Origin of the sequence: Actinomadura macra NBRC 14102 (genome assembly GCF_001552215.1) — a bacterium.
Lineage (GTDB): Bacteria > Actinomycetota > Actinomycetes > Streptosporangiales > Streptosporangiaceae > Spirillospora > Spirillospora macra.
Genome location: NZ_BCQT01000004.1, coordinates 454,927 through 685,612 on the forward strand (window position 1 = coordinate 454,927; position 230,686 = coordinate 685,612).

A 230,686-nucleotide genomic window follows, 5' to 3' on the forward strand; every position below is an offset into this window, starting at 1 on the left:
AGCTCACCGTGGACGTGGACGAGATCGGCTGTGACATGTTGTCGGCGACCGGCCGCAAGTACCTGCGAGGCCCGCGCGGGACGGGTTTCCTCTTCGTGCGGCGCGGAATCCTGCTCATGCTGGAGCCACCGTTCCTGGACCTGCATTCCGCGACCTGGAAGGCTCCGGACGGCTACGAGATCCGTGAGGACGCCCGCCGCTTCGAGACATGGGAACGGTACGTCGCCGGGCAGATCGCCTTGGGAGTCGCCGCGCGCTACGCGTCCGAGGTGGGCATCGAGGCGATCCAGGACCGGGTGACGAGCCTCGCCGGCCTGCTCCGCGAGCGGCTCGCCGCGCATCCGCGGACGTCCGTCCTGGACAAGGGGAAGAGGCCGTCGGGAATCGTCACCTTCACCGTGGACGGCCACGACCCCGCCGCCATCAAGAAGGCGGCGCGGGAGCGCGGCGTCAACGTCAACACGACGAGCCCGCGCTCCCAGGGTTACGACACGAGCGCGCTTCCCAGCGCGGTGCGGGCGTCCGTCCACTACTACAACACCGAGGAGGAGATCGACCTCCTCCTGACCGCCCTCCCCCGGTGAGCCGAGGGCGCGCCCGGCGACGGGCGCGCCGTCCGGTCACCCGTTCGAGCGGGCGGCGCTGATGTCGGCGAGGGCCGAGCCGGAGTCCCTCTCGATCGCGAGGTCACCGATGGACACGATGCCCACCGGACGGCCGTCCTCCAGGACCGGGAGGCGGCGCACCGAGCGCTCCCGCATGACCTGCGCGGCCTTGTCCGGGGAGTCGTCGGGACCGATCGTGGCGGTGACGCTGCTGGCGATCGCACCGATCTTGGCCCGGCTCGGGTCGCCGCCCGCGGCGAGGCCGCGGACCACCAGGTCGCGGTCGGTGACCAGGCCCATCAGATCATCGTCCTCCGCGATCACCAGGACGGCGCCGATGTCCTCGTCGCGCATCGCGCGCGCCACCGTGACGAGGTCGAGGTCCGGGGACACGGACGTCGGGGAGCCGGTCATGATGTCGCGGATCTTCGTGGCCATGCTCACTCCTTGAGTCGTTTCTCCGGACCCGGGACGGGTCGGGCCCTACCCGGCAGGAAACGGCTCACTCCCGGAACTGGGAGAACAGCTTCTCGGCGGCCGCGCCGTCCCAGACGACCCGGGCCGGGTCCTGGGGCGCGGGTCGCACCGGGGCGGTGGGCGCGCCAGGCGCGGCGGGCACCCCCGTAATGGGCATACCAGCCGAAGCTGCGGTCATCGCTGACACCATGGCATGCGGACCGGACTTCCCGTGGGGACTGTGTCAGCGGTGTATCTCCGCAACCCCGCACCCGGGTTCACGACGGCGCGCGAAATCAAGATCACTAATGCGTAACGAAGTGAACCTTCCGGCTAAACTTCGCATCCTTCAATGTGCACGGGGGTTGACGGTGAAGGAGCGCGCTACCTGCGGGTCGGCCTGTCCGCGTGTCGGGAGACAGAGACGAGGAGGGTCTGGCCGTGGCCGACGCCCAGCAGGAATCGGAGCACGCCGTCCGGCCGGACACCGTCGAGGACCCGGCCCCCGGGCAACAGGCTCCCCCGGACGAGATCGCTGAGGAAGAGACCGCCGAGGACGTCACGTCCGAAGACGTCACGTCCGAAGACGCGACCGACCCGCAGGCTGCCGAGGAGGTCGCGGCGGAGGAGCCCGCGGCACCCAGACCGGAGCCGGCGCGCGCCGGGACGGCGGAGTTCCGCATCCCGAAAGTCGCCGAGCCGGAGGCACACGAGGAGACGCCGGACGAGGCGTCCCAGAAGAAGGCCGCGTCGCTGACCAGGCCCGACATCTCCGTCCGCAAGAGTCCGTCGCCGACCGTCCAGGACACCCCCGTACAGATGCGGACGCGCGAGGAGCCCGCCTTCGCGCCCGCGCCCGACCCCGCGCCCGAGCCCCCGGCGGAGCCGCCCCAGCCTGCGCCGCCGGTGCAGGGGCCGTGGGAGGCGGCGATGCCCCCACAGGCCGACCCCGGACTCCCGGGAACTCGGTCGTCCGGGCAGTGGACGGTCCCGTGGGAGGGCCAGGCCCCCGCGCGACCAGCCCAGACACCGCCGACGCCCGCACCGGCGCCCGCACCGGCGCCCGAACGCGCAGCACCAGTACCACCCGCACCCGCAGCGCCCGAACCCGCAGCGCCTGAACCACTGGCGCCCGTGCCCCCGGCACCCACGCCGCCGGTCGGCGCGGCGGCGCACGAGGCCGCGGGGCGACCCCGCCGGGGGCGGCGGCCGCTGGTCATCGTGCTGGCGGCGGCGGTGCTGGTCGCGGGGGTGGTGACCGGGCAACTCGTCCGGCCGGCACCCGACCCGACGCTTGAGATGACGCTGTCCTCGGCGGCCCGGCACACGTTCCCTGGCGCGGCTCCGGCGCTGCCGTGGCCGGCGCAGGGGCAGTCTGCCGTCCACGTGGAGGGGCTCGGGGCGATGGGGGCGTCCGGCGGGTCGGCACCGACGCCGACCGCGAGCGTCGCCAAGGTGATGACCGCGTACGTGTACCTGCGCGGCCATCCGCTGCGGCAGGGCGAGCCGGGCCCGGTGCTGACGGTGTCGCCGCAGGCGGCGGCGCAGATCCCGGCGCGCCGCAAGCGGGAGGAGTCGCTGCTCGGCGTGACGGCGAACCAGCGGCTCACCCAGCGCAAGGCCCTCGAAGCACTGATGATCATCTCGGCGAACGACGTGGCGCACGAGCTGGCGCGCTGGGACTCGGGTGACGAGGCGGCGTTCGTGGCGAAGATGAACGCGACGGCGCGCGAGCTCGGCATGACCAGCACGACGTACACCGACCCGAGCGGCTACGACTCGCGGACGGTCAGCACGGCCGCCGACCAGGTGAAACTGCTGCGCGCGGCGATGAAGGTCCCGGCGTTCGCAGAGGTCGTCAACCATCCCGCCTACGTTCCGGCCGAAGGCGGCTCCCCGCGGCCGGGCGGGAACATCCTGCTCGGGCAGTACGGCGTGGTCGGCGGTAAGACCGGCTACACGGACGCGGCGGGCGGGAACTTCGTGTTCGCGGCGCGCAAGAGGGTGGCGGGGGTGACGACGCTGATCGTGGGCGCGGTGATGGGACAGCGGTCCACGAGCGCGATGGCGGCGGTGACCGCCGGTCAGCATCTCGTCGCGGCGGCCGAGGGCGCGCTGACGGCGGCGACGCTGGCGCCGGCGAACGCCAGGGTGGCGCGCATCGACGACGGGCTCGGGGGCGGGGCACCGGTGCGCGCCGCGTCCGCCGTGACCGTGGTGGGGTGGCCGGGGCTGACGGTGCCGGTCGCCGTCCAGGGCGACCCGCCCCGGCAGGGCGCCACCGGCGACCAGGTCGGGTGGATCACCGCGGGCGCGGCGAAGGTGCCGTTGAAGCTCGACCGGCGCCTGGCCAAGCCGTCGCCGCTGGAGAAACTGATCCGTATCGGCTGACCGGCGGGGACGGCTAACCCGCGTAGAGGGCCGACAGGTAGCGGACGAGGAGCTTCTCGCGGGTGGCGAGGGGCAGCGCGTCCAGGACGGTGTTGACGACGGCCAGCCCGGAGCCGACGTCGCCGACCGCGTCGAGGAGGCCGGCGAACCCGGCGTCGTCCAGGTCGTCGAGATCGAGGGCGGCGACCGCCTCGGTGAGGCCGGGCGGGACGTCGGGTGGTCCGGCGGCGCGGGCGGCCTTCGCCGCGTCGGCAAGCGCGGCGAGGAGCGCCTCCACGTCGCTGACGCCGGTCAGGGTGAAGTGCAGGTTGGCCGGGATGCCCTGGTAGGAGAGCTGCGGCTGGAAGAACCAGCCGCGGGCCCGCGCCTCGTCGGCGAGGACGAAGACGCCGAGCGCCGGGTCGTCGGAGGCCACGGCGACGAGGGGGACGGCGGGCTCGCCGAGCACGCGCAGCCCGGGGATGTCGGCGACGCCCGCGATGAGCCTCTCGGCGGCGGTCATGGCGCGGACCGCGAGGTCGCGGTAACCCTCCGCACCGACCGCGTTCAGCGTCGCCCAGGCGGCGGCGAGCGGACCGGCGCCCTTGCTGCTCTGGACGGTCGCGTTGATGACCGTGTAGCCGGGCCATCCGGCGGACGCGAAGTAGGCGTGGCGGCGCAGCGACTCGTCGGCGAACAGCACGACCGAGGCGCCCTTGGGGGCGTAGCCGTACTTGTGCAGGTCGCAGGAGAGCGAGGTCACGCCGGGCACGGACAGGTCGAACGGCGGGACGTCGCGTCCGGCGTCCCGCAGCCAGGGCAGCACCCAGCCGCCGACGCAGGCGTCCACATGGCACAGGACGCCGGCGGAGGCGGCGATGGCGGCGATGTCCTCGACCGGGTCCAGCACGCCGTGCGGATAGGACGGCGCGGACGCGACGACGAGCACGGTCCGGGGCGTGATCGCGGCGCGGACGGCGGACGGCACGGCCCGGAACCCGGCGTCGACCGGGACGGTGGCCACCTCCATACCGAGGTAGTGCGCGGCCTTGTGGAAGGCGGGGTGCGCTGTCACGGGCAGGACGATCTGGGGCCGTTCCCCGACCGGGCGGGCGTCCCGCGCCGCCTTCACCGCCAGCATGATCGACTCCGTGCCGCCGCTGGTGAAGATGCCCGTCCCGCCGCCGAGCCTGTCCGCAACCGCGGCGACGACCTGCCGTTCCAGCGTGACGACGCTGGGGAAGGCCGTCGGGTCGAGGCAGTTGACCTCCAGCATCTCCAGGTAGGCGCCCGCGGCGAGGTCGTGCACGGCGTCGCGGCCGGTGTCGTAGACGTAGGCGGTGACCTGGCCGCCGCGCACGGGCAGGTCCGCGTTGCGGAGCCGGGCGAGTTCGAACCGCAGGTCGGCGGCGGTGCGGCCGGTCTCGGGCAGGTGGTCAGACGACATGGGTGCTGGCCTCCTCGGTGGTGCGTCGGTGGGCGGCGGCCCGGCTGCGGTAGGCCAGCAGGGGCGGAATGCTCAGCAGCAGGAGCAGTGCGGGGACGAGCGTGAAACCGGCGGTGAGGCCGGTGAGCGCCGAGCCGGGCTGGTGGACCGGGCTGTCAAGGTCGGACGACCGGAACGACACCAGCGCCAGGATCAGGGCGAACACGCCGGGGCCGAGGGCGAGCGCGCCGGTCTCGGCGGCCGTCCAGAGGCCGGTGAACGCGCCGGACTGCGCGTGCCCGCTGCGTCCGGCGTCGGCGTGGACGGTCTCGGGCAGCAGCGACAGCGGCAGGAGTTGGACGCCCGCGTAGCAGACCCCGGCGACGGCGGTGAGGGCGAGGACGGTGGCCGTCGAACCGGAGGTGACCGCCGGGTACAGCGCGACGGCCGCCACGGCGAACAGCAGGAGCGCGAGCAGGTAGCAGGGGACGTGGCCGTGCGTGCGCGACAGCCGCCGCCACAGCGGGACGGCGAACGCGCTCGGCCCGACCATGCACACGAACATCGCCGAGGTGAGCCCGTAGTCGCCGAGCCGGTACGTCGCGACGTAGGGTGCGGCCGCCAGCATGACCGCGAGGGCCAGCGTCTGCGGGACATAGGAGGCGAGCAGCGCGAAGAACGGCCGGTTGCCGCGTGCGACGCGCAGCGCGGCGGCGAAGCCGAGCGACCGCGGCCCCGGGCGGGACGGGATCCAGCGGGTGGACAGGGCGCTCGCGACCATGGCGGCGCCCATCGCGGCTCCGACGACGGCGCCCATCAGCGCGTGCCCGGCGCGTCCTCCCCCGGCGGAGTCCGACAGCGCGGGGGCGAGGCCGCCCGCGAGGAGGATCCCGAGCGTCAGGCACACGACCCGCCACGCCATCGCGCGTCCCCGCTCGGACGGCGCGCCGGAGATCTCGGCGGGCAGCGACACGTACGGGACCTGGAAGCACGCGAACGCGCTGGCGGCGAGCAGGAACATCACGCCGGTCCAGGCCGCGGCGAAGCCGGGCGAGTCCACGGGCGCGGCGAACATGCCCGCGAACAGCACCGGCAGGGCCAGCGAACCGGTGAGCAGCAGCCGGGTGCGGCGGCCGGTCCGGACGGCCTCGCGGTCGCTGGCGGCGCCGACGACGGGGTTGAGTAACACGTCCCACGCCTTCGGGACGACCAGCACGACACCGGCGACCGCGGCCGTCACCCCGAGCACGTCGGTCAGGTAGTACAGCAGCAGCAACCCCGGGACGGCGGAGAAGACGCCGGTGCCGACCGACCCGATCCCGTAGCCGATCAGATGCCGCCGGGACAGGACGTCCGTCACCGCGCGTCCCCCTCCGGAAGGCGGAGCGCCGTGGTGACGAGGCGGCGCAGATGGGCGCGGAACCGGGCCAGCTCGCGGGGGTCGTCCATGCCGCGGCGGCGCCCGTCGGCGTCCAGGACGCCGCCGTTCCCGAAGCCGTGGGTGCACCAGATGACGGTCCACGCCACGTACTCGACGTCGATGTCGTCGTCGACGGACTTGCCGACGGCGCCGACGACCGTCTCCATGAGCGGCCGGACGTAGAGGTCCTCCAGGTGGGCGACGTCGGAGGCGTCCGACAGCCAGCGGTGCATCCACAGCGCGGGGATCTCCGGATGCTCGGCGCAGAAGTCGACGTAGCGGTCGAGGAGCCGCAGCACTCCCGCCGCGTCCGGGGTCAGGCCGGCGAGCGCCGATTCCAGTGCGGACCGTTCGCGCTGGTGGGCGCGCTCCATGACGGCCAGGTAGAGGTCGCGCTTGCCGCCGACGTGGTAGGCGACCGTGGCGATGTTGAGCCCCGCCGCTTCGGCGATCATCCGGGTGGAGGTGCCGTCGTAACCGAGGGCGGCGAACAGCCGCGTCGCGGCGTCCAGGATGCGCTCCCTGCCGGGGTCGCTGGTCATGCGGCACACCGTAAGTGCCTGCCGACATTTCGGTCAATCGCTTGATGGAGAGTGTTAGCTGCGGTGCAGGTCAGGTGCAGCACGTCAGGCGCGGCGCACGTCAGGCGCGGCGCGCGCTCGGGCCGGCGAACACGGCGGCGGCGCCGAGACCGAGGTAGATGGCGCCGGTCACGTACCGCTGGCGGCGCTGGAAGGACGGCCGGGCGCGCAGCCACGCGCCGATCGAGCCCGCCGCGACCGCATAGGTCAGATCGGCGATCAGCCCGATCGAGCTGAGGACGAGTCCGAGCACCACGATCTGCGCCGGCACGGCGCCCGCGTCCTGGTCGACGAACTGTGGCAGGAACGCCAGGAAGAACAGCACGACCTTCGGGTTGAGGACGTTCACCAGCATGCCGTCGAGGTAGACGCGCAGCGGCGTCTGCGGCCTGATCCGCATCTCCTCGCGGTCGTCCCCGCCGCGCAGCGTCCGGTAGGCGAGGTACACCAGGTAGGCGGCGCCCGCGTAGCGCAGGGCACCGAACGCGGTGGCGGACGCGGCGACGACGGCCGACAGTCCTGCCGCCGCTGCCGCGACGTGTACGAGGGTGCCGGTCTGGACGCCGAACGCCGACAGGATCCCGGCCCGCCGTCCTTCACCGATGCTGCGGGTGGTGATGTACAGGTGGTTGGGCCCGGGGACGGCGACCAGCGTCACCGCCGCGAGGAGGAACAGCAGGGGGTTCGTCACCGTCGCCACGCTAGGGGCGTGATGGTCCGATCAGCAGGGCCAATGGGTGCCGCGGAAACCGGACCAATCACGTTCCGGTGGCGACCATCGCCCCCGCGAGGACGAGCCGTCCGGACGTGCGGACCATCGCGGCGACCTCCTCGACGGGGCGGCGTAGCGACGCGAGGCTGAGCAGGGCGGCGAGCAGGATGTGGCCGAGGACGAGCTCGACGTCGTCGCGCTCGGGCAGCGGGTCGCCGATCGCCGCCGAGAGCCGGTCCCGCACGAACAGGAACAGCACGGTGCGGGCGTCGTCCACGCTGGAGTCGTCCGAGGTCACAGCCTGGATGATGGCGGAGGTCAGCGCCGGCTCCGCGGCCGCGACGAACACGATCCGCTCCAGCAGCGCGGTCAGCCGCTCGATCGGGGTGTCGCCGACGGCGAGCGCGTCGATGTCGTGCGTGACGCGGTGCGCCCAGGTGGCGGCGACCTCGGTGAGCAGGTGATCCTTGGTGGCGAAGTACCGGTACACGGTCGCGCGGGCGACGCCGGCGCGGTCGGCCACGTCATGCATGGTGACGGCGGGGTAGCCGCCTTCAAGCGCGAGTTCGCGCGCCGACTCGATCAGCCGCTCCCGCCTGGCCTGCTGATCCTTGGTCAGCCTTCGCGTGACGGTGAACCGCCCATCGCCGCTCAATGCGCCTCCTCGCCGTACTCCCCCCACACTCTCCCGCATATCTGTCCCGAGCACCGCAAATTGCTGGTTCACGCTTTTCGCGGCGAACCATTCACCTACGGAGGCCTGCGGGCACGGCAACCGGCCCGTTCGGTCCTCCCGGCCGGGGTGCTGGAAGGACCGGACAGGCCCGTGCGGGCGGGTCAGGCGGCGCTCTGCCGGCGCCGTTCAGCCCATTGGAGGGAGTGGCGGATGGCATCCTCGATCGTGTACTCGGGCTGCCAGCCGAGCAGGTCCCGCGCCTTGGCCGGGCGGACGAAGGCGCCCACCACGTCGCCTGGACGCGCGGGGGCGTCCTCGACCTGGAAGCCGTCGCCGACGACCTCGCGGAAGGCGGTGACCAGTTCCCGGACGGTGGTGCCGTCGCCCGTCCCGAGGTTGATGACCTGGTAGCCGGTGCGTCCGGCGGGCTGGAGCGGCGGGATGACCGAATCGAAGCGGGTGGCCGCCTCGCAGAAGGCGCGGGCGATGTCCCAGACGTGGATGTAGTCGCGGATGGCCGTGCCGTCGCGCGTGTCCCAGTCGATACCGGTGATCTTGAAGGGGACGTCGTTCTCGTAGGACTCGATCATCTTGCCGAGGGCGTGGGTGGGCTTGCTGTTCTGCAGGCCCGTCCGCAACCGCGGGTCCGCGCCGATCGGGTTGAGGTAGCGCAGCGAGATGACGCGCAGACCGTAGGCTCGGGAGAGGTCCTCCAGGAGGAGTTCCGCCATCATCTTCGAGCGCGTGTAGGGGTTCTGCGGCTCCAGCGCAGAGGTCTCGGAGACCGACAGGTCGTCTTCGGGGCGGTACATCCCAGCGGTGGACGCGAAGATCATCCGGTCGCATCCGTTGCGGATGAGATGCCCCGCGAGCTCCAGCGTCTTCGTCAGGTTGACACGGTAGTAACGCTCGGGATCGGTCATCGAGTCCGGCACCACGATGAGCGCGGCGCAGTGCACCGTGACGGCGATGTCCGGATGAGCCAGGAAGATCTGGTCGAGGAGTTCACCGTCGCCGATGTCCCCCTCATAGAAGATCTTGCCCTTGGTGAACTCCTGCCTGCCGGTGATCAGGCTGTCGAGCACCACGGGCGTGATCCCGCGCTCCGCGAAGGCGGAGGCGATCGTGCTTCCGATGAACCCGGCTCCTCCTGTGATCAGGACTTTCATGCGGCATCCCCGTTCTCGGATCGTCACGCTCAGGATCAGCAGCGAACGCACCGTGGTCAACGGTCGTTCCCGGGCTGACCGGCTCCGGTCGAGCGTGAACCCCGGACCGCTCCGAGGCGTCCGCGCACGGCTCTTTCCGGTGGCCACGAACGGCCGGTGACGAGTACAGCGTTTGCAGGATCCGCTCGGCCCGCGCAACGTTCATGGTCGGGGAATGCAACCCATCCGCGTCCTGATCGTGGACGACCACGCGCTGTTCGCCGAGGCGCTGTCCGCCCGGCTACAGCGCGAACCCGACCTGGTGATCCTTCCCGTCGCCGCGGACGTGCGGCGCGCGCTCGCGCTGGCCGCCACCGAACGCCCCCGGGTGCTCGTCCTCGACATGACCCTGGGCGCCGAGAGCGGCCTGGACGTCCTGGACCGGGTTCGCAGATCGCATCCGGAGGTCCGGGTGGTCGTGCTGACCGCGATGGACGATCTGGACACGCTGGTGCAGGCGGTCCGGCGCGGGGCGGTGGGGTGGCTGTCGAAGACCGAGAGCGCCGACCTCGTCGCACGGGTGATCAGGTCGGCGGCGCGGCAGGGCGGCTGGATCCCGCCCGACCTGCTCGGCGAGGTGCTGCGCCGGCTCCAGACCGGCGCGGCGGAGCCGAACGGCGGCGCGCGGTTGCTGGCGGCGCTGACGCCGCGCGAGCGGGAGGTGCTCCAGTGCATGGTCGACGGGCTCGGCCGCGCCGAGATCGCCGAACGGCTCGGGCTGTCGGCCAACACCGTCCGGACGCACACGCAGAACCTGCTGGCGAAGCTCGACCTGCACTCGGCGCTGGAGGCCATCACCCTCGCGATGCGGGCCGGGATGCGCCCGCGCGGCTGATCTCTGATGCAAACGGCGTAGTGCAGGGTCGTCGTTTGGGCGATTTCCGGGGGAATCGGGCTTTCTACGCTCGGCCCTGACGAAGCCGGAGGGTGGATCGTGGAGATCGACGAAGTCGCCGCGCGCGTAATTCGTACCTACTGGGCGCTCCTGCTGGTCATGACGGTCGCCCCACTGCTGCTGGTGGGGATGTTCATGAGCGGTCAGGATCCGCCGGCCGTCGCGGAGTCGCGCCTCCAGGCGAGCAGCAGAGCCACCGACGCGGCCCCCGGCGACGCGGGCGTGAGCATCGTGGTCAGCCAGGTGAAGGCGTTCGCCACGAGCCGGAACCTGCTGGAGGACGTGCTGCGCAGGCAGGGCGTGCACCGCTCGCCGGAGAAGATCGCGAAGGCGATCGGGGTCACCGGGCTCGGGACGTCCACGGTGGTGCAGCTGTCGGTGAAGGACACCGACCCCGAAGTGGCGCGCAAGCTCGCCGACGCCATCGGCGTCGAGGTCGTCAAGGAGATCAACGAGTCGAACCAGGGCTCGATAACGAACCAGATCACGAGCATCGACAAGCGGGTGCGGGAGCTGGAGAAAAGGCTCGGCCCGCTGTCGCGGCGGGCGGGGGCTCAGCCCAACCCCGACATCGGCGCCGCGAACGAACGGGAGCGGGTGCAGGCGGAGCTGACGGACCTGCGGTCGAACCGCTCGGACCTGCGCGCGCAACTCTCGGCGGCGGGGACGGCGTCGGTGGTGCAGCCGGCGGTGCTCGCACCGAAGACGAACCCGGTGGTCATGATGTCGGTCGTCGCGGGCCTGGTCGGCCTGGTCGGCGGAATCCTGATCGCGGTGGTGACGGAGATGGTCCGTCCCACCATCCCGGGGCAGCGGCGGGTGGCCGTGCGGCTGGGCGTGCCGCTGCTCGGCTGGGCCGACCGGGGACCGGCGGAGCTCGCCGACCTCGGACGGCGGATCAGGCTGGCCGCGCGGCGCAAGGGCGTCGTACGGGTGGCGCTCGTGGGCACCTCGGGCCCGCTGCCCGCGGCGCTGGTGTCCTCGGTCGCGGCGGCGGTGTACGGGGACGCGACGAAGGTCGTCACGACTCGTTCCGGACGCGCGGACCCGAACGACGGCGCGGGCGACGGCGCGGGCGGGGGAGCGGGCCACAAGGCCGGGCCCAAGCCCGAGGGCACGGACGACGGCGAGGCGCCGGCCCCACCGTCCGCCAACAGTTCCGGGCCGGGGCGGAGGGGCAGCACCTCGGTCGTCCGTGCCGGCGGTGGCACCACCGTCCTGACGAAGAAATCCGGTGCGGCGGTCTCCCCCTCGGAGGTCACCCAGCCGGTACCGCTTCGGGCGCTGTGCCATGTGCACGCGTTCGAGGACATCGATCCGGGCCTCGACGACGAGGTCGGCGTGGTCGCGGTGGTCGGGCCGGTGACGCCGGTCTCGGGGCTGGACGAGGTCCGCGACCTCGTCGCGGCATCCGGCTGGCCGCTGCTCGGGGTCGTCGCCACGTCCAGCAGGAAGACAACGCGCAAGAGGGGGTAGCCGGATGAGCCGGACAACGGTTCCGTTCACCGTCCCGTCGTTCGCCGGGGAGGTGTCGGACGCGGTCGTGAAGGTGCTCGACTCGGGGTGGGTGACCACCGGGCCGCAGACGGCGGCGTTCGAGCAGGACTTCGCCGATTTCCTGGGCGCGCCGCACGTCGTCGCGGTCGCCTCGTGCACGACGGCGCTGGAGCTGTGCCTGCGCGCCATGGACCTGCCGCCGGGGTCGCAGGTCCTGACGCCGAGCCTGACCTTCTGCGGCGCGATCAACGCGATCCTGCACGCCGGGCACCGGCCGGTACTGGTGGACATCGACGAGGACACGCTGGTGCCGAGCCCGGAGACCGTCGCCGCGGCCGCCGCCCGGACCACGCCGCGGGCGATGATCGTCCAGAACCAGGGCGGATACCCGGTGGACGTGCCGGCGCTCGCCGCAGCGGCCGGGCTGGACCGGACGCGGGTCGTCGAGGACGCCGCGCACGGCCCGGGGGCGGCGCGCGAGGGCAGGCCGGTCGGGTCGGAGTCGTTCGCGGCGTGCTTCTCCTTCTACGCCACCAAGAACATGCCGATCGGCGAGGGCGGCGCGATAGCGACGGTCGACCAGGACCTGGCCGACCGGGTGCGGGCGATGCGGCTGCACGGGATGAGCAAGGACTCCTGGAAGCGGTACCTGCCGGGCGGAAGCTGGCGGTACGACGTCAAGGACATCGGACTCAAGGCGAATATGACCGATATCCAGGCATCGATCGGGCGTGCGCAGCTCGCGGCGCTCCCCGCCTGGCAGCGGGCGCGCGGCGAGCTCGTCGCCCGCTACGACGAGGCACTGGACGGCCTGCCCGGCCTGACCCTGCCGCAGCGCAAGCTGGACGGCGTCCAGCACGCGTGGCACCTCTACCAGGTGCGCGTCCCCGAGCGGGACGCGCTCATCGCCGAGTTGGAGGCGGCGGGCGTCGCGACGTCCGTGCACTTCATCCCGGCCAGCCAGATGACCTCCTACCGGCAGATCCTCGGCGCGCAGGAGTGCGAGCGGGTACCGGTGACCGACCGGGTCGCCGAGGAGCTGCTGTCACTCCCGCTGTACCCGGGGCTGTCGCCCGACGGCCAGGACCGTGTCGTCTCCGCGCTCACCGAGGCACTGCGGGCCCGGGACTGACCGTGCGCCGATTCCTGCCCCACCTCCCCCGCAGGGCCCCCGGCCCCTGCTCGGCCCCCCGCCCGGACCCCGTCCCGGTCGCGGCCGGACCGCTCGCCCTGCTGATGGGACGGGACGAGGTCGTGCTGGCCGGCGGGCGCGGGCGGCGGCTCGTCCGGGGCCGGCGCGTGCTGGTGACCGGCGCCTGCGGGACCGTCGGGTCCGCGCTGTGCCGGCAGGTGGGATGGCTCGCCCCGGCGGAACTGTGCCTGGTCGACAAGGACGTCCGGGGCCTGGCGCGGCTCAGAGGCGAGCTGGCCGGGAACCTGGAGGGGGGCATCGCCGGGCTCCTGGACGCGGACACGGTCACGCTGGCCGAGGCCGACGTCCGGGATGAGCGGCGCATCGACGAGGTCATCGCCGCGGCCCGTCCCGACCTGCTGTTCCACACGGCGGCGCAGCACGAGCTGGCGAAGGTCGAGGTGGACCCGTGCCGCGGCGTCGCCGACAACGTCCTCGGCACCCGGCACGTGGTGGACGCCGCCGTCCGCCACGACGTGGCGCGGCTCGTGTTCGTCTCCTCCGACAAGGCCGCCGACCCGACCTCGGTGTTCGGCGCGACGATGCGGCTCGGGGAACTGCTGCTGCGGACGGCGGCGGGCGGCCCCACCTGCTTCGCGGCGGTCCGGGTCGGGACCGTCATCGGGGAGGCGGCGTCGCTGCTGGCGCTGCTGGCGCACCGGATCTCCTGCGGCGAGACCATCACCGTCGCGCATCCGGAGGCGGCCCGGCACCTGATGACCGTGGCGGAGGCCGCCGGACTGCTCATCGAGGCCGCGGCGCTGGCCGAAGAGGCCGAGACGTTCGTGCTCGACATGGGCAGCCCCGTCTCGGTGGTCGACCTGGTGCACCGCTACGCCGAACAGCTCCGGCTGCCGGAGGTGACGATCCGGTTCAGCGGCCTCGGGCCGGGCGAGAAGCTCGCGGAGAAGACGTTCGCCGACTCCGAACGCCGGATCCGCACCGTCCACCCGAAGATCTGGGCGACCCGCCCGGCGCCGCCGCCCGCCGGGCTGCCGCTGCTGCTCGACGCGCTGGAGGCGGCGGCCGAGGCCGGCGACGCGCCGCGGGTGCGGCTGCTGCTGCGCCGGCTGCTGCCCGAGTACCACCCGATCCGGCGGCCCCGGCCGGCCGGCGGCTCACCCCTCCCCGACGCGGGGCCGGGCCCCGACGTCCCCTGTCTGTGAGGTGCCCGTGACCAGTGGCAGCGCGACCGGCGACCGCAAGCTCCGGGTCGCCACGGTGATCACCCGTTTCAACGGCGGCGCGGGGCAGGTGGCGCTGAACGGCGCGCTGTCCCTGCCCGACGGCGGCTACGAGCGCGCGATCGTCACCGGCGGCGTCGGCATGGACAGCAGCGCCTCGTCCCGCACGGAGACCGTGCTGTACGGGGAGGCGGCGGTCGCGAACGCCGCCGCGGGGGATCTCACGCCGCAGGCGCACGCGGCCGGCATGGAGATCGTCCAGGTCGGGCCGCTGGTGCCGCAGATCTCACCGCGCGACGACCGGGCCGCGCTGCGCACCCTGACCCGCGTGCTGGCGGAGGGACGGTACGACGTCGTCCACACCCACAGCGCGAAGGGCGGCGTGATCGGCCGCGTCGCGGCGGCGCGGGCGGGCGTGCCGCGCATCGTCCACACCTGGCACGGCTTCCCGTTCCACGAGTTCCAGTCGTGGGCGCGGCGCCGCGCCTACATCCGGCTCGAACGGGTCGCGGCGAAGCACACCGACGCGTTCCTCGCGATCGGATCGGAGACGGTGACGACCGCGCTGCGGCTCGGCCTCGCGACGCCGGAACGGATCCGGCTGTCGTGGCCCGCCGTGGACGTGGACGCCTACGCCACCGCCCCCGGTTCCCGCGCGCACGCCCGGCGGCGCCTCGACCTGCCGCTCGGCGTGAAGGTCGTCGGCTCGATCGGCCGGCTCACCTTCCAGAAGGGGCCGGAGATCTTCGTCAAGGCCCTCGCGCGGCTCCCCGACGACGTGTTCGGGCTGTGGGTCGGCGGCGGCACCATGGCGGGCGAGCTGGAGCGGCTCACCGCGAAGCTCGGCGTCGGCGAGCGGATGCGCTGGCTCGGCCACCGTGACGACGTCGCCGCCGTGCTGCCGGCGTTCGACCTGATGGCGATGTCCAGCCGGTGGGAGGGGCTGCCGTGCGTGCTGGTCGAGGCCATCGGCGCGGGGATCCCGCTGGTCGCGACGGCCGTCCCGTCCAACCAGGACCTGGTGCTCGCGGGCGAGACGGGGCTGCTCGTCCCGCCCGGCGACCCCGAGCGGCTGGCCGGGGCGATCTCCGCACTGCTGGACGACCCGTCCGCCGCCGCGCGGATGGCCGAACGCGCCCGCGCCCGCGTCGGTGACTGGTTCTCCCCCGCCCACCTCGGAACCGTGCTGGACGAGACCTACCGGGGCGTGTCCGAGCGTCCGTTCCGGCGCTGAGAAGACAGAAGGACCGATGACCGCCACCCTCCACGCGCCCCCCGCCACGGACGCGACGCCGGACGCCGCACCCGGCGCGCCGGCGCGGCGGCGGTGGCGGTTGACCGCGGTGGCCCTCGTCGTGGGCATCGCCTCGCTGCCGATGCTGATGCCCGCCGGGCTGCCGCCCGGCCCCGGCAACACCGGGCTACCGGACCTCGTCCTCGTCGGCGTCACCGCCGTGACCTTCCTGTGGGCGGGTTCCGGACGGCTGCCGCTGCGCTGGCCGTTCCTGCTCCCCACGCTCCTGACGATCATCGCCGGCGGGATCGCCTCGCTGGCGAACGACGCGGGCGTGCTGACGCTGTTCAAGGACCTGTTCGTCCTGCTGTGGGCCGTGTGCGTCGCCAACCTCGGCCGCGACCCCGCGCTGCTGCGGCTCGCCCTGCGCGCCTTCGTCTGGATCGGCACCTGCTACGCGGTCGTCATGATCGTCGGGTTCGTGCTCGGCATCGAGGCGCTGTCGGGCAAGCAGATCGACGGCGAGCGCGCCATGTTCACCTTCGGCGACGCCAACTACGCGTCCAACTGGTTCATCTGCGTCTTCTTCATCGCGCGTGCGTCACGCTTCCCGGAAACGGCGTGGAAACGGTACGCGGTGTGCGGAATCCTCCTGGCCGCCGAACTGCTGACGGGCTCCAACGGCGGCGCGCTCGCGCTCGGCGCGGCGGTGCTGCTCGGGTTCCTGTTCCGGCTGTTCCGCGAGGACCGCGCGCACCACGCGATCGCGGCCGGGACGCTCGCGCTGTTCGTCGGCGGCGGGGGCATCGCGGCCCTCAGCCAGATCGACATCCAGCCCTACCTCGACCAGGCCAGCCAGGCGTCGCCGATCCTGCGGGACTCCATCGGACGGACGACCGGGGAGAGCACCAACTCGCGCAGCACCGTCCTCGCCACGACCGTCCACATGATCGAGGACCAGACGCACCCGTGGGGCATCGGAGCCGGGCAGACCGAGTCGCAGATGCGGGTCCAGCAGGAGACCTACGTCCGCGAGGCGCACAACGACTACATCGCCTCGGTCCTGGAACGCGGGTTCCTCGGCGGCATCGCGCTGATCCTGCTGGTCTTCATGCTGTTGCTCAAGTGTGTGCGAATCGCGCGGCGAGACGCACTGACCAGCGAGTACGCGCGGCTAGTCCCGCACCCGGAACTGTTCGGCGCCCTCGTCGCCGTGTTCCTCATCTCCGGCCTGTTCTACGAAACCCTGCACTACAGACACGGCTGGGCCTTCTTCGGCCTGATAGCCGCCCTAGACCTCTTCGGACGCTCTTCCAATGCGCCGCCCTCGGCGTCGGGCGTGGGACGCCCTCCTTCAACGGGCACCGCGGCGATCACTGCATCGCTCCGAACTCGCCCTGGAGGGCTCGCTTCGCGATCAGGTTCTCGCAAGCTCGAACCTGGCTTCGCACGCGATCGCAGCGTCCGGGAGCACCAGACGACCGAAGCGGCCACGACCGAGGTCGGAAGGGTCCGTAATAGACTGCTTAGGCTTGTCGCCGGCAACATGGCGGGACGGGTCGGTGCGCTGGCCTCGCTCGGCATCGCCACCATCCTGGTCGCGCGGATCGGCGGGCCGAAGCTCGTCGGCGCGTTCACGCTCGTGCGGATCCTGCCGGGTCTGCTGTGCCAGTTGTCCAACGCCGGGCTGCCCGCCGCCGCACCGTTCTTCCTCGCCAAGGACGACTACGACCAGAGCCGGGTGCGGCCCACCCTGGCGTGGCTGACGGTCATCGGCGCGGTCATCGGCGGGCTCGGCTGGCTCGCGCTCAGCCCGGTCGTCCACCTCGTGTTCTTCCAGTCGTTCGGGTTCTGGATCACGCTCGCCGCCGCCGTCCCGGCCTTCACCCAGGGGTTCGTGTCGGTCGGCAAGGGGCTGCTCCAGGGAACCGGCGACCAGCACGGCGCCAGCCTCGCCATCGCCGTCGAGGAGTTCGTCTTCCTGCCCATCTACCTGGTGATCCTCACCGGCTGGTACGGGCCGGGGGCGCTCATCACCGGGCTCGTCCTCGCCGACGTGGCCGCCACCGCGTGGATCGCGCGGCGGCTCGCCGGGCGCGGCTTCTTCTCCGGCTGGGGCCGGCCCGATCCCCGGCTCGGCCGCACCATCTCCGGGTACGGGTTCCGCGGCTACCTCGGCCAGCTCATCGACCTGCTCCAGCTCCGGTTCGACATGGCGCTGCTCGGCGCGCTCGCCGGGCCGAAGGTGCTCGGCGTCTACACGGTCGCGAGCAAGTTCGCCGAGCTCGTCCAGCTTCCGGGGCTCGCGGTCAACTACGTCCTGTACCCCGACTTCGCCAAGGAGGACCGGGCGACCGCGACGCGGCGGACCGCGCGGCTCATCCTGCCCGCGCTCGGCATCTCCGTCCTCGCGGCGCTGCCGCTCGCGCTCATCGCCGGGACGGCGCTGCCCTGGGTGTTCGGCGACGTGTTCGATGACGCGGTCGCACCGACCTACATCCGGCTGGCGGGTGTCGTCACCTTCGGCGTCACCGGGCTCGTCATGGCCTACCTGTACGGCGTCGGACGGCCCGGCGCCGCCTCCACCGGGCAGGGCATCGGCCTGCTGGTCGTCGTCGTGCTCGGCGTGATCCTGATTCCGGCCCACGGCGCGGTGGGCGCCGCCATCGCCACATCGGTGTCCTTCGTCGCCACCACGGCGGCGCTGCTGGTGTGGTTCCGGCACGTGAGAGACAAGGGGTGACCATGTCCGAGGACCACGCCGGGCTCGCCACGCGGCCGGTGGACCCGTCCGACGGCGTCGCGCCGTCCACCGGCCGCCGCGTGCTGGACGTCGCGGGCGCGCTGAGCGGGCTGCTGCTGCTGAGCCTGCCGTTGCTGCTCCTCTACGCGCTCGTGCGGCTGACCAGCCCGGGTCCCGGCGTGTTCCGGCAGACCCGCGTCGGGCAGGGCGGACGGCCGTTCACGATGTACAAGTTCCGGACGATGCGGCAGGGCGTGGGCGGGCTCACCGTCACCGCCAACTGCGACCCGCGCCTCACCCGGGTGGGCAAGCTGCTGCGCCGGTGGTCGCTGGACGAGCTGCCGCAGCTGGTGAACGTGCTGCGCGGCCAGATGACCCTCGTCGGGCCGCGCCCGGAGACCTACGACCTCGCCGTGCACTACGACGCCCGCTGCCGCTGGATCTTCGACCACCGGCCGGGCCTCACCGGGGTGTCGGAGGTGCGGTTCCGGGACTTCGACGTGCTCGGCCCCGGCGAGGAGGTGGACCTCGTCAACTACATCGAGCGGATCGTCCCGGCGCGGGTCGCGGTGGACGCCGTCTACCTGCGCGACCCGTCGCTCGGCGCGACCTTCCGCGCCATCATCGACACCGTGCGGCACATCCTCGGGTTCACGCTCCCGCCACTCCATGCGCCGCCGCTCCATGCTCCTCCACTACATGCTCCTCCACTACATGCGCCTTCATCCCATGCGCCTCCGCTCCAGGCACCGCGGGCGGAACCTGTGAAGGAAGGCGAGCATCGGGAAGGGTGACCATGCACGTCCGGTTGAGGATCGCCGCCGTGGTGGCCGCGTTCGTGCTGGTGGTGGGGTTCCTGCTCGGCGTGCGGAGCCGCTCGTCCGGCGGCTACGAGCCGTACCGTGGGCCGCTCGCCTCGCCCGGAACGCCCGCCGCGAAGGCCGGCACGACCCGCCGCGTCGCGCTCAACACCGATCCCGCCGACTATCCCCGGCTGAAGGCGCTCGGCTACGACCTGGTGGACGTCAAACCCGACGATTCACTCGTCGCCGGCGTCCCGGAAGGGATGCAGGCACTGCTGTGGGTCGGCAACTTCACCTGCGGCGACTTCGAGCTGGACTACGAGGCGTTCACGCGGGCGGTGCTGCGGTTCGGCCGCGACCCGCGCGTGTACGGCTGGTACCTGTCGGACGAGCCGAACAGCGGGGAGTGCCCGCACGTGGCGCGGGAGATCCGCCGCCGCGCCGACTACATCAGGGGGCACGCCCCCGGTCAGGTCTCGTTCATCTCGCTCACCGACTGGCCGATGAAGCCCGTCGCTCCTGCGAGCGTCGGCGTCGACCTCGTCGGGCTCGACCCCTACCCGTGCAAGGGCTCGGCGCAGACCCGCGAGGAGTGCAACATCGACGCCATCGACCGGATGGTCCGGATGGCGGACGACGCGGGCATCCCGCGCCGCAAGGTGGCGCCGGTGTTCCAGACGTTCGGGCAGGGCTGTTCCCAGGGCGACAAGCAGTACTGGTTGCCGACCGTGGACCAGCTCCGGGCCATCCTCGCCCGCTGGGACCGGCTCGCGCCGCGCCCGCCGCTGGAGGTCTCCTACTCCTGGGGTCGCCAGAAGGAATGGGCTTGCCCGTCGCTTTCGGACGCTTCGGGCGGAGCACATCCCGACCTCCAGAGCGTGATGAAGGCCCGCAATACCCGGCGTTGACGCCGTGATCTGGTGTGAAATGTCAGGGTTTGTCGGCCACCGCCGGTTTCTTGTCCGGGACGGCGAATTCCATCGACCCCACTTTGAGCGCCAGAACTTCCATCAGACCAACGACCAGAACGAACGCGACAGCCAACAGGCCGAGCTTCTTGCGGTTCACTCCCCGCGCACCCCTTCAAACCCCCAATAAGCAGGTGAAAAACTAACACAACCCAACGAAAAACCCGGGCCGGACACGCGGTGAGACGCGCGCCCGGCCCGGGCCCGGGGGGAGGGCTCGGGGTCCAGAAGGACCTAGATGGGGACAAAGGGGGCGAGGAGGGACAGAGTCCTAGGAGACGCGGCGGCTGGTGAGGTTCGCGGCACGGGCGTTCACGCACGCCCCCGTCGCGAGGTCGAAGGCGAAGTTGTGCGCCAGGCAATGGACCCGCCCGTCCCGGACGACCGCGCCGATGGACAGGTCCTCGCCCGCGTGCGGGCAGTAGCGCGGGATGTCGTAGCGCCCGCCGCGCCAGTCGACGATGATCCGCTCGGTCTCGTCGCGCCCGGTCTCGTACGCCTCGACGGCCAGCAACGCCGGCGCGTTGGCGTGCTTGAGCAGGCCGACCAGGTGGTCGTTGTAGACGTCGGGGTCACGGTAGAGGCTGAGCCGGAAGGAGATGAGCAGGTCCTCCCACGCCAGCCTGCCGCTGAGGACGCCCTCCAGCCAGCGGCCCGCGGTGGTGATGCGGTAGTGCGGGCGGGTGCCCGCGGTGGCCTGCGACACCGTCAGCCCGTCCGGCGAGAAGTCCACGTCCCACAGCCCGCCGTGCGGGCCCGTGATCTCGAACTGCACCACCATGGCGATCTGCCGGAGGAAGTAGTCGCTCAGGCCGCCGAGATGCTCGAAGTGCGCGGCGAACCGGTCGAACAGGCCGGGGCCGGGCTCGGGGTTCTCCGCGATCACGGCCGCGATGAACGGGGCCCGCTCCGCGGCGTACTGCCTGAGGTACTCCGCCCGGCCGGCGTCGGCGAAGGAGAAACCGGCCGAGACCGGGTCGCGGACGATCTCCCCGGTGTCGAGGTCGATGGAGTCGCCCGGCTTGAAGTGGTCCCACCGCTGCGCCGGCAGGTGCTCGCGCAGCCACGCCGTCGCCATCTCGGGGTCGCAGAACGCGCCGTCCTCCTGGTCGAGGACCCAGTTGAGGTGCGCCACCTCCTCGTCCAGGAAGCACGGCGGTCCGGCGAACGGCACCGCCAGTTCCGGCGCCGTCTGCCGGACGAGTCGCTGCACGGCGCGGAGCTTGGACACCCGCTTGTCCCTGGAGACCGCGGCCATCTCCTCGGCCGGGTACTCGTAGCAGATCGGATGCCAGGACGCGCCGGCGGTCTGCAACGCCATCAGCTCCAGCCGCCCGCCGGCCAGGTGCTTGGCCCGGCGGGCCTGCGCGGCGGTGAGCCGGGCGTCGTTGCAGTGCAGGAACCCGTGACCATCAACGACCATCAGGAAAGCCGCGTCATGACACATCGGGGAGAGCTCGGGAATCGCCGTGATCCAGGAACCTCGATTGTCCAGTGAGAATTTCTCCCAGGCGGGCAGCTCGATTACCTGGCGTCCGCCGGCGGCCGCCACCATGCGTTCGCGGAAGGCAGGCCCGGGGTAGCGGGGAATGAGGATCCGGGTGCGCGCCGGAAGCCGCTCGATGACCCAGGGGTCGAAGTGGTCCAGGTGCTCGTGCGAGACGGCGACCCAGTCCGCTTCGAGCAGCCCCGCGGTGTCGAGATGATCGTTCCTCGGATACTGGTGCCAGGCTCCGAGAAAGGCCCCGGTTGGAGCGAGCCACGGGTCCGCGAGCAGGTGGAATGCCGCCGCCTCCACCGCCACGCCCGCATGCCCGAGAAAAGTGACCGTTGGCATGGGTAGACTGTCTCTCCCGGATCGTGCGGCCGCACCCACCGGAATGCGCAAAGCGGCTACGCCTTAGGTATGAAAGAAATGCCGTCGGCAGTAGGCCAATCCTTACTTGGACGCCCTGACAAAGGGTAAAGTTTACGGCTCGTAACTTTCTGTCCACTTCCGGTCATGCACCGGTATATTGCGGCTTTTTATCTGGACACCGCCGTCCCGCCGCGCGACCGTCATAGTGGCGCCGGGCATTACAGACGGGGGTCCATTCATGAGCGACGGGCAGCTCTCCCCGCAGGTGAGGGCGGCGGCCGGCGGTGCCGCGCACACCCTGTGGCGGCGACGGCTCCGGCACGACATCCGGCACGAGCTCGGCACGATCATCATGCTGGCGTCGGCCGTCGCCGTGTCACGCGACATCGGCGAGGTCAGCAGGCAGCGCATCGAGCAGCTGCTCGGCGAGACCCGCTGGCTCGACCACCTCCTGCGCCGGCTCGACGAGGACGACGACGACCAGCCGCTGCCCTTCCCCGAGCGGATCCGGGTGGACGCCCTCACCGAGGAGGTCGTCACCGGGATGCGGCTCGCCACCCCGCACGAGGTCTGCCTCGACGCCGACGAGGCGTGGGCGCACATGGACCCGGTCGCGCTCTGGCGGGCGCTGCGCAACGTCCTGGACAACGCGTGCCGCGTCGCCGGCGGGCGGGTGGACGTGCGGGTGGAGGTCGTCCAAGGCTGGGTGGCCGTCCAGATCGACGACGACGGCCCGGGCTTCGGCGCCGGGCGGGGCGAACAGCGCCAGGGACTGGCCTCGCTGGGGCTCGGTATCGTCCACGACCTGATCTCCGGCTACGGCGGCAGCCTGGAGATCCGCACCTGCGAGATGGGCGGCGCCCGCGTCCGGATGCTGCTGCCGTCGGCGCCTCCACCGGAGCCGCTGCCGGCCGTCGAGGCGCATCCGGGCGGGCACGCCGACGATGGGCGGCCGCGTCCATGAAGGTGATCGTCTGCGACGACCACGCGGTGTTCGCCGACTCGCTGTCCCTGGTCCTGTCGGACGCCGGCCACACCGTCGTGGGCGTGGCCTACTCCCCCGAGGACGTCCTGCCGGTGCTGCGCGCCAGGGACGCCGACATCTGCCTGATCGACCTCCAGTTCCCGTCCGGTACCGCGCTGGAGTGGATGCCCCAACTGCGGGCGGTCGCGCCGGCGACCCGTTTCATCGTGCTGACCGGCTTCCTGGAGCAGCGGGTGCTGGAGGCCGGGGTCGCGGCGGGCGTGCGCGGGTTCGCGCACAAGGGCCAGCAGGCCGGCGACATCCTCACCCTGCTGCGCCGTGTCGGGTCCGGCGAGGTCGTCGCCGACCTCGCCGCGCAGCGCGGCGGCGTCCGGCCGCGCACCCGGGCCCAGCAGGTCGCGCGGTTCCTCACCCCCCGCGAGCGCGAGGTGCTGACCCGGCTGGCACGCGGCGAGTCGACGCAGACGCTGGCCAAGGCGATGGGCGTGACGCGCAGTACCGCGCGCAGCCACGTGCAGAGCGTGCTGAGCAAGCTCGGCGTGCACTCGCAGCGGGAGGCGGTCATCGAGGCGGCCCGGCACGGCCTGGTCAGCGTCGAGACAGGGGAATGGCTCGCCGGCTGAGAGGCGACTGAGACGCGCCGAGACGGGGTACCTCTGCTCCGGGGGCGGCCGAATCCGGACATACCGGGTCTGGCCGGGACGCGTTAGCGTCCGCCTTGAAGGAGGAGGTTCCCATGCCTCAACGGCGAGGCGCGCTGCCCATCTCCGACGCCGAGGTCCTCGGCTGCCCCGACACCTTTGCCCGTGGCATCCCGTACGACCGGCTGGAACGGCTTCGGGGGCGCACGCCGGTGGTGTGGCTGGACGGCCGGCTGGCCGACCGGCCGGGTGCCTGGGCCGTCCTGCGGTACGAGGACGTCCGGCACGCGCTCAGGCATCCCGAGCTGTTCTCACCGGATCACGAAGGCGTCCTGCACGGCCCGATGCCCGGCGACGACCCCCAGGGCGACGCCCGGAGCGGGCCTTCGGACGGGCTCCGGGACAGGCCCCGGGACGGGCCCGCTGACGGCACGTCCGGTGACGAGCCGGCCTGGATCGACATGGATCCCTCCGCCGGGGCCATGCTGGACCGGATGCCCGACGGCGCGGCCGTCGACTTCGTGGCCGACGTCGTCCGCGATCTGCCCGCGATGCTCCGCGACACCCTGGCGGGCGGCGTGCACGCTCTGATCCGGCACCCGGTGCAGTACGAGCGGCTGCGGGAGCGGCGGTCCGACGACGGGCTCCTCGACAGCGCGGTCGAGGAGATGCTGCGCTGGTGGACGCCCGTCATGCAGGTGTGGCGGACGATGCGGCGCGGCACCGTCATCGGCGGTGTGCCCCTCCTCGCGGGTGAGCAGGTGACGCTGTGGCTCGCGTCCGCCAATCACGACGAGGAGGTGTTCCCCGAGCCCGCTCGCTTCCTCCCCGACCGCTTCCGCACCCTCCCCGCCAGTAGCAGGCCACCCCGCTTCGGGCGGCACCGCCAGCGGGAGCAACGCGTCCGGCCGCATCTGTGCTTCGGCTACGGGGACCGCGCGTGCCTCGGTGCGCGGCTGGCCCGGGTGCACCTGCGGGCGCTCCTGGTCGCGCTGCTGGACCGGCCGGGGTGCGTCCGCCCGGCGGGCGAACCGGTGATGCTGCGCTCGAACGCCCGCCACGGCTTCCAACGGCTCCCCATCCGCTGGAGCGGCTGAATCCCCCGAGCCGGCCGGCACACGGGGCCCGGCACCGGTTCCGGCGCCCACTGAACCTCCAGCGCCACTGAACGTCCTCCGCGACTGTGCCGTATGTCGGCTCAGGTGCTCCTTCGCGCGCCCGGAAGGCGGCGCGCCATGCCCGAGGAGGACGGAGAGTGGGACTGACGAGCTGGGGGCTGCTCGGACTGCTGACATCGATCACGCTCGGTTTCCTGGCCGCGACCGTGTGGGCGTGGCCGCGCGCCGCCTCCACCGGCCTGCGCGCCGCCGGGGCCCGCGTCCTGCTGCTGCTCGGCTGCCAGCTCGTCGTCCTGGTGACGCTGGTGACCGCGCTCAACGCCTACTACCTGTTCTACGGGTCGTGGACGGACCTGGCCGGCGCGGCGGGCGGCCGTGCCCAGATCACCCGGCACGGACCGGTGGCGGGCCCCAACGCGAAGGCGGCCTCGCAGGTCGTCCGGAAGGTGCGGGAGAGCCTCGCGCCGGTGCGCGCGGGGCGGGCCGTCCCCGAACGGGACGGCCAGGTCGAGCATCTGGACATCCGCGGGATCCGCACCGGGATCGCCTCCGAGGCGTACGTCTACCTGCCGCCGCAGTACTTCCAGCGGCCCTTCGCGGACCGGCGGCTGCCCGTCGTGATCTTCATCGCGGGGTATCCGGCGGCGGACCGGCTGGTCTGGATCAGCAAGGGACACGTGCCGGACACCGTGGCGCGGGCGCAGCGGGCGGGCGAGGTCCAGCCGATGATCTACGTGCTGATGCGGCCGACCGTCGAGGACGGCTGGGACACCGAGTGCGCCGACGTCCCCGGCGGCCCCAAGGTGGAGACGTTCTTCGCGCAGGACGTCCCCGAGGCGATCTCGGACACCTACCGCACGGCCCGCGACCGCGCGGGCTGGGGCCTCGCGGGCTACTCCACCGGCGGGTACTGCGCGACGAAGCTCGCGATGCTGCACTCCGACCGGTTCTCCGCCGCGGTGAGCATGGCCGGCCACTTCCACGCCCTGCTCGACACCACGACCCGGGACCTGTACGGCGGCAGCGCACGGCTCCGGCGGGCGTGTGACCTGGTCTGGCGGCTGGAGAACCTCCCGCAGCCGCCGGTGTCGGTCCTGGTGGCCTCGGCGGACGTGGGCGAGAAGACGTTCCCGTCCGCGCGGCGGTTCATGGCCGCCGCCCGTCCACCGCTGGTGGTGGACAAGGTGCTGCTGCCCACCGGCGGCCACAACTTCAAGACGTTCCGCAAGTACATCCCGCCGTCGATCCAGTGGCTGAGCGCGCATCTGAGGGGCGAGTGACGTGGAGCCGGTCAGCGGGGCGTTCCTGCTGCCCGTGTGCGGGCTCACCATCGCGTGCGTGACGGCGACCGTGCTGCTGTGGCCGCGGCTCGCCCGGCCGGGGCCCCGCCGGCTGCTGGCCCGGTCCGGGATGCTGCTGGCGACGCAGGCGCTGATGACCGCCTGCGCCGTCCTGCTCGCCAACCGCTACTTCGTGTTCTACGCGACGTGGAACGACCTGCTCGGCGGTGACACCGCGCGGGTGCGGGTCGAGCAGGTGCAGCCGAACGGCGGCGTACGCGCGGGCACCGCCGGCCTCGTGCGCCGCATGTCCACCGACCTCGGCCCGCGGCGCCGGGGCGGCGACCGCGACCCGGCCGAGGACGGGCGGGTGGACCTGCTGTGGTTCCGCGGCGCGCGCAGCGGTCTGGACTCCGAGGTCTACGTCTACCTGCCGCCCCAGTACTTCCAGGCGGCGTACGCGACCAGGCGGCTGCCGGTCGTCATGCTCCTCGCCGACGGCGCGTCCGGGGACGCGGCCCGCGCACCGGCCGGGGGCGCGATGGCGTGGCTCCGGCAGGGGCGGCTGCCCGCCGCGGCGGACGCGGCGGAGCGGCCGGGCACCGCGCAGCCGATGATCTACGCGATGGTCGGACGGGCGCACGGCTGCATCGATCCTGCCGGACGGCCGGCCAGAACGTCCGGGCTCACCGAGACCCTCCTCGCGCAGGACGTGCCGGAGGCGCTGGCCGGCACCTACCGGTTGCCGCGCACCCGCAAGGGGTGGGGCCTGGTGGGGTTCGCCGCGGGCGGGCAGTGCGCGGCGCGGCTCGCGATGCTGCACTCCGACCGGTTCGCCGCCGCGGCGGCGATCAACGGCCGCTTCGGTCTGCCGGGAACGCCCCCGGCCGATGCGGGCGACGGCCCGGACGGCGACCCGTACGGGGGCAGCCGGGCGTACCGGCTCGACAACGACCTGCTGTGGCGGCTGGAGAACCTCCCGCCGCCGCCGGTCGCGGTCCTGGCCGCCGCCGGGACGGGCGGGGAGGACGCGCGGGAGGCCGAGCGGTTCACCGCGCTCGTCAGACCGCCGATGGCGGCGGGAAAGATCCTCGTGCCCGGCGCGCCCGGGACGCTCCGGCAGTGGCGCGACCATCTCCCGCAGGTCCTGGAATGGACGAGCGGGCGTCTCCAGAGCGAGTAGCCCCTGCTCGGCTACCTCTCGGGGAGTAGCCCCGCTCACTCCCCCCAGCCGACGTCGATCCGCCCATCGGTGACCTAACGTGCTGACATGAGCAGCTCTCCGCCGCACGCGCCGGTCCGGCCCCACTGGCCGCGCCCGGCCCAGTGGCCCGTGTGGGTCGTCCCGTTGTTCCTGGCGTTCATCCAGGTCCTCGGGTCGCTGGTCGCGCAGCACGGCGGACGCAGGGAGCGCAGCGGCGGCGGGGGACCGTGGGCCGACCACGACGGCCGGGACATCGGCAACCGGGACCTGGACCCGCTGGGCATCGCGCTGCTCCTCGCCGGCCCGCTGCTGCTGCTGTTGCGCCGCCGCAACCCGGTGGCCACGATGGCCGCGACCTTCGCGGTCACGAGCCTGTACCTGCTGCGCGGCTACACCTACGGCCCGGCGCCCTTCTCCGCCGCCGTCGCGATCGTGGCGGCGGTCACGGCGGGGCGGCGGCTCGCGGCGTGGGTGGGGACGGGCGCCGCGCTGGCGGCCTACTTCGGGCTGACCGCGGCGATCGGCGTCCCGCTGGAGCGGCGGGGCGAGTCCGGGCGGTTGTTCCCGGTGGAGGAGCCGAGCCTGTCCGGGACGATCTTCGTGATCGGCTGGGCGCTGGTGGTGCTGGTCACCGCCGAGCTGATCCGGATGCGCGGCCAGAAGGCGGCCGAGGCCGCGCGCACCCGCGCCGAGGAGGAGCGCCGCCAGGCCAGCGAGGAGCGGCTGCGGATGGCCCGCGAGCTGCACGACGTCCTCGCGCACAACATCTCGATGATCAACGTGCAGGCCGGCGTGGCGCTGCACCTGATGGACGACAACCCCGAGCAGGCGCGGACGGCGCTGGCCGCCATCAAGGAGGCCAGCAAGGAGGCGCTCACCGAGATGCGGGGGGTGATCGGGGCGCTGCGGGCGCAGGGCGAGAGCGCGCCGCGCTCCCCCACCGCCGGGCTCGACCGGCTGGACGACCTGCTGGCCCGCGCCCGCTCCGCCGGGCTGCGCGTGGACGCCGAGATCACCGGAGAGCGCCGCCCGCTGCACGCGAGCACCGACCTGGCCGCGTTCCGGATCGTCCAGGAGTCGCTCACCAACGTGACGCGGCATGCCGGGCCGGGTCCGGTGACGGCGCGGGTCCGCATCGCCTACGGTGAACGCGAGATCGAGGTGCGGGTCGAGGACGACGGCCGGGGCGCGTCCCTGCTGGACGAGCATCCGGGCGGGAGCGGGATCCGGGGCATGCGGGAGCGGGCCGCCGCGCTCGGCGGCACGTTCGACGCCGGGCCGCGCACCGGCGGCGGGTTCGCCGTCCGGGCACGGCTGCCGCTCACCGAGGACGCCGACGACGCCGGGGACGGAAGGGACGCACTGTGATCAAGGTGGTGCTGGCCGACGACCAGATACTGGTCAGGGCGGGCTTCCGGGCGCTGCTGGACGCCCAGGCCGACATCGAGGTGGCCGGCGAGGCCGGGGACGGCGCGGAGGCGGTGGCGCTGGCGCGCCGGCTCCGCCCGGACGTCATCCTGATGGACATCCGGATGCCGGGCCTGGACGGGCTCGCCGCCACCCGGCAGATCGCCTCCGACGAGCGGCTGGACGGTGTCAAGATCGTCATTCTCACCACGTTCGAGCTGGACGAGTACGTGTTCGAGGCGCTGCGCGGCGGCGCGAGCGGGTTCCTGGTCAAGGACACCGAGCCGGTGGAGCTGATCCACGCCGTCCGCGCCGTCGCGGCCGGGGACGCGCTGTTGTCGCCGAGCGTGACACGGCGGCTGATCGTCGAGTTCGCCGCGCGGGCCAAGGAGCCCGCGCCGTCCCCGCGCCTGAACGCGCTGACCGACCGTGAGCGGGAGGTGATGACGCTGGTCGGCGAGGGATTGTCCAACGAGGAGATCGCTGCCCGGTTGGTGGTGAGCCCGGCGACCGCCAAGACGCACGTCAGCCGCACGATGGTCAAGCTCGGTGCACGCGATCGGGCGCAGCTGGTGGTTTTCGCCTACGAATCCGGTCTGGTGAAACCTGGCTGGCTGCCCTAGAACCCCTCTCTCTGTGGCGATTGACTGTGCCCGGCGCGCACAGGCATGACAGGGTATGACGCACACTGAGTCACCGACACGGAGGAGTCCGGTGCCGAACGCCACGAGGATCCTCGCCGTCGACGACCGCGCGGAGAATCTGACCGCCCTTGAGGCCGTGCTCGACGCGCTGCCGGTGGAGGTCGTGTCCGTCTCCTCCGGGAAGGCCGCGCTGAAGGAACTGCTGGGCGACGACTTCGCGCTGATCCTGCTCGACGTCGTGATGCCGGAGATGGACGGCTTCGAGACCGCCGGGCATATCAAGGCCAGGCCCCGCACCCGCGACATCCCGATCATCTTCCTCACCGCCGCGGGCGAGGCGAGCGAGCAGGCGTTCCGCGGCTACGCGGCCGGCGCCGTCGACTACCTCGCCAAGCCGTTCGACCCGTGGGTGCTGCGCGCGAAGGTGTCGGTCTTCGTGGACCTGCACCAACGCAACCTGGAACTGCGCCGGCAGTCGGGGCTGCTGCGCGCCACGCTCGCGGAGAACTCCACGAACCCCGACGGCTGCGACCGGCTCCTGAAGGCCCTGGACGACAGGCTCGCCCGCGTCGAGGACGATGTGGCCCGGCTGCGCTCCGGCGAGAACGCCGATGATCTCGACGACCACGTCGCCGCCCTCCGGCTCGTCCTGGACGCCCTGTCGGCCGGCTCCTGACCCGTCCGGCGTTCAGGTCCCCGTCGCCGCCCGCGTCGCGATCGGTGCGGCGGACGCGGTGGTGCCGGCGGGCGCGGCCATCGCGTCCGACTGGAGCTTCTGGCGCAGGATGAACGCCCCCACCAGCACCGCCGCGATCACCAGGATCACCGCGATCGTGACGATCAGCACCGTCCTGCGTCGCTCGCCCTGCCCGTGCGGACCGCTCTGCGGACCGTTCTGGACGGGCGGGAGCAGTTGCTGCTGCCAGTTCGAGGACTGCTGCGGCTGCTCCCACGGCGGCGGCGTCCGCGGCTGGGGATGCGGCGTCCGCCCGGGCGGCGGCGCCCAGTCGGTCTCCAGCAGGGTCCGCGGGTCACGGTTCTGCGGGTCACGGCTCGGCGGGCGGCCGGGCGGGTGCCCCTCGGTCGCGTCGTGCCGGGTGATCCCCTCGATCTCGCTCGGGTCCAGCACGGTGTCGGCGGCGTCCGTGCCCCGGTTCGAGCGGCCGGACGGCTCGTCCAGGATGGTCGCGTCCGTCTGAGTCATGGGCGGAGGCGGGGGCGGCGGCGGCAGGGTCGCGACCTGGGTGAGCAGCGGCTGCGCCTGCGCCGCCGTCATCCGGTGCACCGGCTCGCGCGCCAGCAGCCCGTCCAGCACCCGCGCGAGCGGCCCGGCGTTGCGCGCCGGCGGGACCGGCTCGCTGAGGGCGGCCTGGAGCGAGGACATCGCGTCGGGCCGTTCATAGGGGGAACGCCCCTCAAGGGCCGCGTACAGCGTCGCGCCCAGCGCCCACAGGTCGGACGCGGGCACCGCCCGCTCGCCCTGTGCGCGCTCCGGTGGGATGTAGGCGGGCGACCCCATGACCAGGCCGGTCTGGGTGAGCGTCGCGTCGCCCTCCACCTGCGCGATGCCGAAGTCGGTGAGGACGACCCGTCCCGCGTCGGTGATCAGCACGTTGCTGGGCTTCACGTCGCGGTGCAGGATGCCCTTCTCGTGGGCGTGCCGGAGCGCCGCGAGCATCTGCAGCCCGATCTCGGCGACCTGACGGTGCTCGATCGGCCCCTGGTCCAGGAGGTCCTGGAGGGACGGCGCGAGGACCAGTTCCATCACGATCCAGGGCCGGTCCGACTCCTCCACCACGTCGTGGACGATGACGACGCCGGGGTGGCTCAGCCGCGCCGACGCACGCGCCTCGCGGAACGTCCGCTCGTACAGCACGCCGCGTTCGGCGTCGTTCAGCCCCGGCGGGAGGACGACCTCCTTGACCGCGACCTCCCGGTCGAGCATCACGTCGTAGGCGCGCCACACGGTGCCCATACCGCCGCGGCCGACCACCGAGTCGAGCCGGTAGCGGTTGCCGAGCAGGCGTGCCTGTCCCATTGCTAGATGGTCCCCCAAGTGTTCATCCCACCCCGTTGGGACGGAACGTGTCGAGCACATTCTTCACGAGTGCCTCGTTCTCGTTCCACGTGGACGCCGGAACCGCGACCACGACGGCGTACGGTGTGCCGCCCGCGATCACGCCCCGGTCGCGGGCGCGGGTACCGCCGTCGCGGGACCAGACGAACTCGATGTCGGCGGCGGGCAGGGCCCCGACCGTGGTGTGGGCGATCTCGATCCGCTGGAAGCCCTGGAGCTTGCCGTCGGCGATGGCCTCCTGTTCCCAGGTGACCCAGTGCTCGTAGGGGTCCCCCGTCCACTGCGTGCGGTCGACCTGAACGTACGCGCTGGACGCGGGGTCGGTCCAGACCGTGCTGTTGCCCTGCTCGGTGCGCTTCCAGCCCTGCGGCACGCCGATCGTGAATCCGGGCCCGGCCGCGCGGACGAGCCCCGGCGGGAGCGGCGCCTGGGTCGGTGTCGCCCCGCTGGGCGATCCGCTGGGCGACCGGGTGGGCGAGGCGCTGGTCGGGCCGCTGGAGCCCGGCTGCGTGATGGGTGACGTCGGGGTCGCGGGGCCGCCGCGCGCCTCGTCCTTCGGCCACAGGAACACCGCGAGGGGGACGATGATCGCGGCGGCGACGAGCACGCCCAGGAGCACGGGCAGCACCGGCTTGCGCTTCGCGGGCGGGCTCCCGGCGGTGCCGGGGCCGCCGGGCGTCCAGTGGCCCGCCTGCGGGTAGTGCGTGGTCATGTCGGGCATCGGGACGGGCGGAACGGACGACCGGGTGACGTCGTCGTCCACCGCCGTGCCCGTGGGCCAGTGCCCGCCGCTGACGGTGGCGAGGTTCCCCGGAGTCGGCGGGGCCATCTGCGCGATCTGCGCGGCCGCCTCGCTCAGGGCATGCCCGGACGCGACCGCGGCGAGCGCCTCCTCCGCCTGGTCCGCGCTCATCCGCCGGACGGGATCGCGCTCCAGCAGCCCCGCGAGGACGGGCGCGAGCGGCCCGGCGTTGCGCGGCGGCGGCGGTTCCTGCGTCATCACGGCCGCGAGCACCGCCATGGCGTCGCTGCGGTGGTGCGGCGCCTTGCCCTCGCAGGCCGCGTAGAGGGTCGCGCCGAGCGCCCACAGGTCGGACGCGGGGATCGCGGGCTCGCCCTTGAGCCGCTCCGGCGACATGTAGGCGGGCGACCCCAGGATCAGCCCGGTGTTGGTGAGCGTGGCGTCGCCGGCCATCTGCGCGATGCCGAAGTCGGTGAGGACGGCTCGGTCATCGGCGGCGACCAGCACGTTGGCGGGCTTGACATCGCGGTGCAGGATGCCGATGGCGTGCGCGGCGCGCAGCGCGCCCACCACCTGCCTGCCGATGGAGGCGACGCGGCCGGGCGGCAGCGGGCCGTCCTCGTCCACGACGTCCTGGAGTGAGCGGGCCCTGACCAGCTCCATGACGATCCACGGACGGTCGTCCTCGTCCACGACGTCGTGTACGGTCACGACGCCCGGATGGTTCAGCCGCGCCGAGGCGCGCGCCTCGCGGAGCGTCCTGCGGTGCCGGTTCTCGCGCTCGGCGGCGTCGAGGGAGATGTGCAGGACGACCTCCTTGACCGCGACGTCGCGGTCGAGTGTCTCGTCGCGGGCACGCCACACCGTGCCCATCCCGCCGCGTCCGACCACCGACAGCAACCGGTAGCGGCCGGCCAGTAGCCGCCCGTCCGCGTGGTCCGCCTGTTCCCCGTCCGACATGAATCGCGACCCTACCGATTCCATCTAACAGATCGGCATACGCCGATCTCTCGTCACTTCTTTGCGGGCTCGAAGAACCGATAGACGGGCTGGAGGCGCTCGAACTCCTTGTCCCAGCGGTCGTCCGGCGCCCGCAGCAGGATGGCGTAGCCGTGCCCGTTCGTCACGAAACCCCGGTTGAGGATGTGCAGCCGGGTACCGTCGCCGTCGAAGGTGAACTCCCAGTCCGCGGACTTGTCGCCGTTGCCGGTGTCCGGCACGGGCGGATGGTCGCCGGTCGGCTCGATCTTGATCTTGCGGTAGCCGTCGAATCTGGCGCCGCCGTTCTCCTGCCGCCGCCAGTCGTCGATGGCGCTCTTGCCGGGATCGTCGGTCTGGCCGATCTGGATGTAGGCACTGCGGTCGGCCGAGTAGTAGTAGTCGCCGCCCTCCTCGCGCTTGGGGCCGCTCCACCCGTCCGGGACGGGGACGGCGTAGCCGGTGCGGTCGCGGTGCAACCGGAACCCCGCCGGAAGCACCGTGCCCGGGGTCTTGCTGGGCTTCGCCGAGGTCGCGGACGAGCCCGAGGGCTTCGGCGACGGGCCGGCGCCCTGCTTGCGCTCGGGTTTGTCGCCACCCGAACTCGCCAACGCGATGCTGGCGATGACGATGATGATGAGCAGCACGACCGCGCCGATGATGAGCGCGTTCCGGTTGGCCGCGAGGGCCGGGCGGACGGACGGGCGCGACGCCCGCGCACCGTCATCGGACGCATCCGGGCCACCGGGCGCACCCGGACGTTGGAGGCGGCCGAGGAGCCCCGCCGGCTGTGTCGCGGGCCCGGCACGCCAGGAGGTGGCGCGCGCAGGGTCGCCGGCCGGGTCGTCCAGCACCGTCTCGTTCGGGGACGGCCCGTTCACACCGGGCGGGTTCACGCCGCGTGGGTTCACGCCGCGCGGGTTCTTACCGGGCGGGTTCGCACTGGGCGCGCTGACACCGGACGGACTCGTGCCGGGCAGATTCAGGGCACCGGGTTCCGGGCTGACCGCCGTGTCGCCTGAGCCACCGGCAGGGCCCGGCGGGCTGTGGCCCGCCCGCGGTTTGGGCGACACGGGGTCGAAGCGGGTCAGCTGGTCGGGGCGCGCGTCATCGGCGTCCGGGATCTCAGGGATGGGCGTGACGCGGGTCTGCGCGGCGGGGGCCTCCAGGGTGTACTCGACGGCCATCGTCCGCTGGGTGTCGATGGTCTCCTGACGGACGATGTCGTCCAGCAGCGCCCCGGCCTCGATGGCGTCCATCCGCAGGTCGGGGTTCTTGCGCAGCAGGCCCTCGATGACCGGGACGAGCCGGCCGCCCTTGTCCGGCGGATCGGGTTCCTCGGAGATGACGGCGACGAGCGCGGCCATCGGCTCGGGACGTTCGAACGGCGACTTGCCGTGCAGCATCGCATACAGCGTGACGCCCAGCGACCACAGGTCGGAGGCGGGGCCGGCGACCCTGCCGCGGGCGCGCTCTGGTGCGATGTAGGCGGGCGAGCCCATCACCAGGCCGGTCTGGGTGAGGGTGGCGTCACCGGAGGCGGTGGCGATGCCGAAGTCGGTGAGCACCGCGCGCTCGCCACCCGCCACCGTGCCGGTGACCAGCACGTTGCTGGGTTTGACGTCGCGGTGCAGCACCCCGGCGTCGTGCGCGGCGTGCAGCGCGGCGAGCATCTGCCGGCCGATCTCGGCGGCGCGGCGCGGTTCGAGCGGCCCCTCCTGCTTGATCACCTGGTCCAGGGAGCGGGCCCGGATCAGCTCCATGATGATCCAGGGCCGGTCGTCCTCCTCGACGACGTCATAGACGGTCACGACGCCGGGGTGGCCGAGCCGCGCGGCGGTGCGGGCCTCACGGAACGTGCGCTTGTGGTGGACGGCGCGTTCCTCATCGGTGAGACCATGCGGGAGGATGACCTCCTTCACCGCGACGTCACGACCGAGGACCTCATCGTGTGCCTGCCAGACCGTCCCCATGCCGCCTCGGCCGACCTGAGTTACCAGTCGGTAGCGGCGGGCGAGCAACCGCTCACCGGGTTCATTTGGCATATCCGCGACCATATCGACTTTTGCTGACAACCTTGGACCGAGCTTGCAAGCCACATCCCCCTACCCGTACGACGCCCGGCACCACTCCGTGGTTCGCCACCGGGTGAGCGAGTGCGGACGGAAGCGTGATCGACGTGACACCCGGTACAAATAAGAGAGTTGCACAACGTGCCGACGGGGGAACGATGCCGGAGAAGGGCCTGCTGGGCGAGTGGCGCCGCCTGATCCAGGCGGCTCCCACGATCTTCTTCTGGTACACCCGTCTCTCCGGGATCCTGTCGCTGTTGGCCTGGGTCTCCTATGGTCTCATCCTTGAGATAGCCGACATCTGGGCGCTGCGCTGGATCGGCTACCTCGGATGGTTCCCCAGTGTGCCCGTCGGGCTCGTGTGGATCCTGCTGTCGATGGGGGTGCGGCGGCGCAAGAAGGCCGCCTGGCGCATCCTCGTCCTGATCTTCTGCCTGCCCGCCGCACTCGGTGTCACGGCCGTCCTCACCACCCTGTTCGACCCCGAGAAGCCCACCCCCGTGGGCCTGATCGTCACCGCCTGCGTGTACCTCGCCGTGCTCGGGCTGCTCGTCTCGGCGCGCGGCCAGTTCACCACGCTGCCCGACCGCGCGAACCGGCGGCTCGCCGCCATCGTCTTCACCTGCCTGCTGGTCGTGACCTGCGGGATCGGGACGTTCCTGGTCACCGTCACCGACCGCCAGAGCAGCGGCGACTTCTGGACGCACCCCGTCTACGCGATCATGCAGACGGTGCTCGGGCCGCGCGTCACGGGCAAGCCGATCGACGTGTCCGTCCCGTTCTACGTGGACGTTATCCTGTGGGTGCTCGGCACCGGACTCCTCGTCGGGACCTTCTGGGCGCTGTTCAAGCCGGGCCGCCGAGACCCCGTCCTCAGCCCGCCAGAGGAGCTCGCGGCGCGCGCGCTGCTCGCCGAGTACGGCGAGCAGGATTCGCTCGGCTACTTCGCGCTGCGCCGTGACAAGGACATCATCCTCGCACCGAACGGTAAGGCGGCCATCGCTTACCGGGTGGAGGGTTCGGTCTCGCTGGCCAGCGGCGATCCGCTCGGCGACCCCGAATCCTGGGATCAGGCGATCGAGGCGTGGCTCGGCGAGTGCCGCGCGCACGCGTGGATCCCCGGCGCGGTCAGCGTCGGCGAACGCGGCGCGCACATCTACCGGCGGCACGGGTTCGACGCGCTGGAACTCGGCGACGAGGCGATCGTCGACCTCACCGACTTCAACCTGGACGGCCGCGAGATGCGCCAGGTCCGGCAGGCCGTCCGGCGTGTCGAGCGGGCCGGCTACACCGTCCGCATCCGGCGGCACTCGCAGATCCCGGGCTGGGAGATGGCCAAGCTGATCCGCAGCGCGGACGCCTGGCGCGGCGAGGAGACCGAGCGCGGCTTCTCGATGGCGCTCGGCCGGCTCGGCGACCCCACCGACGGCCGCTGCGTGATGGTCGAGGCGTTCGACGCGCAGGGCGAGCTACGCGGCCTGCTGAGCTTCGTCCCGTGGGGCCGGACGGGCCTGTCGCTCGACCTGATGCGCCGCGACCGGCGCGCCGAGAACGGCCTGAACGAGTACATGGTCGCCAAGCTCGCCGAGAAGGCCGCCGCGGTCGGCGCGCAACAACTCTCGCTGAACTTCGCGATGCTGCGCTCGGCGTTCGAGCGCGGCTCGCAGATCGGCGCCGGACCGGTCGCGCGGGCCTACTACCGGTTCCTGTCGTTCGCGTCGAAGTTCTGGCAGCTCGAATCGCTGTACCTGGCCAACGCCAAGTACCTGCCGCACTGGCGCCCCCGGTTCATCTGCTACACCCAGGGACGCCACCTCGTCCGGCTCGGTCTCGCCTACGCACGCGCCGAGGGATTCCTGCCGAGCTTCAATCGCCCCACGTTCGACCGCGCGGCCTCGATGGTGCCGTCCATGGACCTGGTCGAGCGGATCAAGGAGATCGAGGAGGCCGCCGACGCCGCCCGCGCGCCGCAGCGCCGGCTGTCGGAGCAGGAGCGGGTCCGGCACGCCAAGCTGGAACAGATCCGCGCCTGCGGCATGGAGCCCTACCCGCTGTCGTTCGAGCGCGCCGACTTCGCGTCCGGTATCCGCGAACGCTTCCCCTGCCTGCCGCCCGACACCCACACCGGCGAACAGGTCGCCATCGCCGGACGCGTGGTGCTGGCCCGCGAGCACGGCCGGCTGATCTTCGTCACTCTGCGGGACGAGACCGCCGACCTCCAGGTCATGCTGACCTCCGACGCGCTCGGCACCGAGTCCCTCGGGCACTGGAAGTCGCTGATCGACCTCGGCGACCAGGTCGGCGTGTCGGGCGAGGTCGTCACGTCCCGGCGCGGCGAACTGTCGGTTCTGGCCGACGCCTGGCAGCTCACCGCCAAGTGCCTGCGCCCCCTGCCCAACAAGCGGTCCGGGCTGTCAGACCCCGAGGCCCGCGTCCGGCAACGCTATGTCGACTTCATCGTCAACGACGATGCGCGCCGGATGCTGCGGATGCGCGGGGACGCGGTGGCCGCCGTCCGGGACGCGCTGCGCACCCGCGGCTACCTCGAAGTCGAGACGCCGATGCTCCAGCCGATCCACGGCGGCGCCGCCGCCCGCCCGTTCACCACCCGCATCAACGCCTACAACATGCAGCTCTACCTGCGGATCGCCCCCGAGCTGTACCTCAAGCGGCTGCTGGTCGGCGGCGTCGGCCGCGTGTTCGAGCTGAACCGCAACTTCCGCAACGAGGGCGTGTCGCCCAAGCACAACCCCGAGTTCACGATGCTGGAGGCGTACGAGCCGTACGGCGACTACGACACGATGGCCGCCCTCACCCGGTCCCTGGTCGTGGACGCGGCGGAGGCGGCCCTCGGCACCACAGTCCTCGTCCGGGACGGCATCGAGTACGACCTGGCACAGCCGTGGGACGAGATCACCGTCTACGAGTCGGTGTCCAAGGCACTCGGCGAGGAGGTCACGCCCGACACCCCCGCCACGACGGTGCGCGGGATGGCCGAGCGGTCCGGGCTGAACACCGACCCCGCGTGGGGACAGGGAAGGCTCGTCCAGGAGCTGTTCGAGGCACTGGTCGAGGAGCGGTTGATGGCGCCGACGTTCGTCCGGGACTACCCGGCCGAGACCTCCCCGCTCACCCGGCCGCACCGCGCCGACCCCCGGCTCGCCGAGAAGTGGGACCTCATCGTGTTCGGGCTGGAACTCGGCACCGCCTACTCCGAGCTGATCGACCCGATCCTGCAACGGCGGCGGCTCACCGAGCAGTCGCTCCAGGCGGCCGGCGGCGACCCCGAGGCCATGGAACTGGACCAGGACTTCCTGCGCGCGCTGGAGTACGCCATGCCCCCGGCGGGCGGCATGGGCATGGGCATCGACCGGCTGCTCATCACCCTCACCGGCCGCAGCATCCGCGAAACGATCCCGTTCCCCCTGGTCCGGCCCGGTTCTTGATCAGAGCGTGCGGGGGGCGCGGTGGTAGCCCTGCTCGGCCAGCCATCGGCGGGCCAGGCCGCGGCGGGCGTCCTCCCCGTCCGGGAGGTCGCCGCCAGAACGACCGGCCCCAGCGAGGCATCCCGCTGGGGCCGCCGTGACCAAGCATCCGCGGTGTCTCCTAAGGGAGCGGTCTACGGCTGCTTGATCTGGACGCGGAAGATGAACTCTCCCCACAAGTGGACCGGGCCGCGATGCCAGGACACCTCGACTACGCGTCCGCTCGTGTCGTAGGCGACGTGGTAGAGCTCGAAGACCGGCTGGTCGTCCTGGATGTCGAAGTACTCTTGCTCTTCCCCTGTGGAGGGTCGCGACAGCGTCAGGTACTCGTCGGCGTGGATCTCCTCGTGGCCGAGATCCCTCATCGTGGTGAGCATCCCGCCGGTTGGCTGGGTGAGGTCCTCCAGTTGCGTGCCGAAGGCGATGTCGCCCGGGATGTAGGACGGCGCCTTCTGCACAAGCGTGTCGTCGGCGTACATATCGCGATCACGGACCAGAACCTGGGCGTCCGCGTCGATGCCCAGGAACTCGGCGATCCTGGGGGGCGGTACCTCTCGGCGCACGCTGGTCTCTGAGCGCGGCGTCATCCCTTGACGGCGCACCTCAGCGGCGAACCCGCCGCGATCCTCGATGCGCTTCGCCTCGTTGTACCGGTCGCGTGCGTCCCTGGTGATCTGTGGCATGTAGGTCACCTTCGTCTTTCGTCCTTGCCCCAGGCTGAGCAGACCTTGTCTGCGTAATCCCTGGAGCGCGCGGTTGATCGTACTGTCACTCACTCCGAACTCGGCCGCGAGCGTGCGCTGACTAGGGAAATCCGATCCTCTTGGGTACGGCGAGTTCTCTCGGAGGATCCGGTCTCGCAGGACTGCCGCGATGTCGTTGGCGCTCAGACCCGCCATGCGTCTGATTCCTCCACCTCTCGTGTGATTCCTCCGCCTCTCCGGCAACCTCCCCGATCAGTTGCGTCAAACATTCACTCAGTGGCCGAACTGATTGAAGCTCATGCCGTTCTTACAAGGCTCGTTGACCAGTCTGTTCGGGGCCAGCACTCTGAGCAACACAGTAAACGTTTAAGCAGTGAAGCACATCCCGGTGATCCTCACCAGAATCTCCCCAATCGGAGTCCCTGATGTCCTTCGACCAATTCCGTAGACGTGATGATCTTCAGACTGGCCCGCCCGACCATCTCCCCCCTTCCCCCAGCACCCGCCTGAAGGTCCCGCCGGACGGTCAACTCGACCCTCCGCAACCTGAGACGGTGCGACCGTACGACGTGGAAGTCACATGGCTTGAGGCCGTGGTGGAAGCGCTCGATGCGCTCGGCCAGTTCAACACCTCGATCATGCAGCCGTACGGCAGCGGAGCCCCGTTTCTCCGCGTCGTGGGTCACGGGGGAGCGCGGTTGGCCGAGACCATCCGCGTCCGACGCGTCACCGGGGACGACTCCGTCCGCGGCGTCTGGTCGTGGGACGAGGACGTGGCGGGCGAGGGTGACCCGTTGGAAGCGGCGAAGGCGATCCACAGAGTGACCTGCCCGAGGATGTGAGCGGGCCCATGGGCATGCACGAAAGGCCGTCGCGCGCCAGTGTCGAGGAGCGCCGCCTTCCGTCACCTCCTCGCGAGGTGGAACAGGGGCGTGGCCCCGTGACCGCTATCCCCCAGGGCGAGCGGCTTACGTTCCTCGTGCGCTTGGCCGAGGCGTTCGCTCCCATGACTGGTCTGCTGACGAGGTTCTCCGTCATCGGGGGGTTGCTGGTCCTCACGGTGACTCGCCTGGACGCGCCAAGGCAGACCGTAACGATTGGATGCCACTACAGCCAGGACGGCGCGTGGTGGCTCTACAACATCCTCACGAGCGAGCTCATCCGGCCAGCGAACGACTTGAGCGCAGCCGCACATCAAATCAGAAACGACATGGAAAGGGAAAAGCGGCATGACTCCGGCGAACTCCGGCTTTCCTCGTAAGCAACGCGGCAGGGTGGCAATCGTCAACGACCTTACCGACGATGGCTGTTGGATTGGAGCAAACAAAGCGGGCGAACCGGAAATGGAGGTGCTCGTCAAGGACCTTCAGGGGCCGGACGCCTCGCAGGGTGCGGAGTTCACGCACACGTTGGCCAGCCTCCTGCGCGGGCAGAAGATCATTGCCGAGAGGGTCGAGCCGCTGCGGGTGCGGGTGGCGAAGGAGGCGAACTCGCGCGGTGTGCACATCGAGTGCCGCCGCCGACCCGACGACGCTGACCGCTGGTGGTTCACCTGGGGTGGCGGCGTCTGGATGTGTGAAGCCGACAAACCGAACGACGCGGTGGTGCAGGTGAAGGCGGCGCCGCGCACGGTTGGGACACCCCGATGACGACGGAGGGCACGGGCCGGGGGCAGGCGGAGGGTTACCCCGTGGTGAAGCTCGGGCTCGTGGCGAAGGTCAACCACATCGACTCGGGCTCCTGGATGACTGCTCACTTCGCCGTGCTGCTGTCCGGCGCGAATGCCCGTGCGCTCGGCCGATGGGCGAAGGCCGGCTTCCTGTCCTCTCGACAGGAGAAGCCGGGCGCGCCCCTGCGGTACCTCAGACCCGAACTTGTGGTTCTTTCCGCGCTGCGTCCGGGGAAGGAACCCCTCACGCTCTACATCGTGCGCCAGCACGTCCGCCAGAGGGACGGACAGGCGAAGTGAGCCACGGACCTGGCCCGATGGGCTACCAAGCGAGCACCCTCAGCATGAGTGCCGTGGCGGCAATAGCCTTCTACGACGAGTTGGAGAACCAGGGCATCAGGAAGACGCGGGCCGCGCTGATCGCCGCCTACGCGGAGGAGGCGGCTTGCCCAGCGCTGGGCGATGAGGTGATGCGTCCCGCTGACGAGGCCCTGACGATCGCGGTCGAGGTGGTGACGAGGGCGTTCGACAACGCCATGCGCGTGCACGGGGTGCCCGAACGGTCCATCGGCACCATCGCGGCCACGGTGCGCACGGACATCGAACAGGTGGTCGCCACGCACATCGACCGCCGCAGAAGACTCAGCGAGTCACCCAGCGACGTCCCGGGTCAAGAGGGTGAGGCGGGTGAGGGGACCGAGACCGGCTGACCTCTCAACGGAGCAGCCCACATGACGAGTATGTCCGGCGGGCGTGGGGTTCTGGCGCCGCGCCTGTGGGGGCGGGGCCAGAGCCCCTACTAGCTCCCGGACGGGACAAGGACTCCCGGGGCACTCCCGCCCGGCCCGGCTCGGACCGACACTGGAAGGGTGAGCGCCCCGGCCCACCCCAGTACAGGCCCATCGGGGCGACCGAGCGCGGCGAGAGGCGTCGTGACCGAGTGACTCAGGAGCAGTCACATGACCGTCACGTTAGACATCGTCAACCAGCTCGGCAAGGACCCGCGCGAGCTGATCCCGGCCCCGGCGTTCACCCTCCTCGTGGAGGACTTCCGCAAGGCCACGCACGCCAGCCATGACTACTGTCAGCGCGTCGTCGCCCAGAACCTGGTCTTCCTCAAGGCGGTGGGCGACATCCGCCGCGCCGAGCGGCATGACCCCCGCAACTACATCCGCATCGTGCCCACGCCGCCGGCGGATGAGGCGTGGCACCTGAGCCTCCAGCGGACGGAAGTGTACGTTCCCATGAGCTACCTGTTCGCGCAGTCGTTCATCCACCACAGGCCGGTCATGGACGATGACATTCGCTCCGGCGCCGCCCTGGCCCGCACCATCCCGCAACTCCACCAGACCGGCTACTTCGTCGATCCGGAGTTCTGGGACGGAGAGGCCGGGACGAGCTGCTGCCCACCCGAATGCAACGACCAGGGCGCCCGGGACTGGCGCACTCTGGTGGACTGGGGCGGGTTCCTACCCCAGGACACTCCGCTGACCATCCGTATCTGAACTGAAGAGGGGCGCGCGTGCGTACCGACTGGACCGACCTGCCCGAGGCTCTGCGAAGCGAGATCGAGGCCAAGACCGGCCCGATCGAGCGCATCGTCCCGGCTGCGCAGGGAAACCACGCCGACATCGCCGCCACCCTGTTCACCAGCGGCGGGCCGGTCTTCATCAAGGCGGCCCGCAAGCTGGAGGACAGGGACGGTCCCGAGGTCATGTCGCTGCGCCGCGAAGCCTCCGTCAACCCCGCCGTGTCCGAGTTCGCCCCCCGGCTCCAGTGGCAGGCCGAGACCGGGGGGTGGCTCGCACTCGGGTTCGACCACGCGCAAGGGCGCCCCGCCGACTTCGCCCCAGGGTCACCCGACCTTGAGGTACTAGCCAAGACCATCAACACCATCCAGAACACCCCGTGCCCGGACGCGGTGCGGCTACTGGTCGAACGGCGCTGGCAGAGGTTCGCCGACGACGTGACCCCGCTTGCGGGCAGCGCCCTGCTGCACACCGACCTGAACGAGGACAACTTCATCATCACCCCCGACGGCCGCGCCTACGTGGTGGACTGGGCGTTCGTGTCGCGCGGGACCGCCTGGCTGGAGCTGGCGTTGCTGATTCCCTGGCTGCTGAAGGCCGGGCATTCGCCGCAGGAAGCCGACGCATGGGTTCGTCAGTTCCCCTCGTGGGGCGCGGCCCCCGCCAGCGACATCGACCTGTTCACCGCAGCGTTCGCTGAGCAGTGGCGCACGGCCAGCCAGACCCGGGCCGACTCGTGGGTCAGGCTGCACGCGCAACTGACGGGACGCTGGGCTGGGTATCGGCTGGTGGGGTGACCATGACCGAGTGGACGCAGTTCCACCCCACGCGAGTCCTGGTGACGCTGGACGGGCACGAGGTGAACATCGACCTGGAGATGGTTCCGCTCGTCCAAGAGCTCTGGCGCCTTGGGTTGGAGACGAAGGTGGCGTGCCAGGACGCCGGTGAAGCCGTCCGGGAGGGCGGGACGCGGGTCGCCGAAGCCGAGCGTGCCCAAGCCTCGGCCCGCCTGATGGGCCGGGCCTGGCTCGTGGTCCGGCTGGAGGACGGACCCACACTCCTGGAGATCTGGGATTCGCTCGGGCGGCCGGACGACTGGGTTCTGCGGCCGGTCAAGAAGGACACCGAACCAGAACGCTGGGTGTCGATCACCTTTCCGCGTCCGCTGATCAAGGCGGCAGCACAGGTGCTCCGCCCCTTGACCGCCTTGGAGCGCAAGTAGCCCACCCGGACGTACCCGGCCCCGGACCTCAAGCGCGCCGGGGCCGGGTTACTCAGGCTGCCGGATAGATCTCGGCGTGCCAGTAGGAGCACCAGCACGGACCGCCCAGTCTCGTCCGCAGGGTCCGCCGTCGGCTCGTCCGCCAGGTCCGCCGCGTGCAGGACATCGCCGCGTACCAGGTCGAGGACGTGCAGCTCGCCGTGGGCCAGCGCGGCGGCGACCGCGCCAAGGTCGGCGGACACGGGAAGGAGCTCGACGATCGCGGGGCGCGGCGTGCCGAGCGCCGCCGCCAGGTCGGCGGCGAGCTCCGCTCGGTCCCGGCCTGGACTCCCCGTGCGGGGAGGGTCGCTCCGTTACGTTGGAAGCCTTTCAACGGGCTCTCCAGAAGGGTTTCTCCATGGCTTCGCATCAGTTCGAGCCGCCGTCGGGGACGCGGGACTTTCTCGCAGCCGATCTGCGTCAGCGCGAGCGGGTCTTTCACGCGGCACGGACGGTGTTCGAGCGGTACGGGTTCGAGCCGTTGCAGACCCCGGCGTTCGAGCGGCTGGAGACCCTGACGGGCAAGTACGGCGACGAGGGCGACAAGCTCATCTTCAAGATCCTCAAGCGGGGTGTGCATGAGGGGTCCGGCGAGGCGGATATGGCGCTTCGCTATGACCAGACGGTTCCGCTCGCGCGGGTGGTCGCGGCCTATGGCAGTCAGCTCCCCACCCCCTACAAGCGGTACGTGATCGGCCCGGTGTGGCGGGCCGACCGGCCCGGCAAGGGTCGCTTCCGCGAGTTCACCCAGTGCGATATCGACGTCGTGGGGTCGGCCTCGCCGCTGGTGGAGGCCGAAGTCGTGTGCGCGGGCGCTAACGCGCTGGATGCGATGGGCGTGCGGGACTTCACGATCTTGATCAACAGCCGCAAGGTGTTGACCGGGCTGATGCAGGTGTACGGCGTCCCGACCGATCGCGCGGCGGGCGTGCTGATCACGCTGGACAAGCTGGACAAGCTTCCGCCGGCACAGGTGAGCGCCGAACTGGTGGAGGCGCGGGGTCTGGACCCGGCGACCGCCGAGAACCTGGTGAACGACGTCACCGCCCAGGACGCGGTGGACCGGATGCGGGCCGAACTCAAGGACAACCCGGAGGGCGCCGAAGGACTCGCCGAGGTTGACCGGCTGCTGGAACTGGCCGGACCGCACGTGGACGAGGACCGCATCCGGTTCGCGCCGAACCTGGTCCGGGGCTTGGACTACTACACCGGAGCGATCTGGGAGGTGATCGCGCCTGGTCTGCCGGGATCGATCGCCTCAGGCGGCCGGTATGACCACCTGATCAAGGCCATGGGCGGCCCGGACGTGCCCGCGTGCGGCTTCCCCATCGGGGTCGAGCGCATCATCGGCGCGCTGGGCGCACCCGACGAAACGACGGACCGTATCGACGTTGCGGTCACGATCATGAGCGAGAACTACGTCACCGACGCCATGGGGTTCGCGCAGGCGCTACGCAGCGCGGGCCGCACGGCTGAGATCTTTCTCGGCTCCACTCGCAAGCTGGGCAAGCAGCTCAAGTGGGCGGCCGACCGCCGCGCCCGTTACGCGCTGCTCCAAGGCGAAAGCGAGCACGCCGAGGAGGCGGTCACGATCCGGGACCTGGAGACCGGCGACCAAGAACGGGTTTCGGTCGGCGACCTCGTGACGGCCCTAGATCGCAAGTTCAGGATCTAGGACGAGCACGCCACGGGCGTCATCGACCGCATCACCACTGTGGAAGCCGACCTCGCCAGCGAGGAGGCCCCGATGCACTGTGACATATGCAAGAAGACGATCACGGCGCTGCTGTACCTGGACGGCTGAGTCGACCAGCGCGGGCCGGCGTCGTCAGGAGAAGCGCGAGTGCTCAGAGTGTGCGGGGGGCGGGGCGGTAGCCCTGCTCGGCGAGCCATCGGCGGGCCAGGCCGCGGCGTGCGTCCTCCCCGTCCGGGAGGTCGCCGCCGGGCGGGACGAGCAGCCAGCGGGTCGGGTCGTAGGTCTCGTCCGCCGGGTCCGCCGTCGGCTCGTCCGCCAGGTCCCCGGCGTGCAGGACGTCGCCGCGCACGAGGTCGAGGACGTGCGGCTCGCCGTCCGCCAGCGCGGCGGCGACCGCGCCGAGGTCGGCGGCCACGGGAAGGAGTTCGACGACCGCGGGGCGCGGCGTACCGAGCGCCGCCGCCAGGTCGGCGGCCAGCTCCGCGTCGCCCGGCGCGTCCCGCGCGTCCAGTTCCGCGAGGCACCTCGCGGCCGGGCCGCGCGCCGCCTCGTGTCCCTCGGCGAGGGCGGCGGCCAGCACGTCGCCCGCGTACTGGAGCACCGGGCCGAGCGGCCGATCGGCCAGCACCGCCAGCCCACCCGCGCCGTCGGCCCGCTGTGCGGCGGCCCGCAGGCGCGCCAGTTCGTCCTCGCCCCACCCGGTCACCCGCCCTTTGTATCGAGTTGACCTGACGATGCGGGGCAAGAGTGAAAAATCACCCAGTCCGGCTGACGAGTCCCTCCAGCACGACGGCGAACAGGTGGTCGTGCCGCGTGCCGATGGACGGGGCCACGTCGGCGATCGATGCGAGCGCGCTGAACAGCGCGAACAGGTCGGTGCCGTCGACATCGGGACGGATGTGCCCGGTCTCCTGGGCGCGCTTCAGCAGCCGCCCTCCGGCGTCCCGCATTCCGGCGCACGAGGCGTGCAGGGAGGAGCTCCCGTCCTCCAGTGTGGCGATCATGGACGCGGCGAGGCCACGGTAGGTGGCGGCGCCCGCGGCGAACTCGCGGAGCCACTCCGCCAACGCCTCGTGTGCCGGGACGTGGGACGCCTCCAGCGCGGCGGCGCGCGCCGCGAGCCGGTCGAAGCGGCTACCGAGCAGCGCCTCCAGTAGCTCCTCGCGGGTCGCGAAGTGCCGGTAGAGCGTTCCCATCCCCACCCCGGCACGGCGGGAGATGTCGCGCAGCGACGCCTGGGTGCCCTGCTCCTCGATGACCGTCCTCGCCACGTCGAGGATGCGCGCACGGTTCCGCCGGGCGTCGACCCGCAGGGCGCGCGGAGCATCGGTCATGCCACGATCCTAGAGTGTGCAGGCCGAAACACCGCTTGCTGACCGTCCGCAGTCATGCGAGAGCGGTCATGCGGACAACGTGGTCGGCGCCTGGGGCGGCGAAGACCAGCAGGCGGGCGGCCTCCTCTTCGACCTCCGACCCGTCCGGCAGAGGCTCGAAGAGCTCGATCGTCAGTTCGGCGCGGCCCTCTTTCCGGTCATGCTGGAGCTTCCAGACGCCGTGGACGCGACCGTCCACGAGAAGGGTGGCCTTGACCCACGCACCGACGCAGACGACCTTGCGCTGCTCCTGCGTCATCAGGCGGGTGCGGTCGGCATAGGCGAGGAGAAGGTTATCCAGGTCGGGCAGGAAACGGACGGGCGCGGGCACGTCGCCGGAGGGCAACGGCATCCCCGGCAGGTCGAACAGCTCGACGCCGTTCTCGTCCCGGAAGACGTCGAGGGTGGGGCGAAGCCGGGCGAAATCGGCGTCCATCCGGCGCAGCCCCGACCACGCCTGGAAGTCCTTCACGGACGCGGGGCCGAACGCGGCCAGGTATCGGTGGATCAGCCGGTCGGGGCTCGGGTCCTGCTCCAGCGGCTTGCCGATCCAGTCCTCCGCCAGGGCGAACGGGGTGGGACCCCGGGTGTTCCACGTCCCGCTGGGCGGCGGGTGGACGACCGCCACCAGCGCTTGCGACGACCAGCCGAGCGCCTGGAGGTCGCGGCCGGGCCAGATCTCGGCGAGCGCCCTGGCGAGCTGGGGCCGGGTGAGCGTGCGGCCGTCGAGGAGCCGGCGGGCCGCGGCGGCGAGTTCGTCCAGGTCCCAGTCCTTGGTGACGCGGCCGAACGCGGCCTGGCGCCCGGCCAGCAGGCTCGGCCGGACGAGCGGGCGGATGTAGCGGAAGTCGTCCGCCGTGGCCACGTGCTGGGTTCCCCGGAGAATCGACGAGCGGACGACGGAGCGGTCGTGGAGCAGGTCGGTGAAATCCCGCTGCTGGAAGCCGGTGAGGCGTGCCCAGAGGCCGAGGTAGGGCAGATTCGGGTCCTGCGCCTGGAGGGCGACGAGGCGTTCGACCGCCTGGAGGGCGGACAGGCCGGAGCGGCTCAGCAGGAGCTGGCGCTCCAGGGTGGCGCGGTTGAGCGTACGGCGGTCGAGCGTGCGCGGCATCGGCCCTCCCAAGAATAGGAACGAATCGTTCCGTTCCAGGATAGCCGAACGGAACGGATCATTCCACTAGGTGCCCTCCCGGTACGCCTCCACGGCGTAGCGGAGCCGGGCCCCGACGAGGAGCGCCTCGTCCGGCGGGCACGCCAGCAGCCGCCGGGCGAGCTCCACGATCTGCTCGTCGCTCAGCTCGGGCTCGCGTGCGGCGATCCGTCCGACCAGCTCGACCAGCTCGGACCGCTTGTAGCCGACGATCGACCGGCCGCGCTGAACCTGGAGCGGCGCCGCCTCGGTCACCACCTCGGCCGCCTCCTGCGCCATCTCGACCGCGACCGGCTGGACCGGCTCGTGCTGCGGCTCCTCGGCCACCGGGGCGGGCGCCGGCTGAACCACGGCCTCGCGCACGGGTTCAGGCTCGGGCATCGGTTCGGGCGCCGGCTGAGCCACGGGCTCGGGCACCGGATCCGGCTCGGGCACGGCCTCGGGAGCGGGACGCGGCTCGGGGACCTGCGAGTCAGAGAGCTCAGGTTCCGAGGTCAGGAACGCGAAGAGCGGCGTCGTTGGGGTGAGACGCCCGCGCAGGGCGTCCGGCAACGGGGTCGCGGGGACGGGACCGTCCGGGACGGGCAGATCCTGACCGGACGGGCCGACCAGGATCAGCCGGGGCGCGAGCCACAGCAGGAAGAGCGCCTCGGCGCCGGCGCCGTGCTCGCCGTCCACGATCACGACGTCGAACAGACCGGGATGCGGCGGGAGCACGTCCGGGATGCGCCAGAGCGGCAGGATCCATGCTGGGACGATCTCGGACGGCGCGAACGGCGCGGACGCCGGCGCGCCCGGCGGCAGCGCGGCCAGCACGGCGTTCCACGCGCGGACGGAGGCCAGCTCGTCCTGGACCGCGTGCAGCCGCTCCTCGGCCTCGGTGAGCGCCGCGCCGAGCCGTTCCTCGGCCGGGGACGGCACGGTCTCGGCGAGCCGCGCCGACGCGCGGGCCCACGCCCACGCCTCGTCCCAGCGTTTCGTCCGGGCCTGCCAGGAGTGGTCGCCGTCGGTCGCGACCAGCAGGTTCGCGAGATCGGGATGAACTTCGCGGACCCGCCACAGCAGCTCCTCGCAGCGCAGTTGCAGCGCCCGCTCGTGCCGGGCCTCGGCGAGCGCGCCCAGGCACCGGCCGTAGGCGGCGGCGTCCCGGCCGTCGATGGCGGCGAGCGCGGCGTGCAGCTCCGGCGGGTCGTCGCCGTCCACCGGGCCGATGGAGTCGCGCAGCGCGTCGAGGTCGGCGGCGGCGCGGTTCACGCCGAGGCCCTCCACCGCGCTCTCCAGCGCGGACACGTACCCGTACCACTGGAGCGGATGGTTGAGCGGGACGGTCATCCCGGACCGGTCGAGAAGGTCCACGGTCTCGTTCACCGCGGGCATCGCGTCGCGGACGCGACCGAGGCGCGCGTGCGCGCGAACGAAGCGGACCAGGCGGTCGGCGGTCGGCGGGTCGGCCGGGAAGGAGATCCCGGCGGCCTCCCAGACGTACTGTAGTTCCTGGCAGGTCATCCGGATCATGAGCTCGGTGAAGACCAGGTCGAGCAGTTCGGGCGTGGTCGGCGCCGCGCCGTCCACCGTCGCGCCGGTCAGCAGCACCTCGGCCTGCCGCTGCGCCGTCGACCGCAGCGGCCCGCGCTTGAGGCTGCCGCCGTCGGCGAGGTAGGCGCGCAGGTCCTGGGCGATGCCGGCGAGCTTGCGCAGGTGCAGTTCACCTGGCGGCAGCTCGACCCTGCGGCCCGCCATGCCCGCGGCGGCGCGCTCGGCCCACCGTGCCCGCGACGCCATCTCCGCGACCCGCGTCCACACCAGCGGGCGGCGGTGGGCGAGGGCGTCGCTGAACGCGCGGACGGCGAGGTCTGCGGGGTTCCAGCCGCCCGGATGGCCGTCCAGCCCGAGGTCGTGGAGTGCCGCGCCGACGACGGAGGCGGCCCCGTCGAGCCGGGCGAGCAGCGCGGGATCGCGTTCGCGCAGCCGCCGGGACAGGTCGGTCTCCGAGCGCGCCACGCGCTCGGACGCGACGGCCTCCGCCTCGATCAGCGTGCGCACGTAGGCGGCGCTCGGCAGCGCGCCGGGGTCGACGTCGCGCTGGTCTCCGCGGGCCTTGCGCGCCGGCGTCTCCTCGGCGAGCAGCACGACCAGTTCCGCCGCCTCGGCCCGGGAGATCGGCGGCCCCGGCGGCATCTCCGGGCGGACGGGCAGCCACGACAGCTCGGGCGCCTCGGCGCGCAGCCGCCGGGCCAGCTCGCCGAGCCCACCGCGGTAGCCGGAGCCGAGGTCGGTGGCGCCGCTCTCCTCCGCGCTCCGGAGCCGCTCGCGCAGCCCGGCGATCTCCAGATCGGTCGCCTGCTCCCGCTCGGCGAGCGTGACGGCGCGCGCCCGCTCGCGGACGGGGTCGTGGTCGGCCGCGCGGGCGAGGATCGCGTCCGCCGTCACCCCCGCGGCGGCCGGGTCGGCGACCGCCAGGGCGGCCAGGCCCGGCGGGAGCGCCGCGCGCAGCGCCTCCGACGCCGCCGTGCCGGACGTGGCGACCAGCACCCGCATCCCGCGGTCGAGCACGGCGGCGAGGAAGTTGCGGGTGGTGTGCGGCTCCACCTTCTCGATGTGCCGCACATGCTGCCCGCCGCCGCGGGCGATGAACCGTGCGAGGCCCTCGGGGACGGGTGTCCCGTTGGCCAGCAGGCCGACCAGCGCGCTGTGGTAGCCGGCGACCGCAGTCCGTCCCGGCGGGCGGACGACCAGCGCGGGCGCGAGCCGCACACGGGGCACCGGCGGGAGGGGCCCGGCGGGGTCGGGCGCCCAGTCCTCGCGGTACGCCGCGCCCTCGGCGACGGGCGAGTCCGGGGCAGGCGACCCGGGGGCGGCGGGAGGCGCGAAGGCGATCGAACACCACTTGCGCAGGACGTCGCCGACCGAGGCGTTCAGCCCGAACCCCTGCCCGGCCTGCACCGCGTCCGAGACCCAGCCGACCGGCCTGAACTCCTGCCGGTCCGCCAGCAGCTCGCGGTCACGCAGGCTGGTGTGCCCGGCGAGGACGACGTCGACGCGCTCGGTCCGCTCGTCCACCACGATGCGGACGGGCGTGTGCAGCAGATGGTCGTGGACGGGCGGGCCCTGCCCGGGACGCCACGCGAGCAGGCCGGTGGCGAGGACCACCTCGTTGCCCTGCTCGGGGACCTGCTCGGCGAGATCGCGCAGGATCCGGTACCAGTGCCGCAGCCCGAGCCAGCCGTCGAACTCCTCCAGCACCCCCGGCGGGGCCAGCGGGATGACCGGGACGCTGAACAGGACGTCGCCGGGGCCCGCGTCGGCCTCCACGTAGACGTCGCCGGGCAACCCGGCGAGCCAATGAACCTGATCATGCCCGGCCAGGTCGCGGGCGGGCCGCCGCCGCGCCCGCGCCAGGTCGCGCAGGTACCCGAGCAGGCGGGCCGCCCGCTCGGCCTGCTCCGCGCCCGGGCCCTCGTCCGGCACCGCGGCTCCTTCCCTCCCGCTGGGAACGGTGTGCCCCGATCTAACACCCCTGGACGGGCCCGGCCAAGGGCTTCCGATGATCATGCGGCGCGGTGTCGCGGCGGGCGCGGGTCAGGCGGGCTCGGTTGGCGCCATCTAGCAGGTCGCGATCAGTGGGTGCTGGCCATGTGGCGGTCCTCGCTGGGAAGCATCACCCACAGGACGAGGTAGACCACGAACTGAGGGCCGGGCAGCAGGCAGGACAGCAGGGCCAGCAGGCGGACCGTCCAGGGTGCCATGCCGAACCGGCGTGCCAGCCCGGCGCAGACGCCTGCGATGATCCGGCCCTCGCGCGGACGGTAGAGGCCGTTCATGATTTCTTCTCCCCGATTCGTTGAGCGGTACGTGGTCGCGGTCGCTGCGGCCACATACTCCAAGCTACGAACCGGACACCGCTTCTCACATCGGCCGATCGGTCCGTTCGAGCGCCCTACTCCGGGATTAGGGGATGCCCCTTAGGGGGCGTTGTGCCGCTCGACCAGACCGGGGAGACAGGCCAGGTCGTCCAGGACGAACAGGCAGCCGCCCAGCGCCTCCCGGTCGTCCCGGAGGTCCTCCTGGATGTGTCCCCAGGGGCCGCGCCTGAGGAACGCGGCGGGCATCCCGTACGCCAGCGCGGGCCGCACGTCGTTGTCGATGCGGTCCCCCACGTACAGGACGTGCTCGGGCAGGACGTCGGCGAGCTGGGCGCAGCGTTCGAAGAACTCCTGCGACGGCTTCCGGATGCCCCAGACGTCGGAGATCCCGACCACGTCCGCGTCCAGGCCCAGCGCCGCCATCTGCGCGGCTGCCTCCACCGGCTGGTTGCCCGCGATGCCCACATACAGGCCCTGGCCGCGCAACCCGGACAGGCACGCCCGCGCGTCCGGGTACAGATCGTCCGGGCCGAACCCGTTCGGCACGCCCGCCTCGGCCCGCCGCTTCTCCTCGGTCTCCAGGTCAAATCCCGGACGGAAGTACTCGAAGAGATCCATGTGGTCCCGGCCGGTCGCCAGCAGGGCGCCCAGCTTGGTGAGGAACGTGTGCCGGGGTACGCCGAGCCAGTCGGCCCACCGCCCGTAGATCTCGCCCTCGTTGATCAGCGTCTCGCCGATGTCGAAGAACACCGCCTGGATCGGGCGCGGCGCGGGAGGTTCGGGGGTCACGCGACGACCAGATCCACGGACTCGCCCGGAGCCAGCCGCCGGAAGTCACCGCCGAGTTCCTCGCCCGCGGCGGACACGTGCTTCTCCATGACGGACAGGCCGATGTCGTTCAGCAGACCGTCATGCACGACGAACGCACGTTCCGGACGCACCGCCCGCGCGTAGGAGTACAGCTCGGGGATCTTCATCCAGGGTGCGTTGCCGGGCAGGCACAGCGTCGGCACATGCTCCGCCGGGACGGTGAGGGCGTCGCCCGGGTGGAACACCTCACCGTCCACCAGGAAGCCCACGTTCGGGATGGGCGGCACGTCAGGGTGCAGGATCTCGTGCTCCTCGCCATAGACGTGCACATCGAAACCGGCGATGGTCACCGCGTCCCCGTGGCCGACCTGGTGGACACGGCCGCCGAGGTCGGCGAGACTCTCAGCGACGACCCGAGACGTCCACACCTCTAGGGCCGGACGCGCGGCCAGGGCCTCGCGCAGTCCGTCGGCGTCGAAGTGGTCGAAATGCTCGTGCGTGATGAGAACGGCGTCGGACGCGGAAAGGGCGTTCGCGGCGCCACTGAACGAGCCGGGATCGATGATGAGCGTCCGGTCGTCCCGGGTGATCTGGACGCAGGCGTGTCCGAGCTTGGTGAGACGCATCGTTCGATCTTTCCACGCGGCCGTATCACATCCCCGGATGACCCCCGCTCCCGTCCTGGCCATGACGTCGGCGGCGGGGTGGGACACTGGGGCGCGTGTCCTCACGGAAGGAACTGGACCAGCAAGTGCGCGATCACTACGGAACATGGCGCGACCAGCCGCGCGGCCTGGCCTGCGCGGTGATCGCCGCCTTCATGGTCCTCACCACAGCGGCCTTCGTCTTCGCCGTGGTCGCCGTCGTGATGGCCATCAGGTCATAAGCCCCCGGGGCCGGGACGCCGGATCCGGCGTCCCGGTCCTCCGGGTCGGCCTCAGGTCGTGGCGCCGTCGGCGATCGTGAAGGACACGTCGCCCTGTGGGTCGACCTGGGCGTCGAGGGTCTTGTCCTCCAGGATCTCCGCGACCCGCGACTCCAGGTACACCTTGGCGCCCTGCTCTTCGACGACCTGGTCGCCTGCCTCGGGCTCGGGGGCGACCGACAGCCGCAGGGCGTCGGAGCCGTCGACTCCGGACTCGATGCGGATACCGGTCTCGGGCGGTAGCTCCGGATTGGCGGTCACGGTCCGGATGACCTGGACGGCACCGCTGGTCAGCGTGAGCACGATCAGCTCCTCACGTCTCTTTCGTTCTGGATCGGATCTGCCCCACCCTCCCCGTTGTGTCAGGCCATAAACACGGTCCGGTCCGGGCTTTACCCAGTCCGTGAGCGGCTCACCGCCTAGGCGATCGCGGGGCGGATGGTGGCGCCGCCGTCCACCACCAGGGTCTGGCCGGTCATCCAGGACGCGGTGTCGCCGGCCAGGAACACGGCGGCGCTCGCGATGTCCTCGGGGACGCCGATCCGTCCGAGCGGCGTGTACTTGGCGATCTGCTCCTCGTTGTCCTCCCACAGCGCGCGGGCGAGGGCAGTCTTGACCAGGCCGGGGGCGATGCAGTTGACGCGGACGCGCGGTGCGAGCTCCATCGCGAACTGGCGGCTGAGGTGTATCACCGCGGCCTTGGTGGCGTTGTAGTAGCCGATGCCGTGCTCGGTGACCAGGCCGCCGACGGAAGCGATGTTGACGATGGCGCCGCCGCGCTCGCGCAGGGAGGCGCGCCAGGCGAGCTGCGTCCACTGCACGACGGCGAACTGGTTGACCTCGACGGTCTTGGCCGCCGCCGCGGGCTCGATGTCGGCCATCGGGCCGAAGTAGGGGCTGGTGCCGGCATTGTTGACCAGGACGTCGAGGCCGCCGAACTCGGTGACCGCCGCGTCCACGCAGGCGATGGCCTGGTCGCGGTCGCCGACATGGGCGGCCTTGGCCAGCACGCCGACACCGGGGGACGCGGCGCGGATCTCCGCGGCGGCCTCGTCCAGTGCCTCCTGCCTGCGCGACGAGAGCACGACATTGGCGCCCTCGCCCGCCAGCGCGTGGGCGATCGCCTTGCCGATCCCCCGGGACGCCCCGGTGATGAGGGCCGTCTTCCCTTGCAGTCCAGTCCGCATCCGCGCTCTTCCTCTCCTGCCCACGCGCCCGCATGCCGGGATGACTCGGCTCACTGTATCTACATGACTTACTCGTCAGTCACTTAGATCCTGCTCGCCGACGCCGACCCCGCGGACCCCTCGCCGCCGCGGCCGGGTGTCGCGCGTCAGCCGACGTTGAAGCCGTCGCACCCCATGTAGTAGGCGTCGCCGTTGGCGCGGACGTGCATCCAGATGACCGTCCAGTCGCCCTTCACCAGTGGGTACGCCGCGCTGCCCGACCCGTCCCAGTCGAAGTCGGCCGGATAGTGGAGGGTCAGCCCGGCATCGCCCGCCGGATACAGGCGCGGTTTGCTCCTGACGATCCCCGTCACACCGTTGCCCTGCTGGTCGCCGGGAGGCCGGATCTCGGCGGCCACGTAGTAGCGGGACGGCCGCGCGTACTTGAAGCGCATCCCGACGTCGACCGTGGACTTGGTGTACGGGACGCGCGGCGCCGACGTCTGCACGTCGTTGGCGAGCTTCATGTCCTCGGGACGGATCGCCGGAAGGCATGCGAAGTCCGCCTTGGACCAGTGCAACTGGTTGAAGTCATCGGTGGGCTGCTTCACCAGGATCACGTCCGGCGGGCGGTTCCCCGAAGCCTGCCCTCCACGCGGCGACGCCGGCGTACTGGCGGGCTTCGACGCACCTGCGCCGGCGCCGGTCACGCCAGGCCCCGCACCGGTGCCCTTGCCTCCACCGTCGCCCTTGCCGTCGTCGTCCATGAGGGCACGCGCGCCGAGCGACCCCACCAGCACGGCGGCGACCACGCCCGCGACCGCGAGGATGACACTCCGCCGCCCCGCACCGCCGGTCGTCCTGGCGCGATCGGGCGGGACGAGCCCGGACGCGACGGCGTCCGGGACGCTGGTGGGCATCGGCGGGGACACGCCCACGATCCGCCGGTAGTCGGCGTCGCCGGTGAGGGCACCGTGGGCGGCGGTCAGCTGGAGCAGCTCTTCGGGAGTGGGCCGCTTGGCCGGATCCTTGTCCGCGCACATGGCGACGATCTCGGCCACCTGCGGGTCGACGCCGTCCAGATCGATCTCGCCGTTCAGCGTCCGGTGCAGGATCGCCTCGATGCGCCCGCCGCCGAACGGGGGCCGTCCGGTCGCGGCATGGGCGATGGTGCCCGCCAGCGAGAACATGTCGGACGCGGGACGGGGCTCCTGCTCCCGCACGACCTCGGGCGCGACGTATCCGGGCGTGCCGTTCCAGGCGCCGGTCCGGGTGATCTGCGTCTGATCCTCCCCGCGCGCGATACCGAAGTCGATCAGCCGGGGTCCGTCCGGAGACAGGATGACGTTGCCGGGCTTGAGGTCGCGGTGCTGGACACCCTGCCGGTGGATCTCCAGCAGGCCGGTGGCCAGCGCGGCGAGCAGCCGCAGGCAGGTCGCGGGCCGCAGCGGCCCGTGCTCGGCCACCGCCTGCCGGAGCGTCGGCCCGGGAACGTACTCGGTGGCCAGCCAGTACGGCGGCGCGTCGAGCCCCGCCCCCACCATCGCCGCGGCGAACCGGCTGCGCACGCGCTCGGCGGTCTCGACCTCACGGCGGAAGCGGGCCAGCGCCGTCGGACCCTCGAAGTCCTCGCGGATCACCTTGAGCGCGATATGCCGCCCGCCACCGGTCAGCCCCAGATACACCTGCCCCATGCCGCCCGCGCCGAGGCGCGCCAGCACGGGATAGCCACCGATGTCGGACGGGTCCTCAGGACGGAGTGGCTCCACGGTCACCGGCCCGTTCGTCGTCCGCACATGCCCGAAATGCTCTCATCGCAGCCGCAGCCCCCGCACACCGAAGGTCCCGCCGGGTCAATCCGCCTCTCGCGCCACGTGCAGGGCCCAGCCGATCAGGGGCACCTGAAGCGGAAGCCGCCCGTAGGCCACGACCCGCAGCGGCCAGGATCGCCGCCGCCAGTCACGAGCCATCTTGAGGTTGGCGGGGAAGACCGCCACCATCAACCCCGCGGTGGCGAGCGCGCCCGCCCTCCGCGTCCGCGGATAGGCGACGGCCGCCGCGCAGGCCAGCTCGGCGACGCCGCTGGCATAGGTCCAGCCCCGCCGGCGCCCCGGCAGCCGCTCGGGCACGAGCGTGTCGAACGGCCGCGGAACGAGCAGATGAGCCGCCCCCATCGCGGCCATGAAGGACACGAGACGGCGGGTGGCGAGCGAGTCGGTCATGCCTCGGATTCTTACAGATGAGACACCCCGTCCAATAGAGCGGGGGCCCGAAACAGTCACCGCGACGGCCGTCCCCCTCCACGCCGCTGACCTGCGACCCAACAACCAAACGCCGGATGCCGCCCTCGGGGAAGAGTCCGGCGATGGGCCAGCCATGACCGCCACAACCGGCAACGGCCCGCTTCGTCGGCCGGGGTCTGCGCGGCGGTGTGTCCGAACAGGGCCGGCAGCTCCCCCAGCTCCTCTCCTCATGCCCCCTCAAGCCACCTGCACGTCATCTCACCATGACCGCAAGTCGGCGAACGCAGCCCGTGACTCGGTTGCTCCGTCAGGCCACATCCGGGCCGCCGGGGCCGGGAGTACAGCTCTCCAGGCGGCCACCATGGCGAGAGTGTGATGGAAGTCACTCTCCAAGGTTGTGTGACCTGTGGCGTGGCGGTCAGGGGAGGGTTGTCACCCGCGCGACGAGACTCCGGGGGCGGTCTGCCGCGGCCGGGGGGACCGCCGCGACCGTCCTCGGACCCCCTTTGCGGGTCGGCGCCTTGAGGTTCCGGGACGAACGAGGGGCTGTCCCGGAGCCCAGTGGCTCCCGCATGTCAGGGGAGCCGGCGGATCTCTTCGATGACGTCGGGCATCGCGGCGTTGTTGGTGCGGACCCAGTCCAGGAGGAAGGCGATCTGGTCGTCGGTGAAGTCGTCGAGGCGGTCCTGGAACATGCGGCCGATGGGCTCGAAGTAGCGGCCGAAGCGGGCGACGTTCTCCTCGACGAGTTCGACGATCACGCGGCGGCGGTCGTCGGGGTCGCGGGTGCGCCTGACGTAGCCGGCCTTCTCCAAGCGGTCGATCACGGCGGTGATGGCGCCGCCGGTGGTGATGCCCATGAGCTGCGCCAGACCGCCCGGGGTCTGGGGGCCGTCCAGGGACAGGGCGTTCACGCACTGCGCGTCCGTGACGTTCATGCCCGCCTTGCTCGCGGTGGCGTGGTGCAGCAGCACCGTGAACATCGTGCTGCGCTGCATCTCCATTTGCAGCTCTCCCGCCATGCGCCCGCGCTCCGGGGTCATCACACCGTCACCTTCTCTCATATAGAGAAACACACATCAAGAGCGGCTCTCTACGGGAGATTCTAGCCGCCGAGGTGGTGCGGTGGACAGGAAGGCGACGGCCGGGTGTGGCGGACGAGACACCTGGTCGTGGTCGGCCCGCCATCGGACGCCACTAAACTGGATTTTGTTAGGGCCGCTAACAGGGGCCGCTCCTGGCCCCGAATCCCACGAAGGTTCGGGGCCCCCTACTTCTCGGCGATCCTCCTGGCCCAGCGGTAATCGGCCTTGCCCGCGGGTGAGCGCTGCATCTCGGCGACGAACGCGTACACGCGGGGCACCTTGTAGCCGGACAGCACGCGACGGCAGTGCACGTCCAACTCGGCGGCGGACGGCGCCTCGCCGGACGGCTGGACCACGGCGGCGACGCGCGAGCCCCAGCGCTCGTCCGGGACGCCCGTCACGACGGCGTCGTACACGGCGGGGTGGCCTTTGAGGACGGCCTCGACCTCTTCCGGGAACACCTTCTCGCCGCCGGTGTTGATGACCTGCGAGCCGCGCCCGTGGACGGCGATCGAGCCGTCCTTCTCGACGGTGGCGATGTCACCCGTGAGGAGCCAGCGCCGGCCGTCCACCTCGGGGAACGTCCGGGCGGTCTTCTCCGGGTCGTTGTAGTAGCCGCGTGCGATGTGACCGGTGCGCGCCACCTGGCCGATGACGCCGGAACCCGGTTCGACGGGCTGGAGCGCGTCGTCCAGGACGGTGACGTCGGCCACGTCCGGGGCGAAGCGCAGGCCCTTCTCCGGTGTCGAGCCCGACACGGCCGCGGCCGTCGAGCCGGATTCTGTCGAGCCGTAGCGGTCCAGGATGACGGTGTGCGGAAGGAGCCGCTGGACGCGGTCGCGGACGCTGCCGCTGAGAATCGCGCCAGTGGAGACGTAGACCAGCAGGGACGAGGCGTCGTAGCCGCCCCGCGCCAGCTCGTCGGCCATCGGGATCGCCATGGCGTCGCCGGTGACGGTCAGGGAGTTGACCCGCTCGCGTTCGATGGCCCGCCAGACGGCCGCGGCGTCGAAGCCCCGCGTGTAGACGAGTGTTGCGCCCATGAACCAGGCGATCCAGGTGGCCATCTGCGCGGCACCGTGCATGAGCGGCGCGACCGGCATCATCACCAGCGGGCCGCCGTCGCGGGCCATGGCGACGACGTCCTCGGGACGGGACGGGCGCGGGAGCATCGGGTTCCAGAACGCCAGGAGCAGGCGCTCGGTCGACCACATGACGCCCTTGGGCATCCCGGTCGTCCCGCCCGTGTAGATGATGTAGGTGTCATCGGGTGAGCGCGGCGGGAAGCCGCGTGTGCCGGGGGCGTCCAGCAGGGCCTCGTCGTAGGCGACGGCGCGGGGGATGGACGGGGTGCCGCCGACCGCGATCAGATGCCGCAGTTCCGGCGCGGCGGGGGCGGCGGCCGCGATCCGGTCCTCGAACTCGACGTCGTACAGCAGTGCGACGCTGTCGGAGTCGCGGTAGAGGTAGAGCAGCTCACTTTCCACGTACCGGTAGTTCACGTTGATCGGGACGGCGCGGATCTTCAGTGCGGCCAGCAGCGCCGCGGCGTACTCGACGCCGTTGTAGAGCTGGACGGCGACGTGCTCGCCGGGCCGCACGCCCGCCGCCTCCAGGTGGTGCGCGAGACGGTTGGCGTGCTCGTCCAGCTGGGCGAAGGTGAGCCGCCGGTCGCCGCACACCAGGGCGAGGCGAGCCCCGATCGCGTCCGCGACGCCCTCGAACAGGTCGGCGTGGTTGTACTCCATCGGATGTCCTTACGGCTTGGTGTCGCCGACGATCCACATCGCGAAGAACTGGGCGCCGCCGCCGTAGGCGTGGCCGAGGGCGCGGCGGGCGCCAGGCACCTGGTGGTCGCCGGCCTGGCCGCGGACCTGGAGCGCCGCCTCGGCGAACCGGATCATCCCGGACGCGCCGATCGGGTTGGCCGACAGGACGCCGCCGGAGGGGTTCCACGGGATGTCGCCGTCCAGCGCGGTCGCGCCGGACTCGGTGAGCCTCCAGCCCTCGCCCTCGCCGCAGAAACCGAGGTTCTCCAGCCACATCGGCTCGTACCAGGAGAACGGGACGTACACCTCGGCGCAGTCGAGATCGGCGCGCGGGTCGGTGATACCGGCCTGCCGGTAGACGTCCGCCGCGCAGTCCTTGCCGCCCTGCGGGCTGACGGTGTCGCGCCCGGCGAACATGAGCGGCTCGGAGCGCATCGCGGTGCCGTGCACCCAGGCCGGCCGGGACGGCGCACGCTTCGCGGCGTCCTCGCAGGCCAGCACCATCGCGCACGCCCCGTCCGAGGACGGGCAGGTCTCCAGGTAGCGGATCGGCTCCCAGAGCATGGGCGTCGACTCGACCATCTCGCGGGAGATTCCGGGGATCCTCAGGTGCGCGTAGGGGTTCTTCAGCGCGTTCTGCCGGTCCTTCACCGCGACCAGCGTGCCGATGTGGTCGGGGGCGCCGGAGCGGCGCAGGTAGGCGCGGATGTGCGGGGCGAAATACCCGCCCGCGCCGACGACCAGGGACGTCGTGAAGGGCGAGTCGACGGTCAGCGCCCATGTCGCGTTCGACTCCGACTGCTTCTCCCACCCGACCGTGAGGACCCGCTCGTGCACGCCGCCCTGGATGAGGCCCGCCGCGACAATCGCCGTGGACCCGCCGACCGAGCCCGCCGTGTGCACCCGCATGATCGGCTTGCCGGTGGCGCCGAGCGCGTCCGCCAGCATCGCCTCGGGCATCAGCACGCCCTCGATCAGGTCGGGCGCCTTGCCGATGACGACGGCGTCGATGTCCTTCCAGGTGAGCTGGGCGTCGTCGAGCGCCCGCCGGGCCGCCTCGCGGAGCAGGCCGGGGATCGACACGTCCAGCCGTCTGGTGCGGTACGCCGTCTGCCCGATGCCGATGATCGCGCACGGGTCACCCATGGTCTTCTCCCGACAGGACGCAGACGAGGTTCTGTTGCAGACACGGCCCGGACGCGGCGTGGCCGAGCGCCCTGCCCGCCGTCCCGTCGTGGACGCGGGACGCGGCCTCGCCGATGCGGATCAGTCCCGCCGCCATCACGGGGTTCGCCGACAGCGGGCCGCCGGACGGGTTGACGGCCACGGCGTCGCCCAGCCCGAGCGCCTCCCGCAGGATCAGTTCTTCGTGGCTGAACTGGGCGTGTAGTTCGGCGACCTCGATGCCGGACGCGCCCGCCCGCTCTCCCGCGAGGCGCGCGGCGGCCGAGCGGGTCAGGTCGCGGACGCCCGGCGCGTGGGCCTCGCTCCGATGGTCGATGCCGGTGATCCACGCCGGCCGCTCGCACAGGTCGCGGGCCCGGTCCCCCGCCGCCAGGACGATCGCCGCCGCGCCGTCGGTGATCGGCGCGACGTCGTGGGGGCGCAGCGGGGCGACGTCGTAGCCGGTGTCCTGCGGCTCGGGCAGGTGCAGCGCGAACGGATTGTCGCGTCCGGACGCGCGGGACCGCGCCGCCACCGCGCGCAGGTCGTCCTCCTTGGCGCCCGACCGTTCCAGATAGGCGCGGGCCTGGAGCGCCGCCAGGGAAACCTGGTCGATTCCCAAGGGCGCCAGGTGGTACGGGTCGAGCTGCTGGGTGAACATGGCGCGCAGGTTTCCCTGCGATGACTTCCCGAATCCGTACACGAGCGCGGTGTCGGTGTCGCCGTGCTGGAGCCTCACCCATGCCTCGTACAGCGCCCACGCGGCGTCCATCTCGACGTGGCTCTCGGAGATCGGCGGCCACGCGCCGACCGCGTCCAGGGCGGAGACGAACGAGAACGGCGCGCCCGCGAGGTAGTCGCACGACCCCGAGCAGGTGAAGCCGAAGCGGCGCAGCCCGGTCGTGTCCTTGATCTCGGTGATGACGGGGGCGAGCAGCTCGGTCTCCAGCAGCCCGCCGTCCTCGCCCGTGTGGTGGGTCTGCGCGAACGCGACCACCGCGACCCGGCGCCTCACAGGTGGTCCTTGATCTGGTCGAAGGGGACGTCCGGCTCGCCGGACGGCTCGAACCATGTGATGTTGGCCATGGTGCGGCCCCACTCCTCGCGCGGACGCCATGCCGCCCTGACCCGCATGCCCATCCGGACCTGGTTCGCCGGGACACCCGCGATGAGGGTGAGCAGCGCGACCCCGGCACCGTCCAGCAGGACGTAGCCGGACACGAACGGCACCTCGGGCGCGCGCGGGTCGGGGATGTGGTTGACGGCGAACGTGGTGACGGTGCCGGTGTCCGGCAGCTCCACCTCCTGCGAGGTCGGCACGCCGTCGCGCGGGCACAGGCCCTTCATCGGGACGATGACCTGGCCGCACACCGCGCACCGGTGCCCGCGGATCCTGCCCTCGCCGATGCCCTCCAGGAACCGTTCGAGGGCCCGCCCGCCCCGCAGGTCGTACTCCAGCCGCGCCGGCGCGTTGATCATCGTGACCTCGGGCCGGAAGCACGCGATGTCGCCGATGGCGCCGGTGCGCTCCGTCCGCCATCGGGGCCGGACGCGCATCCCGGTCGCGAGGGACCGCGGCGGTTCCGCGCCCTCCGCCAGCTCGCCGAGGTCCAGCGCGTGCAGGAGCGCGGTGTCGGCGCCGTCCAACCGGATCAGCGCCCAGGCGAACGGGTGCCGCAGGGGATGCTCCTTCGCCGGGCGGGGCACCCACGACCATGTCGTGACCGTCCCCGCCGGGCCGACCTCGACGAACTCGCCGGTCACGTCGTCGCCGGTGTCGGGGTCGTACTCCGACGGCGGGACGAGGACCCTGCCCCGCGCGGTGCGGACGCCGACCAGCCGCCCGTCGCGCAGTTCGCTCAGGAACCGCCCGATCACCGGGCCGACCGAGCGGGTGTACCCGCCGGGGAACTCCAGGACGTGGTTCGGCTCAGATCGCATCGGCGTGGTCCCGCCAGTACGGGTCTCTGAGCTTGCGTCTGAGGAGCGGCCCAACGACCCCATCGGATCTCCCTCACGCGAGCACGGTGGTCAGGGTGAGCACCGACGCGCGCCGGCACCCGGCGGCTAAAGTAGATCACGTTCTCGTTTTGCAGTTCAACCCCTATAAATAAGGGATGATTGTTCCTAGAATCTGTTCTCATTCTCCTTTCGTCCTGGAGGAACTGGTGGAGCGGCTGCCGATCAGTACCGAGCACTGTGTCGTCGAGCGCGACGGTCACATCGTGATCGTCACGATGAAACGCCCCGAGGCGCGCAACGCGCTCAGCACCACGATGCTCGTCGGACTCGCCGACGCCTGGGCGTACATGTCGGAGACCCCGCAGGTGCGCGCGGGCATCCTCACCGGTGCCGGCGGGACGTTCTGCGCGGGCGCCGACCTCAAGGCCATGGGGCGGCCGCCGTCGGACCCCCGGATCAGGGAGCGCATGGCACGCATCCCCGACTTCCACTGGAAGGGCCTGCTGCGCGAGGGCCGGCCGACCAAGCCGCTCATCTGCGCCGTCGAAGGCCACGCCGTCGCGGGTGGCACCGAACTGCTCGTCGGCACTGATCTGCGCGTCGTCGCCGAGGGCGCGACCCTCGGCCTGTACGAGGCGAAGCGCGGCCTGTTCCCGATGGGTGGCAGCGCGATCCGGCTCCCCCGCCAGATCGGTTACGCCAACGCCATGGACATCCTGCTCACGGCCCGTCCGGTGAGCCCCCGGGAAGCCCTCGCCATGGGGCTCATCAACACGATCGTCCCGGACGGGCAGGCCCTCGCCGCCGCCCGCGAGCTGGCGGAACAGATCGCCGGGTGCGGACCGCTGGCCGTCCAGGCGATCCTCCGCACGTACCGCGAGACCCAGCACCTCCCCGAGGAGGAGGCGCTCAGGGTCTCCGACGAGATCGGCTGGCCCGTCATCGGCTCCGAGGACGCCAAGGAGGGCGCCCGCGCCTTCAGGGAGAAGCGCCGGCCCATCTTCCAGGGCGCGTGACCTGTCGGTACTCCGGGATTTGACCTCAAGCCTGGTTGAGTTCCTAGCGTCGCTCTCGATCGAAGAACCGGCAACGGCGACGAGAGACGAGGACGCGACCATGACGGACGCTGCTGAGAACACCCACACCGTGACCGTGATCGGTTTGGGGGAGATGGGGCACGCGCTGGCGGGCGCGTTCCTGGACGGCGGGCATCCGACGACCGTCTGGAACCGCACGGCGGGCAAGGCGGGCGACCTGGCGGCCAGGGGGGCGCGGTCGGCGCCGGACGTCCGGGAGGCCGTCGCCGCCGGGCGGCTCGTGGTGGTGAGCGTGAAGGGCAACGACACCGTGCAGCGGCTCCTGGAGCCGGCGGCGGGCACGCTCGGCGGACGGACCGTCCTCAACCTGACCGACGGGACGTCCGCGGAGGTCCGGGCGGTGGCGGACTGGGTCACCGCGCAGGGCGCCGAGTACCTGCACGGACAGATCATGACGATCGCGCCCGGCATCGGGCACGCGGACTCGGTGGTGTTCTACGGCGGTTCCGAACCCGCGTACGACCGCCACCGCACCACGCTCCGGCTCCTCGGCGGGCGTGGCCGCCTCGTCGCGGCCGACCCCGGCGTGCCCGTCCTGTACGGGATGGCGGTGCACGGCACGATGTGGGGGACGCTCAACGGTTTTCTGCACGCGGCCGCCCTGCTGGCCAGCGAGGGGATCGAAGCCGAGCGTTTCCTGGACGGCGCGGGCGCGTCCGTCTCCGCGCTGCTGTCGTTCCTGCCGTCGATCGCCGCTGAGGTCGACCGGGGCGAGCACGCCGCTCCGTACGGTGCGCTCCGGCACCACCTGCCGTCCGTCGAGGACCTGGTCAGGGAGAGCCGGGCGCGGGGCGTCGACGCGGAACTCCCCGGCTTCACCCGGGATCTCGTGGCCGCGGCGATCGAGGGAGGCTACGCGGACGACAGCTATTCGCGATTGGTGGATCACTTTGGGAAGCCATAACGGCTGTCCGAAATTCGCCGTGCGGTTTCGAGTGAACGCGCTGTGGCAGGAGCCCGACCGGAAGGCATAGGAGGAATGACGGTCATGGCCCTTCACATAGGACGGCACATCAGACGCAAGCCCCAGGAGACCGGCGACGAGACGACGCCCGGGCGGCGGCTCTGGACCCGGCGGGCAGGGTCGGGACAAACAGAGCCGACACGAACAGAACCCACGGGAACGGAGCCCGGGCCGACCGGCGAGCATGCGGGGACGACCGCCGTCGCCACCCGGAAGCCGCGCCGGTGGCGGCGCAGCCGGCACAACCCGATCAGCATGATGATCCTGGCGGTCGGCTGGGCCGCCGTGGTGATCCTCGCGCTCGGGATGCTGCTGACCTGGGGGGACGCCAACCCGGGCAACACGATCGTGGACGCCACGCTCGACGCCGGACGGTGGCTCGCAACCCCGTTCCACGACGTGTTCACACGCTCCAACCCGGACGAGCAGTTGTACATCAACTGGGCTATCGCGGGGGTCGTGTACTACGCGCTCGCACGCACCCTGTCATGGATGACCCGCTTCTGAGGCGGCGCGCTCTGAGGCGGCGCGCTCTGAGACAACGCGCGCTGAGACGGCGCGCTCTGAGACAACGCGCTCTGGGGCGACGCGCGCAGGATCGCGTGGTCCCGGTCAGCCCCCGGTGATCGAGTTGAGGCGCTCGACCGCCTCGACGTACTCGTCGATGAGGTCGAAGACGACCTGGGCGGCGGGCGTGACCCGGTTCATCGAGCCGACGATCTGCCCGACCGGAAAGGTGACCAGTTCGCCGTCGCCGGAGCGGGCGATGCGCGGCAGCGCGTCCGCGATCAGCATGAACTGCATCGGCATCGGCAGGCAGCCCGGGGACTGCTCGCTCTCCCAGGCGTCCGTCCACGCGGTCCTGAGGAAGCGGGCGGGCTTGCCCGTCCAGGCGCGGGACCGGACGGTGTCGCGGGAGGTGGCCCCGAGCAGCTTGGGGAGGGCGCGCTCGGGGGTGTCCGCCTCGTCCACCGTCAGCCAGATCGAGCCGGTCCAGACCCCCTCGGCGCCGAGCGCGAGGCCCGCGGCCATCTGCCGGCCCCGGCCGATGCCGCCCGCCGCGAGGACGATGGTCCCGGCGCCGACCGCGTCCACGACCTCGGGGACGAGGACCATCGTGGCGACGTCGCCGGTGTGCCCGCCGGCCTCGGTGCCCTGCGCGACGATGATGTCGACGCCCACCTCCACCTGCTTGCGGGCGTGCCGGGCGGTGGAGACGAGGCCCGCGACCTTGACGCCGTGCGCGTGTGCCCGGGCGACGACGTCGGCCGGGGGCGGGCCGAGCGCGTTGGCCAGCAGCGCGATGGGGTGGCCGAGCGCGACCTCGACCTGGGGACGTGCGGTCTGGTCCGTCCAGCCGAGCAGTGCCCGGCCGGCGCTCCCGGTGGACGGCTCGACACCGTGTTCGGCGAGCAGGTCCGCCAGGAACCGGCGATGTCCGGCGGGGATCATGCCCTGGAGCCTGCCGAGCAGTTCATCGGCGTCACCAAGGTCGGCGCCCTCGTAGGCGGCGGGCATCACGACGTCCACGCCGTAGGGTCGGCCGCCGACGTGCGTGTCGATCCACGTGAGCTCCCGTTCGAGTTCTTCGGGGGTGAAGTAGAGGGCGCCGAGGACGCCCATGCCGCCGGCGCGGCTCACGGCCGCGACCACATCGCGGCAGTGGCTGAACGCGAAGATCGGGTACTCGATGCCGAACAGTTCGGTGACTCGTGTCCGCACAGCCCCGACCCTAGGCGCGTCCGAACAGAACTGCAACAGGTTCTAGTTAGGGGTTAGCTCGCCTCAGGATGGAGGTAATCCAAGTGTGGCTAGAACAGGTATCAGGGACGGTACGTCAGCCGCGACGGGTGGAACGCGGCTCCGGACGCCGGGGCTGCGCTGGCGCCGGGGACGGCCCGGACCCCGGCTTCGGCGACAGGGCCATGTCACCGAACCTGCCGTCCGGACGGCGCGGCGTCTCGGGCGGCGGCGGGGCTCCACGGCCGAAGCCGAGGACGCTCCCGACCAGCAGCATCATCAGGGCGCCGAGGACGGCCGCGCCCGGGATGTAGACGCGCACCAGGCCGATCTGGAGCGCGGCGCCGTTCGCCATGTCGACCAAGCCCCGCTGGTCTTTCGGGACGGTGACGAGGTCGGCCTGCGCGACGACCATCCTGCCCTTGCCGTCCGGCGTCCGGACGGTGCTGCGGATGTTCTCGCGGTGCTTGACCGGGATGCCCGTGCGCGGGTCGACCCAGACGGTGTTGTACGCCTCGGTGTAGCGGTCGACCTTCCGGTCCTTGCTCTTGTCGCCCAACCCGAGCAGCCTCCCGGGAATCCGGGTGTCGAGCGCGGCGGTCCTGGTCAGCGGGATGTGCTGGGTGAAGCGGTAGGCCGTGAGGCCCTGCACCTCCTCGACCCCGTTGAAGCGCATCGGAGCCGGCTGCTTGGTCGTCATGTCGAAGAACGGGTAGTCGCGCTTCTGCACGTCGGCGAGCGGGAACAGCAGGCCGTAACCCGACATCTTCACGGTGTTGTCGCCGTCGACGTTGGCGCCGCAGCAGGTGACCAGCTCGGCGGTCCGCCGGTCGAAGGCGATGCGGTAGCCCTGGATCTGGATGGGCTTGTCCGGGTCGGACTTGTCGTAGATGTTGGTCGTGGAGTCCCAGACTGCCACGTTGTCGTTGCCCTCGTTGGCGCGGACGTCACCACGGACGGTGTTGATCGCCGTGAGGCTGACACCGTTCTTGAGCTTCAGCGTCGCGGCGTCGAAGTAGGCGGCGTTCGTCGCCTCAAGGCGGGTGAGCTGGTAGCGGTTCAGCGGCGCCACGACCACCCGGTCGGCCACGTAGAACCGGACCAGAGGCGCGAGCGAGAGGAAGAAGGCGCCCAAGGCGATCAGGATCAGGCCGACCGGTCGCCGCATGAACACCTCCGGGCTGCCGATGTCGCGCGGCCGGGGGCCACGTCCAGCCGGGTTACCCTACAGTACCTTTCGCACCGCCCGTCCAATAGCGATTCGCCCCAGGCGACGCAGGGGATGTACCGGCCGGTAAGCTCCGGCGTGCGTTTCCTCCCGTCTCTGCTCTTCTCTGCCCGTCTCTGCTCTTCTCTGCTCGCGACCCCGGTGAGGTGGCCATGGCCTCGGCGCCCCTTGTTCCGCACGGGCGCGTGCCCGAGGAGCGCGGGTCGCGGCACCGGGCGACGCTGGCGCGGTCGGTACGCCTGCTCAGCGCGTTCCGCCGCGAACAACAGGACCCTGCGTACTTCTACGATTTGATGGCCAGCGACACCGTCGCGCAACTCGGCGACTACACCACTCTCGACGGTGCGACCGTGGTGGATGTGGGCACCGGAGCCGGCTTCTTTGCGCGCGCACTGACGGCGGCAGGTGCGCGTTGTGTCGGCATCGACCACGATCTCTCCGAACTGACCGCACACGGGACGCCGTCGACAGGAACCCTGGTGGCCAGTGCCCTGGCCCTTCCCTTCCGGACGGGCTCGGCCGATGTCTGCTTCTCGTCCAACGTGCTGGAACACGTCCCCGACCCGTGGCGGATGGCCGCGGAGATGGTGCGGGTGACCCGGCGGGGCGGAACGGTGTTCCTGTCATTCACGAACTGGCTGTCCCCGTGGGGCGGCCACGAGACCTCCCCCTGGCATTACCTGGGCGGCGACAGGGCGGCACGCAGGTACGAGCGGCGCACGGGTAGTCCGCCCAAGAACAGGTATGGCCAGAGCCTGCACCCCGTTTCCGTGTCGGCCGCGCTCTCCTGGGCGCGCGGACGCGACGACGTGCAGGTCCTGGACGCGGTGCCGCGCTACCACCCGCGCTGGGCCGGGGTAATCGTGCGGATTCCGGGCGTCAGAGAGTTCGCCACCTGGAACCTGGTGCTCGTCCTGCGCAAGACGGACGGGCCATGAACCCGGAGGCGCCGCCCATCTCCGGGCATCAGAACACCTTCGACGGGCTCCGCGCCGTGGCCGCGCTGGCGGTCCTGACATTCCATGTGGCCGGTTCGGCGGGCGCGACCCTCGACCCGTCCGGTGCGTGGTGGCTGTACAACGGCGGACAGATCGGGGTGCCGATCTTCTTCACGCTGTCGGGCCTGCTGCTCTACCGCCCCTGGGCTGCCGCCGCGCTGGACGGGCGGGCGGCCCCGAAGCCGCGCGAGTACGTCCGCAAGCGCGCGCTGCGCATCCTGCCCGCCTACTGGGTCATGATCGTCTGCTACCTGGCCACGGCCGGACGCGAGCACGTCGGTGACCCCGGCACGTGGGCCTCGCTGCTGACGCTCACGCAGACCTACCTGCCGAACCCGTGGTGGGACGGCGACCTCGGGCCCGCGCACCTCGGGCAGGTCTGGAGCCTCGTCGCCGAGGTCGGCTGGTACGCCACGCTGCCGCTCACCGCGGTGGTCCTCGGCTGGTACGCGCGGCGCGCCGGCGGCGATGATGTCGGGGTGCGGGCGCGGCGGCTGCTGTGCGGGATCGGCGCGTACGCGGCGCTGTCGCTGCCCTACACGGCGGCGATGTTCGTCCACGGCACGCATCCGCGGATGGGGCTGTGGCCGCCGCGGTTCTTCGCATGGTTCGCGATCGGGATGGCGCTCGCCGTGCTGACGGTGTGGGCTCGGCTGGACGAGCGGCGGCCGGTGGCGGCGCTGTGCCGGGCCGTCGCGGACTCGTGGGCGGCGTGCTGGGCGGGTGCGGCGGCGCTGTACGTGGTCGTGTCCACGCCGGTGACGGGGCCGGTCAGCCTCCAGACGCCGGACGCGTTCTGGACGTCGCTGTTCGACCTCGTCCTGAGCGGGCTGTGCGCGGCGGCGCTGGTCGCGCCGGTGGCGCTGGCCCCGGCGGGGCATCCGGCGCTGGAGGCGATCCTCGGCAACCCGGTGATGCGGTTCCTCGGCCGGATCTCCTATGGCCTGTTCCTGTGGCAGACGCTGATCATCGTCAGCTGGTACTCGGCGGCGGACCGGGTGTTCCGGGGGGACGTGGCGACGGATCTGCCGCTGATGGCGGCGGCGTCCATCGCAGCGGCGACGCTGAGCTACTACCTGGTGGAGCGGCCGGTGCAGGGCCTGGCCCGCCGCCGTTCTCCCCGCGGCTCGGCGACGTCGCCGGCCGAGGCCCCGGCGGCCCCGACGGCTCCGCCGACTTCGACGGCTTCGACGGCTTCGTCCAATTGAGTTCGATCCTGCCGGTGGCGCCGCCTGAGGATGGGCGGGGTCGCCATAGCTCGGCGGCGATCCGCCCGGCGACGGCAAGGCCGAGTAGTTGGGGCGCGATGTCGCCGAGCACGCCGGACGGCGCGGCGGGGTTGCCGAGCACGCCCAGCCGCGCGCCCGCCGCGAGGCAGCCCGCTCCGGCGGTCAGGGCGAGCGCGGCCGTCCAGGGCGAGGCCAGGGCCCGCGCGGCGCGGGACCGGCGGGTGCGCGCCCAGCCGCAGCCCGCCGCGACCGCGATCGTGACGGCGAGCCCGGCCGGTCCGGCGATCCAGCCGCCGAGGACGGCGGCGAGCGCGATGGCCGCCCACGCGGGCCAGCCCGTCCCGGCGACGAGGGCGCGCGGGCGGGGGCCGCGCCGCGCGCCCGGCCGGACGGCGGCGACCAGCAGGACCACCAGCAGGGCGAGTCCGGCGGCGACCGCGGCGCGCTGCGAGCGGTCGGGCCCGTAGGTGAGCCGGACGACGCCCTTGGTCCCGGCGGGTACCACCCAGCCCTGCTTCCACCCGTCGAGCCGGACGGCCCGCAGTTCGGTGCCGCCGACGCTGGCGCGCCATCCGGCGTTGTAGTTCTCGTTCACCATGAGGAAGGACGGCTCGGCGGCGTCCACGTCGAGCGTGCGTGTTCCGGGGCCCCATTCCCGCACGGTCACCGGCCGCGGGCCGCCGGTCTCCTGACGACCCGCGCTCTCCTGACGACCCGCGCTCTCCTGGCGGCCCGTGGTCTCCGGGCGGCCGGTATCGCCGGCGGTGACGGTCTCGACGCGGTAGGAGTCGAGCGGGACGGCCGTCAGCTGGTTCGCCCCGGCGGCGAGGCGCACCTCGCGGCAGGCCGCGAACCGTAGCGGGCTCCCGGTGAGCAGGTCGCCGAGCGTGCCGCTGACCTTGGTCTCGACGGCCCTCCCCCCGATCCGCAGCTTGGGCCCGAACCCGCAGGGAAGCTGGAGCGGGGAGGTCCGGACATCACGGAACGGACGGACGCCGGGGACGGTGACGTCCGCCAGCTGTACCGGCTGGAGCCGCGCGTCCTTGCGAAGGGTGAGGGTGAGACGGTCGGTGGTCAGCGGCGCGAAGGCCAGCCTTCCCCGCGCGTCCGACAGGACCTCGCGGGTCGCGCCGCCCCGCCCTTCGACGCGGACCCGGACCGGGCCCGACGCCCCCGGCGGGCGGCTCAGCGTCAGCGCGGAGACGCGCCTGCGGCCTTTCCATAGGACGGTGAACGCGGGCGCGGTGTCCTGCTCCGCGGCGATCCAGGCCGTGGCGGGGTCCCCGTCGAACGCCGATCTCGGCTGGTCGGCCGGGTGGGGGGAGAGGGTGGACGTCGCGGTGACGGTCGGCTGCCCCTTGACCGCCGTGTACCGCTCGATCAGCCGCCGATCGGTGAGCACGGCCGTTCCGGTGAGGGGCACGCGGCCGGGCGCCGCGGCCGTGAACGTCCGGTCGAAGCCGTACCCCTCCTCGTCCCGGGTACCGAGGGACGGCGAGCACACCCAGCGCAGGCTGCCCTTCATGCAGTCGGACGCGGTGCCGGGCATGCGGCTCATCGCGTACGTCGCGGGCCCGTCCAGCCCGGCGGGCGCGGGCAGCGTGTAGGTGCGGGACGGGCGCACGCCGCCGATGGACAGCTCGGCGATCCCGGCGCGGGTGAGCGCGGGCACGGCGGGCACGGAGGCGACACCGAGGACGCGTATCCGCAGCCAGCGCGTCGGGCCGTCCGGTGCGCGAAGCGGCTGCGCGGTCGGGATCGGCTGGACGGCCTGCTCCAGCCTGCCCCGCTCGGTCTCCACGGCCACGCGCGACACGGCCGGTCCGGCGGTGGGGTCCTGGACGAACGAGGCGGACAGGGCCGGCACGGCGCGAGGCCCGTCGAGGTCGACGCGCAGCCACTGCCCGACCGGCCCCTCCCAGCCGCCGGTCTGCCAGGACGTGGACGGGTCGCCGTCCAGCGCCGCGAACGGGATGGCGCCGGGATCGCGCCCCTGCGGGATCGCGTCGTCGCCGCCGCGCGAGGTGGACGCGGTCACGTCGCGGACGCCACCGCCATAGGTGGCGTGGGTGGTGTAGCGGTCCCAGCCGTCGTCGAGCACGTCGGCGGCGCGGGGCGCACCGCCCGGGGCGAGGGTGGCACCGCCGGAGGCGAGGGTCGGGGAGGTCTGGTGCAGTTCCCCGAAGTTGCGGCGCAGCAACCGGGGCGAGTCGGTCACGACCGGCGCCCCCCGCAGGTCGGGCGCATCGTCGTTGAGCAGGACGGGTCCGGCCGGGAGCGCGCCGTCGTCGGCCATCGCCAGCAGCGACTCCGGCCCCCCGTAGACGCGCACCGGACGGGACGCGGCGGCGAGGCCCGCGACGGCCACCGCGCCGTCCACCTCGTAGACCTCCAGGGCCGGGTACCGCTGGTCCACCGCCGACACGGCGTCGTCGACGAGGTCGCCGCCGACCGGAGGGCCGAACGCGGCGGCACGGCGCAGGCCGGGCGACCCGTCCAGCGCCTGGTGCAGCCGCGCCGGCAGGCCACCGCGCAGCGTCTCCCGCCGCAGGTCATTGCGGACCAGGACGTAGCGGACGCCCATCCGGCCGAGGAACCGGGCGAGGCCCGGCGAGGCCTGTCCCGAGCGGACCTGCTGCTCGACCGCGTCCAGCGCCCGCGTGTAGCCGGGCGACCCGGCCGGGACGAGCTGCCGGACGCCCCACCGGGCCGTGAGCAGCGGCTGGACGATGTCGTCCATCGGACGGCCCCACAGGTACTCCCCGAACGGCGCCCCGGGGACGGCCAGCACGCCCTGGTGCCCGGCCCGCGCGTTCAGCCACGACGCCGCGTCCCGCCAGTAGCGGGGCACCTGCTTGAAGTCGCCCGGCCCGGACAGCCCGTGCGAGACCGCCGTCGCGCCGATCCCGCCGAGCGCGATGACCGCGACCGCCGGGACGCTCACCAGGGCGCCCCATGCCCGTCCGACGACGCGCCTGTCCGACACGGCCGGCAGGTGCGCCAGGCCGAGCGTCAGCGGGAGCCGGACGACCACGTCGAACTTGTGCAGGTTGCGCAGCGGCGCGAGCGGGCCGTCCAGCAGGTCGCGCAGCTGCGAGGCGAACGGGCCGGGGAGGTCGCTGAGGTGGCCCGTCGACACGATCGCCAGCCCGGCCAGCAGCGTCACCAGCAGGAACGTCCGCTCGGGGAGCAGCCGTCCGAGCAGCCCGGCGAGGCCGAGGGCCGCGACCGCGCCCGTGCACAGGACGGGCAGCGGGCTCAGCGACAGCCCGTGCCCGACCGGCCACCAGACCTGCCCGTCCACGACCAGGTAGTTGACCCAGCGTTCCGCGCCGCGCAGCACGTTGACCAGGCCGGTGGGCCCGGTCGTCGTCGACGCCTTCTCGGTGTAGGTCAGCCAGGAGAACCCGTACGTCCCGGTGAGCAGCAGCGGGACGAGCCACCACGCGGTCGCCGCGCCCACCGCCGCCGACCACCACGCCAGCAGCCGGAGCCGCAACGCCCCGCGCGGCCGCGTCGCCAGGTACAGCAGCGGCACGACCAGGACGGCGATGGTCGCCGTGGCGTTGATGCCGCCGCAGCAGGCGACGGCCAGCCCCGACCGGGCCGCCGCCCGCACCCGCCCGGTCTCGCCCGACGCCGCCGCCACCAGCGGGAGAACGATCCATGGCAGCATCGCGACGGGCAGGTACTCCGAGGAGATCTGGCCGAGCGTCGCCAGCCCGTTCGGCGCCAGCGTGTACGCCATCGCGGCCACCGCGCGGGCGGTGGGGCCGCCCAGACCGAGCCGCCCGGCGAGCCGCCACGTGCCGGTGAACGCCAGGCACATCAGCAGCGACAGCCACAGCCGCTGGGTGATCCACGGCGGCAGCCCGGCCAGGTCGCCGAGCGCGTAGAAGGGCCCCATCGGGAACAGGTAGCCGACCGCCTGGTTCTGGAGCTGCCCGAACTGCTCGGGATCCCACAGGTGCAGCGCCCGCCCGAGAAAGCCGAGCGGGTTCACCGCCATGTCGATCTTGGTGTCGGCGAGGATGGCGCCCGGACGGCTGCCGAACGCCAGCGCCACCAGCGCCAGGCAGCAGGCGGTCACGCGGAGCCGCTCGCGCAGCCGCCCGGCCGCCTCCGCGCCGTCCGGGAATGTGCTCACGGGCCTGGTCGGAGGTCCGGTCGGAGGTCTGGTCGGCCAGCTGGTCGGGGCGGGCTCGCGGGGCGCGCCGACGCGTGGCCGGTCGGCCTCTCCCACGGCCATCTCGCCCCAGCCCCCTTCCCTCGCGCCGGCTTCCCTCGCGCCGTGTTCCTTCGCGCTGTCTTTCCTCGCGCCCTGTCCGTCGGCCCTGTTCCGTCAATCCCTGTTCCGTCAATCCCTGTTCCGTCAGGCCCTGTTCCGTCAGGCCCGTCCCCGATGCCCGACGGCGCCCGCGAGGAGCCCCGCCATCCGCCCGGTGGTCCGCTCCCAGTCGAACTCCGCCGCCCACGCGCGGCACGCCGCCGCGACCCTCGCGCGCCGCACCGGGTCGGAAAGCTCCTTCAGAGCACGCTCGGTGATCTCCGTCGTGTCCTCGTCCGCGCTGGTCAGCCAGCCGGTGACGCCGTCGCGGACGGCGTCGCGCAGCCCGTCCACATTACGCGCGACGGTCGGCACGCCGAGCGCGGCGGCCTCGATCACGCTGAGCCCCCAGCCCTCCCCCTGGGACGTACTGAGATGCAGGTCGGCGCGGGCGACGAGGGCGGTCTTGACCCCCTCGGGGACATAGCCGTGAGCGATCACCGTACCGTCGAGCCCGCGCCCGGCGATCCCGTCCGCGAGCGCGGCCGCCTCCGGCCCGTCCCCGATGACGTGCAGCGTGAGACCGGGATGGCGCTCGGCCAGCCGCTCGGCGAGGTCGAGGAGGAGATCGAGACGCTTGTGCGGGACGAGCCGCGTCACGCAGACCAGTTCCGGATCACCCACCGGCCCCAGCGCGGACCCGTCGGCGCTTGCCGGAGGCAGGGAGCCGTTGGGGATGACATAGGCGGGACCTGTCCACGCCAGCCTTTCGCGGACGGCCCGCAACGTGGACGGGGAGACGACCACGTACGCGTGCCGCCGGTACGTCCAGCGGCTGACCGGTCCTTCCAGCTTTTGCCCGAGCCAGGCCAGCCAGGACGGAAAGTAAAGACCGAACTGCGTGTCGTGCACGTGGTGGATCACGCAGAACACCGGCACCCGGCGGGGCAGGACCCACGGGCTGAAGAACGGGATGCCGTTCTGGCAGTCGATGACCGCGTCGAACGACCGGCGGCGCACGAGCATCCACACCAGCACCAGCGGGTAGACGGTGAAACGTCCGCCCAGGCGGATGAACGTCACGCCCTCGATCCGGTCCCGGCGTTTCTGCCCCGGCGCCTTGCACGTCACGTAGCGGACGTGCGCACCGCGCTCCGCCAGCCTGCGCGCCAGTTCCCAGGCATAGCGTTCGGCACCGCCGGCCGCCGGATGCCACGGATCGCGCCAGTTGACGACCGCCAGCCGGAGGCCCGTCACAGCGGCGTCACCGGCCTGGGCGCACGCGCTCATCCCGGTCCGGCGCTCGACGTGGAAGGAAGGTTGTCCTCGGGCAGAGCGACCGGATCCGGAACCGGATCGGCGGCAGCGGCCACATCGGAGACCGTCACGGGGACCGGACCGGCGCGTCCGGCGCGTGCGCGAATGAAGGCCAGGTCGATGAAGCACTGCAACGAGTGCCGCCGTACCGAGAACGTCGATCCCGGACGGTCACGCCAGACCACGGGGATGTCCGTCACCGTCGCGCCGCGCCGGACGCAGTGCGCGAGGAGTTCGACGTCGAAGGAGAACCCGGTGGTGCGCAGGTCGGCCGCCGCCGCGCGGCCCAGCGGGCCGGCGAAGAACTTGAACCCGCACTGGGTGTCGGTGAGGCCGCCCGCGATGTCGCGGACGATCCGGTTGAAGGTGAGGGCACCGAGCCGCCGGACGGGCAGCGCGTAGCCCTCGACGACCGACCGACCGTGGCGCCTTGACCCCACCACGACCGGGCGGCCCTCACGCAGCAGGACGAGCGCGTCGTCCAGCGCGGCGAGGTCGGTGGCCATGTCCGCGTCCATGAAACCGATGTACGGAGCGGACGTCGCGAGGAGGCCGGTGCGGACGGCCGCGCCCTTACCTCGACGCTCGCAGCGCAGGAGCCGTACGGGGACAGGGCCGCGCCAGGAACGGACCATCTCCGCCGTCCCGTCGGTGCTGGCATTGTCCACGACGAGGATCTGCGCGCGCGCCGGAAGTCCGGCGAGTTTGTCGCTGAGCAGGCCCAGCCCCCGCGGAAGCCGACCGGCCTCGTTGTACGCGGGGACGACGATCTCCAGGGGAGCGGGGCCGTTACGCCGTGGCCCCATCAGGACGCGCGGTCAGCGGGAGCCGTAGTTGTACAACGGCTTGATGACGGGGTCCTTCTGGGAGGCACTGGCGAGCTGTACTGCACCGAGGGAGGCACCGGTGGCCAGCAGGACACCGATCAGAGCAGCGATGGCGATACGCATCAGTTGACCCTTCGACGGGAGTTGTGGGGGTGGATACCGCCGAGTAATGAGAGGCTCAGAGTAGTCCTTGAGGCCAGGGTTGACCAGAAAACGAGAATGCATACGGCAGCCCACACAACCACCACCGGCACCACTGGCACCCGCTGTTCCGGGTCAGGGCGCGCCCCGTCGATCCGGTAGACGGCCAGGTCAGCGCCCCGCAGTACCTCCACCCCGCCGGACGGGGCATTGGCAGTCAGCGCGGCGTCCACCACGACGTACCGGACGCCGGCATCGCGCAGTGTCGCGGCGGGCGGTGCCCCCGTCGCCGCGATCCGTCCCAGCCGGACGGCCCGAGGGTCCTCCGTCGCGACGGTCGTGCCCGCCCTCCCGGCCACGGTGACGGCATCGTTCACGATCACGCGCCGGTGCAGGTAGCGCGGCAGCGGGTCGAGGACGCGGCGGCCGTGGTTCCAGGGGTAGCTGCGGTAGGCCGCCCACGGCAACACCAGCACGTCACCGGGTGCGCGGTCACCGTCGATGATCTGCCGCGCGTGCGCCCAGTCCGCCGGGTACCGGACGGCCCGCAACTCCCCGGCTGCGCCCCACGCCAGCGTCGGCAGCAGGAGCAGCGGCGCGAGGACGGCCGCCGGGGCGACCATCGGCAGCCGCGCCTCCGCAGCCCGGTCGGCGGCCATCCCGAGGCCCACCGCGACCACGACGGCCAGTGGTGCCACGTACTGCTGCCCGTCGCGCAGTACGGCGAACCCCGCCCACAGGTCGATCAGCCCTTCGAGCACACCGCCCGCCATCACTGCCAAACCCGCCACGCCGAACCCCACCAGACCCGCCGCCCCCAACCCCATGCCTCTGCCCGTTCTCAGGTAGGCGGCGAGGGCCACACCGATCAGGAGGAGCCAGATGGTCGCGGTCACGGGAGCGCCATAACCGGCCGGGACGGTCTCGCCGTTCCAGACACCGCCCAGCGACAGGAGGCTGCCCAGGGCTCCGAACGGGGTGTCGGCGCGGGCCGCGAACGCCGCCACGGCCCCGCCGTCCTCGGGCATCCCGGCCGGACGCAGCAGCCCCGGCACCAGCCACGACAGGCTTAGGCCCACCACGGCCGCGACCACCCGAACCCCTGCCTTCGCCCTGCCCGCCCACCTGCTCGTGCTCGTGCCCGTGCCCGTGCTCGTGCCCGCCTCCGCGCCCGCGCCGGTGACCATGGCCACGGTCAGGGCGGCGAGAGCGGAGACGGTCAGCGCCGCGAAACCGCCGATCGCCGCCGGGATCAGGGCGCGGACGAGACGGCGCCCGCCGCGGGGCTCATCGGTCCGGGCCGCCGCCGCCATCACCCAGGGCAGCGCGGCGTAGCCGAGCAGGAGTGCCCACTGGCCGAGCAGCAACCGTTCCGCGACGAACGGGTTCCACGCGTAGCAGACCCCGGCGGCCAGGCGGGGCAGGAGGCGGCGGGACGGGACGAGCGACGCCGCCGCCGTGCACGCCATCACGAAGATCGCCAGCAGGACGAGCTTCTGGACCGCGTCCGCCGGGACGACCGTCGCGAGCGCCGTGACGAACGCGTCGCTCGGCACGTGCCGCGGGACGGTCCCGGTCAGCCCGAACGTCATCGGGGTGAACGCCGGATCGGGCACGAACACCATGTCGTACGACAGGACGAAGCCGGGCGCGAGCCCGGGCCCCAGGGCCGCGAGCCCGAGACCCAGCCCGGTCAGCGCGGGCACCAGATGCCGCGTCCGGTCGTTCGAGGGGGTTCGCCCGTCCATCGCGCTTGGACGCTACCTGACGGGTTCGGGTCATCGCGCGGGAGACGAGATGGCCGTCAGGCGGCGACCTTCAGCCGCTTGAGGAACAGGTCGAGGTCCGGCCACACCTTCTTGTGGGTGTTGGGCAGCGACGCGAACACCACGGCCGGCGCCGGACGGCCCGTGTCGATCACGGCGGTGGCGACGATCTCGCCCGTGGCGCGGACCCCGCTGCGCTTGTAGGTGAGGTACGAGGCGATCAGCCAGCCCCTGTGCCCGTCCACGGTCAGTGACTCCGAGGCCAGCGGCACCGACCGGTGCGGGAACCCGTAGTACTGCGCGACGAACCCCTTCGCGGCCAGCCCGGTGACGTTCTTCACGCTCTCCGGCCCCTGGTAGGAGCTCTGGAGCGACGGGAGCAGCGAGCCGGTGAGGAACTGCCCGTACCAGAGCCGCCCCGGGTGCCGCTCGGTCACCAGGACCTGCTGCCCGGACCAGCCCGGCGTGCCGAGCTTGTTCTGCTTCGTCGGGATCTGCCAGGGCGCCGCGAACCGGGGCCACGACAGCCCCGAACGGGCGTCGGTCACCTGTCCGAGCACCCGGCTCGGACGGCCCGCGAACGTGCGGAGCGGCCGGTCGGGCGGCAGCTTCGCCTGCGACGCCCGCGGGGACCGCGGCTGCTGCGGCTGCGCGGACGCGGACGCGGATCGGCCCGGCTTGTCCTCGTTGGACTTCTCCTCGCCGCCGCGCCCCTTCAGCAGGTAGACACCACCGGCCGCGACCAGCGCGACCACCAGCAGGCCCACCCCGCCGAACAGCACCAGCCGGGTCCGCCCGCCGCCGTCGTCCAGCTCACCGCGGGCGGGCTTCGGCGAGCCGCCGAGCTTGGCGTCCGCGGCCTCCTCGTCGGCCATCCAGTCCGGCATCTGCCAGTTGCCGCTGCTCGGCTTGCCGGGCTTGGCCGGGCCTGCGATCCCCGTGGGGACGGCCGGCTGGTAGCGCGAGTCGCCCTCGTCCTCGTCGAACAGCGACCCCTCCCAGTGGGGGGAATCGTCCTCCGGAACCGGCGCGACCCTCACGTCGTCCGCGCGGGGCGCGGGTGCCTCGGCGGCGACGGCCTCAGCGGGCTCGACCGGCGCGACGGCCCCGGCAGGCGCGACCGGCGCGGCAGGCTCGACAGGCGCGCCGGGCTCGGGCTCGGCGGATGCGGGCTCAGCTGGCTCAGCGGGCTCAGTCCGCTCGGGTTCGGGCTCGGGCCCGGTGCGCTCGGGGTCGGCGGCTACCGGCTCCGGCGCGGGGACCGGCGTCTCGACCTTGCCCCAGATATCGTGCGGCGCGACCGGCACCGGCTCGGAGAACTCGGTACGGCCGGTGTCACCCTCGCTCATTTCGGTCCAGCGCACACCGCGCTCCCCCTGATCGGACATGCGGCACACGTTACGCGAAGATCATCAATTGCGTCCGGACAGGTAATCACGCTCCGGACACAATGCCTCTCAACTCCCTGCCCGTCCCACGGCGCCCGTCCGTCACGGTCATCCCATGACGAGGCCGCCGTGCCCGTCCCGTGCCTCGTCCGCCAGGCGTTCGCGGGCCAGCAGCGTCCCGCCCGCGACCGCGCCCGGCATCGCCAGGACCGCGCCCAGCGGGATGAGGAACACCACGAACGTCGCGGCACCGAACCCCACGGCGAGCGGACGGTGCTGCTTCAGCAGCGCGAACCGCTCCCGCCGCCGCAGCCCGCGCCGCTCCAGCGCGACGGACGTCAACTCGCCCGCGAGGAAGTAGCCGGACACGCACGCCGCGATCACCGGCACGACCGTCTGCCCCACCACCGGCAGGAACCCGCACGCGAAGAAGACCACCGCGAACGCCAGCGCGATCAGCAGGAGGAGCACCCCGTCCATGATCGCCCGCCCGATCTGGACGAGCAGCGGGACGTCCGGCTCCGGCGGCGCCCCGCCCTGCGACTCCTCCACCCGCACCGCGATCGCCTCATAGAACGGGTCGCCGACCAGCAGCGTCACGGCGGTGAAGGTGATGACCGCCAGGAACACCGACGCACCGTAGATCGCGAGCCCGGCGACGACTCGCGCCGACGTGCGCGGCGCGTCCGACCAGCCGTCGGCGAACGGCGTCACCCACCCGGCGAGGTCCTCGATGGCGAACGCCAGAGCCGTCAGCGCCGCGACGTACGCCACCAGCACGATCAGGGCGGGGATGAGGCCGAACAGCCACTGCGCGGGATGCCGGGCCGTCCACGCGATGCCGCGCATCAGGTAGCCGGCACCGTTGAACAGGTCCTTGAAGCCCGAGGGCCGGGGGGCGTCCACTTCGTTCACACGGCCCACGCTATCGGGACGGCAGCCCCACGAGGCGGGCCGAACGCTCCCAGACCGCCCGTCCGAGCTCCGGATCCTTCAGCGCCCCGACTCTCGGCAGCAGCCCGGCCCCCGGCGTCGAACTGTAGAAGCCGCCACTGCACGTCTCGTACTGCGGCTCCGTCGCGAGCCGCAACGCCATGCGCGCGCCCTGCGCCGGCGTCCGCAGGACGGGCGTCCGCGCCAGCAGCGCTCCCAGCCGCTCGGTGCCCCACACGTCTCGCGCGAGGCCCGTCGCGACGACGCCGGGGCACATCGCGTTCGCGGTGACCCCGCTGCCCTCCATCCGCCGCGCCAACTCCTGCGTGAACAGGATGTTCAGCAGCTTCGACCGCCCATACACGCGCATCGCCCCCGCCGCCCGATACGAACCCGGCTCCGCCAGCCGTTCCACGTCCAGCCGCCCGGCCTGCCGGTGCGCCTCGGACGCCACGACCACCACCCGCGACGGCGCGCCCTTCTCCAGCGCCCCCAGCAGCAGGTTCGTGAGCAGGAACGGCCCCAGGTGGTTCGTCGCGATCATGCGGTCGTGACCGTCGGCGCTGGTCTTGGCCCGCAGCAACTGCACTCCCGCGTTGTTGACCAGCACGTCCAGCCGGTCGAACCGCTCCAGCAGCGACGCGGCGACCCGGCGCACGTCCAGCTGCACCGACAGGTCGCCGATGAACGTCTCGACCCGCGCCCCCCGCACGCCGCGCGTCAGCTCGTCCACCGTCGCCTTCGCGCGCAGCTCGTTCCGGCACACGATCCCCACGTGGAATCCCCGCCGCACCAGCCCCCGGGCGATCTCCTTCCCGATCCCGGACGTCCCGCCGGTCACGATGGCGATCTGGGTCGGACGCGATCGGCAAGTACTCACTGATCGAGCATCTCACTGCCCGAGCAGAGACCGGACCCGGACCCAGGCCATCAGCAGCAGCCGCTTCCACTCCGGGTACAGCAGCCGGACGAACACCTCTTCCCTGACCTCCCTGACGCCTTGGCGGCGCGGCCCCGCATCCGCCCACCGCCGGACGATGTCCAGCACGACCATCCGGCGTTTCAGATCAGCGACCTGCGGAGCGGACGCCGCCTGTGCCACCTGCTCGGGCGCCTGCGCGATCATCGCGACGATCCGCTTGCGCATCCGAGGGTGCGCCGCTGCCGCGTCCAGCCACAGCCCGAACGCCATCTCGAACTCCGGGTACGCGCCGGGCGACGCCGCCTCCGCGCCCACCGCCACACCCCACGCGGGCGCGCACAGCATCGGGTCGATGGCGTCCTTACCAGTGAGAATGACCGGAATTCCCTCCGCGGTGACCTCACCGGTCAGCATGAGGAAGATGGCTGTTCCCACCGCCGCCGAAGACGGGTTGGGGTGTCCCGCCCACGTCAGCGCCGCCCGCAGGACGTACGGCCGGTACCCGCCGGCGGCCAGCCGCCGCGCCGCGTCCAGCAGCAGCGGATGCATGTGCCCACCGCAGGCCGCGAGCTGCTCCATCACCTCCAGCACGCTCCGCAGCCGCGTCCCGTCCGGGACGGGCTGCATGCGCATCTCCCCCACCTGCTGCCCCGCCTGTTGCCGCACGGGAAGCGGCCGGTCGTGCTCGGCGAGCATGACCCGGAGCGCCACCCGGGCCCGGTGGAACATGTCCCGCTTGGAGGACAGGTGCACGGCGGACCGGCACCAGGTGAGCACGGTCTGGAAGACCTTCCCGGGGTGGAGCTCGGCGAGCGCCCGCACCACCTCGTACACCTCGTCCTGGACCTGCTCGTCCCCGTATGTGCCGAGGTGCTTGAGCCGTGTCAGCGCGATCGAGGTGTGGGTCTCCCCGAGCACCTGGCAGACCCGCACCACCGTCAGCTTCAGCGTCTGCGACGTCCGCCGCTCGGTGGACCACGCGTAGAGCTGCCGCCGGACGCGTCCCCCGACCCGCTGGTGCAGGCACGTCCTGGCGAGCGCGACATAGGAGAGGTCCGCGGAGTGGTGCACCGACGCCCACTCCGCCGCCTTCCGCAGGATCTTCTCCACCGCCTCGTGCTCGGCCGCGAGATCGGCGAACACCGCGACGAGCTTGTGCCGGAGCCCCTGCCTTAACTCCACCACCTCATCGGTGGGAAGCTCCGAGAGCCACGACAGCAGATCCATCCGCGCGAGCGGGTAGTCGTCCCAGACGTGCTGGAGCACCGAGTCCGCGTAGCCCTGCCGCCGGAAGACGATCAGGTCGTCGACCCGGTCGGCGCCGAGCAGCTCGCTCAGCCCGGTGGACGGGCACCACGCGAGCCCCCCGCCCTCCATCTTGATCTTGAGCTGGCGTGACAGGGACATCGCCGCCCCGTACACGCTCGTCTCGTCCGCGGGCGCGATCGTCGCGGCGGCGATCATCAACGTCTGGTTCCGCAGGTCCCCGTTGGCCCCGAACCAGCCGCGCAGATGCTCGTCCCAGCCCCGGTAGGCCAGCTCCACCTCGCGCTCGTCGCCCCCCGCCGCGACGAGGTCGGCGAGGCGGCGCGCGTCGCCGGGCGTCGCGTCCTTCAGCAGCTCCGCCGCCCGCGGCCACTCCGGCCAGCCGCGCCCGACGCCGCGACGGGCGAGCCGCGTCCGGTAGACGGCGTCGGGCGCCGGCGGGTACACCGCCAGAACCGGCAGGAAGTCGGAGAACTCCCGCTGCTCCACCGGCGTCCCCACCACGAGCAGGAACCCGCCCGACGCGTGCACCGCCTCCAGGCAGGACCGCAGCCGCGACGCGTCCTCGTCACCCGCGCGGACGAGGTACCCGCACGGCTTGGCGGCGGCGATCTCCTCCACGTCGTCCTCGTCGGTGGAGAACAGCCGGATCGGCAGCTCCGGGCGCAGCCACCGCAGAGCCGCGACGGCCGTCGTCGTGACCCCCATCCCGGCCACGCCGGCGACCGCGACCGCGTGGTGCCGGTCGAGCGCGCCGACGATCTCCTCATGGTTGAGGGCGGGCACGTAGCCCGCGACCCGGTCGGCGATCTCCCCCTCGGACAGCACCATCGACGGCCGCCCCCGGACGAACTGGAGCTGCGTCTGGATGAGGTCACCCGAGACCGTGTTACCGATCGCGTTCTGCCCGTCCCCGGTGACGGTCACATCGTCGAACTCCGTCATCAGCGCCCCTGGTGGAAGTCGCCGCCGACCGTGTTCCCGATGGCGTTCTGGCCGTCGCCGCTGATGGTGATGCCGCTGATCGACGGCCCGGCCTGCGCGGGCGGCGGGACGGGCGCGCGCCCGGGCTCGGGCTCGGGACTCGCCGGAAGCGGCTCGGTGACCCGCGACGGCTCGGGCACGTACAGGTAGGCGGGCCGCTCGAACTGCTTCACCTTGATCGGCACCTCGCTGAACTGGCTCTCGCGCAGCCCGGTCCTGCCGCCCGCGACATAGACGCTGAACAGCTCCGCCGACAGCAGGAACGCCGCGAACGTGACCTCCGGGTCGCTGCCGGTCAACGCGTCCCGCAGCGGCTGCCCCTCCACGAGCCGGTTGACGTCGACGGTCGCGGTGGAGATGCCCGCCGCGCCCGGTCGCTCGTCGTCCACGAGCCCGACGTGCAGCGCCACCCGCAGCCGCAGCCGCATCCCCCGCGCGCGCAGCTTCGGCGCGGACGCGGCCAGCTCGTCCTGGAGCTTGCGCGGGAACGGCTCGACCAGCCGCGACACCGCCTCATGCGGCAGCACCGCCAGGACACCGTCGCCGGTGCTCTGCACGAACCGGGCGGCCTTCCAGGTGTCACCGAGCCCGCTCTCCTCGAAGGCCACCGCGAGCACGCGCCGGATCTCCAGGTGCAGGCGCGGCAGCTGCACATCGCTGTGCGCGCTGAACTTCTCGGCGTCGACGACGAGCAGGGCGCGAAAGGATTCCATAGGTGCTTCTCTCCAAGGGATCGACAGATCCCACCAACCCTGGAGAAAGCTGGCCGCCTTCTGTGTCTGAAATCAGACAGACCCGTGTCCCGATTCGGCCAGTGCCCGCAGGCCGGGCAGGTCCACGATGACGATCCGGCGCCGCGCGGTCATGACCAGCCCCCGCTCGCGCAGCCGCGCCAGCTCGGCGGCGACCACGCTCCGCGACAGCCCCACGGCCTGCCCGATCTCCGTCTGCCCGAGCCCCACGTCCACCGGGTCACCCGTCGCCGCCACGGCCAGCCGCACCAACGCCCGCGCCACCCTCGGCCCGGCGGGCAGCGCGGCGGTCTCGGCCCGCCACGTCTCCCCTTCGCGGATACGCCGCAGGGCCCGCCGCAGCAGCTCGTCCCGTACCCCGGCCGACTGCGTCAGCAACCGGAACCGCTCAGCGGTCACGACCCGCGCGACGCACGCATCGACGGCCACCACCGTCGCGGACCGGTCGTCCTCACCGAGCACCGCCATCTCGCCGAGCAGCTCACCCGGCCCGCGGACGGCCAGCAGCAGCACCTCGCCCTTCGGCAGCGTGAGCGAGACCTTGACCCGCCCCGACACCAGGAGGAGGACATGGGTCGGCGGATCGCCCTGCCGGAGCACGACCTCCCCGGCCCCGAACCGCCGCTCGCTCCCCGCCGAGACGAGCCGCTCCCACACGCGCCCCGAGACGTCCACACCTCTGTCTCCCACACCAGCCCTCGTTACGCCCCAAGAACCGAAAGAGACATCTGGCGGTTCCTACTGATCCGTTGACGAGGCACTCCCCTTCACAAGCCGCAAAACCTCGGTCATCGCGTCCAGCACGGGCGCGCTCGGCGCCCCGGGGCGGCCGCCGCACCACGAGCTCGATCACAGCGAACTTGGCCGCCGCCCGGACGTCGGGCCTGCCGCAACAGGTGGAGACGCAACTCGTTCTCGTCGACGTCCAGCCCGATGGATGCGAGCACCTGTGCGTCAGAGTCGCTCGAAACGGAAGGGGGCGAGGGTGTCGGTGTGGTCCTCGCCGAGGGCCTCGCCCGCGACCAGGTCGCCGGCGTGCACGCACAGGGTCGCGCCGCTGTGGGAGACGGCGAAGTGGAAGTTGGGGAGTTCGGCCACCCGCCCCAGCACCGGCAGGCCGTCGCCGGGAATGGGCCGCTCGCCCACCCGGACGCTCTCCACCGTCGCGGACCGGATCGCCGGGTAGATCGCGCGACCCGCCTCCATGACCTCCTCGACCGCCGATGGCTCGACGCTGATCTCGCCGTTGGCGGACACCCGCACGGCATCGTCGATCTCGGCCGTGTGCAGCAGCAGCCGTCCGGCACCGTCCGGGCGCAGGTGAACGCGCGGGGCGTGGACGACGCAGGACACCGACACTGCGACGGGCGAGGTGTAGATGAGCACGCCGCGGGTGTTGCGCATCGGCAACTCCAGTCCGGCCAGCTCGGCGATCCGGCCCGCCTGCGGGCCGGCACAGTTCACGACCGCGTCCGCGGGCAGCCGCCGCCCCGAGGCGAGCCGGACGGCGCGCACCTTGCCGGCGGCCACCTCCACGTCGGTGACGGCGACGTTCCGCACCAGCTCGGCCCCGCTGGACACCGCGCTCGCCAGCAGGTGGCCGACCAGGCGAGCCGGCTCGATCCAGCCTTCGCGCGGGAAGAAGGCGATCTCGTCCGGTAGCTGCGCCGGGTCGATGTCCGGTTCGAGGTCGAGCGCCTCCGCGCGGGTGAGCCAGTGCGCCTGGTATCCGTAGTCGAGGACGCCGTCGACCTTTTCACGCAGTTTCGCGCTGCCGGCGTCGTCGTCGGCCCATTCGAGGTTTCCACCCTCGTGGTACCAGTCGGCGCGTGGACGCACGGCCGCCAGCCTCCGGTGGGCCTCCATGCTCGCGACATTGAGGTCGTGGTAGGCCCGCGGCTTCTTCCCGCAGGAATTGGTCCAGGAGAATGTCGCACCGGAGGTGCCGCTCGCGGGCGCACCGGCGTCCACGACCACCACGCGGGCGCCTCGCCGCGCCAAGGAGTCGCTCACCGCCGCGCCGTAGACCCCGGCCCCCACGACCACAACGGTTTCGACCCTGTTTTCAAGCATGCCGATCACCCCGTCCCCGGACCGGCCACCCGTGGCACGAGTGGACCGTTTCCAAACCATCGTGTGGTGACGGGCACGTGTTGCAAGATGCAGGGGGTCGTGCCCGAATCCGGTCACACGTCTCTGGTCGACCAGGCCCGTCGGCTGACCGAGAAGGCCACCGATGGCGCCGGGGCGTTCAGCTGATGTCGCTCGGGGCCGGGCCGTCCGGGGGTGCGGGGTCGTTCTTTGCAGAGCCCCGGAGCCGGGATTTGACGGCCTCGGCGGTTTGCGGGTCCAGTGGAGGACCTGCTTCGCCTTGCTCGGCTGAGGGGGGTCGGCGTTGCCGTTCCAAGGCGCTCACCAGCAGTGCTTCTGTGACGACGGTCTTGCGACGGGCGGCGCCGATGGCAGCGGTTATGACGGACAACTTGATGTCGCGGCCACTGACGCCATCGATGCTCGCCAAACGGTCGATGGAGAGTTCCGGGTCGACGGGCAGGCCCGGGACCAGATGGGCTTCCCAGATCCTGCGACGGGTCGGAAGGTCGGGGAGCGTGAACTCGATATTGAGCAGACGGGACTCCATCGCCGTGTCGTAGCTGTGCGGAAGGTTGCTCGCGAAGATCGCCAGACCGTCGAAGGCGTCCAGCGCCATGAGCAGTTCGGTGCGCATGGAGTTGATGGCGCTTTCGGCGGCCTGCTCGGGCTGGGCGAACCGGCGGGACAGCAGGGACTCCGCCTCGTCGATGAAGACGATGGCGTCCTGCTCCTTCGCCGAGTCGAAGAGCGCGACGATGTTCTTGGGGCCGTCGCCGTGGTACTTGCTTTCCAGCTCCGAGAGCCGGCTGAGCAGGATCTTCTTTCCGAGGCGGCTCGCCGCGGCGTGCGCCGCCATCGTCTTGCCGGTACCGGGCGGGCCGCGGAAGTTCACCGCGACCGAGGGGTGCGGCTCGATCGCGCGGAGCCCCCAGGTGTCGAACACCAGCGGGGCGACCTCGACGAAGGCGATGCAGTCGAGCAGCCGTTCCTCGATTTCCCTGGTGAGCAGCAGCTTGTCGAAGGTGTGGAGCGGGTCCGTCGCGATGAAGCGGGGGCCCTGCCGCGCCGAGACCGCGTCCGGGCCGGGCGGCCGCACCTCACCGTAACTGGCCACAAGCTGAAATGAGCCTGGCCGTTGCCTTTGCGTGAAGGCCCCGATGAGGCTGTGCATGCGCGTTCTCAGGAGGTCCACTTCTTCCTTGGGGACACCTGGAATCACGCCTTCGAGACTCAGTCTCTTCGTGTCGTTCCTGGAACTGAACAATGATCATTCCCCTGTTATCATCGAAGGCGTTGTTCAGGGAATGGTCCGGGCTTTCGGCAGGGCACGAGACCGTCACTGGTAGATGACGAGCCCTTGTCCTTCCTCATGGTGCTGGACGATCGTCCTATCGGGCTTCCTGTTACTGGCCATGGCCCGAGCGTCGACGATCTCGTCGGCCTCTGGGTCGTAGAACCCCTGCACGATGCGGGTCTTCTCGGGCCGCTGGTCAAAGATGCCGCTCACCTCGACGTACTGCCGGTTGGCGATGCGCTCGGCGAGGGTGAACGCGATGACCTCGGAACTCTCCGCCTTGATGCGCCCCCGAGCACGGAACCACTGGGTGATCCTCTCGGCGGTGATCGCAAGGACGACCACCCCGAGTCCCCCGAAGAAGGCGATCGCCGCGGCGATCGTGAAGGGATCCATCGTCACACGTACCTTTCCGCGGTGCGAAATGCTCTTCTCGACGCGTCAGCGGCGTCTGCGGAACCACCCGGCGATCTGCTTGTCGTCGATCTCGTCATCGCGGCGTTTCGCCCACTGGACGAGCAGCCACAACACCAGGCAGGCGAACGTCAGGCCGACAAGGGTGCCGAGCAGAATCTTTATGGCCAGCAGCATGGCGTCCCTGTGCCTATCTGAAGATGACCAGATCCGAGTTTGTGAACTTGCCGGCCAGTTCGTCGTCGAGCGACCGGGCCACGATGGCCTTTCCGTGCGGACGGCCGTCCCCCTGCACGACGATCTGGTCCTTCCGGTCCAGGAACACCTGGAAGATCAGGTGCCCGCCCGGGTGCGGTCGGCGCAAAAGGGCCCCCGCGGTGATGCTGGGGTCGCCCGGGTGATCCCGGGAGAAGGAGCGCACGGCATCGGCGAAGGTGAAGAGCGATATCTCGATGGGCTTGCCCGCCTTGCTCACTTTGGGAAAGATGCGATCAAGCTCTTCGGCAATCGTGACCAGCGCCCCCGGTATGGCACTGATCACATCGCTTCCGAGAACGCCCTCGGGGCCCGCCTCGGCCCGGCTCTCATCTCCGGAATCGCCCCGCCCGGTACGTCTGATCATTTTACCTCCCCACAGCAAATGATCCGCTGAAGGCAAAGTAGCCCACTTTTACGACCACTCACCTCCCGGCACCCCGATTGACCAATGACCGAATGCGGCCTAGATCAGAAATTTGCCCCATTCACCAAGTTTCGGTCATCCCCTAATCTGGGAAAGTGCCCGCTACACTCAGACACGTGCGCGGACGCTGCGGTCGGCTCTGGCCGCCGTTGGCAGGCGAGCCACCAGGGCGGATTAACGAGCGAGCGGCGTGCGTTGCGGCTACACGGACCAAACCCCGACGAAAGAGGACCCATGCTGTTCGGTGACGAGCATGTGCGCCGCTACGAGGAGACCAACGGTGAGGTCGGACACGACTGGGAGAAGGGTGCGCCCATCCTCATCCTGACCACCAAGGGCCGCAAGACCGGCGAGGACCGCAAGTTCGCGTTGATCTACCAGGAGCACGAGGGCAACTACGTCATCGTGGCGTCCAAGGGGGGTGCTCCCGTTCACCCGGGCTGGTACCTGAACCTGCAGGCCGACCCCGAGGTGCGGGTCCAGGTGAAGGCCGACAAGTTCACCGCGCGGGCGCGCACCGCCGACGGCGCCGAGCGAGCCGAGTTGTGGACGAAGATGGCCGCCGTGTGGCCGGACTACGACGAGTACCAGAAGAAGACCGACCGCGAGATCCCGGTAGTCGTGCTGGAACGGGTCTGACGCACCGGACGGGTGATCGCGGATAATGGCCGCGATCACCCCGATCGTCCCTGCACGCCCTGGTCCATGCCCCCGCGTGATGGCGCCCTGCGCCTGGCCGGAGTGCGGCCGCTGGTGTTGGAGCGGCATCCGAGGCTCCGACAGCCCCCGAAGACCAACGGTCTCGGCGGCCAGATCCTGCAACTCCTGCGCTACCGCGGCCTGCTGGACCGGTTCGAGGCGGCCAGCACCGGACCCAGCCACCCCGCTCCCCGCTACCCGTTCGGCAGTGTGCATCCGGACTTCTCCCACCATCCACCGGTGGCGGTACCGCTCGGCCTGCCGAGCCTCGCCGACCGCCCGGACCTGCGGGCGATCGCCCGGGACTGGCGGCGCCGCGTCGACATCCACACGGCCAAGGCCGATCACCGGCCGGCCGACGCCCTACTGATCCGCCCGGACGCCCACATCGCCTGGGCCGCCACCATCGGCGAACCCGCCGAAACCGCCGCTCCCGCACTGCGCGAAGCGCGTTCTCACTGGTTCGGTCCTGCGGACGGCAGTGCGCGTCCCCGGCCGAACTCTTGATCAGCCGGCCGGACACCACCGCGCCGCACCGTCGGGTCCGCGGGGCGAACGTCCGAGCCCTGCGCGAAGGTCAGCGCTGGAAACGCCAGCGGGTCGCGCCGTAGGGCTCTGCCGTGGCGACTCCCACGGCGGTCTCGAAGGTGAAACGGTAGAGGTACCAGGGCGGCGCGCCCGCGCTCGGCGCGCTGTAGGGAGCGGTGAACGCGTCGCCCTCGACCTCGGCGGGCCAGCCGCTCTCGCGGTAGCTGCTCGCGACCCTCTCCAGCGTCGCGGCGTCGGTGACCCTGGCCACCCTGCCTTCGAGGACCAGGTCGAGCCCCTCCAGCCGCACGGAGATCGTGCAGGACGGGTCGGCCGCCAGGTTGCGCGACTTGCGGGTGCCCGGCCCGCTGGTGAAATAGAGATCGTCATCGACCCACAGGGGACCGATCCCCGCGGAGTGCGGGCGGCCGTCCGGCCTGACCGTCGCGAGGAACGTCGGCGTGCTCATCTTGGGCAGGTCGGCCTCCAGCCGCTCGCGGGCCCTGCTCCAGGGCAGCGGCTCGTCGCCATAGCGGTTGAGGTTGATGGTCTGGACGGGCTCATGGCCGGTCATCGCGGCACCTCCGGTCACATCGTGGTGGAACCTATGACCTTCGCACGGACGGGAACTCATCGGCACGGACCGCGACACGATGACGACGCTGCGATGACGACGCCGCGCAGCGACGACGCCGCGCAGCGACGATGGTGCGCAGCGGCGGTCGGCCGACACGGCTACGGCCGGCACCGGCGGGCGTTCGGTCAGGCGCGGAAGGCGTCGGCGTGCTCCACCGCCCACTGGGCGAACGTCCGCGCCGGGCGTCCGGTGATCTCCTGGACGGTCGGGACGACCGTGTACCCCACCTCGGGCGTGTTGCCGAGCGCCTCGACCAGAAACCCGATGACCGGCTCGGGCGTCCCCTCACTCCGCCACTTCTCCTTGGCCTGCTCCACCGTGAGCTCGACGAATCCGATCTCCCGGCCGACCGCCTCGCTGAGGGCCGCGACCTTCTGCGGGATCGTGACGGCCTCCGGCCCGGTGAGCACACAGGTCCGCCCGCCATGACCGCCGTCGACCAGGATCGTCGCCGCGGTCGCGGCGATGTCGGCCTCGTGGATCATCGCGCTCAGCCGGTACGCGAACGGCTCCCGGATCACGCCTTCGGCGCGCACCGGCCCAGCCCACCACTTGAGCGTGTTGGACATGAACTCGACCGGGTTGAGGAAGGTCCATTCCAGGTCACTGGCGACGATGGCCTGCTCAAGGGGGCCGTCATCACGTCCGCCGAGGACGGTCACGCGCCGTACGCCGCTCCGGACGGCCAGATCCACGATCTCCTGCCCGTTCTCCAGTGCGGAGTAGTCGTCGCCACCGAAGTTGATGAGGTGGGCGGCGGTGACGCCCTCGAAGACCCGCGCCAAGGTCCCGGTGATCGCAAGGTCGCCCGCGACGACCTCGACCTCGGCGGGAAGGTCGGCCGCCGCCGGGTTGCGCGTGAGCGCCCGTACCTTCTGCCCGTTCGCGACCAGCTGGTCGACCAGGTGGCGGCCGACGGTTCCGGTGGCTCCGGTGACCAAGATCGTCATTGGTGCTCCTCGCGTGCATCAGAACGGAATGTTCGGTTCCACTGTATCAGAACGGAACACTTCATTCCACAAATGAAGGGAGGGCTGCGGAGCGGCTGGTCAGAGCGGGACGTCAGAGCGGGACGTCAGAGCGGGTCGTCCAGCTCCGCCACGGCGGCGGAACGGAACGTGTTCATGAAGTCGGCCACCCGGTCGGTGGCCTCCATGCGCCAGAAGCGGCCGAGCTGGCCCTTGGCGTCCTCGTAGCCGAGTTCGTAGAGGCTCTCCACCCGCTTGGGGGAAAGATCGATCATTCCGGTGAGCGGGCCGGCGGGGCCGTGCGGCGAGATGGAGCGGCTCGGCATCACCTCGATGATCTGAAGCTCGGGGAACCGGGCGGGCTCGAAGAGCGGACGCGCATTCAGGTGCGCCACGACCACGGTCGGGCAGTCGGTGACCGCCAGCAACGCGCCGACCGGGATGTTGTCGCCGATTCCGCCGTCCCGATACGTCCGGCCTTCCACTCTTCTCGGTGGCAGGAGGATGGGCAGCCCGGCACTGGCGAGAATGGTGTTGTGGATCTGATCCGTGCGCAGGTGGTTGACCCGGCGCCATTCCGAGGACTCGCGAAGCAGCTTGCCCCGGACCACGTCCAGCAGCCAGCCGAAGCGCAGCGGATTCCCGCGTATCGGGCCGCTCTTGTCCCGGGCTCGCGACATCGCGAAGCTGAAGGGCAGCGGCGCCAGGGTCAGGCTGTTCGGATCGACGGACGGAAAGATCGACACCCACATCGGAATGCCCGCCCGCAGCGCGTGCTCGTCCACGTGCTTGGCCACGAGATCGTCCAGGAAGCCCGGACTGAGCATCGGGCCCCGCAGGCGCGGCAACAGATTGAGCCATTGGTGCAGGGCGGGTTCATCGAACACATCGCCCGGACCCGGCAGATCCGCGGCCTGCCGGACGATCTCGGGTTCGGCGGAGAACCGTGCGGGCCCGGTCTTCTCGGCGACCTCCCGCCAGACGCGCATGAGACGGTCGGCTCCCTCGCTGAGGGACGGCGCCGCCGCCAGGACGGCGCCGTTGAGGGCACCGATGCTGGCCCCGGAGATGGCGGTGACCGGAGTGCCGACCTCCGCGAGGAAACGCACCACTCCGGCCTGGTAGGCGCCCTTGGCGCCGCCTCCGGCCAGTACCAGCGCGACCGGCTCGTCACGGGGGTCGCGGCGGCCCGCGGCGTGAAAGACCGCCACCGGGTCCTGAAGCCCGAGGGGTTCCCCGTTGGGCAACGGGGCGCCTTGGCCGTAGAGCGGTTCCCTTGCACGCCGGCCGGCGCGGTCACCTATCTGCCTCGCCCGGCGGGCCAGTTCGGCGGCGTCATCGCTCACCGCGGCGTCTCCAGAAAGGCGTCGCGTTGCAGATCCTGGCGGGCGACGAGCTGGGCGTTGGCTTGCTCGTCCACCAATCGCTGGACAAGGCCGGTGACAGAGATGGTGCCGGGCATCCAGACCAACTCCCGGGCACAGGAGAACGCCTCCACACCCGGTTTCGGATTGCCTGCGCTCCCATCCCGGCTGGACAGGTCCAATGCCATGGACAATGCAGTTGACAGTGGGCCCTGTTCGGTGGCGAGTTCCGGGATCAACCCGACGCCGAGGATCTCGGCGACCATCAGCGCCTGATCGGCGTTCACCTCCCCCACCAGTTCGTCAAGGACCGCCGGAACCGGTCGCTGCCCGCTCCACCGGCCCTTCGAACGCGGATCGGAAAGGACCGCCCGGACCAGTTTTGGACGGAACTTCGCCCAGCTCTCCCGCGGCTGCGAGGCGCTCGCGGCACGGAGTTCGAAATGACCGCACGCACCCGTCCACACCTCCTGGGACAGGAGGACTACCTGACAGATCCAGGGAAGTTCCGCATAGGTCTTGCCATCCAGCCAGAGCCCGACCGAGTGCCCGAAGAAATCCTCGCTGCTCTGCCACAGCTCGCCCAGCGAGATCCGCTTCTCATGGTCGTCGATCCTTCTCGCATGATCGGCGAGGATCTTGGCGTGCTCGGCAAGCTCGGCCGAATGGATGTCCAGCAGCCGCTGGTGGGCGTCCAGCCGCGACCGGCAGACGTCGACGAGTTCGGCGAGCGAGGCGACGACATCGGACAACTCGGTGATGTCGGCGGCGTTCGAAGCGGCCATCCTCTCGGCGTGCCTCGACACGTAGGCCAGCCGGCGGACGTGCCCGGCGACCCGGGCCATGTCGGCGTCCAGCACGATCCCGCGCAGCCTCATCTCCTCAAGCCGCTCCACCAACGCGCGCTGGTGACCGACCATCTCCCGGTCGACCTGGAGCTGCGCCCGCCGGTCACGGCCGGTGATCCGGCCGACCAGCCGGCCGAAGAAGGACTGCCCGGCACGGTGCTCCACGCGGCGCCCGGTCAACTCCACCGACTGCGCCAACTCCTTGGTGGCCCGCCCGTAGGCGACCGGCACGCTGGCGACCAGAGATTTGATCCGCGACAACAGGCCCATCACGACAACTCGGTGAAGACGATGGGGTTGCCGAACAGCTGACCGCGCACCAGATAGGCGGGGACCACCACGAAGACCACCGGCCGGTCGAGGGACGAGGGATGCCACAACTCGACGGTGTCCTCGGTGACCGGGTGGGGCACCGAGAAGTCGAACTCCACCGGATGCCCGGACCCGGCGATGTTGGCGCGCAGCGCGGTGGTGGCCTTCAGAATCTGCGTGACCTTGGTGTAGTGGACCTTCTCCTTGTCCCGGTCGCCCAGCCGGAAGGACTTGGACTTGACCTCAAGCAGCGCGCGGAACTCCGCCTCGTTCACCTTGGGCTCACGGAAACAGGCCGAGACCAGCGAGGCGACGAGCCGTGCCTGGTGATACGGGAGTTGCCGGTCCTTGAGATCGAGCCCGGACAGTTCGGTGTAACTGTGCGCCAGGTTCCGGAACGAGTTCTCGCACAGGTGCCGCATCTGGCGGACGTAGTCCTCGTGGCGATGGGAGTCCTCGTCGGTCAGATCGGGCGCCTGGTGGACGAGTTCCGAGCGCAGGGCGCCGAGATCACGGTCCAGCCCCGTCTGGGTCGACTGGAGGCTCGCGAGCTGCCTTTCGAGCCCTTCTGCGTACCTTCTCAACTCACCTAGTTCCGCCTCCTGACGGTCGGTCTTGTCGGTGAGGTCCTTCAGTTGCTGCGTCTGGAGACGGAACGCGCTGAAAAGATCCTCCAGGCCGTCCTCCAACCCCTTCTTGGAGTTGAACAGCAGGTTGCTGACCGCGCTCAAGATACCCACTTCTTGGTCCATTCAGAGCCTCAGCGAAGGTAGTCGACGTCGAAGGTGGTTTCCTGTATTTCACCGGTACGCGGATTCTCGGCACGTGCCTGGGTCTGGTTGCCGCCGAACGACAGGTAGATGCGAACCGGCCGTTCCTTGGGATCCTTGCCTTTGGATTCGGCGAGATCGACGGTCACCTCGCCGAGCTTCTTGCAGGACTCCTCGGTCGCGTACTCCGGCTCATCCTCAAGGGAGGAGAAGAGCTTGATCGCAAGTTTGTCCTGGTCCTTGCTGATCGGGAAGTACGTGCGCGCCCGCTCCTCGTTCACCTCGACGCTCTCATCCGCCTTGACCAGCCGGTCGAACCGGATATCGCACTTGAGACCGTCATCGCCGGTCACCTGCGAGCTGATGGGGTCGACTCCGTGCCGAAAGTCCTTGCACACCGCAAGGCCGATCGTGTACCGAGAGCGCCGGGCGCGAATGGCGTCGGGGTCATAGCAGAAGTGAACCGCGCCGAAGAGCACGGCTGCGGCCGGGTCTTCGGCCACCAGAACCTCAGCCTTGTCGCGGAACCGTTCGTGAATGCACGCCTGGAGGTATTCGGACCGGCCGAAGCCGCCCACTATCACCAGCTTCTCCCGCTGGTTCGAGTAGCCGTCGTTGCGGCACATGACCGCCAGTTGCTCTTCGATCGTCTTCAGAATCGGCTCGATCGCCGAGTCGAAGATGGCCTGGGCATCGCCCTCCCGCACCACCAGGCCGCACTCGGCGCCGTACTCGCCGGTGAGCTGTCGGCGTTTGGTCTCGTCGAGCAGCCCCCACAGATGGTGGCCCATGCGCAGCCGGATCGGGTCGATGATGCGCGGCCTCCCGTCGATCTGGTCGACGATCAGGTTGACCTTCTCGCGCTCCCACCTCTCCTCCAGGTCATCGAGATCATGCCGGCACTGCTGCTTCGCCCGGCTCATGACGTCCGCCCCCAGGACCCGGGTCAGATAGTCGTCCATGAAGGCCACGTTCACGTACTCGGAACCGAACTTCCCGCCGTCGGGACGGCCGATCTCGTACAGGCGCGGCTTACCGTCCGGGGACACCTTCAGCCGAAAGGCGGTGATGTCGATGGTGCCGCCCCCGCAGTCGACGACCATGAAACGGTCACCGGGATTCGACAGGTCGAGATGCTCGCGGGCGTCGTCCGTACCGAGTACCCGCGCATGCCGAATCCAGCAGTAGACGGCGGCCGCCTCGGGCTCGCGGGTGATCAGAAGGCTGTTCTCGTCCTTGGGAAAGCCCGCCTCCTCCGCCGCGTTGCGCATCAGCGCGCGATCGTTCTCGTCCCAGATCGCCGGCACCGTCAGACACCAGCGGATGTGCTCCTCCCGATAGCCGCGCTTGGTGATGTCGGCCACCGCCTCCAAACGCACCTCACGCAGATAGGCGGAGATCAATTTCTGGACGTCCCGGGTATTGCGCAGGTAGACTTTCCCCTCGCCACGGGGCACGTCACCGTTGTACACCTCGGGCTTCAGCGCCATTTTGAACGCGTAGGCGTAGCCGTGCCGGTCGGCCTCGGCCGTCCCCTTCATCTGCCGCCATTTGCGCCAGGCGTGGAATCCGCGTGCCACCACCTCTTTGCCGTCGGCACCCAGCAGCAGTGCGGTGAGGTTCTTCGCGGTCGCCTCGGGGCTGCCACGGTGGTTGCTCTTGTAATTGATCTTCCTGTGGTCGGGTGAGTCGTTGATGGCGTCGATGGTGGCCCAGCCCCATCCCGTCCCATGCGTCCCGAAGTCCACAGCCGCTGCAACCTGATGTTTAGCCGTCATCCCCGTCCTCTGGCCATGCCTCCAGGCAGATTTCCCCTTGGCCAGGGTGGACCATCCCGCCGCCGGAAGCATGTCGTTGGCCACAAAAAGACAAGCGGCACCATCGGCGGCGTGTGCGGCGACCATCGATCTGATGGCGACAATAGACTTGAATGCTTTTGAGTACCTTCTCACCCCTGCTACGAATTGATCTCCCGACCGTCAAGATCAGCCACCGAGTCGACACTCTCCGAACCTCACAGAGGCGCGGCGAGGAGCGTTCGACGCTCACTATGTCTGTCAGGCGGTGGGGGTGAGCGTGGACGGCCTCAGGCCCCACCGCGGCGTCCAGCAAGCAGATGGAGAGCCCACCCGCCCTGCCATCTCTGTCGTCGGCTCGCGAAGCCCACAGCGGGCGCCCGGGCGCCCTTGGCAACGGACGAGCCGCTTCTACCGCATCCTGACTCATCGCCGCTGGCAGACGCTCCGCCATTCTGACGGAGCCCTATCCATGGCATCCGTGATCTGGGCGAATAACCCCGTGATCTCTGACAGCCGCGGGCTACCTGCATGACTCACATATTTTCTTGCCTATTTCGATAGAGTCTGATAGCCCTGCGCGAGGTCGCCGGACGGCGACCTTAGCTCTCACCTGGATGGCCGGGTTCCGTACCACATGGATGATCACATCATTGGCATGCCGCCACTCAGAGATTCCGTGTAGTCTGGGCAATCGAGCGTCACGAGCAGCCAGGGCAACCGCGCGAGACGGGACGGAGGCCACCGAGGGTGGTGCGGCACAGGTCAATACAACGTGCTGTTGCTCTTTGCGTCATCCTCATGTGCGCTTACCTACAGCTGGCATCCAGCACCTGTCTGCATTCCGTGAACCCCAGCCAATCCGCGGTATCGACCCCGGCACTGCTGGAGGATCCACGGAAGGTCGATGCGGCCACCTCCGACGACGGCTGCGAGAAAGAGCACTCCAGACGGAAGGCGCCCGAACATCTCACCATCCGGCTGACCAGCAGGGCCGTGGGCCCGCAACTGGTCAGGACGCCCGACGCTCTCTCATCCTCCGCTGTACGACGCGCCGCCGGGGCGAGTGCGATTCCTCGCCACGGTGCCCGGTTCATGCACGCGATCAGCGGCCAAGCCGCGCGGGACGTCCTGGTGTTCTTGCAGGTCTTCCGCTGCTGAAGCCGGCCATCCGACGTCCGATCTTCTTTTCGGCGTGCACCGTGTTCTGAGATAGCGCATCAGCGTTCTTGAGTGTTCAACACACGTGTAAGACAAATTCGTCGATACGCCTATGACGCGCCTCGACCACCGTGCACCCTGAATTGTCATAGCCAATTCCGTCCATGCTCCCGCCGCTTGTTTGGCGGTTCTTCGAGGTGTGTGTTTCGCATGCGTACTTTTATTGACCACGCGCGTTCGTTCCGCGAGGACGTCACCCGGCGCGGTGAGGATTTCCGCAGACTCGCCGCAGGTCAGTCGCCCCTGGCCTTGTTCATCAGTTGTTCCGACTCCCGGGTGATCCCGTCGCTGTTCACCGGGGCACGGCCGGGTGAGCTGTTCGAGCTGCGCACCGCCGGGAACATCGTGCCCCCGTACCGGCTGGACCGTCCTGCCGGTGAGGTGGCGACCATCGAGTTCGCCGTCGAGATCCTCGGCGTCGCCGACATCGTCGTCTGCGGTCACTCCCACTGCGGCGCCGTCGGGGCCCTGCTCGGCGGCGCCGATCTGGGCACCGCACCGGCGGTCCGCGAATGGCTGGCCGAGGTCGCCGGCGGACCGGCGAAGAACCACCCGTTCGCCCGTGCGCAAGACGGCGCGACCGCTGAAGCCCCGGGCGGTGATCTCGCGGCGGCGGTACAGAGCCACGTGCTGGCCCAGATGGACCGGCTGCGCCGCTACCCCAGTCTGCGACGGCGCGTCGCGGACGGCCGGGTCACCTTGCACGCCTGGTACTACGAGGTCCACACCGGATCAGTTCTCGTGCACCAGCCGGACACCGACGCCTTTCTTCCCCTGTAGCGAGGAGCTGATGTTCTCCACATCCTTGAGGTCCCCCCAGGTCCTGCGGGGCGAGATCTCCGCGTCCCTGGTCGTCTTCCTAGTCGCGCTGCCGCTGTGCGTGGGAGTGGCGGTCGCCTCCGGCGTCCCCGCCGGGCTCGGCCTGATCACCGGCATCGTCGGCGGACTCCTCGTCGGGCTGCTGCCCGGCAGCAGCCTGCAGGTCAGCGGCCCGGCCGCCGGCTTGACCGTGCTGGTCTACGAAGCCGTCCAAGAGTTCGGCCTCAGCGTCCTCGGTGCGATCGTCATGGCAGCGGGCCTGCTCCAGGTGATGCTCGGCCTGCTACGGATGGGACGCTGGTTCCGGGCCATCTCGGTGGCGGTGGTCGAGGGCATGCTCGCCGGCATCGGCCTCACGATCATCGCCGGGCAGCTGTACGCCATGGCCGGCGCGACCGCGCCCGGGTCGGGTATAGCCAAGCTCGCCGGCGTCCCGGAACTGCTCCTGGACAGCGCCGGATCGTCCACCGCGCTATCGGCGCTCGGCGTCGGCATCACGACGATCGGAGTACTGCTCGGCTGGCCGTACGTACCCGAACGGCTCCGCAAGGTCCCGGCGCCCCTCGTGGCCGTCGCGGTGGCGACGGGTGCGTCGCTGCTGCTGGACGCGCCGGTGGCCCGGCTCCAGGTGCAGGGCCTGCTCGGCTCGATCCAGCCGCCGCAGAGCGAGGATCTGGCCCGGCTCGCCGAGGTCGGCGTGGTGGGCACGGTGGTGGCGTTCACGCTCATCTCGTCCGCCGAAAGCCTGTTCAGCGCCGCCGCGGTGGATCGAATGCACGACGGTCCGCGCACCGACTACGACCGGGAGCTCATGGCCCAAGGGTTCGGCAACACCGTGTGCGGCGTGCTCGGCGCGCTGCCGATGACCGCGGTGATCGTGCGCAGTGCCGCCAACGTCCAGGCGGGTGCGCGGACCAAGGCGTCCCGGGTGCTGCACGGCTTCTGGCTGCTGCTCTTCGCCGCGCTGTTCCCGGCCGTGCTGGAGGTGATCCCGCTCGCCGCCCTCGCGGGGGTGCTCGTGTTCGCCGGCTGGAAGCTCGTCCCCTTCGCGCAACTGCGCGCACTGTGGCGGGAGCACCGGGGCGAGGCGGTCATCCTGGCCGTCACCGCCGTGGCGGTGGTGGCGCTCAACCTGTTCGAGGGAGTACTGCTCGGTCTCCTGCTGGCCGTGGTCAAATCGGCCTGGGACACCTCGCACCTCCACATCGACGTCCAGGGGGTGGACGACCCCGACGGCGTTCCCCAACTCCCGATCCGCGTCACGCTCACGGGCAACGCCACCTTCCTGCGCCTGCCGCAGATCATCGACACGCTGGAGGGGCTGCCCCGCCACCGGCCGCTTGAGTTGAATCTCGTCGGCCTACGGCACCTGGACCACGCCTGCCGCACGGCACTGACCAACTGGGTCGACCGTCACAATCAGGCCATTCCCGAACTCGTCCCGGTAGCGACGGCCAAGTCCTGAGCTCGCACACACCGAGGCGGCGGACACCCGGCAACGCGTCCGCCGCCTCGGCGAACCACACCGACCGATCAGGTGACATCGGCAGGCGCGCCGATCGGAGGGACGGTTCCGGGGTGACGTGAGGTTTCGTGGGCCGCGCGGACGTGAACCGTGCGGCCCTTGGCGATTGCGTTCAGGGACTCGTCGGAGTGAGGAGAACTCCGAAGTTCGTCCCCCCGAACCCGCGCCTGGCGACGCCGACGATGGCGCCGTTGTTGTTGATTCCGGTGGCGGTGACGATGTGGTAGCCGGAGTTCGGCGGGATCAGGGTGTCCAGGTCGGTCGCCACTCCGTTCTGGTAGACGAACCCGCCGTTCCTGTCCGAACCGACGATCACTCCCTTGTCGTTGAGCGCATTGGCGGACGCGGCGGCCAGGCCGGTGCCCGACACGTTGAGGTCGGTCACGGTTCCGTTGGCGAAGACGACGGCATGGGAGATGCCGCTCTCCTTGCCCGGGGTGTTGGTGGACACGCCGACGGCCACGCCGGCGGAGTTGACCGCCTTGGCCTCGGCGAAAGTGCCGCCGGGCAGCGTACCCAGATTCTTGATCTGGCCGTTGCACCATTCCACCGCGGGGAAGGTGTCGGTCAGAGTGGCCCCTCCCACGACCAGCCCATCGTTGTTGACCGCGTTCGCCCGGGCGTGTTGCCCGCCGGGCAGGTTGGGCAACCTGGTGATCGTGGTGCCCTTCACCGTCCAGGCGCTTGTCCGGTTGTTCGCGTCCAGCGTCTTGCCGGAGATCTGACCGTTGTTGCTGATCCCGGTGACTTCCACGTCGGCGAAAGGCAGATCGCCGTCCACTCCGACGTCCACACCGGTGGCCCCAGGGCTCGGCCAGGTGACCGGACGGTGGCGGTGAGTGAGCGGATCGGCGAAGAACACCTCCCCGCCCACCACACCGGACCGGTTGATCGCATGCGGCGTGGTGTACTGCCGGGTGTTGCCCGGGTCGCCCGGCGTGGACAGGAACGTGAGCGTGCTGGTCCCCGCCTTGATGACGAAGCCTTCCCCGTTCTGCGCCCCGGCCTGCTGGCCGACACCGATGATGTCCCCGCTGTCGTTGATCCCCAGGTACCGCTGGGCCGCGGCCGGGCCGATGGTCAGCGTGTAGTGCGGCGGAGCCGCGGCCGCGTGCGCCACACCGGTGTGCGCCACGCCGGACACGCCGCCGCCGACGATCGACACCGCCGCGCCCACGATGGCCGCCGACTTGCCGACGACCCGGAACCGAGACCCGAACATGCTCTCCGACAAGGAACGCTCCTTCATACTCGGCCGGCTCGTCGGCCGGTGCCGCTGAGGAGAGGCGACGTCGTCCACCCCGCAACAGGAGGTATGCGCGGGGGTTACACCGAACCTGGGGAGCCGGGACGGAGATACGCATCCGCTCTGCCAGCCGACGTCGTTCATGCCGATGAGGATCGGTACCACGCCGGGGACGCGCGTCGAGCACGTCCGCCTGCCATCGGGCTTCGAGGTCCATCACCTTGTTGGTCACGATCCCGGAGCTCAGCCAGGTCACGGCTCGGTCCCATCGCCGGGGTGACGGGATTTTCACGTCCATGGCGCCGCCGTGATGCCGCCAAGTGGTCTTCCACATGGCCAAGGTCTGCGTGATCAGTACCTATCGAACGGGTCATGTGATGCGGCGAGGTCCAGAAGGCGATTGACGCGCTTCACCGGGGGTTCCTAGCGTCATCGGGCGATGGTCGACGCCAGAAGGGAACCGGTTGTGATCAGCTCCTTCGTCCGCCTGCCGGGCGCACCGCCGCCGGCCCGTCGCGGCACGATCGTCCGCGCCGCCGGCGTTCTGGCCGCGGCCGCCGTCCTCGTCCACGGCCCCGCGACGGGCGCGGCGGCGAGCCCCCGCCCCGCCACGGCGAGCACGATGGGCTTCATCGGCTGTTCGATGGCGGAGAACGTGGCGCAGGGATACGTCGCGGCCGGGGGCACGCGCATGTGGGGCCCCTACGGGACGGGCGGCCTGGTCGTGCAGGCGTGGACGGACCCCAACTCCCCCGCCTGGAAGAAGTTCGACCAGCAGGCGGGCAAGTTCGGCAAGCCGGACGCCGTCTGGGTGCAGATCTGCGTCTTCGCTCGGGACGGAGCCACATACGACGAGGTGAAGCGGCTCATCGCCAACGCGCGAACGCACGCCGCAACCGACGCGACGATCTACGTCACGGGCCAGCCGTTCTACGAGACCGGCCACACATGCTCCCTGGCAGGGGCCAACGGCCCCAAACTGACCGACGACCTCGCCCGGCAGGCGGCCGCGGACGCGACGCAGAAGGCGACCTACTCCGGGTCGTTCCTTCTCAAGAACAACGAGGTCGCCTCCGATGGCTGCCACGCCAACACGGCCGGCCAACAGTCACTCGGGAAGAAGGCCCTGGAGCTCTGGAAGTAGGCCGTCACCCCTTGGGCTTGCGCCCCTTCCAGACGATGATGTCGAGTTTGACAAAGGTATTCGTTCCCTGCTTGCGCACACCCCTGACCGCGACTCCGGCGACGACACCGGTATCGGTGGTCACACAAAAACGCAGGGTTTTCGTCACCCGAGTACTCGCGGTGTAGCGAGTGGTGTCCCGGCACGTGGCATAGCTGATCTTCTCGCCACGTGTGATGACGACGATCCGGCCATCGGTGGCGGTGAGCTGTCCGGCACTGAAGCCGAGGTCCCCTCCGAAAGCGCCCTGGAGTGGGGCGATCGGCTCGTCCAAGAATCGCAGATGATAATCCCTGGGGATCTCGCTCCGTCCCGTGTTGAGCCGCGCGCCAAGCGGTTTGTCCTTGTACTTGCCCTCATAGGGGTCGGCGTCCCGATGGCTGAAGAACATCCACCCCACCACCCAGGCGATGACGACAAGCGCTGCCACCGCACCGCATCCGATCTTGATTCGGATCACCGGCCGGCCGCTGGTGCGTTGTGGCTGCGGCTGTGGTGGCGGCTGCGGCTGCTTCTTGGCCTTTTTCGGCTTGGCCCGTTGACCCGAACGCCGCTTCGTCGGCGGGCTCATCGGCCGGACGACATGCGGGGCCGCGTTCCCGGTCGACCGGAGCCGTCCGAGGAGTTGACGCACCTCACCGGCCTTACCCGGCTCGCCGATCAATGTGAGGAATTCGGCCATCGATTGCAGCGCGCCTCTGGCGGTCGCGAGGTCGAGATCGTTGAGCTGTTCGTGCGATGTGAGGTTACGCGCCTCCCGCACCCGATACGCAAGATTCCGGGCCTGCCTCGGCAGCACCTTGGGACCAAAGGCCCGCTCGTCTTTGGTGAGCACCCAGATCAGAAATCCCAGATCCCCGAGATGCTCTTGGGGCGACCCGGGACGAGGGTGCCGCCGCACGAATTCCGGAAGCCAGTTCTTTCCGTGCACCCCGATCATCCGCTTCTGGACGAATGGGTTCAATACCTGGGCAACCGTCCGCAGACCGGCCGTCACCTGGTCTTGATTGACTAGCTTCGTCGTCACCGAAGCAGCATAGGGACCACCACACTGCCCGCCAGATGAATCCCGACAAATGGCCACTCGTGGACTCTCCGCCCACACGAGAGACGTCTCACCCCCGATCGGGTGCCCACTCCCGTTTCGAGATCGTCCCGCACGCCCTTTGCGCCTCGCGGGAACGAGCATTGCCGCGCCGCCGCCAAGCACCACGCCTTGCGCTGTCGGGCGTCCAGCCGATGCCTCGCCCTCCCCGTGCCCCTGGTCTCAGTCGGTGTGGCAGGAGTCGGTGCCTGAAGCCGGGACGTCCAGTGTGGGGTTGGTGTCGAAAAAGCCCACGGGCTTGAGGACGAAGCCGCAAGTGTCGACCGGCATGACCGGCCAATCCTCGGGGCGGGGGAAATGGGTGGCCCCGAAGGAGTGCCAGACGACCAGGTCCTGGTTCTCCAGCGGGCGGTCGCCGGCGATGAAGGCGGGAAGCCCCTGGCCGGGCGGGCTCTGGTTGACGAACTCTCCGGCCGGGTACCGCTCGTCGGGGTCGTATTGGGTGACCCACAGGTGGTGGCCTGCGAACGCGGCGCGGCCACGGATGGATGAGCCTTCCGCCGCCAGCAGCGGCGGACGGGCGTCGGGCAGCAGGACGTAGCCGACCGGCCGTCCCAGGCGGTTCGGCGAGCCGGGGTTGGTGATGCGCCAGACCCGCCCGCTCACCGGGTCGGCGTCGCGGACGGCCTCCGACTCGGTGCGCAGCGGCGTGTCCTTGTAGGTGAAGGCGTTGCCGTAGGGGTTGCCCGGCCCCATGGGCACCCGCTCGACCTCCTGCTCGGCGATGGAGTTGGTCGTCCCATCGACCGTCATGTCCAGCCTGGCGCAGTACAGGTGCTGGTGGAAAGGTGCGGCGAGCCCGGGGGCCACATGGGCGGCGTGACGGTCGCCCTCCACGTGCGCGGAGGTGAACAGGATGCCGGTGGCCTTGACCTCCAACTGGATGGCGCCGTCAAGGTAGAGGTACCAGTAGAAGCCGTAGTCGTAGTTGCCGACGGTGAGGAAGAAGGAGATCACCAGGCGCCGCTGGCGGCGTACCTCCCGCGATCCGGTGAAGATGTCGGTGTGCTTCCAGAGGATGCCGTGATCTTCCTCGTGCAGGCAGATGGCGTTCTCGATCACGTTCGGCCGGCCGTCCCCGTCGGCCAGGACGGCGTCGAAGTAGTAGATCTCGCCGAGGCAGTCGCAGCCGCGGGCGAGAGGGTTGGCGGACTGGCCGAGCAGGTACTCGCCGGCGTCGAAATAGTTCTGCCAGAAGCGCGTCGGGCTGGGATCGCCGTACGGCACGACCATCTCCGCGATCGAGGCACGGTAGACGACCGGCCGTCCGCCGAAGGAGAGCTGGTGCAGTGTCAGGCCCTCGCGGGCGTCGAAGCCGACCCGAAAACGCCAGTTCTCCCACTCCACGACGTCGTCGGTGACGGTGAAGGAGGCCCCCTCCGGCTGAGTGATCTCGATGGGCTTCTGGGTGTCGCGCAGGCGCGCCGGGCGGTCGAAGTTGCCCTCCTCCGCCGGGATGGGCAGGTCCTGGTGGTCATGGAACTCGGTCACCCGGCGGGCGAGGACGTCCACGTAGGCCACGACGCCGTCGATCGGGTGGGCCCAGCAGTGGTCGTCGGGACGGTTCTGCAGGAACATCAGCGCGCGCAGCATCCGGCGGCCGCTCTCACCCTCGATCCCGTAGTCGCCGGCCGACAGCGGCGCCACCCTGACCAGGTCGAGGTCGGTGACACCGCGCCTGTCCATGGCCTCGGTGAACCGGGGATCGGCCTTGACGATCTCCTCGACGGCCGGGAACTCCTCAAGGAGCACCGGGGGTTGCCCGGCGGTGATCGCCTCCACCCGGTCGACGGCTCCGCGCGTCAACGACGCGATCACCGTCCGGGCGTCTCCGGTCGCCAGGTCGAGCAGGACGGCCCGCACCCGCCGGTCGATCGGGGCGCCGTCCTCGTGGGCCAGTACCTCGGCCTTCGGCGGCTCCTCCAGACCCAGGTAGGGGAACCGTGTCGTCTCGGTGACCAGTCCATGTGCCTCCAGCAGGGCGCGGGCGGCGGTGATCTCGTCGGTGGTGAGTCGGGCGAGCGGGCTTGCCATGATGCCTCCGTTGCCAAAGGTGAACACAGAGCCGGTGGAGCGACGATTCAGCCGGTGAGAGGGATCCACGAACCGTGCGCGCCCGAGCGCAGCAGCGAGGACAGGCCCGCGTCGTGGAAGGCGCGCTCGATGTCGGCATGCGAACTGCTGAAGTGCGCCCAACCGTCGTGGTGGGCGGCGATCACCACCGGCGCCCCCAGCATCACCGCAGCGGCGCAGACCCCGGAGCCGTCCAGTGTCAGAGGCCGGCCCTGGAAGAGCATCTCTACGCGCGCCGACCCGCCGAACAGCACCGCCGCGTCGATGGCGGGCGCCCGCCTGGCGATCTCGGCCACCGTGCCGAGGGACGCGTTGTCTCCGCTGACGTACACCGTGGGCAGGCCCTCGCCCGACAGGACGAAGCCGGTCACCTCGCACAGGATGTTGCCATCGGCGTCGCGGGGCGCGTCCGCGGGTCCGTGGACGGCGGGCACGGCCAGCACCTCGAGGTCACCGCCGCCGTCCGGCCGCGGCACCCGATGGCCGGTCCAGACCGGGAGACCGACCGCCGGGGCGCCCAGCCGAGCGGCCGTGAGCGGCCCGGTGAGGATCAGTGGCGACGCCAGGGCGAACGCCCGTCCCCGGTCGTCGAGGTTGTCGGGGTGCTGGTCGTGGCTGATGAGCACCAGATCGACCGTGCCAAGCTCGTCCTCGGCCACGGCCGGTCCCGCCGTCTTGGCGACGGGACCGTGGGGGCCCGGGCCGTCGAAGGTCGGGTCGGCGACGATGCGTAGACCGCCGAGGTCGAGCACCGTGGTCGGGCCGCCGATCACCATCGCCGCGCAGTGCTGCCGTTCCAGCATGTCGTCATCACCGGTTTCCTCTAGGGTCGTGGCCGCTCACGACCGTTCCTGCCCATGAGACAAGATCGGGAGGCAACGGGGACCGCATGCGGCCCTCAGGGCCAAAACCCTCAGTTCGGTGCCGACCTTCCGCTACGGAGAGTGTCCGGCGACCCGGGTTTGGACGGGTGGTTCGCGGCCGGCGCGGACGATGCCGTCGTCGTCGCTGGAGAGCCGGACACCGGAACGGAACCGCGCGCCATCGAAGACGAACGGGCGGCGTCGGCACAAAAGTACCGCTGGGAGGTCTTCTGCAAGCTTTGCCGGACCGCGGCTTCTATGCGCACTTTCAGGCGATATAGGCCCGAGTCCCGTACGCGGCACCGGAACGCGAATGGGTGCGGTGCTCGGCGTACGGGCCGAGGCGATCAACCTGGAGGCGAGCGTCCGCCGGGACAAGATCCGAGCCTGGGACAGCCGCCGCACACTCCCCCGAGGCCGCCGATCGGAGACGAGCGCGGGTCCGGCCGAGCCTTCGCTCGAACCGGACCCGCAGGTGGTGACGCGACCTGTCAGCAGGTCACCGAGATGGGCGAGGACTCCGTCCTACCTCTGGCAGAGCGCGGCGTATAGCCCACCGGGAAGATCACGTCGTGGTAGCCGACGGTCTTGTAGTAGGAGGTCCCGTGGCCCCGGCATGGCTCGGCGGCAGCCGAGGTGACGTACGTTCCTTCCTTGTACTTGTACTCGCCGGTCCCGACCAGTGCCCAGCCGTAGCCGGGATACCACCTGTACAACTCCGCTTGCGTGCCGACCCGGGGCACCGCCACCGAGCAGTTTGTCGTGGATTCGCCTGCCACTGCCTTCGGCAGATTAGCGGGCAGGTAGGGGAACGCCGCTCTGATCGGGCAGTTGATGACGGTCGGCCTTTCGGATCCCGCAACTGGTGTCGATCTGGCGGATAAGGTGATGGCGGCTCGGTCGCCGGCGATCTGAGGGAGAGACGACGCCTCCTTGCCGGCAGCGGCCGACGCCGACCCGAACAGGACGGCGCTACCGAGGGTCGAGGCGGTCACCACGACCGCGATTTTATGGGACGTTACTACCATGATGAATCCTTCTTGACCATTGTAAGGCGATTTGTGTGAGACGGCATACGAGCATGATGGTCGAGCAGCGATTCTCATCCGACTCGGGACGCCTGCGTGCTTTGCGCAGCACGAAACTATCTCAGGCTTGACCTACTGGACGATGTCAGGGAATCGGCCGCGGCTCCGGATGCGCCTGGGCGCTGATGACGGATGCCGTCGCTTATGAAGCCAGGACAGCGCTGGTCAGGACGGCGTTCTCTCGGCGATCGCCAACTCGAAGACGCCCCTCGAAAGACCTGCCGGCCGCACCCGGCGCTGATCGACTAAATCGACACTCACTCCTTCCGAGTTCTTGACGGGCGGTCGCTGTCGCCCTCATCTAAGCGGCGTCAATTTTGGTCTACAAGAGCCGTGGCCGACTGCGGACTCGGAAGTCTCACGGGTTGCGCCCACCGGCCGAGAATTGTTAGTCGTACGCACCAGATCTATTTGATGTCTCAAATATTCCGTCATCGGCGCCTGACATGAGCGCATGGATGACGAATCGAGTCATGGACAGGGGTCTGATTCAGGAAATCACCGTTATTGGATCGCTGCATGCACACCGAACGGATTTTGCCGTCACCCTACGCCGCCAAGTTTCACAAACGGACCGCTATGATGAACCCCGGAGCAATTTTTGGTGACGTCGATGACGGTGCGGGTTCTCATCTCCAGGCCACGGCTCGAATTCCCAGTAAGTGTGCGCACGGGGAACGGGGGCGCATGAGACGAGGACCGGAGCCGGACGGGCCGAGAACGCGCTTGCACCCGGCCTCGTACGGACCGATGCGTGGTTGACGACGCTTGCCGTCCTCGGTCTCGGGTGCCCTACAACACGCCGTGACGCCGCACCTCCCGTCCGAAGCGGCCAGGACACAGCGCAAGAAGTCACCCCTCTCACAACAGCCCATTCGTATACGGAAGCTGTCCAAAATTCACAATCCACGTCGCATCGATTTTCGGACAGAACCAAGCGGGCCGATTCGGCATGGAGCGTGACCTGACCAGGCACCTTTCGGGTCGCCATGAGGCCGCTTCAAGGCAGCGGCCTTTACTGCAATCAGCGTCGTCCACGCGCATGCCACGCCCGAGCGACAGCCGAATACTCCAGGTCAAACGGGATTGACCCGCGTAAACCCTGAAGCGGCAAGCGCCGGGCAGCCTTCCCAAGCTCGGCTGTTAACAAGAACGGTCCAGAGCATTGAAAATCCAGTGGCTTATGAACAAGCGCGTCACCCCCCACTGGTCACCTACTATTCATCTATCCCTTTCCATACCTCAAGCCGCAAACGTTAAATATTGGGCCCAACAGTTCTGGCGTCGTAGCGAGTGCGATACGAACCCACCTTCCGAGCGGTCGAAGGAGTGCGATCCGTGACGCATCGTGGCCGGCGCACGCGGGCCCTCGTCGCCGTCGTCGTGGGGCTGTCCGCCGTTCCAGTGGCCGCGTTCCTCACCGTCCGGGCGACACAGGACCACACGGCGACCGTCGGCCCGTCGATGCCGTCCCCCGACGCGTCCCGCCCGGTCGAGCCCCTCACCACGCCGGACCTGCCGCCCTCGGCGCCCATCCGCGTCGAAGTGCCGCGCATCGGCGTCCGGACCTCGCTGATGAAGCTGGCCAAGAACCCGGACCAGACAATCGAGACACCCCCTCTCGGCCGCGCCCAGGAGGCCGGCTGGTACCGGCTCGGCGCCGCACCCGGCAGCCGGGGCGCCGCCGTGATCACCGGACATGTGGACACGCCCCACGGCCCGGCCGTGTTCTACCGGCTCGGCCGGCTACGTCCCGGCGACCAGGCGAGCGTGCTGCGCGCCGACGGCCGCACCGCCGTATTCGAGATCGACTCCGTCGAACGCTTCGGCAAGGACCACTTCCCCACGAACCGCGTCTACGGCGACCCCGGCTACGCGGCGATCCGCCTCATCACCTGCGGCGGACGCTTCGACCGCACCACCGGCCACTACGTCGACAACGTCATCGCCTTCGGCCACCTGCTGCGCTCTGAGGAGGCGCACTGATATGCGGCCGGTGTCCGGAACCAGCACGGTCGTCCCCCCGCGGTTCCCGCGGCCGGGGCACTTGGTGCCGCGCAGCGGCCCGTCCGCCACCCTGCGACCGCTCAGCGGTCACCACCACGCGGTGCCCGGCGTCTCCTCGACCGCGGCCGTGCCCGCCCCGCCCGCCGCGAGGATCGCGCCGCCCCCGGTGGGACGGCACCGGATCGCGCCACCGCTCCCGGACGACCGCCCCCGCCCCAAGCGCAAGGACGGCAAGCGGGACCTCCCACCCACAGCCGCGGACGCGATGCGGGTCACGGTCCTGATCCCGGCGCACAACGAGGCCAAGCAGATCACCGAGACGATCGCCTCGCTCCGCGGCCAGGAACGCCCGCCGGACCAGATCGTGGTGATCGTGGACAACTGCACCGACGCCACCGCCGCGTTCGCGCAGCTCTGCGGCGTCGAGATCGTCGGCACCCGGGACAACAAGCACAAGAAGGCCGGCGCACTGAACCAGGTCCTCGACCGCCTCCTGCCGATCCTCGGCCCGGACGACGCGATCATGGTGATGGACGCCGACTCGGCGCTCGATCCGGGCTTCATCCGGCACGGTGTCAGCTACCTCGCCACCGGCCGGTACGCCGCCGTCGGCGGCACCTTCACCGGCAAGGCGGGGGGCGGCGCTGTCGGCATGTTCCAGCGCAACGAGTACGCCCGCTACGCCCGGGACGTCCGGCGTCTGCAGGGCAAGGCGCTCGTCCTCACCGGCACCGCGACGATCTTCCGCGCCACCACCCTCCAGGAGGTGGTCGCCGCCCGCCGCGACGGCCGCCTCCCCGGCCCGCCGCACGCCTACGACGTCCGCGTGCTGACCGAGGACAACGAGCTGACCCTCGCCATCCTCCACCTCGGCTTCCGCATTCTCTGCCCCCGGGAGTGCACCCTCACCACCGAGGTCATGCCGACCTGGCGCCAACTCGCCCGGCAAAGGCTCCGCTGGAAGCGCGGCGCGCTCGAGAACCTCGTCGACTACGGCTGGACGCCGATCACCCGCCCCTACTGGGGCCGCCAACTGCTCTCCCTGATCGGCATCATCGTGATCACCGCCTACCTGGCCTCGCTCGCCTACTCGGCGATCTGGCTCGGCGGGGTCAAGCTCATCCCCCTCTGGGCCGGCGTCACCGTCATCTTCATGATCGAGCGTGTGGTGAGCGTCCGGCAGCGCGGCGCCCTCCAGATGGCGCTCGCCTCCACCATCGTCGTCGAAATGACCTTCGACGTCTTCCTCCAGATGGTCCAGGCGCACGCATTCTGGCAAGCCGCCTGGCGTAAAGAAAGGAAGTGGTAGGCATGTACCACAATTTCCCTGCCGGCGGCGTGGCCGCCGGCTTCGGGGGCGCCGCCGCCGCGTCCTCGTGGCTCGGACTCCAGGCGCTCTGGCTCGGCCTGGCCCTCTTCACCCTGGTATCAGCAGGTTTGGCGGTGAAACGGATCCTCCCCACCCGCAAGGGCTGACAACGGATGAAGGCCGGACCCGCCCCGGCCTTCATCCGGCTTCCGCCGACGAACGGAACCGCGAAACCCGAGCGCGACGTCAAGGAGGCGCTCGACTGAGTGCCCCGTCGGCAGCCAAGCCCGAGCATGACGCAGGACGTCTCTATGGGGCCCAACGTGGCCCACGTCCTGAGCTAGAACGCATCACAAGGTGGGCATAGAGCAGGTCTCGGAGCGGCCCCCAACGGGTATGTGCGCCCCTGCGGCACCCGCGACCGTCCCGCATGTGCCCGGCCGAGTCCCGCCAACAGGACGAGGCGAACCAGCAGATCCAGGGCTGCCGGTGACGGCGGGTGGACAACGCCGCGAAGGCGCGCCAGGACTTGATCACGGAGGCGAGTGGAGCCGAGTTGATCGCGACATGGTCCAGGGTCACGCAGCGCGGCGGTCGAATGCTAATGACGCGTCATTAAAGGCTAAGGCAGTGATAGGTGACGGTCGCAGTGGCGCCCGGAGCGAACCACACGGTCCCACTGACGTTCCCGCCGAGGTTGCAAAGGACTGTGGGACGTATCCTGACAGGCACCGATGCTGACTGCCCGGGCTCAAGCGTCCCAGCGCCCCCGGTGTAGATCCGCCCGTTCGCCGAGCGGACCTCCGAGACCGACCAGTCCACCGGGCCGCCTTCGGCGGTGAGCCTGAGGTAACAGGTGATCGGCAACGCGATCGCGTGAAAAACCTGACAGTTCCCATCGTGCACCATGAGCCGCCCGCGCACGCCCGCCGGTTGGTGGTGCTTGCTGGGCTGGGCAGTCGGCGTCGCCTCGTCCTTCTGCTGGGTGGGCTCGGGGGACGGCGTGATCGCGGGCGGCGTGGGGCTTTCGGGCGACGTCGGGGGCCGAGTCGCTCCGGCAGTCGGGGTCAACGCCATGGGCGGCGCGCTCACGCCTTCTCCGTCCGTCACATCGAGAAGCACGAGCAGGCCGGCAGTGAACGCGGCCCCGGTGACGAGACCGGCGATCACCAGCCGGCGGTGTCCACGTCTTTGCACCTTCCGGCACTGATGGCGCACCAGCAGGTAAAGACGGTCCCGGAACATCTCCGGGGTGGAAATGAGTTCGGGCCTGTCCCGCAACATGAGCAGCGTCGACCGGACGGCCGCCACCGCGCGGTCATGGTCGCCGAGCAGGATTTCGGCGTACTGGGTCAGCTCGGGCCCGTACACGCCGTACACGTGACCGCCCGCCCCCGGTCGGCCGGCCCGCAGCGCTTCGACCATTCGGACGTCTTCGTCCGAAGGTGGTGCGTTATGCCTGGGCACAGGCGAATTCTAACCGAATAACACATTCAGTAACGGGCCGGAACCGGACAGCTCGCATCCGTTCTGCCGGTTCCCGAGCGATTTTGTCACAAATCTATCGGTGTCCAATAGTTCAGGATGCCGTTGCGTTACCGCTGGCCGGGGCGACACCGTCCCTCCGCCGGTCGTCTGGTCGGCCCCCACGACCAGGCCCGCGGCTCGGACTACGTCCTCGTATTCGCGCCCGGCGGGCAGTTCCGGGTACCGCGCGGTCAGGACCTCGTTCAAGTCCGCCGCCCGGGCCAGGGAGGGAGTTGAACAACCGCGGTGTGGCCAGCGCCTCACGTCCGAGTGCAGCAGCCTCTGGACCTGACGCCAGTGAGCCGAGTGAACTCCATGGTCTCCGCGGCGGCATCACGAAGTAACCGGTACGCCACCTCCGGTGTGACGGCAGCGACACCGAGCTTCAGAACGTCTCGGCGTTTCGTCGGCTCGACCTCCTCGACGACTGATCGTGCAGGGGTATCGGCAATGTCCAGTCTCACTTTCTGGACCGAACAGTTCCCCCTCGGACATCCTGAACGCGGCGGCGTACAGCAGCCGATAGCGGGGGCCGACGGCGTGCTTGCCGGCCTCGTGTCCGCGGCTGACCTGGTCGATGCTCACGAGTGCAGGCAGGGTGGCAGCGACACGCGGCGGGGCGACCTCACGGAAGAGCGCGGCGAGGTCGGCGACGACCAGACCACGCTTTTTGCGCTCGGCTCGTAAGCGCGCTCCGATATGAACGCTTTCGGCGGACATGGCGCGCTGCACCCGGGGCCGCGGTGCTACGTGAGACGTTCCAGAACGCGCGAGTCATGGAAGGCGCGGCCTGTTCCCCGGGTTTGGCCGGGGGGTGCACAATCCGAGCAACGCCAACCGGGACGTCAAAGTTGAGATCACCCGGGTCGACGCTAAGACGTTCGGCGGGGTGACCACCCACACCTCTCGACGGACGGGCGCCACCCGGTTGGACGAGTGCCGGGCTGAGCGCCCGCGCGATCGCCGATCATCTGTCACGCCGAGCCGAGTATGGCCCAGAACGTCTACGTGAGGCGCAACGTGGCGTCCGCCGGGGGCCGACGTCCTGAGCAAGAGCGCATCGACGCGCGGTTCGAAGCACGTAGAGAAACTTGCGCACAACCGCACCGGGGTACTGAGAGCCTCATGTAGGGCCCATCGCCTGCGACGGATCAGGCGTCGGGCCCGCTGCTCGGACCGGCAAGCACCATCGTCTCCATATGCTTGTGGCGGCCGCCGCGACGCAGCCTGCCCGATCCTCGGCAGGTATCTGGTCTGGATCTGAGGAGAGGGCGCGTACGTCTGAAGTAACGTGAGCTTCTCCCCCAGCCCCATTGCCCCGAGAGCCCAGATCACGTTGCCGTCCCAGGAGGAACTCGACACCCTGCCGGTCGACCGGCGCCTGGAGTTGTTGGACCTGCAAAGACAGGAGGCCGACCGGCAGGACCAGCGGCGCAACCGCAGGTTCAACACCTGGATCCTCGCCTTGGGTGTCCTGGCCACCGTGGGCACGCTGCTCGTGACCGCGCTGACGCTCCGCAGCGGCCAGGAACAGTTTGCCCTGGCCCGTGAAGGTCAGGTCACCGAACGTTACGCCAAGGCCGTCGAACATCTCGGCTCCGAGCAACGCGGAGTACGCGCCGCCGCCGTCTACGCACTGGAGCGCATCGCCGATGACTCACCCCGTGACGCCCTCACCATCCGGAAGGTACTGGCCGCCTTCGTCCGCGAACACGCCTCCGCTGTGGTCGTCGGAGACAAGACTCTGCGGGAGCCTGGCACCGACATCCACGCCGCGCTGACAGTCCTCGGCAGAGGACGACCCCACTCCGGCACCCTGCCCAACCTCGACCTGCGCGAGATCCGGCTTCGCATCGACCTCAACGGTGACGACCTGGACCTGCGGAAGGCAAACCTGCTCGGAGCGGACCTTCGCGAATCCGACCTGAGTGGTACCAATCTCTCCGGAGCACGCATGGGTGACGCCGATCTCCGCAAGACGATCATGGCCTTTGTCAACCTCAGCGGCGCGAGCTTTTACGACACGGATCTGCGCGGTGCTGCGCTGTACGGGGCAGACCTGCGCGGCGCGAAGTTGGCGCTCCCCGCCAGGTTCAACTTGAAAGAACCGGACTCCGCAGCCGATCTTCGAGGCACCGACCTGACCGGAGCTGACCTGCGCGGAGTGCAAGGCATGTCAGAAGCCGAGATCCGACGGGTGGCGAAGACCGACGAGAACACCAAGTTCGGTCCCATTGCCACACCATAACGCTGGAGGGGACGGGGATACGGAACGGCGAAGCGCTGGCCATTCGGGCCGAGGTCATCGATGGCACAGCCGGGTCGTGGAGGTGTGCACAACCGTCGCGCGCCTGAGCGGTACGGGCACGGTGCTGCATCGCCCCGAGACCGAAGCGGGCTGACGCGTGATTGCACTGCCGACCCATCTGGTCGAGTCGTGCCGTCGCCGCATCGCGCTAACGTGGCCGCTGACCGACACGAAGATCAAGATCATCACGGCCGGCGGCGAGGAGGCCCTGAGCCCCGCCGAAGAGGTGGGCCTGCTGTTTCCCGGCCGGTTCGGCAGGCAGGCAGCAAAGAAGCCGCCGACCAGATATCGGCTGGTCGGCGGCTTCGCGTGCCGTGGACCTAATCACCACCTACTCGAACACATACCCCCAGCTCAGGGACATCCCCGAACGTCTCGGTGCACTTGTAGCGCAGGATGACGCTTGAGAGGAGAGGCAGACATCAGCACCCGGCCCCCTGCATACGTGCGACAGGCCCCCATTCGATCATCCGTAAGAAGGGAGACCAAGGTCGAACGTCGATCAAACCTATGGTAAGCCGCCCGGTCACTTTGTCCTAGAACATCCCAATTGAGCCCATGTGCCCCTCAACAAGGTTGAGCGCACCAATCGGCCAGCTAGTCCGCATACGGCCTCATCACGCCCGCGAGTCAGCAAACAGGGTAGCCTGGTCGACGTTAAAAGCTAACGAGGGAGTACTAGATGAAAATATTCTTGAGCTGGTCTGGTGAGCGCTCAAAGAAAATGGCTGAGGCATTGAAAATCTGGCTGCCTGATGTGATACAAGCTCTCAATCCATGGGTCTCCACACATGACATAGGCAAAGGTAGCCGTGGGCTAGCTGAGATAGCGACCGAGCTAAAGGGTGCAAGCTTCGGAATTATCTGCGTCACCCCGGAGAACCAGCGAGAAGAGTGGATAAATTTTGAGGCGGGCGCCCTTTCTAAGGAAGTCGACAATGCACTAGTCGTCCCACTGCTTCTCGATCTAAATATTGCCGAACTAAAGGGGCCACTCGCTCAGTTTCAGGCAACCCTAGGTCAGTCACGAGATGATTTTGCTAGACTAATGAAGGACATCAATGACACCCTGGGCGTAAATCAAATATCTCCGGAAAGACTGCAGCGTTCTTTCGAGAAGTCTTGGCAGGAGCTCAATGGGAAATTCGAACGCATAAAGGCTACTAGTCCCGCTCTGAGTCAGGACAAAAAGCGATCTAGCGACGATGTTCTTGCTGAGATTCTCGTCCTCATCAGACAACAGGAACGAAGACTCACAGACATCGAGGGGGCGATTCAGCGCAGCATGAATGTCACTAGCATAGAGACGATGCAGGATCCGCCACGCTCCTCCAGGTTTGAGAGCAATTCTGTTTCTGCCCTCCAATGGGGCCGAGTGAGAAGAAAGCTAGAGGACTTTCTTGATAAACACATCAGCGGCGAGAACCACTCCTACCACTGGGATGACGAAGTCTTGAAAATCTATCTTGATCCAGTACCTGATGAAATCGATCAGCTCCGAACAGCCATAAAGAGCATCGCAAGGCAGTCTGGTATAGACATCAGCGTCTATGAAGGGGAGCCGGATACACACAGACCCATGTTCCAAGTTATTCGATCAAGGTGAGGTATGCACTGCGCGCGATATTTGTAACCAAGCGCGGCATCCGGTTGTACCTGACACATCTCCTTATTGCCTTCGGGTCCTGCTCCGCCTTTACTCAGATAGTTCTAGCACTATGGCCCAAGAGTGCAAATGGCAATCAGTGGATCGCCATCCTTTCGATTCTTCTAATCTCCTCCATTTATGGCCTCATGAGGTCGTGGCCATCCACTGAAGTTTCTCGCCATTTCAGAAGCATGAACGTCAAAATTGCCATTTTAGTCGGAGATCTATTCGAGCAACCAACACACCTTGTGGTCGGATTCACTGACACCTTTGATACCGACATGTCGGACCATATCGTAATCAGCCCATCGAGCGTTCAAGGGCAGTTTCAGAAGCGATACTATTTTCAGAGAACAGCTCAACTGGATGCGGACATTTGCAGAGAGCTCCGAGGTTCAAACTTTGAGAACAGGGAGACGACGGACAGCAAACCACGAGGGAAACTAGAGCGCTACCCTATCGGCACCGTAGTTACACTTGGCGATACGGCAAAGCGGTTCTTCTGTCTCGCTTACGGACGGATGTCAAATATCCTAGTCGTGGAATCGAATGTTACTTACATCTGGAAAAGCTTGGACAGTCTTTGGGAATCTGTGCGTGCGCACACGCAACTACAGCCAATCTCAGTCCCAGTCATCGGGTCTGACCTGGCCCGCATCACGTCTCTAGATTTTGAGAGCCTGCTAAAAATGATCATCCTTTCGTTTGTCGCTCAATCCAGAACGAGCCTTGTGTGCAGGGAGTTGAGGGTCATTGTGCATCCGAAGGACATTGATCGACTCAACATGCTGGAGGTGTCCGCATTCTTGCGAGCACTGTGATACAGAACTCCATCGATCTTCCTAGTTCAATCTACAATTGTATTGCGAGAGCGAGGAAACTTTCGTGGCCAATGACATAGTCGGCGAGCGCGACGACCTAGTAACGCGGAGCATCCGTGAATTCTTCTACGTTGATATTCAAAGGGTCCGCTCATACTATGCGCAGATGAATCGGGGGACGATCGAATCCGTCGTTGCAAGAGCGAGCACCAGCCAACAGGACGGACTCCCTGCGAGGCTCCTGGGCTTGGAGCCGGATACGCTTCACCAGCGAGAGGAGTCTAGGAGTTTTCAAGAGCTGACCTACGTTTTTTTTGAGGAGCTCTTTGAAAGAGAGGGGTTGATTGCCGATATCGCGTCAATGGGCGGGACATCTACGGACGAGTGGCAGGGCGGTCGCATCCATCAAAAATTGCATGAGGGGCAGATAGTCAAGCACACTGGACACCTCCGCGTGCTAGATCCGGCCTTTTTCGCGGGTCGGATTACTAACCTCCTTGATCTGGCAAGTGCAATATTTGGACTGTCTCTGGCCGATCAAGTGGCTCAGCCTGCAGTTCCTCCATCACGAAAGGGCGGGAGCATGAAGGGAGGACAAAGGGCCAGATCACCCCAAGAAGTAAGAACAGAGAAAATCGACGCCCTCGTCAAGGAGAGCATGGAAGGGTTGTCACCGGAAGCCATGAGAGACTTCGCCAAGTTGGCGGACGCCTTTACCAATAAGACGATTTCGCTCCGATGCTTTCCTTGCGGGGCAGACTCTCCCCAGTTTCATTTCGCTGGAGCACTTCTAAGTCGGAGCGACTACATTCAAGATGAGCGTGAAGAATTGTACAGTAGAAACGGCACAGAACTCGATGGTTGGACCATAGTCATGCAAGTGGCTCGTATACCATCGAAAGTGGGAGAGCTAGGGCCTCCGCGCCTAGATTTCGATCTATGGGACGGCCAACGAATAGATCGCGTCGCCACTGAAGAGCTTCTAAACAACTTCAGTCTCTTTATTGAGCAGATAGGCATTGCCGAGGGAGTCACATTCCCCTCGATATCTGTAACACCTCTGGCTATCTATCGAAAGTTCGCCTAAGCGCCAACCAAACTGGTCTGACATTGCGGAAGTCGACAGAATTTTCGTGAAGGCTCCTCGCTTGTACCATCTTGATAAATGGAAACTGTTTAGATGTCAACGATGGTTCGCTCGACGGCTTCGAAACTGGTGGTGTAGGTGGTGAACATACCATCGGAGCCTGTGTCGCGGATGTGCAGGACGGGGGCTTGGGCAGCGGGGACTCCAAGGATGTGGGGGTTGGCTAGGAGTTCGTCGTCTGCGCGATAGATCGAGTTGTAGAGGGTTGTGTCGTGGAGGCGGAGTTCTACGCCGTCGATCTCGCGTATGGGTTGGTAGAGGACCAGGGCGTTGCGGATCTTTGCAGCCATGGCGTCGCCTACGCCTTCGGCTTCGCCACGTTCGGCGATGCGGCGGCTTTCTGGGTTGCCGAGGAGGATGCGGACGGTTACACCTGCGCGGGCCCGGTCGGCGAGGGTGTTAAGGAGTCCGCTGTCTTCTGCAAGGAATAGGCCCGCGTAGGCCAGGATATCGATCTGGACTCGGGCGCCTTCGAAGAGTTGCTGCCAGACGGTTCGGGGGACGGCCCAGCGGTGGGGGTAGGCGGCCACGATCTCGGGTGTGCGGAACTCGGGATGCTCGACACGCATCGGTAGGTCGGGCCATAGGTCGGCTTCGTTCACTCCGAGGATTTGGACGAGCGACGCGCGGTGGCGTGGGTACGGAGTGCGGCCGGCGAGCCAGCGGCGGACGGTCTTGGTATCGACTCCGACCAGGTCGGCTACCTCGGCCTGAGTAAGTCGCGCGTGGGCGATGGCGCGTCGCAACAGGTCGTTCACCGCACCTCCCGAACGTCGGCTACGCGAGACGGTAGCAGAGGACGTCCCTAGACGTCCCTTGGGGCCTGTGGAGACGTCCCGCAGGTCAGACGAGGCTCATGGGGCCCGCAGACACCACGTCCTTGAGGAGACGTCCATGTCCTTCGACCGTCCGCGCCGTCATCACCCCGTGGTGGATCAGCCAACGTCGCTTAGCCCCTCCGAGTCTGCTCTTGCGCGTCTGGCCGTTCATCTCGACGCTCATCGCCTCAAGGTGGAGCTGACACGTGAGGGGTTGCGTGTCTGGAATCCCGATGTGGCGGGATGCTGTGACGACAACCCTGAACCGTCCGACCTGATCACCTGCCGTCCATTCGAGCGCGATGGCGGGCTCCTGTGGTTCTTCACCTCGGCGAACGATCCGATCATCGAAGCGGACCAAATGCACGACGCCGCGCTCCGCATCAAGGGCTTCCTGGCGGGCGAGAGGGTTGGCCTCTTCCGGGGGACTGAGCGATGAAGGCGTGGGGTAGGGGGTGCCACCGTGAGCTGCCAGGAGGGAAGTCGCAGCAGCGCCCTATCACCGAGCCAGCAGGCTTCACCACAGACCACGTCAGTCCTCCGCTCATGAGAAACGAGCGGCACGCCGTAGTGGGACGGCATCGGATGAGTCTGCCGCGTCGTCTTCTCGGCGTCTTCGTGGATCTCGGCTGATGCCGACCCTTGCTGGTCGTGAGGCTCCGGGCACTCGGGGCATCACGACCAGGCCAGGTCGTGCCCCTTGGGGTACGTACCGTCAGATCGCCCAGGTACTTCGTCAGAGGATCGTCAGCGGGACGTATCCGGACGGCTCGGTGATGCCGAGCGAGAAGGAGATGTGCATCGAGTTCGGGGTTGTACGCGGCACCGTCCGGCACGCGCTTGGACTGCTGCGGGATGAGGAACTCGTCGTGCCACGGAAGGGGGTTGGATGGTCCGTCACCTCGGGTGATGGACGTCCCGCCTTCACTCGCTACGAGAGGGTTGCATCACAACTTCGATCTTGGGTCGAGGGCGCCGAGCCAGGCGCGATGCTCCCTGGGGAGTCGGAGATCTGCAGGCAGTACGGCGTGTCCCGAGCTACGACCCGACGAGCCCTGAGGCTTTTGGAGGCTGATGGGCTTGTCGGAGTGGTGCGAGGAATAGGACGTGTTGTGCTTCAGACGTCCTCGGAAGGTCCCTGAGCGTCCGTGAACGTCGGCGAAGGGGCCCGTAGCGTCAGGGACATGAGATCTTCAGCCGCTTGGGCGTGCGAAGTCGCCCGTCAGCACCTTGAACAGCCGCTCCCCCGGCGCTGGTCGCACACTCAGGGCGTCGCCCGACAAGCGCGATCCATCGCCTCGACGCTCGGGGACGCCGCTGACTTCGTGGAAGCGGCAGCCTGGCTGCACGACGTCGGGTACGCGCCCGATCTCGTTCTTACCGACTTCCATCCTCTGGACGGGGCGCGGTACCTGCGGGACGTCCACCACGCCGACGAGCACTTGTGCCGCCTGGTCGCACATCACTCGTGCGCCTTGATCGAAGCACGGGAACGCGGGCTGGACGAGGCGCTCGTTAGAGAGTTCGGCAGCGAGCCACCTGCTTTCATCGAGGCGCTGATCTACTGCGATATGACCACTAGTCCGGACGGGGACATCATGTCTGTCGAGCGGCGCATAGACGAGATCACGGCTCGCTATGGGTCCGGCCATCTGGTCACGCGTGCGATCACCTCGGCCGCCCCCACATTGGTCGGCGCGGTTCGGCAGATCGAGAAGGAGCTGCATACCGTCAGTTGATGACCGGTGTGTTCTTCCCGCTCAGGTAGTCGGCGAGGCGCAGGCGCATTGAGCGGTCCATCTTGCGGTCGGCGACGTCTGGCCTGCGCACCCAGCGGACATCGCGCGACTCGTCGCTCGCTTGCGGGCTTCCGGCAACGTAGCGACCCGTCAGCAGGATGGAGAACTCCTGCCGGACCTCGTCATTGGACGTGTAGTGGATCAGGTGCTTGGGGTCACTGTAGATGCCGACCAGGCCCGTCACCTCGCACTCGATGCCGGTTTCTTCCCTGGTCTCGCGGACGGCCGCCTGCGCCACGGATTCACCAAGGTCGATCGCGCCACCGGGGACGGCCCAGTTGTCGTTATCGGTGCGGCGGATCATCAGTATCGAGCCGGCCTCGTTCTCCACGACCATGTTGACGGACGGGACGAGGCTGTTCGGCGCCGGTGCGTCGGGGTCGTCGTAGTAGTCGATCCTGCGGGCCACCTATGCCCCCGTCTCAATCGGTGTGGCCCCGTCCCAGACTCGTTCGAAGCTGTCCACATAGGTGTTCACGAGGTCCCCACCTGGGATCCTGCGAAGGTGCCAGACGGGCGCGTGCGGCGCCGTGACGCCGTAGACGTGCGTGTTCACGAATAGTTGGTCATCGGCGCGGTAGATCGAGTTGTAGAGCACCGTGCGATGGAAGCGGAATTCGATCCCATCTCGGCCCACCAGCGGCTTGTAGAGAACGAGCGCGTTGCGAATCTTCGCGGCCATGGCATCGTCCACGCCCTCCTCCATGCCGCGCTCGGCTACCTGCGCACTGTCGGGATCGCCGAGAAGGATACGCACTCGGACACCTGCATCCGCCTTCTCTGCGAACGTGCGCAGGACTCCGTTGTCCTCTGACAGGAACAGTCCCGCGTAGACGAGGACGCCGATCTCCTCTTGCGCTGTGGCGAAGAGATGTCCCCATGCGTCCCGCGGCACGGACCAACGGTGCGGATAGATCGTAATGAGTTCGCTTGTGGACGCCGACGCCGTTTGCTCGGACGTCAGCGCGTCCGGCCACAGGTAGAGCTCGTCCACGCCGAGACGCGAAGCCACAGCGTAACGATGCCTTCGGTACGGCGTGCGGCCTTGGGTGATCCAGCGTTCGACGGTCTTCTGATCGACGCCGATGCCTTCGGCGAGCGTCGCGACAGACAGGCCCCGTTCGAGGAGAGCCGCGCGCAATCGTTCGTTCGCCATCCACCCGACCACATCAGCAGGACGTCCTGGGACGCGGTCAACCCTACGAGGACGTCATGAACACGTCCAGTCAGGTAGTGATCTCGTCCTGCTGGTCAGGCGCACTCTCGATCTCGTCAGCGAACGCCGCCCGCATCGGGCTTCGCAAACGAGGTGATCGATCATGATCCTTGTCCTGGCCGCTATCGTCGCCGTGTTCCTGGCCGGCTCCGCATGCGGTGTCTTCGCGCTGCTCGTCCTCGGCATTCACGCCGAGGAGCGCCGCGCTCTCCGTCAGGGTGGCCGCTCGCGAACCGCGTCGGTCTCCTGCCAAGTCCTGAAGACGCGCAGCGGGGCCGGTGTCCCCGCGGGCCGCGTCGAGGCGGGGCGGTGAGTGTGCGCCTGCCTCGAACGATCACTGCCTCCGCCTGCCCCTGCGGCGCCCGGGTCGAGCCGGGCAACCGGCGCTGCCGCAAGTGCCGTGCCCGTACTCGTTGGCGGCGCCGCAGAGGTTCCCACATGTCGGACCCGACGGAGCTCGGATGATCGTCTCGGTTCCCCTGGTCGCCGTTTTCGGCGCGGTCGTCTGGCTCGCGTGGCGCTACATGGGCCTTCGTACCTGGCACATCATGGTGTGCCTGCTGTTCGGGTTCCTCCTCGCAGCGACGGACGCGGCTCCCCAGATCCGAGGCCATGACAGAGGTCCGCACCCTGATCTCCGAACTCTCCACGCGCGAAGGGACGTCCTGATGCCCCCGCAGACTCAGCGCAAGCGCGCCGTCCTCTACCTGCGCGTCTCCACACGCGGCCAAGTGGACACCGACTATGACCCGGAAGGCATCTCGCTTCCGGCTCAACGCGAGGCGGGGAAGCGTCGCGCGGCCGAACTCGGTGCCGACATCGTGGACGAGTACGTGGAACCGGGCAGAAGCGCCACGACCGTGGAGGGACGTCCCCGCTTCCAAGAGATGATGGCCAGGATCAAGGCCGAACGAGACATCGACTATGTCATCGTCTACGCCCGGTCGCGGATGCACCGCAACGGCATCGACGCGGCTATCACCAAGCGGGACCTCAAGGCAGCGGGCGCCGTCCTCGTCTCGATCATGGACTACACGGAAGACAACGCGGTGGGCAACCTCGTCGCCTCCGTCATCGATGCAGTGAACGAGTACCAGTCGCAGGCGTCCGGCGCCGACATCAGCTACAAGATGGCCCAGAAGGTCACGCACGGTGGCTCGGTGGGACGGGCGTCCGTCGGATATCTGAACGTCCGCGAGAAGATCGACGGACGCGAAGTCCGTACGGTCGTCATAGATCCCGTACGCGGGCCCCTCGTCCGCATGGCCTTCGAGCTGTACGCCACCGGCACGTACGGATTTCACGACCTCATCGACACGCTCACAGATGCCGGCCTGCGGATGAGGCCCGAGAAGCGGAACCCTGCCGGTGCCCCGATCTCCATCGCCAAGCTCGGCGTAATGCTCCGCTGCCGCTACTACCTCGGATATGTGCTCCATAAGGGGGACGAGTTCCGCGGAAGGCATGAGCCGCTCATCAGCCAAGAGCTGTTCGACCGCGTCCAAGAGGTTCTCAACAGCCAGCGAGGCGGCGGGACGCGTGCGCGCGTCCATCACCACTACCTCAACGGCACGGTCTGGTGTCATCGCTGCCAGCGCCGACTCATGATCATGCGCGGCAAGAACAAGCGCGGTGACCTGTACTTTTACTTCATATGCCGAGGACGCCAGAACCGGACGTGCGACCTCCCATACCTCCCGATCGCGAAGGTCGAAGAGGCCGTAGAGCGCTCATACGCGAAAGTCGCGCTACCGGCTGACCTGCGCGAGCGCATCGCCACTGCCATCGACCGCGCCATCGACGACGAGGCCGAGAGCAACGACGAACGGCGGGACCTCATCGCGAAGCAACTCGCCAAGCTCGATCACCAAGAGGACCAGTTCCTTGACCTCGTCGGTGACCCTGACTGGCCAAAGGACAAGCTCAGCGAACGCTTGCGGAAGGTTCGGGACGAGCGCGCCCGCCTGGAAGGCCAGCTTGAGCGGTTGGAGCGGCCCGACCTTGACCAAGGACGCGAAGCGATCCGCCTCGTCCTCGATCTCCTCACTCACCCTGATGAGCTGTACCGGCGGGCGGGCAAACGCGCCCGACGCGTCCTCAACCAAGCACTGTTCACCAGGCTCTACGTGGACGCGGACGAGGCAGACCCGCGGGTGGAAGGGCATGAGCCGACGACGCCGTTCGCGCCCTTCCTAGGGACGTACGGCCCCGGGAACAACAACAGCCCCGGCGTCCGGGTGGACGGCAGGGCCGCTGGTGGCGTTTCCCGGTTCCGGCCGGTCAGCCGGTGTTCGAGTAGCGCCGATTGGGTGGAGGTGGCGGGAATCGAACCCGCGTCCTTCGGTAATGAGTCAGGGCTTCTCCGGGTGCAGCCTGCTTGGCGTTTTCTCAGCCCCGGCACTCATGCAGGCAAGTTGCCGACGGGCTCAGCCGCTGTTTGTTTTTCCTACAGGCCCCGCGACCGGGCTTGCAGGTGGAGTCTCCTTACGATGCCAGACCCCGGGTCGGAGACGCTCCCGGGCTGACAGAGTTCGCTACTCGCCTCAGGCGGCGAGAGCGAACTCGGACTGCTTCTTGTTGGCAGTTGTGGTTTGCTGTCACAGGATTTACGAGGTCACGACAGCAACCCTCGACCCGCTTCCCCTGGCTCGATCGACCGAAGTCGAAGCCGGTCACCCCCATGTTGAGTTGTCAAAGCGATCGTCCGAGGACGTCCGCACCATGACGTTACAAGGTTAACGCGTCGGCGGGCAACGTAATTCCCTGCGGACACACGTGAACCCCGGTGGCCGCGCGGTTGGGCGCGCCCACCGGGGTCGACCGGCAGGGTCGGGCCGGTCCGGACGGCAGAGCCTCCCCCGAGACGAGGCTCTGGTCTCATCACGGCGACTGGGGCCCGCAACCCCCCAAGCGGAGTCCCAGTCACCTAGGAAGACGCAAGGGGCGGTGTAGGGAGTTGCCCGCCTGGGGGTAAAGGGTTGTCAAAAGCCGCTCAGGGCGTACCCCTGGTGCCGGACGGGACGCCGCGGAGGAACGTGGCGGCGACCCTGGCCGCGGAGACGTGGCCTTCCAGGGCCACGGCGAAGGCGAGGTCGCCGCGGGAGCCCACGAACCAGGAGATCTCTCTGGTCTGGCCGCCCTCGTTGACGGCGGGCAGCGCGGCGACGCCGACGACGTCGCCTGAGACGCGGGCGGGGGTGGCGAGGCCCGTCCTGATGGAACGTGAGAGGACCTTCTTGAGGCTGGAGATCGATTCGGGCTGGAGGTTGGTCGGCGGGACCTGGCCGGCCTTGGAGAGGTCCTTGAGGACGTACGGGGCCTTCCAGGTGCCGTTCTGGGCGGCCGCGGCGACCAGGGCCATGGCGAGGGGGCTCACCTGGACCTTGCCCTCACCGACCATGGTGGCGGCCTTCTCGCCGTCGTTGGCGGGGGCCGGGACCGAGCCGGTGAAGGCGGGGACGGACAGGCCCCAGTCCTTGCCGAGGCCGAGCCGGGACGCCTCCGCCATCAGCGTCTGCGCGCTGAGCTTACCGCCGAGCTGGGCGAGGGTGGTCTTGCACGAGTACGCGTAGTGGCTCGCGAAGCCCCCGGCGGGGCGTGCCTTGTTGGTGAAGGTCAGGCCGCCGACCGTGACGGTGCCGGGGCAGGTCGTCTCGGTGGACTGGTTCATCCCGGCCTGGGAGAACAGTGCCTCGGCCGACACGATGCCGAAGGTCATGCCGGGTGGGTAGCGGCCCTCGAACGCGAGGTTCTTGCCGCTCGTCAGGTGGTTGGACACGGCGAGGACCTCGCCGGTGCTCGGGCGGACGGCGACCATCGAGCCGGTGACGGGCAGGCCGGCGAGGGCGTTGTCGGCCCTGCGCTGCATGGTGGGTTCCAGCGTGGTGCGGACGTCCTGCGGCGGCTGGCCGGGCCACGACCGCAGTTCCTCGGTGTTCTTGCCGGTCGAGTCCTGTGCGACGACCCGCACGGTGGGGGTGCCGGCCAGGCGGCGCTGCTGGAGGAGCTGGACGCCGCTGACGCCGATCGTGTCGCCGGGCTGATAGGGGGCGCCGACCTGCTGGAGCGTGTCGGCGGTGGCCGGGCCGAGGCTGCCGATCAGCTCCGGCGCGTACATGGGGTCGATCGGGACCTTGACAGGCTCGAAGTGCAGTCCGTCGATCTGCCTGAGCCGCTGGATCAGCGAGTTGTGGTCGGGGACCTGGAGGGTCAGCAGCGGCAGGAACTGCTGCGGCGGGGCGGAGCGGACGCGGCCGAGCAGCCGCTCGGAGTCCAGCCGCCGGCCGCCGTCGATCCGGGTCTGCCGGGCGAGGCCGTCCAGGGTGCGCTGCTGGTTCGCGAGCCGCCCGGGGTACACGCCGACGTTGTAGGCCCAGACCTCGCGAAGGAGGGAACGGCCCTGGTTGTCGCGGATGGGGGCGCGTTTCGGGACCTCGGTCAGCACCGCGAGCCGCTGCCCCGGCTTCAGCTTCGGGTTGATGATGGACGGATCCCAGACGACCTTCCACTTGCCGCCCTGGCGGCGCAGGTGCAGCAGCCCCGTGTACGTCCAGGGCTGGCCGTTCTCACCGAGGTCGACCTTCACCGAGAAGCGGGCGTCGGCCTCGTCGCCCTTCTTGTCGATCGCCTTGACGGCGGTGTCCTGGCCGGGCACGCCCAGTGCGAGCCGCAGCGACGCCGCGTCGAGTTGGGCGCGGACCTGGCCGAGGGCGTCGGAGACCTTCTCACGGTCGGCGCCGACCGTCCGTTTCGCCGCCGCCGGATAGTTGCCGACCTCCCAGGCGATGAGGAAGTCGCGGACGGCGGGCATCGCGGACGGTTCCGCCCAGCAGCCCGTCGTGAGGGTGCCGACGAGCGCGCCGCAGGACGCGATCGAGACCACCCGGCGCCGCACGGTGCGCGCGCCCCGCGGGGCGCGTCCATGACCTCGACTGATCATCGACACCCTTCACCGTCTCCTGAACCGGGCGGCCGCCGCCTTCTGCATCTCCCGGTCGGCTTCCCGCTTGGCGATGGCCTGGCGCTTGTCGTAGGACTTCTTACCACGGGCGAGGCCGATCTCTACCTTGGCCTTGCCGTCCTTGAAGTACAGCGCCAGGGGTATGAGCGTCCACCCGGGCTCGGACGACTTGGCGATGATCTTCTGGATCTCGCGCCGGTGCAGCAGCAGCTTGCGGCGCCGCCGGGGCGCGTGGTTCGTCCAGGTCCCCTGCGTGTACTCGGGAATGTGGACGTGCTCCAGCCAGATCTCACCGTCCATCACGTGGGCGTAGCCGTCGGCGAGGGACGCGCGTCCGGCGCGCAGGGCCTTCACCTCGGTGCCCATGAGCACCAGGCCGGCTTCCCAGGTGTCGTCGATGTGGTAGTCGTAGCGGGCACGCTTGTTCTGGGCGATGAGCTTGCGCCCTGTGTCGCGTGGCACGTGATCAGCCTCGGTCCTTGTCCGGCTTCGGTTCCTGCACCGAGCCCCTTCCCCGTCCGTAGGCGATCTTATGAGGACAGGGCGGGTGAGGTGGAACCGCTTTGTCTGACGGCCGGGTTCCGCGGTTGGTTCGGCGCCGCGATCTAGGGGTGCACCGATCAGATCTTCAGGTATCTCCGCAGGGTGAGGAACGATGCGATGGCGCACAGGAGCACGCCGAAGCAGATCGAGACGATGATCACGAAGACGACGTTGCTCCAGCCGAGTTTGCTGACGAGCTGGACGTCCTCGGCGAGCCTGTCGACGAGGAGAAGCTTGCTGAACACCAGCAGGATCGAGGCGAACAGCCCGCCGATCATCCCCGCTATCGCGCCCTCCAGGATGAAGGGCATCTGGATATAGGTGTTGGACGCGCCGACGAGCCGCATGATGCCCGTCTCCCGGCGCCGGTTGAACGCCGACAGCCGGACGGTGTTACCGACCAGCAGCACCGCGGCCACCACCTGGATCAGCGCGATGAGCAGCGCGGCGACCTGGAGGCCGTTGAGGATCCGGAAGAACCTCTTCAAGATCTCCTGCTCGTTGATCACCGTGTCGACGCCCGGTTGGCCGAGCATCGCCTGGGCGACCGCCTTGTACTCCTCGGGATTCTTCAGCTTCACCCGGAACGAGTCGGGGATGTCGCCCTCGCGGGTACTCTCCACAAACCCGGGAGATCCGGCGAAACGGTCCTTGAAGCGCGCGTACGCCTGCTGCTTGGTCTCGTACTGGACGTTGGAGACCTGCGACATCTTCTCCAACTGGCCCTTGAGCGCATCCCGCTGCTCGGGCGTCACGTCCCGCTTCTGGCAGCTCTGATTCGAGCTGGTCTTGGCGCACAGGAAGATCGAGACTTCGATCTTGTCGTACCAATAGCTCTTGGACTCGTCCACCTGGTTACGCAGGAGCAGACCGGTGCCGAAGAGTGCCATGGCGATGGCGACGGTGATGACGAGGGAAATGGTCATCGTCATGTTCCGGCGGAGACCAATCCAGATCTCCTGGAGAACGAACTGTGCGCGCATGCCTCGCTGTCCTTGATCGCCTGTGTTCCGCCGGAACGCGGGCGCCGCCGTGCACGCCCTGTGGGGTGTCTCGTACGTCTGGAGTGTCGTACGCCCCGGCAAGAATCGTTGGTTCAGATGGTCGCGGGGACCTGCCCGGACGTCGCGGCGGGCCCCGGGTGGGTCAGTATGCCTGGCCGTAGACGCCGCGCGACTGGTCGCGGACGACCCGTCCGTCCTCCAGCTCGACGACGCGCTTGCGGAACGCGTCGACGATCGCGGCGTCGTGGGTAGCCATGACGACGGTGGTGCCGGTCCGGTTGATCCGGTCCAGCACCTTCATGATGCCGATGGACGTGGCGGGGTCGATGTTCCCCGTCGGCTCGTCCGCCAGCAGGATCATCGGCCGGTTGACGAACGCCCGCGCGATGGCGACGCGCTGCTGCTCGCCGCCGGACAGTTCGTCCGGCATCCGGTGGGCCTTGCCCTCCAGACCGACCAGGTCGATGACCTCCGGCACGACCTTGCCGATGAAACGCCGCGGCTTTCCGATCACCTCAAGGGCGAACGCGACGTTCTCGAAGACGTTCTTGTTGGGGAGCAGCCGGAAGTCCTGGAAGACGCAGCCGATCCTGCGGCGCAGGTGCGGCACCTTCCAGTTACTCAGCCTGCTCAGGTCCTTGCCCGCCACGTGCACGTGACCCTGGGAAGGACGCTCCTCCTTGAGGACTAGGCGCAGAAAGGTCGACTTACCGGAGCCGGAGGGACCCACCAGGAACAGGAACTCGCCCTTCTCGATGGCGACGTTCACATGCTGCAGGGCGGGCCGGTTCTGGCTCGGGTAGACCTTGGTGACGTTGTCGAAATGGATCACGGCTGCATCACGGCGGTTCAGTCTAGGGGTTGGGGAGCGGCCTGTTCCGTCGCCACGGAACGGGTCCGTGGTCTCCGGCCTGGGCCGCCAGGCTTCGCGGCCGGGTGGACCGTGGAGCCTGCGAGCAGTGTAGAGGGGACAGTCAACCACCTCGTCCCGCTCGGCGCGGGACGCTTGGCCGGGAGCGGCGACACGCCGGGAATGCGCGGTAGCCCGTTCGTTGCCATGCGGTTCACTGCCATGCGACCGTCTCCCGACGTCGGGCCGTTTCGTACCGTCGAGCTCCCGGAGTTGCCGGAACGACCATACAGTCCGGCTACGCTGGATGATGGCGAAAGATACCTAATAGGTCGTCGATCGACGTTCTCACCCGCACGGACCCACGTGCCGTTCACGGAGATTGGGGCCCACGACATGAGCTGCGAACATCTGATCTGCGCCCGGTGCTCGAACCCGGTGGTCGAGGGGCGCTGCGCCACCTGCCGGGAGGCCCGCTCGGAGCTGCACCGCCACGGCCCCTCGATCCCGCCCGCACTCGTCCTCGCCGGGCTCGTCGCCCTGCTGTTCGTCGCGCTCGTCCTGCAGAAGATCTACTGACCCGGCAGGGCCTCCGAAGCCTTCTAGGGCTTGCGAGGCGGCGGGGTCGCGGCCTTGGCGATCGCGCCGTCATCGGCGACCAGAGCCGCTTTGGGCTGGGGCCTGCCCTTCTTGGCGCGCGGCGGATCGAACGCTGCGAAGTGCAGCATCGCCGTCGTGTCGATCTCGTTGCCCTCGACGGTGCCCTCCAGGAGATGCTCCGCCTCCGGCGGGATCTCCGGTTTGGGCGTCGCCGGGTCTTTGGCGGTCAGAGAGGTGTTGCGGAACAGCGAGTACAGCACCAGGCCCCCGCCGCGCTCGGTGCGCAGCGCGAAGTAGGGATAGGGCGTGGCCGTGTAGACCACCTGGAGCGTGAGGTCCTTCTCCTTGGCCTTTTTCTTGGCGCGCTTCGCCTGCTGGTAGTAGCCGGTGGTGACGGGACCGGGCCGCATCACCTTCGCCGCCACGCTGCCGCCGCCCTCGGCCGCGATGGTCGCCTGGATGCCGCCCACGTCCCGGGGGCGGATCAGCACGGAGGTGTCGTCCGTCCCGAGCCCCTCCGCGTACCCCTCCGGATCGATCAGAACCTTCGGTTCCTTGGCCTTCGGCGACAGAAGGGTGGTCATGGTGACACGCCAGCGGTCGGACGGGCCGCGCAACATGAACGCCATGAACGCGGTGCGGTCGCTCTTGGGCTTGCCCTGGACAGAACGGTTCACCGAAGCCACGAACCATTGGGGATAGCCGTCCGGCTTGAGTTTCGGCACATACAGCTTGGGCTTGCCATAGGAAAAACGGCGGACCGGGTCGCCGTCAAAGGCGGCCTTGCGGAATTCGGCGGCGGTGAGCAAGGACTGCCCGTCCGACGTCCAGGTCAGGGCGAGCCGCTCGTCCCCGGCCGCACGCGCCACGTCCTCGTCGATGATGTAGGTGCCGAACGCCTTCTGCGCGACCTGCGAGGTCAGCGGCACTATCGGCGGCGGAGACGTCGTGGGCATGGCGGTGGGCGGCGCCGCCTCCGGCTTGTTCTCCGCGCAGCCCGCAGCCGCGAGCGGCGCGAGCAGCGCGGCGGCCGCGACCGCCCGCGAAATCCTCTGCACAGCCTCGTCCCCCGGCCAGGAAAACATGACGCCGATCGTGACGATCGACCTCCTCGGCCCGTGATTCTGCCATCCACAGGGTATTGGCCGGACGCTCGGGCACTGCCGGGACGGCGATAGGCTCGGGGGCGTGGCAGGCATCGAACCCGAAGAGCAGCTCAAGGAGCTCGGCTCGACACTCACCGGCATCGAGCAGGTGCTGGATCTCGACAGCATGCGGCGCGACATCGCCGAGCTGCGCGAGCAGTCGGCCGACCCGGGCCTCTGGAACGACCAGGAGCGCGCCCAGTCGGTGACGCGCCGCCTGTCGTACCTGGAGAGCGAGCTGAACAAGGTGGAGGGCCTGCGGCAGCGGCACGACGACGTCGCGACGCTGTACGAGATGGCCCAGGAGATGGACGACGCCGACACCCGCGTGGAGGCCGACGAGGAGCTGGCGTCGCTGCGCAAGGCCGTCCAGCAGCTTGAGGTCCGCACCCTCATGTCCGGCGAGTACGACGCGCGCGAGGCACTCGTCACGATCAACGCGCAGGCCGGCGGCGTGGACGCGGCCGACTGGGCCGAGCAGCTCCAGCGGATGTACCTGCGCTGGGCCGAGCGGCACGGCTACCCGACGGAGATCTACGACACCTCCTACGCCGAGGAGGCGGGCATCAAGTCCACCACCTTCACGGTGAAGGCCCCCTACGCGTACGGGACGCTGCGCGGCGAGCACGGCACGCACCGCCTCGTCCGCATCTCCCCCTTCGACAACCAGGGCCGCCGGCAGACGTCGTTCGCCGGTCTCGACGTCGTCCCGGTCGTGGAGCAGTCCGACCACGTCGACATCGACGAGAGCGAACTGCGGGTGGACGTGTACCGCTCGTCCGGACCCGGGGGCCAGGGCGTCAACACCACCGACTCCGCGGTGCGCATCACCCACATCCCGACCGGGATCGTTGTGTCCTGCCAGAACGAGCGCAGCCAGTTGCAGAACAAGGCGACGGCGATGAACGTGCTCCAGGCCAAGCTGCTGGAGCGCAAGCGGCAGGAGGAGGCGGAGAAGATGTCCGCCCTGCGCGGCGAGGGCACCAGCAGCTGGGGCACGCAGATCCGCAACTACGTCCTGCACCCTTACCAGATCGTCAAGGACCTGCGCACCGGCGTCGAGGCGGGCAACCCCTCGTCCGTCCTGGACGGCGACATCGACGAGTTCATCGAGGCCGAGATCCGCTGGATGCGCCAGCAGGAGTCGGCCTGACGGCGTTTATTTCAATCCCGGCCCGGAGGGCTCGCCTGGCGGCTCGCCCCCCGACCGGGCTTGGGGCGAGCGCGTCATCGCTTCGCGATCTTCCCGGTGGGGCTTGCCTTCGGCGTTGCCCCACCGCTCAGGTCTCGCGCTCGCGCGACGGTTGAGGCACTGTGAGATGGCCCCTGGCCCGATGAGGACCCGTGTCCGGGGCCGTGTGACCGGGGCCGTGTGACCGGGGCCGTGTGGCCGGGGCCGTGAGGTCGGGCCCGTCGGATGCCGGTGACGGTCCAGCTGCAGCGGTCAGAAGAGCGGGAACGCCCCGGCACCCGACGGAGTCTCAGGAGCCGTGTAGGGTGACGGCCTTGCGGTACATCCCGCTGACCGTCACCCGGCCCTTGGGCGGGATGGTGGCCAAGTACTGCACCAGGACGGTCGTGTCCATACGGTTCCTGGCGGCCCTGGTCGGGGCGAGCCCGATCAGATCACCGCTCACAGCCAGCGTCCCCCGATTCGGGGCGGAATACGCCTCGTTCTGCTTCAGGACATACCAGACGAGGGCACCACGGTCCCTGGTCCGCAGCGCATAGACCCCGTACGGGGCGACGGAGAACCGCGACGAGAGCGTGATGCCCCGCTTGGACAGCGCCTGCTCCCCATGCCGCAATGCCTCAAATGTCTGATGTGTCCGGGGCCCGTCGGCCAGCACGGACACGCCGGCGGCGCTCGGCCCGTCCGTCAGCAGGCTCGCGTGCACGCCGGGAAGTCTCTCCGGCGTGATGGCGAGCCCCTCGGCGCGAGGGTCCACCGGAGTGGCGTAGCCTTCGGGGTCGAGGGCGACCTTGTTCAGCGCAGGGGCGAGCGGATAGGGGTCGGCGGCCAGCAGCCACGGCTGCCCGGCCTTGGCCTGCGTGAACAGCAGCGCGTGCCGCACCGTCCGCTTGCCCGACCCGGTGGCGGCGTCGGCGGCGAACCAGCGCGGGTAGCCGCTCATGCGTGGGATGTAGTACACGACCTGGCTGAGCCTGAGCGTCGGCGGACGCTGCCGGATGACTCTGCGCAGCCGGAACGCAGCCGTGTCCATGGACAGCTGCGGATCGGCCTCGATTGCCCGCAACGCCAGACGGTCGAGCCGCCGCCCCGCGCGGTTCGCCCCGTCCGTGAACGACGCCAGGACTTGCTGGGCCTGCGCCCTGGTCAGCGCTGGCGGATCCGCTCCCGCGGACGACTTGCTCCCGCAGCCCGCCGCCGCGACGGCGGTGAGCAGGCAGGACACCAGTGACAGAGCGGTGACGGCACGTGCGGGCATCGAGCCCCCCGATGAAGAACGACGGTCCGGTCCAGCGGGAATCATCGCAGAGTGACCGTCCAGTCACAGTATGAATGGGCAAACGTGACCCGGTCGAGGGATTGGCGCGCCGCGGGTTCCACCGGGGCTTGAGGGTCCGCGCCCGTTCGCCCAGCAATCCGCACCCGAGATCGGCGAAAGTCTCCGGGACGACTTCAACGAAACACTCGACGTCATGAGTGCTGGAGACATGACATCGCCCGACCCGACCTCCGCTCGGGCACCCGCGCCCGAGTACACCACGGACACCACCCCGTCCGGCGGGCACCGCTGGTGGACGCTGCCGGTGGTGAGCGCGGCGCAACTCCTCGTGGTCCTGGACGGCACGATCGTGAACATCGCGCTGCCGTCCGCGCAGGACGCGCTCGGCATGTCCGACGCGAGCCGGCAGTGGGTGATCACCGCGTACGCGCTGGCCTTCGGCGGCCTGCTGCTGCTCGGCGGCAGGATCGCCGGCGCGCTCGGCTACCGCAGGGCGTTCGCGATCGGCCTGGCCGGGTTCGCCGCTTCGTCAGCGCTCGGCGGCGCGGCGACCGAGCCGGAGATGCTGTTCGCGGCGCGGGCCCTGCAAGGCGTGTTCGCCGCCCTGCTCGCCCCCGCCGGACTGTCGCTGCTGACCACCACGTTCACCGGGGCACGCGAGCGTGGACGGGCGTTCGGCGTGTTCGCTGCGGTGGGCGCCGCCGGTTCCGCCGTCGGCCTCGTCGCGGGCGGGCTGCTGACCGAGTACGCGGGCTGGCGATGGTGCCTGTACATCAACGTCCCGATCGCGCTGCTCGCCGTGGCGGGCACGGCACTCGTGCCCCGCGACCGCCCCGTCCGCGGCGGCGCACGGCTCGACGTCCCGGGCGCGGTGCTCAGCGTCGCGGGCTTCGCCGCGGTCGTCTACGGCTTCAACGAGGCCGAACCGCTCGGCTGGGACTCGCCGAGGGTGGTGGCGCTGCTCGCCGGGGGCGTCCTGCTCCTGGCGGCGTTCGTCGCCGTCGAGTTGCGCGTCCCCGACCCGCTGCTGCCGATGCGCGTGCTCCTGCACCGCGCCCGCGCCGGCGCCTTCGTGGCGATCACGCTGATGTTCGTGTCGATGTTCGGCTTCTACCTGTTCGTCAGCTACTACACCCAGACGGTCCTCGGATACTCACCGGTCGAGGCGGGCCTGACACTGATCGTCAACGCCCTGGCCGCCCTCGCGGGCTCGCTGCTCATCGCCGGCAAACTGCACGGACGGGTCTCCCCGTCGGCGCTGATCCTGCCCGGCCTCGGCCTCGCCGCCACCGGAATGCTGGTCCTGACCCGCCTGACGCCGCACAGCACGGACATCCTGCCGGTCTACCTGGTGCCCGCGCTGGTGCTCACCGGGCTCGGGCTCGGTCTCGTCCTCCCGCCGACGGCCGCCCTGGCCACCGCGGGAATGCACCACCACGAGATCGGCGCGGCGTCGGCGGCCTACAACGCGTCCCAGCAACTCGGAGCCGCTCTCGGCACCGCCCTGCTCAACACGGTCGCCGCCAGCGCGTCCGCCTCGTACCTGGCAGAACACGGCCACGTCACACAGGTCGCCGCATCCGTACACGGCTACACCGCAGCCCTGACGGTCGCCTTCGGCATCCTCGTGGCCGCCGTCTGCCTGGTCGCGCCCCTACGCGCCAAGCGAAACCACACCTAGGGCCCACCCACCACCGACGCTAGAAGCCGCGGTGCCCCGACCTCCGACCTCAACCGTCACGCGAGCGCGCGATGTCGCGCTCGTCCAACCCCGCCCAAGGGCAAGCGACTAGGCGAGCCCTTGGGGCGGGGTTGCAATGATCACAGCGAGCTCGCGGTGACCAGGGTGCGGATCGAGCCGAGCGCGACCGAGAGGGTCGCCAGGTCGAAGCTGTCGCTCTCCCAGATCTCGCTGAGCGTCTGCTGGGCGCGCTGCACCGCGGTCCGGTTCTTGTCGGCCCAGCCTCCGAGGCGCTCCTCCGGCTGCTCGCCGGGTTCGCTGGTGACCAGGACGTCCCGGGTGAGGGCGGCGTGCGCGGCGTACAGGTCGTCGCGCAGGGCCGAACGCGCCATCGAGCGCCAGCGGTCGTCGCGGGGCAGTGCGATGATCCGCTCGCGGAGCCGCGACAGCTGGAGCCGGTCGGCGAGGTCGAAGTAGACCTCGGCGACCTCCTCCACCGGACGGCCCGTCTCGTGGGAGATCCCCACCAGGTCGAACGTGGAGTAGGCGGCGACCAGGATGGCGCCCTGCTCGGCCAGTTCGTCCGGGACGCCGAGTTCGGCGAACCCGTCACGGCGCTGCTCGAACGCGGCGAGGTCCAGGCCGACCAGCAGCTTCGGCAGCCGTCCGCCGAGCGTGGCGGCGCCGCCGGAGAACAGGTCGATCGTCTCGCGGATGTCGAACGGGGGCCGCCGGTTGTGCAGCAGCCAGCGGGCGCCGCGCTCGGTCAGCTTCCGCGCCTCCAGCAGCATCGCGAGCTGCGTGGACTGCTCGACCTGCTCGGACAGCTCCTCCACCGACCGCCAGAACCGCGGCATCCCGAAGACCTCGCGGGCCACCAGGTAGGCGCGGGCTATGTCGGACGAGGACGCCCCGGTCTCCTCGTTCATCCGGAACACGAACGTGGAGCCGCTGTTGTTGACCAGGTCGTTCACCACGGCGGTGGTGATGATCTCCCGGCGCAGCGGGTGGCGGTCCATGGAGGACCGGAACCGCTCGCGCAGCGCCGTCGGGAAGTACTCCACCAGCCAGGATTCGAGGTAGGGGTCGTCGGCGAGGTCGGAGGCGACGATCTCGGCGTCCAGGGTGAGCTTGGCGTAGGCCAGCAGGACGGAGAACTCCGGGCTGGTCAGCCCGAGCCCGGACTGCCGCCGCTCGGCGAGGGCCTTGTCGTCGGGCAGGGACTCCAGCCGCCGTTTGAGCCGCCCGTCCCGCTCCAGCTTGCGCAGGTGCCGCGCGTGGACGTGCAGCATCGCCGACGCCTGCGCGCGCGCCGCGGCGAGCACGACATTCTGCGCGTAGTTGTCGCGCAGGACGAGCCGCCCCACCTCGTCGGTCATCTCGTACAGCAGGGTGTCGCGCTGCTTGCGGGTGAGCTCGCCGTCCCGGACGACCTGGTCGAGCAGGATCTTGATGTTGACCTCGTGGTCGGAGGTGTCGACGCCGGCGGAGTTGTCGATGAAGTCGGTGTTGACCAGCGCGGCGGAACCGCGCCGCTCGCCCTCGCGGGCGAACTCGATGCGGCCGAGCTGGGTCAGGCCGAGGTTGCCGCCCTCGCCGATCACCTTGCAGCGCAGTTCCTCGCCGTCGACCCGGACGGGGTCGTTGGCCTTGTCTCCGACGTCGGCGTTGTTCTCGATCGACGCCTTGACGTAGGTGCCGATGCCGCCGTTCCACAGCAGGTCCACCGGCGCCTTCAGCACGGCGCGGATCAACTCGTGCGGGGTCAACGCCTTGACCCCCTCGTCGATGCCGAGTACCGCCCTGACCTGCGGGCTCAGTCGGATCGACTTGGCGGTGCGGGGGAAGATCCCGCCGCCCTTGGAGATCAGCGAGGCGTCGTAGTCGGCCCACGAGCTGCGCGGCAGCTCGAACACGCGGCGGCGCTCGGCGAAAGAGGCGGCCGGGTCGGGGTCGGGGTCGAGGACGATGTGCCGGTGGTCGAAGGCGGCGACCAGCTTGATGTGCTCCGACAGCAGCATCCCGTTACCGAAGACGTCACCGGACATGTCGCCGATGCCGACGACGGTGAAGTCCTCGTGCTGGATGTCCTTGCCGAGGGAGCGGAAATGGTACTTGACCGACTCCCAGGCGCCGCGGGCGGTGATCCCCATGGCCTTGTGGTCGTAGCCGACGGAGCCGCCGGACGCGAACGCGTCACCGAGCCAGAACCCGTACTCGGCGGCGACGCCGTTGGCGATGTCGGAGAACGTGGCGGTGCCCTTGTCGGCGGCGACCACGAGGTAGGTGTCGTCGCCGTCGTGCCGGACGACGTTCGGCGGCGGGACGACCTTGCCGTCCACGAGGTTGTCGGTGACGTCGAGCAGGCCGGAGATGAAGTCCTTGTAGCAGGCGATGCCGGCCTGCATGAACGCCTCGCGGTCGGCGGCGGGGTCGGGCAGCTGCTTGCCGACGAAGCCGCCCTTCGCGCCCGCGGGGACGATGACGGTGTTCTTCACCGCCTGCGCCTTGACCAGGCCGAGGATCTCGGTGCGGAAGTCCTCGCGCCGGTCGGACCAGCGCAGCCCGCCGCGCGCCACCGACCCGAACCGCAGGTGGACGCCCTCGACCTTCGGCGAGTACACGAAGATCTCGTACTTGGGACGTGGCTGGGGCAGGTCGGGGATGCCCTCGGGGTCGAACTTGACCGCCAGGTAGGGCTTGTGCTGGTAGTGGTTCGTGCGCAGCGTCGCCTGGATCATCGCCAGGTAGGCGCGCAGGATGCGGTCCTCGTCGAGGCTGGCGACCTCGTCCAGCTTGCCGTGCAGCTCCTCGTTGATGCCGAGGCTGCGTTCCTCCTCACCGCCCGCGAGGGCCGGATCGAGGCGGCTCTCCCACAGCCGGACGAGCAGCCGCGTGATCTGCGCGTTCCGCAGCAGCACCTGCTCGATGTAGCGCTTGGAGAAGCTGGTGCCGGTCTGCCGCAGGTAGAGGGCGTAGGCGCGCAGGATCATCGCCTGCCACCAGTTCAGGCCGACGTGCAGGACGAGGGCGTTGAAGCCGTCGTTCTCGATCCTGCCCTCCCACAGCGCCGTGAACGCGTCCTGGAACAGGCCCTTGATGGCCTCCTCGGACACGTCCACGGGCGGGGCGTACCGCAGCCCGAGGTCGTAGATCCAGAACCGCTGCCCGTCACCGCTGTTGATCTCGTAGGGCCGCTCGTCGATGACCTCGACGCCCATGTTCTGCAGGAGCGGCAGCACCCGCGACAGCGAGATCGGCTCGCCCAGCCGGTAGATCTTCAGGCGCCGCTCTCCGGGCCCGGCGCTGTAGGGCTCGTACAGGTTGATCGAGGTGTCGGCGTCGCCGCTCAGCTCGTCGAGCCGGCGCAGGTCGGCGACCGCGGTGCGGGCCGGGAAGTCGGCCTTGTATCCTTCGGGGAAGGCGTCGGAGTACCGCCGGGCGAGCGTGCCGGAACGTTCCTCGCCGCACTGCTCGACGATCGCGTCGGCCAGGTCGTCGCCCCAGGACCGGGTCGCGACCGCGAGGCGCGCCTCCAGCTCGTCCACGTCCACGTCGGGCAGCGGACGGCCGCGCTCGCCGCGCACCACCACATGCAGCCGGGCGAGCATCGACTCGGTCACGTTCGCGCTGTAGTCGACGCTGACGCCCTCGAACGCGCTCCGCAGGATCTCCTGGATGCGCAGCCGGATCCGGGTGGTGTACCGGTCGCGCGGCAGGTAGACCATGCAGGACATGAAGCGCCCGTACAGGTCCTTGCGCAGGAACAGCTTGAGCTGGCGGCGCTCGCGCAGCCGCAGCACCCCGAGCGAGATCGACAGCAGGTCGTCGACGGAGATCTGGAACAGCTCGTCGCGCGGGTAGCTCTCCAGCACCTCGATGAGGTCCTGGCCGTCGTAGCTGTCGGGGGTGAACCCGGCGCGCTCCAGCACCTCGTCCAGCTTGCGCTTGAGGACGGGCACGTGCGCGATCGACTCGCTGTAGGCGACGTGGGTGAACAGGCCGAGGAACCGGCGCTCGCCGATGACCTCGCCCGCCGCGTCGAACTTCTTCACGCCGATGTAGTCGAGGTACAGCGGCCGATGGACGGTGGAGCGGGAGTTCGCCTTGGTCAGCACGAGCAGGTGCTTCTCGGTGGCCTTCTCGCGGACCTCGGGCGGCAGCGAGGCGAAGCTGTCGGACTCGCGCTTGTCGTTGCGCAGGATGCCGAGGCCGGTGCCCGGCTCCGGGCGCAGGCCGAGCTGGCCGCCGGCGGCGTGCCCCACCGCCTCGCCCGTGCTCTCCTCGCCGCTCTCGGTGAGCGTGTAGTCGCGGTAGCCGAGGAACGTGAAATGCCCGTTGGCCAGCCAGTCCAGCAGCTCGACGCCCTCGGCGAGCTCCTTGGCGGCAAGCGGCGGCGGCACGTCCCGGATCGCGGCGGCGATCTCGCCCGCCCGGGCCCGCATCTTCGGCTCGTCCTCGACCCCGACCCGCACGTCCTGCAGGACGCGCAGCAGGTCCTTCTCCAACGCGGCGAGCCGCTCGCGGTCGCTCGTGCGGTCCACCTCGATGTGGATCCACGACTCGTCGACATCGGTGGCACTGTCCAGCTTGCCACGGAACGCCCGTAGATGACCTGCGACGTCGCGGTCAACTCCGAGCAGCGGGTGGACTATCAGATGCGTGGCGAGCTGGTGCCGGCTCAGCTCCATCGTCACGGAGTCGACGAGGAACGGCATGTCGTCGGTGACGACCTGGACGACGGTGTGGCCGGGGTCCCAGCCGTTCTCCTCCAGCGACGGCGTGAACACCCGCACCTTCGCGCGCCCCTGCGGCCGCTCCTCGCCGAGCGCCCGGTGCGCCGTCGCGGGGCCGCAAATGTCCGCCGGGTCCCTGCTCAGCAGGTCCTCTGGAGCCACGTGGTGGTAGTAGAGGCGAAGGTAGGCGAGGGCCTCCTCCACGTCCCCGCCCCGGCCACCGGGGCGCTGGGCGCACGTCTCCGCGGCCCGCCGGAGCCGATCGTCCTTCGCCTGGTCGAGCTTGCCGCCCATCAACAACTCCCCTAGAGACAATTCGCCACCTCGTTGTGGCGCTGCTCACTTGCGCCAGCGTAGCCAGGAATTCCCCCAAAACCGACCTGCTGAGCCGCAAGGTGAACGTGGCTTTGCCCACCCTGCCAGGCCTTCCCGCGATGCCGCCCGGTGATCGCCGAACTCCCCGTCCGGCCCGCTTTCGGGCGCATGTGACGACGGTCGGAACCGTTGCAGGGCACCGCTTTCGTCACCGCGGCCGCCCCCCTGACGGGGGCGCCGGGGTCAGCTTCCGCCGGTGCCGGCGCCCGTGCCGGGAGGGGTGGGCGTGGAGGTCGGGGGCGTGGGCGTCGGGTCGGGGCTGTTCGTCGACTGCGTGGGCGTCGGGTCCGTCGTCGTGCGGGTCGGCGACGGGCTCCCGGACGGGCTCGGGCTGCCGGACGGTGACGGGCTGAACGACGGCGACGGGCTGTAGGACGTCACGGGCGCCGGCCCCGACGGGCTGTGGCTCCGCGGCGCCGACGACCTCGGCGCGACATCGCTGGACGCCGGCGGGCCGCTGGGGTCGCTGACCTTCTGCCCCGCCTTGCCCTTGTCGCCGGACCCGAACGCCAGCGCCGAGGACACCACCACGATCGCCACGATCAGCGCGGCGGCACCGGCCAGCACCGCCGAGCGGCCGGAACCGGTGAGGGTGCTCCGCAGGCCGCGTCCGCCGGTGGGGCGGCCCGGGACGGTGTTGTCGGCGGCCCACTCGGCGGGCGTCGGCAGGCGGTCGGGGGGACCGCCGCCGGGCAGGTCCAGTTCGTCCCACTCGCCGGTGCGGGCCATCCCGGCGTCGAACGCTCCAACCGGAGCCGGCGCGAAACCGGGCCCTGCCGTGCCCTCGACGGCCTCCGCCGCGAGGACGCTGCCGGCGGCGAGCATCGCGGTCTCATCGGTGTCACCCGGCGGACGCACGGCCGCCGCCACCGCCGGGACCGCGGCGTCCTCGTGCCCGAGCAGCCGCATCAGCACCTGCCGGGCGTGCGGGCGCAGGGCCGGGTCCTTGTCGAGGCAGTCGGTGACGAGGTCGCGCAGCGGACCGTCCATGCCGCCGAGGTCCGGCTGCTCGTGCAGGATCCGGTTGATCACCGCGGGGATGGTGTCCTGGCCGAACGGCGGCTCGCCGGTGGCGGCGAACACCAGCGTGGCCGCCCAGCAGAACACGTCCGCGGCGGTGCCGACCTCCTCGCCCTGGATCTGCTCGGGCGCCATGTACGAGGGCGTGCCGATGACGCGGCTGGTCAGCGTGGTGGAGCCGCTGATGGCGCGGGCGACCCCGAAGTCGATGACGCGCGGCCCGTCCGGACCGATCAGCACGTTGTGCGGTTTGAAGTCGCGGTGGATGATCTTCGCCTGGTGGATCGCCGCGAGCGCGGTCGCGGTGCCGACCGCGAGCCGGTCCAGGGCCGCGCCGCCGAGCGGGCCCTCCTGCGTGACCTGCTGGTTGAGCGAAGGCCCGGGGACGTACTCGCTGACGATGTAGGGCCGGTCGCCGTCCGCGTCCGCGTCGATGACCTGGGCCGTGCAGAACGGCGCGACCTTCTTCGCGACCTCCAGCTCCCGCAGGAAGCGGGCGCGCGCCTTGTCGTCCGAGGTCAGCTCGGCGTGCAGCAGCTTGACCGCGACCCGCCTGCCGTTCTCGTCCTCCCCGAGGAACACGGTGCCCTGGCCGCCCTCGCCCACCCGGCCGGTCAGGGCGTACGGACCAAGCCGCTCCGGATCACCGGACCGCAGCGCCCCAACCTCCATGCGTGGCACCGTCCCTCTCCCAATCGACGGACCGAAACGGACCACGGGCCGATCGACGCAGGCCAGCGCTCCGCTAGTGTGACGCCCCAAACCTGGGGAAAGTTCACTCGGCCCTGCGACCTTACGGCGCGTTCTGACCCCCCGCACCCGATCGGACACTTTTAGGCCGGGCCACCACCCTAATACCGCCACACCCGCCGCGATACCGCGCAACCACGGGTTCGCGTAAGTGAGACTATGCCGGTGACCACACTCGACGGCCGCCGCGTCTACACCCGCGCCGAACTGATGGATGCGCACGGCCTCGGACGCAGCACCCTGGAGAAGTGGTTCCGCGAGCGCGCGGCGAACGGCCACCCCGAAGCGGCCGGGACGGTCGGCTCACAGCTCGCCTGGGACGCCGACGCCTGGGACCACTGGTACGCCTCGCGCGGTAGCGCGACCGTCCCGTCCGGGCTGGTCACCCGCGATGAGCTGGCCGAACGCCACCACGTGAGCCGTCACCACCTGAAGCGGCTCTGGGCCGACCGCGCGTCCAACGGCCATCCGGAGGCGGCCCACCGCGCGGGCAAGGCGCTCTACTGGGACGAGGCGGAGTGGGCCGCCTGGTACGCCGCCGAGCGCGACCGCCCGTCCCAGGACGGCGACCCGGACGGCCTGGTCACCCTCGCCGAGGCCGCTCGCATCCTCGGCCTCGCGCAGACGAGCGTCACCGTCTACCCCAAACGCCCGCCCGCGGGCTGGCCCGAACCGGCCGCGGTAGAGGAACTGGGCGGCGGCCGGGTCCGCCGCCTCTACCGCCGCCGAGACATCCAGTCCTACGCCTCCAGGCGCCGCTGAAATCGAGGGTTCTCGGTACGCTAGGACAGTTTCGACCTCAAACGTGTCACCTACCGTCATCAATCGAAAGCACAGTGTCATGAGGGTCGCAGCCGTTGTCCACTACTACACGCTGCCTGACACCCCCTACGCGATGTGGGTCCGAGGGGACCTCCCCGAACCGCTCGCGTTCGAGATCGACACAGAACTCTGGGAGCCCTGGGACGAGTAATCCGCTCATGGGGTGAAGTGGGAAAGGACCTCCGGGTTGGCCAGGGAGTCGCGGTTGGCGGCCTTGTCGACCGGGGTGCCCTGGAGGATCTTGCGGACGGGGACCTCCAGCTTCTTTCCCGACAGCGTGCGCGGGATGCCGGGGACCTCGCGGATCTCGTCGGGGACGTGGCGGGGCGACAGGGCCGACCGAATCCGGCGTTTGAGCTCGGTCACCAGCTCGTCGCCGAGGGACGCGCCCGGGGCGAGCTGGACGTACAGCAGGAGGCGGCCCTCCTGGCCCAGGCGGCCGGTGTCGATGACGAGGCTGTCGGCGATCTCGTCGAACGCCTCGACGACCCGGTAGAAGTCGGAGGTGCCCATCCGGACGCCGCCGCGGTTGAGGGTGGAGTCGGAACGGCCGTAGATGACGCAGCCGCCGTCCGGGAGGATCTTGATCCAGTCGCCGTGCCGCCACACGTCCGGGTACATCCCGAAGTAGGACTCGCGGTAGCGGTCGCCGTTCTCGTCGTTCCAGAACCTGACCGGCATGGACGGCATGGGCTCGGTGATGACCAGCTCGCCGACCTCGTCCACGACGGGCTTGCCGTCGTCGCCGTACGCCTCGACCTTGGCGCCGAGACCGCGGCACTGCAGGACGCCCGCGCGGAGCGGTAGCAGGGGGGACGGGCCCACGAAGCCGGTGCACAGGTCCGTGCCGCCGGAGAACGAGCCGAGCAGCAGGTTCTCGCCGACCGCCTCGTACACCCAGGCGAACCCCTCGGGGGGCAGCGGCGAACCGGTCGAGCCGATGCCGCGCAGGCGGGACAGGTCGTGCTCACGCCCGGGACGGCGGCCCTCCTTGGCGGACGCGGTGAGGTACGGCGCGCCGACGCCCAGGTAGGTGACGCCGTTGTCGGCGGCGAGCGACCAGAGGTCGAGCGGGGCGCCGTCGTACATGACGATGGTGGAGCCCACCAGCAGGCCGCCGATGAGGTAGTTCCACATCATCCAGCCGGTGGTGGTGTACCAGAAGAAGACGTCCCCGGGGCCGAGGTCCTGGTGGAACGACAGGGCCTTCAGGTGCTCCAGGACGACGCCGCCGTGCCCGTGGACGATCGGTTTGGGCAGCCCGGTCGTCCCGGACGAGTAGACGACCCAGAGCGGGTGGTCGAACGGGACGTCCTCGAACTCGAGGGTGTCGTGGCCCTGGCGCGGCAGGTCGCGGTAGTGCATGCCGGCGCGGAGCCCGTCCGGGGTGGCGGCGGGGTCGAGGTAGGGGATCAGGACGGTGGCGGCGAGGGTCGGCAGCTCGGCGGCGATCTCGGCGGCGATGTCCCGGCGGTCGAAGCGCTTGCCGTTGTAGGCGTAGCCGTCCACGGTGATCAGGACTTTCGGCTCGATCTGCGCGAACCGGTCGATCACCGAGGAGGCGCCGAAGTCCGGGGAACAGGACGACCAGATCGCGCCCAGCGAGGCGGTGGCCAGGAAGCAGATGAGCGCCTCGGGGATGTTCGGGACGTAGGCGACAACACGGTCGCCCTTGCCGACGCCGAGCTCCGCCAGGCCCGCGCGGACCTCCGCGACGTGCAGGGCCAGCTCGCGATGGGTGAGGACGCGGTGCCCGCCGGCCTCCGACCTGAAGATCACCGCGGTCTCGTCCGGGATGTCGGCGGCCCTACGCAGGGCGTTGGCGGCGTAGTTGAGCGTCGCGCCGGGGAACCAGGTGAGCCCGTCCACGGGCATGGGTCCGCCCGACCGGACGGGGCCGTCGCCCCGCCGTCCGACGACCCCGAAGTAGGACCAGATCGCATCCCAGAAGGCATCGATCTCCGTGACCGACCACCGCCAGAGGTCGTCATAGGACTCCGTGAGCACGCCCCGGTCCCACAGCCAGTGGACGAAGCGCGTGACCCGTGCGTCGGCAACGACCTCCGCCGAGGGTTCCCACAATGGCGAGCCCTCGGAAACCTCATGGTCACGGGACATTTCTCTCCCTTCCTGGCCACACTCCACTGAACGGCATCCCCAATATCAGCCCCGCCGCACGTGGCGCGCAACTTCCCCGCCGGGGCGGGCCTACAGGCGGGTGAGGTCCGCGGCGGCGGCGACCACGGCGTGGGTGTCGGCGAGGGTCGCCAGGACGCGGTCGGCGCCGGCGGCGCGGAGTTCGGCCTCGGTGGCGCTGCCGGTGGCGACGGCGACGACCGGGGACCCCGCGATGCGGGCGGCCTGGACGTCGCGGGGGGAGTCGGCGATGTAGACCGTCGCGGATTCGAGGTAGCGGGTGCCGTGCCGCTCCCCCGCGCGGCTGCGCGCCAGTTCGAGCAGGGCGGCCTTGCTGTAGACGCCGTTCTCGTACCCCCCGGCATCCAGGTCGAGATGCTCGGCGAGACCGAGTTCGGTCACCTTCAGCACCGCGTTCGGCCGGACGGAGCCGGTCAGCACGGACTGGACCACTCCCGGCACGTGCGCGAGAGCCTGGACGGCCTCGCCGGCGCCCGCGAGCACCCGCCCGTGGGTGCGCAGGTCGCCGCGGCGGGTGGCGAACGCCTCGGTGAGCGCGGCCACGAAGGCGGGCAGGTGGTCGTCGGTGGTGATGACGTCGTTGAACGCCAGGGTCTCGAAGATGATCTCCGACTCGGTGCGGCCGGGGGTGGGGGCGAGCCGGACGAGGGGCCGTCCGATCGTCCGCTGGAAGGCTTCGGCGTACGCCTCCCGGGTGACCCGCCCGACGTCGACCAGCGTGTGATCGATGTTCCACAGCACCAGGCGGTTCAGCGTCGACATCCCGTTCCCAAGTGCGGTCGGAGGAGCGTCCACGGGCGACCGTCATGGGCGCACGCGACGTGCGGCGAGCTTATCGTCGGGCCTCATGCCCACCGAACGCAACCGGCGACGGACGGGCTGGGCAACGGAACCGTCCGAGGGCGGGCTCAGGGACCCATGTGGGGGTAGCGGTAGTCGGTCGGCGGGACGAACGTCTCCTTGATCGCCCGGACGTTCGTCCAGCGCAGGAGGTTGAACACGGAGCCGGCCTTGTCGTTGGTGCCGGACGCGCGGGCGCCGCCGAAGGGCTGCTGCCCGACGACCGCGCCGGTCGGCTTGTCGTTGATGTAGAAGTTGCCCGCGGCGAAGCGGAGGGTCTCGGTCGCGGCGGCGATCGCGGCGCGGTCCCGGGCGATGACGGCACCGGTCAGGCCGTACTCGCTGACGCCCTCCAGCTGCGTGAGGACGGAGTCGTAGTCGCCGTCGTCGTAGACGTGGACGCCGAGGATCGGCCCGAAGTACTCGGTGGTGAAGATCTCGTCGGTGGGGTCGGAGCACTCCAGGACGGTCGGCCGGACGAAGTAGCCCCGCGAGTCGTCCAGCTCGCCGCCGGCGAGGATCCGGATCGTGTCGGCGCCGCGGGCGCGCTCGATGGCGCGGCGGTGCTTGGCGAACGCGCGTTCGTCGATGACCGCGCCCATGAAGAGCGAGAGGTCCTCGGCCACGTTCCCCATGGTGAGGGCCCCGACCTCGTCGCAGAAGTCGTCGCGCATCCCCTCCCAGACGGAGCGGGGGACGTACGCGCGGGACGCGGCGGAGCACTTCTGCCCCTGGTACTCGAAGGCGCCCCGGGTCAGGGCCGTCTTCAGGACGGCGGGGTCGGCGGACGGGTGCGCGACGATGAAGTCCTTGCCGCCGGTCTCGCCGACGATGCGCGGATAGCCCCGGTAGCCGGCGATGTTCTCGCCGATCGTCCGCCAGAGGTGCTGGAAGGTGGGCGGCGAGCCGGTGAAGTGCAGGCCGGCGAGCTCGGGGTGGCGCAGGGCGACGCTGGAGACGGCCTGCCCGTCGCCGGTCACCAGGTTGATCACCCCCGGCGGGAGCCCGGCGGCCTCCAGCAGCCGCAGCGTGTGGTGCGCGGCGAGTTGCTGGGTCACCGACGGCTTCCAGACCACGACGTTGCCCATCAGCGCGGGCGCGGTCGGCAGGTTCCCGGCGATGGCGCTGAAGTTGAACGGGGTGATGGCGAGGACGAAGCCCTCCAGCGGCCGGTACTCCATCCGGTTCCAGACCCCCGGCGAGGAGTTCGGCTGCCGCTCGCGGATCTGCCGCGCGTAGTCGACGTTGAACCGCAGGAAGTCGATCAGCTCGCAGGCCGAGTCGATCTCCGCCTGCTGCACCGACTTGGACTGCCCGAGGATCGTCGCGGCGTTCAGCGTGGCCCGCCACGGCCCCGCCAGCAGCTCGGCGGCGCGCAGGAAGATCGCGGCACGGTCGTCCGGACCCATGGAGCGCCAGCCGGGCGCCGCGGCGCGCGCCGCAGCGATGGCCTCGGTCACGTCCGCGTCGGTGGCGTTGCCGATCCGGCCGAGGATGTGGCCGTGGTTGTGGGGCTCCACGACGTCGATCGGTGTGCCGGCGCCCATGCGATGCTCGCCGCCGATCGTCATCGTCAGCTCGGTCTGCGCGCCGGCGAGCTCCTTGATCCGGGCTTCCAGCGCGGCCCGCTCGGCGCTGCCCGGCGCGTAGCCCTTGACCGGCTCGTTCACCGGTACCGGCACGGTGGTGACGGCGTCCATCTGGTGGCTCCCTGCGAGATCCGGCGACGGTGTCGACGTGCGGTGACCTACCCGCCCGGCCGCCACCGAATACCCCGGCCGCTCATCCGCCGATCACTCCAGGTGCGGGATCTCCTGGGTGGCGTACCAGAGCAGTTCGTGACCTTCGGCGCCGTCCACGGCGAACAGGGCGTCGTCGTCGCCCGCGTCGGCGGCGGCCAGGGCCCGCACGGCGGCGGCGATGTCGGGCGCGGCGGACGCCTCGTCCACATGGGCGGAGGCGATCTTCGTCCACGGGACGGCGGCGGCCAGCTCCGACAGTGACCGGTCGGTGCCTCCGCCCCGCCAGGTGACCACTGGGTCGGGCATCTCGGCGGCGAGGACGACCCGGCGGCGCGGGGCGGACGGGTCGGTGGCGAGCAGCCGGAGGGAGGCGCGGGCGGCGGCGGTCATCGCCGCGTACTCCAGCTCCTCAAGGTCGCCGCCGGCGTACCACTCGCGGAGCGCGGGCGTCACCGCGTGGGCGGCGAGCGGCGCGGGGCCGATCTCCCGCGCGGCCCTTGCGGCGGCGAGGAGTGTGAGCGTGGAAGGCAGGTAGACGCGCATGTCGGTCAGTCAGTCTCGCACGAGAGGAGATCCAGACCGCGCAGTTCGGCGATCGTGGAGTCGGCGGAGGTGTGGTGGACGCCGTGCAGGCCGAGGGCCTCGGCGGCGCGGACGTTGTGGTCGATGTCGTCGATGAACACGCATTCCGCGGCCTGGCTGCCGAGGAGGTCGAGGGTGTGCCGGAAGATCCGCTCGTCGGGCTTGCGCAGCCCGACCTCGCAGGAGATCACGACCTCGTCGAAGACGCCGGCGAACAGGTCGCGTGGGTAGACGTTGCCCCAGGAGTTGGACAGCAGGGCGGTGCGGGCGCCGGCGGCGCGGACCGCGCGCAGCGCCGCGTACATCGGCTCGACGGGGGCGAACGCGCCGAACATGCGGGTGAGCAGCCCGGCGGCGGCGACCGGGCCGCCCTCCACGGTGAGCAGTTCGGCGGCGAGGAGCCGCTCGAACTCCCCGGTGGGCAGCGAGCCGTCCTCCAACCCGTGGATGGGATTGGTCCCGGCGCCGTCGTAGGCCTGCCGCACCCAGCCGCGCATGACGACGCGATACCGCTCGGCGTCGATGCGGTCGGCGGCCAGCCACGCGGCGATGGTCTCGTCCAGGGGAGGCGTGAGGACGCCTCCCCAGTCGGTGATGACGGCTTTGACGGTCACGGGCCTGATCGTAGGCGATGGGCGGCGATGGCCGAACATCGTTCTACTGGGGCCACGGTTCTACTGGGGCACGGATCTACTCGAACACGGATCTTGTGCGGCGCCGGTCCGCCCGGGGCGTCCGTGATCATGCGACCGATGCGGGGACGATCGCATGATCACGGACTCTCGGCCCGGTCAGGCCGACCGGAGCCTCTGCAGCGCCTCCCTGACGCCGCCATCGCTTTCTTCCAGGACGATCGTCGCGCGCGCGGCGGGGACTTCACCGAGCAGCGAGACGAGGGCGACGCGGGTGTTGCCCCCGGCTTCCGACAGCGCGTTCTCGCAGGTGCGGGCGTCCATGCCCGTCGCCTCCGTGAGGATGCGCACCAGCCGGGCCCGCAGCTTGGAGTTCAGCGCGTTCACGCTGACCATCAGGTTGGAGTAGGTGCGGCCGAGCCGCACCATCAGGGTGGTGGAGAAGGAGTTGAGGACGAGCTTGGTCGCGGTCCCCGCCTTCATCCGGGTCGAGCCGCTGATCACCTCCGGACCGGTGGCCAGGCCGATGTGCACCTCCACTTCGTCGCCGTACGGCGTGTGCGGGTTGCAGCTGATCAGAGCGGTGCGCGCCCCGATCGCGGCGGACGCGCGCAGCGCCCCCACCACGTACGGGGTGCGGCCGCTCGCGGCGATGCCGATGGCGATGTCGCCGGGCTGAACGTCGCAGGCGTCCCGGGTGCCGAGTTCGACGTCGTCCTCGACATCGGAGATCGCTTGGGACAGCGCGCCCGGGCCACCGGCGTGGTGGGCCACGACACGTCCCCAGATGCCGAACGTCGGGGGCAGCTCGGCGGCGTCGATCACCGCGAGCCGTCCGGACGTGCCGGCGCCGAAGTAGTGCACGCGCCCGCCGGCGCGTAGCGATTCCACCGCGAGGTCGACCAGACGGGCGACCTCCGGCAGGACGGACGCGACGACCATCGGCACAGTCGCATCCTCAGTGTTGATCAGGTGCAGCACCTCCAGGGTCGGCAGTGTGTCGACGTCGAGGGTGCGCGGGTTCCTGCCCTCGGTGGGGAGCTCGCAATCGATCACCGACGCCTCCGGTCGGGTCGCACGGTCCGGCCGCGGACCGCCTCGAATGTGGCTTCCAGGGCCTTGCGGGTGGGCCCATAGGTGCGCTGCGCCACACCGACGAAGACGCAGTCGACCACGGTCAGCTGCGCCAGTCGGCTGGCGGTGGCGCCGGAGCGGAAGGTCGTCTCCCGCGCCGCCGTCGTCAGGATCAGATCGGACACCTCCGCTATTGGGGACTTGGGGAAATTGGTCAGCGCCACGGTCTTCACTCCGTTGCTCCTGGCGACCTCCAGGGCGTCGATGGTCTCCACCGTCGCGCCCGAGTGTGAGATTCCGATGGCGACGTTTCCGCTGCCCAGCACCGCGGCGCTGGTGAGCATGATGTGGGCGTCCGACCACGCCGAGCACACCCGGCCGATCCGGTGCAGTTTCTGCTGGAAGTCGGCCGCGACGAAGGCGCTCGCCCCTACGCCGTAGACGTCGACGCGGTCGGCGGCGACAACGGCGTCGACGACCTGTTCGAGCATCTTGATGTCGAGCTGGGCGGCGGTCTCCTCCACGGCCCGGGCGTCGGCGAAGGTCACCTTCTCCACGATCTGTTCGAGGGAATCGTCGGGACTGATGTCGCTGCCGATGACCCGTCCGCCGCTGGCGCTTTGGGCCCGTCCCGCCTCGGTGGCAAGGGTCAGTCGGAGCTCTGGATAACCATGAAACCCGATCGCCCGGCAGAACCTGATGACCGTGGTCTCAGAGGTGCCGCAGGTCTGGGCGAGTTCGGTGATGGTGGAGTTCGCGACCCCCTCGGGGTCGTCGATGACGCGTTGCGCGACACGTCGCTCGGCGGGGGGCAGCGAAGGCAGCAGCGAGCGCACCCGCACCACGGTGCTCAGCGGCGTCTGATCCTTCGACGCCGCATCTTCCCTGGACGTACCGGCCTCCCCTGTGCTCCCGCTCTCGGGGCCGATGGGTTTCCTCATGTAAGGAATTTTCTTACTGGCAGGATGTCACGTCAACGGTAGAAAAGGCTACGGTCGCCATGTGTTGACCCATTTGGCCGGTCCTTACGTGGTCGGTATCGACGCGGGTGGCACGAAAACCCGCTGTGTCGTACTGACGCTCGGGGGAGCCCTGGCCGGTTCCGGCACCGGCCCAGGGGCCAACCCCAACTCCGGAGGCGACACCGTGGGGGCGCTGACAACCGCCCTGCGGCAGGCGCTGGGAGACCTCGACCGAACCCATATCCTCACCGGCGTCTTCGGTATCGCCGGTGCCGGCTCAGCCGGCCGACCCGCCGCCGTCTCGGCGGCGCGGCGGGCCTGGCAGGCCCTCGGGCTACGCGGCTCGCCCGCCGTGGTGACCGACATCGCCGTGGCGTTCGCCGCCGGCACCAACGAGCCCAAGGGCATCGTGGTGTTCTCCGGCACCGGCGCCGGGGCGGCGGTCATCAACGACGGCTCGATCGTGCAGCGCGCGGACGGCTACGGCTGGCTCGTCGGGGATGAGGGTTCGGCGGTATGGCTCGGGAAGGAGGCGGTCAGGGCGGCCCTCGCGGCCTACGACGGCCGCGGCTCCCCGACGCTGCTCACCGACTCGGTCCCCCGGGCCCTGCTCGGCCCCACGGTGGTCGCGGAAATCGACTCGTCGGGGCGGCGACCCCGCCCGCGGCGGGAGCTGGCCATGGCCGGCGCACCGCCACCGGGTGCCTCCGCGCTCGTCCAGCCGTCCCCCCTCTCCTCCTCCGTCTCTTCTCCCTCCGGGACCGGCACGGGCACGGCCGTGCTGATCCCGGAACCCTCCAGTCCGCAGCCTGACGACGGGTCCGGCCCGTCCCGGCATTCCGGTGGCCCGGACGGTCCGGGTCATCCGGAGATGCCCGGGGCCCCGCCGAACCCCCAGCTCGCCCAGGCGATCATCAAGGAGGTGTACGGCCGCCCGCCGGCGGCCCTGGGCCGGCTCGGCCCGGTGGTCGCCGCCGCCGCGGCCGCAGGTGATCCGGTGGCCAGGCGCATCACCGAGGAGGCCGCGCAGTGGCTGCTGCGCGACGTCGACGCGGTGCGCCCGGCCCTCTCCGACCCGTGCGCACCGGTCGTCATGCACGGCTCGGTGCTGCGCGAGGGCCCCGTCGCCGAGGCCGTCCGCACCGGGCTGCGCGACCGGTTCGCCGCCGCGCCCCGAAGCGCGGGCGACGGCGCCGTGGGCGCGGCCGGGCTGGCACTGCGCCGCCTCGGCCACCCCCTGCCCGGCTGAGCCGTTCTGGCCGCCGAGGCGAGGACGGCATCGCCGTCCTGTCTTCATCGCGATGGACCCCAGATGATCCGCAACCGCTTGCGGTCATGGGGTCCATCGTGATTAGGCTGTGACCACGGTGGCTGAAGATCCGCCGGCACGGTACCGAGGGTGCCGTGCCCGGTGGGACCACCGGCCACAGACGTGGCTCGTACCGATCCGGCTGCGTTCCTTCGCAGCGTCGTCCGCGAGCGCCGCGGATCCGCCCCGACCGGCGGGTCCGGCATGGCGCGCCGTTGAGCGTTCCCCGGCATGCCCTCCCGCATCGCCGCTGCTCGGCGTGCCCCGCGACCCCGGACGACGGCCGATTCCGTACTCCACGTCGAACGAGGTCGCATGCACTCCCTGCCGTTCGGGGCGCGCCGTCTCCGGCCCGCCCTCACCCGCCTGTCCCGCGTCCCGCGCCGGCTGTTCCGCCGGCGTTCGCTCTCGATGGGCATCGTCACGATCCTGTTCGCGGCCGTCGGCGCGGTCGCCGTCGCCTACGTCCGCACGCCGCTGCCGACCGAGCCGCAGCCGGGCGTCACCGACGAGGGTTCGACGGTCTACTACGCCGACGGCCGGACGCCGCTGTTCCGGCTCGGCGCCAACCGGGAGATCGTCCGGCATGACCAGATCCCCGACCTGCTGCGCTGGGCGGTGCTCGCGGCCGAGGACCGCGGGTTCTACGGCGGCCACGGCGTCTCGCCCACCGGGACGATGCGCGCCCTGTGGAACAACGCGTCCGGCGGCGACACCCAGGGCGGCTCGACCATCACCCAGCAGCTCGCCCGCAACTACTTCAAGGGGCTCAGCAAGGACCGGACGGCCGGACGCAAGATCAAGGAGATCTTCGTCGCGGTCAAGCTCGACCGCAAGCGGGCCAAGGACGAGATCCTCGACCTCTACCTCAACACCGTCTACTTCGGCCGGGAGACCTCCGGCGTGCAGGCGGCGGCGCGCGCCTACTTCGACAAGGACGTCTGGCAGCTCGATGCCGCCGAGAGCGCCCTGCTCGCCGCGATGATCCAGCGGCCCGTCTATTTCAAGACGCAGGGGGACGAGCCGGCGGCGCGTGCGCTGCGCGAGCGTTGGCGGTACGTCCTCGATGGGATGGTGTCGATGGGCAGGCTGAGCTCCGACGATGCCGCCCGGCAGCGTTTTCCCCGCACGCAGGACCAGTGGCGCGGGGTGGCGCCGTCCGGCCAGGGACTGCTGGTCAGGCAGCGCGTCCTGGACGAGTTGGAACACCTCGGCATCCCCGCCGACAGCGTCGTGAACGGGCGGCTGAAGATCTACACCGGGCTCGACCGGCGCTGGATGGACCATGCGGAGCAGGCCATGAAGCAGGTGCGTGAGCCGGAGTGGCCGAAGAGCGCACGGGGCGGGCTCATCGCGGTGGACCCGAAGGACGGCGCGGTCAAGGCGTTCTACGGCGGTGATCCGAAGCGCAGCATGTTCGACTCGGTGTTCAACCCCGTGGCGCAGGCCGGCTCCACGTTCAAGCCGTACGTGTTGGCCGCCGCCCTGCGCCGCGGCTACAACGTCCGGACGAAGGTGAGCGCAAGGTCACCGCTGAGGTTCGCGCCGGACGGCAGCGTCACCCCGATGACCGCGCCGGGGTACAAGGTCGACAACGACGAGAGGATCGGCTCGCTCGGGGCCATCGACCTGGTCAAGGCGACGGCGCTGTCGGTCAACACCGGCTACGTCAAGGCGGCGCTGAAGACGGGGATCGCGAACGTGCTGGAGACCGCGCGGGTCTTCGGCGTCCCCGAGTCGGCGCTGAAGCCGTACAAGGGGCAGGCCGGGCTCGCGCTCGGCATTCCCGACGTCGCGGCGGCCGACCAGGCCGCGGGGTACGCGGCGTTCGCCAACGGCGGCACCGCGGTCACCCCGCACCTCATCACCCGGGTCGTGGACGCACACGGGCGGCGGGTGCCGCTGCCCTGGAACCGGCGGGGCCGCCGGGTACTGAACGGCGAGCAGGCGGCGCAGGCGACGTACGCGATGCGCGCCGTCGTGACGGGCGGGACGGGCAGGCGCGCGGCCCTGCCCGACCGGGACGCGGCCGGCAAGACGGGGACGACCGACAACAACCGCGCCGCCTGGTTCGTTGGATACGTCCCGCAGCTGTCGACGGCCGTGGTGATGGCCAACACCGAGCGCGCCCCGCTCCAAGGGCTGCCCGGCCATCCGAGGAAGGTCGCCGGCGAGAACCTGCCGGCCACCGCGTGGCGGTCCTTTATGGAGAAGGTCACCCGCGACCTGCCCGCGCTCCCCTTTCCTGAGCCCGACTTCACCGGAGTGGCGGCCAACTGGGACGACTTCAGTCCCGGCTCCGGCGACGGCACCGGCAGGACCCCGGGTACCGGAGGACGGCCGGATTCCGGCGTGCCGCGCTCGCCCGGCGTCACGTCCTCGCCGACCTGGAAGCCCCGCAGGACACCCACCCCGCAGCCGGGCTCGGGAGACGATGCCCGCGGGAAGCCCTGCATCCCGTCCTGCCGCACCCCGTGACTCGACAAACCCCCTCGATTCGCCATTGGTGCCGGGTCGGGTCGACAGGCGGGCGAGGAGCCGTTAGCGTCGCGACGTCCGGAAACGAGCGAACGACCCGAACCGGCGAGCAGAGTCGGGGGGCCTGGTCAAGTGCGTGTCACACGTCCACTCGCGCTCGCGGCGGCGGCGGTGCTCGCCGTGCCGCTGGCGGGCTGCGGCGGCGGCAAGACAGGACAGGGCAGGCAGGGCGGGCAGGGCCCGTCCGCCCGCTCCCCTGCGTCCGGGGCGGCCGGCGCCGAACCGCCGGCGGGCGGGAAGCCGGACGCCTGGATTCCCGGCTACGTCGCCAAGATGAGCCTCGCCGAGAAGGTCGGGCAGCTGTTCGTCCCCCGGTTCTCCAGCCGCGCCGACGGATTGTCGATCATCAAGCGGTACCACGTCGGCGGGCTGATCTACTTCCCGGAGAACATGGGCTCGCCCGGACGGGCGGCGGCGCAGTCGAACGCGTTGCAGAAGGCGTCGAAGGTGCCGTTGCTGCTGGGCGTGGACGAGGAGCAGGGCATCGTGTCCCGGACACCGTTCCTCACCCGGTTCCCCGGCAACATGGCGCTCGGTGCGACGGCCCGTCCGGCGGACGCGCGGGCCGCCGCGCAGGTCACCGGCGCCGAACTGCGGGCGATCGGCATCAACCAGGACTTCGCGCCCGTCGCGGACGTGAACGTCAACGCCCGCAACCCGGTCATCGGGCTGCGCTCGTTCGGCTCGGACCCGGCGAAGGTGTCGGCGATGCTGACGGAGGCGATCGGGGGCTACCAGCAGGCCGGGGTCGCGGCCACGGCCAAGCACTTCCCCGGGCACGGCGACACCGCGACCGACAGCCACACCGGCCTGCCGGTGATCACACATTCGCGCGCGACCTGGGAGCGGCTCGACGCGCCCCCGTTCCGGGCGGCGATCGCGGCGGGCGTGGACGCGATCATGACGGCGCACATCGTGGTGCCGAGACTCGACCGCTCCGGCGACCCGTCCACCCTGTCCAGGACCGTCCTGACCGGGCTGCTGCGCGGGACGCTCGGCTACCGGGGCGTGATCGTGACGGACTCGCTGGAGATGGCGGGCGCACGCCGCAGGTACGGCGACACGACCGTGCCCGTGCGGGCGATCAGTGCGGGCGCCGACCAGCTGCTCATGCCACCGAACCTGCCGCGCGCCTACAACGCGGTACTCAAGGCCGTCCGCGCGGGACGGATCCCCGAGAAGCGGCTGGACGAGTCCGTGACCAGGATCATCGGGCTCAAGCAGCGGCGCGGGCTCTTCGCGGGGACGCGGGCCGACCCGGCCAGAGCCGCCACGGCGATCGGCACGCCCGCGCACCGGGCGACGGCGCAGCAGGTCGCCGAGCACTCGATCACGCTCGTCCGCAACGACCGCAAGGTGCTGCCGCTCAAGGGCAGGAAGGTCGCCGTGTCGGGCCCGGACGGCGCCGCGCTCGGCGCCGCCCTGCGCCGCCGGGGCGTCCGGACGGTCCCGCCCGGCGCGGCGGACGTGACCGTGCTGACGACCATCAACGCCGGCGGCGCCACGGCCGCCCGGGTCCGGGCGCTCGGCCCCAAGCCGGTCGTGGTCGCCGCGCTCGGCCGCCCCTACGATCTCGACGCGGCCGGGGGCGCGGCGGCGGCGCTGGCCGCCTACTCCGCGGGCCGGGTCTCGATCGACGCGCTGGCGGCGGTGCTGGCGGGCGCGGTGAAGCCGGTGGGGCGCCTCCCGGTGCCCGCCGCAGGCAAACCGGTCGGTCACGGCCTGGGGTACTGACCGAGGCCACCGACCGAGCCGGGCTGACCAAGCTGACTGACCAGGCTGACTGACCAGGCCGGCTGGCCAAGCTGACTGTCCGAGGCCACTGACCGGGTTCCTGTGGACGCGGACCGCCACGACCTGGGAAGATCGGCGCGCCTTCGCGTCCCCAGGAGGTTCCCCGTGCAGGTCCGCCCGTCTCTGGCCGTCCTGGCCTTACTGCCCGCGCTGGCCGCGCTGGCCGCCTGTAGCGGCGATCCCGAGATCACGATGCCGCCGCTGACGCCCGAGCCGTCCGACACCCGGCTGATCGACGCCGCCGGTCCCGACCCGCAGACCCTGCCCGCGCGTCTCGCGCTGTACCGGTTCCTGCGCGGGGTGGCCGCCGGGGACGTGCGCGCCTGCGCGTACCTGGCGCCCGCGTACGAACGGACCGTCTTCGGCAGGACGGGCGGCTGCCGTACCGGCCTCCGCCAGGCGCGCGCGAAGCTCGACGCGCAGGACGTGGCGGCGCTGCGCGGCGTCACCGTTCCGGCCGGGGAGACCGGACCCGGTGACGGGGACATCACCGTCCGCTTCGAGGACCTGGGGTGGCGCGGCGAGCCCGCGCGGTCCGGTGGCCTGCTCGCCCCGACCTTCACCCTGCGCCAGATCGGCGGGCGCTGGCGCATCACCGGCTGAGCGCCGGCGCTCAACGCCCGCGCTGAGCCCGCGCTGAGGGACCGGTCAGATGCCCAGGTCGGCGAGGCCCGGCAGGTGCCGGCGGGCCGACTCGCGGGCCTGCTCCGCGGTGCGGGCCTCGCGGGCGGCGACGGCGGCGCGCCGGCACTCCTCCAGCGTGTGCCGGACGAGCGCGGCCCGCACCAGCGGGAGGGACGGCGCGCTCATCGACAGCGACGTCACCCCGAGCCCGACCAGCACGCAGGCGAGCGCCGGATCCCCGGCGGCCTCGCCGCAGACGCCGCAGGGGATCCCCGCGCCGGCCGCGGGAGCGACCAGGTCGAGGACGGCCGGTTGCCACGGGTCCTGGAAGTGCGCGAGCCCGCCGACCTGCCGGTCGGCCGCGCACGCGTACTGCGTGAGGTCGTTGGTGCCGATGCTGAAGAACCGGACCTGCGCGGCCAGGTCCCGGGCACGCAGCGCGGCGGCGGGAACCTCGATCATGACCCCCGGACAGGCGATGCCCGCCGCGCGGCACGCGTCCGCGAAGAACGCCGCCTCGTCGGCGTCCGTCACCATCGGGGCCATCACCTGGAGTTCGGCGGTCAGCCCGGCGGCGGCGCGGGCCAGCGCGTCCAGCTGCGCGGACAGGACGTCCGGGTGGCGGCGCATCATCCGCAGACCGCGCTCGCCGAGTGCCGGGTTCGGCTCCTCACCGGGGGCGGGCAGGAACGCCAGCGGCTTGTCGGCGCCCGCGTCCAGCGTCCGGACGACGACGCGGCCCGCCGGAAACGCCGCCAGGACCTTGCGGTACGCCTCTTCCTGCTCGGCGTCGGACGGCGGGGTCGAGCGGTCGAGGAAGAGGAACTCGGTGCGGTAGAGGCCGACGCCCTCGGCGCCGTTGGCCAGCGCCGCCTCGATGTCCTTGGGGCCGCCGATGTTGGCCAGCAGCGGGACGGGGTGGCCGTCCTTGGTGGCGCCGGGGCCGGTGGACTCCGCCAGGGCGGACGCGCGGGCCGCGGCCTCCGCGCGGGCCGCCGCGACCTCCTCGTCGGACGGGTCGGGCCGGACCGTTCCGGCCGCGCCGTCCACCAGCACGCGGGTCCCGTCCGCGAGCGCGGTCGCGCCCGGCAGCGCCACCACGGCGGGCACGCCCATCGTGCGGGCCAGGATCGCGGTGTGGCTGGTCGGGCCGCCCTCCTCGGTCACGAACGCGGCGACCCGCGCCGGGTCCAGGACCGCGGTGTCGGCGGGAGCCAGATCCCGGGCGACCAGCACGAACGGCTCGTCGGACTCCGGGACCCCCGGCACCGGCAGACCGAGCAGCCGGGCGATCGCACGGTCGCGGATGTCGTCGAGGTCGCTCACCCGGGCGGCCATGTACTCCCCGGCCCCGGCGAGCATCTCCCGGTAGACGCCGAACGCCTCGAACACGGCGCGGGCCGCGGCGATCCCTTCGCCGACCCTGGCGCGGACGCCGTCGGCGAGACCCGGGTCGCGGGCCATCAGCGCCTGCGCGTTCAGCACGTCCCGCCCGTCGGGGTTTCCTGCCTCGGCGGCGCGCACACCGCGGTCCTCCAGGTCGGCGGCCACCGCCTCCAGCGCCGCGAGCGCGGCGTCCCCCTCGGCTCCGGCGTCGCCGCCGTGCCGGGACCCCGCCGGCGGCTCGGGAACGGCTCCGGCGATCGTCCGCACCGGACCGGCCCCGGCGCCGGGGCTGACGCCCACGCCGCGCAGCACCTCAGGCACCTTCGGGCTCCGGGGTCGACACCAGGGCCTCCAGGCTGTCGAGCAACGCGTCCGCGCCGTCGCCGGCCGCGGCGATGACGATCTCCTCGCCGTGCCGGGCGTCCAGGCCGAGCACCGCGAGGATGCTCTTGGCGTTCACCGGCGCGCCACCGTGCTTGGCCACGGTGACCTCGCCCGGCGCCTTGGCCGCGGTCTGGACGAACAGCGCGGCCGGCCGCGCGTGCAGCCCCACCCTGGACTGGATCTTGACCTTGCGCTCGCTCACTGATCACTCCTCATGGGGCCGTGGGTCACGGCCCTCGCTCTCGGTCCCCGGGACGGTCCGCTCCGGGGCACCGCTGCCGGGGACGTCATCGGCCGCGCACCCGCAGCGCGGGGCCCGCGACGACGTCCACTTCCATCAGGTCGGCCACCAGGTGGTCGGCCTCGGCCAGCGCCGCCACCGGTTGTGTGGTGGTGACACCGACGCAGGTCATGCCCGCGGCCTTCACGGCCGCCACGCCCGCCGGGGCGTCCTCGAACCCGACCGCTTCCCGCGGCGTGACGTCCAGGTCCCGCGCCGCCGCCAGGTACCCCTCGGGGTGCGGCTTGCCGGTGCCGACGTCGCCGGCGGTCACCACGAGGTCCAGCAGGTCGCGGACGCCCAGTTCGTCCAGCAGCCGCTCGGCGTACGAGCGCTGCCCGGAGGTCACCACGGCGAGCGGGACGCCCGCCGCGCCCAGCGACCTGACCAGGTCGACCGCGCCCGGGACGGGCGCGACCGCCGGCAGATCCGGCAGGCTTCCGTAGGAGAGCGCCTGCTCGAACAGTTCCTCGGCCGTCCGGCCGGGGAACAGGTGCTCCAGGTCGGCCAGCACCTCAAGCCCGCGGCGCCCCACGAAGGACGAGATCACGTCGTCGTCGTAGGGGGCGCCGTGCTCGTCGAACAGCCGCGACCACATCACGCGGTTGCGCGGCTCGGTGTCGATGAGGGTGCCGTCGAGGTCGAACACCGCCGCCCGGAGCGCGATCAGCTCCATGTGAACAGCTCGGCCCCCTTCGTCACCTCGCCCGACTCCACGACGTCGGTCAGGGCGCCGTCGCCCGCGTCCAGCGCGACGACCGCGCAGATCGGCGAGCGGCCACCGGCCTCGATCACCGCCGGGTTCCAGGCGACCAGCGGCTGGCCCGCGGTGACCTCATCGCCCTCGGCGACGAGCAGTTCGAAGCCCTCGCCCTTCAGCTTGACGGTGTCGATGCCGAGGTGCACGAGCACCCCGTGCCCCTCCTCGTCCACGACGACGTAGGCGTGCGGATGCAGCTTGACGATCCTGCCGGTGACCGGCGCGATGGCGTGCCCGGGACCGCGCTCGGGGTCCACGGCGGTGCCCGGGCCGACCATGGCCTGCGCGAACACCGGATCGGGCACGCCCGCCAGGCCGACGACCCGGCCGGCGACCGGGGACAGCACTCGGGTCATCGTGACGGTCCCTTCCCTCATTCGAGGATGTCCTCGATATCGCTGGCGATGGTGTCGGCCTCGGGGCCGACGACGACCTGCACGACGGTCCCGCTGCGCATGACACCGAACGCGCCGGCCTTCTTCAGGGCCGCCTCGTCGACCTTGCCCGCGTCCGAGACCTCGGTGCGCAGCCGTGTCGCGCACGGCTCGATCTCGACGATGTTGTCGGCGCCGCCCAGGGCGGCGACGATCGCCTCGGCCTTGTCCATGTCTTCCCTGTCTTCCGTGTCTTCCGTGTCTTCCCGTGTCTTCCCCGAGTCGGGTCAGTCGGTCTGCGTGACCTTGTTCAGGCCGCGCGGCACGTCGGGATCGATGCCGAGCCGGCGGGCCAGGTTCTCGACCAGGATCTGGCCGGGGACGATGAGGCCGAGCGGCGCCACCCACTCGGGCAGCGCGGGGCCGGGCAGCGCCGCCGTGCACTCCGCGGCGAGCCCGGGACCGCCGCCGACGCCGAACGCACGGGCACCGGCGCCCTCGACACGGCGGGCGAGCGCGATCGTGCCGGGCAGCGTCGGGCCGGAGTCGGCGGCGACCAGCAGCGCGGGAGTCTGGTCGTCCACCACGGCGATCGGGCCGTGCAGCAGGTCGGCGTAGGACAGCCCCATGGCGTGCAGGTAACACGCCTCCTTGATCTTCAGTGCGAGCTCCAGCGCGGTACCGAACGCGATGCCGCGGCCGGACACGACGGTGCCGGGGACCTGCGCGAGCTCCTCGACGATCCGGGGCAGCGCCGGCGACGCCTCGGTCTGCGCGATCAGCCGGGCCACCTCGTCCGGGACGCGGCGCAGGTCGTCCACGGCGACGTCCGCGCCGAGACCGACGGCCAGCACCGACAGCGCGGCGAGCTGGGTGGTGTAGGTCTTGGTGGCCGGGACGGCGATCTCGTCGCCCGCCTCGGTGACCAGCGCGACCTCGGCGGCCTCGGCCAGCGGGGACCCGGCGCCGTTGGTGACCGCCACCGTCCGGGCGCCGCACGCGGCGGCCCAGTCGAGCGTCTCGACGATCTCCTCGGTCTTGCCGGACTGGCTGATCGCCACGGCCAGCACGCCGTCCAGATCGACCCGTCGCTTGTAGGCGGTCGCGATGGAGGGCGCGGCCAGCGTCGCCAGCCGCCCGGTGTGCGCCTCCACCAGGTACCGCCCGTACACGGCGGCGTTGTCGGACGAGCCGCGCGCGATGAACAGCACCTGCCGCGTCTCGCGGGCCAGCGCCCCGATGTCGGCCGTCCGCGGCAGCAGCGCGCCGGTCGTGCGGCTCAGCGCGTCCGGCTGCTCGCCGATCTCGGCGCGCATCAGACTGGTCATGATCCCCCTCCGAAGACTTTCTGCCCGTTGATCCAGGTCGCAAGCGCACGGTGGTCCGGGCCCAGCCAGACCAGGTCGGCGGCGGCGCCCGGGGCGATCCGGCCGAGGTCGGCGCGGCCGATCAGGTCGGCGGGGACGCGGGTCGCCGCGTCCACGGCCGTCGCGGTGTCGATGCCGAGCGCGGCGGCGTTGCCGACCGCGTCGTCCAGCCGGAGCCCGGACCCGGCGATGGTGCCGTCCGCGCGCAGCGGCGGCCCCTCGTCCGGCATCGTGATGGGCTCCCCGCCGAGCTCGTAGGTGCCGGGCGGCATCCCGGCGGACGCGGCGGCGTCGGTGACCAGCACGACCCGTCCGGCCGCGGCGCCGAACACCAGCTTCGCGGCCTCCGGGGAGACGTGGTGCAGGTCGAGGATCAGGCCGGGGCTGAGCCGCCGGTCGATCAGCGCCTGCGTCGCGACGCCCGGGTCGCGGTGGTGCACGCCGCTCTGGGCGTTGAAGATGTGGGTGACCATGCGGGCGCCCGCCTCGGCCGCCGCGGCGGTCTGCGCGGCGGTGGCGTCGCTGTGCCCGACGCTGACCAGCACCCCGGCCGCAACCAGCGCGCGGATGGCGTCGATCGCGCCGGTGCGCTCGGGCGCCAGGGTGACGAGCTTGACGAGCCCGGTCTCCAGCAGGCTCAGGATCGCCTCGGGCTCCGGGTCGGTCAGGTACGCGGCGTTGTGCGCGCCCTTGCGCTTCTCGGAGAGGAACGGCCCCTCCAGGTGGACGCCGAGGACCTTGGTGCCCGCGGGTAGCCGGGGCAGGAGGTCCCGGGTGTGGCGCAGCGCCTCGGCCTGTGTCTCGACGGGCGCGGTGATGAAGGTCGGCATGAACGCGGTCACGCCGGTCTCGGGGAGCCGGGACACCACGGTGCGCCAGCCCTCCTCGTCCGCGTCCACCATGTCGTACCCGAAGAAGCCGTTCGCCTGGAGGTCGACCAGTCCGGGAGCGAGCAGCCCGTCGCGCAACTCGGCGTCGGGCGTTCCTGCCGGGCGCCCCTCGCCGACCTCGGTGATCACGCCGTCCTCCGCTCGGACGAATCCCGGCGACAGGACGCGGGTAGGACCGTCCGCGGGGGTAGTGATCATGTGGTTGGCGCTGATCAGCAGTGATGCCATGGGTGCACACTCTCTGTAACGTGACGATCGCCGAGCGTTGCCTCCGGGGTGAACTGGTCTAGTCCGGACTAGACCAGTACGCACCATATCCCACCAATCGGAGGGAGCTGAAGACGTCGGCCCGAACTCGTCGGGATCGGGCCCTTTGGGGGAGGACATCCGCTCATGAGTTCCCCGGCCGCCGCCTCCGGCGGCAACGGCGGCCGGGGTGGCGGCGAGAGCGGCGCCTGGTCGGCCACGTTCGCGGTGCTGCAACGCATCGGCCGCAGCCTCATGCTGCCGATCGCCGTCCTGCCCGCGGCCGGGATCCTGCTCCGCCTCGGCCAGCCCGACCTGCTCGGCGCGGACGGCCTCGGCTGGAACCGCGTCGCCGAGGTCTTCGCCGCGGCCGGCGGCGCCTTGCTGGACAACCTCGCCCTGCTGTTCGCGGTCGGCGTCGCCATCGGGTTCGCCAAGAAGTCCGACGGGTCCACGGCGCTCGCCGCCGTCGCCGCCTATCTGGTGTTCGACCGGGTGTCCAAGGTGATGTTCTCCCACACGAGCGAGCTCAAGGGCACGGTCGTCCAGGAGGTGCGGCAGGAGGACGGCTCCCTCAAGGAGACCATCGGGTACGGGTTGCAGAACCCGACCCAGGTGCTCGGCGGGATCGTCGTCGGGCTCATGGTCGCCCTGCTCTACCAGCGCTTCTACCGGGTCAAGCTGGTGTCCTGGCTGGCGTTCTTCGGCGGGCGCCGGTTCGTCCCGATCATCTCGGCCGGGGCGGCGCTCGTGCTCGGCGTCGCGTTCGGCCTCGTCTGGCCCACGCTGGGCGGCTGGATCGACGACTTCGGCGACCGGCTCACCGGCGCCGGCGCGCTCGGCGCCGGCGGTTACGGCGTCGCGAACCGGCTGCTGCTCCCCTTCGGCCTGCACCACATCCTGAACTCGCTGATCTGGTTCGTGTTCGGCACCTACGACGGGCCGGACGGCCCCGTTCATGGTGAGCTCAACCGGTACCTGGCGGGCGACCCGCACGCGGGCACGTTCCTCGCGGGATTCTTCCCCGTCCTGATGTTCGGCCTGCCCGGCGCGGCCCTGGCGATCTGGCGCTGCGCCGCCCCGCACCGCCGCGGCGTGGTCGGCGGCCTGATGATCTCGGCGGCGCTCACCGCGTTCGTCTGCGGCGTCACCGAGCCGATCGAGTTCTCCTTCATGTTCGTCGCGCCGCTGCTGTACCTGGTCCACGTCGTGCTGACGGGCTTCTCGATGTACGTTCTGGCCGCGGCGGACGCGCAGCTCGGCTTCAGCTTCTCCGCCGGCCTGATCGACATGCTGCTGAACGCCACCAAGGACAACACCCGCCATCTGTGGCTGATCGTCGCGATGGGAGTGGTCTACTTCTTCGGCTACTACGCGATCTTCACCTTTGTGATCAGGAGGTTCGACCTGCCCACTCCCGGCCGCGAGCCCGGCCCGGAGTCCGACGCCGCGTCCGACGCGGAGTCCGACGCCGGCGCACCGTCCACGTCCGAACCGGAGGTGCCACCCGAACGTGCCACCTGACCTGCGCATTCATTCGATCATGAGGCCCAGGTCCCTGATCCGGCCGTTATTCATCTGTGCATTGACATGACTTTCCCGGTTGTGGTCTAGTCCGGCCTAGACCAGTACGAACCAAGTCGAATCCGTCGAAGCACTCGTCCGCCGAGGACTCCCCTTGACGACCATCGATCCGCACAGCCCGGTCCCGAAGTACTTCCAGCTCCGCGCCATCCTGCTGGATCTCATCGAGAGCGCCGAGCTGCCCGTCGACGCCCCGATCCCCTCGGAGCGCGAGCTGTGCGTACGGTACGAGCTGTCGCGCATGACCGTCCGCCAGGGCGTCGACCAGCTCGTCTCGGAAGGCCGGCTCTACCGCGTCCCCGGCAAGGGCACATTCGTCGCCCGGCCCAAGATCGAGATGCCGTTGCGGCTCGTCTCGTTCACCGAGGACATGCTCAGCCGCGGGCTGCGCCCAGGCGCCGTCGACCTCGACCGCCGGACCGTTCCCGCCGACGCTCGCCTCGCCCGCATCTTCGAGGTCGAGCCAGGCACCGAGATCCACGTCATCGAGCGCCTGCGCACCGCCGACGGCGAACCCATGGCGCTGGAACGTGCCCACATCCTGGCCTCGCTCGCCCCCGACCTGCTCGACCGGCGGCTCGCCGACCGCTCGCTGTACGGCGTCCTCGAAGCCGTCTACGGGCTGGTCTTCGACGCCGGGGACCAGACCATCGACGCCAGCCTGGCCGACGCGGCCGACGCCAGGCACCTGCAGATCCCCCGCGGCAGCGCCGTGCTGCTGCTGCAACGCCGCTCCTACACCGGAGGCGTCTGCGCCGAACTGGGCGTGTCGACCTACAGAGCGGACCGCTACCAGATCCACACGGCCCTCGGAAACCCCCCGCCGCACTCCTGAAACCCCCTGAGGAGGAAGCCCCCCGATGACTTCGACAACTGTGGACGCCGCGCCACGCCGAGGGTCGAGCGCCCTCGCGGTGCTACAGCGCATCGGCCGCAGCCTCATGCTGCCGATCGCCGTGCTGCCCGCCGCCGCCCTGCTGTTCCGGCTCGGCCAGCCCGACATGCTCGGCGCGGACGGCCTCGGCTGGATCCGCGTCGCCGAGGTCGTCGGCGCCGCCGGCCAGGCCCTGTTCGACCACCTGCCGCTGCTGTTCGCGGTCGGCGTCGCCATCGGCTTCGCCAAGAAGGCCGACGGCTCCACCGCCCTCGCCGCCGTGGTCGGCTACCTGGTCTTCGACCAGGTCTCCAAGATCATGTTCTCGCACTCCGACGAACTCAAGGGCAACGTGCTGATCACCAAGATGGTGGACGGCGCACCCAAGGAGGTCATCGACTTCGGGGTCAAGAACCCCACCGACGTCCTCGGCGGCATCCTCATCGGCGTCGTCGCCGCACTGCTCTACCAGCGCTTCTACCGCGTCAAGCTGCCCACCTACCTCGCCTTCTTCGGTGGCCGCCGCTTCGTCCCGATCGTCACCGCCCTCGCCGCCCTCGTCCTCGGCGTCGCGATCGGCTTCATCTGGCCCGTCTTCGGCAACTGGCTCACCGACTTCGGCGACTGGATCACCGGCGCGGGCGCGCTCGGCGCCGGCACCTACGGCGTCGTCAACCGCCTCCTGCTCCCCTTCGGCCTGCACCACATCCCGAACTCCCTCGTCTGGTTCGTCTTCGGCGACTACAAGGGCCCGGACGGCGTCGTCCACGGCGAGATCAACCGCTACCTGGCTGGCGACCCCACCGCGGGCGGCTTCACCGCCGGCTTCTTCCCCGTCCTCATGTTCGGGCTGCCCGGTGCCGCCCTCGCCATCTGGCGCGCCGCTCCCCCGCACCGCCGCCCCGCGGTCGGCGGCATCATGATCTCCGCCGCCCTCACCGCCTTCGTCACCGGCGTCACCGAGCCGATCGAGTTCGCCTTCATGTTCGTCGCGCCCGTCCTGTACGCGGTGCACGTCGTGCTGACCGGCATCTCGATGGCCGTCCTGGAGGCCGCCGGCGCCAAGCTCGGCTTCGGCTTCTCCGCGGGCGGCATCGACATGCTGCTCAACGCGTCCAAGGACAACACCAAGGGCCTCCCGCTGATCATCGGGATGGGCGTCCTGTACTTCCTCATCTACTACTTCCTGTTCAAGTTCCTCATCGTGAAGTTCGACTTCGCAACCCCAGGCCGAGAACCCGACGACGAGGAATCGGTGGCCGCCGACCCCGGCTCCAACCCCGAACTGGCCGGCGGCACCAGACGCAAGGACACCCCGGCCACCAGCTGATCCGTCCGGTCCAGCCCACCGGCCCAGCTCCCACCGAGTCCCGGTCACCACACCCTTCCGGGACTCGCTACCCACGGCGGCGGGACGCCTGGGGGCGTCCCGCCGCCGCACCCGCTGGACGGTCGAGCGCTCGGAGATGGTCATCGGGTTTCCCCGGCGGGGGACGTCACGAAGCGGCACCTGGCACACCCTCGGCTACGCCGCAGAGCGGGGCATACCGCGGTTGATAGTGCCGGTCTGACCGCGTCGCTGCTGTACTGCACCTGTGGACGGGCAGCGGAAAGCCGGAGCGCGGGCTCTGCGCCGCCTGCGCAGCGCGCGAGGCTGGTCGTGGACGGACTTGGCCAAATGCCTGCGCGACCACGCTCGCGAGCTGCGGATGACACGTATCGCGGCGGCGCAGGTCGCCAGCATCCGCCGTACTGTCGCGCGGTGGGAAGAGGGATCCAGTGTGCCGGACGAGCAGTACCAAATGCTGCTCGCGCCCACCTACGCCCGCACGGTCCTGGGCTCGGTCTCCCTGGGACCCGGCTCAGACTTCCGTGAGCTGCTGGAGGCACTGTCCATGCTGGGGGTCGAGCAGTCACGTCTGGACGAGCTGTGCGCGGTGACCATGGCAGCCGTGACAGACCAGGGCACGAGCCTGCTCACCTTCCTCTGCGTCCCGCAGCGTGCCGAGCTGGCCGCCACTCTCGCCGATCCCAACGCGCTGGACATTCCAGTGGTGGACGGGCTCGGCGCCGCTGCCGACGCGGTCAACGAGCAGATCGGCGGCGTGCCGTTCGTCCGGCTTCGCCTGGCCGCGACCGCCATAGTGGACGCGTGTCGATTCCTGCTGGCCGGTGAGCGGCCGTCCCCGGTGCGTGACAGGCTAGAGGCGGTGGCGGCGAGGACGTTCGCGCTGGCGGGCCGCTTGGCGTTCGAGACCCACGACGACGATGCCGCGCTCGCCCTCTACGACGACGCCGTACTTGCCGCAGGTGCGGGTGACCCGTCGCGCCGGGCGTTGATCCGCACCAGCCAGACCATGGTCACCTACTACGCGACCGGCTCGGTGGACAGGGCACGCCGGCTCGCCGACGCCGCTGTCCGAGACGCGCGCCGCGGCGACAGCATCCTGATGCGGGCTCGGGCGCACGCACTCCGGGCGGAGATGGCCGCACGCAGCGAGCCGGTACGGCATCGTCAAGCACAGGCCGCCCTGCACATGGCCCGGCATGACCTGGATGGCGATACGGTCGGCGATCCGATGGCGGATGTCTTTTCGCACGGACGGCTTCGCGGGTTCGAGGGCGTCTGCGGGATCTTTCTCGGAGAGGCGGAGGCGGCAGGGCAGCAGTTGGCGGCGTCCGCCGCGACTTTGACCCAGTCGCGCAAGTCCGTCCAGCGCGCGATCGTGTTGACCGACCGGGCACTGGCCCGCCTGTACGCCGACGACGTCGGCGGACCGGTGGCGGCGGTCGAGCAGTTGCATGAGTGCGTGGACCTCACCGCCCGTGTCCGCGGCCAGGTACCAGCGCAGCGACTCCGTCACGTACGGCTTGAATTGAGGCCATGGCGGCACGAAGGGTTCGTCTCGGACCTAGACGATCACATCCACGGCACCATGATCGGTATGTGAGCCTGCGAGAGCTCTCCTTCCTTGCTGATGCCAGCGGTGCTTTGACGTAGTCGCTGGTCAGTCCCTGTCGACAGCGACTGTGGCGGCAGGCGGGTCGCGTTACTCGGTTGGCCTTATGTGGTCTGGATGTATTTTTTCGACCGGCTCAGGACTCCTTTTCTCGAACCCGAGTTTTGGAGGTCATCGTGGGCCGTCGCCCAGTCCCGCTACCAGCCGTCCGGATCGTCCGGTATTCGCCTGTGCTGCCGAGCCGCCGGCGTGTTGCCGTTCCGGCCGTCCAGCGTCCTGCGAAGGGGGGTTCTGGCGGTCGGGAGGCCACAGGGGCGGCGAAGCCTCTGGCGTGGGGTCAGAGGGGCGCTGAGCCCTTCGGGGCTCCTTGTGGGTGGCGGTCGTTCCGGAGTCCTTCTACGGACGGGGCGTTGGCGCTCAGCCGCGTGCCGGTGCAGGCGCGGTCGCCCGATTCGCTGCGGCTCGTGCGGGCCGGGGAGAGTGTGGAGACGGAGCTGCGGGCGCGGGCCGAGGCCACGGTGCGGATCGTCGTGGATGTGCTCGCGGGGGTGCGGCCGGCGCATCAGCTGTCGGAGGTGGCCGTCCCGGCGGTGTGCCGGGAGCTGGCGCGGCGGTGCCCGCGGGGGGTGCGGGCCGTCCCGCCTCGGGTGCTGTCCAGTTGGTTGCAGCGGCCCGCGCCGGACGCGGCGGAGGCGGGGGCCGTGGTCGCCATGGCAGGACGCGTGACGGCGCTGGCGATCCGGCTGGAGCTTCAGCGGGGACGGTGGCGCTGCACGGTTCTGGAGACGACGGGCACCTAACGCGGAAGCGGCCTCCCGGAGGTTCCGGGAGGCCGCTTCGGTGGGGTCCTACTTGTTGCGTGGGTCCCCGTGGCAGCGCTTGAACTTCTTGCCCGAGCCACAGGGGCACGGGTCGTTGCGGTTCGCGCCCGCGTACGGGTCGTCCGTCTCCTCGCTGTGGTGCTCGACGCCGCCCTCACCGTCGACGGTGGGGTTCGAGTACTCCAGCTTGGACGGCCGGTTCGGCTTCTCGAGTCCCTTGGCCTTGATGGCCGGGGCCTCGTCCGCGGGCTCCTCCTCGTCCTCTTCGTCGTCCGTGCCGGCCTTGGCGGGAGCGGACTTGGCGACGGAGACGGGAGCGGCGCCGACCTCGGGGGCCTCCGGCTGCTCCTCCACCTCGACCTCAAGGTGGAACAGGTAGCCGACCGACTCCTCCTTGATGCCGTCCAGCATCGCGTTGAACATGTCGTAGCCCTCGCGCTGGTACTCCACCAGCGGGTCGCGCTGCGCCATGGCCCGCAGGCCGATGCCTTCCTGGAGGTAGTCCATCTCGTAGAGGTGCTCGCGCCACTTGCGGTCCAGGACGGACAGCACGACGCGGCGCTCCAGCTCCCGCATGACCTCGGGGCTGAGCTCCTCCTCGCGCTTGTCGTAGGCGTCCTGGGCGTCGTCGCGGATCTTCGCGGCGAGCGTCTCGGCGTCCAGGCCGGAGATGTCGCCGTCCGCGGCGTCCTCGACCAGTTCGTCCACCGTGATCGAGATGGGGTAGAGCTGCTTGAACGCCTTCCAGAGCTTGTCGAGGTCCCACTCTTCGGCGAAGCCCTCGCCGGTGGCACCCGCGACGTAGCCGTGGACGACCTCGTCGATCATCCGGCGGACCTGCTCGTGCAGGTCCTCGCCTTCGAGCACCTTGCGGCGCTCGGCGTAGATGACCTTGCGCTGCCGGTTGAGGACCTCGTCGTACTTCAAGACGTTCTTGCGCATCTCGAAGTTCTGCTGCTCGACCTGACTCTGCGCCGACCTGATCGCATTGGAGACGATCTTGGACTCGATCGGCGTGTCGTCCGGGATGCTGAGCCGGGTCATGATCGCCTCGACCCGGGCCGAGTTGAACAGCCGCATCAGGTCGTCCTCGAGCGAGAGGTAGAACCGCGACTCGCCGGGGTCGCCCTGGCGGCCGGACCGACCGCGCAGCTGATTGTCGATGCGCCGGGACTCGTGCCGCTCGGTCGCGAGGACGTAGAGGCCGCCGGCCTCGACGACCTCCTCGTGCTCGCCCTTGACGGCCTCCTTGGCCTTGTCGAGGGCCTCGGGCCAGGCGGACTCGTACTCGTCGGGCGTCTCCAGCGGGGACAGCCCGCGCTGGTGCAGCTCAAGGTCGGCGCGGAAGTCGGGGTTGCCGCCGAGCATGATGTCGGTGCCGCGGCCGGCCATGTTCGTCGCGACGGTGACGCCGCCCTTGCGGCCCGCCTCGGCGACGATCGCCGACTCCTGCTCGTGATGCTTGGCGTTCAGCACCTGGTGCGGGATGCCGCGCCGCTTGAGCATCTTGCTCAGCCGCTCCGACTTCTCCACCGACGTGGTGCCGACCAGGACCGGCTGGCCCTTCTCGTGCCGCTCGGAGATGTCGTCGACGACCGCCTCGAACTTGGCCTGCTCGGTCTTGTAGACGACGTCCGCCACGTCCTCGCGGATCATCGGCTTGTTCGTCGGGATCGGGACGACACCGATCTTGTAGGTCTTGTTGAACTCGGCGGCCTCGGTGTCGGCCGTACCGGTCATGCCGGACAGCTTGCCGTAGAGCCGGAAGTAGTTCTGCAGGGTGATCGTGGCGAGCGTCTGGTTCTCGTCCTTGATCGCGACGCCCTCTTTGGCCTCGATGGCCTGGTGCATGCCCTCGTTGTAGCGGCGGCCGTGGAGGATGCGCCCGGTGAACTCGTCCACGATCAGGACCTCGCCGTTCATGACGACGTAGTCCTTGTCGCGCTTGTACAGCTCCTTGGCCTTCAGCGCGTTGTTGAGGAAGCTCACCAGCGGCGTGTTGACCGAGTCGTAGAGGTTGTCGATACCGAGCCAGTCCTCGACCTTCTCCACGCCCGCCTCGGTGATGCCGACCGTGCGCTTCTTCTCGTTGACCTCGTAGTCGCCGGGGCCGTACTCGTCGACCTGCCCGGCGGTGCTGACGAGCTCCGCGCGCTTCAGCCGCGGGACGATCTTCGCGAACTCCGAGTACCACTTGGAGTTCTGCTCGGCCGGCCCCGAGATGATCAGCGGGGTCCTGGCCTCGTCGATCAGGATGGAGTCGACCTCGTCCACGATCGCGAAGTTGTGGCCGCGCTGGACGCACTCCTCCAGGCTCCACGCCATGTTGTCGCGCAGGTAGTCGAACCCGAACTCGTTGTTCGTGCCGTAGGTGATGTCGCACTCGTAGGCCACACGGCGCTCGTCCGGGGTCATCTGCGGGAGGATGACGCCGACCTCGAGGCCGAGGAACTGGTGGACGCGGCCCATCCATTCGGCGTCACGTTTGGCCAGGTAGTCGTTCACCGTGACCACGTGGACGCCGTCGCCCGACAGGGCGTTCAGGTAGGCCGGGAGTACGCAGGTCAGGGTCTTGCCCTCACCCGTCTTCATCTCGGCGATGTTGCCCAGGTGCAGCGCGGCTCCGCCCATGACCTGGACGTCGTAGTGGCGCTGACCGAGGACGCGCTTGGCGGCCTCGCGGGCGGTGGCGAACGCCTCGGGGAGCAGGTCGTCGAGGGATTCGCCGTCGGCGAGCCGTTCCCGGTACTTGTCGGTCAGCTCGCGCAACTCGGCGTCGCTCATCTCGAGGAAGTCCTCCTCGATCGAGTTGACCTGATCCGCGAGCTTCTTGAGCTTGCGCAGAATTTTTCCCTCGCCCGCACGAAGGATCTTGTCGATGACTGGCGGCACTCTCGAAGGCTCCTTGCAGATCGTGGTACACCGCTGCTGGCGGCGCGCACACCACACGTACGATGCCCATCGTAGGCGAGACCCAGAATGGTCTAGCTCACTCGCGAGCGCAATCCACAGCGTGCCCTGTTTGACCTTCCGGGTCCCGGAGAAGATCTCTCAGAGCATCGAGGGGAGGCCCACATGTCGGAAGAGTCCCACGGGTCGCACGCCGGAAGGCCCAGCTCATGGGCTGCCGTGACCATCATCTTCGTCGGTTTCGTCGTCGGCGGTGTGGCCATCTGCCTCGGCCCGTCCTGGATCATCTTCTGGGTCGGCGTCGGCATCATCGTCGTCGGAATGATCGTCAGCGGTCTGGTCCACCTGTTCTCGGACGTCGTGGTGGACGCCCCCCGCGTCATCCCCGAGATCGTCGACTACTCACTGTTCGGTTCGCGCACCGAGCGGCGTCGCGGCGGCACGCAGGGTGAGGCCATCGACACCCCGGTCGCCACCGACCCCCAGCAGACCCCGCACGGCTGATCCGCAGCCGTGTCACTCAGCTCGGCCCCGTGAGCTCTGTGTTCGTGAGCTCTGTGTTCGTGAGCTCTGTGTTCGTGAGCTCTGTGTTCGTGAGCTCTGTGTTCGTGAGTGCAGTGTTCGTGGGGGCGGCGTTCTTGAGCGCGGTGTCGATGAGGGCGCGATCGACGCCGTCCGGGACGATCCGCTCGACCCGGACGGCGTCGCAGCCCACCCACGCGGCCGCGCGTCCCAGGGCCGTGCTCAGCGCCGCCGCGGACGTCTCGGCCCGCGCAGCGGTCCGGACGGCCCAAGGCTCGAAGGAGACCTGACGGGCGATCAGCGTCCGCCCGTCCCGCGCGGGATCGACGCGCCCGAGGAGCCGGCCACCGGACAGCAGGGGCATCGCGAAATAACCGTGCACCCGCTTGGCCTTGGGCACGTACGCCTCCAGCCGGTGATCGAACCCGAACACCCGCGACGCTCGCGCCCGGTCCCACACCAGAGAGTCGAACGGGGACAGCAGGGTGGTGACGTGCCTGCCCCGTGCTGGAGTGGCGAGCGCCTCGGGATCGGCCCACGCCTTCTGTGCCCACCCCTCCACCGTGACGGGGACGAGACCGGCAGCCTGGGTCACCCGATCGACCTGGTCTTGCTTGACCCGGTAGTAGTCGGCCAGATCGCCCCTGGTCGCCACGCCGAGTGCCTTCCCCGCACGCGCTACCAGCGCCGTCAAACACGCGTCGTCGTCCGGCTCCTGCTCCAGCAACTCCCGTGGGACGACCCGCTCAGCCAGGTCGTAGACCCGCCGCCATCCCACCCGCTCCACGCAGACGACCTCGCCGACGTCCAGCAGCCATTCGATGCCGATCTTGTGGTCGCTCCAGTCCCACCACTCGGCACTGGCCTTGGCGCCGCCCAGTTCTTTCGTGGTGAGCGGCCCGTCGGAGCCGAGCCGTGCGCGGATCTCCTCGCAAACACCTTCTGGCACTTTGTGCCAACGCCATCCGCGATTTCGGTAGGCGCGGCGGCGAAACGTGAACAACGGCCAGTCCGCCATGGGCAATACGGACGCAGCATGCGCCCAATATTCGAATGCCCCATACGAGCCATTACCCCAATACGCGGACTCGATCGCCTTGCGTCCGACCGGCCCCAGCCGCGCGTACGGGACGAGTTCATGGGAACGTGCCAACACAGAGATCGTGTCCAGCTGAACAGCCCCGAGCCGGTGCAGCATGGCCGTGACCCCACCCTTGGGACGCGCGCCAAGGAACCCCTGGGCCCGGAGTTGAAGCCGTCGTACCTCGTCCGCGCTGAGCTCTACCTCGTCCACGCCGCGATGCTATGACACGACACCGACAAAATAGGAATGCCGGTCTCAGGACGGATCCCGGCGCCAGCCGGGCCCCAGCCCGGTAGTCGTTGCCTGGTCCTCCGAGACGACGCACGGCGGGAGAGAGCCGGGGGCCTTGAGCCGCTCACCCCGGCCTCTCCCGGCTCGTCGATGCCCCTGCGGCGGCGTCAGGGACCTGAGAATGCCGGAGCCGCTGCGAGGAGTCGTCGCCCCAGCGGCACGTCACCGCCCAACTCGACGCGCACTTGCCCCGGACGGAGCCGGTCACCCGCCAGCAGGCAGAAGTCCATGGCGTCCAGCGCCAGCGTCACCGTCGGCTTGTCCGGGGCCGCCGAGCCGAGTGGCAGGTCCCACTCGCCTCCTCCGGGACCCTTCAGATCCACGTGGACGCTCTCACCGTTCGCCGGTCCCCCCTCGTGCAGGATCAGGGCCGCCGGGAGCCCACGGACGCCCAGGCTCGCCATGGCGTGCAGATGGCCGGGCAGCGGCGACGGAAGCGAGCAGCCGGTCGCCACCGCGATGTCGCGGGCGTGGATCCACGTTTCGAACGCCCGCTGCACCAGCGCGTTAGCGACCTTCATCGGGAACGTGAGACGCACTAGCCCGGCGCCCGTGTCCTCGCTCAAGCGCGCGCACAACGCCTCCGCCTGCGCACGCCAGGCCGCCCGCGTTTCCTGCGGTTCCCGCGCGCGCTCTTGCGCGATCAAGCGCGCCGTACGAGCGTCCAGATCCCGTTCCGTACCGATCGCGGCTAGTCCCTCTGGAGGATCGGCAGCGGTCTCGGTAGCGTCAGACCCGCGAGGAACGGTTGCATTCTCGTCCGCGGCGATGCCGTAACCGGAGCGCTCGCCATCAAAGGAGCCGATCGCTTCCTCGGACATGCCGTCGGCGAAGCCCTCGTCCGCACCGTCGTTTGCGCGATGCGCACCATCGGCACGTGCCATACCCGCCTGCAAGATCTCGGCGAGGACGTCGGCCGCGGCAAGCTCCGGACTGCGGGCACCGGCTTCCAACTGCTCCATCACAAGGCCGTCGGTGGCGGACAGATGGGCCACGACGTCCTGCACGTTCCAGTCGTAGATGACCGTGGTCGACCAATCACAAGACGACATTTCCGCCAGCAGAGCATCCAGCAGGGACACCTGGGCCGCATAAGGCGCCGCATAGTCCGGCACGGAGGGCGCCGCTGGACGGCGGGCGCGCGCGCCGACGAGAGTCCGCTCACGCAGTGAGGGGCGCGGCTGCCGACCACCGAGCAACTCCGCCGTTCCACCGAGCAGAAGGGATTCCTCCCTACAGGAGAAACAGTGAGGGACGTGATCCATGATCAGTCGCGTCTCCTCGTCCGAGCACGCACCCAGCGCCCAGGCGCCGAGCAACGAGGCGACGTGCTCGTGCACCGGACTCATGGCGTGATCCCCTCCTCCGCGAGTGTGTCGGCGATGCGGCGCAGTGCCGTCCTGATGCGCGACTTCGCGGTCCCCTCGGCCAGCCCGAGTTCGGCCGCTACCTGACGGTACGTGCGCTCCTTGAAATAGGCCAGCACGATCACCTCCCGCAGCACACCGGGCAGTCCGGCGACTGCTCGCCGGACCTGCCCGGAGACCTCTGCGCCCGCCACCACGTCCTCGACGGGATCGGGGACCGCCGGGTCGTGCACCCGTTGCAGCAGCCGTTTTCGGCGCTCCTCGCGCCGCACGACCTCGACGGCCCTGCGGTGGGCCAGTAGCCCGAGGAACGAGCGCATCGTCCCCTTGGCGGGGTCGAACACGAGAGGACGCTCCCAGACGAACCCGAAGACCTCCTGCGTGACGTCCTCGGCGGCCTCGCGGGACCGCGTGACCCGCAGCGCCAGTCCGTAGACGAGCGCGGCGTAAGACTCGTACAACTCCTCCAGGACGGATTTGTCACCGGCGGCCAGCCGCTGCGCCCAAGCCGCCTCGACCTCCGTCTCCTCCTCCGACCGCCTTCGCCCCCGACCGGCGCGGCCCCCCGAACCCGGACCCGACTCGCGCCGCTCGCCCGCCCGTAAGGCCCGCCTGAGCGCTGCTTCCGCAACCTCCTCATCCAACTCACCGAACGCCGACCCACCACCGGCTGATGACCCGCCATGCACATCCCGCGTGCGCTGAGACAGACCTCGCCCCTGCGACGGATCGTGGGGAGCCTCCGCGAACTCGTCGCCCGGAGAGGCAGCTGGCTGTGCCCCCACGCTCCGCTGGGACGCCCCACCACCGGCCGACCCACCGCACTGGACGGCAGGGTGCCCGGACTTCGGCCGAGGCGCCGCGCGAGGCGCTCCCTCTGGGGCCGACCCGCCAGGTGGGGTGACCCGACGATGCCCGCACCATGTGCGGGGTGACGTGTGGGGCGGTGGCGCCGCCGCGGGAACCCGGGGCTGATCGTCCGGCCATGGCTGCGCCGGTGTGAGTGGTCCCGTCGCCGCAGATGGACGATCATCAGGCTCCCGCCTTTCCGGGAGGCCGCCCTCACCGGCGGAAATCGCGTGGTCGAACGACTCTCGTCCGGTGCGGTCGTCTCCGCACACCGGATCCTTGGCTCGCGCCACAGGCAAACAACCCCCGCCGTCCCGCCCCCGTCCCTGCGGTCCACCGATCCTCGCGGGACGCGCTCGGGGCCGGTGGGCCGGAGGCAGGCGGGGGCGGCCTCACTGTTACTTCGCGCGAGGAGGCCGGGCGGATGAAGATCTTTAGGTGATCTCCAGAAGTTTTTCCCGGACGGCGTAGACGACGGCCTCCATCCGCGAGTGGAGCTGGAGTTTCTCCAGGATGTTGCGGACGTGGTTCTTCACCGTGTTCTCGGAGATGAACAGCTCGCGGGCGATCTCCCGGTTGCCGAGGCCGCGCGCGACGAGCCGCAGGACCTCCATCTCGCGCTCGGTCAGGCGCGGTGCCGGGACCTGCTGCGTCCGCTCCTCGCTGCGCTTGGCCAGCGCCGCGAACTCGGTGATGAGCTTGGACGCCATCGACGGGCTGATCAACGACTGGCCGCCATGGACGGCGCGGACCGCCTGGGGGACCTCGTCGATGGAGATCTCCTTGAGCAGGTAGCCGCTGGCGCCTGCCTTGATCGCTTCGAAGAGGTCTTCCTCCTCGTCGCTGATGGTCAGCATGACGATCTTCGCGCTGGGCGCCGCGTCCTTGATGGCGGTGCAGGCCTCGATGCCGCTGCGGCGGGGCATGCGGATGTCCATCAGCACGACGTCCGGCAACAGATCGCCGGCCATCTCGACCGCCTCGTGGCCGTCGCCGCCCTCGCCGATGACCTCGATGTCGTCCTCACCCTGCAGGACCATCTCCAGTCCCCTGCGGAACAGCGCGTGGTCGTCGACGATGAGCACGCGGATCGGGTCGGCCGCGCCGGCCGGCTCCGCCGCCTCCCGGCCGGCAGGGGTCGCACCTGCGCCGGCCTGCCGGGGTACGGCCGCGGCGCCGCGAGCCTCGGGATTCTCGCTCACCTGAGTCGCGGCGTGGAGGAGACGCCGCTTCCCCCTTTCGCTGTCAGTGTTCTGTTTCTACAGGACGTTTTCGGTCTCGGCACCTTACGGCGCCGGGGCGTCCACTTTTTTGTGCTTGCGGAGGTTGTCCTCGAACGGTCGTAGGCGTTCGTGTCGCCTCCGGCCACCATGAGGGTGCGGGGATCGCCCTCGGTCCTCGCGAGGCCGAGTGCCCTCGACCGCCGGTGGTTCTCCGGTCGCGGTGTGTTCCGGGATCGGGCGCGGATGGTCTGGTGTCCATCGCCGCCGTGGTGCGAGCTGTTCCGGTCGCCTCGGAGTCGCGGGTTGCGGACCCGGGTGGGGCGGCGGCACGCTGGCCCGGGCCGATGGGTTCATCGGTGGCTCCGGGGTCTGCACGGTGTCGCGGGTGCCGAAGCTGCCTCCAGAGGAGTCGCGGGTCGCGGGTCGTCCCGGCGGGACGTGCGGTACCGGGAGCGGCTCCGAAGAACTTCGGCGGAGCCTCCTCCGGTGAACTGCTGTCGGCCCCGGGAGGTTCCCGGAGGTGGGTTGCTCGAATCCCGGATCCTCCCGGGACGAAACGCGTGCCGAGGCGCACCCGGCCCGCCGCGGAGGCGATGGGGACGACCGGACGGGACCGGCCGGGCCGGCATGGCCCGATCGCCCAGACCACCGCATCCGCGGGTCGGCTGGTAACGCCTTTTCAGATCATTACATGCTCCGGGCGGTGACGTGACGCAAGTGCGGCATCACTCTTCGACGAGCCGGATGACGCCGTAGTCCCAGCCTCTCCTGCGGTAGACGACCGAGGGATGGCCGGTGGCCTTGTCGCGGTACAGGAAGAAGTCGTGGCCGACGAGCTCCATCTCGAAGAGGGCCTGCTCGATGCCCATCGGCTCGGCCTGGTGGAACTTCTCGCGGACGACGATGGGGCCGTCGCCCTCCATGGAGATCGGAACGATGTCCTCGTCACCGGGGGCCTGGCGCCCGGCGACATCGGGCTCGCTCTTCGGCGCCGCCTTGCGCGCCTTCTCAGGTGCCGGTCGGGGCGGTGGTTCGGGGACGGGTTCCATCGCGGTGACCTTGGCGCGGGCCTTCCCGCCGTGGGCCTTGCGACGCTCGCCGTCACGGCGGAGCCGCGATTCGAGCTTGTCGAGCGCCAGGTCGAGGGCGCCGTAGCGGTCGTCGGCGGCGGCCTCGGCCCGGATCACCGGGCCCCGGGAGCGGATCGTGAGCTCAACTCGTTCGCGCTGGTCGGCAAGCCGTGGGTTGCGTTCCTCGGACACCTCCACGTCCACGCGGATGACCTTCTGGTTCAGCCGCTCGATCTTGGCCAGCTTGGTGTCGACGTGCCGGCGGAACCTGTCGTTGATCTCGGTGTGCCGGCCCCTGACGATGATGTCCACGCGGGACCCCCCTTCTCCCGATTGCGTTTCTCGCCCGATCCGGGGCGTCTGACAGCCCCGGACGGGCACCACAGGACGATGGGTCGCACCCGCCCGGCCGACCTGGTCTTCGTCCCCACATCCGCCTGCTGAGGGGCTCGCGGCGCTCTCGCCACTACTGCCCTTCTCCCGGTTCGAAGGATGTCGGATCCCTCGACGAGGCAGGACTTACCTCTAAGGCGCACCGTGATCGGTCGACGAGAAGTCGCCTTACGTGGGCCGTTTCGCCTGCGCCTGGCATCGGCTAGCCGGACCGCCTGTCGTGCTCCTGACGAGCACTGCGATCCGACGCAACCACGGACCCGGGCGGGTGCCATGTCAGGAACGCTAACCCCTTACGCCACGAATGTCAGGGGGGTGGGCCGAGGAAAAACTCACTGACCGTCATCGGTGGTCGCCTCAGCGAGGCCCACCTCCCTTCTGGGAGCCCGTCACATGCCGTGAATCGCCCTGTCCACCGGGCACGAGCGCACAGCTCTCTCGCAGGTCAGATCAACCTGACTGCATGGTGAGTTTGATGACGATCTCCCCTCCTATGACATCGCGTGACGTTGATTACCCCTCACAAACCCGCAGGCATGCGCAAGCCGGACAAAGGTCGATGACGGTCGGTGACTATTACCGCTTCGACGATCGATCACGAAGGTTGGCACCGCCTCCGCCCCTCCCCCATTGCCGGGTCGGCGCTCCGCGCCGTTGGGTCGCCGCCAGCGTGGCCGCGCCTATCACCTCCGCATCCGCTGCTCGCAGCGCCCGTGCGGCCTCGGCGAGCGTCGCGCCCGTGGTGATCACATCGTCGACCAGCACCACCCGGCGCCCCGCCACCTTCGCCCGTGGGACGGCCTCCAGAGCGCCCGCGAGATTCGCCGCCCGTTCGGACACGGTGAGGCCCGCCTGATCGCTCACGCGCCGCGTGTGCCGCAGCGCGTCCGCCCGGGTCACGTTCACTCCATCCGCCCGCAGGCGCCGCACTGCCACGTCCACCACACTTCGCAGTGCGTCATGCCCCCGCCGCCGCACGGCCGCCCGCCCGGAGGGCACCCCGACGACCAGCAGTTCTCCAACTGACGGGGGCCCACGGGTCGCAGGTGACACGGACGCGAGAACGGCTCTCGCCAGGGCTTCTCCCAGTGGGCTCGCCAGAGGAGTACGTCCATGTTCCTTGTAAGCGGCCAGAATCGTACGGAAGGGGTCTTCGTACGCGGTGACCGTCCATGTGTCCGGGACGCCGACCGAGGCGGGCGTGCGGCGGACGGGGGCCAGGAGAGAGGCGGCGCAAGGGGCGCAGAGAAGGCCCGGGGCTCGTCCGCAGCCGGCGCAATGGTCGGGAAGAAGCAGCTCGATCAGGTCATTGAGAAGGCTCATGACTACGACGATCCCGCGCGGTCAGCGCCATCGGAACCATCGCCGCGAATTGTGGATAACTCCGAACCGGCCCCATCGATGGCCTGTCGCAGGTGTCCTCAACCGCCGCGCGAGCGCGTGACCTGACCGGTGGGGCGACGCCGGAGGCGAACCCCGCCGGGAAGATCGCGAAGCGATGTCGCGCTCGCCCAAGCACGGTCAAGAGCGAACCCCCAGGCGAGCCCTTGGACCGGGATTGCGATCAATTCGGGTAGCTGGGGTCCCGGGCGGGGGTCGGGCAGATCCATTCGCTGAAGGACTTGTCGGCCGAGCGCTGGCGGCAGACCTGGTTCTTGCCGTTGGAGCGGGTGCCGATGAGGACGGGCTCGCCTGGGGCGGCGGCGATCGTACGCGGTTCGCCGAGTGCTCCCACTCCCAGGGACGTGATGGCGCTGCCGCTGACCGGCATGATGTACGGCAGGTACAGAGAGTCACGCTTGGCGCGGCCCAGGACGGCCAGATTTCCGTAGTCGCGCCAGGCCAGGTCGATCGCGTCCTGGAGCTCGGAACTGACGGGAAGGAACGAACCCACGTCCAGGGAACCGTCCGCGGCGTGGGCGATGCGGCCGATCTGGACCTGGGGCCGGCCGTCGAGGCGGACGATGACGGCCGCGCGGACGCCGTCGCGGGCCACCCGGAACGCCAGGACCTCCCGGCCGCCCAGGCCCCAGTGCGCGGCCAGCGCGGGCGGTCTCCCGCGTGTACGCACCCAGAGCCAGGACTGGTCGGCCTTACTCTCGACCGTCCAGAGGGTGCCGTCGGTGCTCCAGGACGGGGCGGTGAAGCGGGCACCGCGGTGGGCGGTCAGCAGGACGTGGGGGGCGGGCGAGCCGGTGACGGGGGCGGCGGTGAGGAGGCGGTCGCCCTTGACGCTGAGGCCGGCGAGTTCACGGTAGTCGGGCGAGACCGCGGGACGGGACAGGCGCCCGGCCGGCCCGGTCACGACCGGTTGGGCGTGGTCGCCCTCCAGAGCCGCGAGGAAGCCGGACGCGCCGGCCACGTAGGCGTTCTGGTGGGTCTGGCCGTTGCCTTCCGGTCCGTCCGGAGAGTTTCCCGTCCAGCCGCTCACGGGCTGAGTCGGGTCCCGGCCGTCCGGTGAGACCGTCTCGCCGTCGATCCGCAGCCGGAAGCGCTGGATGCCGGAGAGCTGCCGGAGCGTCCAGGCGAGCTGCGCCGACATCCGGCCCACGCTGGCCCCTGCGGCCTCGCTGGTGAGGTCGACGGTCGCGACGTCCTTCTCCACGCTGAGGCCACGCAGCTTGGTGCCGGTGGGGAAGGCGCTCTCGACGGCGCCGTTCAGCCACGACGTCGGGCCCGTCAGCAGTGCCTGGACCAGCCGGGCGGGGAGCGTCTCCCGGTTGACGACCGGCAGGAAGATGCCGTTGGGGACGAGGGCGTGCTGGTCGGGGGCGAAGAAGTAGAGGTTGACGGGGCGCATGGTGCGCTCGACGTCGTTCTTGGTGAGCAGCAGCCCGGACCTCTCCTCGCCGGGCAGGCTGGTGATCCGCCATTGGCCCTGCGGGGTCTTGATCAGCTGGAAGGTCGCTTCGAGGCTCTTGGGGGCGGCGGTGTACTGGCCGTCGGAGCTGATCGTCCCGAGCTGGTCACCGGTCACCTTGACGGTCGCCAGGTTGCCGGACGTCCTGATCACGTGGGGATCGGTGACGCGGCTCTGCACGACGGTCACGTAGGGGCGGAGGCCCGGTTTCCAGGAGTCCTGGACGTTGAGGTACTCCTTGGCGACCCGGTGGTCGTCGTCGAAGCCGGCCGAGGCGGCCAGGAATCCCGACACGACCTGCTCGGGCCCCCAGCCCGGGCTCGGCCGCACGGGGATCAGCCGCACATACGGGTCGTCGACGCGGTCGGAGCGCTCGACGGGCCTGCCGATCACGACCTGCCCGCCGCTGGGGACGTTCGCGCATCCGGAGGCGCCCAGGGCGAGCGCGGTGGCCGCCACGACGGGGCGGAGCCTGCCTGCACGCGCGATCAATCGCCCGCCTCCAACTCCGCGAAGAGGGGACGCGCGTCGCCCGCCCCGGGTGGGACGAGCGGGAGCGGTGAGCCGCGGAGTTCGGCCCCGGCGACACGGGGCAGGGACAGTCGGAACTGCGATCCGGCGCCCGGTTCGCCCCATGCCTGAAGCCAGCCGCCGTGCAGTTGCGCGTCCTCGCGGGAGATGGACAGGCCCAGCCCGGTGCCGCCGGTGGTCCGGGCGCGCGCGGGGTCGGCGCGCCAGAAGCGGTCGAAGACCATCTGCCCCTCCCCCGGTTTGAGTCCGACGCCGTGGTCGCGCACGGCGACGGCCACGGCGTCTCGGTCGGCGCCGACCGAGACCACGATGTCCTCGCCCTCGCCGTGTTCGACGGCGTTGACGAGCAGGTTCCGCAGGATGCGCTCCACTCTGCGCCGGTCGACCTCCGCCATGCAAGGCTCCCCCGGCAGTTGCAGGACGACCTTGCTGCCCTTGCGCTCGGCGAGATCCTGGATGTCGCCCACGGTGCGCAGGACGAGGTCGCGCATGTCCAGGGACTCGGCGTCCAGCGTCGCGGCGCCCGCGTCGTGCCGGCTGATCTCCAGCAGGTCGGCGAGGAGCGATTCGAAGCGCTCCAGCTGGCTCTGGAGCAGCTCGGCGGACCGTCCGACCGCCGGGTCGTCGAAGGTGTCGCGGTTCTCGTAGAGCATGTCGGCCGCGATCCTGATGGTGGTCAGGGGCGTGCGGAGCTCGTGGGAGACATCGGAGACGAACTGGCGCTGCACCTGCGACAGGTCCTCCAGCTCGCCGATCTTGTCTTGGAGGTTGGCGGCCATGTCATTGAAGGAGCGGGCGAGACGCGCCAGGTCGTCCTCTCCGCGGACCCTCATGCGCTCTTCGAGCCGTCCGGCCGCGAGGCGTTGCGCACCTTGGGCGGCCAGCCGGACCGGTATGACGACCTGGCGGGTGACCAGCGAGGCGATGGCGGCCAAGAGCAGCACCAGAACGATGCCCACTCCCGCCATGGAGCGCCCCACATTGGTGAGGGTGTGCTGCTCCTGTTCCAGCGGGAAGAGGTAGTACAGCTCGAACTGGCCGGTCCGGCCGCCCACGATGAGCCCGCGTTCGGACGGACGCCCTCCGACGTAGGAGAGCTTGCCGTAGGTATAGGCACGTGACCCTGCCGGTGCGTGTCTCAGTTCTTCACGCAGCCGCCGGGGGACGCTCTCTTCGCGCAGCTCGTTCGTGGCGTAGCCGCCGAAGTACCGCTCGGTCGTATCACGGATGTAGACCTCGTACAGCCCGGATGGACCGCTCCGGGCTTTCAACCCGTCGACTGTCTGGCTCAACCAGTTGCCGTTTTCGGGGGTGGCGTTGCCCTGGCTGAGCTGTACCTGCGCCAGCCCCTCGTCCAGTTGGAGGCGGGCCGCCTTGACCTTCCCGTCCATCAGCGCGGACGACACCTGCTGCATGAGGAACACGCCAAGGATCGCCACCACGATCGCCGAGATGAACAGCGTCGAGGTGACGATCCGCACCTGGATGGAGCGGCGCCAGCGCTGGTACCCGCGCAGGGCCGTCCCGCGCACGAGCCGACGCAGCCCGCCCAGGCCGCGCCGTGCGAGCCGCTTGAACCGGGAGAACCCAGCGCTCACGCCCGCCTCCCGCGGTGGGCGGTGGCGGGTGGCCCGAGGTGGGGCGGCGAGTGAGGCAGGGTCGTCATGGGTGGGGCCGTTCCGGGGGTCGCGAAGGGGCCGGACGGTCAGGCGGGACCGGCCTTGTAGCCGACACCACGGACGGTGACGACGATCTCGGGACGCTCCGGATCCTTCTCGATCTTGGCGCGAAGCCGCTGCACGTGCACGTTGACCAGGCGCGTGTCGGCGGCATGGCGGTAGCCCCAGACCTGCTCCAGCAGAACCTCACGGGTGAACACCTGGCGCGGCTTACGAGCCAGGGCCACAAGGAGGTCGAACTCCAGTGGGGTCAGGGGGATGTGCTTGTCACCCCGCTTGACCGAGTGCCCCGCCACATCGATCGTGATGTCGCCGATCTGGAGGGTCTCGGGTGCGGGCTCGTCGGTACGCCGTAGGCGCGCGCGCACGCGCGCCACTAGCTCCTTCGGTTTGAACGGCTTGACGATGTAGTCGTCCGCGCCCGACTCAAGGCCGAGCACGACATCGACGGTGTCGCTCTTGGCCGTCAGCATCACGATCGGGACACCGGACTCGGCGCGGATCTGGCGGCAGACGTCGATGCCGTCGGCACCCGGCAGCATCAGGTCGAGCAGCACGAGATCCGGCCGGGTCTCCCGGAACGCCTCCAGCGCCTTGTCGCCGTCATGGACGAACGAAGGTTCGAAGCCCTCGCCCCTCAGCACGATGCCAAGCATCTCGGCGAGCGCGAGATCGTCGTCGACGACCAGTACACGTCCTCTCATGGCCCTCATCGTCACAAAGTCGGGGTTCGGTGGAGTGGGGTGAGACGCTCCGGCCCCACCTCGCCAGGGAGAGATATGCCTTGGCGTGCAAGGTTACCCGCGTTTGCGTCGTCCATGGCTCCTCCCGGCGTTCGACGCGACCTGCCTGGACGGTCTCCACATCTGTCCGTGCTCCGTCCGTGCTCCGACCGCGCTCCGTCCGTACCGGGTCCATGCCGGTGTTCGGAGCACGCCGTCGCCTTACGCGGCCCTTGCGCAGGGGCCGAATTGTAGAGGGGGACTCCCGAAACCGGGGCCAAATTGACCGGCTTCGGCAGCATTCGTCTACCACGTCGCGGGTCTCGGCGCAGATCGCCACCGTCCGGGCCGGCGGCGGCGTTCGCGGCGGCCGGCCCGTGACAGGATGACCTGACCGGTGGCCGCGGTGAGGCCGGGGCCGCCGCCCGGCACGCGCGCCAGGGCGGGCACGCCGGGGGACCCCCCGCCAGAGATCGCAGGGAGCCAAGATGCCGGGACCGGACGGCTGGGACGACGACGTGGACGGCGCCGTCCCGTTCCGCCCCATGTCCATCTCGGAGATGCTGGACGGCGCCATCGCCGGGATCCGGCGCCGCCCGCGCACGACGCTGGGCCTGTCGGTGGCCATCAGTACGGTGGTCCAGGTGGCGGGCTCGGTCACCGCGTACTACTTCGTCGGGAGGGACGCGCGGGGCGAGGTCACCCCGGACGTGCTGCTGGACTCCATCGGCGCGCAGGTCACACTCGGTCTGGCCGGGCTGATCCTGTCGGCGTACGGGATCCTGCTGATGGCGGGGATGATGGCGCCGATCCTGGGGCGCGAGCTGCTAGGGCTCCCGATAGCGCCGGGGCAGGCGTGGCGGGACGTCCGGCCACGCCTGGGCCGGCTGGCGGCGACGGCCGCGGTGGTCATGGTCGTGCCGCTGCTGGCGCTGGTGCTGCCGGCCATGCCGTTCTTCCTGCTGCTGGTGGTGGAGGCGCATCCGGCGCTGGCCGTCCTCGCGGGGATCGTGGGCTTCCCGGTCGGGATCGGGCTGATGGTGTGGCTGTACATCCTGCTCGTCCAGGCCGTCCCGGCAGTGGTCCTTGAGCGGCAGACCGTCACCGGGGCGCTGAGCAGAGCCAAAACCCTCTCCAAGGGGCGCTGGCTGCGCACGTGCGGCACGCTCCTGCTCGCCTTGGTCGTGACGGTGTTCATGGGGTTCTTCGCCCTGCGAATCCCGTTCCTGATCGTCCAGCTGGTGTTCTTCGGTACCGAACCGGAGGGTGGAGCGGCCGTGGCCGCGCTCGCCATCGACACCCTCGGGCGGATCGTGAGCTGGTCGGTCGTCCTGCCGTTCGACGCGGGGGTGATCACCCTCCTGTACATGGACCGGAGGATGCGCCGCGAGGGCTTCGATCTGGACCTGCGCACCAAGGGCCGCTCCGCGGCGGCCATAGCGGGAGCCGCCGGAAACGGCAGCGACGGCACAGACGAGGGCGAGGGCTTCATCGACCTGTGGCGGTATGGCCGGATGGCCGCGCGGCCGGGGACAGGGGCGAATCCGTGATGTTCGATCCGATCGGACGCGACGAGGCCCGCGAGCTGGCCCGCCGCGAGCTGGAGAAGCAGATCTACCAGCGCGACAAGCCGTCCTGGCTGGAACGGACCTGGGACCGGTTCGCCAGCTGGCTGAACGAGCTGTTCAACCGCGCCGCCACGCCGAACGCGCAGGGCGACGGCAGCGGCTGGATGTCGATCGCGGTGATCGTCGTCATCGTGGTCGTGGCGGTCGCGCTGGTCGTGTGGCTGATGTGGGGGCGCCGCAACCTGCGCTCTCGTGAGGACGCGCTGCTGGAGGACGAGCCGTCCACCGCGCTCGACCACCGGGAGGCGGCGGAGGCGCACGCGGCGGCCGGGCAGTGGGCCGAGGCGATCCGGGAGCGGCTGCGCGCCATCGCCCGCGACCTGGAGGAGCGGGCCGTGCTCGCGCCCCGTCCGGGCCGGACCGCCGACGAGCTCGCGGCCGAGGCGGGCGAGGCGGTGCCGCAGCTCGCGGACGAGTTGCGCTCGGGCGTGCGGACGTTCGACGACGTCTGGTACGGCGACCGCCCCGGCACCGCGGACGGATACGCGCAGCTCAAGAGCCTGGACGAGCGGTTGCGCGAGGCGCGGCCCAAGCCGCTGGAGCCCGACGCCCTCGTGCCGGTGGGCGGGCCGGACGACACCGATCCCCGTGGGGGCACGGGGAGCGGTCTGGCCGGGGGCGCCGCGAGCGGAACCGCGGACGAGGACGGAGGCCCGCGATGGTGATCCAGTCCCCGCCCAAGGGCCCCGGCCCCGGCACGGGTTCGGCCACGGGTTCGGCGGTGCCGTCCGCGCGGCAGGTAGCGGGACGGCGCTGGCGGTCGGCGCGCGGCGTCGTCGCCGTGCTCCTCGCGATGGTCCTGATCGCGGTCGTGCTGGCCGCGCTGCGTCCCTCGGGCTCCCCCGAAGAACTCGACCCGACCTCGCCGAAACGCGACGGCACCCGCGCGCTCGCCGAGATCCTCAAACAGCGCGGGACACCGGTGACCGTGTCCCGGCGGGCCGGCCAGGCCGCCGCGGCGTCCACACCGGGGAGCGTCCTGGTGGTGACCCGCAGCGAGCGGCTCACCACGGACGACCTCGACCGGCTTCGCACCGTGCAAGGAGACCTGCTGCTCGTCTCCCCCGGACGGGACGTCATGCAGGCCCTCGCTCCGGGCGTGCGGTCGGACGGGCCGAGCTTCGAGAAGACGGCCGAACCGGGCTGCACACTTCACGCCGCGACGCTCGCGGGCGGTGTCACGTTCGGCAACTCGCAGACGTATGAGGCGCCGGCGGGCGCGACCAGCTGTTACAAGGCGGGCAACGGGGGTGAGGCGGGCGAAGCGGCCCGGCTCGTCCAGATCCAGACGGGCGGCCGCACCATCACGGTGCTCGGATCGTCCGGCTTCCTCACCAACGAGCACCTCGCCGAGAACGGCAACGCCGCGCTGGCCATGAACCTGGCTGGGGCCCGCTCCAGCGTGGTCTGGCTGATCCCCGACCAGCCCGCATCCGGCGCCGACACCGGCGACACGTCCCTCGCCGAGCTCGTGCCGTTCGGCGTCTGGCTGTTCTTCCTCGAACTGGTGGTCGCGGTGCTGCTGGTGGCGGCCTGGCGGGCGCGCCGGCTCGGCCCGGTCGTGGCCGAGGCGCTGCCGGTCGCCGTCCGCTCCGCGGAGACGGTGGAGGGGCGCGCCCGGCTCTACCGCGCGCGCCGCGCCCGCGACCGGGCCTCCGACGCGCTGCGCTCCGGGGCTCGCGAGCGCATCGTCCCCCTGCTGGGTCTGCCGCGCAGCAGCGCACAGGACCCGGCCGCCGCGCAGGAGATCGTCACCGCCGTCGCCCTCCGCACGACCCACGAAGAGGCGTACGTCGGCGCGGCCCTGTACGGTCCTGAACCCGCGGACGACGCGGGGTTGATCGCCCTCAGCGGCGTCCTCGACGACCTGGAAAGGCAGGTACGCCAGTCGTGAACCACCCTGTTGACCTCGGGAAGGACGACGGGCCCGGCATGGGCTCCGGCTCCCCCGTCGACACGCCGCCGGGGGCCACGCCGCCGGGCGCCGAGCGAATGCCCGAGGAGGTCCGGCGACAGGCCGAGATCGCCCGCGCGGCGCTCACGGCGCTGCGCAAGGAGGTGGCCAAGACAGTCGTCGGTCAGGACTCCGTGGTGACCGGTCTCGTCATCGCGCTGCTCTGCCGCGGACACGTGCTGTTGGAGGGCGTCCCCGGCACCGCCAAGACGCTGCTCATCAAGACGCTCTCGCGCGCCCTCGACCTGGACTTCAAGCGTGTCCAGTTCACCCCCGACCTGATGCCCGGCGATGTGACGGGGTCGCTGGTGTACGACAACCGCTCCGCGGAGTTCGAGTTCCGCGAGGGCCCCGTCTTCACCAACCTCCTGCTCGCCGATGAGATCAACCGGACCCCGCCGAAGACCCAGGCGTCCCTGCTGGAGGCCATGGAGGAACGGCAGGTCTCCGTCGAGGGGACGGCGCGTCCGCTACCCGACCCCTTCATGGTGTGCGCGACCCAGAACCCGATCGAGTACGAGGGCACCTATCCCTTGCCCGAGGCCCAGCTCGACCGGTTCCTGGTGAAGCTGACCGTGCCCGTCCCCACCCGGGACGAGGAGATCTCCATGCTGCAACGGCACGCCGCCGGATTCGATCCGCGCGACCTGTCGGAGGTGCGGCCCGTCGCGGGCGCGACCGAGCTGGCAGCCGGGCGGGCCGCGGTCCGGTCCGTCCATCTGGACCCGAAGGTCGCCGCCTACGTCGTGGACCTGTGCCGCGCGACCCGGCAGTCCCCGTCGCTCCAGCTGGGCGTGTCCCCCCGCGGTGCGACGGCGCTGCTGTCGACGTCCCGGGCGTGGGCGTGGCTGTCGGGACGCGACTACGTGACGCCGGACGACGTGAAGGCGCTGGCCCGCCCGACGCTCCGCCACCGGGTGCAGCTGCGTCCCGAGGCCGAGCTGGAGGGCGCCACCGCGGACGGCGTGCTGGAGGGCATCCTCGCCCACGTCCCCGCGCCGCGCTGATGGCGTTGACCGGACGCCTGGGCTTGCTGGCGCTGCTCGGCGCGCTCGTCCCGCTGCTGGTGCCGAGCTGGTGGGTGCTGTTCGCGCTGTGGGGCGTCCTGCTGCTCGGCGTCGTCGCCGACCTGGCCCTCGCGGGCAACGTACGGGCGCTGCGCTTCCACCGGGCGGGGGACACGAGCGTCCGGCTCGGTGAGACGGCACAGGTCACGCTGACGGTCGAGAACCTCGGCAGACGGCGCCTGAAGGCCCGCCTGCGGGACGTGTGGCCGCCGAGCGCGGGCGCGGGCCCCCGCACCGTCAAGCTGGACGTGCCCGCCGGGGAACGCCGCCGCGTCGAGATGACGCTCACCCCCACACGGCGCGGCGACCGGCGCGCCGTCACCGTCGTGGTGCGGTCGGTGGGGCCGCTCGGCCTGGCCGCGCGGCAACTGTCGCGGCCCGCGCCGTGGACGGTCCGGGCGCTCCCGGCCTTCCCGTCCCGCCGCCACCTGCCCGCCAAGCTCGCGCGGCTGCGGGAGCTGACCGGCGCGCACGTCGCGCTGATCCGCGGCCAGGGCACCGAGTTCGACTCGCTGCGCGAGTACGTGGACGGCGACGACGTCCGGTCCATCGACTGGCGGGCCACCGCGCGGCGCGGCGACGTGGTCGTGCGGACGTGGCGTCCCGAGCGCGACCGGCGCATCTACCTGGTGCTCGACACCGGCCGGACGTCCGCGGGTCGCGTCGGCGACATCCCTCGCCTGGACTGCTCGATGGACGCGGCGCTGCTGCTCGGCGCCCTCGCGTCCCGCGCCGGCGACCGGGTGGACCTGCTCGCCTACGACCGGCGCGTCCGCACCCGCGTCGAGGGCGCCTCCCGGACCGACCTGCTGCCCGCGATGGTGCACGCGATGGCGCCGCTGGAACCCGAGCTGCTCGAATGCGACGCCGCGGGCATGGTGTCGACGCTGATGGCGCGCGTCCGGCAGCGCTGCCTGGTCGTACTGCTGACGGAGCTGAACACCGCCGCGATCGAGGAGGGCCTGCTGCCGCTGCTGCCCCAGCTCACCGCCCGGCACCTGGTCATGATCGCCGCGGTGGCGGACCCGCGGGTCGGGGAGATGGCGGCCGGACGCGGCGACCTCGCGGCGGTCTACGACGCGTCCGCCGCCGAGCGGGCCCGCGCGGACCGCCGCCGCCTCACCGCCGAACTGCGCAGCCACGGCGTCGAGGTGGTGGACGCACCCCCCGAGGAGATCGCACCCGCCCTAGCCGACGCCTACCTGGCCCTCAAGGCCGCCGGGAGACTGTGACTATTTGCAGTGTCCTCGGCATCGGGCCTTGGCGGCCCTCCTTCCACGGGCACTGCGCGATCGCTGCATCGCTTTCGACTCGCCCTGGAGGGCTCGCTTCGCGATCAGATCCTCGCAGGCTCGGATCTGCCTTCGGACGCGATCGCAGACCGCCTGTCCGTGGCACGGCTCAGCCCGAGACGGGGGCCAGGTCTGGGCGCAGGTCGGCGTCGCCTGTCTCGCCTCGGCGGGTCGCACGGCGGCCCAGGACGATCACGTAGCTGAGGAACGCCACCTCGGCGACCACGCCGATGCCGATGCGGAGCCATGTCACGTGCACCCAGCCCGTCACGAAGCCCTCGATGAGACCGGACACCAGCAGCACGCCGACGAGGCCGATCGCGATGCTCACCGCCGAGCGCCCCTCCTCGGCGAGGGCCTGCCCGCGGGTGCGGCGACCGGGGTCCACGACGGTCCAGCCCAGCTTCAGGCCGCCCGCGCAGGCCAGGTACACGGCGGTCAGCTCCAGCAGGCCGTGCGGCAGGATCAGCCCGAAGAAGATCGATCCCTTTCCGGACGCGAACATCAGGCCGCCGACGACGCCGAGGTTGATCTGGTTCATCAGCAGCACGTACACGGTGGGGATGCCGAGCATGATCCCGAAGATCAGCGCGACCGCCGACACCCACGCGTTGTTGATCCACACCTGGAACGCGAACGACGAGGCCGAGTGCTCGGTGTAGTAGTTCGCGAAGTCGCGGTCGACCAGCTCGCGGATCTCGTCCGGCGTCGCGATGGTCGCCTGCACCTCGGGGCTGTGCACGATCCAGATCGCCAGGGCCAGCGCCAGCAGGTTGCCGAGGACGGCGTTCCCGAGCCACCACCAGCGCATCCGGTACGCCGCCGCGGGAAACGACACCGTCGCGAACCGCGACACGTCCCGCCAGAGCGGGGCCTGCGCCCCGGCCACGGCCGCCCGCCCGCGCGCCACGAGGGACGACAGACGGCCCACGAGCTGCGGGTCCGGGGAGCTCGACCGCACCACCGACAGGTGCGTCGCGGTGCGCTGGTACAGCTCGACCAGCTCGTCGATCTCCGTGCCGGACAGCCGTCGGCCGCGGTTGATCAACCGTTCCAGGCGCTGCCAGTCGGCGTTGTGCGCGGCCACATAGGCGTCGACGTCCACCCCGGGAGACTAACGCCTCGGCCCGCCGAACCGGCAAAATGGACCCGCCCCCGGCATTGGAGGAACAGGACATGGCCGAACTCGTCACCGGCGAGGCCGTCGCGCTCGACATCAGGGTCGCGCGGCTCGCCAGCCGTGGCTGCGCCGTGCTGCTGGACCTGATGCTCCAGCTGGTGATCCTCTACGGCGCCATCATGGTCGCGTCCATGACCTCGCTCGTCGCGGACGACGCGTGGGCGGCGGGCCTGACGATCCTGGCGATGGTGGCCGTCATCGTCGGCTACCCGTGCGCGTTCGAGACCCTGACACGCGGCCGGACGCTCGGCAAGATGGCCGCCGGGCTGCGCGTCGTCGCCGACGACGGCGGGCCGATCCGGTTCCGGCAGGCGCTCGTCCGGGCGCTCGCCGGGTTCATCGAGTTCTGGACGCTCTACAGCGCGCCGGCCCTCGTCGCGTCCCTGTGCAGCAAGCGCGGCAAGCGCCTCGGTGACCTGTTCGCCGGGACGATCGTCATCCAGGAGCGGGTGCCGACCTCGGTGTTCGGCCCGGTCGCGGTGATGCCGCCGCAACTCGCCGGGTGGGCCCGGACGCTGGAGCTGTCGATGCTGCCGGACGAGCTGGCGATGACCGCGCGGCAGTACCTGTCCCGTTTCTGGGAGCTGCTGCCCGACGTCCGCGACTCGCTCGGCCAGCGCATCAGCGACCAGGTCACCGCCACCGTGAGCCCGCCGCCGCCACCGGGCGTCCGCCCCGAGATCCTGCTGTCGGCGATCCTCGCCGAGCGCCGCCATCGCGAGGAGTGGCGCCTCGCCCAGCGCCGCGCGGCGCGGCTCCGCCGTCTCGGCCGGACCGACTGGACGACCCCGCAGCCGGACCACGCGCCCGTCGCGGCACCGGCCATGGCGATGGCCGGGGCGCCTCCGGCGTTCCCCGTCCGGCAGGGCCCGCCGGCCCCTCCCCCGTTCAGCGCTCCGGGGCCCGGACAACCCCAGTTCCTGCCTCCGCACAACTACGGCGCAGGCCCGTACCAGGGTGTCCTTCCCCAGGCCCCGCAAGGGCCGCCCCAAGGACCTGCGGGCGGCCCGTACGGACCCGGGCAGTACCCCTCTGGGCAGTACCCAACGGGCCAGTACCCATCCGGGCCCTATCCCGGCGCTCCGTACCCCACCGGCCAGTACCCCACCGGTCAGTACCCGGGGCGTCCGAGCTAGAGCCGGGGCCGACACGTCCAGCATCACGGGCAATGACGGCCCGACCCGGTTCGTCCGTCTCCTGGCCAGTTCCTTCCCTTGGGCCGCCGGGGGGACGGCCACCACACTGTCCTACACCAGCGGAATCCTGACGGCCGGCTGAAGGAACCGCGCGGGAGCGTCCGGTCCCATCGCGATGCGGCTTCCGGCCGCCGCCTACCGTGACACATCCGCGATCACCTCCACCGGCCTCGCACGCCGTGACCACGACGCCCTGAACGACCCCCGAACCGATCCTGGAACCGGTTCAGGGGCCGACTGGGCCGCGCGGCAGGCGTCCGGTCAGGCCGCGCAGTACTGGCCCTCCTTGCCGATGGCCCGGTACGGGCAGTCGGCATAGGCGGTCAGGCGCAGCAGGGCCTCACGGCTCCGCTGAACCTGGCTTTCGATGGCCGACGGGGGCGGGTAGAAGCTCCCGCCGCCCAGCTCGAACGTGTACGAGAAGATGCGTTGGTCTCCCCACGTCCAGTCGTCGGTCGTGCCATCGGTGATGTACAGGTCGCTGGACTGCTCGGGCGTGAAGCCCTGCGTCTGGGCCATCTCCCGGCCGATGGTGCGGTGGGCGTTCTCGTCGTCCACGTCCATCGACCCGGGCACCGTGTTGTTCATGGTGTAGCCGAACGGCCAGAGCACCAGCTCGGCGACCGAGTGGATGTCCAGGAACATCTTGATCTGCTGCTTGCCGCCGACCCTGCGGCTCCGCACGTAGTTGGCGAGGACCTTCGTCTCGGTGGCCGACTCGGGGCCGGTGCCCCGGTAGGTCTCGCTCGACGTGCTGGAGGACGACCCGTTGCAGCAGCCCCACTTGTAGGCGAAGTTGCGGTTCAGGTCGGTGCCCGGCCCTTCCCGGTTCTTGCGCCACATGCGGCCGGCCTGGGTGTCGCTGGTCATGTCGTAGACCTGGCCGTCGGGATTGACCATCGGCATGATGGTGATCTCCCGGTTGTCCACCAGGTCGGTGATCCGCTTGTCCGACCCGTAGCCCTTGGTGAGCTGGCCGATGTAGTCCAGGGCCTGCTCCGCGGTGAGCCGCTCGCGGGCGTGGATGTTGGCGATGATCATGACTTCGGGCTCGTTCTCGTCCGTCGCCACGTTGTCGCTGATCTTGACGCCGATGATGTCGCGGCCCTGGCCGGACTTGCCCACCAGGAACTTCCGCGCGATCTGCGGGTACGCGGCGACGACCGAGTCGACCTCCGCCTGCATCTCGGCGAACGTGTGGTACGAGCTCGCCGACGCGGTCGGCGGGGTCACGGGCTTGGGCAGCGGAGCGCTCACCTTGAAGCCGAGCTTCTTGATCGCTTCGACCTCGGACGGGATCGCGCTGATCTCGACGCCGTCCGCACGGAGGATGTCGATGGCGGCGCCCGTTTGGGCGACCTGGGTGCGCTGCAGGCTGGTCGTGGGGCCGGTGACCTTGTACTGCTGGGACGTGACAGGGCTCGGCGCGGATGCGCCGGCGGTGCCGGGCACGGTCGCGGCGAGGGCTCCGGCGGCAAGCACCGCGAGAAGGGAGCGCACTCTGCTGGTAATAACCATTTGACGGGTAACCTGCCATTCGGATGTGCGTGCTGGGGCACGCGGCGGGGGGCTCCTCAGGAGGGTCACGAACGCATGCGGTGTCGCCACAATGACCGGTTCGGGCCCGCTTTACAATGGGTGCCATTTCACCGCCACCGGGACCGTTAAAAACACAAAAGTGCAGGTCAAAGCCGTCAGGTTGCGAGGTCTTCCAGACCCAATCAAACGGGATGTGAAATTTCAGGCCAGCCCGACCAGCGAAAACGGTCTTCAGCCAGGGAGGTTTGGCGGCGTTTCCAACTCGGCCAGCTCTATTCCCGGCCCGGCGAGGAGGACGTCGCCGGCGACATGGACGGCGGCGAGTTCCCCCGTGCCGAGATCGGCGATTTCGTATTGCGCGACGGGTAGCGGAGCGATTTCAGTTTCGTAGGTCTCCGTGGCGGCCAGGCGCCAGCGCCAGCTGGCGGTCAGCGGCGCGAGCGTCGTCCCGGTCAGCCGGACGAGCCGGAGATCGGTTCCGGCGCTGTCGGCCGGGTCGAGAGAGCGCGCTATCGCGATGAGGAAGGCCGGCGAGTCGGCGAGGAACCCGGAGGCCTTCGCGGTGTGCTCGGCCCTCGCGCCGTCCCCCGCCTGCCCGGTGGCTCCGCGCACCCAGGCGACCTCCGGTCCCGTCACACCACCCCTGACCCACCAGGACGGGGAGACGAGCTCGACGCGGATGTGGCGCCAGCGCGCGTCCACGACCAGGTCCGTCCGGACGCCGTCGGAGCGCTGGGAGGTGTAGCGCCAGCCGCCGGGGCCCGGGGCGCACTGGAAGCGTTCCTCGACCCCCTCGTCGAGATGGACGTACATTCCGGTCGGCACGGGACGCTCAGGACCCCAGGCGCCACGAGTGGAGGTAGTCCTCCTGCTCGGGGGTGAGAAGGTCGATGGAGATCGCCATCGAGTCCAGCTTCAGCCGCGCGACCTCCGTGTCGATCTCCTTGGGCACGTCGTGGACGGCCGGGGACAGCGTCTCGTGGGCGCCGGCCAGCCACGCGCATGTCAGTGCCTGGTCGGCGAACGACATGTCCATGACGGCGGCCGGGTGCCCCTCGGCGGCGGCGAGGTTGACCAGGCGCCCCTCGGCCAGCAGGACCAGGCGGCGCCCGTCCGCGAGGACGTACTCGTCGGCCTGCGGGCGGACGCCATGGTGGATCTCCACCGCCAGGTCGTCCAGCGCCCGCACGTCGATCTCCACGTCGAAGTGCCCGGAGTTTGCGAGGATCGCGCCGTCCTTCATCGCGGCCAGGTGCTCGCCGCTCACCACGTCGCGGTTGCCGGTGACGGTGATGAACACATCGCCGTGCCGCGCGGCCTCGGACATCGGCTGGACGGCGAAGCCCTGCAACGCCGCGTCCAGCGCCTTGACCGGGTCGATCTCCGTGATCACCACCCGGGCGCCGAGCCCGCGCGCCCGCTCGGCGAGGCCGCGGCCGCAGTAGCCGAAGCCCGCGATCACGATCGTCTTGCCCGCGAGAAGGGTGTTGGTGGCACGGATGATGCCGTCCAGGGTCGACTGCCCGGTGCCGTACCGGTTGTCGAACATGTGCTTGGTGTCGGTGTCGTTCACCGCGACCACGGGAAAGCGCAGGGCGCCCTCACGCGCCATCTGGTGCAGCCGGATGACACCGGTCGTCGTCTGCTCACATCCCGCCTTGACCGTGGAGATCAGGTCCGTCCGGTCGATGTGCAGGGTGTTGACCAGGTCGCAGCCGTCGTCCAAGACCAGGTCGGGTCCGGTCTCCAGCACCTGGTGGATGTGCGCGTAATAGCCCTCGCGGTCGATGCCCGCGCGCGCGAACACCTCCACCCCGTCCTCTTGGACGAGCGCTGCGGCCACGTCATCCTGCGTCGAGAGCGGATTGGACGCGGCGAGCGCGACGCTGGCGCCCCCCGCCTGGAGCGTGCGGATCAGGCACGCCGTCTCGGTGGTGACATGCATGCACGCCGCGACCCGCCACCCGTCCAGCGGACGCTCCCCGGCGAAACGCTCCCGGATCTGCCGGAGCACGGGCATGCTCCGGTCCGCCCACTCGATCCGCTTGCCACCCTGATAGGCAAGCGAAACGTCCGAGATATCGCTCATCCACTCCCCGTTACGCCAGTTCGCCGCTGGACGGGCAGACTACCCCGTCCAGCGGCGAACGTTCCTCAGCAAGAACCCAAGCCGTCACAGACCCGAACCAGCCGCAGTGCCCGTTGAAGGAAGGCGCCCTATGCGCCTGACGCCGAGGGACACTGCAATCAACACGTGCACCACCGCCAGCCCCCTGCCCAGCCGTCGACGACCTCAAGGCGTGCGATCGCGTGCGAAGCCAGTTCCGAGCCTGCGAGGAACTGATCGCGAAGCGAGCCCGCTAGGGCGAGTCGAAAGCGATGCAGCGATCGCCGCAGTTTCCGTGGAAGGAAGGGCCGCCAAGGCCCGACCGCCAAGGACACTGCAAGAAAACTCAGTACCTGTAGTGGTCGGGCTTGTAGGGGCCCTCCACGTGGACGCCGATGTAGGCGGCCTGCTCTTTGGTGAGCTCGGTCAGCTTGACGCCGAGCGCGGAGAGGTGGAGGCGGGCGACCTTCTCGTCCAGGTGCTTCGGCAGGACGTACACGCCGACCGGGTACTCCTCGGTCTTGGTGAACAGCTCGATCTGCGCGATGACCTGGTTGGTGAACGAGTTGGACATCACGAACGACGGGTGGCCGGTGGCGCAGCCGAGGTTCATCAGGCGGCCTTCGGCGAGGACGATGATCGAGTGGCCGTCGGGGAAGCGCCACTCGGCGACCTGCGGCTTGATCTCGATCTTCTCGATGCCCTCGATCTTGGCGAGGCCGGCCATGTCGATCTCGTTGTCGAAGTGCCCGATGTTGGACACGATCGCCTGGTGCTTCATCCGGCTCATGTGGTCGGCCGTGATGATGTTGAAGTTGCCGGTGGTGGTGACGAAGATGTCGGCGAGGCCGACGACCTCCTCCAGGGTGGTGACCTGGAAACCGTCCATTGCCGCCTGGAGCGCGCAGATCGGGTCGATCTCGGTGACGACCACGCGGGCGCCCTGGCCCTTGAGGGCCTCGGCGCAGCCCTTGCCGACGTCGCCGTAGCCGGCGACGACCGCGACCTTGCCGCCGATCAGCACGTCCGTCGCGCGGTTGAGGCCGTCGATGACCGAGTGGCGGCAACCGTACTTGTTGTCGAACTTGGACTTGGTCACCGAGTCGTTGACGTTGATGGCCGGGAAGGCGAGGGTGCCGGCCTTGTGCATCTCGTAGAGCCGGTGGACGCCGGTGGTGGTCTCCTCGGTGACACCCTTGATCGCCGAGGCGGCCTCGGTCCAGCGGCCGGGCTTGTCGGCGATGGTCCGGCGGAGGGTGTCGAGGACGATCCCCCACTCCTCCGGGTCGTCGGCGGTGGCGGTGGGGACGGCGCCGGCCTTCTCGTACTCGGCGCCCTTGTGGACGAGCAGGGTGGCGTCGCCGCCGTCGTCCAGGATCATGTTGGGGGCGCCGCCGTCAGGCCACTGGAGGGCCTGGTCGGTGCACCACCAGTACTCCTCAAGCGTCTCGCCCTTCCAGGCGAACACCGGCACACCCTGCGGGTTCTCGACGGTGCCGGTCTTGCCGACGACGACCGCGGCGGCGGCGTGGTCCTGGGTGGAGAAGATGTTGCAGGACACCCAGCGGACGTCGGCGCCGAGATCCACCAGCGTCTCGATCAGCACGGCCGTCTGGATCGTCATGTGCAGCGAGCCCATGATCCTGGCGCCGCGCAGCGGCTTGGCGGCGGAGTACTCCTCGCGCACCGCCATCAGGCCGGGCATCTCGTGCTCGGCGAGCCGGATCTCCCGGCGCCCGAAGTCGGCCAGCGAAAGGTCGGCGACCTTGTAGTCCATGCGTACGTACTCCTCGATGTGTCGGTGCGCGCGTTGGCGTCCGGCCGCGAGTCTACGGGCGGCCGGCGCCCCGAGGCACGGCCGGAGGCGACTTTCTCACACAAATTTGTCAGAATCAGCGGATGCGTATCACGGAGGCCGCCCGCCGGCTCGGTACCTCGCCCCGCATGCTCCGCTACCGGGAGACGCTCGGCCTGCTGCCCACCACCCGTGACTCCGGCGGCGTCCGGCGCGGTGGCGGTCACCGGCGCTTCGGCGACGCCGAGCTGCGGGCCGTGGCGCTCGCCCTGGCACTGGAGAAGCGCTACGACATCGGCCCCGCCGAACTGGCGTTCGGCCTGCGCGTCCTCGCCGAGCCGCAGGTGCAGGCCCACGTGCGGGAACTGGGCGAGCGCATCGGACGGCTGTCCGCACCGCCCACCCGCGCCCTGGACTTCGAGAAGGAAAAGGCCCTACGCCTCCTCCGCCGCCGACACCCCTGACCGCGGGCCTCACCCCTCACGCGAGTGCGTTACCTGACCGGCGGGGCGAGCCCCGCCGGGAAGATCGCGAAGCGATGACGCACTCGCCCAAGCACGGTCAAGGGCGAGCCGCCAGGCGAGTCCTCGGGCCGGGATTGAGTTAAACAGAGCCGCCAGGCGAACCCCCTTGGGCCGGGGTCGAATTGACACCGCCGGGGACGACCACACCGGATTCGTAGGCGAGCATGACCGCCTGCGCGCGGTCGCGGAGGCCGAGCTTGGTGAAGACGCGCGCCACGTGCGTCTTGACGGTGTGCTCGCTGACCACCAGGCGCCGCGCGATCTCGCCGTTGGACAGCCCGCCCGCGATCAGCACCAGGACCTCGGTCTCCCGGGCCGTCAGCGTGGACAGCTCCGAGGGGGGCTGCGGCCGGTTGCGCCGCTGCCGGGTGAACTCGCGGATCAACCGGCCGGTCACCTGCGGCGCCAGCAGCGAGTCGCCGCGCGCCACCACCCGGACGGCGGACACGAGCTCGTCGGCGGTCGCGTCCTTGAGCAGGAAGCCGCTGGCGCCCACGGCGAGCGCGTCGTAGACGTACTCGTCCACGTCGAACGTGGTGAGGACGAGCACGCGTGTCCCCTCGGTGCCGGGGAGCGCGAGGATGCGGCGGGTGGCCTCGATGCCGTCCATGCCGGGCATCCGGATGTCCATGACGACCACGTCGGGACGGCCCCGCTCGGCGAGCCGCACCGCCTCGCGGCCGTCACCGGCCTCGCCGATGACGGTGATGTCCTCCTGGGAGGCGAGCAGGGCGGCGAACCCGGCCCGCACGATCGTCTGGTCGTCGACGATCAGTACTTTGATCACCGCGGTCCTCCCCGTCGGACGGCGGCGACCGCCGAGCGCCCGCGATCAGGGGAAAGGGGATCCAGGGGTATCGGTGGGTCCGACCGGCCGCTATCTCCCCGCCCGCCCATCGACCGACTCCTCCCTGTTGAGCGGAAGCTCGGCCTCCACCAGGAACCCGCCCTCGTTGGCGGGACCGGCGGAGAACCGCCCGCCCAGCATGGTCGCACGTTCGCGCATGCCCACGAGACCGTGTCCACCAGAGCCGGCCGCGGGCGCGGACTCCAGACGTGTCCGTCCGGCCGGGCCATCGTCCGGTACCGGGGTACGGGAGGCGGGATCGCCCAGGTTCAGTACCCTGGTCCGCCCGGACGCGCCGTCGTCGAGGACGCGGACGGCGAGCCGGTCCGGCAGGAACGTCAGGTCGACGCGGACCTCCGCGCCGGGCGCGTGCCGCCGGGCGTTCGTCAACGCCTCCTGGACGATCCGGTACGCCGACAGTTCGACGGTCGTCGACAGCGACCGCGGGTCGCCGTGCACCGACAGATCGACCTGTCCGCCCGCGCCGCGGTGCTGCTCGATCAGCTCGGGCAGCCGGTCCAGACGCGGTTGCGGGGTGTTCGCCGACTCCGGCTCCGGCTTGGCGTCGGCGCGCAGCACGCTGAGCAGCCGCCGCATCTCCACCAGCGCCTCCCGCGCGGTCTTGGCGATCTCGGTGTAGCCGGCGCGGGCCTCCGGCGACAGGCTTTCCATCGTGTACGGGGCCGTCTCCGCCTGCACCGCGATCATGGAGACGGAGTGCGCGACGACGTCGTGCAGCTCGCGGGCGATGCTGGCGCGCTCGCGCATCACCGCCTGCTCGCGCTGGACGGCGATCAGCCGCGTGAGGGTCTCGTTGGTCCGCTCCTCGGCCTCCGCCTCGGTCCTGCCGGCGGACTCCACGGCGCGGCGCGCGTCGCCCAGCCCGATGGCGGCGAGGACGGCGACCACCGCGGCCGGCCAGGGGACGTCGTCGAGCGTCGAGGTGGCGAGGTAGACGACGGCGACCGTGGCGGCGCCGCCCACCGCGAGGACCCCGGCGGACTGCCGGGGTAGCTGCCGGCCGAGCGCGTACAGCGTGTAGAGCGCGGCGAAGGTGGTGGTGACCAGCAGCACCTGCCCGGTGAGCAGGCTCGCCGCGAACGCGCCGAGCGCCACCGCCGCCACCGGGCGCAGGTACTCGCGGCGCCAGACGAGCGGGAGCGTCGAGGCCACCGCGAAGCCGCCGGCGAGGCTGAGCGGCGACTCGACGCGCGGCGCCAGCTCCGCCAGCGCCGCGATGGTCAGGGCCAGCCCGGTCAGCGGCGCGAAGTACCAGGACTCGGCGACCTCGCCCCAGGTGTTGATCCACCGCGGCAGCGGCGCCGTCGAACCCGCCGGGGCATCGCCCGGCCGGTGGCGGCCGCCGGTCAGACGGCCGGTGAGACGGACGGCCACGGGACGCAGCAGCCGGCCCAGGCCGGTGAGGATCCAGAGCAGCAGCTGGCCCACGCCGGCCACGATCCGGCCGGACAGCCGCCACGCGTGATGCGCGATGGCGGGGCCGAAGCCCGCGGGATCGGGCCCGGTCCGGGCCTTGTCGGAGTGGTGGTCATCGCCGGTCACTCCTCCATACTGACCGCTGGGTCCGGTCCGTCACCTCACCATCCGGGGCTATGCGCGGACACCGGCTCCCCCTGGAGGACGACCCCGTTTCCCTCCTTTTGGCGGACGAACCGGAGACCAGCACGAACGTAGTGTCTTAACCGTGACCGCGACGGCGGCCACCACCGACGTAGGGGGTTCGGTGGGGCTGCCGCGGTCACACCAGAACCGCCCGGCTCAGGGGTCCGGGCGGGGAAGCATGGGAAGCACCTCGCCGGACGGCCGTGGTACCGCCTCCTCGGAGGCACTCGCCGGTCTTGCCTGGGCTGGGGTCGACCGGCAACGGTGTCGGCCGCCCGGCGAGGGATCCCATGTGGGACACCGGAAGGTGTCCGCGGTCACGGGGGTGTCCGCGGTCAGGACGGGGTGGGGGTCTCCGGCTCCGGCTTCCGGGCGTTCCTGCGGACGGCCTCGTCCAGCGCGGGCTCCAGGTAGATCAGCTGCGCCTCGGGGAACCGAGCCCGGATCCGGGCCTCGGCGGCGTCGATGCCCCGCGCCACCTCCGCCGCGGTGTCGTCGTGGTAGACGGCGATCTTCGCGGCGATCAGCAGTTCCTCGGGGCCGACGTACTCGGTCCGCATGTGGATAACGTGGTCGACCTCGTCCACCGACTCCAGCGCCTCGATGATCCGCTCCTCCTGCTCGGGATCGGCGCCCTCACCGATCAGCAGGCTCTTGGTCTCGATCGCCAGGATCGTCGCGACCGCGCCGAGCAGCACGCCGATCGCGACGGTGCCAACGCCGTCCCAGACGCCGTCGCCGGTGACCACGGCGGCCGTGACGCCGAACAGCGCGAGGAACAGGCCGACGAGCGCGGCCAGGTCCTCCAGCAGGACGACCGGCAGTTCGGGCGCCTTCGCCCGCCGGATGAACGCCCACCACGACTTGTCGCCGCGGACGGTGTTCGACTCCTTGATCGCGGTGCGGAAGGAGAACGACTCCAGCACGATCGCGACGATCAGCACCGAGAACGCCCAGGCCGGGGCCTTGACCTCCTCCGGGTGGGAGATCTTGTGGTAGCCCTCGTACAGCGAGAACGCCGCACCGACGGTGAACAGCACGACCGCGACCACGAACGCGTAGAAGTACCGTTCCCGGCCGTAGCCGAACGGGTGCTTCGGGGTCCGGTCGCGCTCGGAACGCTTGCGCCCGAGCAGCAGCAGGCCCTGGTTACCCGAGTCCGCCACCGAGTGGATCGACTCGGCCAGCATGGACGACGAACCGGTGAACGCGAACGCGACGAACTTCGACGCGGCGATCCCGAGGTTGGCGGCCAGCGCGGCGACGATGGCCTTCGTTCCACCCTCAGCACTCATCTACGCAATCCTCGCTTTGAGCTCTTGAATGGCCGGCACGGGCGTGGGGTCGACGCCCAGCACGATGGCCAAGTAAACCGTGACATAGTCCCCGAGCGCGATCAGGGAGGCGATCCGCTCCAGCGGCTGCGTGCCCTCGGCCGCCAGCTCGGTGACCGTCACACCACGGTCGCGGGCGATCCGCACCGACGCCTCGCGGCGCTTGCGCACCTGCGGATGCTCGTCGGCGTCGCTCAGGACGACCAGATGCAGCCCGTGCTCGGGGTCGTCCGCACGGTCCCGGAAGAAGTCCTCCGGATCGGGGGTGGCGGCGGACGACCCGCCGCGCGCGAAGAAGCCGTCGAAGGCCATCACCTGGTTGTGGTCGGCCTCCGGGATCTCACCGAAGACGGCCGGGTACTTCGCGTTCTCGTTGAGCTGGCAGGTCAGCCGGTACGCGGCGGTGCTCGTCAGCGCGGACGTCCCCCACACCATCGGCACATCGCCCGCGAGGTCCAGCGCGACCCGCTTGGCCGGGTTGAGGAACGGCTCGCTCGCCGGACGGCATCGGTGCGCGACGTCCTCCAGCAGTTCCGCGGTGGACTCCAGGACGGTGTCCGGCACGTCGGCGAGCCCGAGGGACCGGGCGGCCAGCAGGAGCGGCACCGTCAGCCCCCACAGCGTCGCACGCGGCTGGCCGACCGACCGGATCGGGACGAACAGGCCACGGCTCTGGGCGGCGAGGTCGGCCAGCGGCGAGCCGTCCGCACCCACGAACAGCAGCCGGCAGCCCCGCCGCGCGGCCTCGGCGCCGACCGCCAGGGTCTCCTCCGTCGAGCCAGAGCAGGACACCGCGATGACCAGGTCGGCGGCCCCCACCCAGCCGGGCAGCCGGTAACCGCGCACCGTCACCGTCGGGATGGGGCAACCGGGGCCGCACACGGCCGACAGCACGTCACCGGACAGCGCCGAGCCGCCCATGCCGGCGACGACGATCGCGCGGGGACGCCCGTCCTCGGCGAGCCCGGCGACGCCCGCCTCGGCCGCCGCCCGCCGCGCCTCACGGATCTGCGCGGCCGACGAGGCGACCTGCCGCAGCATCCCGCCCGGATCGGCGGCCTCGACCGCCTCCGCCCCCTCCAACCTCGCCGGGTCGGACGTCCTGCTCATAGCCTCGCCTCCGCTCGGCGACGGTCACCACCACACCCCGTGCTCATGGGGCAGGGGTCCGCGCCTCGTCGACGAGGAGGACGGGGATGTCGTCGCGGACGGGGTAGGCGTAGCCGCATGAGCCGGTGCACACCAGCTCGGCCGCCTGGTCGTCGGCGCGCAGGTCGCCGCCGCAGTTCGGGCAGGCCAGGATCTCCAGCAGCCAGGAGTCGAGCTTGATCGTCATTGGCGCGTCACTTCTCCCTCACGATGGCGAGGACCTCGTCGCGGACCGCGGCCATGGTGTCGTCGTCTCCCGCCTCCGCGTTGAGGCGCAGCAGCGGTTCGGTGTTGGAGGGCCGCAGGTTGAACCACCACCCGGCGGCTTCGTCGCCGACGGTCAGCCCGTCGAGTTCGTCGATGGTAACGCCCGGTCGCCCGGCGAAAGCGTCCCGTACCCGGTCGGTGGCGGCGGCCTGGTCGGCGACCTCGCTGTTGATCTCCCCGGAGGCGACGTAGCGGGTGTACTCGCCGAGCAACCGCGACAGCGGCCCGTCCTGCTCCCCGAGGGCGGCCAGCACGTGCAGCGCGGCGAGCATCCCGGAGTCGGCGAACCAGAAGTCGCGGAAGTAGAAGTGCGCCGAGTGCTCGCCGCCGAAGACCGCGCCGGTCTCCGCCATCGTCTGCTTGATGAACGAGTGCCCGACGCGCGTCCGGATCGGGGTGCCGCCGTGCTCGGAGACGATCTCCGGGACGGCGCTCGAAGTGATCAGGTTGTGCACGATCGCCGAGCCCGGGTGCTTGGCCAGCTCCCGCGTCGCGACCAGCGCGGTGATCGCGGACGGGGCGACGATCTCGCCGCGCTCGTCGACCACGAAGCAGCGGTCGGCGTCGCCGTCGAAGGCCAGCCCGATGTCGGCGCCCGTCTCGCGGACCTTGGCCTGGAGGTCGCGCAGGTTCTCCGGCTCGATCGGGTTGGCCTCGTGGTTGGGGAAGGTGCCGTCCAGTTCGAAGTACAAGGGCACCAGGTCGATCGGCAGGCCCGCGAACACCGACGGGACGGTGTGCCCGCCCATGCCGTTGCCCGCGTCCACGACCACCTTGAGCGGGCGGATCGCCGACAGGTCGACCAGCGTCTTCAGATGGTCGGCGTAGCCCTTGAGGACGTCTCGGCGCGTGACCGTCCCGGCGGGGCCGTCGAAGGCGGGGACGCCCTTCTCGACCAGTTCGCGGATCTCGGTGAGGCCGGTGTCGCGGCCGACCGGGCGGGCGCCGGAGCGGCACAGCTTCAGGCCGTTGTACTTGGCCGGGTTGTGGCTCGCGGTGAACATCGCGCCGGGCAGGTCGAGGCTGCCGCTGGCGTAGTAGAGCAGGTCGGTGGATCCGAGGCCCGCCTCGATCACGTCCGCGCCCTGGGACGTCGCGCCCCGCGCGAACGCCTCGGCCAGCGGGACCGAGGACGCCCGCATGTCGTGGGCGGTGACGACCGCGTCCGCCCCCGTCACACGCACGAAGGCCGCACCGACCGCCTCGGCGGTCTCGGCGTCCAGCTCGTCCGGGACGACGCCCCGGATGTCGTACGCCTTGAAGATCTTGGCGAGCTCGCCCACTCCAGCTCCCTATCCGAACGATGACGCGGGGGATTGTCCGAGCCTACCGGGAACGGCCCCGGCGCCCGGCCTCGCCATCACGCGAAGAAACGAGACCGGCGGACGACGGCCGCAGCCGTCAGAGGCGCGCGCCGATCATTCCTGCGGTTGTGTGCCCGCGGGTTCGGAGCGCAGGACCCGCAGGTGGCCGCGGCGGCCGACCTCGGTGCCCTGGCCGACCGGTTCCTGCCCGGAGCCGGGCGCGGGCCTGGCGGCCTCGCGGACGGCGTCGGCGAGGGCTTCCAGGTCGTCGGCGCTGGGCTCGGTCTCCTCTTCGACCGGCAGCCGCACGAGTTCCCACCCCATCGGGGCGGTCAGCCGTTCGGAATGCTCCGCGCACAGGTCATAGCAGTGGGGCTCGGCGTACGTGGCGAGCGGCCCCAGGACCGCGGTGGAGTCGCGGTAGACGTACGTGAGCGTGAAGACTGCTGGCGCCTTGCAGGCGGTGCGGGAGCAAGTGCGGACGGGGCTCACGATGGCCGACCGTACCTCCCCTCCGCCGCGTCCGCCACCACCCGGCCGCACGTGTCGCCGTTACCGGTCGATTTCCGAGGTAACAATCACATTCCGTGTGACCATAGCTTCCTACCGTCTCACTGTTGTGGGGGTTGGAGCGGCCCGCGACGGCGGACGCGTCCGGTCCCGGCGGCGATCGGTCGAGGCATCGCGGGTCGTCGCGGACGCACAGCGGGAGCCGGGGGACCCACGGAATTTGACCCTTCATGCACCATCGGTCATGGGGGCTGAGGCCGCGCCAAGCCACTGTAACCACTCCTTTCACGACACAGCCATATAAGGGCGGCCTTGTGCGGGGTGTTCCGGACCGTGACTTTCCGGACTCGGCCGTCGGTGAGCGGAAGCGGATTGCCGGGCCGGGCGGGGTAGTCTGGATGGGTGCGATCCCGTGTGGCAGGCGTACGGCGCCGCGATCGGCACGGTCGCGGCCTCCGTGGCCCTCTGACGCCCCCGCAGACCCCGGTCTCGCGAACCCGCGCGGAACGGTTCCACGACCTCGTCGCGGACGAGGTGCGCCGGCTCGGCAAACGCTGGGGCCGGGAGCTCTCCCGGGTGGAGTTCGCGGTCGAGGAGGTTCCCGAGGTCGAACCCTGGTTCGACGGGCCGGTGCCCCTCGGCCGGACCGTCCCCGGCGAGGGCGGGCGCCCCGTCCGCATCGTCGTGTTCCGCCGCCCCGTGGAGGCCCGCGCCGCGGGCGACCAGGAACTCGGCCGGCTGATCCGCGACCTGCTCGTGGAGGAGATCGCCGACCTCCTCGGCCTCTCCCCCGAATCCGTGGACCCGAGCTACGACGAGTAGGGGGTCAGGACGCTCTGGGAGTCGGCGGCCTCGGGGAGCCGTTGGGTCATGAACGCGGGGGCGATGGGGAGCACGGTGAACAGGAAATCGTCGCCTTTGCCCGTGGACATCATCCGGGCCGCGTAGAGGGGGCCTGAGCCGGGCTTCGGGGTGATCAGGGCACCGAAGCCCGTGTCGCCGCCCGGCGGGACGGTGATCTTCGTCTCGACGGTCCGCCCGGCGGGCACGGCGATCTCCTGCGCGGCCCCCGCTCCCTGCCCACCCAGTGCCGTGACCTGCACGGACGCGGCTTCGGCCGGGGCGGTCAGCGTCAGCACCGTGTCGAAGCGGTTGTCGGCGATGACGCCGCCGGTCACGCGGCGCGGGCCGTCGGGGGTACCGAGGGGTGCGGTGGCGGTGCCGTAGGCGACGTCGGCGCCGCGCTCGGCGGTGAACGCCGCGACGACCGGACGGTCGGCGACCACGCGGACGGCGGCGGGCTTGCCCGCCAACCCCAGGTCGACCGGGGTGACGGTCTTGGCGGGGGCGTCCACGATGTCCTGGCCCTGCGGGCTGAACTCCCCTTCCGGGGTGAGCACCCGCACGCGGACCCGCGCGTCCGCCTCGCCGGGGACCGCGACCAGCAGCCGCCGCTCACCGGACCCGCCCGGCACCCCCGGGACGACCAGGGACGAGGCGGGCTCGGGCGACAGCGGCAGCCACTCGATGCCCTTCTTCTCGCCGATCCGCACCCGCAGGGACGCGGCGACGCGACCGCTCGTGGTGCGGACATGCAGGGCGAGATCACGGGCGGAGTTGACGATGTCACCGAGCCCCTCCGGCGACTTCCCGAGCTTCACGACCGTGGTGCTGCGCGGGGCGACGGGGGTGGCACGGCCGTCGGTGGTGTCGAGGGGCCCCAGCCCGGACAGCGCGGAGAGGTCCACCGACGCGGGCTGGGAGTCGACATTGGTGAGGTAGAGGTCGAGGGCGTCCGCGGCCTCGGGCCCCGGCCCGACGAACCACAGGTCGGTGCCGGGCGAGGCGCAGCGCGCCCCGGCGAGGCCCCGGTCGGGGCCGCCCGACCAGTGGGTGGTCTGCTCCGCCTCCAGGCCACCGGCGATGCCGCCGGTCGCCCGGACGACGAACGCGTCGTCGCCGCTGCCGGTGTCCTTGTTCCAGTTCTGCCCGGCGGCGTTCATCGACGCGAGGGACGGGCCACCGCGGATCTCGGAGGTGTCGATCAGGCCGCCCGCGGGACCGCCCTTCGCGGACTGGACGCTCAGCCGGCCGCCCTCGTGCCCGGGGCACACCGCGACCGCGGAGGTGATCGGCGCGCGGACGCCCCTGGCGTCGGCGTCGGCGGAGGGACGTGACAGCGACGCGACGCCGTAGAGCGCGGCGAGCGCGACGAGCACGAGCGCCGCCGTCGCGTACCGGAAGCCGAGGAGGCGGAGGATCCGGTCCATCAGAAGCGCTCCTCCAGGCTTTCGCCGGACGGTCGGGGAGAGCCTGTCGCCGGGGTGTCGCCGCCGGTGCCGAAGGTGTCGGCGGGCTCGCGTGGTGTGGGGAGCGGCGCGTCCCGGACGCCGCGGCGGGCGTGGCCGCCCGTGTGGCTGCCGAGACGTCCACCCATGCGGGCACGGATGCGGCTCTGGGCGCGGGCGCGTCGTCCGCGGCCCCGGTCACGTTCGCCGGTGGGCATCAAGGTGTCGGGCTGGGCGCCCGGCAGGGCGAGGACGGCGACGAGCAGGACCGCCACGCCCTGGACGGCGATCCACGTGTGCCGCAGGGTCATGCTCCGCGTCAGCTCGAAGTCGCCTCCGGCGGCGGGGATGTCGTAGCCCTGGGCCCAGCCGTCGACCGTCCGGGACTTGACGTCCTTCCCGTCGAGGGAGGCGCGCCAGCCTCCGTCGGCGGGCTCGGCCAGCAGGAGCGTGCGGGGGCGGGCGGCCGGAGCGATGTGGAAGCGCGCGCCGGTCCTGCCCGCGGGGAGCGGAGTGGCGGCCGGGCCGTCCAGCAGCAGCATCCGCGCCGTGGGCGACTGGAAGCGCCACACGGCGAAGGTGCCCGTCCGGCTGAGGCGGGTCAGTTCCGGCGAGGCGTCCAGGACCCGGGTGACGGGATCGGACGCGGGACGCGGGACGAGGACGTACTCGATGCCCATCCGGGTCAGCGCGGGCCCATCGTCTCCCTCACGCCCGGCGGCGAGCCCGGCGACCAGGTCGTCCAGGCGACGCTTGGCGGCGCCGCCGACGGGTGTCTCGGCCTCACCGAGCATGGGACGCGCGTCGCGCAGGACGGTGTAGGCCACCCGGCCCGAGCCGTCGCGCCGCAGGACCAGGGTGCGCGCACCGCCCGGCGCCACCACGAACGCGGGAACCGCGTCGGGGTCGGTCTTGCCGAGCGGCCCGCCCGCACCGCCCATGATCCAGAGGGCGGCGGCGAGCACGGGCGCGGTGAGCGCGGCGACGACCACGACCGCGCCACCCGCCTTGTAGATCAGGTGCTTGCCCGCGAGGACCTCGGTGCCGCGCTGGACGGCGGCGGTCGCGGCCAGCAGGACCCCGGCGCTCGCGAAGATCAGCGCGGTGCCCGGCCAGGCGGGCGCCGCGTCCGCGCCCTTGGTGACGGTCGCGGCGCTCGTCAGGATCGCGATGAGCAGCCCGAAAAGGGCCAGCAGCCATCCGGCGAGGACGGCATTGCGGCGACCGCGCAGCGGGAGTGCGCACACCGCCGCCGCCAGCAGCCCGGCCAGCGCCCAGTGCGCGGACGTGCCGGGCCCGCCCGGGTTCAGCGCGAGCAGCCCGGCCGCGTCAGTGGCCGCGTCAGTGGCCGCGTCAGGGGGCAGGGACGCCCGGTGCAGGCCCGCCTCCAGCAGGAAGCGGGACGGGTGCAGCAGCAGCCCGGCCGTCCACGGCAGGAGCAGCAGCGGCGGGACCCCGAGCGCGATGACCAGGTTGCGGCGGCCCGCCCGTCCGGGACGGTCGAGCAGCACCCACACCAGCCCGCCGCCCGCCAGTGCCAGCGGCCACACCAGCGGGACGAACGCCATCGCGACCGCCAGCAGCAACGCGACTGCCCACGCCGCGCGTCCGGCGCGCTTGCGGCGCGTCCGGGGGTCGGCGGCCGGGCCCTGCGCGCCGTGCGCCGGCAGCCCGTACATCCGGGCGACCTGCACGGCGATCAGCGGCAGCAGGACGAGCACGACGGCGGTGCCGAGCCGTCCGCCCGCGATGGCGCCGGTGGCGGCGGGCAGCAGCGCGTACACGGCCGCGGCCCACACCCGGACGGCCGACACCGGGATGCGACGCCCGCTCGCCCGCGCCCGGCGCCCGCTGCGGGACGGCTCGCGCACCAGCACCCGGGACGCGCGGTAGGCGGTCAGGCCGGCGAGCGGCACGCTGCCCAGCAGCAGGATCGACACCACCAGCCACGGCTTGCCGAACAGCAGCGTGGACAGCGCCGCGAGGACGCCGACGTACGGCGGGCTCCCGGCGTCGGTACCGAGCCCGACCGGATGCCAGCCGGAAACGTACTGCGCCCACAGGTCGCTCGCGCCGCCCCATGCGGGGACGAGCGCGCCACCGCCGAGCCGCCCGCCGGCGGTGACGAGCATCCGTTCGGCGGCGAGCGCGACGGCCGTCAGCGCGAGGACGAGCAGGACGCCGGGCCGCGCGAGCAGCCGCCTGAGGGGGCCCGGTTCGTCGGCGGGAACGTCATCGTCCTGGTCGTCGCGATGGCGTTCGTGGGCGGCCAGGAATTCCGACACGGCCTCGACGCCCCGGCGCAGCACGACCCACCGGGGCTGGAAGCGGCGGACGCTGCGGTAGACGCGCGTCCGGCCGTCGGCCCGCGCGGCGCGGGCGCGCCGGAGCCGCCCGGGCGCGCGCAGGACGTCGCCGAGCGCGCCGAGTTCCTGGCGCGCCGCGTCCGGCCGTTTGGTGACGAGCAGGCAGAGCGCGTGCAGCAGCGACGCCCAGACGTTGCGGACGAGCGCCCGCAGCATCGCGGCGAACGGCCGGTTGGCGAGCAGCGTGTAGAGCGCGTTGCGGCGGTCGACGCGGCTCGGCGGTTCGGCGGTCATGCCGATCTCGCGGACGCCGCGGCGGGACGCCTCGGCGTGGTAGAGGACGGCGTCGGTGGCGACCGCCACGCGGTGCCCCGCGGCGTGGGCGCGCCAGCAGAAGTCGACGTCGTCGCGGAACATCCCGTACTCGACGTCGAACCCGCCGAGCCTGGTCCACACGTCCCGGCGGACCAGCATCCCGGCGCTGCCGACCGCGAGGACGTCCCGGACGCCGTCGTGCTGGCCCTGATCGAACTCGTGGCCGTCGATGCCCGTCTCGCGCCGCCCGGCCGCGTCCATGGCGACGCCGACCTCCCGCAGGATGTGGCGGTCGTCGAAGTCGCGGACCTTCGGCCCGAGCACCGCCAGGTTGGGGTCGGTGCCGGCCGTCCGCAGCAGCTGCGCGAGGGCGTCGTGCGCGGGGACGGAGTCGTCGTGCAGCAGCCACACCCACTCGGTGCGCGGATTGCCGGGGTCGTCGTCGGGGACGGGCGCGGACGCGGCGTCCTGGCGGAGCGCCTCGGCGATGGCCTCGCCGTAGCCGGTGGTCCGGGGCAGGGTGAGCACCTTGCCGGTGCCGACCACCTCGGCGAGCACGGCGGGGCCGCGGTCGCGGCTTCCGGTGTCCACGGTCACGAGACGTTGCACCGGCCGCGCCTGCGTCAGCAGCGCCTTGAGCGTCTCGGGCAGCCACCGCGCGCCGTCGTGGGCGACGAGGACGGCCGTGACGACATGGCGATCGAGAGTAGGCGACAAGAGTCCGCTCGATCTGTGGGACGACAATCATCAGCCGTGCCGGCCCCGGGGGGCCGGCACGGCTGACAACTGTACGCGTGGCCGTGCGGCCACGCTCCGGATCCCCGGAGATCCGGGTGATCTCGGCCGCGCCGCGCACGGACTCCGCCGGCCGGGTGCCGCGGCGCCGCTCCCCTTCGGCGCCCGCGATGCCCGCCCAGGACCTCCGTCCGCGCTAGACGACCTGACGCTTCAGCTTCCGGCGTTCCCGTTCGGAGAGCCCTCCCCAAATACCGAAACGCTCATCGTGCTGCAGCGCGTACTCCAAGCACTCCGTCCGCACCTCGCATGCCCGGCACACCTTCTTGGCCTCGCGAGTGGAGCCGCCCTTCTCCGGAAAGAACGCCTCCGGGTCCGTCTGCGCGCACAGGGCGCGCTCCTGCCAGCCCAACTCTTCACCGTCTGTGCCGTGCGCCAGCGGGATGACTACCTCGCTCACAGCGCACCTCCTACCCGTGGAGCCCCCTGGTCAATGCCTTCCCTCGAGCTCCTTCCCCCGAGAAGGCATAGAAATCACACCGATGAAATTACACGCGTGTAGCGCCCGCTCCGTCAAGCGGAACGAGTTTCGCGGGGGACAAAGCCGGTTATGTCGGCAGTCGCAGGAGGGCCTTTGGCTGAAGATCAGTTAATCGGGGCGTCACTGCGGGGGACGGTTGTCCCGATACCAGTCGCCGGACTCCTCGGAACCTTGATCGCCCTGTGGCGGCGCGGGCTGCGTGCCCTGCGGGTCTCGGCCACCGCTACCGCCGTAGGCGCGGGTCCACTCGCCCATCTCTTCCTGCTCGGGCTGCTGGCCCGGCTGAGCCGGCGGCTGCTGGTAGCCGGCCTGGCCGCCGTACTGCGGGTACTCCTGGGACTGCCCCGGCTGCCCGTACTGCTGCTGGCCGTACTGCTGCCCGTAGCCCTGCTGCTCGTAACCCGGCTGCCCGCCCTGCTGAACCTCGCCGCCCTGCTGGCCGTACTGCTGGTATTGCTGATACTGCTGCTGACCATAACCCTGCTGGCCGTACTGCTGACCCGGCTGGCCCTGCTGGTACCCGTACTCGGGGTAGCCCGACGGCATCTGCTGCTGGCCTTGAGGGCGGGGCGGCTGCATCCCCTGGAAGACGGTGAACACGAACCATCCGGCCACGCCGACCACGGCGAGCTTCCCGGCGCCGATGAGGAAGTACCCCAGCTTCGTGGCGGCCTTCACCGAGAACTCGTCCGAGCCCGCGAGCATCCCGCTGAGCCAGCAGATGACGCCGAACAACGCGATCCCGCCGAGCACGCCGAGCGCACCCATCGTGATGGTGCGGGCCTGCGGGCTCGGGGTGTCGCCCCACGTCACCAGCAGCACCGCCAGGACGAGGAGCCCGACGACGGCAAAGTGCGTGAAGACCCCGCCCCCGGTCTCGTTCAGCGCGCGGTAAGTGAACCCGCCGTCGCCGCCACCGAGGAGCAGGATGATGCCTGCCAGCAGTTGCACACCCGCCGCGGCGAGCAAGACCCAGGCGGCCGGTTCGCGCAGGCGCTGGACGGCTTCCTTGTTCACGGGAACATCTCCAGACCGAGGCAATCAGATGAGGGTCAAAGCTTTGCACATCCTTCCTATCGCCGTCTCGGTCCGTCGCGGTGGTTCAAACTCCCCGTGAACGACCGACTTCCGAATATCGTCGGGTACCGGCGTCCGAGCGGGGCGCCCCGGCGGCCTAGGCTGAGCGCATGAAGATCGTGGCGCTGGCGGGCGGCATCGGCGGGGCCCGCTTCCTGCGGGGGCTGCGTGCGGCGGCCCCGGACGCGGAGATCACCGTCATCGGCAACACCGGGGACGACATCTCCCTGTTCGGGCTGCGCGTCTGCCCCGATCTGGACACCGTGATGTACACGCTCGGCGGCGGCATCAACGAGGAGCAGGGCTGGGGACGCGCCGCCGAGACGTTCACCGTCAAGGAGGAGCTCGGCGCGTACGGCGTCGGCCCGTCCTGGTTCGGTCTCGGCGACCGCGATGTCGCCACCCACATCGTGCGGACGCAGATGCTGGCGGCCGGGTACGCGCTGTCGGCGGTGACCGAGGCGCTGTGCGACAGGTGGCGGCCGGGCGTCCGGCTGATCCCCATGACCGACGACCAGGTCGAGACGCACGTGGTGGTGGAGGACGCCGAACAGGGCCGCCGGGCGGTCCACTTCCAGGAGTGGTGGGTGCGGCTGCGCGCGTCCGTCCCGGCGCTGTCGATCGCGGCGGTCGGCGCCGAGGACGCCAAGCCCGCGCCGGGCGTGCTCGCGGCGATCGAGGCGGCGGACGTCGTGCTGTTCCCGCCGTCCAACCCGGTGGTGAGCGTCGGCACGATCCTCGCGATCCCCGGGATCAGGGACGCGGTCGCGGCGAAGACCGTCGTCGGCGTCTCCCCGATCATCGGCGGCGCGCCGGTGCGCGGCATGGCCGACGCCTGCCTGACCGCGATCGGGGTCGAGACGTCCGCGCGGGCGGTGGCCGAGCACTACGGCCTCGGCCTGCTGGACGGCTGGCTCGTCGACGACGCGGACGCGGACGTGCGGGTGGAGGGCATCGAGGTGCGCTCCCGGCCGCTGCTGATGAGCGACCCGGACGCCACGGCCGCCATCGCCCGCGCCGCGCTCGACCTGGCCGTGGAGCTGAAGCAGGCGGAGGACGTTCGGTGAGGTTGAGCGTGTTCGGCGTCCCCGGGGTACCGGAGGTCGCCGCGGGGGACGACATCGCGGCGCTGGTCCCCGCCGGGACGGTCGAGGACGGCGACGTGCTCGTCGTCACGTCCAAGATCGTGAGCAAGGCGGAGGGGCGGGTCCTGGTCGCCGACGACCGGGAGAAGGCCATCGACGCCGAGACCGTGCGGGTGGTGGCCCGCCGGGTGCACGCTCGGGGCGAGACCCGGATCGTGGAGACGCGGCAGGGCCTGGTGCTGGCCGCCGCTGGCGTGGACGCGTCCAACACGGCGCCGGGCACGGTCCTGCTGCTGCCTGAGGACCCCGACGCGTCCGCCCGGCGGATCCGCGCGGGCGTGCGCGAGCGGCTCGGCAGGAACGTCGCCGTCATCGTGTCCGACACGCTCGGCCGCCCCTGGCGCAACGGGGTCATCGACGCCGCCATCGGCGTCGCGGGGCTGGCGCCGCTGAGCGACATGCGCGGACGCGACGACCCGTACGGCAACCGCCTGGACGCCACGATCACGGCCGTCGCCGACGAGATCGCCGCTGCCGGCGAACTCGTCAAGGGCAAGCTGGACGGGATACCGATCGCCGTCGTCCGCGGACTGTCCGGCCTGGTCACAGCGGAGGACGGGCCGGGAGCCCGGGCGTTGGTCCGCCCGCCCGACGAGGACATGTTCCGGTACGGCTCGTCGGAGGTGCTGCACGCGCGGCGGACGATCCGCGAGTTCACCGCCGACCCGGTCGACCCGGACGTGGTGCGGCGTGCCGTCGCCGCGGCGATCACCGCGCCCGCGCCCCACCACACGACGCCCTGGCGGTTCGTCCTGCTGGAATCACCGGAATCCCGGACCCGGCTGCTGGACGCGATGCGCGACGCGTGGGAGTCCGACCTGCGCCGGGACGGCTTCTCCGCCGAGTCGATCGCCAACCGACTGCGCCGCGGCGACGTCCTGCGCCGCGCGCCGTACCTGGTCGTCCCGTGCCTGGTGGCAGACGGGGCGCACGACTACCCCGACGAGCGCCGGTCCCGCGCCGAGCGCGAGATGTTCGTCGTAGCCGCCGGGGCAGCCGTAGAGAACCTGCTGGTGGCGCTGGCAGTGGAGGGCCTGGGCTCCTGCTGGGTGTCGAGCACGATGTTCTGCCGCGACGTAGTCCGCGAGGCCCTGGACATCCCCGACGAGTGGGACCCTATGGGCGCGGTGGGAATCGGCCACCCCGCAGCCCCACCAAGAGACCGCCCCCCACGCACCCCAGACCAGTTCATAGAAGTCCGCTGACCGAAGTCCGCCACCCGGGAATAGATCACCACCGCCAGTGGCTGCACACACGCATGACCGTGCACCAGCCCAGGCAGTAACCGCAGGTGGCAGCGACCCCAGCGTTGCGATCGCGTAAAAAGCCAGGTACGAGCGAAGCGAGAACCTGATCGCGAAGCGAGCCGCCAGGCGAGCCGAAGCCATGTAGCGATCGCCGCAGTGTCCGTTGAAGGAGGGCGCTCTAGCGCCTGACGCCAAGGGCACTGCAATCAACACAGCGATCGCCGCGTTGTCCGTTGAAGGGAGGGCCGCCAAGGCCCGACCGCCAAGGCCCGACCGCCAAGGACAACGCAATAAAATATGACGATTGGCATAGAGTGCCTCGTATGGAGGCCATTGCTAACTCTGTGCGCCGGGCGCTGGCCCGCGCGCGCGACGGCAAGACTTTGGACCGGTCCGAGGCCACGACACTGCTGCGCGCCCGCGGCGCGCAGCTCGACGATCTGCTCACGTATGCCGCCCGCACCCGCGACGCCGGTCTTGAGGCGGCCGGACGGCCGGGGGTCATCACCTACAGCCGGAAGGTCTTCATCCCGCTGACCCGCCTCTGCCGCGACAGGTGCGGGTACTGCACGTTCGCGACCGTCCCGCATCGGCTGGACTCCCCCTACCTCAGCCCGGACGAGGTCCTGGAGATCGCGCGGCAGGGTGCGGCGATGGGGTGCAAGGAGGCGCTGTTCACGCTCGGCGACCGTCCCGAGGACCGCTGGAAGCAGGCCCGCGAGTGGCTGGACGCGCACGGCTATGACGACACGCTCTCGTACGTGCGCGCGATGGCGATCCGCGTGCTGGAGGAGACGGGGCTGCTGCCGCACCTGAACCCCGGTGTGCTGACGTGGCGGGACTTCCAGCGGCTCAAGCCGGTCGCGCCGTCCATGGGGATGATGCTGGAAACGACCGCGACACGGTTGTTCAGCGAGCGGGGCGGGCCGCACTTCGGGTCGCCCGACAAGGACCCGGCGGTCCGGCTGCGGGTGCTGGAGGACGCGGGCCGGACGAACGTGCCGTTCACCACGGGCATCCTCATCGGCATCGGCGAGACGGTGGAGGAGCGCGCGGACGCCATCTTCGAGATCCGGCGGACGATGCGGGAGTACGGGGCGATCCAGGAGGTGATCGTCCAGAACTTCCGTGCGAAGCCCGACACCAAGATGCGCGACACCCCGGACGCAGAGCTGGCGGAACTGGCGGCGACGATCGCGGTGACCCGGCTAGTCCTCGGGCCGAAGGCGCGTGTGCAGGCGCCGCCGAACCTGGTCGCCGACCAGTACACGCTGATGCTGCGGGCCGGGATCGACGACTGGGGCGGGGTGTCGCCGCTGACGCCCGACCACGTCAACCCCGAGCGGCCATGGCCGCAGATCGACGAGCTGGCCGCGCGGACGGCCGAGGCCGGGTTCGCGCTGCGCGAGCGCCTCACGATCTACCCCGACTACGTCAGGCGCGGTGAACCGTGGCTGGACCCGCGCCTGACCGGCCACGTCGCCGCGCTCGCGGACCCGGAGACGGGCCTGGCGCGGGAGGACGCCGTCCTCGAAGGGCGGCCGTGGCAGGAACCCGACGGCGGTTTCGCCGCGTCCGGCCGGACCGACCTGCACACCGAGATCGACACGACCGGCCGGACCAGCGACCGCCGCGACGACTTCGACGAGGTCTACGGCGACTGGGACGCGCTCAAGGAGCGGATGGCGGCGCCGCGGCGGTTCGACGCCGACGTGAAGGCGGCGCTGGCGAGCGCTGAACGCGCCCCGGCCGGGCTGACCGACGACGAGGCCCTCGCCCTGCTGCACGCGGACGGCCCGGAGCTGGAGGCGCTCACGCGGCTGGCCGACGGGCTGCGCCGGGACGCGGTCGGCGACGACGTCACCTACGTCGTCACGCGCAATATCAACTTCACGAACGTCTGCTACACCGGCTGCCGGTTCTGCGCGTTCGCCCAGCGCCGCACGGACGCCGACGCCTACACCCTGTCCCTCCAGCAGGTCGGCGACCGGGTGGACGAGGCGTGGGAGGCGGGCGCCACCGAAGTCTGCATGCAGGGCGGTATCCACCCTGACCTGCCCGGCACCGCCTACTTCGACCTGGCGCGCGAGGTGAAGCGCCGCGCACCGGACATCCATCTGCACTCCTACAGCCCGATGGAGGTCGTGAACGGCGCGTCCCGCACCGACCTGTCGATCCGGGAGTGGCTCCAGGCCGCGCGGGAGGCGGGGGTCGACTCGCTGCCGGGCACCGCCGCGGAGATCCTGGACGACGACGTCCGCTGGGTGCTCACCAAGGGCAAGCTGCCCACCGACCAGTGGGTCGAGGTCGTCACGACCGCGCACGAGCTCGGCATCCCGACGACCTCGACGATGATGTACGGGCACGTGGACGCCCCGTCCCACTGGGTCGCGCACATCAAGCTGCTGCGGTCGATCCAGGAGCGGACCGGCGGGTTCAGCGAGTTCGTGCTACTGCCGTTCGTCCACCACAATTCGCCGATCTATCTCGCGGGGCTGGCGCGCCCGGGGCCGACCGTCCGGGAGAACATCGCGGTCCACGCGCTCGCCCGCGTCCTGCTGCACGGCGCCATCCACAACATCCAGACGTCCTGGGTGAAGATGGGCGACGAGCTGTGCACGCGCGTCCTGCAAGGCGGCGTGAACGACCTCGGCGGGACGTTGATGGAGGAGACCATCAGCCGCATGGCGGGCTCGGAGAACGGCTCCTTCAAACCCATCAGTGAACTGGAGGAGATCGCGGCGCGCGCAGGTCGCCCCGCCCGGCAGCGCACCACCCTCTACGGCGAGGTCCCGGCCGAACGCCTCGACGCCGCCCGCCGCACCGACGGCATCGGAACCTTCATCTCGAAATCCCGGGCCCGCCTCCCCCTCACCCCCATCTAGGGCTTGCCGCGGACTAGGCTGGGGCGGCCGGCGGCCAGGTCGTCGGCGGAGCGGCGCAACGCCTCCAGGACGGCGCGGACGGACGGTCGGACGTCCGCGCCGACGCGGGTCCACAGGACCATCCGGCGGTCCACCCGGGCGCCCGCCAGGTCCCGGACGACGATGCCCTCCTCCCGTTCCGCCAGCGCCAGTTCGGGGGCGAGGCACGCCGCGCCGCCGCGCGCGACCATGGCGAGGATGATCAGCAGGTCGTTCGAGCGGTAGCGGACGGTGGGACGGAAACCGCCGAGCTCCACGCACGTCCGCTCCAGCAGGTCCGCGTGGTTGGTGCCGACGTGGCCGGTCACCCACGGCTGCCCGGCGAGGTCGGCCATCCGCACCGGCCCCTTCTCCCGCGCGAGCGGGTGCGCCTCGGGCAGCGCGATCCGCATCATCTCGGTGATCAGCACCTCGGACGCCAGCTCGGGACGGCGCGGGCGCGGCAGGTGCGAGTACTCGTCGGTGAGGACCACGTCGATGTCCCGCTGCACGAGCGCCTGGAGGACGCGGTGGAACTCCTCGTCCAGCACGTCCACGACCAGGTCGGGGTAAGTCTCGGCGAGGCACGGCAGGGCCGGCGCGAGGACGTGCAGCAGCGCCGTCTGGAACCCCACGAGCCGGACGACGCCGGCGACGCGCCCGCCGGCGGCGACGGCCGCCTCCTCGGCACGCTGCGCCCCGGCGAGCAGCCGCTCGGCGTGCCCGGCCAGGACCTCGCCCGCCTCGGTGAGCCGGAGCCGCCGCCCCGCGCGCTCGACGAGGGGGACGCCCACCTCCCGCTGGAGCTGGGCGAGTTGCTGGGAGACCGCGGACGGGCTGTACCCGAGCGCCTCGGCGACGGCGCCGACGGTGCCGCGGAGCTTGAGCTCGCGAAGCACCCGCAGCCTGCCCAGATCCAACATAGTGAAGAGATTCTTACACAATCCATCCAGAACGGTTGCCGGAGCTGAATGGTAGGCGGAATCGAGACCCTCGCACCTGGGCGTCGAGGCCAGGAACTGGGCTGGCGACCGGCCCCCGAGCAATGGTCAATATCCGGGGCCTGCGGGAAAAGAATGCAAGGACGGTGTCCCTCCACTCCGCGCCGGTCTCGCACTACAGTAAAGGTCAAAAGGACTAGCTGCCCACTCGGGGACCGACGACGCTATGGGGGTCGGCGCTGCCACTCGACCACAACAATCATCAGGGAAAGTTCGGCGAGGCGTTCGTCCGGGCGGTCGCCGCGGCCTCAGGACTCCTTGTTTCGCAACCTGACCCTGACTTCGATGGCGTGGACTTTTCACTCAAGTACCCCGGGGCGAGGGGGACCAAGTACCTGCCGCAGATCGACGTCCAGGTCAAGTCGTGGCGCAGGCCCACCGGTCCGGGGGAGTCTTGGGCCTACCCGATGAAGGCCAGGCATTTCCAGCAGCTGGCCGGCGCATTCGAGATCCCTCGCTTCCTGCTCCTGGTCGTGGTGCCGGCCGACGTCCGCGCCTACACTCAGGCCGATGACGAATGCCTCCGGCTCCATCGGGCTTGCTACTGGGCCTCGTTCGCCGACGTCGAGCCGCCCTGGCAGCTCCCCGGCGACACAACGGTCAAGGTCGAGGTCCTGAAGAAGAACCTGCTCACCGCCGAGGCGTTGCTGGGGCTCATACTCAGGCCAGGCGCCGCCCTGGAGGTCCCATGACCACCGACGACGGGCTGCTCAGCACCCTCGCTGCTTTGCCGCCGGACGACGTGCGGGCTTACTTGTCCAACAATGGCTGGACACCGTACGAACGGATCGGGGCGTCGCTTCTGTGGGCGGTCAGCGAAGGCGAGCGCGAATTCGAAGTGCTCGTCCCCCAGGAGCAGGGCGTCCGGGACTACCCGCTCCGCATGATCAATCTGCTTCAGGCGCTCACCGAGGCCGAAGGCCGGCCACGCGGGCAGATCCTCAGAGACCTGACGACCGTCAACGTGGACCGTAACCATGTCCATACACATCCGCCGGCTCCTTCGGGAAGCATTTCGGTGGCGGACGGGGCGGCGGCTTATGAGGGTGTCAGAGAACTTCTCATAGCCGGCGCGTATGCCGTTCTCAATGAGCCCGTCCTCCGTTTGCCGCGCCGCAAACCTGCCCAAGTGGAGGACTTCCCCAAACAGGCCAGGCTAGGTCCCGCGGAGGCGGGGAGCTACATCATCTCGATCGAGATTCCGCTGGAGGAGGAGGCCGACACCCTGTTCAGCGTCGGTCAGCCCTTCGGCCGCAGGGTCATGCTGCGGCTGTACGGTGCGATCCAGGCGGCCTACGCGGCGTCCGGCGAGGCCCTGGAGACGTCCGAGCTCGAACCCTTCGCGGACAGGGTCGGTGAAGGCATCTCCGCGCACCTGTGCAGGGCGCTGGGCCGCTTCGGAGGCACCGAGCAGGACCACCCCTTCGAGATGCGGTTCGCTTGGGCGCTGCGAACTCCGACCGGCTTCCCGACCCCACCCATCCGATTCGACGCGCCTATGGCCTCGATCCTCGCCCAGGCGGGCGAGGATCTGGGGACGGGCGAACGGGTGCATCGTGACGCCGTGGTCATGGGAACGGTGTGGCGGACGCAGCGGGTACGTCCGACCGACGACGGCTGGGTCATCGTGCGCGGTGTCAACACTGCGGGAGAGGACCGTCAGCGTCGGCTGGTGAGGGTGCTCTTGCCGCCCGAGGACTTCAACAAGGCCCTCCAGGCGAGCCGGGACGGCCGTCTGGTCAGGATCATCGGCACCCTGGTGCGGACGGGGAAGCTCACGGAGTTCAGATCGGTCCGCGCGTTCGAGATCGCCGACGCGGCTGAGACGGGCTGACCGGGGCAGGCGGCGGCTGGAAGCGTTGAGCGCCTTGCCTAGATCCATTCGCCGTGTTCAAGGTAACGGGTGCTGCCGTCGAGGTGCGCGGCGTGTGCGTGGACGAGACGGCGGGCCAGTCTGGAGATGGTCAGGTCGTGGACGTGGGCGATGTCGTGGAACTGGAATCCGACCAGTTCGCCTGGATCGAGGCGGATGCCGTCGAGGTGGTCCTTGGTGAGGGTGCCGCCATCGAAGAGGAAAAGGACCTTGTCGCCCTCGGCCTCGCTCGGGGCCCAGTCGGCAACCAGCAGCCGCCCGAGCTCTGGGTGGATACCGAGTTCTTCGGCGACTTCACGTTCTGCGGCCTGGCGAGGAGTTTCGCCACGTTCGAGGTAGCCGCCGGGGACGTCGCGGTAGTCCTTGTAAGAGGGGTCGACCAGCATGATCTGGTCGTTGTCGTTGAAGAACAGGACACCTGCCGCCGCTCGGGCGCGGGCGAAGGTTGCTGCCGGGTCATCGGTCACGGGAGTCGAGCGTAGGAGATAGGGCTAGATGATGCTCATGCGCCGGGCGAGCTCGGCCAGGGGACGGCTGCGCCTGCCGGTCGTGGTGTCTCTGAGACGGTGGACGAGTTGGCGGCTCATGATGTGGCAGTGGACCTGTTCGGCGGCGCGGCGTTCGGCGGTGAGCAGCTCGCCGATCGCGTCGTCGATCTTGTTGCGGGCCCGGTAGGCGTTGACGACTTCGAGGCTGTGGCGGACGGCTCGTTCGGGGGGCAGGCGCGCGGTGTCGATGCGCGGGATGAGATCGAGCGCGAGAGGAACCTCGCCCAAGGCCATGGCGGCCGTGACCCGGTGGATGCGTACGTTGGTGGGGCCGAATGCGGTCCACAGGTGGTTGGCGTCGACTCCGAGTTCGTTGGCCATCCGCTCGGCTCGTGCCAGGTAGTCCATGGCGTCGGCGCGGTTGTCGGCACGCGCGGCGGCGACGGCCCCGGGGAGGAGCAGGGTGCCGTGGACCGACAGCAGCGTGGGCGAACGGTCGGCATGGCGGCGACGCAGGTGCTGCGATGCGTGCTGGGCCATGGCCGCCGCCTCGCTGAGGCGGCCTTGGGACAGCAGGGCGTGGATCACCGAGCGGAACAGCGATCCGGTGATCGTCGGGTCCGTGCTGCGTTCTGCCGCGGTCAGCCCGCGCTGAGCGGCGAACCAGGCGAGGTCGGTCTCGCCGAGTTTGGTGAGGATCATCGCGGCCGACTGGTTGGCGAGCGCGACGAGCCGGTCGGCGTCCGGCCGTTGCCGCTCGGGGGCTTCACGGGCCGCCAGGTGGGTCTGGGTGAGCAGGGCGGGCAGGTGGGCGAGCATCCGTCCGTAGCGTGACAGCTGATAGGCGGCCATCACCTCTGCGACATCGCGGCGCAGTACCTCCAAGCGAGGCGGTTCGGGCTCGGCCTCGATCGCCGCCAGCAGCGGGGACAGCTGCCGGTAGTCGGTGAGGGCCGAACGGACCGGGCCGACGTCCGGGGAGGACGGCACACGGCGCGGCGGCGCAGCAGGGTATGGCTCGATGATGTCGAAGACGGAGATGCGCAGGGCATCGGCGAGTGTCCTGATGACCGAGAGCCTGTCCAGGGCGGCACGGTCGTTCTCAATCTTGCTGAGCCAGTCTTCGGTCCGTCCGACCAGGCCGGCCAGGACGTCTTGAGGCATGCCTCGTCGGACACGGTGCCAGGCCACGCGCTGGCCAGGTGACAGGTGTTGCCGGTGATCGGTCATCACGGATCCCCGTCAGGTGACCCCGGAATTTCTTTCCGGGGGGCGCCTCCTTTGCGGTTCTAGCCTCTTGGACACGGCAGCGCAACGCGCTCCGCGGTTCGAGCCGAGAGGGATGTGGTGGGCCCGTGCACGAGGTCTTGCCGCTCGGCCAGGCCCACATGCCCAGGAGAGGTCGAGATGCACCAATTGATCGCAAGTCCGTTCCTGGGCGGCTTCCAGGTGTTGAAGCCCGGGGAGCTCCGAGGAATCGAGATCTCGCAGACGGCCTACCGTGCACTCGCCTCCGCCGAAGGGTTTCCCGACTGGCTGGCGGATGCCGCCCGGACCTCATGGGGGATCGATCTTCACCGGGAGACGCTCGGCGATCATCTGCTCATCCGCCGCGAGTCGGACTACGGGTTCGGCAAGGCGACCTATGAGCTGAACCTGGGGTGCAACTACGACTGTGAGCACTGCTACCTCGGCCTCAAGACCTTTGAGGGGCTGGGATGGCCCGAGCGTGAGCGGCTGCTGGAGGCGATCCGGGACGCGGGCGTCCTCTGGCTCCAGCTCACCGGCGGAGAGCCGATGGTGGATCGGCTGTTCGCCGCCGTCCACACCAGGGCCTACGAACTGGGCATGATGATCGAGATCTTGACCAACGGCTCACGCCTGGCCAACCCCACGATGCTCGACCTGCTGACGAGGCATCGGCCGAGCAGAATGAGCCTGAGCGTCTACGGTGCCACGGCCGAGACCTACGACGGCCTCACCCGGCGGCCAGGCTCCTTCCGCAGGTTCATGCGCGGGCTGTCGGCGGCGCACGAGGCGGGCCTCCAACTGGATCTGAGTTTGATCATCACTGACCGCAATGCCCATGAACTCGGCCTCATGCGCAGACTGGCCGAACGGTTCGGGCTACGGCATCGCGAGTACGCCACCATGTCCCCGACCATCCACGGCGGCGCCGAGAGCCTGCCCTCTCAGTCACCGCAGTTCCTGCGCAAGCGGGCGCCCTTCACCGGCTGCGACGCCGGGCACACCTCCTTCCATGTCGACCCGTTCGGCCGGGCGAGCATCTGCAAGATCGGCCGCGATCCCAGTGTTGACCTGGTAGGTGAAGGGCCGCCCGGTCTGCGACGTCTGGGCGCCATCAGCGACGATCTGCTGCATCGCCAGGGCGGATGCACCGGCTGCACGCTTCAGGGCACCTGCGGGACGTGCATGCCGCTCGTCCAGCTCTACCGCAGGGCCAAAGCCCCGCTGGTCACCTACTGCCAGCACCAGGACCCGAGGAAGGAGGTATCCCAGTGAGCATCGTGATCAAAGTGCAGGACGACCCGACGACCGACGAGTCCTCCGTGGTCGAGATCATCGAGGATGTCAACGACGCGGCCGAGCACGCCATCGGCCTCGGCTGCGGCGATGACAACCCCTACAGGTGACGACGCGTAGGGCGAGACCGCCTGCCCCTCGTCCATCTCCGTGGACGAGGGGCTCCTCCAGTACGGTTCCGGGGTGACCGAACGGCTCTTCTGGCGCCAAGCGCAGGCGCTGATCGAGATGCACACCGGACCAGTGATCACTGCGCGCCAGGTCGGCGAGGGCTTCAACTCCGAGATCGCCGTCGTCATCAACGACACCACGTTCGTCAAAGGGCTGCGCAGCGATCACCCCCGCGTCTGGACCCAGGAACGCGAGCGCCGGATCAACCCGCATGTCGCGAAGGTGTCGGCTTCGCTTCGCTGGACGGAGACCACAGGCGGCTGGGACCTCAACGGTTTCGACCTCATCGAGGGCCGCACCGCGTTCTACGGGCCGTCCAGCCCCGACCTCGAACTGATCGTCGCCATGATGACCCGATGGCCGTCCGCGCCTGATGGTGTCGACCTGAAGTACGCCGAGCAACGCTGGTCGGGCTACAGCGACCGCTCCGAACTGTTCGCCGGCGATTGGCTCTCGCACACCGACTGGTCACCCGGCAACGTCCTCATCGGCGGTGATGGTCGGGCGTACATGCTCGATTGGGCTTGGCCGACGAGAGGGGCCCGGTGGCTCGACCCAGCCTGCTGGGTCGTCTGGCTCATCGCGAGCGGACACCACCCGGCGCGAGCGCAGGCGTGGGCGTCCGAGATCCCGGCGTTCGCCGCCGCGCCTGCGCACGCGTTAACGGCGTTCGCCCAGGCCCAGGCCGCGATGTGGGAGGACATCGGCGACCACGCACCCCAGCCGGGACTGGCCGCCGCAGCAGCCCGCTGGGTCGAGCATCGAACCGACTAGGGCGACCGTCTAGCGGCGGACCGGCTCCAGTGGGCCCTCTCCCGGACGCATCAGGCCACGGAAGTGCCCGACCATGCGGCGCACCACCGCGGGGTCGCGGATCACCACGCCGAGTTCGATGTTGTCGGCCAGCGCACGGTCGGTGAGGTTGGCGCTGCCAAGGAACGCGACCCGGTCGTCCGCCGCGACGAGCTTGGCGTGCAGAGCGGCGCGCGCCGCACCGGCCGGACGGTGGCGGGCGGGCCATGACCAGAAGGTGGCCGAGTCGTGCAGCGCGGTGAAGGCCGCCGCCGCACCATCCCCCCTTAACGTGCCGCCTTTCTCCCGAGACCCCTCAAGGACGAGGTCGACGCGCACGCCTCGCTCAGCGGCCTCGCGGAGTTCGCGCACGACCTCGATCACGCCGAAGGCGGCGAAGCTCACCACGAGCAGCGTCGAGGCGCTGTCTCTGATGATCTCGGTGACGACGGCTCCGGTGAGCCTGACCGCCGGGTGATCGCCCACCGGCCCGCTCACGACGACATCGCTTTGACGTCCGGCATACCGGGCGGCGGAGACGGCCCCGGTCTCCAGCGCCAAGGCCAGAGCCTCACCGGCGGGCCGCGGCACGGCTTCTCGCCAGGCTCGCGCGAGCCGCGCGGCGCGGGCGCCGACCGCGAAACCCGGACCTGCCTCGATGAGCCGTGCTTCCAGGCCGGCGTCCGGTGCCCGGTGGCCGCGCAGGACGCGCGCCCACGCCTCGACGTGCCCGGCCGGCAGTTCCTCGGCCAGCCGGGCGAGGACGCGGGCCAGCTCCGGGGTCACCGGGTGAGGAAGCCGATGTCGGAGTCGGTCACCGTGTCGACGAGCAGAGCCCGGTCGAGGTAGTGGTTACCGTGCTCGCAGGAGGTCTCGGCCGCGAAGAGGCAGGCGTGGCAGGCCGCGCCGAACAGGCGGCCGTGCGGGCGTGGATCGTGCTGGGCGCACAACGGGTCGGAACTGCACAGGCGGGCGGCGTCGAGCGCCTGGCCGATGAGGTCACCTAGCCGGTCCCTGCGGCCGAGGGAGACCAGCCCCCCGAACGTCCCCTCGCTGTCGGGCGCCGCGGTGTAGAGCAGGATGCCCGCCATGGGACGGTCCCCGGAACGGGCGTAGATCCGCTCGGCGATTCCGGAGGCGTTGTAGCCGCATTCCAACGCGAACTGCCGGATGAGCACGTGCGCGAAGGTGTGCAGGAGCGCGTAACGCATGCCGGGCCAGTCACCGGGGGACATCCTGCGTTGCGCGCGCCAGCGCTCATGACCGAGTTGCAGGACGCGCTGCCGCTCCAGGACCTCCGGCCGCCGTTCCCATGCGGCAATGCGGTCCTCGTCGAAGCGCAGCAGGATCCCCTCGCCGCGCGTCTCCGCGCAGGGAACCCAGGTGGGGGCTTCGCGGGAGAGCCGGACCCGCCGGTTCAGGTCGGTCGCCTGGACCTCCCATTCGGGGGCGTCGATCCGGGTGAAGCCGTAGAGGGCCGACACACGACGCAGCCGCGGCGCGAGGACGACCTCGCTCAGCCACGTACGAGCCGATTGGGGTACCCGCTCCTTGCGGATGGTGAAGTCGGGAAGGGTCACTGGGTCGGGCCGGGTGAGCGCCTCCCACTCGGGTGTGTCGAGGTCCCGCTCGTCCGTCGAATCGTCGTCCTGCGCTTCGGACGCCCGCCTGCGGACGGCCTGGAGGACCTTGTCCACACCGAAGGACTCGACGTCCTGCCAGCACGTGAGCTGAGGGAGCAACCCTTTCGCGACCTCGTCGGGGAGGGGAACCAGGAGTTCGAGTTGCTTCCAGTTCTCGATGACCTTCTGGGTCAGCTCATCGTCCGCGCGGGGAAGCGTGAACGCCTGCAACTGCATCGCGAACCACGAGTTCGTCGCGCCGAGGCCGAGCGTACGAGTCCGTTCGCCGCAGTCGCTGAAGGCGGCGAGGTGCGGGTCCCGCCCGCGGCAGGCGGGAAGCCTGCGCCAGGCTTCCGGGCCGAGGGCCGGCGCCATCGACATTCCGCTGGACTGGTCCGTCCGGCACGAGCAGCTCACATACACGTTCGCCGCCTCACCGGTCGTCCCGCGCTCCTGGAGCTTCAGCATGTGCTCGCCCCCTTGAGGGACGGTCCCGCCGTGCACGTAGAACATCCAGGGGAAGTCGTCGAGGTGACCGCGTTCGCAGGCCAGGACGAACCGCGCGGGCACGACGATGGGCCTGTTCCCGCCGCGTCCCCTGCATTCGTGGATGTACTTGATCCGCTCCGGCGAGTACGAGTGCGGCAGCAGCTTGAACAGCCCGCCCTCCACGGGTGCCAGGATGTTGCAGGCCGTGCAGCGCAGCCACCGGGGGAACAGGCGCACCGGGACGCCGACGCGGCTCCACTCGGCGAACGGGTCGCTGGTCTCGGGGATGTGCGGCGGCGTGCGCAGCGCCTCCACTTGGTCGCCCAGCTCCCTGCGCACCGCCGCAAGGAGCCGGTCCTCCCGCACGACGGTGGACTTGCCCAGGTCCCAGTCGTCCAGGCCGCCGACGACGACCGACAGGTTCGGCAGGTCGGCGACGGCGCCGACCCCGAAAGTGTGCAGGAGCTGGTTGGGCCGGAGCTCACCGACCCGCAGCGGCTGGACCGTCATGGTGTCGCCCCCTCCTGGTCATCGTCGTCGGTGTCCACAGGGATGTGCGGGGGCTCGTCGACGATCGACAGCCCGTCGTCCTCGGGGAGCAGTAGCAGCCTGATGCCGGGCTCCACGTCCCGCAGGGAAGTGGGACACGTCATCGGTAGCCACTTGCCCTCCTCCGGGCGGCGCAGCAGCGCGGCGACGTCGCCGCTGGAACCGAGCGCCTTGTCGTAGGCGAGCCGGCGGCCGGGGATCAGGCGTGCCCGGTGCCACTGGTCGAGGCGCGCGTCGAGCAGCTGCTCGACGGCCCGTCCGACGGCGTTATCGCCGGTGACGTCCTTGGCGCGCCGCCGCACCGACCGCACGACGTGGTCGGCGAGGCTGTTGTTGCGGTCGAAGGCCGCCGCTTTCAGGTTGCCGTTGTAGGACAGGTCCAGGTCCCGGACGAGAGACATCAGCACGCCGGTGAGCCCGCGGTCCACGGCCCGCTCGGCGAACGGCGTGACCGACAGCGCCTCCACATGCCGGTAGATCGTCTGGTGGAAGTGCTCGAACGTCTCGTAGTGCGACAGGTCGCGGGGGCGGGCCCAGTTGAAGACGGTGAAGACCAGGCCGGGCGCGGCCCGCCCGACGCGGCTCGTCGCCTGGATGTACTCGGCCGTGGACTTCGGCTGGTTGGCCACCGCCATCACGCCGAGCCGCGACACGTCCACCCCGACCGCGATCATGTTGGTGGCGAGCAGCACGTCGATCGGACGGCGCTCGCCCTTCGCCCGCTCCTTCTTGAACGGCACCTGGAGATGGTCGAGGATCTCGGGGATCTGCCCGGACGACAGCCGCGAGGTCAGCTCCTCGGGCAGCGGGTCAAAGCGTTTGGCGAGGCCGCGCTCGTCGGCCCGCATGAGGCGTGTGGACACGTCGTCCTCGACCAGCCGCCGCATCCCGGCGAGGTCGCGGAGGCTGTTGAAGTACCCGACCAGCGTCATGTACGGGTCGGTGACCTCGTTCTCCCCGTACTTGGTGTGGAGGGCCTGGGCGGCGCCGAGCACCGACACGTACACGCGGATGAGTGTGGATTTCAGGCGGGTGCCGTGCGCGCAGATGCCGACGTAGCGGCGCCCGGCCGCGTACCCCGGCGCCTCCGGTGACGTCGGCCGCTGGCGGGCGAAGAAGCCGTCGCCGATGTCGACGCCCGGCGGCGGGAACAGTTCGGTGCGCCGGTCGAACAGCGCGCTGATCTGCTTCTCGGCGCGGCGGATCGTCGCCGTGGACGCGATGACCTTCGGCCTGACCCGCCGGCCCTCGCCCCGCTCCCAGGTCGCCAGCTTGTCGACCGCCGTCTCGTACAGGCCGACCATGGAGCCGAGCGGCCCGGAGATGAGGTGCAGCTCGTCCTGGATGATCAGATCGGGGGGACGCAGCCGTCCCACCGGGACGATCCTCGCGGCGGGGGCCTGGCCCTTCGCCGGATGGGGCGCCGACGTCCCCGACAGCTCCCAGTCGGCGTTCTGGATGTCCTCGGTGACATACCCATGCCGCTCGCACCGGTGGGTGACCCGGCCGAACAGGGTGACCGTCTCCCCCTTCCATGCGAGCTGCGCGAACTTGTCGACGGTGCCGATGATGAGGCTCGGCAGCAGCCGGTAGATCTCCTCGTCGACCACCACGATGGGGATGCCGTCGTCTCCCGACGCCGACCCGAACGGGCAGAACGTGTCCGGGCAGACGACGGTGGTACGCCGCCGCACCATGTCGACCTGGACGTTCTGTCCAGGTTCGATCCGGGTGCCGCACCACGGGCAGCTCGTGAGCTGGTGCGGGGAGCCGTGACTCACCGCCGGCCGCTTCCGGTTCCCCTTGTGCTGCTTCAGCCACTCGTCCGCCTGGTCGGTGCGGTTCGGCGTCACCCGCGCCCCGACCCA

At 70.6% G+C, this 230,686-nt stretch carries 198 protein-coding genes, 1 other RNA gene and 4 pseudogenes (2 of these 203 running past the window's edge); 83 read left to right on the forward strand and 120 right to left on the reverse strand.

Going from position 1 to position 230,686, the window contains the following annotated elements; genetic code table 11:
• A protein-coding gene (locus tag AMA02S_RS06920; RefSeq protein ID WP_369688376.1) for an aminotransferase class V-fold PLP-dependent enzyme crosses the window boundary here: on the forward strand, positions 1 to 584 show its 3' end. It extends 604 nt beyond the left edge of the window; only the last 584 of its 1,188 coding nucleotides appear in the window; the start codon falls outside the window, past its left edge; it ends in the stop codon at positions 582 to 584.
• A gap of 36 nt (positions 585 to 620) precedes the next feature.
• Here the strand turns inward: AMA02S_RS06920 and AMA02S_RS06925 are convergent, their stop codons facing one another.
• Both AMA02S_RS06925 and AMA02S_RS41445 read right to left on the reverse strand, forming a co-directional pair.
• Complete coding sequence (locus AMA02S_RS06925; protein ID WP_067453303.1) at positions 621 to 1,043, reverse strand: CBS domain-containing protein; 423 nt, start codon at positions 1,041 to 1,043, stop codon at positions 621 to 623.
• Between the two features lie 64 nt (positions 1,044 to 1,107).
• On the reverse strand, positions 1,108 to 1,260 hold the full coding sequence (locus tag AMA02S_RS41445) for a hypothetical protein (RefSeq protein ID WP_157430429.1): 153 nt from the start codon (positions 1,258 to 1,260) through the stop codon (positions 1,108 to 1,110).
• 209 nt (positions 1,261 to 1,469) lie between these two features.
• On the opposite strand from AMA02S_RS41445, the gene AMA02S_RS39980 reads away from it, so the two are divergent.
• Positions 1,470 to 3,452, forward strand: a complete 1,983-nt coding sequence (locus tag AMA02S_RS39980) for a D-alanyl-D-alanine carboxypeptidase family protein (protein WP_067453305.1) — start codon at positions 1,470 to 1,472, stop codon at positions 3,450 to 3,452.
• 13 nt (positions 3,453 to 3,465) lie between these two features.
• On the opposite strand, the gene AMA02S_RS06935 is transcribed toward AMA02S_RS39980, so the two are convergent.
• The 6 genes from AMA02S_RS06935 to galE all read right to left on the reverse strand — a co-directional run bounded on the left by AMA02S_RS06935 (position 3,466) and on the right by galE (position 9,415).
• Entirely contained in the window at positions 3,466 to 4,878 is a 1,413-nt protein-coding gene (locus tag AMA02S_RS06935; protein ID WP_067453308.1) for a pyridoxal phosphate-dependent decarboxylase family protein, read from the reverse strand.
• The gene (locus tag AMA02S_RS06940; RefSeq protein ID WP_067453311.1) at positions 4,868 to 6,217 is read right to left on the reverse strand and encodes an MFS transporter; all 1,350 of its coding nucleotides are present in this window, start codon (positions 6,215 to 6,217) and stop codon (positions 4,868 to 4,870) included. The genes AMA02S_RS06935 and AMA02S_RS06940 overlap by 11 nt, the downstream gene beginning before the upstream one ends.
• On the reverse strand, positions 6,214 to 6,819 hold the full coding sequence (locus tag AMA02S_RS43980) for a TetR/AcrR family transcriptional regulator (RefSeq protein ID WP_067453314.1): 606 nt from the start codon (positions 6,817 to 6,819) through the stop codon (positions 6,214 to 6,216). The genes AMA02S_RS06940 and AMA02S_RS43980 overlap by 4 nt, the downstream gene beginning before the upstream one ends.
• A 100-nt stretch (positions 6,820 to 6,919) precedes the next feature.
• Positions 6,920 to 7,549 carry a LysE family translocator gene (locus AMA02S_RS06950; RefSeq protein WP_084264847.1) on the reverse strand — a complete coding sequence of 210 codons (630 nt, stop codon included), beginning with the start codon at positions 7,547 to 7,549 and terminating at the stop codon, positions 6,920 to 6,922.
• A 67-nt stretch (positions 7,550 to 7,616) separates the two neighbouring features.
• A complete protein-coding gene (locus AMA02S_RS06955; RefSeq protein WP_067453320.1) occupies positions 7,617 to 8,225 on the reverse strand; it encodes a TetR/AcrR family transcriptional regulator in 609 nt (202 codons plus the stop codon).
• 182 nt (positions 8,226 to 8,407) lie between these two features.
• Positions 8,408 to 9,415: a UDP-glucose 4-epimerase GalE gene (galE, locus tag AMA02S_RS06960; protein WP_067454001.1), complete on the reverse strand. Its 1,008-nt coding sequence runs from the start codon at positions 9,413 to 9,415 to the stop codon at positions 8,408 to 8,410.
• A gap of 214 nt (positions 9,416 to 9,629) precedes the next feature.
• Between galE and AMA02S_RS06965 the strand changes: the two genes are divergently transcribed.
• From AMA02S_RS06965 to AMA02S_RS07000, 8 genes are all read left to right on the forward strand, one after another.
• Positions 9,630 to 10,289, forward strand: a complete 660-nt coding sequence (locus tag AMA02S_RS06965) for a response regulator (protein ID WP_067453323.1) — start codon at positions 9,630 to 9,632, stop codon at positions 10,287 to 10,289.
• A 99-nt stretch (positions 10,290 to 10,388) separates the two neighbouring features.
• On the forward strand, positions 10,389 to 11,825 hold the full coding sequence (locus AMA02S_RS06970; RefSeq protein WP_067453326.1) for a GumC domain-containing protein: 1,437 nt from the start codon (positions 10,389 to 10,391) through the stop codon (positions 11,823 to 11,825).
• A 4-nt stretch (positions 11,826 to 11,829) separates the two neighbouring features.
• Positions 11,830 to 12,978: a DegT/DnrJ/EryC1/StrS family aminotransferase gene (locus AMA02S_RS06975; RefSeq protein WP_067453329.1), complete on the forward strand. Its 1,149-nt coding sequence runs from the start codon at positions 11,830 to 11,832 to the stop codon at positions 12,976 to 12,978.
• A gap of 2 nt (positions 12,979 to 12,980) precedes the next feature.
• Positions 12,981 to 14,204, forward strand: coding sequence for a polysaccharide biosynthesis protein (locus AMA02S_RS06980; protein WP_067453332.1), 1,224 nt, complete (start codon positions 12,981 to 12,983; stop codon positions 14,202 to 14,204).
• 7 nt (positions 14,205 to 14,211) lie between these two features.
• Positions 14,212 to 15,456 carry a glycosyltransferase gene (locus AMA02S_RS06985; RefSeq protein ID WP_067453335.1) on the forward strand — a complete coding sequence of 415 codons (1,245 nt, stop codon included), beginning with the start codon at positions 14,212 to 14,214 and terminating at the stop codon, positions 15,454 to 15,456.
• Between the two features lie 16 nt (positions 15,457 to 15,472).
• The gene (locus AMA02S_RS06990; protein ID WP_067453338.1) at positions 15,473 to 18,199 is read left to right on the forward strand and encodes an O-antigen ligase family protein; all 2,727 of its coding nucleotides are present in this window, start codon (positions 15,473 to 15,475) and stop codon (positions 18,197 to 18,199) included.
• Between the two features lie 2 nt (positions 18,200 to 18,201).
• Complete coding sequence (locus tag AMA02S_RS43425; protein ID WP_067453341.1) at positions 18,202 to 18,993, forward strand: sugar transferase; 792 nt, start codon at positions 18,202 to 18,204, stop codon at positions 18,991 to 18,993.
• Positions 18,990 to 19,910, forward strand: a complete 921-nt coding sequence (locus tag AMA02S_RS07000; protein ID WP_157430430.1) for a hypothetical protein — start codon at positions 18,990 to 18,992, stop codon at positions 19,908 to 19,910. Before AMA02S_RS43425 ends, AMA02S_RS07000 begins: the two co-directional genes overlap by 4 nt.
• A 22-nt stretch (positions 19,911 to 19,932) precedes the next feature.
• On the opposite strand, the gene AMA02S_RS41455 is transcribed toward AMA02S_RS07000, so the two are convergent.
• Together AMA02S_RS41455 and AMA02S_RS07005 are read right to left on the reverse strand one after the other, a co-directional pair.
• Positions 19,933 to 20,070 carry a hypothetical protein gene (locus AMA02S_RS41455; protein ID WP_157430431.1) on the reverse strand — a complete coding sequence of 46 codons (138 nt, stop codon included), beginning with the start codon at positions 20,068 to 20,070 and terminating at the stop codon, positions 19,933 to 19,935.
• 171 nt (positions 20,071 to 20,241) lie between these two features.
• Positions 20,242 to 21,807 carry a Rieske 2Fe-2S domain-containing protein gene (locus AMA02S_RS07005; protein WP_067453348.1) on the reverse strand — a complete coding sequence of 522 codons (1,566 nt, stop codon included), beginning with the start codon at positions 21,805 to 21,807 and terminating at the stop codon, positions 20,242 to 20,244.
• A 259-nt stretch (positions 21,808 to 22,066) separates the two neighbouring features.
• Here AMA02S_RS07005 and AMA02S_RS07010 point away from each other — a divergent pair, with 259 nt between their 5' ends.
• The 8 genes from AMA02S_RS07010 (at position 22,067) to AMA02S_RS07045 (ending at position 29,783) form a co-directional block, all read left to right on the forward strand.
• Complete coding sequence (locus tag AMA02S_RS07010; protein ID WP_084264759.1) at positions 22,067 to 22,792, forward strand: sensor histidine kinase; 726 nt, start codon at positions 22,067 to 22,069, stop codon at positions 22,790 to 22,792.
• Positions 22,789 to 23,436 (forward strand): response regulator transcription factor, encoded by a 648-nt coding sequence (locus tag AMA02S_RS07015; protein ID WP_067453354.1) that lies wholly within the window; start codon positions 22,789 to 22,791, stop codon positions 23,434 to 23,436. Before AMA02S_RS07010 ends, AMA02S_RS07015 begins: the two co-directional genes overlap by 4 nt.
• A gap of 113 nt (positions 23,437 to 23,549) precedes the next feature.
• Positions 23,550 to 24,551 carry a cytochrome P450 gene (locus AMA02S_RS41460; protein ID WP_067453357.1) on the forward strand — a complete coding sequence of 334 codons (1,002 nt, stop codon included), beginning with the start codon at positions 23,550 to 23,552 and terminating at the stop codon, positions 24,549 to 24,551.
• Positions 24,552 to 24,709: 158 nt separating this feature from the next.
• Positions 24,710 to 25,852 (forward strand): alpha/beta hydrolase, encoded by a 1,143-nt coding sequence (locus tag AMA02S_RS07025; RefSeq protein ID WP_067453360.1) that lies wholly within the window; start codon positions 24,710 to 24,712, stop codon positions 25,850 to 25,852.
• A 1-nt stretch (position 25,853) separates the two neighbouring features.
• Positions 25,854 to 27,035 (forward strand): alpha/beta hydrolase, encoded by a 1,182-nt coding sequence (locus tag AMA02S_RS07030; RefSeq protein ID WP_067453364.1) that lies wholly within the window; start codon positions 25,854 to 25,856, stop codon positions 27,033 to 27,035.
• 87 nt (positions 27,036 to 27,122) lie between these two features.
• Entirely contained in the window at positions 27,123 to 28,424 is a 1,302-nt protein-coding gene (locus AMA02S_RS07035) for a sensor histidine kinase (RefSeq protein ID WP_067453367.1), read from the forward strand.
• Complete coding sequence (locus AMA02S_RS07040; protein WP_067453370.1) at positions 28,421 to 29,086, forward strand: response regulator; 666 nt, start codon at positions 28,421 to 28,423, stop codon at positions 29,084 to 29,086. Before AMA02S_RS07035 ends, AMA02S_RS07040 begins: the two co-directional genes overlap by 4 nt.
• A 91-nt stretch (positions 29,087 to 29,177) precedes the next feature.
• Positions 29,178 to 29,783, forward strand: a complete 606-nt coding sequence (locus AMA02S_RS07045; protein ID WP_245667382.1) for a response regulator — start codon at positions 29,178 to 29,180, stop codon at positions 29,781 to 29,783.
• Between the two features lie 12 nt (positions 29,784 to 29,795).
• Here the strand turns inward: AMA02S_RS07045 and AMA02S_RS07050 are convergent, their stop codons facing one another.
• Genes AMA02S_RS07050 through AMA02S_RS43985 form a run of 3 tightly spaced genes read right to left on the reverse strand, consistent with a single transcriptional unit; the run spans position 29,796 to position 34,949 of the window.
• Positions 29,796 to 31,145: a serine/threonine-protein kinase gene (locus tag AMA02S_RS07050; RefSeq protein ID WP_067453375.1), complete on the reverse strand. Its 1,350-nt coding sequence runs from the start codon at positions 31,143 to 31,145 to the stop codon at positions 29,796 to 29,798.
• A 22-nt stretch (positions 31,146 to 31,167) separates the two neighbouring features.
• Positions 31,168 to 32,886 carry a serine/threonine-protein kinase gene (locus AMA02S_RS43430; RefSeq protein WP_067453378.1) on the reverse strand — a complete coding sequence of 573 codons (1,719 nt, stop codon included), beginning with the start codon at positions 32,884 to 32,886 and terminating at the stop codon, positions 31,168 to 31,170.
• Positions 32,887 to 32,939: 53 nt separating this feature from the next.
• Positions 32,940 to 34,949, reverse strand: a complete 2,010-nt coding sequence (locus tag AMA02S_RS43985) for a serine/threonine-protein kinase (protein ID WP_067454004.1) — start codon at positions 34,947 to 34,949, stop codon at positions 32,940 to 32,942.
• Positions 34,950 to 35,134: 185 nt separating this feature from the next.
• Between AMA02S_RS43985 and lysX the strand changes: the two genes are divergently transcribed.
• On the forward strand, positions 35,135 to 38,422 hold the full coding sequence (gene lysX / locus AMA02S_RS07065) for a bifunctional lysylphosphatidylglycerol synthetase/lysine--tRNA ligase LysX (protein ID WP_174550936.1): 3,288 nt from the start codon (positions 35,135 to 35,137) through the stop codon (positions 38,420 to 38,422).
• A gap of 173 nt (positions 38,423 to 38,595) precedes the next feature.
• Here the strand turns inward: lysX and AMA02S_RS07070 are convergent, their stop codons facing one another.
• Together AMA02S_RS07070 and AMA02S_RS44905 are read right to left on the reverse strand one after the other, a co-directional pair.
• Positions 38,596 to 39,144, reverse strand: a complete 549-nt coding sequence (locus tag AMA02S_RS07070) for a UTRA domain-containing protein (protein ID WP_245667383.1) — start codon at positions 39,142 to 39,144, stop codon at positions 38,596 to 38,598.
• 18 nt (positions 39,145 to 39,162) lie between these two features.
• Positions 39,163 to 39,360 (reverse strand): annotated as a pseudogene (locus tag AMA02S_RS44905) (GntR family transcriptional regulator); the annotation flags it as partial.
• Between the two features lie 359 nt (positions 39,361 to 39,719).
• Between AMA02S_RS44905 and AMA02S_RS07075 the strand changes: the two are divergent.
• The 9 genes from AMA02S_RS07075 to hisS all read left to right on the forward strand — a co-directional run bounded on the left by AMA02S_RS07075 (position 39,720) and on the right by hisS (position 45,299).
• A complete protein-coding gene (locus AMA02S_RS07075; RefSeq protein ID WP_084264767.1) occupies positions 39,720 to 40,007 on the forward strand; it encodes a hypothetical protein in 288 nt (95 codons plus the stop codon).
• Positions 40,008 to 40,015: 8 nt separating this feature from the next.
• On the forward strand, positions 40,016 to 40,426 hold the full coding sequence (locus AMA02S_RS07080) for a hypothetical protein (RefSeq protein WP_157430432.1): 411 nt from the start codon (positions 40,016 to 40,018) through the stop codon (positions 40,424 to 40,426).
• Positions 40,395 to 40,814, forward strand: a complete 420-nt coding sequence (locus AMA02S_RS07085) for a hypothetical protein (RefSeq protein ID WP_157430433.1) — start codon at positions 40,395 to 40,397, stop codon at positions 40,812 to 40,814. The genes AMA02S_RS07080 and AMA02S_RS07085 overlap by 32 nt, the downstream gene beginning before the upstream one ends.
• Positions 40,811 to 41,134: a hypothetical protein gene (locus AMA02S_RS07090; protein ID WP_067453393.1), complete on the forward strand. Its 324-nt coding sequence runs from the start codon at positions 40,811 to 40,813 to the stop codon at positions 41,132 to 41,134. The genes AMA02S_RS07085 and AMA02S_RS07090 overlap by 4 nt, the downstream gene beginning before the upstream one ends.
• 53 nt (positions 41,135 to 41,187) lie before the next feature.
• Positions 41,188 to 41,544: a hypothetical protein gene (locus tag AMA02S_RS07095; RefSeq protein WP_157430434.1), complete on the forward strand. Its 357-nt coding sequence runs from the start codon at positions 41,188 to 41,190 to the stop codon at positions 41,542 to 41,544.
• Positions 41,545 to 41,793: 249 nt separating this feature from the next.
• Entirely contained in the window at positions 41,794 to 42,339 is a 546-nt protein-coding gene (locus AMA02S_RS07100) for a glycine-rich domain-containing protein (protein ID WP_067453399.1), read from the forward strand.
• A gap of 17 nt (positions 42,340 to 42,356) precedes the next feature.
• A complete protein-coding gene (locus AMA02S_RS07105) occupies positions 42,357 to 43,160 on the forward strand; it encodes a phosphotransferase family protein (protein WP_067453402.1) in 804 nt (267 codons plus the stop codon).
• Positions 43,161 to 43,162: 2 nt separating this feature from the next.
• Positions 43,163 to 43,585 (forward strand): hypothetical protein, encoded by a 423-nt coding sequence (locus AMA02S_RS07110; RefSeq protein WP_067453405.1) that lies wholly within the window; start codon positions 43,163 to 43,165, stop codon positions 43,583 to 43,585.
• 397 nt (positions 43,586 to 43,982) lie between these two features.
• The gene (gene hisS, locus AMA02S_RS07115; protein WP_067453408.1) at positions 43,983 to 45,299 is read left to right on the forward strand and encodes a histidine--tRNA ligase; all 1,317 of its coding nucleotides are present in this window, start codon (positions 43,983 to 43,985) and stop codon (positions 45,297 to 45,299) included.
• A gap of 172 nt (positions 45,300 to 45,471) precedes the next feature.
• On the opposite strand, the gene AMA02S_RS07120 is transcribed toward hisS, so the two are convergent.
• From AMA02S_RS07120 to AMA02S_RS07150, 7 genes are all read right to left on the reverse strand, one after another.
• Positions 45,472 to 46,026, reverse strand: a complete 555-nt coding sequence (locus AMA02S_RS07120) for a hypothetical protein (protein ID WP_067453411.1) — start codon at positions 46,024 to 46,026, stop codon at positions 45,472 to 45,474.
• Positions 46,027 to 46,075: 49 nt separating this feature from the next.
• The gene (locus AMA02S_RS07125; protein ID WP_218004867.1) at positions 46,076 to 46,654 is read right to left on the reverse strand and encodes a TetR/AcrR family transcriptional regulator; all 579 of its coding nucleotides are present in this window, start codon (positions 46,652 to 46,654) and stop codon (positions 46,076 to 46,078) included.
• Between the two features lie 52 nt (positions 46,655 to 46,706).
• On the reverse strand, positions 46,707 to 47,804 hold the full coding sequence (locus AMA02S_RS07130; protein ID WP_067453413.1) for a winged helix DNA-binding domain-containing protein: 1,098 nt from the start codon (positions 47,802 to 47,804) through the stop codon (positions 46,707 to 46,709).
• 66 nt (positions 47,805 to 47,870) lie between these two features.
• Entirely contained in the window at positions 47,871 to 51,311 is a 3,441-nt protein-coding gene (locus tag AMA02S_RS07135; protein WP_067453416.1) for a DEAD/DEAH box helicase family protein, read from the reverse strand.
• A 149-nt stretch (positions 51,312 to 51,460) separates the two neighbouring features.
• Positions 51,461 to 51,664 (reverse strand): PspC domain-containing protein, encoded by a 204-nt coding sequence (locus AMA02S_RS07140; protein WP_067453419.1) that lies wholly within the window; start codon positions 51,662 to 51,664, stop codon positions 51,461 to 51,463.
• 141 nt (positions 51,665 to 51,805) lie between these two features.
• Complete coding sequence (locus tag AMA02S_RS07145; RefSeq protein WP_067453423.1) at positions 51,806 to 52,495, reverse strand: HAD family hydrolase; 690 nt, start codon at positions 52,493 to 52,495, stop codon at positions 51,806 to 51,808.
• A complete protein-coding gene (locus AMA02S_RS07150) occupies positions 52,492 to 53,142 on the reverse strand; it encodes an MBL fold metallo-hydrolase (protein ID WP_067453426.1) in 651 nt (216 codons plus the stop codon). Before AMA02S_RS07150 ends, AMA02S_RS07145 begins: the two co-directional genes overlap by 4 nt.
• Before the next feature lie 95 nt (positions 53,143 to 53,237).
• Here AMA02S_RS07150 and AMA02S_RS41470 point away from each other — a divergent pair, with 95 nt between their 5' ends.
• Positions 53,238 to 53,402, forward strand: coding sequence for a hypothetical protein (locus AMA02S_RS41470; protein ID WP_157430435.1), 165 nt, complete (start codon positions 53,238 to 53,240; stop codon positions 53,400 to 53,402).
• Positions 53,403 to 53,453: 51 nt separating this feature from the next.
• On the opposite strand, the gene AMA02S_RS07155 is transcribed toward AMA02S_RS41470, so the two are convergent.
• The 9 genes from AMA02S_RS07155 to AMA02S_RS07195 form a co-directional block, all read right to left on the reverse strand.
• The gene (locus AMA02S_RS07155) at positions 53,454 to 53,744 is read right to left on the reverse strand and encodes a Fe-S cluster assembly protein HesB (protein WP_067453429.1); all 291 of its coding nucleotides are present in this window, start codon (positions 53,742 to 53,744) and stop codon (positions 53,454 to 53,456) included.
• A 116-nt stretch (positions 53,745 to 53,860) separates the two neighbouring features.
• On the reverse strand, positions 53,861 to 54,628 hold the full coding sequence (locus AMA02S_RS07160; RefSeq protein WP_067453432.1) for an SDR family oxidoreductase: 768 nt from the start codon (positions 54,626 to 54,628) through the stop codon (positions 53,861 to 53,863).
• 146 nt (positions 54,629 to 54,774) lie between these two features.
• Positions 54,775 to 56,382, reverse strand: coding sequence for a serine/threonine-protein kinase (locus tag AMA02S_RS07165; protein ID WP_067454012.1), 1,608 nt, complete (start codon positions 56,380 to 56,382; stop codon positions 54,775 to 54,777).
• 78 nt (positions 56,383 to 56,460) lie between these two features.
• On the reverse strand, positions 56,461 to 56,829 hold the full coding sequence (locus tag AMA02S_RS07170; RefSeq protein WP_067453437.1) for a DoxX family protein: 369 nt from the start codon (positions 56,827 to 56,829) through the stop codon (positions 56,461 to 56,463).
• Positions 56,830 to 57,425: 596 nt separating this feature from the next.
• A complete protein-coding gene (locus AMA02S_RS07175; protein ID WP_157430436.1) occupies positions 57,426 to 57,893 on the reverse strand; it encodes a MarR family winged helix-turn-helix transcriptional regulator in 468 nt (155 codons plus the stop codon).
• Positions 57,894 to 58,120: 227 nt separating this feature from the next.
• Positions 58,121 to 59,683, reverse strand: coding sequence for an acyl-CoA synthetase (locus AMA02S_RS07180; RefSeq protein ID WP_067453444.1), 1,563 nt, complete (start codon positions 59,681 to 59,683; stop codon positions 58,121 to 58,123).
• A gap of 9 nt (positions 59,684 to 59,692) precedes the next feature.
• A complete protein-coding gene (locus AMA02S_RS07185) occupies positions 59,693 to 60,850 on the reverse strand; it encodes a thiolase family protein (protein WP_067453446.1) in 1,158 nt (385 codons plus the stop codon).
• Entirely contained in the window at positions 60,843 to 61,883 is a 1,041-nt protein-coding gene (locus tag AMA02S_RS07190; RefSeq protein ID WP_067453450.1) for a thiolase family protein, read from the reverse strand. The genes AMA02S_RS07185 and AMA02S_RS07190 overlap by 8 nt, the downstream gene beginning before the upstream one ends.
• Complete coding sequence (locus AMA02S_RS07195) at positions 61,880 to 62,809, reverse strand: Zn-ribbon domain-containing OB-fold protein (RefSeq protein WP_067453453.1); 930 nt, start codon at positions 62,807 to 62,809, stop codon at positions 61,880 to 61,882. The genes AMA02S_RS07190 and AMA02S_RS07195 overlap by 4 nt, the downstream gene beginning before the upstream one ends.
• A gap of 176 nt (positions 62,810 to 62,985) precedes the next feature.
• Between AMA02S_RS07195 and AMA02S_RS07200 the strand changes: the two genes are divergently transcribed.
• From AMA02S_RS07200 to AMA02S_RS07210, 3 genes are all read left to right on the forward strand, one after another.
• Positions 62,986 to 63,846 (forward strand): crotonase/enoyl-CoA hydratase family protein, encoded by an 861-nt coding sequence (locus AMA02S_RS07200; RefSeq protein WP_174550937.1) that lies wholly within the window; start codon positions 62,986 to 62,988, stop codon positions 63,844 to 63,846.
• A 100-nt stretch (positions 63,847 to 63,946) separates the two neighbouring features.
• Entirely contained in the window at positions 63,947 to 64,831 is an 885-nt protein-coding gene (locus AMA02S_RS07205; protein WP_067453455.1) for an NAD(P)-dependent oxidoreductase, read from the forward strand.
• 84 nt (positions 64,832 to 64,915) lie between these two features.
• A complete protein-coding gene (locus AMA02S_RS07210) occupies positions 64,916 to 65,398 on the forward strand; it encodes a hypothetical protein (protein WP_157430437.1) in 483 nt (160 codons plus the stop codon).
• 105 nt (positions 65,399 to 65,503) lie between these two features.
• On the opposite strand, the gene AMA02S_RS07215 is transcribed toward AMA02S_RS07210, so the two are convergent.
• Entirely contained in the window at positions 65,504 to 66,613 is a 1,110-nt protein-coding gene (locus AMA02S_RS07215) for an NAD(P)H-dependent flavin oxidoreductase (protein WP_067453460.1), read from the reverse strand.
• Between the two features lie 115 nt (positions 66,614 to 66,728).
• Positions 66,729 to 67,799, reverse strand: coding sequence for a cell envelope lipid trafficking protein PgfA (gene pgfA / locus AMA02S_RS07220; RefSeq protein ID WP_067453462.1), 1,071 nt, complete (start codon positions 67,797 to 67,799; stop codon positions 66,729 to 66,731).
• Between the two features lie 212 nt (positions 67,800 to 68,011).
• Between pgfA and AMA02S_RS07225 the strand changes: the two genes are divergently transcribed.
• Both AMA02S_RS07225 and AMA02S_RS43990 read left to right on the forward strand, forming a co-directional pair.
• Positions 68,012 to 68,797 carry a class I SAM-dependent methyltransferase gene (locus tag AMA02S_RS07225; RefSeq protein ID WP_067453465.1) on the forward strand — a complete coding sequence of 262 codons (786 nt, stop codon included), beginning with the start codon at positions 68,012 to 68,014 and terminating at the stop codon, positions 68,795 to 68,797.
• The gene (locus AMA02S_RS43990; protein ID WP_067453467.1) at positions 68,794 to 70,065 is read left to right on the forward strand and encodes an acyltransferase family protein; all 1,272 of its coding nucleotides are present in this window, start codon (positions 68,794 to 68,796) and stop codon (positions 70,063 to 70,065) included. Before AMA02S_RS07225 ends, AMA02S_RS43990 begins: the two co-directional genes overlap by 4 nt.
• A 1,069-nt stretch (positions 70,066 to 71,134) precedes the next feature.
• Here the strand turns inward: AMA02S_RS43990 and AMA02S_RS43995 are convergent.
• The 16 genes and pseudogenes from AMA02S_RS43995 to AMA02S_RS07295 all read right to left on the reverse strand — a co-directional run.
• Positions 71,135 to 74,335 (reverse strand): annotated as a pseudogene (locus AMA02S_RS43995) (alpha-(1->3)-arabinofuranosyltransferase domain-containing protein); the annotation flags it as partial.
• 138 nt (positions 74,336 to 74,473) lie between these two features.
• Positions 74,474 to 75,643 carry a glycosyltransferase family 4 protein gene (locus AMA02S_RS07235; protein ID WP_067453471.1) on the reverse strand — a complete coding sequence of 390 codons (1,170 nt, stop codon included), beginning with the start codon at positions 75,641 to 75,643 and terminating at the stop codon, positions 74,474 to 74,476.
• The gene (locus tag AMA02S_RS07240) at positions 75,640 to 76,476 is read right to left on the reverse strand and encodes a glycosyltransferase (protein WP_084264775.1); all 837 of its coding nucleotides are present in this window, start codon (positions 76,474 to 76,476) and stop codon (positions 75,640 to 75,642) included. Before AMA02S_RS07240 ends, AMA02S_RS07235 begins: the two co-directional genes overlap by 4 nt.
• Before the next feature lie 12 nt (positions 76,477 to 76,488).
• Positions 76,489 to 76,620 carry a hypothetical protein gene (locus AMA02S_RS44620; protein ID WP_281181848.1) on the reverse strand — a complete coding sequence of 44 codons (132 nt, stop codon included), beginning with the start codon at positions 76,618 to 76,620 and terminating at the stop codon, positions 76,489 to 76,491.
• Positions 76,620 to 78,386: an MmpA family trehalose lipid delivery protein gene (locus AMA02S_RS07245; protein ID WP_067453473.1), complete on the reverse strand. Its 1,767-nt coding sequence runs from the start codon at positions 78,384 to 78,386 to the stop codon at positions 76,620 to 76,622. The genes AMA02S_RS44620 and AMA02S_RS07245 overlap by 1 nt, the downstream gene beginning before the upstream one ends.
• 56 nt (positions 78,387 to 78,442) lie before the next feature.
• Positions 78,443 to 79,792, reverse strand: a complete 1,350-nt coding sequence (locus AMA02S_RS07250) for a flagellar basal body-associated FliL family protein (protein WP_067453476.1) — start codon at positions 79,790 to 79,792, stop codon at positions 78,443 to 78,445.
• A gap of 108 nt (positions 79,793 to 79,900) precedes the next feature.
• Entirely contained in the window at positions 79,901 to 80,707 is an 807-nt protein-coding gene (locus tag AMA02S_RS07255; protein ID WP_245667384.1) for an EI24 domain-containing protein, read from the reverse strand.
• A gap of 10 nt (positions 80,708 to 80,717) precedes the next feature.
• Entirely contained in the window at positions 80,718 to 81,605 is an 888-nt protein-coding gene (locus AMA02S_RS07260) for an SDR family NAD(P)-dependent oxidoreductase (protein ID WP_067453478.1), read from the reverse strand.
• 12 nt (positions 81,606 to 81,617) lie between these two features.
• Positions 81,618 to 83,858, reverse strand: a complete 2,241-nt coding sequence (locus tag AMA02S_RS07265) for a hypothetical protein (protein WP_067453481.1) — start codon at positions 83,856 to 83,858, stop codon at positions 81,618 to 81,620.
• The gene (locus AMA02S_RS07270) at positions 83,858 to 84,610 is read right to left on the reverse strand and encodes a hypothetical protein (protein ID WP_067453484.1); all 753 of its coding nucleotides are present in this window, start codon (positions 84,608 to 84,610) and stop codon (positions 83,858 to 83,860) included. Before AMA02S_RS07270 ends, AMA02S_RS07265 begins: the two co-directional genes overlap by 1 nt.
• A gap of 72 nt (positions 84,611 to 84,682) precedes the next feature.
• The gene (locus AMA02S_RS07275; protein WP_245667385.1) at positions 84,683 to 85,339 is read right to left on the reverse strand and encodes a Crp/Fnr family transcriptional regulator; all 657 of its coding nucleotides are present in this window, start codon (positions 85,337 to 85,339) and stop codon (positions 84,683 to 84,685) included.
• Between the two features lie 264 nt (positions 85,340 to 85,603).
• On the reverse strand, positions 85,604 to 86,722 hold the full coding sequence (locus tag AMA02S_RS07280) for an NAD(P)/FAD-dependent oxidoreductase (RefSeq protein ID WP_067454019.1): 1,119 nt from the start codon (positions 86,720 to 86,722) through the stop codon (positions 85,604 to 85,606).
• 178 nt (positions 86,723 to 86,900) lie between these two features.
• Positions 86,901 to 87,857: an ATP-binding protein gene (locus AMA02S_RS07285; RefSeq protein ID WP_169806790.1), complete on the reverse strand. Its 957-nt coding sequence runs from the start codon at positions 87,855 to 87,857 to the stop codon at positions 86,901 to 86,903.
• A 222-nt stretch (positions 87,858 to 88,079) separates the two neighbouring features.
• Positions 88,080 to 88,433 carry a hypothetical protein gene (locus tag AMA02S_RS07290; RefSeq protein ID WP_157430439.1) on the reverse strand — a complete coding sequence of 118 codons (354 nt, stop codon included), beginning with the start codon at positions 88,431 to 88,433 and terminating at the stop codon, positions 88,080 to 88,082.
• A 45-nt stretch (positions 88,434 to 88,478) separates the two neighbouring features.
• Positions 88,479 to 88,628, reverse strand: coding sequence for a hypothetical protein (locus AMA02S_RS41475; protein WP_157430440.1), 150 nt, complete (start codon positions 88,626 to 88,628; stop codon positions 88,479 to 88,481).
• Positions 88,629 to 88,641: 13 nt separating this feature from the next.
• On the reverse strand, positions 88,642 to 88,992 hold the full coding sequence (locus tag AMA02S_RS07295) for a hypothetical protein (RefSeq protein WP_218004868.1): 351 nt from the start codon (positions 88,990 to 88,992) through the stop codon (positions 88,642 to 88,644).
• A 375-nt stretch (positions 88,993 to 89,367) separates the two neighbouring features.
• Between AMA02S_RS07295 and AMA02S_RS07300 the strand changes: the two genes are divergently transcribed.
• Both AMA02S_RS07300 and AMA02S_RS43435 read left to right on the forward strand, forming a co-directional pair.
• On the forward strand, positions 89,368 to 89,772 hold the full coding sequence (locus tag AMA02S_RS07300; RefSeq protein WP_067453499.1) for a nitroreductase family deazaflavin-dependent oxidoreductase: 405 nt from the start codon (positions 89,368 to 89,370) through the stop codon (positions 89,770 to 89,772).
• A gap of 66 nt (positions 89,773 to 89,838) precedes the next feature.
• A complete protein-coding gene (locus AMA02S_RS43435; protein ID WP_084264777.1) occupies positions 89,839 to 90,339 on the forward strand; it encodes an aromatic-ring hydroxylase C-terminal domain-containing protein in 501 nt (166 codons plus the stop codon).
• A gap of 70 nt (positions 90,340 to 90,409) precedes the next feature.
• On the opposite strand, the gene AMA02S_RS07310 is transcribed toward AMA02S_RS43435, so the two are convergent.
• From AMA02S_RS07310 to AMA02S_RS07335, 6 genes are all read right to left on the reverse strand, one after another.
• Positions 90,410 to 90,934, reverse strand: coding sequence for a pyridoxamine 5'-phosphate oxidase family protein (locus AMA02S_RS07310; protein WP_067453504.1), 525 nt, complete (start codon positions 90,932 to 90,934; stop codon positions 90,410 to 90,412).
• A 188-nt stretch (positions 90,935 to 91,122) separates the two neighbouring features.
• Entirely contained in the window at positions 91,123 to 91,947 is an 825-nt protein-coding gene (locus AMA02S_RS07315; RefSeq protein WP_067453507.1) for an NAD(P)H-binding protein, read from the reverse strand.
• A gap of 125 nt (positions 91,948 to 92,072) precedes the next feature.
• On the reverse strand, positions 92,073 to 93,311 hold the full coding sequence (locus AMA02S_RS07320) for a patatin-like phospholipase family protein (protein ID WP_067453510.1): 1,239 nt from the start codon (positions 93,309 to 93,311) through the stop codon (positions 92,073 to 92,075).
• Positions 93,308 to 94,447 carry a hypothetical protein gene (locus AMA02S_RS42775; RefSeq protein WP_067453512.1) on the reverse strand — a complete coding sequence of 380 codons (1,140 nt, stop codon included), beginning with the start codon at positions 94,445 to 94,447 and terminating at the stop codon, positions 93,308 to 93,310. The genes AMA02S_RS07320 and AMA02S_RS42775 overlap by 4 nt, the downstream gene beginning before the upstream one ends.
• Positions 94,447 to 95,220, reverse strand: coding sequence for a hypothetical protein (locus AMA02S_RS07330; protein ID WP_157430442.1), 774 nt, complete (start codon positions 95,218 to 95,220; stop codon positions 94,447 to 94,449). Before AMA02S_RS07330 ends, AMA02S_RS42775 begins: the two co-directional genes overlap by 1 nt.
• A gap of 29 nt (positions 95,221 to 95,249) precedes the next feature.
• Entirely contained in the window at positions 95,250 to 97,163 is a 1,914-nt protein-coding gene (locus tag AMA02S_RS07335) for an Hsp70 family protein (protein WP_157430443.1), read from the reverse strand.
• A gap of 1,263 nt (positions 97,164 to 98,426) precedes the next feature.
• Between AMA02S_RS07335 and AMA02S_RS07340 the strand changes: the two genes are divergently transcribed.
• The gene (locus AMA02S_RS07340) at positions 98,427 to 99,056 is read left to right on the forward strand and encodes a carbonic anhydrase (RefSeq protein ID WP_067453521.1); all 630 of its coding nucleotides are present in this window, start codon (positions 98,427 to 98,429) and stop codon (positions 99,054 to 99,056) included.
• 10 nt (positions 99,057 to 99,066) lie between these two features.
• Entirely contained in the window at positions 99,067 to 100,560 is a 1,494-nt protein-coding gene (locus AMA02S_RS07345) for a SulP family inorganic anion transporter (RefSeq protein WP_067453524.1), read from the forward strand.
• Between the two features lie 172 nt (positions 100,561 to 100,732).
• Here the strand turns inward: AMA02S_RS07345 and AMA02S_RS41485 are convergent, their stop codons facing one another.
• Positions 100,733 to 101,854: a hypothetical protein gene (locus AMA02S_RS41485; RefSeq protein ID WP_157430444.1), complete on the reverse strand. Its 1,122-nt coding sequence runs from the start codon at positions 101,852 to 101,854 to the stop codon at positions 100,733 to 100,735.
• A gap of 478 nt (positions 101,855 to 102,332) precedes the next feature.
• On the opposite strand from AMA02S_RS41485, the gene AMA02S_RS07355 reads away from it, so the two are divergent.
• The gene (locus tag AMA02S_RS07355; RefSeq protein ID WP_067453531.1) at positions 102,333 to 103,010 is read left to right on the forward strand and encodes a hypothetical protein; all 678 of its coding nucleotides are present in this window, start codon (positions 102,333 to 102,335) and stop codon (positions 103,008 to 103,010) included.
• Between the two features lie 4 nt (positions 103,011 to 103,014).
• Here the strand turns inward: AMA02S_RS07355 and AMA02S_RS07360 are convergent, their stop codons facing one another.
• The 4 genes from AMA02S_RS07360 to AMA02S_RS07375 all read right to left on the reverse strand — a co-directional run bounded on the left by AMA02S_RS07360 (position 103,015) and on the right by AMA02S_RS07375 (position 108,118).
• On the reverse strand, positions 103,015 to 104,076 hold the full coding sequence (locus tag AMA02S_RS07360) for a Swt1 family HEPN domain-containing protein (protein ID WP_157430445.1): 1,062 nt from the start codon (positions 104,074 to 104,076) through the stop codon (positions 103,015 to 103,017).
• Positions 104,077 to 104,316: 240 nt separating this feature from the next.
• Positions 104,317 to 106,188 (reverse strand): primary-amine oxidase, encoded by a 1,872-nt coding sequence (locus AMA02S_RS07365; protein ID WP_067453538.1) that lies wholly within the window; start codon positions 106,186 to 106,188, stop codon positions 104,317 to 104,319.
• A gap of 47 nt (positions 106,189 to 106,235) precedes the next feature.
• On the reverse strand, positions 106,236 to 107,030 hold the full coding sequence (locus AMA02S_RS07370; RefSeq protein WP_218004869.1) for an MBL fold metallo-hydrolase: 795 nt from the start codon (positions 107,028 to 107,030) through the stop codon (positions 106,236 to 106,238).
• 551 nt (positions 107,031 to 107,581) lie between these two features.
• Positions 107,582 to 108,118, reverse strand: a complete 537-nt coding sequence (locus AMA02S_RS07375) for a hypothetical protein (RefSeq protein ID WP_067453540.1) — start codon at positions 108,116 to 108,118, stop codon at positions 107,582 to 107,584.
• Positions 108,119 to 109,516: 1,398 nt separating this feature from the next.
• Between AMA02S_RS07375 and AMA02S_RS07380 the strand changes: the two genes are divergently transcribed.
• Genes AMA02S_RS07380 through AMA02S_RS41490 form a run of 3 tightly spaced genes read left to right on the forward strand, consistent with a single transcriptional unit; the run spans position 109,517 to position 111,661 of the window.
• Positions 109,517 to 110,164 (forward strand): class F sortase, encoded by a 648-nt coding sequence (locus AMA02S_RS07380; protein WP_157430446.1) that lies wholly within the window; start codon positions 109,517 to 109,519, stop codon positions 110,162 to 110,164.
• A 10-nt stretch (positions 110,165 to 110,174) separates the two neighbouring features.
• Entirely contained in the window at positions 110,175 to 111,494 is a 1,320-nt protein-coding gene (locus tag AMA02S_RS07385) for a glycosyltransferase family 2 protein (protein ID WP_218004870.1), read from the forward strand.
• Between the two features lie 2 nt (positions 111,495 to 111,496).
• Positions 111,497 to 111,661, forward strand: coding sequence for a hypothetical protein (locus tag AMA02S_RS41490; protein ID WP_157430447.1), 165 nt, complete (start codon positions 111,497 to 111,499; stop codon positions 111,659 to 111,661).
• A gap of 448 nt (positions 111,662 to 112,109) precedes the next feature.
• On the opposite strand, the gene AMA02S_RS07390 is transcribed toward AMA02S_RS41490, so the two are convergent.
• Positions 112,110 to 112,865, reverse strand: a complete 756-nt coding sequence (locus AMA02S_RS07390) for a hypothetical protein (protein WP_157430448.1) — start codon at positions 112,863 to 112,865, stop codon at positions 112,110 to 112,112.
• A 606-nt stretch (positions 112,866 to 113,471) separates the two neighbouring features.
• On the opposite strand from AMA02S_RS07390, the gene AMA02S_RS07395 reads away from it, so the two are divergent.
• The 5 genes from AMA02S_RS07395 (at position 113,472) to AMA02S_RS41495 (ending at position 118,885) form a co-directional block, all read left to right on the forward strand.
• Positions 113,472 to 113,708 (forward strand): hypothetical protein, encoded by a 237-nt coding sequence (locus AMA02S_RS07395; protein WP_067453549.1) that lies wholly within the window; start codon positions 113,472 to 113,474, stop codon positions 113,706 to 113,708.
• Positions 113,709 to 114,312: 604 nt separating this feature from the next.
• A complete protein-coding gene (locus AMA02S_RS07400; protein WP_084264783.1) occupies positions 114,313 to 115,269 on the forward strand; it encodes a pentapeptide repeat-containing protein in 957 nt (318 codons plus the stop codon).
• A gap of 742 nt (positions 115,270 to 116,011) precedes the next feature.
• On the forward strand, positions 116,012 to 116,935 hold the full coding sequence (locus AMA02S_RS40005) for a TIR domain-containing protein (RefSeq protein WP_084264785.1): 924 nt from the start codon (positions 116,012 to 116,014) through the stop codon (positions 116,933 to 116,935).
• 233 nt (positions 116,936 to 117,168) lie between these two features.
• Positions 117,169 to 117,798, forward strand: a complete 630-nt coding sequence (locus AMA02S_RS44910) for a macro domain-containing protein (protein ID WP_369688377.1) — start codon at positions 117,169 to 117,171, stop codon at positions 117,796 to 117,798.
• Between the two features lie 64 nt (positions 117,799 to 117,862).
• Positions 117,863 to 118,885 (forward strand): DUF6414 family protein, encoded by a 1,023-nt coding sequence (locus AMA02S_RS41495; protein WP_157430449.1) that lies wholly within the window; start codon positions 117,863 to 117,865, stop codon positions 118,883 to 118,885.
• An 89-nt stretch (positions 118,886 to 118,974) separates the two neighbouring features.
• On the opposite strand, the gene AMA02S_RS07405 is transcribed toward AMA02S_RS41495, so the two are convergent.
• The gene (locus AMA02S_RS07405) at positions 118,975 to 119,703 is read right to left on the reverse strand and encodes a helix-turn-helix domain-containing protein (RefSeq protein ID WP_067453554.1); all 729 of its coding nucleotides are present in this window, start codon (positions 119,701 to 119,703) and stop codon (positions 118,975 to 118,977) included.
• Positions 119,704 to 119,839: 136 nt separating this feature from the next.
• Between AMA02S_RS07405 and AMA02S_RS41500 the strand changes: the two genes are divergently transcribed.
• The 3 genes from AMA02S_RS41500 (at position 119,840) to AMA02S_RS07415 (ending at position 121,502) form a co-directional block, all read left to right on the forward strand.
• On the forward strand, positions 119,840 to 120,202 hold the full coding sequence (locus AMA02S_RS41500) for a hypothetical protein (RefSeq protein ID WP_157430450.1): 363 nt from the start codon (positions 119,840 to 119,842) through the stop codon (positions 120,200 to 120,202).
• Positions 120,203 to 120,395: 193 nt separating this feature from the next.
• Positions 120,396 to 120,905 (forward strand): GntR family transcriptional regulator, encoded by a 510-nt coding sequence (locus AMA02S_RS40010; protein WP_084264787.1) that lies wholly within the window; start codon positions 120,396 to 120,398, stop codon positions 120,903 to 120,905.
• 42 nt (positions 120,906 to 120,947) lie between these two features.
• The gene (locus AMA02S_RS07415; protein ID WP_067453560.1) at positions 120,948 to 121,502 is read left to right on the forward strand and encodes an HD domain-containing protein; all 555 of its coding nucleotides are present in this window, start codon (positions 120,948 to 120,950) and stop codon (positions 121,500 to 121,502) included.
• Here the strand turns inward: AMA02S_RS07415 and AMA02S_RS07420 are convergent.
• Positions 121,495 to 121,971, reverse strand: a complete 477-nt coding sequence (locus AMA02S_RS07420; protein WP_067453563.1) for an NUDIX domain-containing protein — start codon at positions 121,969 to 121,971, stop codon at positions 121,495 to 121,497. The genes AMA02S_RS07415 and AMA02S_RS07420 overlap by 8 nt on opposite strands.
• Entirely contained in the window at positions 121,972 to 122,718 is a 747-nt protein-coding gene (locus AMA02S_RS07425) for a helix-turn-helix domain-containing protein (RefSeq protein ID WP_067454027.1), read from the reverse strand. It abuts the gene before it with no gap.
• Positions 122,719 to 122,881: 163 nt separating this feature from the next.
• Between AMA02S_RS07425 and AMA02S_RS07430 the strand changes: the two genes are divergently transcribed.
• Positions 122,882 to 123,091: a hypothetical protein gene (locus AMA02S_RS07430; RefSeq protein ID WP_067453566.1), complete on the forward strand. Its 210-nt coding sequence runs from the start codon at positions 122,882 to 122,884 to the stop codon at positions 123,089 to 123,091.
• A gap of 355 nt (positions 123,092 to 123,446) precedes the next feature.
• Positions 123,447 to 124,496: pseudogene (locus AMA02S_RS44915) on the forward strand (recombinase family protein); the annotation flags it as partial.
• A gap of 30 nt (positions 124,497 to 124,526) precedes the next feature.
• Here AMA02S_RS44915 and AMA02S_RS07435 read toward each other — a convergent pair.
• From AMA02S_RS07435 to ftsE, 6 genes are all read right to left on the reverse strand, one after another.
• Positions 124,527 to 124,829: a hypothetical protein gene (locus AMA02S_RS07435; protein WP_157430451.1), complete on the reverse strand. Its 303-nt coding sequence runs from the start codon at positions 124,827 to 124,829 to the stop codon at positions 124,527 to 124,529.
• 256 nt (positions 124,830 to 125,085) lie between these two features.
• Positions 125,086 to 125,458: a transfer-messenger RNA gene (gene ssrA / locus AMA02S_RS07440) on the reverse strand.
• 312 nt (positions 125,459 to 125,770) lie between these two features.
• Complete coding sequence (locus AMA02S_RS07445; RefSeq protein ID WP_067454030.1) at positions 125,771 to 127,717, reverse strand: penicillin-binding transpeptidase domain-containing protein; 1,947 nt, start codon at positions 127,715 to 127,717, stop codon at positions 125,771 to 125,773.
• 9 nt (positions 127,718 to 127,726) lie between these two features.
• Complete coding sequence (gene smpB / locus AMA02S_RS07450) at positions 127,727 to 128,200, reverse strand: SsrA-binding protein SmpB (protein ID WP_067453572.1); 474 nt, start codon at positions 128,198 to 128,200, stop codon at positions 127,727 to 127,729.
• A gap of 158 nt (positions 128,201 to 128,358) precedes the next feature.
• Positions 128,359 to 129,264, reverse strand: a complete 906-nt coding sequence (ftsX, locus tag AMA02S_RS07455; RefSeq protein ID WP_067453575.1) for a permease-like cell division protein FtsX — start codon at positions 129,262 to 129,264, stop codon at positions 128,359 to 128,361.
• A gap of 163 nt (positions 129,265 to 129,427) precedes the next feature.
• Positions 129,428 to 130,117, reverse strand: coding sequence for a cell division ATP-binding protein FtsE (gene ftsE, locus AMA02S_RS07460; RefSeq protein WP_067453578.1), 690 nt, complete (start codon positions 130,115 to 130,117; stop codon positions 129,428 to 129,430).
• Between the two features lie 414 nt (positions 130,118 to 130,531).
• On the opposite strand from ftsE, the gene AMA02S_RS07465 reads away from it, so the two are divergent.
• The gene (locus AMA02S_RS07465) at positions 130,532 to 130,714 is read left to right on the forward strand and encodes a hypothetical protein (protein ID WP_067454033.1); all 183 of its coding nucleotides are present in this window, start codon (positions 130,532 to 130,534) and stop codon (positions 130,712 to 130,714) included.
• 23 nt (positions 130,715 to 130,737) lie between these two features.
• Here the strand turns inward: AMA02S_RS07465 and AMA02S_RS07470 are convergent, their stop codons facing one another.
• Positions 130,738 to 131,793: a DUF8094 domain-containing protein gene (locus tag AMA02S_RS07470; protein WP_067454036.1), complete on the reverse strand. Its 1,056-nt coding sequence runs from the start codon at positions 131,791 to 131,793 to the stop codon at positions 130,738 to 130,740.
• A 130-nt stretch (positions 131,794 to 131,923) separates the two neighbouring features.
• Here AMA02S_RS07470 and prfB point away from each other — a divergent pair, with 130 nt between their 5' ends.
• A complete protein-coding gene (prfB, locus tag AMA02S_RS07475) occupies positions 131,924 to 133,033 on the forward strand; it encodes a peptide chain release factor 2 (protein WP_067453581.1) in 1,110 nt (369 codons plus the stop codon).
• A 328-nt stretch (positions 133,034 to 133,361) separates the two neighbouring features.
• On the opposite strand, the gene AMA02S_RS07480 is transcribed toward prfB, so the two are convergent.
• Positions 133,362 to 134,330 (reverse strand): DUF8094 domain-containing protein, encoded by a 969-nt coding sequence (locus AMA02S_RS07480; RefSeq protein WP_067453584.1) that lies wholly within the window; start codon positions 134,328 to 134,330, stop codon positions 133,362 to 133,364.
• A 214-nt stretch (positions 134,331 to 134,544) separates the two neighbouring features.
• Between AMA02S_RS07480 and AMA02S_RS07485 the strand changes: the two genes are divergently transcribed.
• The gene (locus tag AMA02S_RS07485) at positions 134,545 to 136,032 is read left to right on the forward strand and encodes an MFS transporter (protein ID WP_218004871.1); all 1,488 of its coding nucleotides are present in this window, start codon (positions 134,545 to 134,547) and stop codon (positions 136,030 to 136,032) included.
• A 140-nt stretch (positions 136,033 to 136,172) separates the two neighbouring features.
• Here the strand turns inward: AMA02S_RS07485 and AMA02S_RS07490 are convergent, their stop codons facing one another.
• Positions 136,173 to 141,062, reverse strand: a complete 4,890-nt coding sequence (locus AMA02S_RS07490) for an NAD-glutamate dehydrogenase (protein ID WP_067453587.1) — start codon at positions 141,060 to 141,062, stop codon at positions 136,173 to 136,175.
• A gap of 264 nt (positions 141,063 to 141,326) precedes the next feature.
• On the reverse strand, positions 141,327 to 142,835 hold the full coding sequence (locus AMA02S_RS07495) for a serine/threonine-protein kinase (RefSeq protein ID WP_067453590.1): 1,509 nt from the start codon (positions 142,833 to 142,835) through the stop codon (positions 141,327 to 141,329).
• A 237-nt stretch (positions 142,836 to 143,072) separates the two neighbouring features.
• Between AMA02S_RS07495 and AMA02S_RS07500 the strand changes: the two genes are divergently transcribed.
• Both AMA02S_RS07500 and AMA02S_RS44625 read left to right on the forward strand, forming a co-directional pair.
• A complete protein-coding gene (locus AMA02S_RS07500) occupies positions 143,073 to 143,675 on the forward strand; it encodes a hypothetical protein (protein WP_439951582.1) in 603 nt (200 codons plus the stop codon).
• A 79-nt stretch (positions 143,676 to 143,754) separates the two neighbouring features.
• Positions 143,755 to 143,886 carry a hypothetical protein gene (locus tag AMA02S_RS44625; RefSeq protein ID WP_281181849.1) on the forward strand — a complete coding sequence of 44 codons (132 nt, stop codon included), beginning with the start codon at positions 143,755 to 143,757 and terminating at the stop codon, positions 143,884 to 143,886.
• Positions 143,887 to 143,891: 5 nt separating this feature from the next.
• Here the strand turns inward: AMA02S_RS44625 and AMA02S_RS07505 are convergent, their stop codons facing one another.
• The 7 genes from AMA02S_RS07505 to AMA02S_RS07535 all read right to left on the reverse strand — a co-directional run bounded on the left by AMA02S_RS07505 (position 143,892) and on the right by AMA02S_RS07535 (position 151,703).
• The gene (locus AMA02S_RS07505) at positions 143,892 to 145,853 is read right to left on the reverse strand and encodes an acetoacetate--CoA ligase (RefSeq protein ID WP_067453593.1); all 1,962 of its coding nucleotides are present in this window, start codon (positions 145,851 to 145,853) and stop codon (positions 143,892 to 143,894) included.
• Positions 145,854 to 145,943: 90 nt separating this feature from the next.
• Complete coding sequence (locus tag AMA02S_RS07510; protein ID WP_067453596.1) at positions 145,944 to 146,654, reverse strand: HAD family hydrolase; 711 nt, start codon at positions 146,652 to 146,654, stop codon at positions 145,944 to 145,946.
• 146 nt (positions 146,655 to 146,800) lie between these two features.
• On the reverse strand, positions 146,801 to 148,432 hold the full coding sequence (pruA, locus tag AMA02S_RS07515; protein WP_067453599.1) for an L-glutamate gamma-semialdehyde dehydrogenase: 1,632 nt from the start codon (positions 148,430 to 148,432) through the stop codon (positions 146,801 to 146,803).
• A 93-nt stretch (positions 148,433 to 148,525) separates the two neighbouring features.
• Positions 148,526 to 149,017: a DUF6912 family protein gene (locus AMA02S_RS07520; protein WP_067453601.1), complete on the reverse strand. Its 492-nt coding sequence runs from the start codon at positions 149,015 to 149,017 to the stop codon at positions 148,526 to 148,528.
• Between the two features lie 5 nt (positions 149,018 to 149,022).
• Complete coding sequence (locus tag AMA02S_RS07525) at positions 149,023 to 149,709, reverse strand: HAD family hydrolase (protein ID WP_067453605.1); 687 nt, start codon at positions 149,707 to 149,709, stop codon at positions 149,023 to 149,025.
• 138 nt (positions 149,710 to 149,847) lie between these two features.
• Positions 149,848 to 150,744, reverse strand: a complete 897-nt coding sequence (locus tag AMA02S_RS07530; protein ID WP_067453608.1) for an N-acetylmuramic acid 6-phosphate etherase — start codon at positions 150,742 to 150,744, stop codon at positions 149,848 to 149,850.
• The gene (locus tag AMA02S_RS07535; RefSeq protein WP_245667386.1) at positions 150,741 to 151,703 is read right to left on the reverse strand and encodes a MurR/RpiR family transcriptional regulator; all 963 of its coding nucleotides are present in this window, start codon (positions 151,701 to 151,703) and stop codon (positions 150,741 to 150,743) included. The genes AMA02S_RS07530 and AMA02S_RS07535 overlap by 4 nt, the downstream gene beginning before the upstream one ends.
• 61 nt (positions 151,704 to 151,764) lie before the next feature.
• On the opposite strand from AMA02S_RS07535, the gene AMA02S_RS07540 reads away from it, so the two are divergent.
• From AMA02S_RS07540 to AMA02S_RS07555, 4 genes are all read left to right on the forward strand, one after another.
• Positions 151,765 to 152,973, forward strand: coding sequence for an N-acetylglucosamine kinase (locus AMA02S_RS07540; RefSeq protein WP_245667387.1), 1,209 nt, complete (start codon positions 151,765 to 151,767; stop codon positions 152,971 to 152,973).
• 375 nt (positions 152,974 to 153,348) lie between these two features.
• Positions 153,349 to 155,511 carry a transglycosylase domain-containing protein gene (locus AMA02S_RS07545; protein ID WP_067453615.1) on the forward strand — a complete coding sequence of 721 codons (2,163 nt, stop codon included), beginning with the start codon at positions 153,349 to 153,351 and terminating at the stop codon, positions 155,509 to 155,511.
• Positions 155,512 to 155,643: 132 nt separating this feature from the next.
• Complete coding sequence (locus tag AMA02S_RS07550; protein ID WP_067453618.1) at positions 155,644 to 157,305, forward strand: glycoside hydrolase family 3 protein; 1,662 nt, start codon at positions 155,644 to 155,646, stop codon at positions 157,303 to 157,305.
• A gap of 165 nt (positions 157,306 to 157,470) precedes the next feature.
• A complete protein-coding gene (locus AMA02S_RS07555; protein WP_067453621.1) occupies positions 157,471 to 157,968 on the forward strand; it encodes a hypothetical protein in 498 nt (165 codons plus the stop codon).
• A 45-nt stretch (positions 157,969 to 158,013) separates the two neighbouring features.
• Here AMA02S_RS07555 and ptsP read toward each other — a convergent pair whose 3' ends face one another.
• The 7 genes and pseudogenes from ptsP to nagA all read right to left on the reverse strand — a co-directional run bounded on the left by ptsP (position 158,014) and on the right by nagA (position 163,658).
• A complete protein-coding gene (ptsP, locus tag AMA02S_RS07560) occupies positions 158,014 to 159,687 on the reverse strand; it encodes a phosphoenolpyruvate--protein phosphotransferase (RefSeq protein ID WP_245667398.1) in 1,674 nt (557 codons plus the stop codon).
• Position 159,688: 1 nt separating this feature from the next.
• Complete coding sequence (locus AMA02S_RS07565; protein WP_067453627.1) at positions 159,689 to 159,961, reverse strand: HPr family phosphocarrier protein; 273 nt, start codon at positions 159,959 to 159,961, stop codon at positions 159,689 to 159,691.
• Between the two features lie 85 nt (positions 159,962 to 160,046).
• Positions 160,047 to 160,715, reverse strand: coding sequence for an HAD family hydrolase (locus AMA02S_RS07570; RefSeq protein ID WP_067453630.1), 669 nt, complete (start codon positions 160,713 to 160,715; stop codon positions 160,047 to 160,049).
• Entirely contained in the window at positions 160,706 to 161,155 is a 450-nt protein-coding gene (locus AMA02S_RS07575) for a PTS sugar transporter subunit IIA (RefSeq protein ID WP_067453634.1), read from the reverse strand. The genes AMA02S_RS07570 and AMA02S_RS07575 overlap by 10 nt, the downstream gene beginning before the upstream one ends.
• 17 nt (positions 161,156 to 161,172) lie before the next feature.
• Positions 161,173 to 161,433, reverse strand: a pseudogene (locus tag AMA02S_RS07580) (PTS sugar transporter subunit IIB); the annotation flags it as partial.
• 27 nt (positions 161,434 to 161,460) lie between these two features.
• Positions 161,461 to 162,501 (reverse strand): SIS domain-containing protein, encoded by a 1,041-nt coding sequence (locus AMA02S_RS07585; RefSeq protein ID WP_084264790.1) that lies wholly within the window; start codon positions 162,499 to 162,501, stop codon positions 161,461 to 161,463.
• Positions 162,498 to 163,658, reverse strand: a complete 1,161-nt coding sequence (nagA, locus tag AMA02S_RS07590; protein ID WP_067453640.1) for an N-acetylglucosamine-6-phosphate deacetylase — start codon at positions 163,656 to 163,658, stop codon at positions 162,498 to 162,500. Before nagA ends, AMA02S_RS07585 begins: the two co-directional genes overlap by 4 nt.
• Before the next feature lie 165 nt (positions 163,659 to 163,823).
• Between nagA and AMA02S_RS07595 the strand changes: the two genes are divergently transcribed.
• From AMA02S_RS07595 to AMA02S_RS07615, 5 genes are all read left to right on the forward strand, one after another.
• Positions 163,824 to 165,200, forward strand: a complete 1,377-nt coding sequence (locus AMA02S_RS07595) for a PTS transporter subunit EIIC (protein WP_067453643.1) — start codon at positions 163,824 to 163,826, stop codon at positions 165,198 to 165,200.
• A 154-nt stretch (positions 165,201 to 165,354) separates the two neighbouring features.
• Positions 165,355 to 166,095 (forward strand): GntR family transcriptional regulator, encoded by a 741-nt coding sequence (locus tag AMA02S_RS07600; RefSeq protein ID WP_067453646.1) that lies wholly within the window; start codon positions 165,355 to 165,357, stop codon positions 166,093 to 166,095.
• A gap of 25 nt (positions 166,096 to 166,120) precedes the next feature.
• Positions 166,121 to 167,464 carry a PTS transporter subunit EIIC gene (locus AMA02S_RS07605; protein WP_067453649.1) on the forward strand — a complete coding sequence of 448 codons (1,344 nt, stop codon included), beginning with the start codon at positions 166,121 to 166,123 and terminating at the stop codon, positions 167,462 to 167,464.
• 265 nt (positions 167,465 to 167,729) lie between these two features.
• Positions 167,730 to 169,085 carry an NsdA family TPR-like regulatory protein gene (locus tag AMA02S_RS07610; RefSeq protein WP_157430452.1) on the forward strand — a complete coding sequence of 452 codons (1,356 nt, stop codon included), beginning with the start codon at positions 167,730 to 167,732 and terminating at the stop codon, positions 169,083 to 169,085.
• A gap of 419 nt (positions 169,086 to 169,504) precedes the next feature.
• Positions 169,505 to 169,894: an Rv3235 family protein gene (locus AMA02S_RS07615; protein ID WP_084264794.1), complete on the forward strand. Its 390-nt coding sequence runs from the start codon at positions 169,505 to 169,507 to the stop codon at positions 169,892 to 169,894.
• 48 nt (positions 169,895 to 169,942) lie between these two features.
• Here AMA02S_RS07615 and secA read toward each other — a convergent pair whose 3' ends face one another.
• On the reverse strand, positions 169,943 to 172,807 hold the full coding sequence (gene secA / locus AMA02S_RS07620; protein WP_067453652.1) for a preprotein translocase subunit SecA: 2,865 nt from the start codon (positions 172,805 to 172,807) through the stop codon (positions 169,943 to 169,945).
• A 183-nt stretch (positions 172,808 to 172,990) separates the two neighbouring features.
• Between secA and AMA02S_RS07625 the strand changes: the two genes are divergently transcribed.
• Positions 172,991 to 173,329 carry an HGxxPAAW family protein gene (locus AMA02S_RS07625; protein ID WP_067453655.1) on the forward strand — a complete coding sequence of 113 codons (339 nt, stop codon included), beginning with the start codon at positions 172,991 to 172,993 and terminating at the stop codon, positions 173,327 to 173,329.
• A 16-nt stretch (positions 173,330 to 173,345) separates the two neighbouring features.
• On the opposite strand, the gene AMA02S_RS07630 is transcribed toward AMA02S_RS07625, so the two are convergent.
• The 9 genes from AMA02S_RS07630 to mtrA form a co-directional block, all read right to left on the reverse strand.
• Complete coding sequence (locus tag AMA02S_RS07630) at positions 173,346 to 174,545, reverse strand: DNA glycosylase AlkZ-like family protein (protein WP_084264796.1); 1,200 nt, start codon at positions 174,543 to 174,545, stop codon at positions 173,346 to 173,348.
• A 284-nt stretch (positions 174,546 to 174,829) separates the two neighbouring features.
• A complete protein-coding gene (locus AMA02S_RS07635) occupies positions 174,830 to 176,071 on the reverse strand; it encodes a maleylpyruvate isomerase N-terminal domain-containing protein (protein ID WP_067453658.1) in 1,242 nt (413 codons plus the stop codon).
• On the reverse strand, positions 176,068 to 176,550 hold the full coding sequence (locus AMA02S_RS07640; protein ID WP_218004872.1) for a sigma-70 family RNA polymerase sigma factor: 483 nt from the start codon (positions 176,548 to 176,550) through the stop codon (positions 176,068 to 176,070). The genes AMA02S_RS07635 and AMA02S_RS07640 overlap by 4 nt, the downstream gene beginning before the upstream one ends.
• 822 nt (positions 176,551 to 177,372) lie before the next feature.
• On the reverse strand, positions 177,373 to 178,140 hold the full coding sequence (locus AMA02S_RS07645; protein ID WP_067453661.1) for a response regulator: 768 nt from the start codon (positions 178,138 to 178,140) through the stop codon (positions 177,373 to 177,375).
• 746 nt (positions 178,141 to 178,886) lie between these two features.
• Entirely contained in the window at positions 178,887 to 179,543 is a 657-nt protein-coding gene (hpf, locus tag AMA02S_RS07650; RefSeq protein ID WP_067453664.1) for a ribosome hibernation-promoting factor, HPF/YfiA family, read from the reverse strand.
• Positions 179,544 to 180,200: 657 nt separating this feature from the next.
• Positions 180,201 to 180,524 carry a ComF family protein gene (locus AMA02S_RS44920; RefSeq protein WP_369688378.1) on the reverse strand — a complete coding sequence of 108 codons (324 nt, stop codon included), beginning with the start codon at positions 180,522 to 180,524 and terminating at the stop codon, positions 180,201 to 180,203.
• A gap of 664 nt (positions 180,525 to 181,188) precedes the next feature.
• Positions 181,189 to 182,976 carry an LpqB family beta-propeller domain-containing protein gene (locus AMA02S_RS07660; protein ID WP_245667389.1) on the reverse strand — a complete coding sequence of 596 codons (1,788 nt, stop codon included), beginning with the start codon at positions 182,974 to 182,976 and terminating at the stop codon, positions 181,189 to 181,191.
• Complete coding sequence (gene mtrB, locus AMA02S_RS07665; protein ID WP_084264798.1) at positions 182,973 to 184,613, reverse strand: MtrAB system histidine kinase MtrB; 1,641 nt, start codon at positions 184,611 to 184,613, stop codon at positions 182,973 to 182,975. The genes AMA02S_RS07660 and mtrB overlap by 4 nt, the downstream gene beginning before the upstream one ends.
• Positions 184,614 to 184,720: 107 nt before the next feature.
• Entirely contained in the window at positions 184,721 to 185,398 is a 678-nt protein-coding gene (mtrA, locus tag AMA02S_RS07670) for an MtrAB system response regulator MtrA (RefSeq protein ID WP_067453668.1), read from the reverse strand.
• A 506-nt stretch (positions 185,399 to 185,904) separates the two neighbouring features.
• On the opposite strand from mtrA, the gene AMA02S_RS07675 reads away from it, so the two are divergent.
• The 5 genes from AMA02S_RS07675 to AMA02S_RS07695 all read left to right on the forward strand — a co-directional run bounded on the left by AMA02S_RS07675 (position 185,905) and on the right by AMA02S_RS07695 (position 191,297).
• Positions 185,905 to 186,966 (forward strand): hypothetical protein, encoded by a 1,062-nt coding sequence (locus AMA02S_RS07675; protein WP_067453671.1) that lies wholly within the window; start codon positions 185,905 to 185,907, stop codon positions 186,964 to 186,966.
• Positions 186,966 to 187,709, forward strand: a complete 744-nt coding sequence (locus tag AMA02S_RS07680; protein WP_084264855.1) for a DUF4129 domain-containing protein — start codon at positions 186,966 to 186,968, stop codon at positions 187,707 to 187,709. Before AMA02S_RS07675 ends, AMA02S_RS07680 begins: the two co-directional genes overlap by 1 nt.
• A complete protein-coding gene (locus AMA02S_RS07685; protein WP_067453677.1) occupies positions 187,703 to 188,938 on the forward strand; it encodes a DUF4350 domain-containing protein in 1,236 nt (411 codons plus the stop codon). The genes AMA02S_RS07680 and AMA02S_RS07685 overlap by 7 nt, the downstream gene beginning before the upstream one ends.
• A gap of 98 nt (positions 188,939 to 189,036) precedes the next feature.
• A complete protein-coding gene (locus AMA02S_RS07690) occupies positions 189,037 to 190,005 on the forward strand; it encodes an AAA family ATPase (protein ID WP_067454064.1) in 969 nt (322 codons plus the stop codon).
• Positions 190,005 to 191,297 (forward strand): DUF58 domain-containing protein, encoded by a 1,293-nt coding sequence (locus AMA02S_RS07695; protein WP_067453680.1) that lies wholly within the window; start codon positions 190,005 to 190,007, stop codon positions 191,295 to 191,297. The genes AMA02S_RS07690 and AMA02S_RS07695 overlap by 1 nt, the downstream gene beginning before the upstream one ends.
• 169 nt (positions 191,298 to 191,466) lie before the next feature.
• On the opposite strand, the gene AMA02S_RS07700 is transcribed toward AMA02S_RS07695, so the two are convergent.
• Positions 191,467 to 192,462 (reverse strand): stage II sporulation protein M, encoded by a 996-nt coding sequence (locus AMA02S_RS07700; protein ID WP_067453683.1) that lies wholly within the window; start codon positions 192,460 to 192,462, stop codon positions 191,467 to 191,469.
• 71 nt (positions 192,463 to 192,533) lie between these two features.
• Between AMA02S_RS07700 and AMA02S_RS07705 the strand changes: the two genes are divergently transcribed.
• Positions 192,534 to 193,673, forward strand: coding sequence for an RDD family protein (locus AMA02S_RS07705; protein WP_084264802.1), 1,140 nt, complete (start codon positions 192,534 to 192,536; stop codon positions 193,671 to 193,673).
• 321 nt (positions 193,674 to 193,994) lie between these two features.
• On the opposite strand, the gene AMA02S_RS07710 is transcribed toward AMA02S_RS07705, so the two are convergent.
• From AMA02S_RS07710 to ahcY (AMA02S_RS07725), 4 genes are all read right to left on the reverse strand, one after another.
• Positions 193,995 to 195,233, reverse strand: coding sequence for a M14 family metallopeptidase (locus AMA02S_RS07710; RefSeq protein WP_245667390.1), 1,239 nt, complete (start codon positions 195,231 to 195,233; stop codon positions 193,995 to 193,997).
• 270 nt (positions 195,234 to 195,503) lie between these two features.
• The gene (locus tag AMA02S_RS07715; protein WP_157430455.1) at positions 195,504 to 196,097 is read right to left on the reverse strand and encodes a hypothetical protein; all 594 of its coding nucleotides are present in this window, start codon (positions 196,095 to 196,097) and stop codon (positions 195,504 to 195,506) included.
• Between the two features lie 7 nt (positions 196,098 to 196,104).
• Positions 196,105 to 197,361 (reverse strand): adenosylhomocysteinase, encoded by a 1,257-nt coding sequence (ahcY, locus tag AMA02S_RS07720; protein ID WP_067453692.1) that lies wholly within the window; start codon positions 197,359 to 197,361, stop codon positions 196,105 to 196,107.
• Positions 197,362 to 197,725: 364 nt separating this feature from the next.
• Complete coding sequence (gene ahcY / locus AMA02S_RS07725; protein ID WP_067453695.1) at positions 197,726 to 199,156, reverse strand: adenosylhomocysteinase; 1,431 nt, start codon at positions 199,154 to 199,156, stop codon at positions 197,726 to 197,728.
• 122 nt (positions 199,157 to 199,278) lie between these two features.
• Between ahcY (AMA02S_RS07725) and AMA02S_RS07730 the strand changes: the two genes are divergently transcribed.
• On the forward strand, positions 199,279 to 199,638 hold the full coding sequence (locus tag AMA02S_RS07730) for a MerR family DNA-binding transcriptional regulator (protein WP_067453698.1): 360 nt from the start codon (positions 199,279 to 199,281) through the stop codon (positions 199,636 to 199,638).
• 139 nt (positions 199,639 to 199,777) lie between these two features.
• On the opposite strand, the gene AMA02S_RS07735 is transcribed toward AMA02S_RS07730, so the two are convergent.
• From AMA02S_RS07735 to AMA02S_RS07765, 7 genes are all read right to left on the reverse strand, one after another.
• Positions 199,778 to 200,485 (reverse strand): response regulator, encoded by a 708-nt coding sequence (locus AMA02S_RS07735; RefSeq protein WP_067453701.1) that lies wholly within the window; start codon positions 200,483 to 200,485, stop codon positions 199,778 to 199,780.
• A gap of 90 nt (positions 200,486 to 200,575) precedes the next feature.
• The gene (locus AMA02S_RS07740) at positions 200,576 to 202,108 is read right to left on the reverse strand and encodes a sensor histidine kinase (protein ID WP_067453704.1); all 1,533 of its coding nucleotides are present in this window, start codon (positions 202,106 to 202,108) and stop codon (positions 200,576 to 200,578) included.
• 395 nt (positions 202,109 to 202,503) lie between these two features.
• Positions 202,504 to 203,463 carry a cation diffusion facilitator family transporter gene (locus tag AMA02S_RS07745; RefSeq protein WP_067453707.1) on the reverse strand — a complete coding sequence of 320 codons (960 nt, stop codon included), beginning with the start codon at positions 203,461 to 203,463 and terminating at the stop codon, positions 202,504 to 202,506.
• Entirely contained in the window at positions 203,464 to 204,612 is a 1,149-nt protein-coding gene (locus AMA02S_RS07750) for a bifunctional phosphoglucose/phosphomannose isomerase (RefSeq protein ID WP_067453710.1), read from the reverse strand.
• Between the two features lie 43 nt (positions 204,613 to 204,655).
• Positions 204,656 to 204,838, reverse strand: coding sequence for a Trm112 family protein (locus tag AMA02S_RS07755; RefSeq protein ID WP_067453712.1), 183 nt, complete (start codon positions 204,836 to 204,838; stop codon positions 204,656 to 204,658).
• A gap of 7 nt (positions 204,839 to 204,845) precedes the next feature.
• The gene (locus AMA02S_RS07760; RefSeq protein WP_067453714.1) at positions 204,846 to 206,201 is read right to left on the reverse strand and encodes a phosphomannomutase/phosphoglucomutase; all 1,356 of its coding nucleotides are present in this window, start codon (positions 206,199 to 206,201) and stop codon (positions 204,846 to 204,848) included.
• 135 nt (positions 206,202 to 206,336) lie between these two features.
• Positions 206,337 to 206,714, reverse strand: a complete 378-nt coding sequence (locus tag AMA02S_RS07765) for a DUF3499 domain-containing protein (protein ID WP_067453717.1) — start codon at positions 206,712 to 206,714, stop codon at positions 206,337 to 206,339.
• A gap of 420 nt (positions 206,715 to 207,134) precedes the next feature.
• Here AMA02S_RS07765 and AMA02S_RS07770 point away from each other — a divergent pair, with 420 nt between their 5' ends.
• On the forward strand, positions 207,135 to 207,554 hold the full coding sequence (locus AMA02S_RS07770; RefSeq protein WP_245667391.1) for a metallopeptidase family protein: 420 nt from the start codon (positions 207,135 to 207,137) through the stop codon (positions 207,552 to 207,554).
• Here AMA02S_RS07770 and AMA02S_RS07775 read toward each other — a convergent pair.
• The 4 genes from AMA02S_RS07775 to AMA02S_RS07790 form a co-directional block, all read right to left on the reverse strand.
• Entirely contained in the window at positions 207,542 to 209,002 is a 1,461-nt protein-coding gene (locus AMA02S_RS07775) for a DUF5719 family protein (RefSeq protein WP_067453721.1), read from the reverse strand. The genes AMA02S_RS07770 and AMA02S_RS07775 overlap by 13 nt on opposite strands.
• A complete protein-coding gene (locus AMA02S_RS07780; RefSeq protein WP_067453723.1) occupies positions 209,002 to 212,358 on the reverse strand; it encodes a glycosyltransferase family 2 protein in 3,357 nt (1,118 codons plus the stop codon). The genes AMA02S_RS07775 and AMA02S_RS07780 overlap by 1 nt, the downstream gene beginning before the upstream one ends.
• Positions 212,359 to 212,572: 214 nt before the next feature.
• The gene (locus AMA02S_RS07785; RefSeq protein ID WP_067453731.1) at positions 212,573 to 212,836 is read right to left on the reverse strand and encodes a WhiB family transcriptional regulator; all 264 of its coding nucleotides are present in this window, start codon (positions 212,834 to 212,836) and stop codon (positions 212,573 to 212,575) included.
• A 201-nt stretch (positions 212,837 to 213,037) separates the two neighbouring features.
• Complete coding sequence (locus tag AMA02S_RS07790) at positions 213,038 to 213,934, reverse strand: hypothetical protein (protein ID WP_067453734.1); 897 nt, start codon at positions 213,932 to 213,934, stop codon at positions 213,038 to 213,040.
• 170 nt (positions 213,935 to 214,104) lie between these two features.
• On the opposite strand from AMA02S_RS07790, the gene cofD reads away from it, so the two are divergent.
• The 3 genes from cofD to AMA02S_RS07805 all read left to right on the forward strand — a co-directional run bounded on the left by cofD (position 214,105) and on the right by AMA02S_RS07805 (position 219,271).
• A complete protein-coding gene (gene cofD, locus AMA02S_RS07795; protein ID WP_067453737.1) occupies positions 214,105 to 215,061 on the forward strand; it encodes a 2-phospho-L-lactate transferase in 957 nt (318 codons plus the stop codon).
• Positions 215,058 to 216,344 carry a coenzyme F420-0:L-glutamate ligase gene (locus AMA02S_RS07800; protein ID WP_067453744.1) on the forward strand — a complete coding sequence of 429 codons (1,287 nt, stop codon included), beginning with the start codon at positions 215,058 to 215,060 and terminating at the stop codon, positions 216,342 to 216,344. Before cofD ends, AMA02S_RS07800 begins: the two co-directional genes overlap by 4 nt.
• Before the next feature lie 365 nt (positions 216,345 to 216,709).
• Complete coding sequence (locus AMA02S_RS07805) at positions 216,710 to 219,271, forward strand: bifunctional FO biosynthesis protein CofGH (protein WP_067453746.1); 2,562 nt, start codon at positions 216,710 to 216,712, stop codon at positions 219,269 to 219,271.
• Here AMA02S_RS07805 and AMA02S_RS07810 read toward each other — a convergent pair.
• Positions 219,268 to 220,212, reverse strand: a complete 945-nt coding sequence (locus AMA02S_RS07810; RefSeq protein ID WP_067453749.1) for a LysR family transcriptional regulator — start codon at positions 220,210 to 220,212, stop codon at positions 219,268 to 219,270. The genes AMA02S_RS07805 and AMA02S_RS07810 overlap by 4 nt on opposite strands.
• A 257-nt stretch (positions 220,213 to 220,469) precedes the next feature.
• Between AMA02S_RS07810 and AMA02S_RS07815 the strand changes: the two genes are divergently transcribed.
• Both AMA02S_RS07815 and AMA02S_RS07820 read left to right on the forward strand, forming a co-directional pair.
• Complete coding sequence (locus tag AMA02S_RS07815; RefSeq protein WP_067453753.1) at positions 220,470 to 220,982, forward strand: DUF4365 domain-containing protein; 513 nt, start codon at positions 220,470 to 220,472, stop codon at positions 220,980 to 220,982.
• Entirely contained in the window at positions 220,979 to 222,124 is a 1,146-nt protein-coding gene (locus tag AMA02S_RS07820; RefSeq protein WP_067453756.1) for a hypothetical protein, read from the forward strand. Before AMA02S_RS07815 ends, AMA02S_RS07820 begins: the two co-directional genes overlap by 4 nt.
• A gap of 38 nt (positions 222,125 to 222,162) precedes the next feature.
• Here AMA02S_RS07820 and AMA02S_RS07825 read toward each other — a convergent pair whose 3' ends face one another.
• The gene (locus AMA02S_RS07825; protein ID WP_067453759.1) at positions 222,163 to 222,630 is read right to left on the reverse strand and encodes an NUDIX domain-containing protein; all 468 of its coding nucleotides are present in this window, start codon (positions 222,628 to 222,630) and stop codon (positions 222,163 to 222,165) included.
• A gap of 24 nt (positions 222,631 to 222,654) precedes the next feature.
• A complete protein-coding gene (locus AMA02S_RS07830) occupies positions 222,655 to 223,881 on the reverse strand; it encodes a helix-turn-helix domain-containing protein (protein WP_067453762.1) in 1,227 nt (408 codons plus the stop codon).
• A 177-nt stretch (positions 223,882 to 224,058) separates the two neighbouring features.
• Between AMA02S_RS07830 and AMA02S_RS07835 the strand changes: the two genes are divergently transcribed.
• From AMA02S_RS07835 to AMA02S_RS07840, 3 genes are all read left to right on the forward strand, one after another.
• A complete protein-coding gene (locus AMA02S_RS07835) occupies positions 224,059 to 225,174 on the forward strand; it encodes a radical SAM protein (RefSeq protein ID WP_067453768.1) in 1,116 nt (371 codons plus the stop codon).
• Positions 225,171 to 225,305 carry a hypothetical protein gene (locus AMA02S_RS44630; RefSeq protein WP_281181851.1) on the forward strand — a complete coding sequence of 45 codons (135 nt, stop codon included), beginning with the start codon at positions 225,171 to 225,173 and terminating at the stop codon, positions 225,303 to 225,305. Before AMA02S_RS07835 ends, AMA02S_RS44630 begins: the two co-directional genes overlap by 4 nt.
• Positions 225,306 to 225,378: 73 nt before the next feature.
• Complete coding sequence (locus AMA02S_RS07840) at positions 225,379 to 226,140, forward strand: aminoglycoside phosphotransferase (protein WP_157430456.1); 762 nt, start codon at positions 225,379 to 225,381, stop codon at positions 226,138 to 226,140.
• Positions 226,141 to 226,149: 9 nt separating this feature from the next.
• On the opposite strand, the gene drmC is transcribed toward AMA02S_RS07840, so the two are convergent.
• The 3 genes in view from drmC to drmA are tightly spaced (each overlapping or abutting the next) and all read right to left on the reverse strand, a layout consistent with a single transcriptional unit that may run on beyond the window.
• Entirely contained in the window at positions 226,150 to 226,944 is a 795-nt protein-coding gene (gene drmC / locus AMA02S_RS07845) for a DISARM system phospholipase D-like protein DrmC (RefSeq protein WP_067453771.1), read from the reverse strand.
• Complete coding sequence (gene drmB, locus AMA02S_RS07850) at positions 226,941 to 228,779, reverse strand: DUF1998 domain-containing protein (protein ID WP_067453777.1); 1,839 nt, start codon at positions 228,777 to 228,779, stop codon at positions 226,941 to 226,943. Before drmB ends, drmC begins: the two co-directional genes overlap by 4 nt.
• Positions 228,776 to 230,686, reverse strand: partial view of a DISARM system helicase DrmA gene (gene drmA / locus AMA02S_RS07855; RefSeq protein ID WP_067453779.1) — the 3' portion only. Its footprint extends 1,623 nt past the window's final position; only the last 1,911 of its 3,534 coding nucleotides appear in the window; its start codon lies off the right edge, out of view; it ends in the stop codon at positions 228,776 to 228,778. Before drmA ends, drmB begins: the two co-directional genes overlap by 4 nt.

What these genes read in the sequence shown, in the direction of transcription:
- AMA02S_RS06925 (WP_067453303.1), bottom strand. Translation starts at nt 1,043, where the DNA reads ATGGCCACGAAGATCCGCGACATCATGACCGGCTCCCCGACGTCCGTG.
- AMA02S_RS41445 (WP_157430429.1), bottom strand. Translation starts at nt 1,260, where the DNA reads ATGACCGCAGCTTCGGCTGGTATGCCCATTACGGGGGTGCCCGCCGCG.
- AMA02S_RS06935 (WP_067453308.1), bottom strand. Translation starts at nt 4,878, where the DNA reads ATGTCGTCTGACCACCTGCCCGAGACCGGCCGCACCGCCGCCGACCTG.
- AMA02S_RS43980 (WP_067453314.1), bottom strand. Translation starts at nt 6,819, where the DNA reads ATGACCAGCGACCCCGGCAGGGAGCGCATCCTGGACGCCGCGACGCGG.
- galE (WP_067454001.1), bottom strand. Translation starts at nt 9,415, where the DNA reads ATGAAAGTCCTGATCACAGGAGGAGCCGGGTTCATCGGAAGCACGATC.
- AMA02S_RS06965 (WP_067453323.1), top strand. Translation starts at nt 9,630, where the DNA reads ATGCAACCCATCCGCGTCCTGATCGTGGACGACCACGCGCTGTTCGCC.
- AMA02S_RS06975 (WP_067453329.1), top strand. Translation starts at nt 11,830, where the DNA reads ATGAGCCGGACAACGGTTCCGTTCACCGTCCCGTCGTTCGCCGGGGAG.
- AMA02S_RS06990 (WP_067453338.1), top strand. Translation starts at nt 15,473, where the DNA reads ATGACCGCCACCCTCCACGCGCCCCCCGCCACGGACGCGACGCCGGAC.
- AMA02S_RS43425 (WP_067453341.1), top strand. Translation starts at nt 18,202, where the DNA reads ATGTCCGAGGACCACGCCGGGCTCGCCACGCGGCCGGTGGACCCGTCC.
- AMA02S_RS07005 (WP_067453348.1), bottom strand. Translation starts at nt 21,807, where the DNA reads ATGCCAACGGTCACTTTTCTCGGGCATGCGGGCGTGGCGGTGGAGGCG.
- AMA02S_RS07010 (WP_084264759.1), top strand. Translation starts at nt 22,067, where the DNA reads ATGAGCGACGGGCAGCTCTCCCCGCAGGTGAGGGCGGCGGCCGGCGGT.
- AMA02S_RS07015 (WP_067453354.1), top strand. Translation starts at nt 22,789, where the DNA reads ATGAAGGTGATCGTCTGCGACGACCACGCGGTGTTCGCCGACTCGCTG.
- AMA02S_RS41460 (WP_067453357.1), top strand. Translation starts at nt 23,550, where the DNA reads ATGCCTCAACGGCGAGGCGCGCTGCCCATCTCCGACGCCGAGGTCCTC.
- AMA02S_RS07035 (WP_067453367.1), top strand. Translation starts at nt 27,123, where the DNA reads ATGAGCAGCTCTCCGCCGCACGCGCCGGTCCGGCCCCACTGGCCGCGC.
- AMA02S_RS07050 (WP_067453375.1), bottom strand. Translation starts at nt 31,145, where the DNA reads ATGGGACAGGCACGCCTGCTCGGCAACCGCTACCGGCTCGACTCGGTG.
- AMA02S_RS43430 (WP_067453378.1), bottom strand. Translation starts at nt 32,886, where the DNA reads ATGTCGGACGGGGAACAGGCGGACCACGCGGACGGGCGGCTACTGGCC.
- AMA02S_RS43985 (WP_067454004.1), bottom strand. Translation starts at nt 34,949, where the DNA reads ATGCCAAATGAACCCGGTGAGCGGTTGCTCGCCCGCCGCTACCGACTG.
- lysX (WP_174550936.1), top strand. Translation starts at nt 35,135, where the DNA reads ATGCCGGAGAAGGGCCTGCTGGGCGAGTGGCGCCGCCTGATCCAGGCG.
- AMA02S_RS07070 (WP_245667383.1), bottom strand. Translation starts at nt 39,144, where the DNA reads ATGCCACAGATCACCAGGGACGCACGCGACCGGTACAACGAGGCGAAG.
- AMA02S_RS07080 (WP_157430432.1), top strand. Translation starts at nt 40,016, where the DNA reads ATGGGCATGCACGAAAGGCCGTCGCGCGCCAGTGTCGAGGAGCGCCGC.
- AMA02S_RS07085 (WP_157430433.1), top strand. Translation starts at nt 40,395, where the DNA reads ATGACTCCGGCGAACTCCGGCTTTCCTCGTAAGCAACGCGGCAGGGTG.
- AMA02S_RS07090 (WP_067453393.1), top strand. Translation starts at nt 40,811, where the DNA reads ATGACGACGGAGGGCACGGGCCGGGGGCAGGCGGAGGGTTACCCCGTG.
- AMA02S_RS07100 (WP_067453399.1), top strand. Translation starts at nt 41,794, where the DNA reads ATGACCGTCACGTTAGACATCGTCAACCAGCTCGGCAAGGACCCGCGC.
- AMA02S_RS07110 (WP_067453405.1), top strand. Translation starts at nt 43,163, where the DNA reads ATGACCGAGTGGACGCAGTTCCACCCCACGCGAGTCCTGGTGACGCTG.
- hisS (WP_067453408.1), top strand. Translation starts at nt 43,983, where the DNA reads ATGGCTTCGCATCAGTTCGAGCCGCCGTCGGGGACGCGGGACTTTCTC.
- AMA02S_RS07125 (WP_218004867.1), bottom strand. Translation starts at nt 46,654, where the DNA reads ATGACCGATGCTCCGCGCGCCCTGCGGGTCGACGCCCGGCGGAACCGT.
- AMA02S_RS07130 (WP_067453413.1), bottom strand. Translation starts at nt 47,804, where the DNA reads ATGCCGCGCACGCTCGACCGCCGTACGCTCAACCGCGCCACCCTGGAG.
- AMA02S_RS07140 (WP_067453419.1), bottom strand. Translation starts at nt 51,664, where the DNA reads ATGAACGGCCTCTACCGTCCGCGCGAGGGCCGGATCATCGCAGGCGTC.
- AMA02S_RS07150 (WP_067453426.1), bottom strand. Translation starts at nt 53,142, where the DNA reads ATGCGTCTCACCAAGCTCGGACACGCCTGCGTCCAGATCACCCGGGAC.
- AMA02S_RS07160 (WP_067453432.1), bottom strand. Translation starts at nt 54,628, where the DNA reads ATGCGGACTGGACTGCAAGGGAAGACGGCCCTCATCACCGGGGCGTCC.
- AMA02S_RS07170 (WP_067453437.1), bottom strand. Translation starts at nt 56,829, where the DNA reads ATGACCGACTCGCTCGCCACCCGCCGTCTCGTGTCCTTCATGGCCGCG.
- AMA02S_RS07175 (WP_157430436.1), bottom strand. Translation starts at nt 57,893, where the DNA reads ATGACCCCGGAGCGCGGGCGCATGGCGGGAGAGCTGCAAATGGAGATG.
- AMA02S_RS07180 (WP_067453444.1), bottom strand. Translation starts at nt 59,683, where the DNA reads ATGGAGTACAACCACGCCGACCTGTTCGAGGGCGTCGCGGACGCGATC.
- AMA02S_RS07185 (WP_067453446.1), bottom strand. Translation starts at nt 60,850, where the DNA reads ATGGGTGACCCGTGCGCGATCATCGGCATCGGGCAGACGGCGTACCGC.
- AMA02S_RS07195 (WP_067453453.1), bottom strand. Translation starts at nt 62,809, where the DNA reads ATGCGATCTGAGCCGAACCACGTCCTGGAGTTCCCCGGCGGGTACACC.
- AMA02S_RS07200 (WP_174550937.1), top strand. Translation starts at nt 62,986, where the DNA reads ATGATTGTTCCTAGAATCTGTTCTCATTCTCCTTTCGTCCTGGAGGAA.
- AMA02S_RS07205 (WP_067453455.1), top strand. Translation starts at nt 63,947, where the DNA reads ATGACGGACGCTGCTGAGAACACCCACACCGTGACCGTGATCGGTTTG.
- AMA02S_RS07210 (WP_157430437.1), top strand. Translation starts at nt 64,916, where the DNA reads ATGGCCCTTCACATAGGACGGCACATCAGACGCAAGCCCCAGGAGACC.
- pgfA (WP_067453462.1), bottom strand. Translation starts at nt 67,799, where the DNA reads ATGCGGCGACCGGTCGGCCTGATCCTGATCGCCTTGGGCGCCTTCTTC.
- AMA02S_RS07225 (WP_067453465.1), top strand. Translation starts at nt 68,012, where the DNA reads ATGGCCTCGGCGCCCCTTGTTCCGCACGGGCGCGTGCCCGAGGAGCGC.
- AMA02S_RS43990 (WP_067453467.1), top strand. Translation starts at nt 68,794, where the DNA reads ATGAACCCGGAGGCGCCGCCCATCTCCGGGCATCAGAACACCTTCGAC.
- AMA02S_RS07235 (WP_067453471.1), bottom strand. Translation starts at nt 75,643, where the DNA reads ATGAGCGCGTGCGCCCAGGCCGGTGACGCCGCTGTGACGGGCCTCCGG.
- AMA02S_RS07240 (WP_084264775.1), bottom strand. Translation starts at nt 76,476, where the DNA reads ATGGGGCCACGGCGTAACGGCCCCGCTCCCCTGGAGATCGTCGTCCCC.
- AMA02S_RS44620 (WP_281181848.1), bottom strand. Translation starts at nt 76,620, where the DNA reads ATGCGTATCGCCATCGCTGCTCTGATCGGTGTCCTGCTGGCCACCGGT.
- AMA02S_RS07245 (WP_067453473.1), bottom strand. Translation starts at nt 78,386, where the DNA reads ATGGACGGGCGAACCCCCTCGAACGACCGGACGCGGCATCTGGTGCCC.
- AMA02S_RS07250 (WP_067453476.1), bottom strand. Translation starts at nt 79,792, where the DNA reads ATGTCCGATCAGGGGGAGCGCGGTGTGCGCTGGACCGAAATGAGCGAG.
- AMA02S_RS07265 (WP_067453481.1), bottom strand. Translation starts at nt 83,858, where the DNA reads ATGACGGAGTTCGACGATGTGACCGTCACCGGGGACGGGCAGAACGCG.
- AMA02S_RS07270 (WP_067453484.1), bottom strand. Translation starts at nt 84,610, where the DNA reads ATGGAATCCTTTCGCGCCCTGCTCGTCGTCGACGCCGAGAAGTTCAGC.
- AMA02S_RS07280 (WP_067454019.1), bottom strand. Translation starts at nt 86,722, where the DNA reads ATGCTTGAAAACAGGGTCGAAACCGTTGTGGTCGTGGGGGCCGGGGTC.
- AMA02S_RS07290 (WP_157430439.1), bottom strand. Translation starts at nt 88,433, where the DNA reads ATGGATCCCTTCACGATCGCCGCGGCGATCGCCTTCTTCGGGGGACTC.
- AMA02S_RS41475 (WP_157430440.1), bottom strand. Translation starts at nt 88,628, where the DNA reads ATGCTGCTGGCCATAAAGATTCTGCTCGGCACCCTTGTCGGCCTGACG.
- AMA02S_RS07300 (WP_067453499.1), top strand. Translation starts at nt 89,368, where the DNA reads ATGCTGTTCGGTGACGAGCATGTGCGCCGCTACGAGGAGACCAACGGT.
- AMA02S_RS43435 (WP_084264777.1), top strand. Translation starts at nt 89,839, where the DNA reads ATGCCCCCGCGTGATGGCGCCCTGCGCCTGGCCGGAGTGCGGCCGCTG.
- AMA02S_RS07310 (WP_067453504.1), bottom strand. Translation starts at nt 90,934, where the DNA reads ATGACCGGCCATGAGCCCGTCCAGACCATCAACCTCAACCGCTATGGC.
- AMA02S_RS07315 (WP_067453507.1), bottom strand. Translation starts at nt 91,947, where the DNA reads ATGACGATCTTGGTCACCGGAGCCACCGGAACCGTCGGCCGCCACCTG.
- AMA02S_RS42775 (WP_067453512.1), bottom strand. Translation starts at nt 94,447, where the DNA reads ATGGGCCTGTTGTCGCGGATCAAATCTCTGGTCGCCAGCGTGCCGGTC.
- AMA02S_RS07335 (WP_157430443.1), bottom strand. Translation starts at nt 97,163, where the DNA reads ATGGTCGCCGCACACGCCGCCGATGGTGCCGCTTGTCTTTTTGTGGCC.
- AMA02S_RS07340 (WP_067453521.1), top strand. Translation starts at nt 98,427, where the DNA reads ATGCGTACTTTTATTGACCACGCGCGTTCGTTCCGCGAGGACGTCACC.
- AMA02S_RS07345 (WP_067453524.1), top strand. Translation starts at nt 99,067, where the DNA reads ATGTTCTCCACATCCTTGAGGTCCCCCCAGGTCCTGCGGGGCGAGATC.
- AMA02S_RS07365 (WP_067453538.1), bottom strand. Translation starts at nt 106,188, where the DNA reads ATGGCAAGCCCGCTCGCCCGACTCACCACCGACGAGATCACCGCCGCC.
- AMA02S_RS07370 (WP_218004869.1), bottom strand. Translation starts at nt 107,030, where the DNA reads ATGCTGGAACGGCAGCACTGCGCGGCGATGGTGATCGGCGGCCCGACC.
- AMA02S_RS07375 (WP_067453540.1), bottom strand. Translation starts at nt 108,118, where the DNA reads ATGGTAGTAACGTCCCATAAAATCGCGGTCGTGGTGACCGCCTCGACC.
- AMA02S_RS41490 (WP_157430447.1), top strand. Translation starts at nt 111,497, where the DNA reads ATGTACCACAATTTCCCTGCCGGCGGCGTGGCCGCCGGCTTCGGGGGC.
- AMA02S_RS07395 (WP_067453549.1), top strand. Translation starts at nt 113,472, where the DNA reads ATGTCCAGTCTCACTTTCTGGACCGAACAGTTCCCCCTCGGACATCCT.
- AMA02S_RS40005 (WP_084264785.1), top strand. Translation starts at nt 116,012, where the DNA reads ATGAAAATATTCTTGAGCTGGTCTGGTGAGCGCTCAAAGAAAATGGCT.
- AMA02S_RS44910 (WP_369688377.1), top strand. Translation starts at nt 117,169, where the DNA reads ATGAACGTCAAAATTGCCATTTTAGTCGGAGATCTATTCGAGCAACCA.
- AMA02S_RS41500 (WP_157430450.1), top strand. Translation starts at nt 119,840, where the DNA reads ATGTCCTTCGACCGTCCGCGCCGTCATCACCCCGTGGTGGATCAGCCA.
- AMA02S_RS40010 (WP_084264787.1), top strand. Translation starts at nt 120,396, where the DNA reads ATGCCGACCCTTGCTGGTCGTGAGGCTCCGGGCACTCGGGGCATCACG.
- AMA02S_RS07415 (WP_067453560.1), top strand. Translation starts at nt 120,948, where the DNA reads ATGAGATCTTCAGCCGCTTGGGCGTGCGAAGTCGCCCGTCAGCACCTT.
- AMA02S_RS07425 (WP_067454027.1), bottom strand. Translation starts at nt 122,718, where the DNA reads ATGGCGAACGAACGATTGCGCGCGGCTCTCCTCGAACGGGGCCTGTCT.
- AMA02S_RS07430 (WP_067453566.1), top strand. Translation starts at nt 122,882, where the DNA reads ATGATCCTTGTCCTGGCCGCTATCGTCGCCGTGTTCCTGGCCGGCTCC.
- AMA02S_RS07445 (WP_067454030.1), bottom strand. Translation starts at nt 127,717, where the DNA reads ATGATCAGTCGAGGTCATGGACGCGCCCCGCGGGGCGCGCGCACCGTG.
- ftsX (WP_067453575.1), bottom strand. Translation starts at nt 129,264, where the DNA reads ATGCGCGCACAGTTCGTTCTCCAGGAGATCTGGATTGGTCTCCGCCGG.
- AMA02S_RS07465 (WP_067454033.1), top strand. Translation starts at nt 130,532, where the DNA reads ATGAGCTGCGAACATCTGATCTGCGCCCGGTGCTCGAACCCGGTGGTC.
- AMA02S_RS07480 (WP_067453584.1), bottom strand. Translation starts at nt 134,330, where the DNA reads ATGCCCGCACGTGCCGTCACCGCTCTGTCACTGGTGTCCTGCCTGCTC.
- AMA02S_RS07485 (WP_218004871.1), top strand. Translation starts at nt 134,545, where the DNA reads ATGAGTGCTGGAGACATGACATCGCCCGACCCGACCTCCGCTCGGGCA.
- AMA02S_RS07490 (WP_067453587.1), bottom strand. Translation starts at nt 141,062, where the DNA reads ATGGGCGGCAAGCTCGACCAGGCGAAGGACGATCGGCTCCGGCGGGCC.
- AMA02S_RS07495 (WP_067453590.1), bottom strand. Translation starts at nt 142,835, where the DNA reads ATGGAGGTTGGGGCGCTGCGGTCCGGTGATCCGGAGCGGCTTGGTCCG.
- AMA02S_RS07500 (WP_439951582.1), top strand. Translation starts at nt 143,073, where the DNA reads ATGCCGGTGACCACACTCGACGGCCGCCGCGTCTACACCCGCGCCGAA.
- AMA02S_RS44625 (WP_281181849.1), top strand. Translation starts at nt 143,755, where the DNA reads ATGAGGGTCGCAGCCGTTGTCCACTACTACACGCTGCCTGACACCCCC.
- AMA02S_RS07505 (WP_067453593.1), bottom strand. Translation starts at nt 145,853, where the DNA reads ATGTCCCGTGACCATGAGGTTTCCGAGGGCTCGCCATTGTGGGAACCC.
- AMA02S_RS07510 (WP_067453596.1), bottom strand. Translation starts at nt 146,654, where the DNA reads ATGTCGACGCTGAACCGCCTGGTGCTGTGGAACATCGATCACACGCTG.
- pruA (WP_067453599.1), bottom strand. Translation starts at nt 148,432, where the DNA reads ATGGACGCCGTCACCACCGTGCCGGTACCGGTGAACGAGCCGGTCAAG.
- AMA02S_RS07520 (WP_067453601.1), bottom strand. Translation starts at nt 149,017, where the DNA reads ATGCGCGTCTACCTGCCTTCCACGCTCACACTCCTCGCCGCCGCAAGG.
- AMA02S_RS07525 (WP_067453605.1), bottom strand. Translation starts at nt 149,709, where the DNA reads ATGTTCGGCCATCGCCGCCCATCGCCTACGATCAGGCCCGTGACCGTC.
- AMA02S_RS07535 (WP_245667386.1), bottom strand. Translation starts at nt 151,703, where the DNA reads ATGAGGAAACCCATCGGCCCCGAGAGCGGGAGCACAGGGGAGGCCGGT.
- AMA02S_RS07545 (WP_067453615.1), top strand. Translation starts at nt 153,349, where the DNA reads ATGCACTCCCTGCCGTTCGGGGCGCGCCGTCTCCGGCCCGCCCTCACC.
- AMA02S_RS07570 (WP_067453630.1), bottom strand. Translation starts at nt 160,715, where the DNA reads ATGGAGCTGATCGCGCTCCGGGCGGCGGTGTTCGACCTCGACGGCACC.
- AMA02S_RS07575 (WP_067453634.1), bottom strand. Translation starts at nt 161,155, where the DNA reads ATGACCCGAGTGCTGTCCCCGGTCGCCGGCCGGGTCGTCGGCCTGGCG.
- AMA02S_RS07585 (WP_084264790.1), bottom strand. Translation starts at nt 162,501, where the DNA reads ATGACCAGTCTGATGCGCGCCGAGATCGGCGAGCAGCCGGACGCGCTG.
- nagA (WP_067453640.1), bottom strand. Translation starts at nt 163,658, where the DNA reads ATGGCATCACTGCTGATCAGCGCCAACCACATGATCACTACCCCCGCG.
- AMA02S_RS07595 (WP_067453643.1), top strand. Translation starts at nt 163,824, where the DNA reads ATGAGTTCCCCGGCCGCCGCCTCCGGCGGCAACGGCGGCCGGGGTGGC.
- AMA02S_RS07605 (WP_067453649.1), top strand. Translation starts at nt 166,121, where the DNA reads ATGACTTCGACAACTGTGGACGCCGCGCCACGCCGAGGGTCGAGCGCC.
- AMA02S_RS07625 (WP_067453655.1), top strand. Translation starts at nt 172,991, where the DNA reads ATGTCGGAAGAGTCCCACGGGTCGCACGCCGGAAGGCCCAGCTCATGG.
- AMA02S_RS07630 (WP_084264796.1), bottom strand. Translation starts at nt 174,545, where the DNA reads ATGCTGCACCGGCTCGGGGCTGTTCAGCTGGACACGATCTCTGTGTTG.
- AMA02S_RS07635 (WP_067453658.1), bottom strand. Translation starts at nt 176,071, where the DNA reads ATGAGTCCGGTGCACGAGCACGTCGCCTCGTTGCTCGGCGCCTGGGCG.
- mtrA (WP_067453668.1), bottom strand. Translation starts at nt 185,398, where the DNA reads ATGAGAGGACGTGTACTGGTCGTCGACGACGATCTCGCGCTCGCCGAG.
- AMA02S_RS07675 (WP_067453671.1), top strand. Translation starts at nt 185,905, where the DNA reads ATGCCGGGACCGGACGGCTGGGACGACGACGTGGACGGCGCCGTCCCG.
- AMA02S_RS07680 (WP_084264855.1), top strand. Translation starts at nt 186,966, where the DNA reads ATGTTCGATCCGATCGGACGCGACGAGGCCCGCGAGCTGGCCCGCCGC.
- AMA02S_RS07685 (WP_067453677.1), top strand. Translation starts at nt 187,703, where the DNA reads ATGGTGATCCAGTCCCCGCCCAAGGGCCCCGGCCCCGGCACGGGTTCG.
- AMA02S_RS07690 (WP_067454064.1), top strand. Translation starts at nt 189,037, where the DNA reads ATGCCCGAGGAGGTCCGGCGACAGGCCGAGATCGCCCGCGCGGCGCTC.
- AMA02S_RS07695 (WP_067453680.1), top strand. Translation starts at nt 190,005, where the DNA reads ATGGCGTTGACCGGACGCCTGGGCTTGCTGGCGCTGCTCGGCGCGCTC.
- AMA02S_RS07705 (WP_084264802.1), top strand. Translation starts at nt 192,534, where the DNA reads ATGGCCGAACTCGTCACCGGCGAGGCCGTCGCGCTCGACATCAGGGTC.
- ahcY (WP_067453692.1), bottom strand. Translation starts at nt 197,361, where the DNA reads ATGAGCGATATCTCGGACGTTTCGCTTGCCTATCAGGGTGGCAAGCGG.
- ahcY (WP_067453695.1), bottom strand. Translation starts at nt 199,156, where the DNA reads ATGGACTACAAGGTCGCCGACCTTTCGCTGGCCGACTTCGGGCGCCGG.
- AMA02S_RS07730 (WP_067453698.1), top strand. Translation starts at nt 199,279, where the DNA reads ATGCGTATCACGGAGGCCGCCCGCCGGCTCGGTACCTCGCCCCGCATG.
- AMA02S_RS07745 (WP_067453707.1), bottom strand. Translation starts at nt 203,463, where the DNA reads ATGAGTGCTGAGGGTGGAACGAAGGCCATCGTCGCCGCGCTGGCCGCC.
- AMA02S_RS07750 (WP_067453710.1), bottom strand. Translation starts at nt 204,612, where the DNA reads ATGAGCAGGACGTCCGACCCGGCGAGGTTGGAGGGGGCGGAGGCGGTC.
- AMA02S_RS07755 (WP_067453712.1), bottom strand. Translation starts at nt 204,838, where the DNA reads ATGACGATCAAGCTCGACTCCTGGCTGCTGGAGATCCTGGCCTGCCCG.
- AMA02S_RS07775 (WP_067453721.1), bottom strand. Translation starts at nt 209,002, where the DNA reads ATGGACCGGATCCTCCGCCTCCTCGGCTTCCGGTACGCGACGGCGGCG.
- cofD (WP_067453737.1), top strand. Translation starts at nt 214,105, where the DNA reads ATGAAGATCGTGGCGCTGGCGGGCGGCATCGGCGGGGCCCGCTTCCTG.
- AMA02S_RS07805 (WP_067453746.1), top strand. Translation starts at nt 216,710, where the DNA reads ATGGAGGCCATTGCTAACTCTGTGCGCCGGGCGCTGGCCCGCGCGCGC.
- AMA02S_RS07810 (WP_067453749.1), bottom strand. Translation starts at nt 220,212, where the DNA reads ATGTTGGATCTGGGCAGGCTGCGGGTGCTTCGCGAGCTCAAGCTCCGC.
- AMA02S_RS07820 (WP_067453756.1), top strand. Translation starts at nt 220,979, where the DNA reads ATGACCACCGACGACGGGCTGCTCAGCACCCTCGCTGCTTTGCCGCCG.
- AMA02S_RS07830 (WP_067453762.1), bottom strand. Translation starts at nt 223,881, where the DNA reads ATGACCGATCACCGGCAACACCTGTCACCTGGCCAGCGCGTGGCCTGG.
- AMA02S_RS07835 (WP_067453768.1), top strand. Translation starts at nt 224,059, where the DNA reads ATGCACCAATTGATCGCAAGTCCGTTCCTGGGCGGCTTCCAGGTGTTG.
- drmB (WP_067453777.1), bottom strand. Translation starts at nt 228,779, where the DNA reads ATGACGGTCCAGCCGCTGCGGGTCGGTGAGCTCCGGCCCAACCAGCTC.